Source organism: Polaromonas sp. P4_F9 (assembly GCF_056401235.1).
Map to the genome: position 1 here is coordinate 1 of NZ_JBFUJT010000017.1, position 207,245 is coordinate 207,245.

Genomic DNA, 207,245 nt, shown 5'->3' on the forward strand with positions numbered 1-207,245 from the left:
AGCATGCGCTCCAAGCATGCGCTCCAGGCCAATGGGCGGGCGTCCGTTGCCGGCTTTGGGATAGTGCGGCGCGATGACTTCGCACAGGGCTGACCATGGCACGATCGCGTCCATGGTCTTGAGGAACTCTTCCCGCCGCGTGGGCTTGCGGAACTGTTCGAATCCCAATCCTTGATCGGCTGCCATCGCCAGGCTTTGTTGTTTCATCGTCAAGTAACGCCTCTCCCTCAATTGCCGTGGACCTTAATCAGCATTGCCCTAGAACACGTGTTCTTTCGGCGCTCGGGGTTGTGTCTGTGGCGGTCTCCCGCAACTTCTGATCGCGCACAAACGATGCTAGACTCAAAAAATTCCTATCCGTCGGCTGTGCAAAACCTCCCATGGCACCTGCGTGATGCCCCGTTTCTGACGCGAAGTGCACTCCGATTCACGCACGCGCAAGTCCAGGCAATGCCCGAAAATGAGCATCAACTTTCGCCAAATTGAGGTCTTTCTTGTAGTCGCGAGAACGCTTAGCTTCAGCCAGGCAGCATCCATTTGTCATTTGTCGCAACCCGCCCTCAGTGCGACCGTCAAACGTCTCGAAGAAACTCTCGGGGTGCGTCTTTTTGAGCGGACTACACGCCAGGTCGGCCTGACCGAAGTGGGTCTTGAGTTTCATCGCATGGCGGAGCAGATTGCAGAGCAGGTCGAGTTGGCACAGACTCGCATCAAGCAATACGCAAACGGGAAACGAGGTCGATTGACGATTGCCGCGGGGCCATCGGTCGCGGCGAGCTTCATTCCGAAAGTGATTCAGCAGTTTGTCCCGCGACTGCCAGATGTTGATATTCGGATTCATGACGAACTGTCTGACATCTGCCTGGAGATGGTTCGTGCGAGGAAGGCCGATATCGCGTTCACGCCGGTTGAGAGTAAGGGTGCAGACCTTGTATCGCAGGAGCTTTTTCGGGACTACCTTGTCGTCATCTTTCCCGAAGGCCATGCGCTGGCCGCCAAGAAATCCCTGCGCTGGTCGGATATTCAGCGCCATCCTCAAGTTGCGGTGAACAAGAGAAGTCACATGCGACAGACCATTGAGGATCATTACCTTCAATCAGGGGAGCAGTTTTCACCTGCCTACGAGGTTGCTCAAGTAGCCACCATGTTGGGACTTATCGGAGCTGGTTTGGGCGTAGGCGTTTTGTCCGAATCTTTGCTGGAACGCATCAACATGACAGGGTTGGCTTACCGCCGTATAAGCAGCCGAACCGCCTATCGGGGAATTTATGCTACGGTGCTGGCGTCCAGCATTCCCAGCCCTCTGCTCGTCGAATTTCTGGAAGCATGCGTACGCGTAGCTGCAGAGAAAAAATGACCCTTCGCCGCGGCAAATGGCATTCTCATACGCACTAAGGAAACTCTGATCAAGTCCACTGGCGTTGACTCTTGAATTCCGGCGCATGGCGTCGGTAAGGACCTTTTGATGACGTGACCTTCTCCTGGCTGAAGGCCCGATCAGCGTATCAGTTCTGCTTTATCCCCGTGATCCAACTGCAGGGGTGCACTCCATTTACGACTTTAATTGCGCTCAACAGCTGATGCGACTTTTGGGGGTTTTCGATGGGGAAAGCCATCAGTAGAAAGCCACCAGTATTCATGCGCCCCAGCGCCCTTTTCGGGCTCTGGGGCGTTTTTCTACGATGGTGGCAGGTTCCCTGTCCTCGTCAGGGATGACCAAATCGTGGATTCCGCCGCGGGAGGAGTTCTTCAAAAGAATTGGCAAGCCGCCGGCATCACGGCAATGGCTGAGGGGCCTACTTGACCAGCAGCACCGGGACGTCGCATTCGGTGACCACGCGCTGGGCCACGCTGCCCATGATGGCGCGGCCGACCAGGCCGTGGCCGTGGGTGCCCATGACGATCATGTGCGCCTTTTCGCGCTGCGCGGCGCGCACCACTTCGGCCGCCGGCGAGCCGATGGCCCAGGTCACGCGGTAGTGCAGTTTGTGGCGCTTGAGGAAGCGCTCGATCGGCTCGAGCACCTTCAGGGCTTCGTCCTTGTGGTAGGCACTGACCGTGGCGGCGCCCACCATGGTCTTGACGCGCCCGGGCATGGGCGCCTGTACATTGAGCACGACCACCTCGTCCTCCGGGCCGGTCAGGCTTTCGTGGGTGACGAGGAAGGCCAGGGCCTTCTTGGTGTACTTGCTGCCATCGGCGGCGAACAGGACTTTCATTTTTTCTCCTCCAGGTGGACCAATTCAACGCAACACTAGCACAGGAGTGCTGCTGTGCGCCAGCACATGCTGGGTTTCGCTGCCCAGCAGCACGCGCTTGAGACCCTTGCGGCCATGTGAGGCCATGACGATCAGGTCGCACTTGTGTTTTTTGGCTGCGGCCATGATGGCCTCGGCCACCAGGTTGGAGCGCGCGACCACGGCCTTGGCCCGGATCCCTTCGGCCTGCGCGGCCTGCTGCACCGCATCGACCATGGCCTGGCCCTCGGTGGCCCATTGTTTTTCGATGCGGCCGACCTCCTGGAGTGTGATCGACACGTTGCCCTCGAAATAGCTCATGGGGTAGCGTGGAACCACATGGAGCGCCACGAGTTCGGCGCCGAGTGCGCTTGCCAGCCCGAGCGCGCTGCGAACGGCCTTTTTCGAGAGGGTGGAGCCATCGGTAGCAACAAGAATGCGTTGGTACATGTTCTTCTCCTTTCTTGATTGACGTCCACAGCTTAGGCGCGCGCGTCCTGTACCGGATTGATCCAGATCAACCGGGCGTGTCGGTGTACTGGGTAACCTTGCGCCATGCAAACTGCCACCCTTGCCCTGGGCGCGGAGCCTGTTGCCGCGTCCCATGCGGACTGGGCTGCGCTGGACGAGCCCGCCGAATGGGAGGGCTTCAGCCGGCCCGTGGCCGGGCGCGATGGCTGGTGGGAGACCTACCTCGCCATCGATGGCATGCACTGCGCCGCCTGCTCGCTCACGGTGGAGCAGGCGCTGGGCCAGTTGCCGGATGTGGAGGGCGTTCAGGTCAATGGCGCGACCGCGATGGCGCGCCTCGTGTGGCAGCCCGGGCGAACCTGCCCCTCGGCCTGGATGGCCGCACTCCAGCGCGCCGGCTACACGGCCCTGCCGGCTGGCGACATGCTGCTGGCCGCGCCGCGGCTGCAGGCCCAACGCCTGATGCTCTGGCGCTGGCTGGTCGCGGGCTTTTGCATGATGCAGGTGATGATGTACGCGCTACCCGCCTATGTCGCCGGCCCCGGCGAGATCACGCCGGATGTGCAGGCGCTGCTGCGCTGGGCCTCCTGGGTGTTGACGCTTCCGGTCGTGCTGTTTTCCTGCTGGCCGTTCTTTGCCACCGCGCTGCGTGACCTGGGCAGACGGCGCATCGGCATGGACGTGCCGGTGGCGCTGGGCATCCTCATCACGTTTGGTGCCAGCACGGCCGCCACCTTCGATACCGCCGGGCCGTGGGGTGCCGAGGTCTGGTACGACTCGGTGACCATGTTCGTGTTTTTCCTGCTGTCCGGGCGCCTGCTGGAGCAGCGCCTGCGCGACCGCACGGCCGGCTCGCTGGAGGCGCTGATTCGCAGGCTGCCCGACAGTGTGGAGCGGCAGGGCGCTGAGGGCCAGTTCGAGCGCGTGGCCCTGCGGCGCCTCATCGTGGGCGACCTGATCCGTGTGCTGCCGGGCGAGGTCATTCCTGCGGATGGCACCGTGACGGCGGGCGACAGCCGGGTGGATGAAGCCCTGCTGACCGGTGAGTCCGCGCCGCTGCAGCGGGGCGTCGGCGGCGCGGTGATCGCCGGCAGCCACAACCTCTCCGGCCTGCTGCTGGTGCGGGTGGACCGCGTGGGTGCCGGGACCCGGTATGCCAGCATCGTGGCGCTGATGGAGCAGGCCTCGGTCCAGAAGCCGCGGCTGGCCCGGGTTGCCGACCGCATCGCCAGCCCCTTCCTGCTGGGGGTGCTGCTGGCCAGCGCCGCGGCGGCGCTGTGGTGGTGGCCGGTGGACCCGGCGCATGCGATCAGCGTGGCGGCCGCCGTCCTCATCGTCACCTGCCCCTGCGCCTTGTCGCTGGCCACGCCGGCCGCCACGCTGGCCGCGGCGGGCGCCCTGGCGCGCCGGGGCGTGCTGGTGCGTCGCCTGCAGGCGCTGGAGTCCGGCGCCACGGTGGACACGGTGGTGTTCGACAAGACCGGCACGCTTACCGAGGACCGCATGGCGGTGGTCATGCGTCGGGCCCGCCCGGGCGCCGACACTGCGCAGGCACTCCAGCTCGCGGCGGCGCTGGCGCAGCATTCACACCACCCGGTGTCGCGCGCGATTGTGCAGGCCGTTGCGGGCGCGGCCTGGCCCGCCGCGGAGATCACCGAGATACCTGGCCACGGGTTGCAGGGGACGGTCGTGGGCCGTGGTGAGATGGGAGGCCATCCGCGCGTGATGCGGCTGGGTTCGGCCGCATTTTGCGGTGCCCCGCCGCAGGACTCGCCGGCCCGTGGCCCGCAGGTGCATCTGGCCGATGGGCAGGGCTGGCTGGCCAGCTTTGAATTTGAAGAGGCGCTGCGGCCCGATGCCAGGCCTGCGGTCGGCGGGCTGCAGGCGATGGGCTTGCGGGTGCAGCTGCTCTCCGGCGACCAGACCGGAGCCGTCCTGCGGCTGGCCAGCCGCGCCGGCATCGATGAGGCCTGCGGCCAGCGCACGCCCGAAGACAAGCTGGCGCACGTGCGCGCCCTGCAGCGGCGCGGCCGGCGCGTCGCCATGGTGGGCGACGGCATGAACGATGGGCCGGTGCTGGCCTGCGCCGACCTGTCGGTGGCCATGGGGCACGCCGTGCCGCTGGCACAGGCGAAGTCCGACTTCGTGGTGCTGGGCAACCAGCTGGCCGATGTGCCTGCGCTGCTGCTGCAGGCGCGCCGCACGCGGACCGTCGTTCGGCAAAACCTGCTGTGGGCGGCACTCTACAACGCCGTCTGCGTACCGCTGGCCATCCTCGGCTTCATGCCGCCCTGGCTGGCGGGGCTGGGCATGGCAGCCAGCTCGCTGCTGGTGGTGCTGAATTCGGCGCGGCTGGCGCGCATTCCCGGGGCCGCTTGAATGGCCATACTGTTTCTGCTGATTCCGCTGTCGGTCGTGTTGGCGCTGCTCATCATCGGCGCGCTGGGCTGGGCGGTCTGGCGCGGCCAGTTCGAGGCGCTCGACCAGGAGGCCGAGCGCATTCTGCGGTCGGATTGATTTTCATCAACTCGCACCCCACCCTTGATGGAGACACTTGGGCGTCAAGAAAAAGGTGCTCCATGAACGATCAAGTAATTCCCGCCGCACTGTACAACGACACGGTCGTGCGGCAGTTTTCGCTGATGGCTGTGGTCTGGGGTGTGGTGGGCATGCTGGTCGGTGTGTTCATTGCCGCCCAGCTGGCCTGGCCTGAACTCAACTTCAACATTCCATGGCTCAGCTACGGCCGGCTCAGGCCGCTGCACACCAATGCCGTGATTTTTGCCTTTGGCGGTTGCGCGCTGATCGGCAGCAGTTACTACGTGGTGCAGCGCACCTGCCATGTCCCGCTGTTCGCGGGCAGGCTGGCCTCGTTCACCTTCTGGGGCTGGCAGGCCGTCATCGTCGCGGCCGCCATCAGCCTGCCCCTGGGCTACACCTCGGGCAAGGAATACGCCGAGCTGGAATGGCCCATCGACATCCTGATCACGCTGGTCTGGGTGTCCTATGCCATCGTCTTCTTCGGCACCATCGGCATGCGCAAGGTTCGCCACATCTATGTGGCCAACTGGTTTTACGGCTCCTTCATCCTGGCGGTGGCCGTTCTGCACCTCGTCAACAGCGCCGCCGTGCCCGCCGGCTGGATGAAGTCCTACTCGGCCTATGCCGGTGTGCAGGACGCCATGATCCAGTGGTGGTATGGCCACAACGCGGTGGGCTTCTTCCTCACCGCCGGCTTCCTGGGCATGATGTACTACTTCATCCCCAAGCAGGCCGAGCGGCCGGTGTACAGCTACCGCCTGTCCATCGTCCACTTCTGGGCGCTGATCTTCACCTACATGTGGGCCGGCCCGCATCATCTGCACTACACGGCGTTGCCGGACTGGACACAGTCGGTCGGCATGGTGTTCTCGCTGATCCTGCTGGCGCCCAGCTGGGGCGGCATGATCAACGGCATCATGACCCTGTCCGGCGCATGGCACAAGCTGCGCGACGACCCGGTGCTGCGTTTCCTGATCGTCGCCCTGTCGTTCTATGGCATGGCCACTTTCGAGGGGCCGCTGATGTCCATCAAGACCGTCAACGCCCTGTCGCACTACACCGACTGGACGGTGGGCCATGTGCATGCCGGCGCGCTGGGCTGGGTGGGCCTGATCACGATGGGCACGCTCTACTACATGATTCCGCGCCTGTTCGGCCAGAAGAAGATGTACTCCGTCCCGGCGATCGAGGTGCATTTCTGGGTCTCCACCATCGGCATCGTGCTGTACATCGCCGCCATGTGGATCGCCGGCGTGATGCAGGGCCTGATGTGGCGCGCGCTCAATGCCGACGGCAGCCTGACCTACACCTTTGTCGAGTCGGTGAAGGCCACGTATCCCTTCTACGTCATCCGCTTCATGGGCGGACTGCTTTACCTGGGCGGCATGCTGGTGATGGCATGGAATACCTGGATGACCGTGGCGCAGGGACGACCGCACCGCACCGCCGTCCCCCTGCCTCAAGCCGCCTGATGGAGCCCACAACATGAGCGACAACCACTCTTCTTCCGCTTCCGCCTCTGCCGGCTTCTCGCACGAAAAGGTCGAGACCAACAATTTCCTGATGATCGTCCTGATCCTGCTGGTCATCGCCGTCGGCGGGCTGGTGGAGATCGTCCCGCTGTTCTTCCAGACATCCACCACCGCGCCGGTGACGGGTGTCAAACCCTACACGGCGCTGCAGCTGGCAGGGCGCGACGTCTACCTGCGCGAGGGCTGCTACAACTGCCACTCCCAGATGATCCGGCCGTTCCGCGCCGAGACCCTGCGCTATGGCCACTATTCGGTGGCCGGCGAGTTCGTCTATGACCATCCCTTCCAGTGGGGCAGCAAGCGCACCGGGCCGGACCTGCACCGCGTGGGCGGCAAGTACAGCGACGAATGGCATCGCATTCACCTGAACAACCCGCGCGACCTGGTGCCGGAGTCCAACATGCCTGCCTACCCCTGGCTGGATCGGAACCTGGTGGACGCCGCGGACATGGCGCCGCGGATGCGGGCCCTGCGCAGCGTCGGTGTTCCCTATGCCGACACGCAGATCGCCCAGGCGGCGCAGGACGTCAAGGACAAGACCGAAATGGATGCCCTGGTCGCCTATCTGCAGGTGCTGGGCCTGGCCCTGAAATAAGGAGAAATACAGATGGATGTCAACAGCCTGCGCATCGTGGCCACCCTGGCCTCGCTCGTCACCTTCCTGGGCATTGTCTGGTGGGCATATTCCCGAGGCAACCGTGCGCGTTTCGACGAAGCGGCGCGCCTGCCGTTTGAGCAAGACTGATTCCGGGAGTTTTTGATGAGTGATTTCACCGGCAATTTCTGGTCGCTGTATGTGGCCGCGCTGACCCTGCTGGGCATCGTGGCCTGCCTGGTCCTGCTGTGGGTGACCGCGCGCAAGCGGATTGTCTCCAGCGCCGACAACACCACCGGCCATGTGTGGGACGGGGACTTACGGGAAATGAACAACCCCATGCCGCGCTGGTGGATGTGGCTGTTCGTGCTGACCATTGTGTTTTCCCTGGGGTACCTGGTGGCCTATCCCGGCCTGGGCGCCTACCAGGGTCGACTCGGCTGGAGCACCCAGGCCGAGTACACGGTCGAGGTAGCGCGCGCCAACCAGGAGCTCGCGCCGCTGTATTCGCAGTTCACCGCGAAGCCCGCTGAGGAGCTGGCCGGCGACGCCAATGCCATGGCGATTGGCGAGCGCCTGTTCATGAACAACTGTGCCCAGTGCCACGGCTCCGACGCGCGTGGCAGCAAGGGCTTTCCCAACCTGACCGACGGCGACTGGCTGCATGGCGGCACGCCCGACAAAATCACGGAAACGCTGACGCGCGGCCGGCAGGGGAAGATGCCGCCGATGGCGGCGGCGGTGGGCACGCCCGACGACGTGAAGAATCTCGCCAACTATGTGTTGAGCCTGTCCGGCAGTCCACACGACTCCGTGCGCGGGGCCCTGGGCAAAAGCAAATTCGGCGCCTGCGCGGCCTGCCATGGCATGGATGGCAAGGGCAACCCGGCGCTGGGCGCGCCCAACCTCACCGATGACATCTGGCTGCACGGCTGGGGTGAGCAGGCCATCATCAACATGATCAACAGGGGCAAGACCAGCGAGATGCCGGCGCAGATCGGCAAGCTGACCGAAGCACAGCTTCATGTGCTGACGGCCTACATCTGGGGCATGTCCAACAAGCCCCTTCCGGCCAAACCCTGAGAGAACCTGAAGAGTCCCTGAAGAGCCCCTGAAGAGAAAGTTTCGCTTGCAATCTTCCACACGTCGCAAAGTGATACCCATCGTGCCGGAAGTGGCGCATGGGCTGACGGAGTCGCTGTACGAGGCGCAGAAGAAGGTCTATCCGCGCTCGGTCACAGGCTTGTTCGCGCGCTGGCGCCTGGCTTGCGTCATCCTGACCCAGCTGGTGTTCTACGGCCTGCCCTGGCTGGAGTGGGGTCAGCGGCAGGCGGTGCTGTTTGACCTGGGCGCGCGGCGCTTCTACATCTTTGGCTATGTGCTGTACCCGCAGGACTTCATTTATCTCACCGGGCTGCTGGTGGTCAGCGCGCTCACGCTGTTTCTCTTCACGGCCGTCGCCGGGCGCCTGTGGTGCGGTTTTGCCTGCCCGCAGACCGTGTACACCGAGATCTTTCTGTGGATAGAGCGCAAGGTCGAGGGCGACCGCACCCTGCGGATGCGGCTGGACGGCTCGCCCATGTCGCTGGAAAAACTGGTCAAGAAGTGGTTCAAGCACATCCTGTGGCTGGGGCTGGCGATGTGGACCGGCTTCACCTTCGTCGGGTATTTCGCGCCGATCCGCGAGCTCGGGATGCAGTTCCTGCAAACGCGCATGAGCGCCTGGGAAGTGTTCTGGGTGTGCTTCTACGGCCTGGCCACCTATGGCAATGCCGGCTTCCTGCGCGAGCAGGTGTGCAAATACATGTGCCCGTATGCGCGCTTCCAGGGGGCCATGTTTGACCGCGACACCCTGATCGTGAGCTATGACGGCAGCCGTGGTGAACCGCGCGGGGCGCGTTCGCGCACGGCCGACCCGGCCGCGCTATCGCTGGGCGCCTGCGTGGACTGCACCCTGTGCGTGCAGGTCTGCCCGACCGGCATTGACATCCGCAAGGGCCTGCAGTACGAGTGCATCGGCTGTGCCGCCTGCATCGACGCCTGCGATGGCGTGATGGACAAGATGAACTATGCGCGCGGCCTGATTCGCTTCACGACCCAGAACGCGCTGGCCCAACACTGGAGCCGGCTGCAGATATGGCGGCAGGTCCTGCGTCCGCGGGTGCTGGTCTACGGCGCCATCCTGCTGGCCTTGTGCCTGGGCCTGCTGTGGAGCCTTGTCGTCCGCATGCCGCTCAAGGTCGACGTGGTGCGCGACCGTGCCGCGCTGTCGCGCATCGTGGCCGGCGGCAAGCTGGAGAACGTTTACCGGCTGCAGATCATGAACGCCACCGAGCAGCCGCAGCACTACCGCATCGCCGCCGGCGGGCTGGATGGGCTGACTTTGGCCTCCGACGCCGAGGTGGTGGTCGGCCCGGCAGAATCCCGTTGGGTTGCCGTCAGGCTGCAGATTCCCTACGGCTCCGCCAGCCCCGGCTCGCATCCCATCCAGTTCAGCATCGGCGACATCGCGGGTGATGCCCATGTGAGCGAGAAGTCCGTGTTCCTCGTGCCCCGTTAGGAGATAGTCCATGAACGACCTGCCGCAAGCCACTCCTCCTCCTCCTTCTCCCCCCTGGTGGAAGCACGGCCATGTCTGGCTGGTGATCACCGGCCCCGTCGCGGTGGTGGTTGCCGGCCTGACCACGGTGTGGATCGCGGTGCGCAGCCCTGATCCGGTCGTGGCGGAGGACTACTACCGGCGCGGCATGGAGATCAACCAGACGCTCGCCAGGGACAAGGCCTTGATGCCCGCCCTGCAGGGCCGCAATCATGCCGCCACGCCGCCGGCCGCGGCACCGCGATAGTTCGAAACTACAAGGAGACATGCCATGTGGAGTCAGAAACTCATGCGGGTCGCCTGGCCCGCTTTCCTGTCGGCCTGCATTCTGGAACTGGTGGTATTCGCGGTGGTGGATCCGTTCGAGTTGCGGTGGGCCGGGCAGGCGCTCGGTTGGCCACGGACCGGCGTCTACACAGCGGGCTTCTTCGTCTTCTGGGCCGTCGGAACGGCGTCGTGTGCCCTGACGACACTGCTGGGCATGCCGCCTGCCGAGGTCAACTGCTGCCCGCTGGCATCCGGCGAGCGCCCGGACGGCTGCCCTCAGCAATAGCCATGCGGCAGACGCCGCCGGATTGCCCTGCGGCGGCCGAGGGCCAGCTGACACGGGCCTGGCTCAGGCCTGTGCGTGGCTGTCGCTGTCGCTGTCAGGCAGCCGGACCACCAGCACGGGGACGGGTGCCAGGCGGACAATCTGTTCAGCGCCGCTGCCCATGAGCACGCGGCCGAGACCGCGTCTGCCGTGGGTGCCTGCAACGATCAGGTCCGCGTTCCAGCGCTTCGCCGCATCGGCCACGGTTTCCGCCAGCCTCTCGCCGGATTTGTCGAACAGCATGGAGTCGGCTTCCACGCCGGCAGACTGGGCCATGGCCATGCCCTGATCCAGAATCTTTTCACCGGTCTCCCGCATGACGGTGACGAGGTCGCCGGAGTAGCCGTAGGGGTCGTAGGCCGTGAGGTAGGTCAGCTCTTCCATCACGTGGACCAGCCGCACCCGGCCGCCGAAGTCCCTGGCGAACTGCAAGGCGGTGACCAGGGCCTTGTTGGAGGTTTCGCTGCCGTCGACGGGCACGAGAATGCGTTTGTACATGGTGGGGCTCCTTTGCGGGTGATGGCCTGATGCCTGCAGTGTGGAGCGCTTGCCGTCGGGCCGGGTTGATGTCGATCAAACAGGGAAATACTTTGTTGACCGGATCGCCGCCGGGAGGCTGCGGGGGAACTGTACATGCGTTCAGCATCCACTTCTCCTCCTGACGACAGCCCGGCGGCGGGAGGCTTGGCGGACATGAGTTGTAAGATCACCGTGTGTTCAACCAAACAACGCCGGGAAAAACAAGCTCAACCAGCCGTGAGCGGGTCGGTGACGCCACCGTGTCCCCGCCGTCGGTGGCCGCCGCGCCCGAGTTGGCCCGTGCCGGCGGCGAAGCTGTCCAGCGCCCCGCAGGTGCCAGTGCAATGGACGCCACCGCTGCCCGGCTGGCGGGTCTGCTCGACTCGGCCATGGACGCCATCATCACCGTGGACGAAGAACAGCGCATCGTGCTGTACAACCGCGCGGCGGAGAAAATCTTCGGCTGGCCGAGCGCACAGGCGATGGGAGCACGCCTGGAAAAACTGATGCCGGAGCGCTTCCGCGGCAGCCATGCCGGGCATGTCCGCCAATTCAATACCACGGGCATCACCTCGAGGCGCATGGGCGACGGCACCGTGCTTTACGGGCAGCGCGCCAGCGGTGAAGAGTTTCCGATGGAAGCCTCCATCTCCCAGCTGGATACCGTGGACGGCAAGCTGTTCACCGTGATCCTGCGCGATGTCAGCGAGCGCATGCGCACCCAGGAAGAACTGAGCGCCTTCGCCGCCGCGGCCCACACCATTCGCGAAGGCGAGAAGACCCGTATCGCACGGGAACTGCATGACGAACTGGCCCAGTCGCTGACGGCCCTCAAGATGGACGCGATCTGGGTGCGCGACCAGTTGCCGGAGGGAGCGCAGGCGGCCGCCGCCAAGCTCGGCGAGATGCTGGCCATGCTCGACACCACGGTCGCAGCCACCCGCCGCATCGCCTCGGACCTGCGCCCGCTGCTGCTGGATGACCTGGGCCTGGCGCCGGCCATCGAGTGGCTGGTTCAAAATTTCAGCCAGCGCTCCGGCGTGGCCTGCACGCTCTCGGTGGATGACGAGGTGGAACTGCACGAGCCCTACGCCACCGCTGTTTTCCGTATCGTGCAGGAGTCGCTGGCCAATGTGGCCAAGCATGCGGAAGCCTCGCGCGTCGAGGTGAAAATCGAGCGGACGCCGGAGGCGGTCACCCTGCATGTTGCCGACAACGGCCGGGGCTTCTCGCCGGCCGCGCCACGCAGCCCCAATTCCCTGGGCCTCCTGGGCCTGCGCGAGCGTGCGCAGTTGCTCAAAGGGGCTGTCACCATCGATAGCCAGCCGGGGCAGGGGACCCGTATCGATGTGCGGATTCCGGTTCAGGTTCAGGAAGCGGGGGCAGCGGATTGATCAGGATCGTCATTGTGGATGACCACGCCATCGTGCGGGAAGGTCTCAAGCGCATCATTTCCTCGGCCGACGACATGGAGGTGGCCGGCGAGGCCGCCAATGGCGCCGAGGCCATGCAGCGGGTGCGTGAACTGTCGTTCGATGTACTGATGCTGGACCTGTCCATGCCGGGACGCAGCGGCATGGAGCTGATCAAGCTGGTTCGCGCCGAGAAGCCCAAGCTGCGCATCCTGGTGCTGAGCATGCACCAGGAGCTGCAGTACGCCGTGCGCGCCATCAAGTCCGGTGCCAGTGGCTACCTGACCAAGGAGAGCGCGCCGGCGCAACTGGAGCAGGCCATCCGCAAGATCGCCGCTGGCGGTGCTTTCATCAGTGCCGAGGTGGCCGAGCAGCTGGCGCTGGGCGCGATGCCGGGCAGCGAGGTCGCCGCGCACGGGACCCTGTCGGACCGCGAATTCGAAGTGTTCCGCCTGCTGGTCGCCGGTGTATCGGTCACCGACATCGCGGGCCGGCTCAACCTGTCGGTCAAGACGGTCAGCACGCACAAGTCCAACCTGATGCAGAAGATGGGTCTGCACAATCAAAGCGAGCTGATCCGCTACGCCATGCGGCACGGCCTGACCGACCAGTTCGAACCCTAAGAACCTGTTTACGATCTAAACGCGGCCTCGTTTAGATCGTAAACAGGTTCTTAGCCCGCTCGGAAAATTCCTAGGCCCCCTGCGGCGCCGGCCGAGGTAAATTTAGGGGCACGCCGAGGCCCACTTTCGACCTGCGCCGATGGCCCTGCGACCGCACCGCGGTCACAGTAGAGGCATGCTTCAGCGCCATACTTCCGCCATCAAGGTCTTCCTCGCCGAGGACTCCGCCATGATCCGCCAGCGCGTTGCCGTCTTGCTGGGCGCACGCGCCATCACTGTGGTGGGCGAGGCTGGCACGCCTCAGGCGTCGATCGACGGGATTCTTTCCGCGTGGCCCGATGTGGTGGTGCTGGATGTGCAGCTCGATGGCGGTTCAGGCATGCAGGTTCTGCGGGCCGTTCGCCTGGCTGCCCCCGGCATTGCCTTCGTCGTGTTCAGCAACAACTCGGCCCCGGCCTACCGCAAGCGTTATCTCGACGAGGGCGCCTACCGCTTCCTCGACAAGAGCACCGAATTCGACCAGCTCGCGCAGACGGTGGCGTCTGCGTGTGAGGTCGTGTAATGAAACCAACGACCCAGCAGGAGAAATGCATGCCTGGCCTCAACCTTGACACCCCCGCATCCCCGATCCGCTTTGTGCCCCGGCCGCCCCCGACGCGGGCCGGGACCGTCGCGCCCCTGAAAATCCTGTGCGCCAGCTGCCATCTGCGGGACTTGTGCCTGCCCTGCGGAATGACGGGCACCGATATGGCCCGCCTGGACAGTTTGAGGTTCGGGCGACGCAAGGTCAGGCTCGGAGAAGCCCTTTACCGCGCGGGTGATCGTTTCCAGTTCATTTATGCGGTGCGCAGCGGCACGTTCAAGTCCAGCCTCACGCTGGCGGATGGCCGCGAGCAGGTCAGCGCCTTTCACATGGCGGGCGAACTGATGGGCCTGGACGGTGTGGCCCACGGCACGCACGCGAGCAGCGCCACGGCGCTGGAGGACACCGAGGTCTGCGCCATTCCCTATGCCCACCTCACGGAACTGGCGGCGGGCAATGCGGGCACGCAGAACCTGGTCAGCCGCCTGATGAGCCGCGAGATCGTGCGCGAGCACAGCCTGATGATGCTGCTGGGCAGCATGAATGCCGAGGAGCGTCTGGCGGCTTTCCTGCTGAACCTGTCGCAACGGCTGAGAGCCCGCGGCTACTCGGCCAACGAGTTCCACCTCCGGATGTCCCGGGCCGAAATCGGCAGCTACCTGGGCATGAAGCTGGAGACCGTGAGCCGGACCTTTTCGGCTTTCCAGCACAAACGCCTGCTGGAAGTGGACAAGCGCCATATCCGCATCACCGATCCGGACGGCCTGACGCGGTCATTCGAGATGCATGTGCATTGAGTGCTTCGCAGGCCATCGAAGCACGGGCGGTTGATGTGAATCAAAGCGCCGCCGGGGCAGGCCCGCTAAGCTGACACGCTTTGACCCACGACCCTGCTGCGGCCTGATGGGCGGGTGCCTGCCTGACCGTCCACTCATCCCTTTTGCGTCAATGCAGCCGTCGCCGGGCGGACCGGGCGTCTGAACATGGCCGGGATCTCCTGTACGTCCTGCCGTCCTGCTGTCCTGCACTTGTTCCGCATCAACCACAACCTGCCGAAATTTCATGCCTGCTGATCTCACCGAAGCTATCCCGCCCCGAAAAATCATCCGCTCCTGGCTCGCACCCATCGCCACCAAAAACACCGCGTACGCGTTGCTCCTGGTGGTGTCGGACCTTGCCCTGTTCGCGCTGGCCATCTCTGCGACCGTACTGTTGGCCCAGCCTGCGCTGCAGGTGCTGGCGGCCATCCTGACCGGCCTGGTCATCGGGCGTCTTTTCATCCTGGGCCACGATGCCTGCCACCAGAGCCTGACCCCGCACCGCCGGCTCAACCGGTGGCTGGGGCGGCTGGTATTCATGCCGTCCCTCACGCCATACAGCCTCTGGGACGTTGGCCATAACGTGGTCCATCACGGTTACACCAACCTCAAGGACTTCGACTTTGTCTGGCAGCCGTATTCGATCGAAGCCTATCGGCGCATGCCCGCCTGGCGCAAGGTGTGTGAGCGCCTGTATCGAAGCGGCTGGGCGCCATGGCTTTACTACGGCGTTGAAATCTGGTGGAAGCGAATGTACTTCCCGTCGCGGGCGTTGATGCCCACACGCCGCGGCATTTTCACGGCCGACTGTCTGCTGGTCACCGCGGTAGCAGCCGCCTGGATTGCCGCGCTCGCCTATGCGGCATCCGCGACCGGCCAATCGGTCGCGTGGCTGCTCGGCGTCGCGTTGGTGCTGCCGCTTTTTGTCTGGAACGCCTTGATGGGTTTTGTCGTCTATGTCCATCACACGCATGCCAGCGTTGCCTGGTACGAGCAAAAAAACGACTGGTCGGCGGCCAGCCCTTTTGTTTCGACCACGGTGCACCTGACATTCGGTGCAGGCATCGGCTGCGCGCTGCACCACATCATGGAGCACACGGCGCATCACGTCGACATGAGCCTGCCGCTGTATCGCCTCAAGAAAGCGCAGGCGCTGCTCGAGAAAAAACTGCCGGGCCGAATTGTGATTCAGCCGTTTTCATGGGCATGGTATTTCCAGACGGCCCGGCGCTGCAAGCTCTACGATTTTGAGCGGCAATGCTGGACGGACTTTGCCGGAAGGCGAACGAGTTAGGGCCTGGCGCCCACCGCGAAATGCGGCACCTGAACGAGTGCACCCCGCCGCGCAAAAAGCGCGGCGGGGTGCGTGGCTGTCGCACCGCCAATGGGCCTGGGCCCGGGTGCTCAGGGTGCTTGTTTATTGAACAGCAGGATAGGCATGCTCCAGGGCGCTGACCGATACAACGGTACCCGACGACGCTTCGGCCTTGACTTCAGCACGGGTCCTGGTGCTGGCCGTTGTGCCGCTGAAGGCCGGGTCCTGGTAAGTGTTGCCGATGTTCACGCTGTAGCCTTCGCGCTGTGCCTGCAGCAATTCGGCCTGCACGTCAGCACGTGTTTTGGTGCTGACGGCGCTCACCTGGTCCAGCCGGTCCAGCGGATAGGGGTCGCGACCTTCGGCGAAGCTGTTGGCCGAGGCAAGTGCAGCGATGGCAAGAATGGAGGCAGAGACAAGAGTCGATTTCATGATGAATTTCCTTGAGAATGTTTTTGAAATATCCGGTCGGACGGGCTTTCTGCCCGAGGGGCCTTCATCGCTGAGTCGCTGTTTGTGGCTCATCGATGCACTGAACCTTGTTCCGCATCGTCGATAGACAAGTGTGCTTTGGCAGAACATTCCGTTGTCAAAACTGGAACAATGGAAGCGCCATATGCTGGAACTTTTTGACGCGTTAAAAGTTCTGGGTCGCTGCCCCATCAAGCGCAGCTACATTGCAGCCACGTTGATTGCACATGGCGAAATCGGACGATGCCGGACTCTCATTGCAGAAAGGACGTGCCACGCTCTGGCATGTCATATGGGGACTGATGGCCGGTTTTCCATGCCGGCCGCGGCTGCAGGGCGATGGCCTTGCGCTTGCGCGGTCAAGGCTCACTCGTGCCGCGCGTCGATTTTCTTGATCACAGTCCGCGTGGACTTGATCATGAATTCCAGAAACACGCTGGTTCTTGCCGGAATGAATTTGCGGCTGGGCAGTGCCGCATACAGGGTGTTGGTGCCCGTGATCCAGGGCGACAGGATTCGTTTGAGCTCGCCACTGTGGAGGTGGTTGGCCACCATGTGACTCGACTGGCTGATGATGCCGGCGCCATCGACGCAGGCGCGTATCAGCGTGTCGGAGTGGTTGACCAGCATGGCGGGCTCGATCGGCACTTCCAGCTCGCGCCTGTTCTCGTCGGGATTGATGAGGCGCCAGGTGCGGTGCCGGTTGGCCGGGGCCTTGATCCGCAGGCAGCGGTGCCGGGCGAGGTCTTCGGGCTGCTGCGGAATGCCATTGCGGCGCAGGTAGTCGGGTGAGGCGCACAGAATGCCGTCCGACGAGGCAATGGGCCGCGCAATGATGTTGGCGTCGAAGGTATCGGTCGCGCCCAGCAGCGTCAGGTCGTAGTCTTCCACCGGCGGCACGAGCGGCGAGTCGACGTAAATATCGAGCACGACCTTGGGATAGCGCCGCCCGAACTCGGCCACCAGCGGCCCCAGCACATGCACACCGAAGATGGGCGGCGTCAGGATGCGGATCACGCCGGACATCTCCTGGGCATGCGCCTGCGCCGCCGCGTGGGCCTCGTCGATGTCGCTCAGGATGTGGCGCACGCGAGCCAGGTAGGCAACACCTGCATCCGTCAGTGCCATGCGGCGGGTGGTGCGATGCAGCAGCCGCACGCCCAGATGGTCTTCCAGGTCGCTGACCAGCCGGGTCACCACGGCCGACGACATGTCGAATTTGCGCGCTGCGGCGGCAAAGCTGCCGTCGTCCACCACCTGTTGAAACACCCGCATTGATTGAAGACGGTCCATGGAATACCCTTGCTTTTCATTTGATTATTGCTGTTTTAGCAGCAATAAATTGTTAATTTTGCTGTTTTTTGATTTGCATGAACGGAATAAAGTTCGTCCATCGATGAGCCGGAACCCCCTTGCAAGGCGACTCACCGAGGCTGGACAGACGGGATAGATGAGCCCGCCATGCCCGGAAATGTCACTTTAACTTTGAGAGGACTTTCATCATGAAATCGAAATTGATTGCCAGCGCCGTTGTGGCGATTGCTGCCCTGACTTCCGTAGCCGCTTCGGCCCAGACCTTCAATTCCTATCTGTGGGATCAGATGAAAGTGCCTTCGACCCGCACGCGTGCTGAAGTCCAGGCCGAAGTGCTGCAGGGGCAGCATGAAGGGGCCACGGCCAGTTCCAGCGCCAGCGGCGCAACGACCCAGCAAAATCCGGGCGCGTCCAACGGCGACACGTCTGGTACTGCGTCCCAGGGCGCTGCCGTCGTGAAGTCCGTTCAGCAATAAGCGATACCCGCTGATGCAGCGGCAGGCGCCCGCTCCAGGCTGGCGTCCCCGTTGCAACATGCAAAGGCTCCGGCGCCGTAACAGATTCCGGGGCCTTTGTACGTGGTGGGTGCGCAGAGACCGTCCAGGCCCTTGCAGAATTGCCCAGTCACTGCCGTGGACGGCGGGCAGCTACTACAAAACAATAGCGGTTTGCGCCTCTCTTGCTTTAGCCGTCGGGGAGTCGGGGATTGGTTATGAATAACTTGATACACGCTGCAGCGGCCCCCTGTGCGGAGCGCTGCGGCTGTCACTCGGGTGGTGCGCCGGACATCGGTCGGTCGGCGTCCGGGCCCCGGCGCGATGTCTTGCGCGCCTCATAGCGCTTCATCAGCGGCGTGACCGAAATGCCGTGCGCAATCACCGAAGCAATCACCACCGCCAGCGTGATGGAAAGCAGGCGCTGGGCCAGTGCCGTTTCAATGTCGTGGCTGATGGCGTAGAGCAGGTAATACAGCGAGCCGATGCCGCGAATGCCGAACCAGCCCATCAGGCGGCGCTGCGCGCCCTTCACGGGCGTGCCCAGCAGGCCAAGGTACACGGCCAACGGGCGAATCACCAGGAACAGCACCGGGATGAACCACAGCACTTCGCCGTGAAAGCGTACCGTGGCAACCAGCACCCCCACGGTCAGCACCATGGCCACCTCGACAAAGCTTTCCAGCTGGCTGTTGAAGCGCTGCACCTCGTTCATCATGTGGGCGGGAGCTTCGGCACCCGACGCATGCTGTTCTGCCGCGCTCAGCTCGGGCGCAGGTGGGGCGACCGGGGCTTGCGGCAGCTCGTCAATGCGCCGGAGCGCCAGCCCGGCGGCGAACACGGCAAGGAAGCCGTAGGTCTGGCTGACCAGGGCCAGGCCGTAGGTCAGGGCGATCAGCCCCAGGGCAATGAATTCGTCGGAGCCCAGCGCCTCGCGATGGCGCATGCGCAGGTAGAGGATGACGCGGCCGATCAGCGAGCCCATCAGGTAGCCCAGCCCGAGGCCGCCGGCCACCGCCCACAGCACATCAACCGCCCACCAGCGCCAGCCGCCGTCGCCCAGTTCGTGCAGGCCCAGCAGGCCCAGCCCCAGCATGACGAAGGGGAAGGCCGAGCCGTCGTTGAGGCCGCCTTCGCCGGTGAGGCCAAAGCGCAGGCGATCCCGGTCCCCCGCATTGGCCACCTGTACGTCAGACGCCAGCACCGGGTCGGTGGGGGCCAGAATCGCGCCAAGCAGCACGGCCGCGCCCAGCGGCAAGCCGAGGCCCCACACGCCGAGTGCCGTGATCGCGCCCACCGTGGCCACCATCGACACCGTGGCCAGTTGCACTGGGATGCGCCAGCGCTGGTCCGTCAGCGGCAGTTTCAGCTTCATGCCTGCGGTGAACAGCGATATCAGCACGGCCACTTCGGTGAGCCGTTCCAGCAGCGCCACGTTCTTCAGCGCGTCAAGCTTGAGCAGGCCCAGTCCCATCGGCCCGATGGCCACGCCCACCCCGAGGTAGAGCATCGCCGCGCTCAGCGGCAGGCGCGCAATGAAGGAGCCGCTCAGGGTCATCACAATCAGCAAGGCGCCGACGATGATGCAGCCCAGGGTGAAAGCGTCCGGCTCCATCATGGTGGAGCGGACAGGTGGTGCGGCGGTGGTTGCCCTTCAGCGCAAAAGACGGTGCAAGTCATTTGCACAGCTTAAAGCAAACCCGTTCGGTGGGCGCTGGCCGCCGGGACCGTGATTTCATGATGCTTATGGCGGGGAACCTGGTCCGGCCTGATCACTACCTGCCCATTCCCTTTCCGCGAATGATGGCGTCGGACACATCGGCGGGCGCCTCCGTGTAGTGCTTGAACTCCATCGTGTAGGTGGCCCGGCCCTGCGTCAGTGAGCGCAGCGTCGTCGAGTAGCCGAACATTTCGCTCAGCGGTACTTCGGCGCGCACCAGCTTGCCGCCGCCCCCCGCAATGTCTTCCATGCCCTGGATCATGCCGCGGCGCGTTGACAGGTCGCCCATCACATGGCCCATGAAGTCTTCTGGCATTTCGACTTCAACCGCCATCATGGGCTCGAGCAAAATCGGCTTGGCGCGGCGCATCGCCTCCCTGAACGCGATGGCGCCGGCCATGCGGAAGGCGTTTTCATTCGAATCAACATCATGCGACGAGCCGAACACCAGCGTGGCCTTCACGTCAACCACCGGATAGCTGGCCAGCACGCCGGCCGTCAGGGCATCCTGGATGCCCTTGTCCACCGCCGGAATGTATTCGCGCGGCACCACGCCGCCCTTGACGGCATCAACGAACTCATAGCCCTTGCCCGGTGGCTGCGGCTCGACGTTCAGCACGGCATGGCCGTACTGCCCGCGCCCGCCCGACTGCTTGATGAACTTGCCTTCAACGTCCTTGACGGCCTGCTTGATCGTCTCGCGGTAGGCGACCTGGGGTTTGCCGACGGTCGCATCCACGCCGAACTCGCGCTTCATCCGGTCGACCAGAATCTCCAGGTGCAGCTCGCCCATGCCCGAGATGATGGTCTGGCCGGATTCCTCGTCGGTCTGCACCCGGAACGAGGGATCTTCCTGGGCCAGCCGGTGCAGCGCCACCCCCATCTTCTCCTGGTCGGCCTGGGTCTTGGGCTCGACGGCCTGGGAGATCACCGGCTCCGGAAAGACCATGCGCTCCAGCATGATCACCTTGTCCGGGTCGCACAGGGTGTCGCCGGTGGTCACGTCCTTCAGGCCCACCGCCGCCGCGATGTCGCCCGCATGCACTTCCTTGATTTCCTGGCGGACGTTGGCGTGCATCTGCAGCAGCCGCCCGAGCCGCTCCTTGCGCGTCTTGCCCGGGATGTACACCGTGTCGCCCGTCTTGACCACGCCCGAATAGACGCGAAAGAAGATCAGCTGCCCGACAAACGGGTCCGTCATGACCTTGAACGCGAGCGCCGCAAACGGCTCGTTATCGCCGGGGTGGCGCTCGGCGGTCTTGTCGTCTTCGGTGTGGCCGAGGATGGCCGGCACGTCGACCGGTGAGGGCAGGTAGTCGATGATGGCATCGAGCAGCGCCTGCACCCCCTTGTTCTTGAAGGCGCTGCCGCACAGCATCGGGACGATCTCGTTGGCGACGGTGCGCTGGCGGATCCCCTGCCGGATTTCGTCTTCGCTCAGCGCTTCGCCGGCGAGGTACTTTTCCAGCAAGGGCTCGCTGGCTTCGGCGGCGGCCTCGATCATCTTGTCACGCCAGGTCCTGGCGGTGGCGAGCAACTCGTCCGGAATGTCGCGGTATTCGAAATGCAGGCCCTGGCTGATGTCGTCCCAGACGATGGCTTTCATCTTCACCAGATCGACCACGCCCTGGAAGTGATCCTCGGCGCCGATCGGAATCTGCACCGGCACCGCCACGCCTTTCATGCGCTCGCCGATCTGGCGCTGCACGCGGAAAAAGTCGGCACCCACGCGGTCCATCTTGTTGACGAAGGCAATGCGCGGCACCTTGTACTTGTTTGCTTGGCGCCACACGGTTTCCGACTGCGGCTGCACGCCGCCGACGGAGTCGTAGACCATCACCGCGCCGTCGAGCACGCGCATGGAGCGCTCGACCTCGATCGTGAAGTCGACGTGGCCCGGCGTGTCGATGATGTTGATGCGGTGTTCCGGGTAGTTGCCGGCCATGCCTTTCCAGAAGGCAGTCGTTGCGGCGGACGTGATGGTGATGCCTCGCTCCTGCTCCTGCTCCATCCAGTCCATGGTGGCCGTTCCCTCGTGGACCTCGCCGAGCTTGTAGTTCACCCCGGTGTAAAACAGGATGCGCTCGGTCGTGGTGGTTTTCCCGGCGTCAATGTGAGCGCTGATGCCGATGTTGCGGTAGCGTTCAATAGGTGTTTTGCGGGTCATGACGTCTCCTTGCGCACCAGGTTGGGCGGGCACGACCGGCGCTTTGTGCAACAACAGCGTCCGGCGAAGCCCGCCTGATCAGGGTATGCGAAGGAGATGCTAAAAACAATAGCGAATTACCGCAGCGAACGCTGCACGTGCAGTACGTGTGCAATACGTGTGCAGTGTGAGGGGGCTGCTTATGCCGTTTCGGCCAGCGCATCGCCCAGCGCGTTGATCAGCCGGTCGATCTCGGCCTTTTCGCTGATGAAGGGCGGGGCCAGCTGGATGGTGTCGCCGCCGTAGCGCACGTAGAAGCCCTTCTTCCAGCAGTTCATCGCAATCTCGTAGGGACGGCGTGCCGGCTCGCCCGGCAGTGCGGCAATCGTGAAGCCGGCGGCCAGGCCGTAGTTGCGGATGTCGGCCACATGCTTGCTGCCTTTGAGGCTGTGCACGGCGTTCTCGAAATGCGGCGCCAGCGCCTTGACGCGGCCTATCATGTCTTCCTTCTGCAGCACATCGAGCGCGGCCACGCCAGCGGCGCAGGCCACCGGGTGGGCCGAGTAGGTGTAGCCGTGCGGGAACTCGATCATGTACTCCGGGCCGCCCGCGTCCATGAAGGTGTCGTAGATGTCTTTTGTCGCGACCACGGCGCCCAGCGGCTGCGCGCCATTGGTCACCTGCTTGGCGATGTTCATGATGTCGGGCACCACGCCAAAGGCCTCGGCGCCGGTCCAGGCGCCGCAGCGGCCAAAGCCGGTGATGACCTCGTCAAAAATCAGCAGGATGTTGTGCGCCGTGCAGATCTCACGCAGGCGCTGCAAATAGCCCTGCGGCGGAATCACCACGCCGGCCGAACCGGAGAAGGGCTCAACGATCACGGCGGCGATGTTGGACGCGTCGTGCAGCGCGATCACGTCGAGCAGGCGGTCGGCCAGTTCAGCGCCGGTGGGCGGCATGCCGCGGTGAAAGGAGCCGGGCAGCGGCTGGGTGTGCGGCAGATGGTCGGCCTCGACCCCCTGGCCAAACAGCTTGCGGTTGGCCGCGATGCCGCCGACCGAAATGCCGCCGAAGTTGACGCCGTGGTAGCCCTTCTCGCGGCCGATCAGGCGCGTTTTGCCGGCCTGGCCCTTGGCGCGCCAGTAGGCCCGCGCCATCTTGAGCGAGGTGTCGGCCGCCTCGGAGCCCGAGCCGGTGAAGAACACGTAGTCCAGCCCTTCGGGCGTCAGTTCCTTGATCTTGTTGGCCAGCTCGAAGGCCAGCGGGTGGCCGAACTGGAAGGCCGGTGCATAGTCGAGCTTGCCGACCTGGCGGCTCACGGCCTCGGTGATTTCGCGCCGACAGTGGCCCAGGCCCGAGCACCAGAGGCCCGACAGGCCGTCAAAAATCTTGCGTCCCCCGGCATCCGTCAGGTAGGCGCCGCTGGCCTCCACCACCATGTGCGGGTTGGCCTTGAAGCTGCGGTTGGCGGTGTAGGGCATCCAGTGGGCGTCGAGCCAGGCGGCATCCATGCGGGGGTCGGCGGCCGTTGTGGGTTGCTCAAGGTCAGTGAAGCGCATGTGCTTTCTCCGGAGTTTGGGGGGGCAGGAAATGGTGGGGAGCGGCCTCGCGAGAACCCGAGAGCCCGAGAACCCATTTGCGAGGCAATGAGGACATTCTGGAGTGTTCTGTTAACCTCTAAAAGCATGCAATATCAATGTTTACTTGAGGTTTTATGCAAGTGAAGCGCGCCGTGCTGGGGCAGTTGAGCGACATGGACCTGCGGCTGCTGCAGGTGTTCAAGAGCGTGGTCGATTGCGGCGGCATGGCTGCGGCCGAGCTGGAACTCAACATCGGCACGTCCACGGTCAGCCGCCATGTGAAGGACCTGGAGACCCGGCTGGGCCTGGTGCTGTGCCGCCGTGGCCGAGCCGGTTTTGCCCTCACGCCCGAAGGGCAGCGGGTTTATGAAGAGACTTTGCGCTTGCTGGCTTCGGTGGAGGGTTTTCGCAACAGCATTGACGACATCCACTCACGCATGGGGGGCGCGCTGGCGGTTGCGGTGTTCGACAAGACCGCCAGCAATCCGCGGGCCCACATCGGTGAAGCGATTGCCGAATTCACCGAACAGGCGCCAGACGTGCACCTGCAACTGCATGTGGCTTCCATCAACGCCATCGAGCGTGGCGTGATGGATGGCAGCTACCAGGTGGGCATCATTCCGGCCCACCGCACTTCTCACAGTCTGCTGTATGCCGAGCTGTTCAGCGAGACCATGCTGCTGTACTGCGGCGCGCAGCATCCGCTGTTTGGCGCCGACCCGGGGTCTTCGCTGACCTGGGACGGGCTGCAGGCCTACCATTTCGCGGGTCTGGGCTATCACTCGCCCAACATGGCCTTAAGCCACAGCGCAGGCCTGTCGCGCAAGGCCACGGGGTTTGACCAGGAGGCCATTGCCACTCTGATCCTCTCGGGGAAGTTTCTCGGCTTCCTGCCAGACCACTACGCCGAGGGGTTTGAGCGACGCGGCCAGATGCGGGCGGTGCAGCCCGCCGTGTTCCGCTACCCCTGCACTTTTGTCAGCCTGCTCAGGCGCTCTCCCCAGCCGTCGCGCGTGGTACAGGCCTTTCACGATTGCCTGGTGCGGGCGCACGGCAAGACCGGGGCGCCCTGAAGCTGCAGCGAAGGAGGACTACCAGTCCACCACGCTCAGGCCCAGGCTCAATACAGTGCGCTTTCTGTTGAAGTCCAGCAGGCTGTCGCCGTAGCCGCTGAACAACTGCACGTGGTAGCGCAGGCCGGTGTAGCTGGATGAGGAGGCGGGCCCCACCATCCAGTCCAGTCGGGCCGAGCCGTGGGCCTCCTTGCGCAGCGAATGCCGCATCGTGAGGCCCAGGCTGTGGGCCTTGTTGATCTGCCAGGCGCCGGTCAGTTCTGCGCGGCCCACGTAGTTTTCGATGCCGGGGTTGTCGTCATTGCCGGACGACTCGCGCAGCCGGTCCCAGACCCGGCCCTGCAGTGTCAGGCTGGAGTCGCCGGCCAGTGTTTTCTCGGCCGCACCCATCAGGTAGACGCGGTTCCAGCTGCGTGACAGCGGCAGCGACTGCCCGTTGGACTGGTGCACCAGCCCCAGCCCGGAGAGCCGGTAGTTCCAGCCACCGGCCAGCGGAATCTGGTGCGGGTAGATATAGATCAGCTCGGGTTCATGGTCGGTATTGCGAAACGGGCGTGACAGTCCGCCGTTGAACAGCTGCCAGTAACTTTGCTGGGTGTAGCCAAACCACAGCGAGTCGTGGTCGTCCTGGTCCGCAGGGCCGCTTTTGAGCAGGCCCTTGGCGATCTTGGTGCGGACCGACAGCTGGATTTTGTTCTCGGTGCGGCCATAGGCCTGCGCCGTCAGGGCCGTGTGGCCGGCGGCCGTCGATGACGGCTGGGTGTTCACGCTGTCGGAGGCCGAGACGGCCAGCGAGGTGGGCCGGTAGCCGCGCAGGGAAAAGGTATCGCAGTCGGTGCCGCGCTGCAGTTCCCAGAACCTGGAGAGCACGCCGTACTGGTCGTTTTTGCAGCCGAGCGGTTTGCCGTCCGGTGCATCGCTGTTCATGGCGGGCAGCACCAGCACCGGCGTGGCCGGCTGGCCCGTCTCCGGATTGGCCGGCGCCGTGATCWGGGTGGGGGCCGGTTTGCCGGCCCCCGCCGCCCCGTTTGCGGCTGGCGCCGCAGCGGGCGACTGCGAATCCGCCCATTGCTGAAAACATGTCAGCTGCGCCGCGGGATCGTTTTTCAGGGCCTGGCAAGCCTGCCAGCCCTCGCTGGACGGACGCTGGAGCGGCACACCGGCCGCCGGCACAGCCTGGGCCTGCGCCGCGCCGGTCAGCAGGCCGGCGAGCATAAGGGCGCAGGGCAGGCGGCGGGCCGGAGTGAATCGTTGGAGAAGCAGGGGGAGGGACATGGCGTCAGTCATCACGGCGGGTGAAATCCTCAAGGTAATCGGGTCAGGGTGAAGGGCACGTCGGGCGCGTTGGCCGGTGCGCTGCTGCTGGTGTCTTTCCAGGTGCCCCGGAACATCCGGCCGCAGGAGCCTTCTACCGCTTCACCATTCCAGGTGCCGGTGATGCTGATGTTGTCGGACGACTCATCCAGCAGCAGCAGGCCGTCCTCCAGGTCGCCTGCCAGCGCGGCTTTCGCGGCATGGCCGCCAGCCTTCGGGGCGTCCTTGGTTCCGCGCAGTTCACGGCTGACGGTGCCGGCCAGGCTTTCCGTGAACTCCGCATGCCGCTCCAGCCGCATGGTGGCGCGGGCCGGCAAGCCCGCGGGTGGGGTGGTAAAGCGCACGGCCCACAGGCCATGCAGCTGCTCGGCCTTCAGGGCTTGGGCGGGCGGGCATGCAGCTTTCGTTGTGTTTTGGGCGCTGACCCCGGAAAAATGGGTGCAGGCAGCGATGAACAAGAGCGTGAGTCGAAGCATCTTTGACGTCATGACTGGGTAAATGTCCTGGTTAGATCGCTCTGGCGCTGGTACGGCAACCAGGGCGTAGCGGAACACAATGAAAGTGATGGATTCATGCCCACGGCTGGCGCCAGGCCGCAGCGAAGGCTGCATGCCGGCGGCACCGGCCGCGCAAATGGACGAAGGGTCGCGGTTGGAATAAGGATTTAAGTTGTCAGGGCGCGAAGTCGGTTTAGGTTTAAAAACAACGCGCAGTGGGTTGAACTTGTGCACTATTTCACGAGCAAGAGCGTCAAGAGCAAGCGCGGGCGTGGCGGCAACGCGGTATGCAGGTTAACCCGAGGGAGTGCAAGAATTTGTAACCTGATAATCGCCGGATGTTCCTATTATCCGAAAGAATTTCATGACCATTCGTAAGTGTCTGTGTGCGCTGGCTCTCGGGCTGGGTACGGTGGCCGGGTCGGCTTGGGCCCAGGGTGGTCCGCTGCTGTTCGCGGTGAACGAAGGCGTGACCTACCGCGTCAACCCCGTCGCCACCGTCGAGCGTTTTCGGGAAATTTCGGAAGACCTGAGCAAGCTGCTCAAGCGGCCGGTCAAGGTTCAGCCCGTCACCGACTACAAAGAGCTGGCGGCAGGGCTGGCCGAGCAGCGCTACGACCTGGCCTATGTGCATCCGGCGCACCACTCCATCCGCGCCATGACCAGCGGCGGCTACCATCTCGTGGCGCTGACCAAGGGCTTCACCGAGTACAAGGCGTCGTTCATGGTGCGCGGCGACTCGACGCTGAAAACCCTGGCCGACCTGAAGGCGGGCAAAATCGGCGCGCCCGACGAAGACTCCATCACCTCGGTGATCATGCGCGCCACCCTGCGTGACGCACTGGGGGCGCAGCCGCTGCCCGCCACCTATGTCAAGCTGCAGGAAGCCGTCCCCTTCATGATTGAAAACAACTTTGTGGCGGCTGGCGTCAGCGCATCGCGCGCCGTGGTGAAAAACTGGCAGGACAAGGGCGGCAAGGTGCTGGCCAGCAGCAAGCCGGTCCCCATCAAGCACATGATTGCCAGTAGCAAGCTGTCTGAAGCGCAGCGCGCCCAGCTCACCAGCTACTTCGTGGAACTGGACCAAAATTCCGACGGCAAAAAGCGTCTGGACGCACTCAATGTCCCGGGCTTTCTGGTATCCGACGAGGCCGCACTGATCGGCCTGGGCAAGTGGCTGAGCATTTGACGGCACGGGCCTGAGTCGCGCATCCGAAGGGGGCGCAGTCGCGGCCCTCTAGCGCAGTTCCGAGGCCGCCGCGGCGGCCAGTCCATCGGCTGATTTTTTGGCAAACTCGGCCCGCAGGGCCTTGAGTTTTTCGCGCGGGTCTTCTTTCACCGTGGTCTTGTCCAGCGCCATCTCGGCAATAAACCGGCTCGGGATGCCGGCGATGGTGTCACGGTTCTTCTTGCGCCGGCGCAGCCAGTTGACCGCCAGCGTACGCTGGGCGCGGGTGATGCCCACATACATCAGGCGACGTTCTTCCTGCAGGCGCAACGCAATGTTGTCGGTGTTGCTGCCGTCGTCTTCTTCGAGCTTGAAGGGCAACAGGCCTTCGTTGCAGCCGGCCAGCATCACATGCGGCCACTCCAGGCCCTTGGAGGCGTGCAGGGTGGACAGTGTCACCACATTCTGGTCACCTTCGCGCTCGCTGATGGTGGACAGCAGCGCAATCGTCTGCACCACTTCAAGCATGGTTTTGGTTTCTTTGGCCGTGGTCACGCCCGCCGCATCGTCAATCTGCCCGCCACAGCGCTGCGCCATCCAGTCGCAAAAATCCATCACATTGCTCCAGCGCGCGGCCGCGACCTTTTCGCTGTCTTCGCCGTCGTAGAGGTGTTTTTCGTAGTCGATTTCCTTGAGCCAGTCGTTCAGAAACGTGCGCGCATCTTCCGCGCCCACGGTGCGCCTGGCCCGGTATTCCAGTTCGTTCAGGTAGCGGCCGAATTCCTGCAGCGAACCGACCGCCTTGGCCGGCAGCACCGAGCTCAATGAGTTGCTGAACAGCGCCTCAAACAGGCTGAGCTTGTACTGGTCGGCAAAGGTGCCCAGGGCGCCCAGTGTGGTGTGGCCGATGCCGCGCTTGGGCGTGGTCACCGAGCGCATGAAGGCCGGGTTGTTGTCGTTGTTGACCAGCAGGACCATCCAGCTGCACAGGTCCTTGATCTCGGCGCGGTCAAAAAAGCTTTGCCCGCCCGACACCTTGTACGGAATCTGCGCTTTGCGAAAGGCTTTTTCCAACGGCTTGGCCTGGTGGTTGGCGCGGTAGAGCACGCAGAAGTCTTTCCACTCCTTGTACTGCGCGCCCGAGGCCTGCAGGGTGCCTTCGGCGCGCAGGCTCTGGATGCGGGCCACCACGCGGTCGGCCTCGTGCTCCTCGCTGTCGCAGTCCACCACGCGCACCGGCTCGCCCTCGCCGAGTTCCGAGAACAGGGTCTTCGGAAACAGCTTGGGATTGGGGCCGATCACGTTGTTGGCGGCGCGCAGGATGGCGCTGGTCGAGCGGTAGTTCTGCTCCAGCTTCACCACCTTGAGGCTGGGGTAGTCCTGCGGCAGTTTCTTCAGGTTGTCCAGCGTGGCGCCGCGCCAGCCGTAGATCGACTGGTCGTCATCGCCCACCGCCGTGAAGCGGCCGCGCGTGCCCACCAGCAGTTTGAGCACTTCATATTGCGTGGCATTGGTGTCCTGGTATTCGTCGACCAGCACATGGCCCAGCGACTGCTGCCATTTGCTCCGCACCGCTTCGTGCTCCCGCAGCAGCTTGAGCGGCAGGCCGATCAGGTCGTCAAAGTCCACGCTCTGGTAAGCCGTCAGGCGCTCTTCGTAGTGCGCCATGACGCGCGCCACCAGGCGCTCTTCGTCGTTGCTGGCCTGGGCTGCGGCCTGGGCGGCATTGAGCCCCTGGCCTTTCCAGGCGCTGATGGTCCACTGCCACTGGCGCGCCGTTGCCACGTCGGTGCTGCCGCCGGCGTCTTTCAAAATGCTGGTCACGTCATCGCTGTCCAGGATAGAGAACTGCTGCTTCAAGCCCAGCGCCTGGCCGTCCTGCCGCAGCATGCGCACGCCCAGCGCGTGAAAGGTGCAGATCAGCACGCCCTTGGCCTGTCTGCCGATCAGGCTTTTGGCGCGTTCGCGCATCTCGGCGGCCGCCTTGTTGGTGAAGGTGATGGCGGCAATCTGTTCGGCCTTCAGCCCGGACTGGATCAGCCGGCCGATCTTGTGCGTGATCACCCGCGTCTTGCCCGAGCCGGCACCGGCCAGCACCAGGCAGGGGCCGTGCAGGTAGTTGACGGCTTCCTGCTGGGCGAGGTTGAGCCCGGTACTGGCGGGAAAAGCGCCGGACGGCGCGACGGGGGAAGCAGGGGAGGGAGACGACATGCAGGCAGGATGCGTGGAGAAAGTGGAAAGTGGAGGGCAGCGTGGGTGAGTGTGAAGAAATCGGAAATCAGACCAGGGCAGACCAGGGCCGAAAAAATGGCACCAGGCAGCGGGAATCATAGCCAGTCACCGGCGTGCCCGGCTGGCCGGTGACAATACGCCCTGTGTTAAGCATTCTTCTGATCACCTTTCCTTTCTTTGCCCTGGTGCTGTGCGGCTATGTCGCCGCCCGCCGCGCACTGCTGCCGCAGCTCGCGATTCCGGGACTCAACACCTTTGTGCTGTATTTCGCGCTGCCGTGCATGCTGTACCGCTTTGGCGCGAGCACGCCGGTTGCCCAGCTGCTCGATGCCAGCCTGGTCGCCGTGTACCTGCTGTGCGCGCTGCTGCTGGTGGCGTTCACGATTGCGGTCACACGGGACCGGCCCAAGGGCCGTATCGGCTGGAACGATGCCTCTTTCGGCGCACTGGTGGCCACTTTTCCCAACACCGGATTCATGGGCGTGCCGCTGCTGGTGGCGCTGCTCGGCGTGAAGGCGGCCGGCCCGGCGATTGTGACCATCGTGGTGGATCTGCTGGTCACCAGCTCGCTGTGCATTGCGCTGTCGCGGCTGGACTCGGCCGATAGCCACGGCGCCGAGGTGGCCGCCCAAAAAGCGCTGCGCGGCGTGGCGCTCAATCCGATGCCATGGGCCATTGTGCTGGGCGCCCTGTCGTCGGGCTTCGGGCTCAGCCTGCCTGCGCCGGTGATGCAGACATTGGGGCTGCTGGCCGATGCCGCCTCGCCGGTGGCACTGTTCACCATCGGTGCGGTGCTGGCGCGCTCCCAGATGAACACCGCGGAAACCGTGCCTTTGCGGGACTATGTGCCGGTGGCGCTGATCAAACTGGTGGTCCATCCGGTGCTGGTCGGGCTGGTCGGCTTCGGGGCGATTGCCGCCGGCCTGCCGCTGGACCGCTTCGCCCTGACCGTGGTGATCCTGGTGGCCGCCCTGCCCAGTGCCAGCAATGTGGCCCTGCTGGCCGAGCGTTTCGGCGCCGACAACGGGCGCATTGCGCGGATCATTCTGCTGTCGACGGTGCTGGCGTTTTTCAGCTTCTCGGCGGCGGTGAGTTTGTTGACCTGAGAACCCGGCGGCCGCAGCCTGACGCTGGCCTGGCCGGCGCACGGTCCGCTTTCCTGTTCTGCTGTGGCGAGGCGGTGTGCATGACGTGTCAAGGACGGGTCGCCGCCGCAACCCCATACAGAACCAGCGCCGCCATGACCACGGCGGTGAACCCGACATGGATCGCGAGCAGCGTGGCCAGCACCGCTCCGATGACCGACGCGCAGCCGTTGATACCCCAAGCCCAGGGAATGAGCCGGGCATTGATGGCCTCCACCCTTGCCAAACCCAGGGGGAACGGCATGCCCATGAAAAACGCCAGCGGGGCGATGAGGGCGGCCGAGATCAGGATTCTTGCCGCGTCCGGCAGCCCCATCGCGTGCCGGAACAGCCAGGGAAGCAGGGCCAGGCAAAGCGCCGCCGACAGGAAAATGGCGCCCGCCACTGCCGCCGGGTGCCGCATGGCCCTGGTGCCTGCTGCCAGGCGCCCGGAAACGCGGCTGCCCATGCCGGCGAACAGCAAAAACGCGAACAGCACGACCGCGACCGCATGGAGCGGGTGGCTCAGGAACAGAACGAACTTCTGGATGAACGCAATCTCGATGAACATGAAGCCGAAACCGATCGCCAGAAAGTAGACGAGGACGCGGCCGCGCGAGTCGGTGAGGGGCATGCTGTGGTCCTGCCGGGCATCAACCCATGTGACCCATGCCAACGGCAGGCCGATCAACAGCAGGCTCGCAAGCACCGCCTGGACCAGCGTTGCCACGAGCACCGGATAGCCCCATTCGAGGAGCGGCAAGCCGCCTCGCCCCTTCAGCGACAAGAGCTCGGGCAGCGAGCGCCACTTGAAGAAGTGGAAGAAGTGCGGCTTGTCGTCGGTGGCCGGGGCAATGTGAAACTTGTAGCCCTGCAGGAATGCTTCCCGGCCCGGACCGAGCAGCGCCACCGCGCCGTCGAACAGGTCGGGACCTTCGACCACGTTGTAGCGGTTCGCCTCCTCCGGCCGCATGCCGGGGTAGTAAGCCACATCGAACGAGCGGGCGGCGCAGAAGGCCTTGATCGCCGCGATGTCCGCGCCGTCGAAGGCGCCGTTCTTGACGAGCAGCGTGGTGGTCTTCCAGCTGCGCACCAGGGCGAGCCGGGACCCGGGATCGGCGACGCCCGATCGCTCCAGCGCCACCACGGCGGCGGCAAAGAGCTTGAGCGCATCGCGCGGCGGCAGCGTGACCCAGCGTGTGATCGCCAGCAGGCCGCCGGGCTGCAGATGCCGCAGGTCGTCCTGCATGGCTTCGACCGTGTAGAGATAGTTTTCGGCGAGCGCATAGAGGCCGGCCGAGGAAGCGCTGAAGGAGTCGAGCAGCGCCACGTGGATGAGGTCGTAGCGCTCCTTGCTGGCCGCGACGAAGCCGCGCGCTTCGGCCACATGCACGCGCGCGATGCCCGAATAGATGCCGCCCGCATAGTCCGCGAACCGGCGCCGCACCAGATCGACGACCTGGGGGTTCAGCTCCACCGCATCGATCTGGCTGGCGCCGTGATGGTGAGCCTGCAGCACGTCGGCGCCGGCGCCGGCACCCAGCACCAGCACGCGCGGATGGCGCAGCAGGTGGTAGGGCAGTGCCGAGCTGATCTGGTCGAGATGGACCAGGCTGCCCTGCCGCCCGTCGAATCGGGTCAGCGCGTTGAGGCCTTCGCCGTCGATGAAGACCCCCAGCTGCGGCGGCGGCTCGGCCGTTGCATTGAGGCTCAGTCCCGGCGCGTGGCGCAGCGCAATGCGCGGACTCTCGACCACGCTGACGAGGCCCAGCGGGCTCGATCGTTGCGCCACCACGCGGGCTTCGGGAATGCGCAAGGTCTGCGACAGCTCCTTGTACGGCGACATGACGGGTGCCACCCAGGCGGGCGGCAACAGCAAGGGCAGGTTTGCCATGACCATCAGCAGGGCCGCCGGCCGCCAGTGCCCGGCGCCCCGGCATTCGAGCCACGCCACCGCCGCGGCGGCCCATCCCAAGGCCCCGATCAGCTTCAAGGTGTCCGCCGGCGACAGCACGAACAGCAGGGCCACGACGCCCAGGCTGCCCACCCCGGCGCCCAGGATGTCGAAGCTGTAGATGCGCGGCACCTTGCCGCGAAAGCATGACAAGGCCATGCAGACACAGGCGCCGGCGCACAGGAAGGGCAGCAGAAGCAGCAGGTAGACCGCCAGCAGGTATACCGGCTGGCGCGGGTCCCAGAGGATTTCCAGCGGATTGAACGGCACGCGCTGCGCCAGCACAAAGCAGCCGATGGCGCTGACCCCGAACGCTGCGGCGGCCGCGCTGAACAGCGGTGCAAAGTGCCGCTGCACGGCGCGCTGCGCCAAGGTCAGCACGGCGCCGCTGGCGCCATAGCCGAGCAGCGCCAGGCTGATGATCATGTAGGCGAAGTGGTGCCACAGGATGATGGAGAACAGCCGCATCAGCAGGATTTCGTAAGCCAGCGCGGCGGCCGAGATCAAGGCCACGCCGATCACCGGCGGGGCGGGCCCGCCACGTGCCAGCTCGCGTGCCCCGGTCATGGACATCTCAGTTGCTCCACCGCGCTTCGCACGAGCCGCGACGCATGAAACGCGAGGCCTGTGCGGGGAACACCGCGGAACCGGCTCTGCCGGGCCGCTGGTGTTGCCCCCTCGAGGGGGGAGGCGGCTACACGCAGTGAGCCAGCAACGGGGGTGGGTTTCTTCATCCTAGCGCTGGCCGGTCAGCGGAACGAAGGCCACCGGCAGGATCTGCCGGGTCGACACCGTCCCATCGCGGTTCTTCTCGACCAGCATCAGTTGCTGGACCATGAACGCGGCGCCCACCGGAATCACCATCCTGCCGCCGGCCTTGAGCTGGCGGATGAGCGGCGGCGGAATGTGGCTGGCCGCCGCGGTGACGAGGATGGCGTCGTACGGCGCGTGTTCCTCCCAGCCGTGGTAGCCGTCGCCCAGCCGCACCTGGACATTGTCATAGCCCAGCTTCTGCAGGCGTTGCCGGGCTTGCAGCCCCAGCGGCTCGATGATCTCGATGGTGTAGACGGCACGCGCCAGGTGCGCCATCACCGCCGCCTGATAGCCCGAGCCGGTGCCGACCTCGAGCACCTTGTGGCCGGGTTCCACCCTGGCCAGATCGGTCATCAGTGCGACGATGTAAGGCTGCGAGATGGTCTGCCCGTGGCCGATCGGCAGGGGGCGGTTCTGGTAGGCACGGGGAAGCTGGTCAGCGGGAACGAACTCGTGCCGCGGCACCTTCCCCATGACAGCCATCACCTGCTCATCAAGGGCTGGCTTGCCGGTTTCGGTGCGGGTCTCGCGAACGAGCGCCGTGATTTCCTCCATCATCCGCCGGTGCCCGGACGCGAAGTCTTCGGCTGCGGCGGTCTGTGCCCCCGTCATGCTCAAGAGGAGCGCTGCGGCAACAACACGGACGGTGGGTGTGGCCATCGCTTCGGTTCGACGACGGGCCGGAGTCCGTCATGGGGGAGCGGAGATGTCCTGATCATGGCAGAGCGGGAGATCGCGGTCCAGCCTGTGGTGTAAGCCCACAGCATGGAAGTGGTCCGGGGGGCGCGGCGCCCGGCGAGCCAAGGTCGGGCTGGCGGGCCTGGGTGCGATGCAGCATTCATGCGCTGCTCAAAACGATCTCCCCAGCCGGCGCGCGCGGGCTGGGCCGGGCATTCTCTCGGCAAAGCAGGCGGCCTGCAACATTTCAACCACAATCATGAACGCCGTCGAAGTGGCCGGACGTGGCACGTGATAATCCACAATACGTCAAAGCCGCGAGTGCAGCGGGACTGCGAAAAGATTTCAATCGTGTTCGCTGATCCAGGATTCAGTCAGAACGACACACACACGGGGAGAGTGCGTGAACAGGACAGGCAGCAGCTCGATAACTTTGTCAGGCACCGTGCAGGGCATCACTGACCGCAAGCTCCCCGCTGAGGCCTTGTGCGCGGGCGGCATGGGTGACACACCATTGCGCCTGCTGGCAGACGCAATACCCCAGATCGTCTGGATGATGCGGGCCGATGGCAGGTACACCTACTTCAATCAACGGTGGTTTGACTATTGCGGCTTGTCCCTGGAGGAGAGCCTGGACCGCGGCTGGTCCGGCCTCGTGCATCCCGATGACGGCCCGCGGGCCGCCGAACTTTGGGCGCAGGCGTTCAAGAGTGGCGAGACCTGCGAGGTCGAATACCGTCTGCGCCGGGCTGATGGCGTCTATCGCTGGATGCTGGGCCGGGCCGTTGTGCACTATGACGCGGCGGGACTGACGGCCCACTGGCTGGGTACCTTGACCGATATTGACGACCTGAAACAGGCCGCTGCGCTCCTGGAGAAAAACCTCGCCATCAACCGCATCGCTGGCAGGGTGGCACGCCTGGGGGGATGGACGATTGAGCTGCCGGGCCGCACGCTGACCTGGTCGGATGAAAACTGCCTGATTCACGACGTGGCGCCCGGTTATCAACCGACGCTGGAAGAGGGGATCAGCTACTTTCTCCCGGAGCATCGACCGATAGTCATCCGTCATGTGCAGGATTGCGTGGAACACGGTACGCCTTACGAATTTGTGCTGCCCAAGCTCACCGCCAAGGGCCGGCGCATCTGGGTGCGTTCTACCGGCGAGGCCGTGCGTGATGCCACGGGAAAGATCATCCGCATCCAGGGTGCCTTTCAGGACATCTCGGAGCAAAAGGAGGCGGAGGCGCGCACGCTCGCGCTGGAGGCGCAGCTCCTCACCACGCTGGAAAGCATCACCGACGGTTTTTTCCTGATTGACAGGGAGTGGAAGTTCACCTTCGTCAACGGTCAGGCAGAGCGAATGCTCAAGCGCCGCCGGGAAGACCTGATGGGCCATACGCTGTGGCAGGAGCTTCCCGAGGCCGTGGGCGCGCGCATCGAACGTGAATACCGCCTGGCGGCTCAAGCGCAACACACGACCCGCTTTGAGGCTTTTCATCAGCCGCTGCAGACCTGGTTTGCCTTCCACGTCTATCCCACAGAGGCGGGGCTCGCGGTTTACTTTCAGGACATCACCCAGCGGCGCGCGGAGCAGGCACAGCTGCGCCTGCTGGAGACGGCGGTGTCCCGCCTGAATGACATGGTGGTCATTACCGAAGCCCAGACCTTCAACGATACGGGGCCGCGAATCGTTTTTGTGAATGATGCCTTTGAGCGTCACACCGGATACGGCCGGAAGGAGGTCATCGGACATGCCTCGACGCTGCTGTGGGGAGCCAAAACCGGGCAGGCGGAGCTGGACCGCATTCGCATCGCCATGAAAAACTGGCAAGCGGTACGCGCGGAAATTGTCACTTACACCAAGGCCGGCCAGGAGCTCTGGCTGGAAACAGACATCGCCCCCATCGCCGACGAGTCCGGCAGATTCACCCATTGGGTGGCGGTCGAGCGCGACATCACGGAGCGCCGGCAGCAGCAGGAAGAAATTCTCAGCCTCAACAGTGAACTCGAGGAACGGGTATTGCTGCGCACGGCCCAGCTCGCCGCGGCGAACAAGGAGATGGAGTCTTTCGCCTACTCCGTGTCCCATGACCTGCGCTCGCCCCTCAATACCATCCACGGATTCAGCCAGCTGCTCGCGAAGGCCGAAGCAGAAAATATCAGCGACAAGGGCAAGCACTACCTGAACCGGATTGGTGCCGGGGTCAAGGAGATGGGCGAGTTGATTGAGGGCCTGCTGACCCTGGCCAAGCTGTCCCGCGAACAGATCAAGTCAGAGCCGGTCGATCTTTCGGCCGTCGCCCGGCGGATCGAGCAGGACCACCGGGAGCGGGAGCCGCAGCGCCAGGCGCAGGTGCTCATCCAGGATGGCTTGTGCGCGCAAGGCGACCCCCGCCTGCTGTCGGCCGTGTTGCAAAACCTGCTGGCCAACGCGTGGAAGTTCACTTCCAGGCAGTTGCTGACGCGGATTGAGGTGGGCTGCGAGCTGGACGCCGATGGCGACACCGTTTTTTTTGTCAAGGACAACGGTGTCGGGTTTGACATGGCCTTCTCGCACAAGCTTTTTGGCACCTTCGAGCGCCTTCATTCACCGGGAGATTTCGCCGGAACCGGCATCGGGCTGGCCACCGTGAAACGTGTCATCGACCGTCACGGCGGCCGCGTCTGGGCCGAAGGCAAATTGAACGAAGGCGCGATGTTCTGCTTTACCCTGGGTCAACGCAGCGAATCGGCAGCCTGAAGGGGTGGCTGCCGCTTTGGAGTCAAGGTGTCAGTCGAAGCGGTCGTCCCGCACCTGCACCATGCCGTTCTCGACCTGCACCGGGAAGGTTGGCACGGCCTCGTAGGCCGGCGGCGACAGCGCCTCGCCGGTGACCAGCGAGAACTGCGCGCCGTGGCGGGGACAGACGATGATGTCGTCCAGCACTTCGCCGTCGGACAGGGTCTCGGCCTCGTGGGTGCACAGGTCCTCGATGGCGTAATAGCGGCCGTTGACGTTGAACACGGCGATGGGCACGCCGTCCACGTCCACGGTGCGGCAGCTGCCGGGCGGGAAGCCGTCCGCCGGGGCGACGTCGGTCCAGTCGGCCATCACAGCAGCCCCAGTTGCAGGCGCGCCGCCTCGCTCATCAAGTCCCTGGACCAGGGCGGCTCCCACACCAGCTCGACCTCGACCTCGTTCACGCCGGGCACTTCGTCGACGGCGCTGCCGACCACTTCGGGAAAGGTCTGTGCCACCGGGCAACCGGGGGCGGTCAGTGTCATGCGGATATGCACCTTGCCGCGGGCTTCGTCCACGTCCAGGCCGTAGATGAGGCCCAGGTCGTAGATGTTGACCGGGATTTCCGGGTCAAACACGCCTCGCAGGGCCTCGACCACCCGCGCCTGCAAGCCCGTGGCGGGGGTGGTGGCAGCCGGCGCAGCAGGGCGCGGGGCAACGGCCTCCTTGGCCTGGTGTATCAAATCGAAAATGTTCATCGCATTCACTCCGTCGAAACCGGCTGGTTGACCTCGCGCAGCGCCGCGCGCAGCGTATGCCAGGCCAGGGTGGCGCATTTCACCCGTACCGGGAATTCGCGCACGCCGGCCAGCACCTCCAGCTTGCCCAGCGCGACCGTCGGCGGCGAGTCACTGCTGCCCGCCACCAGCGCGTGAAAGCCGGCGAACAACGCTTCTACCTGCGCCTCGGTCTTGCCCTTGAGGGCGTCGGTCATCAGCGACGCCGAGGCGGTGGAAATGGCGCAGCCCGAGCCTTCGAAGCGGGCGTCCTGGATCACGCCGTCCACGACCTGGAGGTAAAGCGTCAGCCGGTCGCCGCACAGCGGATTGAAACCCTCGGCGCGGCGGTTGGCCCCCGCCAGTGGCCCGAAATTGTGCGGGTGGCGGTAGTGGTCAACGATGAGTTCCTGATACAGATCGCGCAAGTCAGACATCAGCCAAATACCTCCTGCGCCCTGCGGATCGCGCGCAGCAGCACATCCACTTCCTCCACCGTGTTGTAGAGGGCGAACGAGGCGCGCACCGTGGCGGGCACGCCGAAATGCGCCATCACCGGCATGGCGCAATGGTGGCCGGCGCGCACCGCGACGCCTTCGTCGTCGAGAATGGTGCCGACATCGTGCGGGTGCACGCCCGCCACGGTGAACGACAGGATGCTCGCTTTGTCCCGGGCGGTGCCGATGAGGCGCAGGCCGGCCATCCCGGCCGCCTGTTCGGTGGCGTAGGCCAGCAGCGCGTGTTCATGGGCGGCGATGGCGGGCAAACCCGCCATGTTCACATAATCGATCGCCGCCCCCAGGGCGATGCCGCCCGCGATATGCGGGGTGCCGGCCTCGAACTTGTACGGCAGGTCGTTGTACGTCGTCCGGGCGAAGGTAACCTCGCGGATCATGTCGCCGCCACCCTGCCAGGGCGGCATGGCGTCCAGCAGCGCAGCCTTGCCGTAGAGCACGCCGATGCCGGTCGGGCCGTAGAGCTTGTGGCCGGAGAAGGCGTAGAAATCGCAGTCGAGCGCCTGTACGTCAACCGGCAGGTGGGCCACCGCCTGGGCGCCATCGACCAGCACCACCGCCCCCGCCGAATGGGCGAGCGCAACGAGGTGTTGCACCGGGTTGAGGGTGCCGAGCGCATTCGACAGCTGCGTGAGCGCGACGATGCGCGTCGCCGGGCCCAGCAGGCGCTCGAACTCATCGAGGCGCAACTCGCCGGCGTCGTCGATGGGCGCGACGCGCAGCACCGCGCCCGTGCGCTCGCACAGCAGCTGCCACGGCACGATGTTGGAGTGGTGCTCCATCTCGGTGATCAGGATTTCGTCGCCGGGCCGCAGGCGCTGGCCGTAGCTCGCCGCCACCAGGTTGATCGCCTCGGTGGTGCCGCGCACGAACACGATTTCTTCGCGGCGCTCCGCATGGATGAAGCGCCGCACGGTGTCGCGTGCCGTTTCATAGGCCTCGGTCGCCTGCTGGCTCAGGCTGTGCACGCCGCGGTGGATGTTGGCGTTCAGCTCGGTGTAGTAGCGCGCCTCGCAGTCGATCACGCACTGTGGCTTCTGGCTGGTGGCGGCGTTATCCAGGTAGACCAGGGGCTTGCCGTGCACAGTCCGGTGCAGGATGGGGAAATCCTGCCGCAGCCGCGCCACCTTCAGCGCGCTTGGCGTGACCCACGGCGTATGAAGCACATCGCCCTCATCGCGGGCCAGCGCGGAACCGGCTTCGCCGGGCCGCTGCTGGCGCCCCCTTGAGGGGGAGGCGCCGAAGGCGCTTCGGGGGTGGTTCATATCAGCTCCTTCACCCGCTCGGGCAGGCGGCCCAGCAGCAGCTTCTCCAGCCGCGCCCGCAGTGGCGCAATGCCCACCCGGTCGACCACTTCCTCAGCGAAGGCAAAGGTGAGCAGCGCGCGCGCCGACGCATCGTCCACGCCGCGCGAGCGCAGGTAGAAGATCTGCTCGGGGTCGAGCTGGCCGACGGTGGCGCCGTGACTGCATTTCACGTCGTCGGCGTAGATCTCCAGTTGCGGTTTGGTATCGACTTCGGCGTTGTCCGACAGCAGCAGGTTGCGGTTGGTCTGATCGGCATCGCTGTGCTGCGCATCGGCATGCACGATCACCTTGCCGTTGAACACCGCGCGGGATGCACCGGCCAGCACGCCCTTGTAAAACTCGCGGCTGGTGCCGTACGGCTGGGCATGGTCGATGCGGGTGTGGTGGTCGATATGCTGGCGGCCGTCGGTCATGTACAGGCCGTCGAGCGCGCACGTGGTGTGCTCGGCATTGAGCCCGACGCCGATGTCGATCCGCGCCAGCACAGCGCCCAGCGCGAACGAGCGTGAGGTGAAGCGGCTGCCATGCTGCTGGTCCGCATTCACTGCGGCGACGTGGAAGGCCTTGAGGCTTTCCTGCTGCACTTTGTGGTGCTCGATCCCGGCGTCGCGCCCGGCCACGAGGTCGGTGACCACGTTGGTGAAGTAGGCGCCATCGCCCACGGCCACATGGTGCTCGATCAGGCTGGCCCGGCTGCCGGCGTCGGCCACCACGAGGTTGCGCGTCTGCACCGCGAGGCCCGCTTCGGTGGCGACGAACAGCAGGTGGATCGGCGTGTCGAGTGCCACGCCGGCAGCCAGATGGACATAGGCGCCGTCGGTCATGAAGGCCGCGTTCAGTGCGGCGAAGCCGGACGGGTAGGTGTCCGGCGTCGGCCCCAGCAGGCTTTGCAGGCGCTCGGGGTCGCGTTCCAGCAGCTCGGCGAGGCTGGCCAGCGTGGCGCCCGCGGGCAGCGGCGCTATGCGCGACCAGCGCGGCTGATAGTGGCCGTTCACGAACACCAGGCGCTGGGTGTCGGGCAGGCTCCAGTCTTCGATCTGCTGCGCCGTGACACCGTTTGCCGCCGGCGGCGCCCGCGCGGCCAGCACAAACCGGCTTTTCTCGATGGCGGCGACGCTGGTGTACTTCCAGTCCTCCTGGCGCAGCGTCGGGAAGCCGGTGGCGGCGAAAGACGCCAGGCCCGCTTCGCGCGCACGCTGCAGCCACGGCAGGCGCCCGCCGGGCAGTGACGCCTTGAGGCGGGCGAATTCGTCACGGTAGAAGTCGGCTGCGGTGGCGCTCATGGGACCCCCATGCCCGGCAATGCCGGGCTGCCCCTCGAGGGGCGCGCGAGCTTGCCTGAAGTGACTGAAGTGGTTTTGCGCCGCGCTCATGAGATCGCTCCCTTCTGGCAGCTGGCTTCGGCCTCGATCCAGCCGTAACCCTGGTTCTCCAGCTCCAGCGCCAGCTCCCGCCCGCCGGACAGCGCGATGCGGCCCTGTACCAGCACGTGCACGTGGTCCGGCACGATGTAGTTGAGCAGGCGCTGGTAATGGGTCACCAGCACGATGGCCCGTTCCGGGCTGCGCATGGCGCTGACGCCGCCCGCGACGACCTGGAGCGCATCGATGTCCAGGCCAGAATCGGTTTCATCGAGGATGGCGAGTTTCGGCTCCAGCACGGCCATCTGCAGGATCTCGTTGCGCTTCTTCTCGCCGCCGGAAAAACCCTCGTTCACCGCGCGGTACAGCAGGCTGGTGTCCATGCCCATCAGTGCCAGCTTGCCCTTCACCAGCGCGAGAAAGTCCACCGCGTCCAGCTCCGGCTCGCCGCGGTGCAGGCGCTGCGCATTGACCGCCGCCTTCAGCAGATAGATGTTGGCGACGCCGGGGATTTCCACCGGGTACTGGAAGGCCAGAAAGATCCCCTCGCGCGCCCGCTCTTCAGGCGGCAGCTCAAGCAGGTTGCGGCCCTCGTAGCGCACCTCGCCGGCGGTCACCACATGGTTGTCGCGCCCGGCCAGCACATGGGCCAGCGTGCTTTTGCCTGAGCCGTTCGGCCCCATGATGGCGTGCACTTCGCCCGCCCGGATCGTGAGATTGATACCGCGCAGGATGGGCTTGTCATCGACGGAGACGTGCAGGTCCCTGATCTCGAGCATGGTCTGTCCTTGTCAATCGCTTTCAGCCGATGCTGCCTTCCAGGCTCACGCCCAGCAGCTTTTGCGCCTCTACCGCGAATTCCATCGGCAGCTCCTTGAACACCTCCTTGCAGAAGCCGTTGACGATCATCGACACCGCGTCTTCCGGTGCGAGGCCGCGGCTCTGGCAATAGAACAACTGGTCTTCGCCGATGCGCGAGGTCGAGGCCTCGTGCTCGACCCGGGCGGTCGGGTTCTTCACTTCGATGTAGGGGAAGGTGTGGGCCGCGCAGCGGTCGCCCAGCAGCAGCGAGTCGCACTGCGTGTAGTTGCGTGCGCCGGCAGCGCCTTTGGCCACCAGCACCCGCCCGCGGTAGGCGTTGCGGCCGTGGCCGGCCGAGATCCCCTTGGACAGGATGGTGCTGCGGGTGTTCTTCCCGAGGTGGATCATCTTGGTGCCGGTGTCGGCCTGCTGGTAGTGGTTGGTCAGCGCCACCGAGTAGAACTCGCCCACGGCGTTGTCCCCCTGCAGGATGACGCTGGGGTACTTCCAGGTGATGGCGGAACCGGTCTCCACCTGGGTCCAGGAAATCTTCGAGTTGGCGCCGCGGCAGTCGCCGCGCTTGGTGACGAAGTTGTAGATGCCGCCCTTGCCCTCTTTATCACCGGGGTACCAGTTCTGCACCGTTGCGTACCTGATCTGCGCGCCTTCCAGCGCGATCAGCTCGACCACCGCGGCGTGCAGCTGGTTCTCGTCGCGCATCGGCGCGGTGCAGCCTTCCAGATAACTCACGTAGGCGCCCTCATCGGCAATGATCAGCGTGCGCTCGAACTGGCCGGTGTTGCTGGCGTTGATGCGGAAGTAGGTGGACAGCTCCATCGGGCAGCGCACCCCCGGCGGGATGTAGCAGAACGAGCCGTCGCTGAACACCGCCGAGTTGAGCGTGGCAAAGAAGTTGTCGGTGTAGGGCACGACCGAGCCGAGGTATTTCCGCACCAGGTCGGGGTGCTGCTGCACCGCCTCGGAAAACGAGCAGAACACAATGCCCAGCTCGCCCAGCTTCTCTTTGAAGGTGGTCGCCACCGACACGCTGTCGAACACCGCGTCCACCGCCACGCCGGCCAGCAGTGCGCGCTCCTCGAGCGGCACGCCCAGCTTCTCATAGGTCCGCAGCAGCTCCGGGTCCACATCGTTCAGGCTTTGCGGCCCGTCCTTGCGCGATTTCGGCGCGGAGTAGTAGGCGATGTCCTGGTAGGCGATGGGCGGGTGGCGCACCGTGGCCCAGCGCGGCTCGGTCATCGTCAGCCAGTGGCGATAGGCCTGCAGCCGCCAGTCGAGCATGAAGCCGGGTTCACCCTTCTTGGCCGAGATCAGGCGGACCACGTCTTCGGAGAGCCCGCGCGGCACGGTGTCCGTCTCCACGGTGGTGTAGAAGCCGTGCTGGTAGCCCTGACTGATCAGTTCGTCGAGTTTGACTGTGGAGTTTGCCATGTGTCATCTCCCGTTGCCCGTTGCGACCGCGTCTGCTACTGCCTCACGCCCTCGCGTGGCTGCCGGGCCCGCAGTGCGCCGACGTTCACCGGCCGAAACACCGGTTGCGCCATGTCCGCCAGCGTGAGGTCGCTCAGCACGCGGCGAATGATCTGGTTGACGCGCTGCCAGTTCGCCTGCAACGAACACGAACCTTCCTGCGCGCACAGGCCAAGGGCGGCGCTGCACTCGGTCACGCCGACCGGCCCTTCCATCGCGTCGATGACCTGGGCAATGGAAATCTCATCCGGTGGCCGCGACAACAGGTAACCGCCGTGGGCGCCGCGCAGCGACTGCAGCAGGTTTTCCCGTGCCAGCGTCTTCAGGATCTTGCTCGCCGTGGGGACTGTCACGCCTGTCGCGGTGGCCACTTCAGCGGCGCTGTAGACGCGGGCCGGCTGCCGGGCCATGTGGGTCATGATCACCGTGCCGTAGTCGGTCAGCTTGCTCAGTCTCAACATTGCCGTGGCCTTCCTCTTTATATGGAACCAATTTAGTCCTAAATGTCAGGAAATGCAAGCCTCCTCGGGCATGGACAAGGTTGAACCTCGGCTTCGGGTCGCGTCTGGAGCTTGAACCGAGGCAGGCACAGTCCGGTCAGGAGCCGCCGTTCGTTGGCGCAGGGATATTCGCCTCTGCGTGCGGCTTTTCGTGCTGCTTTTTCCCCTGTCACAAACCCGGCCTCAGAGCCGAGGGCTGACGCAAGGAAGGAAGCCACACGATGCACGGTGATTACTCAGGCCGTGATTACGCCGTCACCAAATAGGACTAGGATGACAGCATGGCGCTCAAGTTTTCCAACCCCAGCCGCAGCTACGACGGATCCAGGCACGGTGTGTGCCTCTGGGGCTGCGACAACGCGCGCGAGATCGACTTCCCGGCAGACGACGCGGTGCCATCGCGTCCGCCCGTGATGGGTTCCAACGAATCCGCCGTGCTGGCGGCCTTCACGTCCTTCACGTATCCGTGCCGACGGCGACCTCCGCTACGCCGGAGTGCGAGACCAACCCCGGAGGAACACCATGCCCGACATTGACCCTAAAAGCACTTTCCGTGGGCTTCCATTGACCGCGGAGCAAGACGCAGAAATCAGGCACTACATCAAAAAGAAAAAGCAGCATGGCGAGCCGTGGGACACACCGGAGTTGGCGGCCATGCTGAAAGATATGCTGGAGCCTCCAGGCGATGATGATGATGAAGGGTTCGGCGCCGCTGCTGACGAAACGAAAGCGGCCGCAGAACGCGCGGGGGCGTCCATCGACGAGGACATGGAGCCCATTGAGGCCAGTGAAGAGCGCAATGCCGCCATGGAGTCTGAGCGTATGAAGGGGCCCTAAATGGCTTGTCGAAAAACAGGGCGGCCCGCTCGAGTTCTGTGTTCTGTCTTTCTGTGATTTGGTTCACCGGGCTTTGAACGTTGAGGGTCGGCTTTCCGGAAGGGTGAACGCAAACTTCAGGAAAGCCGCAAGCACATTGACTTTTCCCTCTTCGATCGCATTCACCTTCTGGGTGACAGCGCATCCAACTGCCGTTTCCAGGTTAAATTGCAATCGGGTCCACATCCACCGCCCAGCGGATCAGGCTTTTGAAGTCGCTGTGCTGGCGGGTGTCAAACAGCACCGGCTGCCAGGCGGCCAGGAAGCGCTGCAGGGCCGCGCGTGACGGGCTTTCCACCAGCATCTGTGCGCGCTCGATGTTGGCCACGCGCTGGATCGTCATCGGCACCGCCGGGTAGGCTGTGACCTGGTCGTGGCCGGTGATCTGCTGCGCCGTGGCCGATGCTGCCGCGGCGTTGAGAAAGCCCTGCGCCACCTCTTGCGTGCGGGCCTCGGCGCGCACCAGCGCCGAGAAACCGAAGGGCGCCATGCCGGCCGCCTGGCGCTCTGCCAGCTGCTGTGCGGCAAAGGCCGGGTAGTCGTGTTTTTTCAGCGCCTCGAACAGCGGATGGTCCGGGTGGAAGGTCTGCACCCACATCTCGCTGGCCTCGCTGTGCCGGGCATCGCGGCCGGCCCGGCCTCCGGCCTGCATCAGCAGGCTGAACAGACGCTCGGGCGCGCGGAAGTCGCTGGAGAACAGCGCCCCGTCGGGGTTGACGGCCGCCACCAGCGTGATGTGCCGGAAGTCATGGCCCTTGGCAATCATTTGCGTGCCGACCAGCACGTCGACCTCGCCCGCATGCACGCTGGCCAGCTGCGATTCCAGCGCGCCCTTGAGCCGCGTGGTGTCGGCGTCGATGCGGGCGATGCGCACCGGCTCGCCGTCCGGCCGCTTCACGCCAGCCAGCAGTTCGGCCAGATGCTCTTCCAGCCGCTCGGTGCCGCGCCCCACCGGCGCGATGTCGATGTTGCCGCAGCTGGGGCAGGCGCGCGGCACGCGCTCGGTGAAACCGCAGTGGTGGCAGCGCAGCGTGCGGTCTATCTTGTGGAAGACGCGAAACGCGCTGCAATGCGGGCACTCGCTTTTCCAGCCGCAGTCATGGCAGGCCAGCACCGGCGCATAGCCGCGCCGGTTCAAAAAGATCAGGGACTGCTCGCCGCGCGCTACGCGCTGCGCAATCGCGTCCAGCAGCGGCGGCGCGATGATGCAGTGCTTGGGCTGGTGGTTCATGTCCACGCGCCGCACGGTGGGCAGGCTGCCCGGGTCACCTGGGGCGCTTGGGGCGCCTGGCTCCCTAGCCTTCGGGGGAGAGGAGGGGCCAGGCCGCGGCCCGGCGGAATAGGGCGCGGCCTCCTCGCCGGTTGATGGGGCCGTGCCAATGCGCTCGTCCATGATGAGGCGCTGGTAGCGGCCGGTGAGGGTGGCCTGCCAGCTTTCCAGCGAGGGCGTGGCCGAGCCCAGCAGCACGCGGCAGGGGCCGTGCGCGTGTTCGGCCTCGGCGGTTTCCAGCTTGGCGCGGTAGACCGCCAGGTCGCGCGCCGAGTAGCGCGCGCCTTCCTGCTGCTTGTAACTCGGGTCGTGTTCCTCGTCGACCACCAGCAGGCGCAAATTGGGCAGGGAGGCCAGCACCCCCATGCGCGTGCCGAGCACCAGCCGGGCCTGCCCGGTATGGGCCGCCAGCCAGCTTTTCAGCCGCTGGGCCGGCGTGAGCCCGCTGTGCAGGGGCACGACCCGCTCCTTGCCCAGGTGGGCAAAGCGCGCCTCAAAACGGGCCTGCAGCTGCGGCGTGAGGTTGATTTCGGGCACCATGACCAGCACCTGGGCGTCCGGGTCCTGCTCAAGTACCCGAGCCGCGGCCCGCAGGTAGACCTCGGTTTTGCCGCTGCCGGTGGCGCCAAACAGCAGGGCGGGCCGGGTGTCGGCATCAAATTCGGCCAGTGCCCGCATCTGTTGGGGGGTGAGTGCTATTAAATCAGCGGTAGCCGGGGCGTGGCTGGTGTCCACCGTGGGCCGTTTGAGCCGGCGCCCCAGCTGCACGGCGCTGAGCTCGCGCAATTGCGGCGGCAGAGCGGCCAGCGCCACTTCGCCCAGCGAGCGCTGGTAGTAGCCGGCCGTGAAGGCAACCAGTTTTCGCCAGGTGGTGGACAGGGGCGGCAGCCCGTCGAGTACGCCGGCAATGGGACGGACCTGCTTTTCCAGCAGGCCACCACTGTCCGGCAGGATGCTCCACACCACGCCCAGCACTTCCCGTTTGCCCAGCGGCACACGCACCAGCGCACCCGGAAATAGTGGGAACTCACTTCGGTAAGTCAGGGGCCCGGCGACGGCGCTGTGGGCGGGCGTGGCCATGACCACCTCGATCCAGCAGGTCATGCGGCACAACCAGATGCGAGGACTTCTTCAAAAGTACTTCCAGTTAGTGCGCTAAGTACTTGATTTCCCAATGCTTTACGGATTTCCAGTTTTTCTGTGGATAACTTTGTTGATAGCTTCCCGGGGATCTGCGCGAAGCCTTGTAAATCAAGGCTTTTCTTAAAATGCCCGGAAAAAAAGCAATTCAAAGTTTCTATATAAATCAACAACTTAGCTGCGCTATGGCTTTGATAGCGGGGTGGAGGCGGGGGTATGTATGTTGCGGCGCAGCAGCACGGATTTTGTGCATAAGTCCAACACCCCGGGCCTGGTTTTGTGCTAGTCATAGCTGAAATGACGGCTCCATCGCTTGTCAGAGGGGGGCTTGGCAGCCCTTCAAGCCCCGGCTGTGCGCATGCGGCGAGAGTGAGTGTGTACTGCACGGACCAGGACGTCCACGCTTTCCGGCGGCGTGTGCTGGCTGATGCCATGGCCGAGATTGAAAATGTGGGTCGGGCCGGGCTGGCTGGCGTCGGTGTGGGGGCGACCAAAACTGTCCAGTACGGCAGCCACTTCGGCTTCGATCTGGGTCGGGCCGGCAAACAGCACGTTGGGATCCAGGTTGCCTTGCAGGGCCTTGGCATGGGGGCCGTTCTCGCCGACCCGCGCGCGGGCCTGGGCGAGGTTGACGGTCCAGTCCAGGCCCAGCACCTCGCAGTCGAGGGCCGCCATGGCTTCCAGCCACTGCCCGCCGCCTTTGGTGAAGACCAGGCGTGGGATCTTCACGCCATCGTGCTCGCGCTTGAGCTGGCCCAGCACGCGCGCGGTGTAGGCCAGGCTGAAGGTCTGGAAGGCCGCGTCGGCCAGCACGCCACCCCAGCTGTCAAAAATCATCACGGCCTGGGCGCCGGCCTCAATTTGCGCGTTCAGGTAGGCGGCCACCGCATCGGCGTTGACGGCCAGCATTGTGTGCATCAGGTCGGGGCGCTGGTACAGCATGGTCTTGACGAGCCGGTAGTCGTCCGAGCCCGCTCCCTCGACCATGTAGCAGGCCAGCGTCCAGGGGCTGCCGGAAAAGCCGATCAGCGGCACCCGGCCATGGAGTGCCTTGCGGATCGAGGTGACGGCGTCGAACACATAGCGCAGCTTGCCCATATCGGGCACCGCCAGCCGGGCCACCGCCGCTTCGTCGCGCACAGGGGTGGCAAAACGCGGGCCTTCGCCGAGCTCGAACGACAGGCCCAGCCCCATGGCATCGGGCACGGTCAGGATGTCGGAAAACAGGATGGCCGCATCCAGCGGGTAACGCTCCAGCGGCTGCAGGGTGACCTCGGTGGCGTAATCGGTGTTGGTGGCCAGCCCCATGAAGCTGCCGGCCCGGGCGCGGGTGGCGCGATATTCGGGCAAATAGCGGCCGGCCTGGCGCATCAGCCAGACGGGCGTGTGGTCGGTGGCCTGGCGCAGGCAGGCACGCAGAAAGGTGTCGTTTTGAAGTGGTGCAAACATGAGCAGATTGTCTCAGGTGTCGGCAGGGGCTGGTGTGGCGGGCCGGCCGCATGGGCGGGGTCAGGCGTCTATCCAGCGCCGCGATTCAGATTTACCATGGTGCCGTGAGCTTTCATCTGACTCGAAGAAGGACTTCGCCATGCGCATGAACGACCAGGAGTACTTTCGCAGCTGCATTGCCAAGGAACGGCACCTGGCACAGCTGCTGGGCCACCAGCATATTGAAGAGTGCTATGAAAGCGCGGGCACGCTCTGGGACAACGCCCAGGCGCTGCCGCAGTGGACGCGCGACTGGGGCGCCTGCGGGCCGCTGATGACCCGCTACGGCATCACGGTGGTGTATGGCAAGGAGTCGGGGCAGACGGAGACCAGCTTTGCAACCATGGGCTCCACCGTGGTTCACTTTGCCGACCATCCCGGTCGGGACCGCGCGGTGATGTTCGGCATTGTCCGGGAGGTGGTGTTTTTGCTGGAGCACGGCAAGGTTGCCAAAGCCGCTCCAGAAACAAGCTCCTGATTCTCTTGACTTTCTCGACTTTTCACGCCTGGCCTCTTTCTCTTTTAGAGGTCGCGTGAACGGGCGGGCTCGTCCGCCGGTTCAGCCGCCGGGCGCCGGGTTTTTCATGAATTCTTCCAGCGCATCGATGGGTAGCGGCTTGCAGAACAGGTAACCCTGGTAGCTCTCGCAGCCCTGGCGGTACAGAAACTCGCGCTGCGCTTCGGTCTCGACCCCCTCGGCCATCACGCCCAGCCCCAGGCTTTGCGCCAGGCCGATGATGGTGCGTGCGATCGCTGCGTCATTCGGGTCGCGCAGTATGTCCGCCACAAAGGATTTGTCGATCTTCAGCTGGTCCAGCGGCAGGCGCTTGAGGCAGGAGAGCGAGGAATACCCCATGCCGAAATCGTCGATCGACAGGGTCACGCCCATGGCCTTGAGTTTGGCCATTTTGCCGATGGTGATGTCCATGTCATCGGCCAGCAGGCTTTCGGTCAGCTCCAGCTTGAGTTTGTGCGGGCTGACTTTCGTGTCGTTCAGGGCGGCCATGACGAGGTCGACGAATTCCGGGTGGCGGAACTGCCGCACACTCACGTTGACTGAAATGCTCAGTGCCGCCGTTTCAGGCCGCTGGGCCCAGGTGGCCAGCTGGTGGCAGGCGGTTTCCAGTACCCATTGGCCCAGCGGCAGGATCAACCCCGAATCTTCCGCTACCGGAATGAATTCCGCAGGCGACACCATGCCGCGTACCGGGTGGTTCCAGCGTAGCAGGGCTTCCGCACCCATCATGCGGCCGTCGCGCCCAACCTGTGGCTGGTAATGCAGGAGGAACTGTTTTTCGCGCAGGCCCTGGCGCAGGTCCGACTGCAGTGCTGCGCTGGCCGACACCGCCGCCTGCGTCACCGGGTCAAAAAAGCAGAGGGTGTTGCGTCCGGCGGTCTTGGCCTGGTACATGGCCAGGTCCGCCTGCTTCAGCAGGTCCCCAATGCTGTTGTGGTTCTGGTTGAACGAGGTCACGCCGATGCTGCACGTGCTGTAGTGCTGGTGGCCTGCCAGGAGGTAGGGCTCGCTGAGTGCCGCAAGAATATGCTTGCCCACCACCTGGGCCTTCGCGGCGGCCTCGCGGCGGTCGTGGCCGAGGTTCTCCAGCATGACCACAAACTCGTCCCCGCCCAGGCGCGCCACCGTGTCGGCGGTGCGCACGCACGCCGTCAGGCGCTCGGCCACCTGCTGCAGCAGCAGATCGCCTTTGTGGTGGCCCAGGGTGTCGTTGAGGGTCTTGAAGTTGTCCATGTCGATGAACATCAGCGCACCTTCGCGCGGGAGTTGCGGGGGGTGCGCCAGTGCCAGCTGCAGGCGGTCCATGAGCAACTGGCGGTTCGGCAGCTGGGTCAGCGGATCGTAAAAGGCCAGGTGCATGATTTCGCTTTCGGCCACCTTGCGCCGCGTGATGTCCCGTCCCACGGCAACCCAGTGGGTGAAAAAGACGCCCGCATCATCGGCCACCGGCACGATGTCGACTTCCATCCAGAAGTGCTTGCCATCCTTGCGGTAGGTGATCAGCTCGGCCTGCACCGGCTCACCCCGCAGGAACGCCTTGTTGATGCGGTCCAGTTCGCTGCGTTGGGTCAACGGTCCGCACAGCAGCCGGGGTGACTGGGTCAGGGCCTCGTCGCGGCCATACCCGGTATGGCGCTCGAAGGCGTTGTTGACGAAGATGATGCGCAGGCCGGGTTTGCCGGTGTGCACGGCCTCGGTGATGAGCACGATGTCGTTCAGGTGCGAGATGCTGGTTTCCAGCAGCATGAGCTGCTCGCGGGCCTTGCGCCGTTCGCTGACATCCCGAAAGTAGATCGCCACGCCGTCCGGATACGGATAGGCGCGTACTTCAAACCACCTGTCCATCGGCGCAAAGTGGGCCTCAAACTCCACCTGCTGGTTGCGTGCGACCGCGGCCCCTATCTGTTCCCCGAAGCTCGTATTGATGATGCCGGGAAACTCTTTCCAGATCCTTTTTCCCAGCAACTCCGTACCGGGCCTGCCCAGCAGCCGTTCGCCTTCGCGGCTGAGGTAGGTAAATCGCCATTCGGGATCGAGCGTGTAAAAGCCTTCCGAGATGTTTTCCAGCGTGATGCTCAGCCGCGTTGCCAGCCGGTGTGCGTCTTCCTGGGTCTGCCGCACGGTGGTGCCGATGTGCTGGCGCTCGGCATCCAGCGCGTGCCGCTGGTGGCGCAACTCCAGTTGCCCCGCCAGCAGCCCGGCCAACGTCTGCAGGCCTTCTTCCTGCTCGCGGCTCAGGCTTCGGGGCAGTGTGTCCATCACCGCCAGCAGGCCCAGCAGCGCGCCGTCTTCCCCGATCATCTGGAAGCTCCGGTAAAAACGGATGCCCGGTGCGTAGGGGGCTGGCAGCGTTGGTGCGCAGAGCGGCGTTTCCAGCGTGGCGGCACACAGCGTGACCAGGCCCTCGCGCGCTGGCGCCGCAAAGCCGGTGCCGGCGCTGAAAACAGTCTGGCCATCTTCCTGCAACACCACCATGGCAATGGGCACGCCGCACGACCGGGCGGCCAGCCGGGTGAGCCGGTCGGTTTCCCGAAAGAATGGATGCGGGGGAGGGACTGAAGCCTCATGGCGCAGCGCGGAGGCGGGCCGCCGGGATGCTGACTCAATGACGGAAAGGGACACAGACACGGGCAAACCCTGTTTTTTGACAACAAGGTGGCATCGTGGCGTATTGCGCCGCTTCTTTTGGGCCAGATTTGCAAGCGTTCACGGCAAAGCGTTGCAAAACGTTCTGTTTTTTACCGGACGGCGACCTTGTCCTACAGTGCAGTTCGCATTTGCCTCATCAAACGCCTGTCTGCCACCCGCGATGCTGAATGCACATACAGGAGGGGGTAAATGGCTGATGACGACTGAGGAACTCGACGAACTGGGACGATGCCCCGACATGACAGCGCTGCGATCGGCCCTGGACCGGCGGTGCGCCAGATTTGGTTCGGTCACCCAACTCAACATCCTGCTGGCCACGCAAGCCGGCAGGCAGCAGGCCTTGTGCTTTGTGCGAATGGCATCCCCCGAAGAAGAGCGGCGCCTGATGAGCGGCCTCGGCATTGGCCGTTTCGGTGGAGAACTGGTGGTGGTGGTCGATTTGCAGGTGCCCGACTCGCCCCCGCCAGCGATGACTCCGGATCTCTTTACCCAGAGGGCCTGAGCCTTGCAGCGCCCACGCCTTGGCCCACCCCGTGCCGCAGGAAGGTCAGGGCGTCACAGCCGTGCCGGCTTGCGGATGCCTCAGCAGCAGGCGGTCCAGCGCGTTCAGGGCTTCAAATGATTCTGAAAAATCGGCGAACAGCGCCGCGTTGTCCGGTGCGGCCGCCTGGCCGCGCCAGTCTGCGCGAAACTGATCAAAAATCTCGCCGAACGTTCTCTGGCCATCAATCAGGCGAAGGATTTGCGGCCCATATCGGCCGGGGTTGACCATCACCGACACGCCGGAGTGCTGGTGCCGGAGCAGGAAAGGCTGGCCGCGGTTGCTGCTGAAGACCTGTGCCGCGACGTCGCCGGTCAGCGGCTCATGGAAGAAAAAAGGCACGTATTCGGCATTGCCGTAAGGCGCGGTACAGCCGGCATCGCGCGTGACGTACAGCGAATGGGTGATGATGTTGCCGATCATGAGTTCGGCCATCTCATACTGCCGCCGGCGCGCCATCTTGCGCAGTTCGCCGGCCATGGCCGGTGGCTGGCTGCCCAGCACCATGTGCGGCAGGTAGGGCGAACGGCCACGCTGCACGTCGGTGAATTCGAGGTGCAGGCCGTGCCCTCCCGTGCCTGCGGCGTTGTGCCCCAGCCAGTCAAACAGTTCGCCCACCGAGTACGAACGGTCCTGCGAATGCAGCAGCAGGTCGTAAATGCCCGCGTCCCCGGCCTTGTGGTCGTGGTGCAGGTCTTCGCTGCGCTTGAACCAGTTGCTGGGCGGCAGGCTGGCCAGCAGGTCGCGGGTGTTGGCAATCTTGCGCTGGTCGTCAGCCTGCGTGCCGTTGACGAGCCGCATCAGGGCCTGCATCTGGTAGATGCCGGTGCGCCCCGCCGTGGCGTAGACCATCAGGCCGATGGCCCCCTCGGGCTTGAGCACCGCGCGCAGGGCCCCGAAGCCCAGGTCAGGGTCGGCCAGGTGATGCAGCACGCCGCTGCAGTTGATGTAGTCGAAGGGCGCCAGGCCCAGGCGGGGCAGGTTGAGCAGCGAGTCGTGCACCCACGTGATGTTGCTCAGGCCACGAATGCGCGCCCTTTCCTTTGCCAGCGCGATGCTCGCCTCGCTCATGTCCAGGTGCACGATCTGTGCGTCGGTCGCGCGCAGCTGCTCGGCCAGGAAGATCGTGGCGTCACCGGTGCCGCCGCCCGCCACCAGGGCCCTGAAACCGTTGCGGAACGACTGCTTTCCGGCAAAGCAGTAGTGGTTGATCATCGGCAGGTCTTCCAGCCAGGTCAGCACCAGGCGCTGGCGCTCGTCCTCCGGGTTGCACGGCGGGTAGGGCAGGGCTTCGTACTGGCTTCTGACCTGCGGAAGGTAGTTGTCGGGCATGGGCATTTTCCGGAAAAGGGAATGGCAAACAGAGGTATTGTCTCCGCCCGAAGAGCCGTCTTGCACGGGAACATTCTGGTCCCGCCAAGTGGCAGCGCGGAACCGGCTCCGCCGGGCCGCAGCTGCCGCCCCCTGCAAGGGGGGATCCGGCTACACGAAGTGAGCCGAGAAGGGGGTGAGCATATCCACCAGCGCGGAACCGGCTCCGCCGGGCCGCAGCTGCCGCCCCCTGCAGGGGGGGGATCCGGCCACACGGAAGTGGGCCGAGAAGGAGGTGAACTTATCCACCAGCGGAACCGGCGCCCCCGGGCCCAAGCAAGTGACGGCGTGGAACCGGCTATGCCGGGCCACAGCAGTCGCCCCCTGCAAGGGGGGATCCGGCTACACGAAGTGAGCCGAGAAGGGGGTGAACCTACCTCACCGGCAAAAACTGCAGAAAGGTGCCCCCCAGCAGGTTCTGCACATAGGTGATCACGGCGCGGCGGTATTTCTCGGTCAGCACGACCGCCAGCAGGTCCAGCCGACCGATCACCTTGCCGAACTCGCGCTCGAAGCTCAGGTTGCGCTCGCGCTCGGAGATCTCGTCGGCCAGCAGCAGCGGCTGGCCTGCGTTGTTGCGCCGGCTGGAGAGCAGCCACACCGCGATCTCGATGTTGCGGGCCGCGTTGTAGATGTACTGGGCGTCCAGCGCATCGGTCAGGTAGAAACTGGTTTTACCGCCGTGGGCGGTGATCAGCATGTCGGCACTGGCGTAAATGAAAGCCGCCACACGGTCGCCCTTGAAGTCGCCGGCCAGTGCCAGCGACAGGGCTGCGATGTCGCGTTTGCCCTGCAGCTCGGGCCAGGGGCTGCGGTTCTCCACGGCGCTGCGCAGCTGGGCCAGCGCAGCCTCGCGGCTGGCCAGGCCGGTTTTTCGCCATTCCGCGGGGTTGCGCCGGTAGAGCTTGTCGCCCAGGCGCAGCAGGCTCTCCAGGTTGTCGCGCATGCCCAGTGTGGCCATGCGGTTCACGTCGGATTGCCCCAATTCCGAGGAGGTCACGGGTGCGGACTGTGCCTCGCCGCGCGGCGCGGGCGCGGTGGAGGCGCAGCCCGCCAGCAGCAGCGCCAGCAGACCCGGCAGCAGGAAGGGAAACGGCACATGAGGGCGCAGCGTGGGCATGCGGCATTCTCGGGGACAAGCCGGAATGCCGCAAGCACCAAACGTGGCTTGCTATGGATTAAATAGCTGGCCGCGCGCGCCCGGTCAGATTGAGGAAAGGAGGCCTTGGTGGCTGCAGCAGCGTGCCCGTCTTATCGGACTTGATCGGCCTATATCAGGCCGCGCGACAGCAGCACGGTGTGGTCGACCTTGATGCACTGATCCTGCACGACCAGCAGCCCGGCCGCCTGGGCCTTGGCGGCCGCCGCCCGGTTCTCGATGCCCAACTGCATCCACACGGCTTTGGCGCCTATCGCGATGGCCTCATCGACGATGGGCGGGATGTCTTCGCTGTTGCGAAAGCAGTTCACGAGATCGATCTTTTCATGCTTGGCGGCTTCGGTCAGCGAGGGATAGGACTTCTCGCCGAGCGCTTCGGTGGCGTTGGGATTGACCGGGATGATGCGGTAGCCTTGGGCCTGCATGTAGCGCGACACGCCAAAGCTGGCGCGATGCGGCTTGGGCGACAGCCCGACCACCGCAATGGTTTGCATGTGCTTGAGAATGTGCGGAATACGCTCCGCGTGGGAAACCTGTGTCATGGCAAATACCTCGTGTGGGGGTAAGGACGCTGTGCTTGCTGGCTAACTTACCATTTTCTGACAGGCATTTCCCGCGGCGTTACCAATTCGTACAAACAGCAGGGTCACAGCTTGGCCAGTTCAGCCCGCAGCTCATCGACCGACAGCACTTCCGACAGGATGACCGGAGCGTGGCCCGGTTTGTAGATGGCATACACCGGCACGCCACTGCGGCCCAGCTGGGTCAGCGCCGCCGTCACCGCCGGGTCGCGGCGCGTCCAGTCGGCGCGCAGCAGCGCGACGTTTTTCGCATCAATGTCGGCCAGCACGGCGGTGTTGGCCAGCGTGGTTTTCTTGTTGTACTGGCAGGTGACGCACCACGCGGCGGTGAAATCCACCAGCACGCTCTGGCCTTTGGCCGTCAGCTGGTCGACGCGGCCCGGCTCCCAGGCCTGCCATCTTCCGGAGGTGGCAATGGCGGGACCTGCCGACGCCTGCAGCGGCTTCGTGATGTTTTGACCGATTGTCAGCACGCCGGCCGCAGTAAGTGCTATGGAAAACGTCGCAAACAGCGTCCGTGTCCGGCCCTGGAGGGTCAGCGACCAGAGCACCAGTGCCATCAGCACCAGCAGGGCGAGCAGCGCGCCCGCGCCGTCAATGCCGCTTTGCTGGCCCAGCACCCAGACCAGCCAGGCCACGGTGGCAAACATCGGGAAGGCCATCAGCTCGCGGAAGGTCACCATCCAGTGGCCGGGACGTGGCAACACGCGCGCCACTGCCGGCACCGCGCTGGCGGCCAGGTAGGGCAAGGCCATGCCCAGGCCGATGGCGGAAAACATGGCCAGCGCCTGCAGCGCCGGCAAGCCCACCGCGTACCCCAGCGAGGCGCCCATGAACGGCGCGGTACAGGGGGAGGCAATCGCGCTGGCGAGCACACCCGACAGGAAAGCGTTGATGGTAGGTCGCGTGGACTGCAGGCGGGTGACCCGGTCGGGCAGGAAGTGGCCAAACTCGAAGAGGCCCGCCAGGTTCAGGCCCAGCAGCGTGAACAGGGCGGCCAGTGCGGCAACCACCGCCGGGTTTTGCAGCTGAAAGCCCCAGCCCAGTTGCTCGCCCGCGGCCCGCAGGCCCAGCAGCAGGGCGCCCAGCGCCAAAAACGACAGCACCACGCCGGCGGTGTAGGCCAGGCCGGTGCTCAGGCGGGTGCCGGGGTCCTTCACATGCACAAAGCTCACCACCTTGATGGCCAGCACGGGAAACACGCAGGGCATCAGGTTAAGAATCAATCCGCCCACCAGGGCGCCGAGCAGCGCAGCCAGCAGGCTCAGGGGTGGCCCGCTGGCCTGCACCGGCGCGGCACCGGCCGAGGCATTGGCCCGGAGGGCGGCCTCGAGCGCGGGCGGCATCGCGGCGGCGACGGCGACGGCCGGCCAGGTCCCCTTGACGGGGGCTTCGATGCGGTAGGCGTTCTGGTTGAAGGCGACCACCAGCGGCAGCTGCGTGGGGCTCTCGGTACGCTGGCCGGACAGTGGCACTTGCGCCGTCCACACCGCGCCCTGCCAGGCTTGCTGCCACGGCGCCGCCGGCTCAATCACGCTGCCGGTTTCGGGGAAAAAATCGAGGGTCTTGCCCTGCAGGCCAGCCGGCAACCCGCTCAGGGCGACCTTGATGGCCTTGCCGCTGACTTCGACCTGGCTGGCGCCTGCCGGCAAGGCGGTGGGCGTGGCATCAAACGTGGCCTGGAAGGCCTTGCCGCTCAGCGCCGTGGAGCTTTTGACCGGCAGGCTCAGCGTGAACTCGCCTTCCTGCGGGATGCACTCCTTGCGGCAGACCAGCCAGGCGGCATTGAGCTTGACGTTGAGCTGCGCACCGTTGAACCCGGGCGCCACCGTGAGCGGCACGGGCAGCAGCACCGTGTTTTCGTAGCCATAGTTGGCCAGCGTGCCGACCGGGATTTTTTTCGGCGTCGGCCAGGCGATCTCGCCCGCCGTGATGCCGGCCGGCAACTGCCACGCCAGCTGCGTCGGCAGGCCGGAATCGCCGGAATTTTTCCAGTAGGTGTGCCATTCGGGCTGGTGCGTCAATTGCAGGCCCAGCCAGAACGGCTTGCCCGCCTCCACGCCCTCGGGGGCCCAGGCCAGCAGTTCGGCGCGCACCTGCTCGGTGGTCACCAGGGCGCCCGATGCAGGGCGGCCACCCTGGTTCAGGAAATTGGCCTGAAGATTCTGGGCCTGAGCCTGCGTGGCTATTACGCCAATCGCTATCAAAAAAGAAGCAAAAAATGAGACAAACAGGGAGCGCTTGAAATTCATGGTGGATGTGTGAGCAGAGGACGGCGGCATTAGTTCCGGGGGAGTTCCTGGCCTTCCCAGGTGGCCTGCTTGTCAAAACGGGTCGCCCCGCGATCAAAGAAGGGCCAAATCAAGGCAAATTCAGGGACGGCGCGGTTTTGCGTGCCTGTTGGTCTGTCCCCGGAGGGTGTTATTACAGCCATTTTGGGTGCAACTCCGATAATAGGCCCATGCCGCGCATCGTTATTGCCACCCTGAACGCCAAATACATCCACGCCTCCCTGGGTTTGCGCTACCTGCTGGCCAATATGGATGCGCATGGCGGGGCCGGCCTGCGCGCCCAGACGCAGCTGCGGGAGTTCGTCATCCAGCAGCGGCCCATGCAGATTGTCGAGGAGTTGCTGGCGCTCAACCCCGAGGTGATCGGCCTCGGCATCTATATATGGAACGTGGTCGAAACCACCCAGGTCGTGCGGCTTCTGAAAACCCTCAGGCCGGACATCAAGGTGGTGCTGGGCGGGCCCGAGGTCAGCTACGAAACGGGCGAACAGGAGATTTGCCGCCTAGCCGACCATGTGGTCACCGGCTGGGGCGATGTGAGCTTTCCCAAACTCTGCCGCGCCCTGCTGGACGGCCCGAAGCCGCTCATGAAGGTGATTGCCGGCGAGCAGCCCGCCCTCGCGGAACTGGCCTTGCCGTACGGCGAGTACACCGCTGAAGACCTGGCCAAGCGCCTGTTGTATGTGGAGGCCTCGCGCGGCTGCCCGTTCAAGTGCGAGTTCTGCCTGAGCTCGCTCGACAAGACCGCCTGGGCCTTTGACCTGGACCTGTTCATGGCCGAGATGGAGGCGCTCTACCGGCGCGGCGCGCGCAACTTCAAGTTTGTCGACCGCACCTTCAACCTGAAGGTGGAGCACTCGGTGCGCATCCTGCAGTTTTTCCTGGACCGCATGAAGGATGCGGACGGCCGGATTCAGGCCGCGCCCGATCTGTTCGTGCATTTTGAGGTGGTGCCCGACAGTCTGCCCGACCGGCTGAAAGCCCTGATCGTGCAGTTCCCCGCCGGTTCGCTGCAGTTTGAGGTCGGCATCCAGAGCTTTAACCCCGACGTGCAGCAGCGCATTTCACGCAAGCAGGACAACGCCAAAACCGCCGACAACCTGCGCTGGCTGGTGGGGCAGAGCCAGGCGCATGTGCATGCCGACCTGATTTTTGGCCTGCCCGGTGAAACGCTGGAAAGCTTTGCCCAGGGGTTTGACCGCCTGTATGAACTGGCCCCGCACGAAATCCAGTTTGGCATCTTGAAGCGCCTGCGCGGCACGCCCATTACCCGGCACACGGCCGACTTTGCCATGGCCTACGACCCGCAGACGCCCTACACGATTCTGCAGAACTCGACGATTGACTTCGCCACCATGCAGCGCATCAACCGCTTTGCACGCTACTGGGAGATGGTGGCCAACTCGGGGCGGTTTGCGCTGGGGCTCAAACTGCTGTTGGAGCCCGGTTCGGCGTTTAACCATTTCCTGGCTTTCAGCGACTGGCTCTGGCAAACCACCGGCAAGACGCACGAATTTGCGCTGGAGAAGCTGGTGGATCTGCTGTTTGAGCACCTCACCCTGACGCGCGGATTGGCGGCGGGCGAAGTGCGTGCCGCATTGATGGCGGATTACCGGGCCAGTGGGGCGCGGGGGCGGCCCCAGTGCCTGGCCGAACTGCTGAGTGCCGAGCGGCTTGCCTTGCCGGCCGTGTCCGGGAAGCTCAGGGCTGAGCGGCAAAGCCGGCATGTCAATCAGCAGGCGCATCGCGAGGAGATACAGAAGGCTGCGGCGGCGGCTTGACGGACACCGGGCACTGCGTAAGCGCGCAGTTTCAGTGTCCACCGTTCGGACTGAACCGGTCGAAGCCTTCGCTTCACCTCATGTCATCCATGTTGCAAACAAGAACGGATGGGGCTTCCGTTCGACTGATTTGCGGAGTACGCTTTCCAAGCCCCAGGTCGGCCAATGGGATAGGGATGCCGCGAGGCCGATGTGCCAAAGCCGCGACAACCCTTGTCAACGATTTCTGGAGATTGTCATGAAGTACATCCTCAGTTGGACCTTGCCGCCGGATACGTACAGCGCCGCGGTGGCGCGTTTTCTCGAGACCGGAGGCGCGCCGCCCAAGGGTGTGGAGATGTTGGGACGCTGGCACGGCATGAACGGCCAGGGCTTCGCGGTCATCGAGTCTGGTGACGCCAAGGCCCTGTACCTCTTTCAGGCGCAATGGGCCGACCTGCTCCCGATCGTGGTCACGCCCTGCGTGGAGGACGCCGACGCCGCCGCGGTGCTGGCGTCGCTGGGCAAGCGCTGAGCGCCGGTCTTTACATCGCCACCGCCGCCAAAAGCCGGTAGCGGTGGCCGTTTGGCCATCAATCCCGGCAAGGCGTCGCGTGGGACGCCGGGTGCACAAGTGTGGGTGCACCAAACGCATCCACGCCATGCGCGACAAAGATGCTCTTGGCGAGAGCAATCCCCATGGTGATAATGGCCATGATTTCCCCTTTCGGGTGAGTTGATGAAAACGAAGTTTCAGTGCAGACTAACTTGTACTCAAGTTACGTCGGAGCTAAAAGTTCGCACTTCCCCTCGTGGGACTTCGTTGCCGCCATACCCGCTCCCAACTCGCGGAAACCGTGTCGCGGCTCGGTGGAGAAGTCGTCCCGTCTTTGTCGGCTAAGGTTAAATACCTTGTCATCGGTGCCGATGGCAACCCATGTTGGGCTTACGCGTGCTATGGCCGCAAGGTAGAAAAGGCCGTTGCGCTGCGTAAGTCCGGAGTCCGAGTGCTCATCGTGCGCGAAAACGATTTCCGCGACGCCGTGGCAGACAATGCATGAGGGTTAACTCCTCGTGGCGGAGCGCGCCACCCGTCGAAATAGCCCCAAAATATGCCCATGACTTCTGCAACGCCCATCCCAGCTGCCTTGCCCCGCTTCTGGGCCGACCTCAAAAGCCCCGACTTTGCGCGGCTGGATAAAACCCGCTGCATCGCGGTGCTGCCGGTCGCGGCGATTGAGCAGCACGGCCCGCACCTGCCGCTCAATGTGGATGCGACGCTGGTGGAGGGTGTGATTGCCGCCGCGCTGCCGCAGTTGCCTGCAGACCTGCCGGTGCTGTTTTTGCCGACGCAGTCGGTCGGCTTCAGCCCCGAGCACACGCGCTTTGCGGGCACGCTCACCTTGAAAGCCGAAACCATCATCCAGCTCTGGACCGGGATCGCCGAGTCGGTGGCGGCGGCAGGCGTTAAAAAACTTGTGCTGCTCAACTCGCACGGCGGTCAGGTGGGGCTGCTGGATGTGGTGGCGCGTGACTTGCGTGCACGCCTTGGCATGCTGGTGTACAGCGTGAACTGGTTCAACCTGCCTCTGGTCAACGAACAAGGGGATTCCGTGGCAGACCTGTTCAGTGCGCAGGAGCACCGCTTCGGCATCCATGCCGGCGAGATGGAGACCTCGATGATGCTGGCCCTCAAGTCCGAGCAGGTGGATATGACGAAGGCGCAGGACTTTCATTCCACCTCGCAGGACCGGGCCGGGAAATTCAGCATCCTGGGCGATGGCCGCAGCGCCAAGCTGGCCTGGCAGATGCAGGATTACAACCCGCAGGGTGCCGTGGGCAATGCCGCTGCGGCCACTGCCGACAAAGGCCGTGCGCTGCTGGGGGCTGCAGGTCGCAGTCTGGCGCAACTGTTGGGGGAGATAGACCAGTTGCCGGCCGATACCTTGAGCACCAAGACCGCGTTCTGACGCCCGACTCGAACCGGGGCGGGCTTGTCCGCGTCTGCGTTCCTTATACGTTCCTGATATGCCCGGTGTTACGCTGATCGCATGATGAATGCTCCAACGGTCCGGGAAGGCGGTGTCGCATCAGCCCGAGGCTGGGTCACGGTTGCGCTGCTGCTGCTGGCGGCCACGCTTGTCAGCATGTTGCTCGACCAGCATGTGGCGCTCATGAGCCAGGCCATGGTCTACGTGCTGGCTGTCGTCATCGCCTCGTACAGGCTGCGCTGGATCGAATCGGTTGCTTGCGCGGTCGGTGCCGTCACCGCATTGAACTTCTTTTTTGTGCCCCCGCGCTGGACGCTGGTCGTCGAAAATCGCGAGCTCTTTATCGGGCTGGCGACCATGCTGGTGCTGGCGCTGGTCATCAGCCATCTGGCGACGCGTCTTCGGCGCGAGTCGGAGATGGCCCGCCTGAGTGAACGGCGGGCGCGCCAGTTGCAGGACTTGTCCACCGACCTGGCCAGTGCGGCGTCACCGGCGGAAGTCCTGTCGCTGGGGCGGCAGGCGCTGGCCGCTGCCTTTGCCGGGCCATGCACCCTGATATTGGCCAATGAGCAGCAGGAGACGCCCGAGGCACCCGATGGGGCCGCGCCGCCGGCCCCCGTGCTGGATGGCCTGCGCTGCTGCATGACTGAGGCTGCCGTGCTCGGGCCGGGAACCGGGCGCTGGCCGGGGCTCAATGCCTGGTACCTCCCGCTGGGTGACAAGGAGCGCACTGTTGTCGGCGCCGCCTGCGTTCGTCCCGCGCTGTCTGGCGATACGGACGGCCGGGAGCATGCGCAGGCGCTGTGTGCCTTGCTGGCGCAGTCCCTGTGGCGGCTGCGCCTCAGTGCTTCGGTCGTCGCGGCGCAGGGCGAGATGCAACGCCATCAACTGCAAAGCACCTTTCTCGCCGCGGTGTCGCACGATCTGCGCACCCCGCTGGCCGCGATCGTGGGCGCCGCATCGTCGCTGCAAACCCAGCGCGACCGGCTGCCCTTGCCGGATCAGGACCGGCTGCTCGACAGCATTGTCAATGAGGCGTCCTACCTGACCGAGGTGACGGAGAACACCCTGCAATTCGTGCGGCTGTCGAGCTCGGAGCAGGCACTTCGCCGCGATTGGGAGTCCATCGAGGAGATCGTCGGGGCCGTGCTGGCGCGCGTGCGCCAGCGTGACCCGCAGCGCCGCATCAAATCCAGAGTGGCGAGTGGCTTGCCGCTGGTCAGGGCGGACCCGGTGCTGCTCGCCCAGATGCTGGGCAACCTGCTCGATAACGCGCTGAAGTACAGCGACGGCACCATCGACCTGACGGTGGGTGTCGTGAGCGAGGCGGGTGGGGCGGGTGCGGGCGCCAACGCCAACAGCCAGGAACTGGAGATCGCGGTGAAAGACCGCGGACCCGGCGTTGCCGAGGCAGATCAGGAAGCGATTTTCGAGCCCTATGCGCGCGGTGAGCAATCCGGCCACCGGGGTGCCGGGCTGGGCCTGGCGGTGTGCCGCGCGATTGCCGCGGCCCATGGCGGGCGGCTGACGCTCAGGCGCCGCAGTGGGGGTGGCAGCTGTTTCACCGCCAGCCTGCCGATCGAGGCCCAACCTGCCGGGAAGGAGCTGCCATGACCCTGCGGGTGCTGGTCGTGGAAGACGACCGGGAAATACGGGCGCTGATGCAGTCCTCCCTTGCCGTCGAGGGTTTTGACGTCCAGACCGCGGCCTCGCTGAGCGAGGCTGGTGCGCTGCTGCGCCATGACCCGCCCGATGTCATTGTTCTCGATTTGGGGCTTCCCGATGGGGATGGCGTGGAACTGGTGCGCGAGGTGCGCCGGCATAAGTCGGTGCCCATTATCGTGGTGTCGGCCCGCCATCAGGAGGCGCAGAAGATCGCGCTGCTCGATGCAGGGGCGGATGACTACCTCACCAAGCCCTTCAGCGTCGGCGAGTTGCTGGCACGCATCCGGGTTGCCTTGCGGCACCGCGGCACGGCGCTGGCCGCGGCCGTGACGGTGCATGAGCTGGACGATCTGCGCATCGACCTGGCGGCGCATGTGGTGCAGCGCGCCGGTGAAACCCTGCATCTCACGCCCACCGAATTCAAGCTGCTGGCGCGCCTGGTGCGCAGCGCCGGCCGGGTGGTGACGCACCGGCAACTGCTGGTCGATGTCTGGGGTCCTGAATTCACCGAGCACACGCACTACCTGCGGCTGTACATGGCCCAGCTGCGCGCAAAAATCGAGCAGGACCCGGCCGAGCCGCGGCATCTGCTGACCGAGACCGGGGTGGGCTACCGGCTGGCCGACGCCTGAGGAGGGCGCTGGCCCGGCGTCATCCTTATGCGTTCCTGATGCAGGCCCGACGATAGTGCAGCCGTGTTCTTCATCGATCGCTTTCAATGAATAAAGTTTCGGAAAAACAAGGTGTGGCGGCGCTCACCCTGGGCGCCATCGGCGTGGTGTATGGCGACATCGGCACCAGCCCGCTGTACACCATGAAGGAAATCTTCAGCCCGGCCACCGGCATTCCCCTGGATGCCGTCCACCTGATCGGCGCTGTGTCCGTGATATTTTGGGGCTTGATGATGATCGTCACGCTGAAGTACGTGCTGCTGATCCTGCGTGCCAGCAACCGTGGCGAAGGCGGCATCATGGCATTGACGGCCCTGGCGGCTCATGCCGCCGGCAAGACGCCGGGGCGGCGCACCGCACTGCTGTTGACCGGGGTGCTGGGCGCGGCCCTGTTTTACGGCGACAGCGTGATCACCCCCGCCATTTCGGTGTTGAGCGCGGTCGAAGGACTGGAGGTGGTGGCGCCGGGGCTGAAATCTTATGTGCTCCCCATTTCCCTGGCGGTGCTGGTGGGGCTGTTCATGGTGCAACGCCACGGTACCGGCGTGGTGGGCAAGCTGTTCGGCCCGGTCATCGTGCTCTGGTTTGCCGTGCTGGCGTTCACGGGTGTTGTGCAGATCATGCAGCAGCCGGCCATCCTGGCGGCGCTCAACCCCTTGCGCGCCGTGGCGTTTTTGTACGCGCAGGGGTGGCACCTGTTTGTCGCGGTCGGCGCCATCGTGCTGGCCTTCACGGGCGTTGAGGCGCTGTATGCCGACATGGGGCACTTTGGCAAACGGCCCATCCAGCTCGCATGGATGGGCCTGGTGCTGCCGTCTCTGGCGCTCAATTACATGGGCCAGGGTGCGCTGCTGATGCGCGACCCTTCGGCGCTGGAGAATCCGTTTTTCCGTCTGTACCCCCAGGCCTGGCTGATTCCTGCCGTGCTGCTGGCCACCTGTGCCACGGTGATTGCTTCCCAGGCGGTGATTTCCGGCGCCTACTCCATGACCCGGCAGGCGATCCAGCTCGGCCTGCTGCCGCGCATGCAGGTGAACTACACGTCGGCCAAGGAAGCCGGGCAGATCTACATGCCCGAGGTCAACTGGATCCTGCTGGTGGCGGTGTTGCTGGCTGTGGTGGGCTTCGGCAGTTCGTCTGCACTGGCGGCCGCCTACGGCATCGCGGTGACCATGACGATGCTGATCACGACGGTGCTGACTTTTTTCGTCGTCCGCCATGGTTGGGGCTATCCGCTGCCTGTCGCGATTGCCGCCACCGGGTTTTTCCTGGCGCTGGATACCGTGCTGGTCATCGCCTGCTCGCTCAAGTTTTGGCAGGGCGGCTGGTTCCCGCTGGTGCTGGGCGTGGCCATTTTTACGGTCATGGCGACCTGGAAACGCGGACGTGAACTGCTGATCGAGAACATCCGTCAGGACGACCCGGAGCTGCTGCCCTTCATCACCAGCCTGGCGAACGACGACATGCACCGCACCCCGCGCACGGCGGTGTATGCCGTCGCCAACCCGGATACCGTGCCGCAGGCGCTGCTGCACAACCTCAAGCACAACCAGGTGATACATGAGCGCAACCTGATTCTCACCGTGGTGTTCCATGAGGTGCCCTGGATCTCTTTCGAGGAGCGCGTGCAGGTCACGCCACTGGTTCCCGGTTTCTGGAAAGTTCAGGTGAATTACGGGTTCAAGAACACGCCCGACATACCGAAGGCCCTGGAACTCTGCCGCACCCAGGGGCTGCCCCTCAATCTGTTTGAAACGTCCTACTTTCTGAGCCGTGAAACGGTCGTGCCGACCAGGGGGGCCGGCATGGCCCATTGGCGCGAAGCCCTGTTTGCCGCCATGTCACGCAATGCGGGCAGCGTGGTGGGTTTTATGCGCCTGCCCAATAACTGCGTCATTGAACTGGGAACGCGGGTGCAGATTTAGGGCCTCAAAAAACAAGGCCCCAGGCCGGGGGTAACCTGCCTGGAGCCTTGTGCTGCGGGCCTGACCGGTAAGCCCTGCCGCAGTGTGACTCAATTATCGGGTAGCCACTGCCGAATAATTTGCTGGATTTGCTGGGTTATTTCCAAAATACGGAATTTAAATTCCAAAAAGCCGGCTAAATCAGATGAATTGTCTGCCCTGGAAGATTGAGGCAAAAAGTCCTTCATGTTTTGCGGACGAAATCCCCCGCCAGCCAGCCGTCGGCTACGCGCAGGGCCTGGGTGACAGACGGAGAAGGCAGGTCACGCGGGAAGCAAAACCCTGACATTGCGCCGCGCGGGCGGCTGACAGGCAAGGCCACCCAAAAGACGGATAGTCAAAACGCCCGCTTCAGGGCCTTGCGCGGGGCGCTTTTACATCGGCGCAAGCAGGCGTCCATCTGGGGCGTCCACCTGCCGGGCAAACACCGGTTTTAAAGGAGGGCTGATTGATGCAGTCGCTGATGGTTCCTTTCCAGCGGCACGTCCGCCTGAAAGCGGTGCTGCGCGGTGCATGGGCCTGCCTGCTGCTGGGCGGTCTGGCCGCCTGTGGTGACGTGACCCGGCTGCCGCCTTCCGCAGACATGGGCGCCAACCCGACGCTGCCCAAGCCTGCGACCCGCCTGATTCCCACCGTGAACATAGCGCCGGCCAAAGGCTGGCCGGCCGGCGTGATGCCCACGCCCATGGCCGGCTTGGCCGTCACCGCCCTGGCTTCCGGCCTGGACCATCCGCGCTGGGTCTATGTGCTGCCCAATGGGGACGTGCTGGTGGCAGAAAGCAACGCACCACCCAAGCCCGAAGATGGCAAGAGCCTCAAGGGCATGATCATGAAATGGGCGATGAAGCGGGCCGGTGCCGCGGACCCTTCGGCTAACCGCATCACCTTGCTGCGCGATGCCGACGGCGACGGCCAGGCCGAGACCCGCACGGTGTTTTTGCAAAACCTGAACTCGCCGTTTGGCATGGCGCTGGTGGGCAACATGTTTTACGTGGCCAACACCGACGCGATCATCCGTTTCCCCTACGAGCCGGGCCAGACCCGCATCACGGCGCCAGGCGTCAAGGTGGTGGACCTGCCGGCCGGTCCCATCAACCACCACTGGACCAAAAACCTGATTGCCAGCCCCGATGGCAGCAAACTCTTTGTGACGGTAGGCTCCAACAGCAATGTGGGCGAACGCGGCGGCGAAGCCGAAACCGGTCGCGCTGCCATCTGGGAGGTTGACCCGCGGACTGGCAGCTACCGCGTGTTTGCCTCGGGCCTGCGCAATCCCAACGGCATGGGATGGGCCCCTGAAAGCGGCGCACTCTGGACGGTGGTGAACGAGCGCGACGAGATCGGCAGCGACCTGGTGCCCGACTATCTGACCTCGGTGCGCGACGGCGGGTTTTACGGTTGGCCCTACAGCTACTACGGCCAGCACGTGGATGAGCGGGTGCAGCCGCCCCGGCCCGACCTGGTGGCCAAAGCCATCGCACCCGATTACGCGCTGGGTTCCCACGTTGCGCCCTTGGGCCTGGTTTTCTCCAGCGGCCAGGCCATGCCGCCGCTGTTGGCCAGCGGCGCATTTGTCGGCGAGCATGGTTCCTGGAACCGCCAGCCGCACAGTGGCTACAAGGTCGTGTTCGTGCCCTTTGTGAAGGGCATGCCGGCGGGCCTTCCTGTCGATGTGTTGACCGGTTTTCTGAGCGCCGATGGCGATGCCTACGGCCGGCCCGTGGGCGTGGCCATGGACCCGCGCGGCGCGCTGCTGGTGGCCGACGATGTCGGCAATGTGATCTGGCGCGTCAGCGGCGTGCCTGTGAAGTAAGTGCCAGCAAGGAGACCTTGCTGGCAAAACAAGGCAACCAAGGCAACCAAGGCAACCAAGGCAACGTATGGCCCACGTCGCCTTCGATCGCGGTGACGGGCTGGACCGAAGCGATGCGGTTCAGGCGGGCGGCAGCACCAGGTCGGCCGTCTCCGGGCGGATCCAGCGCGGGTACTCGCGCGAGGTGTCTATGCAGCCACCCGACTGGTACACCCCCTTGGGCTCCCGCAGGCGCAGCATCAATTCCAGGATTTGCGCCGCCTGGGCCGCGTCGGCCAGCGAGTCTTGCACACGGGCTTCGACAATGCTTTCGTCGATCTTCAACTCGCCGGCTGCATCCGTGTAGGTGGCATGGCGCCAATGAAACAGCTCCAGGCATTTGGATGTCAAGGTGTAGGGCTGCTCCCGTTTCCAGAAATTGGTGAAGAGCCCGCCGCCCAGATAGAACACCCAGGAGCCCTCATAGCCCGTCACATCGGATGAGTGTGGGTCCGGGTTGCGAAACCAGAGGCGGTCGCCTGGCACGTAATACCGGGGCGGCAGCGGCGCCTCCATGGAGCCGTATTCGCGCAGGAACACGTCATGGAACTGGCCCGACATGATGGCCCGGCGCTCCCACTGCTGCTGCAGTTGGTGCAGCAGTGCCGGATTGCTGCGCTCGAGCTCCTGCGCAATCGCCAGCAGGATCACGTATTCGGTGGCCCGGTAGCACGAAAAGGAGTACAGCTTGCCCGAGTCCTCCGGTTGGGTGGCTTTCTGCAGCGCCGCAATCAGGGCGTGGCCGGGCCGCACGGTAAAGCCCCGTCCCTCGGCGTAGGTCCAGCAGTCGTGCGGCCGCTCCGCCTCGCTGGTGTGAAAGGCCAGCGCCGTCTTGCGCGCGGCCAACACGATGTTGCGGCGAATGCGCACCGCCGATGCCAGCTCGGCATGGCTGGGAAACGAAAATCCCACCGGGCTTAGCAGCATGGCCAGCAGGATTTCCCGGTCCAGGTCGTCGTTGCGCTGCCCGGTATCGAGTTGCAGGTGCTGGTTCAGGCCGGTGGTGTCCAGGCCGGGCGCCCAGCGGTCAGCCAGGTCGGCCCGCAGATGAACGCTCTGTTCAACGCCCTTGTTGTCCGGCGACGGGCGCACGGGCGCCATGTCGACGTAGCGCTGCAGGCCGAGGTGCTCCAGCTGTTCCTGCAGGCTGCGGTTGGCCGCTGCGAGCGCCTCGTTGGTTTCGGTGTGGAGGCGGATGCCGCCGGGGCGGGGTCCGGGGTCGGGTATGAGGTGGGGTGCGGGAAGGGGGTCGGCGCTCATGCTGCCGCAGAGTATCCGGGCTGGCGGCAGATTCGGCAATACCGGGAAAACACCGCATGCCAGCCGGCCTCCGCGGGCTCAGGCGTAGGTTATCCAGCTGGCGTATTCGGGCCCCTCCAGGTGCGGCAGCGTGTTGTAGGTCACCAGCATGTGGCGCTTGGGCGTGAAAGCGAATTCGGTGACGGAGCAATTGCGGATACGCAGGTTCAGCTCAATCGTCGTTTCCGGGCTGGTGCCCAGCACATGGCCCACCGCGGTTGCGATCGGTCCGCCGCTGGAGACCAGCAGCACATTGCCGTCGCAGTTTTTTCGAACGTGGTCCAGCGCGCTGGTCACGCCAGCCACAAAGTCGTTGTAGCTGGGCATGCCGCGGGGGCTGACAACGCCGGCCATCCATTGGGCCAGGCCGTCGCGCAGCAGGCGAAAGTGGCTGCGGTACATCTCGGGCGAGGTCGGTTTTTCGAGCTTGGCCGGGTGAATGGTTTCAATGACCGCATGGCTGTCGTATTCATTCAGGCCTGGCCAGAGGAGATGGGCCCCCACGCTTTTCACTGCGTGTAATGCGCTGCCCCCCGAGGGGGCCGCTGCGCCTGCGGTCTGGCAAAGCCAATCCCGCGGCCCCTGCTGGGGTGAAGAGCCCCCACGTTCGCTCACTGAATTCCGTTCGGCTCCGTCTGGTACTGCAAACTCCACGCCCATGCCCTGGCAGATGCCGGCAAGGGTCTGGATCTGGCGATTCAGGGTGCCGGTCAGTGCGGCGTCAAACGTCACGCCCCGCTGGTGGAAGTATTCCCCCAGGCGCACGCTTTGCTGGTGCCCCATCGCACTGAGCACATCGTAGTCGTCGGCGCCAAACGAGGCCTGGCCATGGCGCACAAGGTAAAGGGTTCCCATGGCAGGAATTTAGGCCAGACGGGCGCCGGAGCGTGTCCCAAGGGCGACGAGCGAGGCGGCAACTGACGGCGCTTTGGCCCGGGGGTGATACCAGGGGTGACAGGGTCCCGCCGGCGGGTCCTTGCGGATGGCGCTAGCGGCTCCCGAGCACGCTGGCCAGCGTGGCGCTGTCCACATTGCCGCCGCACAGGGTGGTGCCGACCACCTGTCCTTTGAGCTGGCCGCGCTCCTGCATGGCGGCGGCAAAGCTGGCCGCGCCGGCCCCCTCGGCGACGTTGTGCGTGTCCGCATACAGATCGCGCATGGCCTGCGCGACCTCGTCATCGGTGACCTGCACCACGTGGTCGATGTGCGGCGCCATGAGTTCAAGCGCTTCCGGGTCCGCGATACGGCAGGCCATGCCGTCGGCCAGCCGAGTTGTCACCGGCGCCTCCACCACGCGGCCTGCCGCCAGGGAATCGGCGTAGGTGGTGGCATGCGCGCTCACCACGCCGACGATGCGCAGCCGGCGCCCGAGCGCCAGCTTGGCGGCAATGGCCGAGCAGGCCCCGGAGCCCTGGCCAATCGGCACGTACACCACATCCAGCTGCGGCACGGCCCGCATGAACTCCCACCAGCTGGTAGCCACGCCGCACAGCAGGTCAGCGTGAAAGCTCGGCACCCTGTGGGCGCCGCGTTCGGCGGCCAGCCGGATGGCGAACTCGCGGCTCTCCTGGAAGTCCTGGCCCTGCTCGATCAGCGTCACGCCCAGTGAACGCATGGCTGCATTCTTTTCGAGCGAATTGCCGTGGGGAACAACGATGGTGCAGGCCACGCCATGGGCGCGGGCGGCCCAGCCTATGCTCTGGCCGTGGTTGCCCCGTGTGGCGCTGATGATCTCACGAGGGAGCATGCCGCTTTTTTTCAGCGCGTCAAAGTAGGTCAGCCCGCCGCGAAGCTTGAAGGCGCCGACGGGCGTGTGGTTCTCGTGCTTGATCCAGCAGCCGGTGCCCAGCCGCTCGCTGGACAGGCCCCAGCGGTATTGCGGCGTGGCCTGGAACTGCCGGTAGACCACGCCGGCCGCCTCTTCGATGGCGCGCAGCGAAGGAAGGTCATCGGCCCGCGGGGTGGCTGCGGGCGCGTCGTGCAGCGCGGTGCTCATGTCTTAAGCTCCGCACTACGCGCTGCGGTGCCATTCGCCTTGGGAGCGGCCCGGCGGCTCATGCCGCGGCCCGCTTCTCGGACAACAGGCGTAGCGCCAGCAAGCCCAGCACGCTACCCATCACATAACGCTGCACGCGCATCCAGCGGCGGTTGCGATTCAGGAAGCCGGCCATCCCGGCCGCGAAGCAGATGAGCACCGTGTTGACGCCGGTGCTGATGCCGATTTGCACGGCGCCCAGGCTCAGGCTTTGCAGCAGCAGTTCGCCGCGTTCCGGATGCAGGAACTGCGGGAAGAAAGACAAGTAAAACATGGCCACCTTCGGGTTGAGCAGATTGGTCATGAAGCCCATGAGGAACAGCGTGCGCGGCGGGTCATGCGGCAGTTCACGCGTTTCGAAAGGCATCGCGGCGCCGGGCCGCCCCAAGCCGCGAACGGCCCCCTCGGGGGGCAGCGCCGCGGCCTTGGCCGCAAGCGTGGGGGCGAATACAACCAATCCACCCGGCTTGACAGCCTGCCAGGCCAGCCACAGCAAATACATCGCGCCGGCCAGCTTGATGGTGTCGAAGGCCAGCGGAACGGCCAGCAACAGGGCCGTCAGACCGAATGAGGCGGCCAGCAGGTGAACCACAAAGCCCAGCACGACGCCGCCCAGCGAAATGAGCCCGGCACTGCGGCCCTGACACAGGGTGCGCGAAATGCAATAAATCATGTTCGGCCCGGGCGTGAGCACCAGCACGAGCGCAGCAAGTGCAAACCAGGCGAGTTCCTGAACAGTCAACATGGTGTTCCTTTTTCTCTTTCTCTTTACTCTTGCTACGCTTTAAATACCCCTGGACTCCAGCGTGACGACACCCCGCGGCGTTTGCAGCGTGGCGATGAGATTGGGGGAGCCCTGCACGATCTCCACACCGGTGAGTCCGATGGCCTGGTAGCCTGCGCGCAGCGCGTCGGGCCGCGGGTGGCTGGCCTGCAGCGACTGCAGCGTGACGCCCGAGGCGGCCATGTGATGCGTCGGGTGGACCGCGCCCCACTGGATCAGCGTCGGCAGCGCGCCATAGAACAGCCGCTGGCCGTCTTGGCGCACGGTGATTCTCCAGTCCAGCAAGCCCTGCGGGGTCATGCGCGAGGCTTGCAGCACCTCCCCCCGGTCCAGGCCCAGGCGGGCCAGCGCCCGCACGCCGGCCTGTGCCTGCGTCGTGCTCGCGACAAAGTGCGCCAGTTGCGGCCCGTGCTTGGCCAGCTGCAACTGCAGCTCCCGGTCATCCAGGTCAAACCAGCGCTTGGCTCCGGACGTGCGGGCACAGGGGGCGCCTGCGTGGATGGCTATGATTTCGAGGTAGGTCTGCGGATAAGCCGGCGAGGCCAGGTTGAAGAGACGGTTGTGCGTTCCCATCAGCGCATGCTCGCCGCCCGGCCCGGGCGAGATGCCCAACAAGGCTTCGCACCATTGCACGCCTTCGGCCAGGCTGGCCGCCATCACCACTAGGTGGTCGACCTGCGACACCAGGGGCTGGGGGGCATGGGCCGCGGTTTTCATGGTCTTTTCCTGGTCTACAGCATGACCTGGCCGGTGATGCAGGTCACCGATTCACCGCCGACCCACACCTGCCCTGAGGCATCGCGCTCGATATGAACCTGTCCCGCGCGGCCCAGGCACACCCCTTGCGCGGCCAGATAGCGCTCGGGCACATGACCTTCCGCGATCAGCCACTGCGCCAGGCCGGCATTGAGGCTGCCGGTCACCGGGTCTTCGTTGATGCCGATGGAGGCGACAAAGGCGCGCACTTCCAGGTGCGGCTCGGCGCTGGCCGTCATGGAGGCCATCGAACGCAGCGAAGGGCCGCCCCGAGCAAGTTCAGCCCCCTCGGGGGGCAGCGCAGCACACGCAGTGGCAAGCGTGGGGGCAACAAAAGCCTGCGCTTCGCGGTTGGCACGGGCGATCAGCGACGGCGTTTCCTCGGGTTGGTAGACGGCCGCCACGCCGACCTTGGCGTCCAGCTTTTCAAGCTCCAGATGGTTGGGCGTGAGCTGCAACACGGTTTCCGGGCTGTCCAGCAGCAGACCGAGCCAGACCGGCCCGTTGTCGAGCAGCTGCGCGGCAAGAATCTGCGGCGCTTTCACGCCGAGGGCGGCGGCGACCTGGGCCAGCAGCGCCGGGCTGGGCGCGGAGCGTTTGAGAGGGGGCGCCGCGAAGGCCAGGCGCGCGCCTTCGCGCCGGATTTTCACCAGGCCAATCTTGCATTCCTGCACGATGAAGTCCGGGTTGCGCGGCTGTCCGCCCGCCTGCAGCCAGCTGTGGCAGCTGCCCAGCGTGGGATGGCCGKCAAAGGGCAGCTCGCCGCCGGGCGTGAAGATGCGCACCCGGTAGTCGGCCGACGGGTTGGCTGGCGGTTGCACGAAGGTGGTCTCCGACAAGTTCGTCCAGCGGGCAAAGCGCTGCATCGCCTCGTCATCGAGGCCGCTTGCGTTGAGCACCACGGCCAGCGGGTTGCCGAAATAAGGCACCGCGGTGAACACATCGACTTGTTGAAAGGGTCTGGTTTTCATGGTGTGGGTCCGTTTGAAGGTGTCAGGACAGCGCCAGGTCCAGCACGCCCTTGCTGGCTTGCCGGGCGCGGATGCCCGCATACCAGCGCTCGAGGTTCGGCCGGCTCTGGCGCGGCTGCGGCAGCCCGAACCAGCGGTGCACTTCGCAGGCCAGGGGAATGTCGGCCATGGAAAAATGCTCGCCGGCCATGTAGGTGCGCTGTGCGAGGTGCCGGTCCAGCGTCGCCATCAGGGATTCGACCGCGGCGTTCGACTCGGCAATCACCGCCGCATTGCGCTGCTCCGCCGGCGTGCGTATCAGCTGCCAGAAGCCGGGGCGGCTGGCCGGGTTCAGCGTGGTTTGCTGCCAGTCCATCCAGCGCTCGGCGTCAAAACGCGCACGCAGGTCGGTGGGGTACATCTGGCCCGCCGAGTGTTTGGCGCACAGGTAACGCACAATCACATTGGACTCCCACAGCACGAAGTCGTCGTCCTCGATCACGGGCACCGTGGAGTTGGGATTCAGCCGCACATACTCGGGCGTCTTGACGATACCGAACAGGCCGCCGGCATCGGTGCGCTGAAAGTTCAGCCCGAGCTCTTGCGCGGTCCAGATCACTTTCTTGACATTGATGGAGCTGATGCGTCCCCAGATATGCAGCATGCCGAATGTCTTTCCTGAAATATTGACGAATTTTGGACGGTTTAAAGGCTGGTTGCCAGTGCCTGATCCGTCGCGGCCTGCGAAGCCGCCAGCGCGGCAGGCGCCTGTAGCTCGCGAATCGCGGCGGCCAGCGCGGCGATGCCGATATTGATCTGCTCGACACTCGCGGTGACAAACGACAGGCGCAGGGTGCCCGCGTCCGCCCCATCGGCATAGAACGCGGCGCCGGGCACGAACGCCACCCCGCGTTCAACCGCATGGGGCAACAGGTCCACGGCATTCATGCCCCCGGGCAGGCGCGCCCACAGAAACATGCCGCCTGCCGGTGTGTTCCATGACACGCCTTCGGGCATTTCGCGCTGCATCGCGGCCAGCATGGCATCGCGCTGCGACTTGTAGAGCGCCCGTATGGTCGGCACGTGGCGGTCCAGAAATCCGCCCTTCATGACTTCAGCCACCATGCGCTGGTTAAAACCCGGGCTGTGCAGGTCGGCTGCCTGCTTGGCCTGCAGCAGCTTGGGGTAGAGCGCCTTGGGCGCCACCATGAAGCCCAGCCGCAGCCCCGGCGCCAGCACCTTGGAAAACGAACCGAGGTAGACACAGCCCTCGGGGTTGCGTGCCGTCAGCGGCAGCGGCGGCGGGTTGTCAAACCAAAGATCGCCATAAGGGTTGTCTTCCACGATGGGCAGACCCAGGCGCGCGGCTTCAGCGCTCAGCGCTGCGCGGCGTTCTTCGGTCATGGTGCGGCCTGTCGGGTTCTGGAAATTGGGCAACACATAAAAGAACCGCGCGCCGGCGGCCTTGTTCGCCGCCGGGCCGCCCCAAGGCGAACCCGCCCCCTCGGGGGGCAGCGCAGCACACGAAGTGGCAAGCGTGGGGGCTGCCTTACTTGCCAGATCGGCAAGGTCCACGCCTTCGCCGTCACTGGCCACGCTGACGATGTCGGGTTCCATGGGCGTGAAGGCCTGCAGCGCGCCCAGGTAGGTGGGCGTTTCCACCAGCACGCGGCTGCCGGCATCGATCAGGATTTTGGCGATCAAGTCCAGGCCCTGCTGCGAACCGGTGGTGATCAGCACTTGCGCCGGATCGACCTTCCACGGCAGCATGGCCGCCACCATCTCGCGCAGCGGCGCGTAGCCTTCGCTGGCCGCGTACTGCAGCGCAGCGTGGCCGTCTTCGCGCAGCACCTTTTCGCAGGCCGCACTGAAGGCGCTGACCGGAAATGTCTTGGGCGAGGGCAGTCCGCCGGCAAAGCTGATGATGCCGGGCTTTTCGGTGACCTTCAGGATCTCGCGGATCACGGAGGGGTTCATTTTTTCGGCACGTGCGGCCATTTCCCATTTCATGTGTTTTCCTTTTCTCTTTTCTGCATTCAGTCCACGATAAATAGTTTGGCGCCGTTCGGCGCCCTTGAGCGATGCGCCTCGGCCCCGTCGGCCACCTGGTAGCTCATACCCGGCAGCAGCACATGCTGCCTGCCGTCTTCCAGCTCGGTGTGCAACTCGCCCTCCAGGCACAACAGGATATGCCCTTTGCTGCACCAGTGGTCGGAAACATAGCCGGCGGTGTACTCGACCATGCGCACGCGTACGTCGCCAAACTGCTGTGTGCGCCAGAAGGCCCTGCCGGTGATGCCGGGGTGCTCGGTGCGGGCCAGCGTGGACCAGTCGGTCGTGCCAAAGGGAATGTTGCTGATGTTCATGCTATCGGTTCTTCCTGCCGCGTTCGCTGGTTGGGTGTGATGTGCGCAATCGCGCCGTCGCCGTAGGATCGCAGCACCTGCGAGATGACAATGTGAAAGCCCTTGTACCACTGGGTGTACTGGCGTTTGGCTTCCAGGTGCTGGGGGTGCAAGGAGAAAGCGCGCAGCGACTCCTCGGTCTCCCAGAAGTAGGTGGCGTTGCTCTTCGTGCCGTCCGGCGACTTCCACAATTCCACGCCCAGATAACCCGGGGTGGCGTGGGCGGCCTGCTCGATCAGCGCGTCCAGGGCGTGGAATCGCTCGTCGTAGACACCGGCCTCGAAAATAAAGGCGGCTGAGTACATCATTGTTCCTTCGGCTTCAAAAGGGTGCTGGTGCTGGCCGCTGGCCCGCGTGAGGCTTGATGCACCGGCATCTTCTTGCCGACAAACACCGTGGCGATCACGGCCACGCCAAAGCCCACCGTTACCGCGTCCAGGCTTTCGCCCAGTAGCGGCACCGCAAACAGCATGGACAAAAACGGCTGCACCAGCTGCACCTGGCTGACGCGCACCGTGCCGCCCAGCGCCAGGCCGCGGTACCAGGCAAAAAAGCCCAGCCACATCGAGAACACCGCCACATAGGCAAAGCCCCACCAGGCGCTGGCCTTGAGCGGCGCTGCCGGCCAGCTGATGAGGGACAGCGGCAGGGTCAGCGGCAGCGCCATCACCAGTGCCCAGCAAATCACATGCTCGGCCTGCATGTGCTGCGACAGCCGCGCACCGTAGCCGTAACCTATGGCCGCGCACAGGCAGGCGGCCAGCAGCAACAGGTCCGCAAAATTGATCGACAGGCCACCCACAGCGCCGCCCGAGCGCAGCATGGCAAACGCCACCACCAGCGCGCTGCCGAGCGCGGCGCACAGCCAGAAGCCCGCAGAGGGGCGCTGGCGGTGCAGCAGTGCGCCTACGGCAGCGGTGGCCAGCGGCAGCACGCCCACTATCACGCTCGCGTGCACCGCTTCCACATGGCGCATGGCGACCGAGGTGAACAGCGGAAAGCCAAACACCACACCGCCCGCCGTGACGGCCAGCGGCCACCAGTCCTGGCGCCGGGGAAAAGGCGCACGTGTGGCAAGCAGGAACACGGCTGACAGGCCAGCCGCCACCACGGCCCGGCCCAGTGCGATGAAGACGCCCGACATTTGCGGCGCGTCGGGCGTGCCCGTGGCCAGTCGCGTCATCGGCAGCGTGACGGAGAAAATCACGATACCCAGCAGGCCGAGCCAGAGCCCCTTGTTGAGTTGGGAGTCCCGGTTCATATATAGAGCATCCAGATGGCGGTGATCACGAGCACCAGCGCCATGCCGTGGTTAAACCGGAGCAGCCGGCGGGCCGTACCTTCAGGCCCGGACAGCCAGTCACGCAGCAGGGAACCCGCCAGCGCGTAGGCCAGGTTGCTGACAAAGGCAAAGGCCAGCATCACCGGCAGCACCACGGCCATGCGCAATGCGGGGTCGCTGCGCCCGGCGATCCAGCCGCTGACAATCGCCAGCGCCAGCATCCAGGCCTTGATGTTGACAAACTGCAGCGCCGCGCCCTGCCAGAAGGTGACATTCATGCGGGCCGCGTCGGCTTCGCTGAGCTGGCGAGAGCGGGCGATTTTTGAGGCTAGCCACAGCAAATAGGCCACGCCGACCACCTTGATGGCCCAGCCCAGCAGCGGCACCGCCAGCAGCAGTGCGCCCAGGCCCAGCGCACACAGGCTGAGCAGCGCGCTCCAGCCGACCGGCACGGCGCAGACAAAAGGCAGCGCGCGCTTCAGGCCGTGGTTGGCCGCCAGCGCCGTGGACAGCGTGGTGTTGGGCCCCGGCGTGAAGCTCATCGCCGTGGCCAGTACCAGTAAAGCCATAAATTCTTGCCAATTCATGACTCAGACTTTATAGTTGAAACCAACACACTACCAATACAGTTAAGGGTACAAATTTCAAAACTGTATTGATCACCGTGTCGGCACACTTACCCATCAAGGCCACGCCATGTTGATGAAAACCGCTTCGCAGTCCCTGACAGAACAGCTCAGCGCACGCTTTGCCGAGCGCATTCGCAGCCGCCTGCTGGCACCCGGCGCGCGCCTGCCATCGGTGCGGCTGTGTGCCGAACAGCAGGGCGTGAGCGCGTCCACGGTGGTGGCGGCCTATGACCAGCTGCTGGCACAGGGGCTGGTGGAGGCGCGCAAGAATCGCGGCTTTTTTGTCCGCGATGCATCGCTCAATGCGGCCTTGGCCCCTGTCAACAGAGCGTCATCAGCTGCAAAAAACATAGCGACCGCGCCGGGCGCCGCACCCGCATCTTCCCCCCCGGCCCCGCTGAACAGCTGGAGCACCGCCACCTGGATGGCCACGCGCCAGGCGCCGGTGGACGCCACCGCACTGATTCGCGGCATGTTCCACAACATCAGCAACAAGCCGCAGCCCGGCATGGGCGTGTTTCCGCCGGACTGGCTGGAGACCACTTTCATGCCGACGGCGGTGCGCAAGGTCACCAGCGTCAGTGCGCTGCGGGATTTTTCGCTGCAGTACGGCGAACCCATGGGTGACAGCGGCCTGCGCCGCGCACTTTCGCAAAAGTTGAGCGCACTCAATGTGCATGCCGTGCCCGAGCAGATCATCACCACCGTCGGTGCCACCCATGCGCTGGATATTGTGAGCCGCACCCTGCTGCGCGCCGGCGACTGCGTGATGGTGGAAGAACCCGGGTGGGCGGTCGAGTTTGCCCGGCTCGACGCGCTGGGCATGCGCATCCTGCCGGTGCCGCGCCGCGCCGACGGGCCTGACCTGGAGGTGATGGCGCAGTACTGCGAAATCCACCAGCCCAAACTGTTTGTCAGCGTCAGCGTGTTCCACAATCCCACCGGCTACTGCCTCACGCCCGGCAGCGCCCACCGCGTGCTGCAGCTGGCCAATCAGCACAACTTTCATATCGCCGAAGACGACACCTACAGCCACCTGGCGCCCGAGCATGCCACCCGGCTCTGCGCCTTGGACGGCCTGCAGCGCACGATTTACGTCAGCGGCTTTGCCAAAATCCTCGCGCCCGGCTGGCGCGTCGGCTTCATGGCCGCGCCGCCCGATCTGGTCGAGCGCCTGCTCGACACCAAGCTGCTGGCGACGCTGACCACCCCCGCCCTGCTCGAAAAAGCCTTGGCCTGGTGCATAGACCAGGGCCAGCTGCGCCGCCATGCCGAACGCATACGCACCCGGCTCGACCAGGCGCGCGCCCGCAGCGTCAAGCTGGCGCTGGCGCACGGCTGCACCTTTGCGGCCGAGCCGGCCGGCCTGTTTGGCTGGGTAGACACCGGGGTAGACACCGACGCGCTGGCGCAGCGCATGCTTGACGAGGGCTACCTGATTGCCCCCGGCGCGCTGTTCCATGCGGTGCGCAAGCCCAGTACCCTGATGCGCATCAACTTTGCGACCACGCAGGAGGCGGCATTCTGGAAGGTGTTTGCGCGCTTGCGCGATGGGGTGCGGTGAGATCAGGGTTCGTTCAGCAATAAGTTGTGCATTTGCCCGTCGGATTCGGGATGCAATGCCAGGCGTGGAGCGCGCCGCGTGGCTCTGCCACACAAGCGATTCACAACAACGCAGTGCGCCCGAAGCTGGCGAGAAAAATGTGCAAGTTATTGCTGAATGAGCCCTTAGTCTCGAGTTTATAAGCGGTTTTGGCTTCCAGCCCAGTGACTGCCGGTGCAGGTAGCTATCTAATTAGTAGCAATCAATCGCCGGCACCCGTCACCCTTCATTCGCTGACTTTGCCTGGCAAGGTTACGCAAAACATCCCTCCCCACGAAAAAAAGCCGAGGCCAAGGTTGGGTGCCATCGTCTGCTTGCCCGCATCAGATACAGGGCGAAAACCTGGCTTGCCTTTTTCACAAGCAACCCGGACTCGGGTGCCTGTCATGGTTACGTAAACTTACACAATCACCCCGAAAAAAGTAAATCTAAATACTTAAATTTGCCGTGATGACGATTGAGGGGGCCGGCGTTTTTATTGGGAGAAGTTTCATGAAAAAGCACACCATACAAGAAATATTCAGGGAATATGTGCGGTTTTAGGCAATGAATCGACTTATTTGATTCATTCTCATCACGAAATTCGCCAGTTGTAATTGGCTTTTGTTACGATACAAAGGGTTACAGGTGCCGACCAATTGGTGAGAATTATTTACACGTTCTTGGGGGTAGAGGCAAAGGTGCTCTGTCTTGGCCCGAGGTTGGCAACTGGAATCGACTGATGAAACCGTTTTGAGTTTTTATGTTTTTGCCGCCAGCCTGGTCTTGGGGCGGGCCGCACTGGCCCAGAGCCCCACGGTGACATCCCGGCATGTATTTGAGTAGTTGCATTTTGAGTAATGGATGAGATTGCGTCGAGGATTCGGTCATTGGAGAAAAAGCCTGGCGGGCCTGATGGTTGCCATGGCTGGCTTCGCCGCGCCTGCTGCCTTCGCCGCAGGCGCCCCTGCGGGCACGCCGATCCCGAACGCGGCCACGCTCACCTACTCCATCGCCGGTCGGCCGGCGACACCCGTCACGGCGGTCGCGCCAGTCGTGGTTGTGGCCGAGGTGATCAACGTGGTACTGACCTGGCAGGACGGCACTCCGGTGGCCGTGAACTCCCCGGACGCGGGCAAGGCACTGACTTTTGTGCTGACCAATACGGGCAACGGAGCCGAGACGTTTGGGCTGGCGCGTAACAACGCGATCGCGGGCGACCAGTTCGACCCGACAAACGCGGCTGCCGGCGCGATCTACCTCGAAAGCGGCGTGCAGCCCGGCTTCCAGCCGAGCGGCCCCAATGCCGACATCTTGTACCTGCCCGGCATCAACGACCCGGTGCTGGCAGCCGATGCCAGCCGAGCCGTCTACGTTTTCAGCAGCATCCCCGCAGCGCTTGCCACTGGCGCAACCGGCAACGTCAGCCTGAGTGCCAGCTCGACGACGCCTGGCGCGGCCGGTGCCCGGCCCGGAGCTACGCTGGCCGGACTCGGCCAGGGCGGGGTGGACGCGGTCGTCGGCGGCAGCCGCGGGCAGTCAACCGTCACCGGCGGCTACATCGTCTCGGGCATATCGCTGACGGTGGCCAAGACCGTCGCTGCCGTGCGCGACCCGCAGGGCGGCAGCCTGGTCATGCCGGGCGCAGTGCTGACCTACCGGGTGGTGCTGACCCTGACGGGTACGGGCATTGCCGAAAACTTTTCCTTTGCCGACCCGCTGCCTGCCAGCACCACCTATGTGCCCGCCAGCATCACCGTCGATGGTGCCGCGCGCAGCGATGGCGCCGACTCCGACAACGCCAGCTTTGCCGGCGGTGCGGTCGGCGTCTTGTTCGGCAACACCCCCGTGCCAGCCGCCCGCGTCATCGAATTCAAAGTCACCGTCAATTAACCCTGAAATCCTGCATCCCTGAAACCCTGAATCCTGGAAAACCACCATGCGCAAAACTTTAACCAGCATCCTCTTGTTCGGCCTGGCCGCTGCCGCCGGGCCATTGGCCTACGCGCAAGCCCGCCCGGCTACCGGCAATATCGAGTTCAAAAACATCGCCGAGGTCGAAGTCGAGGTCAAGGCCGCAGACGGCAAGATCGAGAAAAAACGCGGCCCGGTGCAAAAGGCGATTCCCGGCACGGTGGTGATCTACACCTCCACCTTCAAAAACATCAGCGCCAAGCCGGCCGGCAACATCAACATCAACAATCCCGTCCCCGTCAACACCACATTGGTGGCCGCCAGCGCCTATGGCGAGGGCATGGACATCACTTACTCGGCCGACGGCGGCAAAACCTGGGCTGCAGCCGACAAGGTCAAGGTCAAGGGCGCCGACGGCAAAGAGCGCCCGGCCGGTATTTCCGAGTTCACCCACATCCGGTGGAGCCTGCGTGGCGAACTTGCGCCGGGCAAGCAGGGCGAGACAGGCTTTCGCGTCGTCGTCAACTAAGAACCTATCCGTAAATTATGTTTACCTTGAGCGTCACTTTGCGGAACGCGATGATGGCAGCGGCTATGTGGTTCAGCGCGACGAAGCTGCGTTCGAGCTTCTCGTATCGCACGAGCAGCTTGCGAAAGCGGTTGAACCAGCTGTGGCAGACCTCGACCACCCAGCGCCGCGCCTTCCTGGTCGGGTCGCGCCGCTTGGCATCAGCCTCCTTGGCGCGATCAACGACATGAGCAATGTAGCCGTGCCCCTTTTTTTCCCCCGATCGGTCGGATTGCGTCCGACCGCCTCTTGCGCCAAGGGCGCCTTGAACATGGCCCCGTCAATGCTTTGCCAGCGCCAGGCAATGCCTTCGAGCTGGTCGTACTCGGCAAGTCCGGCTTTCCAGATGGCCTCGAACACCCCCGCGGCCTCCCACTCCAGGAAGCGCTGATGGACCGCGCTGGCACTGCCAAAGCGCTCCTTGGGCAGCGCCTTCCATTGGCAGCCCGTGCGCAAAACGTAGACGACCGCCTCGAACACTTGTCGTGCCGGCTTGGGCGGCCGCCCCGCCCCCGCCTTGCGCACGTACGCCTTGTCCGCGCTGCGCTCGCGCACCGGAATCAACGGCTCGACGCGCCGCCAAAATTCATCGGTCACCACCCACGATTCGACTCGCTTGCGTGTCGCCATTCCTTCGCCCTGGCGCCGTGTTAGCTACGGCTCGGAGCAGCAGTATACTATTTACGGATAACTTCTACCGCGCTGGCCAGCGTGGTGGTGGTCGCCGGCCTGGGCTGGGCCGCCTACGAGTACCTCGTGGCCAGCCATTACGAGTCGACCGACAACGCCTACGTGCAAGGCAACGTGATCCAGATCACGCCGCAGATCGGCGGCACCGTCATGGCCATCATGGCCGACGACACCGACTTCGTGAAGGCCGGTCAGACACTGGTGCAGCTCGATCCGGCCGACGCCAAAGTGTCACTCGACCAGGCCGAAGCCGCGCTGGCCCAGGCGGTGCGCCAGGTGCGCACGCTCTACGCCAACAACGGCACGCTCGCCGCCCAGATCGCGCTGCGTGACGCCGACGTGGCCCGGGCCCGCAGCGATATTGCCCGCGCCACCGACGACCTCAACCGCCGCCAGTCGCTCACCGGCAACGGCGCCGTGTCGAAAGAAGAACTCAACCATGCGCAGACGCAGCTGGCCAACGCCAAAAGCGCGCTGGCCGCAGCGCAGGCCGGCGTGGTGGCCGCGCGCGAGCAGCTCACCAGCAACCAGGCCTTGACTGAAGGCACCAGCATCGAGCAGCACCCCAGCGTACAGGTGGCCGCCGCCAAAGTGCGCGAGGCCTACCTCGCCACACAGCGCGCCGGCCTGCTCGCCCCGGTGGACGGCTATGTGGCCAAGCGCACGGTGCAGCTGGGCCAGCGCGTGGCGGCCGGCACGCCCATGATGTCCATCATTCCGCTCAACCAGGTCTGGGTTGATGCCAACTTCAAGGAAGTGCAACTGCGCAACATCCGCATCGGCCAGCCGGTGACGCTGGTAGCTGACCTGTATGGCAAAAAAATTCAATACAAGGGCACGGTAGCGGGGCTGGGTGTCGGCACGGGCGCGGCCTTTTCGCTGCTGCCGGCGCAAAACGCCACCGGCAACTGGATCAAGGTGGTGCAGCGCGTGCCGGTGCGCATTGCGCTCGACGCCAGGCAACTGGCCGACAACCCGCTGCGGGTGGGCTTGTCCATGGACGCGGAAGTCGACGTCAGCCACAAGGACGGCAAAACGCTGGCCGACGCGCCGCGCGATGCGGCCCAGGCGCACACGCAGACATATGGCCGGCAGGACGATGCCGCCAATGCGGATGTGCGGCGCGTGATTGCGGCCAACAGCGGCATGGCGCTCAAACCGGCCAAGGCCGCCGCTGTCGGCACGCCGGCCCAACCGCCGGGCGATGCCCCCATGGCTGATCAGATCGGCAGCGAAGCGCAGGGCCTGCCGTTCACGCAGGCGCTGTCGGTTGCCAGCAGCCGCGCGGCGCAGCGGCAGGCGCACTAAGCCCCGTTCCCCTGTCCGTTCGCCTGTCATTTCCCGCAGCTCCGCACGGCGCGCAACCTCCACGGCCTGCCTGCTCCCGCTGCTTACTCATTGGGTTTTCATGACTTCAGCACCTGCCCCTGCCTACATCCAGCCGCCGCCGCTGACGGGCTCTGCCCGCCTGTGGGGCACACTGGCGCTGTCGGCCGCCACCTTCATGAACGTGCTCGACACGTCGATTGCCAACGTCTCCCTGCCGGCCATTGCCGGCGACCTGGGCGTGAGCCCCAACCAGGGCACCTGGGTCATCACCAGCTTTGGCGTGGCCAACGCGATCGCCGTGCCGCTGACCGGCTGGCTGTCGCAGCGTTTCGGCCAGGTGCGCCTGTTCACGGCCAGCGTCATGCTGTTTGTGCTCACGTCATGGCTGTGCGGTCTGGCCCCCAACATGACCACGCTGATCTTCTTTCGTGTCCTGCAGGGGCTGGTGGCGGGCCCGATGATTCCGTTGTCGCAGTCACTGCTGCTGTCGAGCTACCCCAAGGCGCTGGCGGGGCTGGCCATGGCGCTCTGGTCCATGACCACGCTGGTCGCGCCTGTGATGGGGCCGCTGCTGGGCGGCTGGATCACCGACAATATTTCCTGGCCCTGGATTTTTTACATCAACATTCCCGTGGGCTTTGGCGCGGCCTTCATCACCTGGAGCATCTTCAGGAAGCGCGAAAGCGTGACGCGCAAGCTGCCGATCGACTCGGTCGGCCTGGCGCTGCTGGTGATCTGGGTGGGTGCGCTGCAGATCATGCTCGACAAGGGCAAGGAGCTCGACTGGTTTCACTCCGGTGAAGTGGTGGCCCTGGGCATTGTTTCGCTGGTGGGCCTGATTGCCTTCGTCATCTGGGAGCTCACCGAAGAGCATCCGGTGGTTGACCTGACGCTGTTCAAGCGACGCAACTTCTGGGCAGGTGCGGTGGCGCTGTCGGTGGGGTACGGCCTCTTTTTTGGCAACGTGGTGCTGTTGCCGCTGTGGCTGCAGCAGTACATGGGCTACACCGCCACACAGGCTGGCATGGTGATGGCGCCGGTGGGGGCCATGGCTCTGCTGCTGTCACCGCTGGTCGGCAAAAACATCGCCAAGGTGGACCCGCGCCGCTTCGCGGCTTTTGCCTTCGTGGTCTTCGCGCTGGTGCTGTGGATGCGTTCCAACTTCAACACCCAGGCTGATTTCAACACCATCCTGATACCCACCATCATCCAGGGTGTGGCCATGGCTTTCTTCTTCATCCCGCTGGTCACCATCACGCTGTCGGGCATCTCGCCCGAGAAGATTCCGGCGGCTTCGGGCCTGTCGAACTTCGTGCGCATCACGGCGGGCTCCTTCGGCACGTCAATTGCCACCACCATCTGGCAAGACCGCGCCGCCATGCACCATGCCCAGATCAGCGAATACGTCAACCAGGGCAGCACCGCTACCAACAGTGCACTGACGGGCCTGGCCGGGGCCGGGCTGACGCCCGACCAGGCGCTGGGCACCATCAATCGCCTGGTGGACCAGCAGGCCTACATGCTGGCGGCGAATGATGTGTTCTATGTGTCCGCGCTGATTTTCCTGTTGCTGATTCCGCTGGTGTATTTGACGCGGCACGCCAAGGCCGGGGCAGGGAGTTCGGATGCGGCGGCGGGGGCGCATTGAGGAGTGACATGGGCCAGCGGTCACTTTTTTCAGGCTTCCCCGACCTTCCCGACATTTCCCGTTTTTGAAGGCCGGGCCGCCTGCTGGTTGCCCACGGCGCCTTTGGCGGCCTGCCGCAGGCCGGCCAGGGCGGGTTCCAGCACCGCCATGTCCGCGTCTGCCGCATAAACGGCGTAAGCCGGGTACAGGAATTCGGGGGCCCCGGTCACCCGGTGCAGTCGTCCTTCCTTCAGGTGGCTACGCACGACGTTTTGCCGGAAATAGCCCGCCCCGCCGACGGTAAGCAGGTAGCCCAGTCCCAGCGGCCCCAGGCTGGACGACACGCCGACGCTCGAAAGCCCGGGAAAGGCCAGGCTGTGCTGCGCGGCAAACTCGCTGCCCCAGTCCACGTACACATAGTCGGCCGCCTGCGGCGCCTGGGCGCCGGGGGTCGTCGTGACCAGCACCAGCTTTTCCTCGATCAGCAGTTCGATCCGCAGCCCCGGCCGCTGCCGCGGCGCATAGGCAATGACGATGTCCAGCGTACCGTTGGCCACCCGCTCCAGCAAATCCTCCGCGACGCCGACCTCTGCGCGCAGCGCGAGATCCGGCGCGGTGTCGCGCATCCCGAGCAGCCAGTCGAGCATCAGCGGATCCCACAGGCTGATTTCACAGCCCACCGTGACCAGCGCGCGGCGCCCCGGCGGCACCGCCATCTGCTGGCGGGCCCGCTCCCAGACCTGCACCATCGTCATGGCATGGCGAACGAACTGCTCACCGGCCGATGTCAGCGATGCCCCGGCCCGGTTCCTCACGAAGAGCGTGCGCCCCAGCAGCTCCTCCAGCGTTTTCACCCGCGCGCTGATTGCGGTCTGGGTGACATGCAGGCGTTCGGCGGCTTGGGCAAAGCTGTGGCAGGAGACGATCTCGAGGAAAGTGCGGGCGAGGTTGATATCCACAGAGGGGCTCCAGCGCCGGGAAATGGCTATATAAAGCAAATTTTATGCATTGAAAAGCAATATAAGTCATCTTATTTTTTAATGGTAAACCCTATAATTGCGATGTGGCCCCTGTCCGGCAACGCCCCGTTGCCCTCATGCCCACCAGAAAGGAACTTCCATGACCCGTACCGTACTTTTCGCCAGCAATGCCTCGGTCGACCATGCGCCTCTGGGCCAGCCGTCGGCTTCCTTGCTCGTCCACAAGGTCGTGCAACTGATCAATAAGGGCCTGCTTGTTGCGTTGGCGCCACGCCAGCGCGATGCCAGCCAGGCCCATCCCTGGCTGTCTGACCGTATCCACCGCAACATGAGTACCCGCGCCCGCCGCCTGATGCGCGCAGATTACTGAACGTTTTCCGCCGTTTCTGACCGCGCATGGTGCCGCTGGCCGGCCTTTGCGCACCTTCCTGCCTTCCTTCCCGTTGTAGCTCAAGTGCCGGTGACGGTGTTTGGGCCGGGCTCGGGCAGCCTGCGAAAGCATCTTGGCGATGCGCGCCGGAATGGGAATAATGTTCGTGATGACCCTTCCCGAGGCGTCATGAATGCGGCTCTTTGAGCCGTTTGTCTTCCCCGGACCAGTTTGTGCGGAGGTAGCCATGAGCAAGACAATTGTGCGGACCGACGAGGCGCCAGCCCCTGTAGGCCCTTATTCGCAGGGGGTCGTTCTTGATGGCTGGATCTGGACATCCGGCCAGGTCGCACTGGATCCTTCAACCGGGAAAATCGTTGGGCGGGATGCGGCAACGCAGGCAGACCGCGCTTTAAGCAACATCGAGGCCATTCTGAAGGCCGGCGGGTCCAGTCTCGGGCAAGTTGTCCGTGCCACAGTGTATTTGACGAACATGGATGACTTTGCCGCAGTGAACGCGGTCTATGCCCGGTACTTTCCGAGCGCATTTCCTGCCCGGTCATGCGTTGAAGTGTCCCGTTTGCCGCTGGGCGCGCTGGTCGAGATCGACGTCATAGCCAGAGTCGCCGCCTGACCCGTTTTCTGTTTTCTGGCATGCTCCACGCAGTCGGGCGTGGCATTCGATTCTTTTTTCCTGGCGACGGTGCTTCCTGCGCTGGTGCAACATGAAGCTGCTGCGACATGAAGTAAGCGCAAAACGTGGCACAGGTGTGGCGCAGGTTTCACCTTACGGTCAAATTCCGCAGGTTTTGCGGCAGGCATTGCGGCAGGGCGCAGAAAATCACTCCGTGTTGAAGTATCGAATCCTGCAACTACTCACTCTCACCCTTGGCCTGGGCCTCGCTGCTGTCCTGCAAGGCTGCGTGTATGTACCTCGAACGACGCAGGTCTTCGACCCGGAGTGCCAGAGGGTGTCCAACCACATGGTCCTGCAGGAAGTCCAGGTGGCGGCCATCCATAACTGCGCCAACGAAGCTTGCATCGCTCTCATTGTTGGCGCCGGCATCGTCACCGCGGCCTCGGTGGTGATTTCCGGGCCCATCGTTGTCGCGGGCAATGTTGCCTACTGGTTCGAAAAAAAGGCCCAATGCCAACGGGTTCAACCCTGACCGACGCAACAACTCGAATCGTTCCCGGCTGAGCGGGCCTGTCTGGCCATGACCGGTTGCGGCGCCGAAATGATCCATCAAGCCACGGCGCCGCGCGCGCAGGGCATGCCGCAAGAAAGACGTACCGCTTGTCGATAAGCACGGAGCCAGTGTCGGGTACAGCATTCAACGCAATAGTGCATCAACCCGTGGGCAGCCACGCTGGACAGGCAATCCGGTTTGCCGCACGATGTATGGCCTTCTTTCAGGAGAAAACTCATGCCTGCCTACCTCATTGCCGACACCCACATCACCAACCCTCAGATCTACGACGAATACAAGCGACAAGTGGCGCCTTTGGTTGCAAAGTTTGGCGGGAGGTTTCTGGTGCGCGGCGGTCACCACGAACTTCTCGAGGGGAATCTTCCGGTGCAGCGCCTCGTGGTGATCGAGTTCCCGAGCATGCAGGTACTGAAGAATTGGTATCACTCGCCGGAGTACGCGCCCTTGCTCGCCATGCGTCAACCGGCAGCAACCGATCATCTCATTGCCGTTGAAGGCTGTTAGCCCGAACACTACTCCGTACCGGCCTTGAACGACGTTTACCTGTTTAGCGACGTTCAACGAAGCGCGCACGCTGTGGCCCAGGTGAGCTTCCCAATACCAACGACCAACGCAAGGTGGAAGTGTCCTATGACGGCGTACCGCCTCGATGCGTGTTTTTCCCGCTGCAGTGAAAGGAGCCCGGAATGCGTGACATCAACGACTTTGACATTCTGATACTGCCTGGCGGGCACAACTCGGGGCCCGATCACTGGCAGACGCACTGGGAAGCGGCGTTCCCCAACATGCACTGCGTCGAGCAGGACGACTGGGAGGCGCCCGTCTACGCGGATTGGTCCCGCCGGCTCACCGAGGCCGTCAACCGATGCGAGCGGCCCGTTCTGCTGGTTGCCCACAGTCTTGGGACGGCGCTGGCCACGCGCTGGTCGCAGGAGGCGGACACCGGGCCGGTGGCCGGGGCCTTTCTGGTCGCGACGTCAGACATCGACCGACTCGCCGGAACGCCCGGGCAGTTCATGCGCGGCTTTGACCCCATCATCATGAATCGGCTTCCGTTTCCATCTGTCGTTCTCGCCAGCCGCAACGATGACCGCGTCACTTTCGAGCGGGCCCAGGCCTTCGCGACCGCCTGGGGTTCGCGCCTCATCGACGTCGGAGCCTTGGGCCATATCGGATCGGCGGCAAAACTCGGTCTCTGGCCGCAGGGGCTGGTTTGGTTCGGCCAGTTCGTGGCCTCCGTCGGATGACCTCATGCCGCCCCGCTACAGCCGAAGCCGCTGCGCGTAACCCGTCATCTCCAGGTAGCCGCGGCCCACACGTTTGCCGTTGCTGTCGATCAGCTCGCTCAGGCCTTCCCAATACACCGCGCCGGTTGACAGCCGGCTGTCGAGTTCCTGGTTGTCTATCACGGCCCTGACGGTGTAGAAGTCGGCGGGTGTGCGGACTATCCATTCGACCGGGTAGGTCGTCTGCGTGAGCGGGCTCTTCCAGCTGCGCACCGGTTTGAAAATCACTTCACCCCGGCTGAAGGTGTGCAGCCCGACTTTCGGCGACCTGAAAGAGCCGCCGTCCCATAGCGCACTGCCGTCCTTGTGCCGCAGCTGGAAGGCGGTGAGGGCGCTGCCATCGTCCAGGTTCATGCCTATCCAGTCCCAGCCGATAGCGCTGGGATGCAGCAATTCCTCGCTCCACTCATGGTCCAGCCAGGCCTTGCCCGTGACGTCAAACACCTGGCCCTTGAGCTGCAGGGTTCCGCGGGTGGCCAGCTGCGGCTGGCTGTAGTAGTAACTCGCCTGCTGTTCCTGCGGCCCCTTGCGTGACAGGCCCTGCCTGCCTTGCAGCAGGACGGCCTGGGTTTCTTCAAATTGCAGCTTCAGGGCGAAGTCTGCAGCCGGCAACTCCGCGCTGTAGCGGCTGGCCTGGCCCTCTAGCGACCAGTCGCGCAGCTTGATGTGCATGTCCGCTTCGCTGGCATAAGCCACGCCAAAGCCGTCACGCGCAATGCGCTGGTCATGCCAGAGCTTTTTGCCCTGCACGTCGGTGATGGCCGCATGCGCGAAGAGCAGTTGCCTGGCCGCAAACCTTGACGCCATGCCCTGGGTGCCCTCAACCCGTGAGCGGAAAAATGTGAGCTGAAAACCGAACTCCCGCCCGCCGCCTGCGGTCGCGTGCCCGGTGATGTACCACCACTCGGTGCGAAAGTCCGGGTGCGAGCCGAAGTCGCGCGGAAACTGCATTGCTCTGAGCGGTAAGGCGCACGCCGGCCCGGTCCAGGCCAGGCCCGCCAGGCCGGTCGCCAGCAGGAAGCGGCGCCGCGGCAGGCCGTGCGTGATGCAGGCGGGCGTCGTGGGAGGGCTCATGTCTTGATTCTCGCAGCAGTGCGCCTGGCGTGGCAGCGGCCGGGCGGCGTAGTTGCATGGAGCCACTGGAAGGTCTATGCTTGAAACTGCACGAGTCACTCTAGTCAGGAGGTGCACCATGTACAAGCGGATTTTGCTGGCGTACGACGGCTCCAAGTCAGGGCAAAAGGCCTTGCTGGACTGTCGGGAAATTGCGCAGTGGAGCCATGCATCAGTGAACCTGATTGCCGTCACACCGCTCTACATGCAGGTGATGGGCGTGGAAGGCGGCATTTATGACAGCGGCCTTGCCGAGCAGGAGAAAGAAAAGTACCAGGCCATTCTGGACGAAGGCTTGAACCAGCTGGTCAGCGCCGGCTACCAGGCTCGTGGGGAAGTGCTACTCGGTGAAACCGTGGATGAAATCACCAAATATGCCAAAAAGATAGAGGCCGACCTGATCGTGGTGGGCCACAAGCATCTGGACGGGTGGGCTGCCCGCTGGTGGCGCGGCTCGGTTTCAAAATCGCTGATCGAGCACGCACCCTGCAGTGTGCTCGTGGTCATCATTCATTGAGCCGCTGGGTCTGCGGCTCCGCGCCGCCTTATCCCGTTTCCAAATCAAGCGTGAACGCGAAGGCTCGCCGCAGACAGTGCTATAGCACGGCAAGGCGGGCCGACAAAGTGCACGTTTGATTTGGAAATGGAATTAGCGGCCCCGCGCCTGGTGGGGCACCACAGTGTGGCGCTGGCCGGTTTGCGGCCTTGCCGGCTGGTCGTCATGGAGGTGTTTGCGCGATCGCGGTGGCGGCGCCGGCTGGATTCTGGCCACGGCGGCCCGGGTCTGGGGAGGGCCCGAAAAATAGGCATTCAGTTGCGCACTCAGCGCGTCCCAGTTCGGTACCAGCCAGATGACCAGCAGGCACATCAGGGCCAGAACAATTGCCGCAAACAGGATGTTCATTGCACACCTCCTAAAAGCCAACAGCTTGATCTGCATGCGCTAGCAGATCCCCGCATGCTACCCCTGTTGGCGGTGTTGTGCCCCCGAATTTTGCGGTCCGGCGCCTTTTGGGCTCTACGAGCTCTGACCCGGCGGCGCAGTCTGGAAAACAATTTCGCCGCTGGGCACATGGACGACCCGGACTTGCTGGCGCGTCGGATCGGCCACGCTTTTGACTGCCACGGCGACCGCCAGCGAGCAGTTCCCGTACAGCGGCTTGAACGAAGAGCACGGCAGCAGGCTGCCGCTGAGCGGGTCTCTGCTTTCAATGCGGAATTGGGCGGACGACATGACGAAGACCTCCTCAAAAAACCATCTCAAAACAGACAAGACTCAAAGGTATGAAAACTGCGCGTCACCGCCATTGTGAAACCATCCGGCGATGCCATGATGACAATTCAGCGTCAAAACTGTGACGGGCGTAAACAAAAGAAAAACGAGCATACGCCTGAAAAGGCGGATAGTCACCACCAGACGGCGAGGGCACGGGCGGCATGGCGGCCGCGCGGGCTGCCAGGGACGGACTACCGGCGGGCTACCAGTCTTCCTTGACGGCCAGCACGGCATCCTTGCCAGCCGCCGCCCGCCCCGCCAGCCAGGCGGTCAGCGTGCCCGCCACCACGACCRCCGCGCACAGGGCCAGCAGCCGCAGCCATGGCAGCATCAGGTCCATGGTCCAGTGAAAGCTTTGCGGATTGACCACGTGAACCAGTATGGTGGACACCGCCAGGCCCAGCGCCATGCCAGCCAGCGCGCCGATCGCCGTCCAGGCCGCTCCCTCGCCCGCCACCACCGTCAGGATTTGCCGCCGGGTCAAGCCCAGATGCGCCAGCAGGCCAAATTCCTTTCGGCGTGCCAGAACCTGTGCACTGAAGCTCGCGGCCACGCCAAAAAGCCCGATGGCAATCGCCACGGCCTGCAACCAGTAGGTCACTGCAAAACTGCGGTCAAAAATCCTGAGCGAGATGGCGCGAAGCTGGCTGACGGATGCCAGCTCCAGCAAGGCGCCCGCCCCCGGCTGCTGCTCGGCCAGCCGGCGTACTGCCTGCTGCACCTGGGCCTCGCCCACATCACCGTTCAGCCACAGCGCCACGTCGTTGACGCGCCGGTCGCCGGTCAGGCGCTCAAAGTCCTGCTGCGCCATCACGATCGTGCCAAACTGGCGCGCATAATCACGCCAGACGCCGGCCACAAAAAAAGGCGCAGTAAACGGCGCAGTAGACGCTGCGGCATCCGGAGCTGTTGGGCGGGTCGGGTTTGCAGGCAAATCGGGAGCTGGTGGTGCCCGGTTTTCATGGGTGTAAGCGCCAAAAGCCTGTGAAAGTGGAAGAAACACGCTGCCCGGCCGGGCGCCATACAGATCCACCATCGCTTCGCTGACATAGATGCCCGCATGCCCGGGTGGCACCGGCAGCGGGCTGCCCACCAGCGGCAGCGTGGTGGCCGCATCGCCGATAGAGCGCGCAATCAGGGTAACGGCTGGTTTTCCCGGGTCCAGCAGCAACTGCCTGGTGCGCAGGGCGCTCACGCGCGCCACGCCAGGCAGGCGGGCCAGCGCCTCGACAAAGCCGGGCGGGAAATAGGCGGTGTCGCTGGCCGGGCTGCCGAGACCCGTGCGCACATACAGGTCGGCGGGCAGCACCACGTCCAGCCAATGGGTGACCGAGTCGCGGAAACTTGCCACCATCACGGTCAGCGCCACGGCCAGGCTTAGCGACGCCACCACGCCGCTCACGGCCACTGCCGCGCTTTCGCGCACTCGACGCGCGCGCTCGACGGCCAGCAGCGGCAGCAGGCGGTGGGCCACCCAGGGGCTGAGCCTGCCGTACAGCAGCGCAATCAGCCAGGGCAGGGCGGTGATGCCGCCCACCAGCAACATGCCGACAGACAGATAAGCCGCCAGCGGAATGCCAAATACCGGCGGAGCCATTGCCAGAAGGGCGCTGGAAGCTATCAACATGACACTCAACCAGCGCGCGGAGCCGGCGCCGGTGGCCAGCCCCAGCCCCTTGAGGGTTTGCGCCGGCGGCAACCGCTGGGCGGTGCGCGCCGGCCACCAGCCGCCCACGCCGGCCGCCGCCACGCCGAGCGCGCCATAGACCAGGGCCGCCCAGCCGTTCCATTGCAGGGTGGGGGCGACACCGGCGAAATAACCGCCACCCAGGTCCCCGCCCAGAAGACGCAGCGCCAGATCGGCCAGCGCGCTGCCCAGCGCAATGCCCGCGGCGCTGCCCACCAGGCCCAGCAGCAGCGATTCAGCCAGCACCAGCCGCAAGCGTTCGCGGCCCGTCAGGCCCAGCACGCCGAGCAGCGCGAAGTGCTGGGCGCGCTTGGCCACGCTGAGCGACAGCACCGAGAACACCAGAAACGCACCGGTGAACAGGGCCACCAGCGCCAGCACGGTCAGGTTGACCCGGTAGGCGCGCGACAGGTTGCTCACGCGTTGCGCGGCGTCGCCGGGGGCGGTCGCGGTGATGTGGGGCGGCAACTGCAGCGAGGCGGTGAAACTTGACGCATCGCTGCCGGCTTTCAGGCGCACGTCAATTCGCGACAGCTGGCCGCCCTTGCCAAACAGGTCCTGTGCCGCGGCGATGTCCATCACGCCCAGTGGGCCGCCGCCCGTGCTCACGCTGCCGGTGACCGTGACGCTTTTCCATTGCAGGCCGCTTTGCAGCTGCAACCGGGCGCTTTTGAACACCTGGCGGGCGGCGGGATTGAGAAAAATTGTGTCCGGGGCAAACAGCGCAAAACGGCCCGTCCCCGCGACCGCGGCATCCGAAGCCGGAACGGGCATTAGCGCCGGGGCAATGCCGGCCACCACCAGCGCATCGACGCCGACAATGCGCAGGGCCTGCCGCTCTCCCTTGCCGCCCAGTGCGTAGGTGGCCAGTTCCAGCACCGGGCTGGCGAGGGCTACCTGGGGATGGTTGGCCACCTGTCGGTAAAGCGCTTCATCAAAGCCGCCCTGCACCGCCCGCAGTTCCAGGTCAGGCTGGCCATTGACGGCGCGCACGGCCTGGGAAAACTCGCTGAGCGCCGAGGCATTGATCAGGTGCACCGAAAACGCCAGGGCCACGCCCAGCATGACGGCGACCACGGCGGCGCCGTTGCGCCATGGGTGGTAGCGCAGTTCCTTCCAGGAGAATGTTTGCAAAAGGGCGAACACGGTTCCTGCATTGTGAGGGATGCCTTCCAGTCAAGGCGCCGGGTTTTTAGTTGGCGTCAAACCGCGTGGCGTTCAGCAGGGTGTCCAGGCGTGCTGCGCGTTTGGTCAGCTGGTCCATCACACTGCTGAAGTTGCCCGAGCCGCCGGAGCCGCCCACCATGGCCTTGGTCAGGGCATCAAACAGTTCCAGTTCCACAATCGGGCGCAATTGGTGATTGGAGGAGGCGATAAAGCCCGACAAGCCATTGATGCTCTTGAGCGTGGCCTTTTCCGCCCCGGTTTTCCCGTAGGCGATAAAAAACTTCCTGACGCGCTGCTGTGTGGCGGCGGGCAGGTCCTTGCGGTACACGAGCGGGTCGTTGGGGATCAGGGGCGATTCCCAGATGACCTTGACCTGCTCGAACTTCTCCGGCAGCTCGGCCTGGAACCGGGGCAAATCCTCGGTGTTGTTGGTGCCCAGGTCAGCCCGGCCTTCGGCCACCGCGAGAAAGTTTTCGCGGTGCGTGCCGTAGGTGACGGTTTTGAAATGCTTCACCGGGTCAATCTTGGCCTTCTGGAACACGTAGTAGTAGGGCACCAGGTAGCCGGACGTGGAATTCTTTGCGCCCAGGGCCAGCGTATACATGCCGGGTTGGGCGAGCGCATCGCTCACGGTGCGCACGGGGCTGTTTTTCGGCACGATCAGCACGGACTTGTAGCCCCGGGTCTTGTCGAGCCTGACCATCTGGGCAAAGATATGCGCCTGCTCGGTCTCCACCAGTTCGACCGCCAGCTTGTTGTTGATCCACGCCACCTGGATCCGGCCCTCCTTGATGCCGGTGGAAATGTCCGCATAGTTCTTCGAGGCGACTGCGCGCACGGGCGTCTGGAGTTCTTTGGAGAGCGCGTCTGTCAGGGGCTTCCATATCTCCAGTGTCTGCTCCTCGGTGGCGCCTGCTGCGATGATGCCGAGGGTGAGGGGCGTTGGCGTTTCCGTGGCGCGCGCGAACGGGAGCGAACCCAGCAGCATGAGGCTCAGCATGACGAGGGCAGGGAGACGGTTTTTCATCCGGGGAAACTCCTGTGGTGAGTGGTGAGTGGTGAGCGGTGAGCGGTGAGCGGTGAGCGGGGCAAGTGCCGGGATGGGCAAAAGCGAGCGGCCGGCGTTGGAAAACGACCGGGTGTGCGGCTGCAACTGAACGGCTTCGACTGGCACTGAAACTCCAGCGCTGCCGGAATCAACGGCAGCGCCGGGACGGTGGCTCAGGCTTTGTCCGCCTTGCCGGCTGCCGCGGCGAAGCGCGACAGCATCACGTCGGGCAGGAAGGGGCGCCGTCCGCTGTCTTCGGCGGCTTCCTTGCGCCGGATGGCGTTGCGCACCATCAGCGAGCCGACATAGCGGATCGGCTCCGGCGGAAAACGTCCGAGCGGTCCGTGAAGGAGCGGGCTGCGCGTCCATTCGTTGTCCAGTCCCAGCGCCAGCGAGGACAGCAGTTCGCCGCCCATGCGGCTGGGGCCGACACCGTTGCCCGAGTAGCCGAAGCCGTAGAACACGTCGGGGCGGCCGCGCAGGCGGCCGAAGAAGGGCAAGCCGGTGACCGAGCGGTCGGAGGCGCCGTTCCAGCTGGCGGCAATTGGCGTGCCGGCCAGTTCCGGGATGAAGCCCCGCAGGCGTCCGGTCAGCTCCTCGCGGTAGGGCGAAGGCTGGTTGAACACGGGCAGCATGCGCCCGCCGTAGGCAAAGGTGTTGCCGCCCTTGCCAAACATCAGCCGGCCGTCCGGTGTGCTGCGGTAGTAGTGCACAAAGATGCGCGAGTCGAGCACCGAGATGCCGCCGTCCAGGCCCGAGGCAGCCAGCGCGGCCGCGGCCGGCTCGGTGATCACCATGTCGCTCGACACGATGGCGATGCTGCGCTCGAACTCGCGGAAGCTGCTGGCCATCCAGGCATTGATGGCAATCACCACGCGGTCGGCCGTTACCTTGCCGTGCGGCGTGCGAACCACCGGGGGCGAGCCCTCTTCCAGGCCCCGCATCGGCGTTCCTTCATGCAGCCGCACGCCCAGGCCGAGCGCCACCCTGCGCAGCCCGCGCACCAGCTTGCCGGGCTGCACGCTGGCGGCCACGGGCGAGTACCAGCCCTCCAGGTGGGCACGGGATCCGGCGCGGCGCTGCAACTCGTGCGGGGGCATCTTCTGCCAGGAATTGACGCCGTGCGCTTCAAGCGCGGCCACCACCGCATCGGACGCCCCGAGCTGCGCAGCCGATGTGGCGGTGAACAGCGTGCCGTGGCGCCGCCATTCGCAATCGATATGGTGTTCGATACAAAATGCTTCGATATCCAGCAGCGCCTGCTCGGAAGCGCGCACCAGGCGCACGGCTTCGGCGTCACCGAACAGCCGCTGCAGGGTGAAGAACTTCGTCGACCAGGTCAGTGCGCAGCCGCCATTGCGTCCGCTGGCGCCGCCACCGCAGACATCGGCTTCGAGCACGAGCACATCGAGTTCGGGCCTGGCCTGCTTGGCGAGGATGGCAGTCCACAGGCCGGTGAAGCCGCCACCGATGATGCACAGCTGGGCGCGCGTGTCGCTCACCAGCGCCGGGGCCGGGCCGCCATCGTCGATAGCGAGCGCCTGCGATAGCCAGTAGGGGCGTTGCTCCATCGTTCAGGCCGCCAGCAGGGTCTGCGGGGCATGGTAGACGTAGCGCAGGTCATTCGCCACCTCCAGGCAGGTGACCTTGCCGTCAGCGACGTTGAGGCCGTTGCGCAGGTGCGCGTCGTCCTTCAGCGCCTGCCGCCACCCTTTGTTCGCCAGAGCCAGCACAAAGGGCAGGGTGGCGTTGTTCAATGCGTAGGTGGAGGTGCGCGGCACGCCGCCCGGCATGTTGGCCACGCAGTAATGCACGACGCCGTCCACCACGTAGGTGGGTTCGGCGTGGGTGGTGGCGTGCGAGGTTTCGAAGCAGCCGCCCTGGTCGATGGCCACATCAACCACCACCGAGCCCGGCTTCATGCGCGACAGCAGCTCGCGCGACACGAGCTTGGGTGCGGCCGCGCCGGGAATCAGCACGCCGCCGATCACCGCGTCTGCCGACAGCACCTGCTCCTCGATGTTGTCCCGATTCGAGAACAGCGTGATCACGCGCGCGCCCAGCAGGCGGTCCATGCGGCGCAGCGCATCGAGGCTGCGGTCTATCACCACCACCTGGGCACCGGTGCCCACGGCGATCTGTGCCGCGTTGGAACCGACAACGCCCGCGCCGAGGATCACGATTTTGGCGGGCGCCACACCGGGCACGCCTCCGAGCAATATGCCGCGGCCGCCATGGGCCCGCTCCAGGCTGTGCGCAGCCGCCTGCACCGACATGCGGCCGGCCACTTCGGACATCGGTGCCAGCAAGGGCAGGCCGCCACCGGCCTGGGTCACGGTTTCGTAGGCGATGCAGACCGCGCCGCTGTCGACCAGTTCCTTGCATTGCTGCGGGTCGGGCGCCAGATGCAGGTAAGTGAACAGCAGCTGGCCGGGCCGAAGCTGTGCGCGCTCCGCGGCTTGCGGCTCCTTGACCTTCACCACCATGTCGGCGCGCGCAAACACTTCATCAGGCCCCTGGACAATGCCGGCACCCGCTTTTTCGTACTCGGCGTCGCTGGCACCGATGCCGGAGCCAGCGTTGTGTTCCACGATCACGCGGTGGCCGGCCGCCGCCAGCTCACGCACGGACGACGGTGTCAGGCCGACGCGGTATTCATGGTTTTTGATTTCCTTGGGAATTCCGATGAGCATGGTGTTTGTCTCCTGGATCAATAAAGTCAATGAATTAATAAGCCAATAAAAGCAATAAAGCAAGAAGGGGCTAAAAGAAGGGCTGAAGGCACGGGTGAGGGCAGGTAAGGGCAGGAATAAGCGGCGGCTGCGGCTCACCAGGGCAGCGAATAGGTCTTGGTGTTGCAAAAACTCTTCATCGCTTCAAGCACACCTTCCTTGTAGCCCAGCCCCGAGTCCTTGATGCCGCCGAAGGGCGTCATTTCCAGGCGGTAACCGGGCACCTCGCGCACATTGACGCTGCCCACATGCAGTTCCTGCACCACGCGGGTGATGGTGTCGAGCCGGTTGGTGCAGAGCGACGAAGACAGGCCATAGGCCGTGCCGTTGACGATGGCGATCGCCTCGTCCAGGGTCTTGAAGCGGATCACCGGCGACACCGGGCCAAAGGTCTCTTCCCTGACCACGGTCATGCCGGGCCGCACATGGTCCAGTACGGTGGGCGAATACAGCGCGCCGCGCCGCACATTGCCCACCAGCAGCTTGGCGCCCTGGGCAATGGCCTCGTTGACCACCTTTTCAAAATGGATCGCGGCCGGCTCGTCGATCACGGTGCCCATGTCCATGGCCGGGTCAAACGGGTCACCGTATTTCAGCACCCGGGTTTTTTCCACCAGCAGCTCGACAAAACGGTCGGCCACACTCTCCTGCACCAGGATGCGCTTGATGGCGGTGCAGCGCTGGCCCGAATTCTTGTACGAGCCGCTGGCTGCCAGGGTTGCCGCTTCCTCGATGTCGGCATCGTCCATCACGATGATGGGGTCGTTGCCGCCGAGCTCGAGGATCTGGCGCTTGTAGACGGCCTTGCCGGCGATGTACTTGCCAATGGCCACGCCGCCGGTGAATGTCACCAGGTCCACATCGGGGCTGGTCAGCAGCTCGTCGGCGATCTCGGCCGGATCGCCGGTCACCACCGACAGCATCTGTGGCGGCAGGCCCGCCTCGTACAGGATGTCGGCAATCAGGTAGGCCGCCAGCGGCGTTTTCTCGCTGGGCTTGAGCACCACGCGGTTGTTGGTTGCTACCGCCGGCGCGATCTTGTGGATCACCTGGTTGAGCGGATGGTTGAACGGTGTTATGGCGGTGATGGCGCCAAGCAGCGGCTCTTTCAGCGTGTAGACCTTGCGGCTCTTGCCGTGCGCCGTCAGGTCGCACGAGAATACCTGGCCATCGTCCACCAGGGCCTGGTTGGCCGCGAACAGCATCACATCGGAAGCGCGGCCGACTTCATACTGCGTGTCCTTCAGGCACAGGCCCGACTCCAGCGTGATCAGGCGCGCAATCTCGTCGCGGCGACTAGCGACCAGCTCGCCGGCTTTCATCAGGATGCGGTAGCGGTCGTGGCGGGTCAGCGTGGAACGGTAGTCGCGCGCAATGCGCAAGGCGCGCCGGACATCGTCCAGCGTGGCCTTGGGCACGGTTGCGACAATCTTGCCGCTGTAAGGGTGTTTCACCTCGATGACGCGGTCGCGCGAGACTTTTTCACCGGCAATGCGCAGCGATTCATGAAGCACCCGGGAAGGCAGTGCCTGGGAAGGGGCATCGGCAAGTACGGCAGACATGTTGGTTCCTTGTTTCTGTTTCTGTGGCGGTTTTGTAATGTTTTTTGACGGGTTAGCGGGCCAGGTTGAGGCCGAGCTCGAAGGCGTCAAAATTGCGCCAGCGCCGGTCGGGGAAGGCCTGGAGCACCTGGCGGTTGACGACCAGCGGCACTTTCTGTTCTGACAGGCCGCCGTGGGAACGCAGCGGCACGTCCAGCCCCGAGAGGTCATGGCGCTCGGCATTGGTGCCGATCACCGTGTCCTGGCTTGCCACCACCACGATGTCTCCGACCCGGTCGAACGGCAGCTCGAAATGGTCGCAGGCCTCCAGGCGCGACAACGCCGTCTCAATGCCTGGCAGCGTGGCAATGCGATCACGCAGCGCGCCGGCGTCCACATCTTCCGACACATAGACCAGCGCGAACGAGCCGAGCGCGCCATGGTGCACCACATACGGGTCGGTGATCGGCAGGATGACGCGCGCATGGTCCTGGCCAATCCATCCGTCCAGCGTGTCCTGCAGGTAAATCACATTGGGCTGCCCGTCCGAGTCGTGCTTGTCGTTCATGCCGTGGTCGGCGGTGAGCACAATGGTGGCGCCCAGCATGTCCAGACGGGCGAGGTTGCGGTCCATCATGGCGTAGAAGTCATTCGCCATCGTGGTGCCGGGGGCTGCCTTGTGCTGGATGTAGTCGGTGGTGGACAAATACATCAAGTCAGGCCGCTCACGCTCCATCAGCTTGACGCCCGCGACAAACACAAACTCGGACAACTCGGCGCTGTAGACCGAAGGCACCGGCATGCCGACCATGCCGAGCACGTCGTCAATCCCGTTTTCTTCGAGGCTCACCTGGTCGGCCTTTTCCGAGGAAAAGCAGATGCCGTCCATTTTGTGGCCCAGCAGCTTGCGCAGTTTGTCCTTGGCCGTGATCACGGCCACCTTGGCTCCCGCGTCGGCGAAGGCTGCCAGGATGGTGCCCGCGCGCAGGTAGCGGGGGTCGTTCATCATCACCTCTTCACCCCGTTCGCGGTCGAAGAAATAGTTGCCGCAGATGCCGTGCACCGAGGGCGGCGCACCCGTCACGATGGACAAATTGTTCGGATTGGTAAAACTCGGAATGACGCAGTCCGCCATGTAGCAGGTGCCGCGCCCGGCCAGCAGCCTGCCCAGGAAGGGTGCCACGCCGGCCGCCACGGCGGCGGTGATGTATTCGTACTGGCAGCCATCCACGCAGACCACCACCACCGGGTGGTCCATCCATTGGTAGCGCCTGTCGTTCACGGTAATGTCTTTGTTCATGATGTCCTCAGGGGTTGACGGCCATGATGGGCCGTGGTTTTTTCAGGGAAATTGCAGGGGAGGGCGGCTCGCTGGCAACTCGGTCAAAAGCCTTGTGCATGCGTGCCCGGCTGTCGGCCGCGTGGGCGCGCAGCGTCCGGCCGGCGCGCTCAGGGTCGCGTGAGGCGATGGCCAGCACGGCGGCCTTGTGTTCGGCGTTGGAGACCGCAAAGCCGCCCCCGTCCTGCAGGCCGCGCAGGCGAAACAGCAGCAGCTCCTTGGTGAGGCGCCGGTAGGTGTCGCTCAGCCGGGAGTTGCCGGCAAAACCAACCAGCGCATCGTGAAACTCGAGGTTGAGCGCGTGGTAGCGCTTGATGTCCTGGCGGCTCATGGCGTCGTCCATCTCGGCGAGAAGGTTCTTCAGCACCTTCAGCTGCTGCGCCGTGATCTGCAAGGCGAGGCGGCGTCCGATCATGTCGTCCAGCACCTCGCGCAGGTCGTAGATCTCGTCGGCTTCGGCCAGCGTTATTTCACGTACGAAGACCCCGCGGTTCTTTTCCGAGCGCACCAGGCCGCATTCTTCCAGCGCGCGCAGTGCTTCGCGCACCGGGCCGCGGCTGGTTCCGAATCGGGCGGCGAGGTCGCTTTCATTGATGCGCGTGCCCCCGGGCAGTTCGCTGCGCAGGATCATCTGCTCGATTTCGGCCTGCACCAGTGAGGGTAGGGTGTTGGCCTGCAGCATCTGCAGCGGAGACAGGGCTGGCGGTGGCGGGAGCGAAGTTGAGGCAGAGGTTGACGGGCTCATGAAGTTATCCGTGGTTCTTTTGTTGATACGGCAATTAAATCCTGCAAATTGAAGATTGTCAACAATTGACATATTACGATCTGCAATTTACTATTCGCCGAAGGTGCTGCGGAAATTCCCGGAAGACCGCCGAAACGAACGCAGCCACCGGCATGGCCGGCCCATGCTCCACGCCACCGATAACGACACAAGGAGATAGCAGATGGATATGAGACTGCCAGCGGAAATGGCGAGCTTCGCCTCGCCGCATCACACGACCAGCATTGCGCTGGGTATCGAGGGCGTGCACAAGCGCTTTGACAAGGTCACGGTGCTCCAGCACATCGACCTGGAAGTCCGGCAGGGCGAGATGCTGTGCCTGCTCGGGCCCTCGGGGTGTGGGAAAACCACGTTGCTGCGCATCATTGCCGGACTGGAAACGCAGACCAGCGGCCGCATTGTGCAGAACGGCCGCGATATCTCCTGGCTGCCGCCGGTCAAGCGCGACTACGGCATCGTGTTCCAGTCTTACGCCCTGTTCCCCAACCTCACCATCGCCGAAAACGTGGCCTATGGCCTGGTGAGCCGGAAAAAGCCGAAGGCGGAGATCAGCGCCCGCGTCGCGGAACTGCTCAAGCTGGTGGGCCTGCCGACGTCGGGCGAGAAATACCCGGCCCAGCTGTCGGGCGGGCAGCAGCAGCGCGTGGCACTGGCGCGAGCGCTGGCGACCGCGCCGCGCCTGCTGCTGCTGGACGAACCCCTGTCGGCGCTCGATGCGCTGGAGCGCATCCGCCTGCGCGGCGAGATCCGCCGGCTGCAGCAGCAGCTGGGCGTGACCGCCATCATGGTCACGCACGACCAGGAGGAGGCGCTGTCCATGGCCGACCGCATTGTGGTGATGAACCACGGGGTGATCGAGCAGATCGGCACGCCGAACGACATCTATGAGCGTCCCGCCACGCCCTTCGTGGCGGACTTTGTCGGCAAGGTCAATGTGCTGCCGGCCATCGCGCTCGGGCAGGGGCGCTTTCGCGCCGGCCGCCTGGAGCTGCATTGCAGCGGCGAGCATGGCGATTACACGCCCGGCCAGGCGGTCAGGCTCTACCTGCGTCCGGAAGACCGGGCCGTCGGCCATGAGCGCGAAGGGCAGCCGAACCGCGTCCGCGGCGAAGTCCTGAAGGTTGAATTTCTGGGCAGCTCGTGCCTCGCGGAAATGCAGATCGACGAGCTCGAAGGGCAGTCGCTGCACCTGTGTTTTTCGCTGAACCAGCTGCACGACCTGGGCGTGCAGGCCGGTGCGCGGATCGACCTGGCGTTGCGCAGCGAACGCATCCGGGTGTTTCCGGCGATGGCCGGCGGGGCTCAGTTATGAGCGCCCGCGCCGCTACGCTGGCCGGGCCGGCCGTTGGCGCGCGTCGCCTCGGCCTGTCGCGCGAGGACATCATTGCGCGCGGCGTGCTGCTCACGGTGATGCTGTTCCTGGTGCTGTTCCTGCTGGCACCGATGGCGTCAATCTTCGCGCGGGCCGTGCAGGACAACGACGGCAACTTCATCGGCTTCACCCATTTTGTCGAGTACCTGCAGACCCCGGCGCTGCTGGGCGCCGCCTGGAACTCGATCTGGGTGGCCGCCACCGTGGTCCTGATTTCAGTGCCCCTTGCCTTCACCTTTGCCTACGCGCTGGCCCGCAGCTGCGCGCCCTTCAAGGGCACGTTCCGGCTGATCGCGCTGATCCCGCTGCTGGCACCTTCGCTGCTGTCGGCCATCGCCTTCATCCAGTGGTTTGGCAACCAGGGCGTGCTCAAGCCGGTGCTCGAGCTGATCGGGCTGGGCTCGATCTACGGCGCGCCCGGCATCATCCTGTCGGAGGTCTACAACACCTTTCCGCATGCGCTCATGATCCTGCTGACCGCGCTGTCGCTGGCCGACGGACGCTTGTACGAGGCCGCCGATTCGTTCGGCACCTCGACCGTGCGCAAGTTCTTCACCATCACGCTGCCATCCTGCAAATACGGGCTGATCAGCGCGTCCACGGTAGTCTTCACCTATGTGATCAGCGACTTCGGCGCACCCAAGGTGATAGGCGGCAACTTCAGCGTGCTGTCGCTGGACGTGTTCAAGCAGGTCGTCGGCCAGCAGAACTTCGGCCGCGGCGCGGTGGTGGGCCTGCTGTTGCTGCTGCCGTCGATCGCGTCCTTTCTGATCGACRGCCGCGTGCGGCGCAAGCTGCGGGCCCAGCTGTCGGCGCGCTCCGTGCCCTACGCGGCCAAGCCGCGCCGAGGCTTCGATGCCTTGATGACGGCCTACTGCGCGCTGGTGTGCGCGCTGTTGCTGGCGGTGGTGGGCATGGCGATCTGGACATCCTTCATCAAGCTCTGGCCCTATGACCTCTCCTTGACCCTGCGCCATTACGAGTTCGCGCTGGTTGACGGTGACCTGGCTTCGGCCTACACCAACAGCCTGAAGATGGCGGTGTGCGTGGCCTTCTTCGGTTCGCTCACGGTGTTCATCGGCGCCTACCTGACCGAGAAGACACGCGGGCTGGAGCTGATACGCCCGCTGATGCACCTGCTGGCCATGCTCTCCATGGCCGTGCCGGGACTGGTGCTGGGCCTGGGTTACATCATGTTCTTCAACCATCCCAACAATCCGCTGGGCTTTCTGTATTCGACCATGACCATCCTGGTGCTGTCAGTGATCGTGCATTACTACACCTCCAGCCATTTAACGGCGGTGACGGCGCTCAAGCAGATCGACAACGAGTTCGAGGCCGTGTCGGCTTCGCTGAAGGTGCCGTTCTACAAGACCTTCTTTCGCGTGACCTTGCCGGTGTGCCTGCCGGCGGTGCTGGACATCGCGCGCTACTACTTCGTGGTGTCCATGGCCACGCTGTCGGGTGTCGTCTTCCTGTACTCGCCCGACACCATCCTGGCGGCCGTGGCCATCATGAACCTTGACGAAGCCGGCGACATCGGCCCGGCGGCGGCGCTGGCCAGCCTGACCGTGCTGACGTCTGTCGCGGTGTGCCTGGCGTATGCGGTGGCGACGCGCGTGCTGCTGCGCAAAACCCAGGCGTGGCGAAACGTCGCTCGCCACTGAGGACAGAGCCCTGCCGATTTTTACTTCCCACTTCTCACTTCCCACTTTCCAAAACACCCAAGGAGCTTTCATGACCACCGACGCCATTCTTCTGACCCCCGGACCGCTGACCACGTCGAGCCGCACCAAGCAAAGCATGCTGCGCGACTGGGGCTCCTGGGATACGGATTTCAATGCCATCACCGCGCGCTTGCGCCAGGGCCTGCTGCGCATCGTGCACGGCGAAGGCACGCATGAGTGCGTTCCCATGCAGGGCAGCGGTACTTTTTCCGTCGAGGCGGCCATTGGCACGCTGGTGCCGCCGGCCGAAAAAGGGGGCCATGTGCTGGTGCCCGTCAACGGCGCCTATTGCCAGCGCATCGCCGAAATCTGCAAGGTGCTGGGCCGCAAGCTCACCACCTTCGAGTATGCGGAAGATGCGCAAATCCGCCCCGAAGACATCGACCGGCTGCTCAGCAAGGACCCTTCCATCACCCACGTGGCGCTGGTGCATTGCGAAACCAGTACCGGAATTTTGAACCCGCTGCACGAGATTGCACTGGTCGTGCAACGCCACGGCAAAGGCCTGATCGTCGATGCAATGAGCTCGTTCGGCGCGCTGGAGATCGACGCACGCAAGACGCCGTTCGACGCCGTGGTTGCTGCGTCGGGCAAATGCCTGGAAGGCGTTCCCGGCATGGGCTTTGTGCTGGCGCGCCGCGCCGCGCTGGAGCGCTGCGAGGGCAACTGCCATTCGCTGGCGATGGACTTGTACGACCAGTGGGTCTACATGAACAAGACCACGCAGTGGCGCTTTACCCCACCGACCCATGTGGTGGCCGCGCTGGACGCCGCCCTCACGCAGTATTTCGAACAGGGCGGGCTGGCCGCGCGCGGCGGCGCCTATGCCAAAAATTGCCGCGAGCTCATCAGCGGCCTGGCCGGGCTGGGCCTGCGCAGCTTCCTGCCCGCGGCGATCCAGGCGCCCATCATCGTGACCTTCCATGCGCCCGCCAGTCCGGCCTACGAGTTCAAGGCTTTTTACAACGCGGTCAAGCAGCGTGGCTACATTCTTTACCCCGGCAAGCTGACCGCTATGGAGACCTTTCGTGTCGGCTGCATGGGCCAGCTCGGCGCACGCGGCATGGCGGGTGCTGTGGAAGCGGTGCGCGATGCGCTGCAGGAAATGGGGCTGGAGGTCGCGAACGCCGAGTGACGAGGCGCGGCATCCTGGAGGCGCGTTCAGGTATACGACGGAACTGGTACGCTGTTGTTTTTTCCTTGTGGCCCTTGTGGCTCTTCCTCTTCCCGCCCTATTCGAACGAAAGCGCTTCTGTCATGCTGCAACTTCCTGTTTACGACGATGTCCTCGCCGCCGCTGCGCGGCTGGAGGGCCATGCGCACCGCACGCCGGTGCTGACATCTGCCACGGCCGATGCCCGCTGGGGCGCGCAGTTCTTCTTCAAGTGCGAAAACTTCCAGCGCATGGGGGCGTTCAAGTTTCGCGGTGCGTTTAATGCGCTGTCAAAGTTCGACGCGGGACAGCGCCGGGCCGGGGCTATCGCATTTTCCTCGGGCAACCATGCACAGGCGGTGGCGCTGTCGGCGCGGCTGCTCGGCATGCCCGCGCTGATCGTGATGCCGCAGGACGCGCCGGCCGCCAAGCTGGCCGCGACGCGCGGTTACGGCGCCGAGGTGGTGTTGTACGACCGCTTCAGCGAAGACCGCGAGGTGCTCACGCAGCGGCTTGCGGCCGAGCGGGGCATGACCCTGATTCCGCCCTATGACCATCCCGACGTGATTGCCGGCCAGGGTACGGCCGCCAAGGAACTGCTTGAAGAGACCGGCCCGCTCGACGACCTGTACGTGTGCCTGGGCGGTGGCGGACTGACCAGCGGCTCGGCGCTTTCGGCGCGGGCCCTGGCGCCGCAATGCAAGGTGTATGGCGTGGAGCCCGAAGCCGGCAACGATGGCCAGCAGTCGCTGCGTGCGGGCCGGATTGTGCATATCGAGACGCCCAAAACCATTGCCGATGGCGCGCAGACCCAGCACCTGGGCCAGTACACCTTCGGCATCATCCGGCGGGATGTCGATGACATCCTTACCGTGAGTGACGCGCAGCTGGTCGAGGCCATGCGCTTTTTTGCCGAGCGCATGAAGATGGTGGTAGAGCCTACGGGTTGCCTGGCGTTTGCCGGGGCCTGTGCGGCGCTTGAAGCGGACGCGGCCCTCAAGGGCAGGCGTGTTGGTGTCATTGTGAGCGGCGGCAACGTCGACCTGGCGCGCTACGCGGAGCTGCTGACTGCACGCTGATGAATCCCTGGGCCGCCGCGCGCTGAAAATGCGGTTTTGATCAGCGCAACGTCAACATCAACGTAAACCCGTTCAACTTCCTCCCCGGCGGCAATCAAGCCTTGATGCCGCCGGCGCTCAAGTGCAGTCTGCGGTCCGCCCGTGCAGCGGCCGCCTCCGAATGGGTGACCAGGACCAGCGAGGCGCCATGTTGGCGGGTTTGCGCAATCAGCGCATCCATTACTTTCGCGGCGGTTGTGGGGTCGAGGTTGCCGGTGGGCTCATCGGCCAGCAGCAGGGTGGGGCGGTGCACCAGCGCCCGGGCAATTGCCACGCGCTGAAGTTGCCCGCCGCTCAATTGCTGCGGCAGTCGCTTGCCCAGGCCAGCAAGGCCGACCGCATCGAGCATGGCCTGCACCCGGGCGTCATCGGGCTGGCCCAGCAGCAGCAGCGGCAGTGCGACGTTTTGCGCCACGTCCAGGTGTGGCAGCACATGAAAGGCCTGGAACACAAAACCGACGTGCCTGCGGCGCAGCAGCGCGCGCTGGTCATCGGTCAGCGTGCCCAGATCTGTGCCATTGAGCCACACCGAGCCCTCATCCCAGGTGTCCAGCCCGGCCATGCAGTTCAGCAGCGTGGACTTGCCCACGCCCGACTCGCCGATGATGGCGACAAACTCGCCGGGTGCGACATCGAACGAAACGCCGGTGAACACCGGGGTTTCAACATACCGTTTGGCGAGATTGCGGACCTGCAGCATCGCCCTATGCTACCCGCAGTGAACGGGGTGAGAGCGCTTCCACCAGCCGGGGCCGCGGAACCGGCCTTGGCCTGTCCTGAGCCTGTCGAAGGGCCAGGCCGCAGGCGCAGCGCCCCCTCGGGAGGCAGGGAGCTACACGCAGCGAGCGACCGTGGGGGCTCTCCAACCCAGCAGGGGCCGCGGAACCGGCTTCGCCGGGCCGCAGGCGCAGCGCCCCCTCGGGGGGCAGAGAGCTACACGAAGTGAGCGAACGTGGGGGCTAATCCCTGTACCAGCGCTCCAGCCAACGCGTTGCCAGCTTGCCTGCGGCCTCGCGGCCGCCCAACCCGAACGACAGCGCCACGGCAACGGCCACCGCGCCCAGCGTCAGGCCGAAGGCCAGTTGCACGATTTCGTTGGCAAGGCCCATGGCGCGCAGCCCCATGGCGATCACCAGGCCCAGGATGCCAATGCGGGCAATCTCTGCGAGGCCGGCCGCGTGTTTGCCGCCGGCCTTGTGGATGGCGTCATAGGCCAGGTTGGAAATCCAGAAACCGACGGCCAGGATGGCGCCGCCCAGCAGCACATCCGCAGCGAACCCGATGAAGGAGGACACCATGTTCCGCATCTGGCCGAAACCGAGCTGGCTGGCGGCCTCGGTGGCGGCGAACAGCATGGCAAAGAACATCAGGAGCGCCGACGCCAGGCGCGAGGGCCGGGCGGCACCCGACAGCACATGCTGTATGCCCATTTTTTGCGGCAGGTTGTCGACTCCGGCGCTTTCCATCAGGCTGGCCAGCAGGCGCGAAGCGAAGCGCGCGATGTACCAGGTCAGCAGCAGGATCACGGCCGCCGCCACGATGTGCGGCACAGCGGCAAACATCAGGTCGAGCATTTGCGAGGCCGGACGCGACACGGCATCGATCTTGAGCGCGTCGAGCGCAGCGATCAGCGAGGGCACGAACACGAAGATAAAGACCAGTGTGCCCGCCAGGGCCGACAGGCGAATGGAGCTATCGAGCCCGACCCGCTGGTTCAGGCTGTCGGCGCCGGCCGCTGCCAGCAGGTTGGTCACCAGGCCGCGCAGCACGCGGGCCACGATGTAGCCCACGCCGCCGATCAGCAGGGCTGCGAACGCGTTGGGCACCATGGCCAGCAGCTTGTTGAGCATGCCGATCACAGGTTCGAGCAGGGCATTGAGCTGGAAGGCGTTCAGGATGGCCGGCAGTAGCATGAGAATCACCAGCCAGAACAGCACATTGCCCACGTTCCGGCTCATGGGCGCCATGCCGGCCTCGGTGGAGAGCTTTTCATCGAGTGTCGTGGCGGCAAGCGCCCGGGCAGCCAGCGCGCGCAGCACGGTGGCGAGCAGCCAGGTTACCAATGACAGCACGGCCCCGGCGAGCAGCTTGGGCAGGTAACCGATGATGTCGCCCATCATGGCGGCGAAGGGGTTGGTCAGGAGCGACAGGTCCAGCACATTGAGCACGGCGACCAGCGTGGCCAGCAGGATCAGCCAGAACACGCCCACTGCCACCGGCGATTCAGCATCGAGTTGCACGCCCGTACTTTCCTCGACGCGGGTATTGACCTTGAGCAGCCGCAGCAGCCTGCGCATGCCCGCGCGCGCTGCAACAGCCAGCAGCCAGCCCAGGGCCAGGATGGCGACAGCGCCGAGGACTTTGGGGAGATTCGCGCCCAGGCTGGCTTGCAGCGAGGTGACGAAGGTTGACAGGTCCATGATGCGCTCTCCTTGGTTGTTATTACTTGAGGCAGGCAAGACTCGCGCGCCGGACGCGCGCCTCATTCTGGCACCGGCGGTCACCACAAGCAAGCCGGTGCTATCGGCTGTACTTTTCGATGTGTTGAGCCACTGCCTGCAGAACCAGCGGCAGCGCCTGGTCGGTATCGCAGGCGATGATCTGGCGTTGCGGCATGGAGCGCAGCCAGGTGATCTGGCGCTTGGCCAGCTGGCGCGTGGCAATGATGCCCTTGTCGCGCAGCTCGTTCATCGGGAAGCTGCCGCCAGGGCTGCACACCTCCTGTGCATCCAGTAATTCCCAGGCCTGGCGGTAACCGACGCAGCGCATGGACGGCAAGTCCGGTGTCAGGTCGCCGCGCGCGCGCAGGGCTTTGACTTCATCGACAAAGCCGGCCGCCAGCATCGCGTCAAAGCGCTCGGCAATGCGGTGGTGCAGCCAGCTGCGCTCTTGAGGTTCAAGGGAAATAAGGATTTCAGTCCTTTCTTCCCGACCGTCATCAACTATGGTTTTTGCGGCGTTTTGCTGGTGAAAGAACGACAGCGGCTGCCCGGACACCCGGAACACTTCCAGCGCGCGCGAGATGCGCTGTGAGTCATGGGGGGCCAGCCGGGCGGCGGTGACCGGGTCAACGGTTGCCAGCTCGGCATGCAGCGCAGGCCAGCCTTTGGCGGCGGCTTCGCTGGCCAGTTCGGCGCGCACCGTCGGGTCGGCCTTGGGCATGTCGTCCAGGCCGTCGAACAGCGCCTTGAAATACAGCATGGTGCCGCCCACCAGCAGCGGCAGCTTGCCGCGCGCGGCAATGTCGTTGATCAGGTGCCGGGCATCGGCCACGAACTCGGCGGCGCTATAGGCCTGCAGGGGGTCGCGGATATTGATCAGGTGATGCGGCACGGCAGCGAGTTCATCGACCGTGGGTTTGGCGGTGCCGATGTCCATGCCGCGGTAGACCAGTGCCGAATCGACGCTGATGATCTCGACGTCATGCTGCCGCGCAATGGCCATGGCGGCGGCCGTTTTGCCGGAGGCTGTTGGCCCGGCGAGTGCAATGTATGTGGCCCCCACGCTTGTCTCCGGTTTCACGTCAGGGTTTGGCGGCGGCCTCATGGGCAGGCTCTCCGTATTTCTGCACCACGGTCCAGGCGCTGGCGGCAATCAGGATGCTCCAGAACCATATGCCGTTGGTCAGCGGCAGGACGGTGCCATCCATGTGTGTGCCCAGCCAGCCGCCCATGCCAAAGGCCACCACCATCATCAGGAAGCCGTTCATGGCCGAGGCCGCGCCTGCCGCGTGCGGGAAGGGCCCCACCGCGCCGCTCTGGCCGCAGGGCTGGTGCACGCCGTGGGCCAGCATGAAGAGGTAGTAGGGCAGCATGATGGCCCAGACGTTGTGCAGGCCGGCCCAGGCACAGACGCCCATCAGCGTGCCGCCCGCCAGGCTCAGGCCTGCCGCAATCGCCACCGACTTGCGCACGCCAAAACGCGGCAGCAGGCGGCGGCAGATAAAGGTGCCCGCCAGGTAGCAAAAGCACATGGAAAACATCACCAGGCCGTACTGCATTTTGCTCAGCCCCAGCACCTTGATGAAAACAAATGAGGACGTGGCGAGAAAGGTGAACAGCCCGCCATACGAGGCGGCGGACAGCGCCGAGAACACCAGAAAGGTGGGGTTGCCGAGGATATGCATCCACGTGTGGCGCAGCGTGGCGGGATGCAGCGCCCGCGGGTTTTTCTGCCGCAGGGTTTCTTCAAAGCGCAGGGCGACCAGCGTCAGGGTGCAGGCGCCAAATACGGCCACGGCCATCAGCGCGACGCGCCAGCCCCAAAACTCCGACAGCAGGCCGCCCAGCGGCGCGCTGACGCAGGCCAGCACACCCAGGCCGCTCAGGCCCTTGGACATGATGCGGGCGCCTTCCTGCGGCTGGTACAGGTCCCGGATGATGGCGCGCGCGCACATCACGACAGCGCCCATGGCCGCGCCCTGCACAACACGCCAGACGATCAGCAGCGCCATGGAAGGCGCCAGCGTGCTGCCGATCGAGGCCAGCGTGTAAGTGGCCAGGCCCCACAACAGGATGGGGCGCCGCCCAAAGCGGTCGGAGAGCGGGCCCCAGATCAGCTGGGAGACGCCGAAAGCCAGCAGCAGCGCACTGAGCGTGAGCTGCGCCTGCGACATCGGGGCGCCAAAGCCTTCGGTCAGCGCCGGCAGCGCCGGCAGGTACAGGTCAGTGGTGACCGGCTGGATGCCCAGCAGCATCGACAAAATAAGCACGATCAGGCCGGCCGACATGGACGGCGACGCTACCGCGCTGGCGGCAGCGGCCGGCGCAGCATTGGAAGACATTTTTCGGGAGGAGACAGGCATCCGTCTGAGGGTATCAGATTGACCGCCGCCGTACGCGCCACCGTGTACGCGGCCCTACGCGCGGCCTTACGTGCCGCAGCCATGCCGGCAGGCGTTTCGCGGCCGGCTTATTGCAGATGGAAAAGCTGTGCCAGCGCCTGCCGGTATTGCGGCTGGCCGACCTGGTTGGTGTTGTGGTGCGAGCCGCCCTCGACCAGCATGAACAGCTTGGGCTCGGCCGCTGCGTCAAACAGCTTGCGCCCGAGATCAGGCAGGATCAGGCGGTCTTCACCACCATGGACCACCAGCAGGGGAGAACCGATCTGTCCCACCTTGCGCACGGCTTCAAAGCGCTGGGTGATCAGCAGGGACAGCGGCATCCAGCCCCATTTGGAACTACTCACCACGTCGGCAATCGAGGTGAAGGTGCCTTCGACGATCGTGCCGCTTTCATCGGTGACTTCGTTGGCCAGGTTGATGGCAATGGGCCCGCCCAGCGAGTGGCCGAAGATATAGCGGGGCCGGTTCGGGTACTTTTGCGCCAGCCAGTCCCAGGCGGCGCGGGCGTCTTCGTAGGCCGATGCCTCGGAAGGCAGCTCGTGGGTGCTTTTGCCAAAGCCGCGGTAGTCGATGGCCAGCACCGAAAAGCCCAGTTCCTGCATGCGCCGCACGCGCGGGGCGGAGCCGGTGACGTTGTAACGCGCGCCGTGCAGGTAAAGCATGACCGGTGCTTCGCCGGCTGCCGGCCTGTCCCTGTCCGTGTCGGCGGGCAGCCACAGCCCATGAAGGCGGATGTTCTGGTCGTTGATCCTGGAGTTGAATTTGATCCAGACGTCCTCCATGCCCTCGGCGGCTGCGGCGCCTCCGCTCCAGGTACGGTCGCTGGGCTGGAAAATCCAGTCGCGCTGCTTTTCGTCGAGCGTGGCGCAGCCGGCCACCAGCGCCAGCGCCGTGCAGAAGGTAGCGAAGAGGTGCCAGCGTTTCATGAAGGTAACTGATACGTTGGCGGTCGGAAAGTTCAGCGCCCGCGCAGAAACAGGGCGTCCAGCTCCCGGATGCTCACCTGCCGCCAGGTGGGCCGACCGTGGTTGCACTGGTCGGAACGCTCGGTGGCCTCCATCTGGCGCAACAGGGCGTTCATTTCGTCCGTCGTGAGCTTGCGGTTGGCGCGCACGGCGCCGTGGCAGGCCATGGTGGAGAGCAGCTCATTCTGGGCCCGCTGGATCACGGTGCTGGCGTCGTGCTGGGCCAGCTCGGCCAGCACGCTGCGGGCCAGCTCCACAGCGTCCCCCTGCGCCAGGCTGGTCGGCACCGCACGCACAGCCAGGGTCCTGGGGGAAAACGGCGTGATTTCCAGGCCCAGGGTGGCCAGCGTTTCGATGCAGGCTTCGGCGGTGGCCACTTCCTGCGGGCTGGCGGCAAAGGTGGCCGGAATCAGCAGGGGCTGGCTGGCGATGCGGGCGCCTTCGCTGCTGTCCATCTGGTTTTTCAGCCGCTCGTAGACGATGCGCTCGTGAGCCGCGTGCATGTCCACAATGACCAGGCCCTGCGCGTTCTCGGCCAGCACGTAAATGCCCTGCAGCTGGGCGATGGCGCGGCCCAGCGGCCAGTCGCCGGGCGGCAGGCCGTCTACCGGGCCAGCAGAATAGGCTGCGGAGGGGCTGACGGGCGAGGGTGAAAAGCTGTTGCTTGCCGTTGGGCCGCCCGGCTGCATTGGCGCGGGCCACATGGCTTCGAAGTCCGACGCACGGCTGCCGCCGTTTGCTGCGAAATTGATAGCTGGCCGTGCCCACGATTTCTGGGCAAAACCGGGACTGCCGAAGCCTGATGCTGAAGATTCGCCGGAAACCGGCGGGAAGGCCGCTTCGGCTGCAGCGCCGTCGGGGCCGGCCGCAGCAGCCGAGCGCGGCGCGGCCAGCGCGTTTTCGGTTGCGTGGCGCACCGCCTGGTGCACCTCGCGGCTGTCGCGAAAGCGCACTTCGATTTTGGTCGGGTGCACGTTCACGTCGACGCGGGCCGGATCCATCTCGACATACAGCGCATACACCGGCTGGCGATGGCCGTGCAGCACGTCTTCATAGGCGCTGCGCGCCGCATGGGTCAGCACCTTGTCGCGTACATAGCGGCCATTGACATAGGCAAACTGCTGGTCGGCCCGCGAGCGCGCGGCATCCGGAATGCCGGCGCGGCCCCACACGCGCACCGCGGGCAGCCCGTCGGCCCGCCGCGCCGCGCTTTCGTAATGGACCGCGACGGATTGCTCGACAAAGTCGCTGCCCAGCACATCGGCCAGACGCTGCGCGTGGGCCGCGGCCGGCTCGCCGTGGCAGGCGCGCCATTGTTCGACCAGCTTGCCCTCGTGCCAGATGGCAAAGCCGACGTCGGGCCGCACCAGCGCATGGCGGCGCACGGCTTCAATGCAGTGGGCCAGTTCGGTGGCGTCGGTTTTCAAAAACTTGCGGCGTGCCGGGGTGGCGTAAAAGAGCTCGCGCACCTCCACGCTGGTCCCGCGCGCGCGCGGCGCCGGTTGTAGTTCGCCGGTGCGGCCGTCGAGCTGCCAGGCATGCTCAGCCTCATCCGTTCTCGACAGCAGGCTCATGTCGGCAATCGAATTGATGGCGGCCAGCGCCTCGCCGCGAAAGCCCATGGTGCCCACGGCCTCAAGGTCCTGCAGCGAGGCGATCTTGCTGGTGGCGTGGCGCCGCAGGGCGACCGGCAATTCCTCGCGCGGAATGCCCTGGCCGTCGTCTTCCACCAGAATCAGCCGCACGCCGCCCGCCAGCAGCCGCACCGTCACTTGCGTGGCTCCCGCGTCCAGCGCGTTGTCCACCAGCTCGCGCACCACAGAGGCAGGGCGCTCGACCACTTCGCCCGCCGCAATCTGGCTGATCAGCTCATCGGGAAGTTCACGGATGGGGCGGCGGGTGGTCGGAGTGCTCATTGCCTGGGATTTTAGATGGTGACTATTTTTCGATGGGAGAGGGCTGCAGAGCCTGGCTAACACCAAGGGACCAAGGGCTGGGCATTAAGGGCTTGCTTGCGTAAGTTGTAATATTCTGTTGCCTGCAAACTGACGCAGTTTGCAGCCCTGCAAGCCTGCCTGCTAACTCCAAGAATCCAAGGAAGCCATGTCGTCAAAACTACTTGTTCCCACAGCCTTGATCCCCCTGCTCCTGCTTGCCGGCACGGCGGCCCTGGCGCAAAGCGCCCAGGCGCCTGTGTGCGTGCACGACGAAAGTGTCAAGGAGCGTTTTTTGCCCGTGGAGCTGCTCACCGGCAACCCGATGACCGAAACCCGCGAACTGGTTTTTGCGCCGGTCGACCGGGCGTACCCTTTTGTGGACGAGCTGCCGGACGGCTCGCTGGGCAAGGGTGAAGCCGCGCTCAAAGGGCCCATGTCATGGGAGGGGCAGGGCGGCACGGTGTATGAAATCTACGAGCGCAAGGTGCCGCGTGCGCACGAGCGTTTTGCGCTGACGCCCGACCGCACGGCGATTGGCCGCGTGTACGACCAGCGTTTTGGCAACGCCGTCAATGAAGGCAAGTTTCCGGTCGGGGTGTGGGCGCAAGGCCAGACGCGCCGCTACAACACCACCTATTTTTCGCCGCGAGGCGTGCGCAACGAGACCTCGACGGTCGAAATTGAAAAACTCTCGTGCACGTATGAGGGCGTGCCTGGCGCCGTGCAGTACGGCTGGAAAACCAGCAGCGGCCTGAGCTATGGCTATATCTATGTGCCCGGCAAGGGGCTTGTGCATGTCATGACGCGGGCCGGCGGCCGCTGAAGCCCGGGTTCCGGCACCAGCCGGCTGCGCCGATCCGCCCGTGGGGACGGTTTCATACCTGTCAAAATCGCCGGCATGGAACTAGTTACCTTTCTCATCGATTTCATCCTTCACGTCGACAAGCATCTGGAAGTCTTTGTCACCAGCTATGGTGCATGGGTCTACGCCCTGTTATTCCTGATTATTTTTGTGGAAACCGGCGTGGTGGTCATGCCGTTTTTGCCCGGCGATTCACTGCTGTTTGTGGTGGGCGCGATGTGCGGCGTGGGCCTGATGAGCTATCCGCTGACGCTGGGGCTGCTGTTTGCGGCAGCGGTGCTGGGCAACCAGTCCAATTACACGCTCGGTCATTATTTCGGCCCCAAGGTCTTCCAGTGGGAAGATTCAAAATTTTTCAACAAAAAGGCGTTTAACCAGGCTCACGCCTTTTACGAGCGCTATGGCGGCATCACCATCATTGCGGCGCGTTTCATGCCTTTTCTGCGGACTTTTGCCCCTTTCGTGGCCGGTGTGTCGCAGATGACGCGCAGCAAGTTCACGCTGTACGACATCACGGGAGGAGCGCTCTGGGTGGGTGGCATTGTTACAGCGGGTTATTTTTTCGGTAATGTGCCGTTTGTGAAGACGCACCTGGACAAGATTATCTGGGCCATGATCCTGATTCCGGGCTTGTTTGTCCTGTTTGGCGCCTGGAAGGCCCGCCGCCAAGCATCGCAGGCCTGATGCACCCCGGCTTGGCCCGGCTCAGCCGCCGACCTTGAGAAACAGGTCCGGATCGGGTGCAAAGTTGGCGTGCAACGGCAGCAGGGCGCCGCCCAGCGCGCGGGCGTCCGGGCCCATGTCGCCGGCGATCACCGTGGCTGGCCACAGGCCTTCCCAGTTGTAGCGGCCCAAGGCTTCACGGGTGCGCTCGATCAGCTGCAGCAACAGGGGCCGGCAGAACGAGCCGTCCATCACCACGGCATCAATGTCCAGAAAGGCCGTGGCGCTGACCACGCAGTGGGCCATCGCATTCGCGGCGCTGGCCACCCAGGCGCTGGTCTCCTGGTCAAACGGGGGCTGCAGGGCCCGCTCGTCGTAGGCCGCGGCCGGGTCCAGCCCGTGTGCCACCAGGCGCTGCTCCAGCTCCCACAGCGAGGCATGGCTGATCAGTTGGGGCGGCGCGTCGGGCCCCTGCGCCACCTGCAGGGGTAACGAGGCCACGGCACCGGCGTTGCCATGGATACCGGCATGGGGGTGGGAGTTGATGACCAGGCCCCCGCCAACAAAGGTGTCCACAAACAGGTACAGAAAACTCTTCAGGTCGCGTCCGCGGCCGGCCACCAGTTCGGCCACGCAGGCGGCCGACGTGTCCTTGGCAAAGTTCACCGGCAGGTCGGCCATGGCCTGGACTTCAGTGCCCAGGTCGATGCGGTTCCAGGCGTCCGACTGGTCGTCCGACAGCCCCAGCATCCGGTGCCAGCCGCCGAACTGGAACGGTGCGGCGACGCCGACCCCGACCAGGCGCGGGGTCAGCGGGCCGAGCTGCTCGCGCAGGGTGCGCAGGTGCTGGCCTATGGTGGGAATCAGCGTACCGGCCTCGGGAAAAGGGTAGGTCACCGACAGCCGCTGCCGGACTTTGCCGGTGAAGTCCACCAGCAGGGAGTCGGTGCTGCGCCGGCCTATCTTGATACCGACAGAAAAGGCGCCGTCCGGATTCAGCGCCAGGGGCACCGAGGGCTGGCCGATGCGTCCACGCACGCGGTCCTGACGGATCAACAGGCCGTCTTCCTCGAGCCGGGCCGTGATCAGCCCTATGGTCTGGGCGGTCAGACCGGTCAGGCGGGCCAGGTCGGCCTTGGGCAGGCTGCCATGCAAGCGCAGGGCCTGCAGCACCACGCGCTCGTTGAACTGGCGCATGCCCACCTGGTTGGAGCCGCGCGGACGCAGCAAGCGCGGCGGCGCAGGGGAAATGGCCCCAGGGGCGGGTGAAGCACTGGCTCGTGTCATGGCCGCAGATTCTCGCCGATCACGCCCTTGCGCAGGATGAAGTTGCCAAAGGGCTGCAGCTCACCTGTCACCACGATGGCATAGGCCCGGCGCACCCGGTCATAGAAGGCATGGCGTTCGATGGCTTCGGCCTGCTGGTGCGCCAGCAGGTTCGGCGCCAGCTGCGCCAGCACCTCGCGCTGCAATCCCGAGCAATAAGGTGCCTCGGTACCACTGACCTGCATGTAGGCCACCGGGTGGTCCACATCTTCGGCCAGAGGCAGCAGGGAGATCACGGCCTGCGCCGTCCGCGCCATGCCGTGGCCGGGCAGGCGCAGCACGGGCTTGCCTTCTCCCAGGCTCATTGCCGTGAAGTTGGCATCGGCCAGCACGAGCGCATCGTCGTGGCCCATTTCGGCCAGCAGCTTGAGCAGCTCGGGTGTGAGCAGGGGGTCGATGCCCTTAAGCATGGGGGAACCTCATGGGTGCGTTGAGCTCAGGCAAGCGCGGCCTCCGGCAGTTCTCCGGCCGTCTTGGCGCCCGTCATCACGGCCACGGTATCGCTCATGCTGATGGTCCTGGGGTTGACGACTGCCGCACGGCGACCCAGGCGCTGGATGTGGATGCGGTCGGCCACTTCGAATACATGCGGCATGTTGTGGCTGATCAAAATCACGGGCAGGCCCTTGTCGCGAACCCGGCGGATCAGCTCCAGCACCATGTTGCCTTCCTTCACGCCCAGCGCTGCCGTGGGCTCGTCCATGATCACCACATGCTGCGCGAAGGCAGCGGCGCGCGCCACGGCCACGCACTGGCGCTGGCCGCCGGAGAGTGTCTCCACCGCTTGCGTCATCGATCGAATCCCGACCTTGAGCTCCTGCATGCGGGCAATGGCCTGCTCCAGCATCTGCTTTTTGTCGAGCAGGCGCAGCAGTCTGCCCAGGGCTCCGGGCTTGATGAGCTCGCGGCCCAGGAACAGGTTTTCGGCAATGCTCATGGCAGGGGCGACGGCCAGGTCCTGGTACACGGTCTCTATCCCGGCCCGGCGTGCATCGATGGGCGACTTGAAGCGCACCACCTTGCCGTCCAGCAGCAACTCGCCTTCGTCGGGTATGGTGGCGCCCGAGAGTGCCTTGATCAGCGACGATTTTCCGGCGCCGTTGTCGCCGATCACGGCCAGGATTTCACCGGCGCGCAGCTCGAAGTCGGTGCCGTCCAGCGCAGTCACCTGGCCATAGCGTTTGACCAGCCCCTTGGCCTGCATGATGAGAGGCGCTGAAGTGTTGAGCAAGGTGTTGGTGTCCATCAGCGTGGCCCTTTGCGCGACATTTGGTCCGCTGCTACTGCCAGAATCACCAAAATGCCGGTGATCAGTGTTTGATAAACGGAGGCGACGCCCATCAGTGTCAGGCCATTGCGGAACACGCCCACAATCACCGCACCCACCAGCGAGCCCAGGATGATGCCGCGTCCGCCAAACAGGCTGGTGCCGCCCAATACAACGGCGGTGATGGCATCCAGGTTTTCGGTTTGCCCCGCGTTCGGATCGCCTACGCCGGTGCGCGCCACCGACAACAGGGCAGCGATGCCGTAAAAAAGGCCCGCCAGCGCATACACGGTCACCAGCACACGGTCGACCCGGATGCCGGTCAGGCGCGCGGCTTCGGCGTTGTTGCCCACGGCGTATAGGTGGCGGCCCGGTGCGGTGTCCCGCAGCACGAACCATGCGAGGGCGTACAGGGCAATCATCGTGACCGTCCCGAGGCTGACTTCGGTGCTGCCCAGGCTGAAGGTGTTGCCCAGGGCGGTCATTTCATCCGGGAGGTTGGAAATGATTTGCGCGTTGGAGTAAATCTGGGTGATGGCAAACGCGATGTTCAGGGTGCCCAGCGTCACGATGAAGGGGGGCAGCTTGACGCGGGTAACCAGCAGGCCGTTGATGAGTCCAAACCCGGTGGTCACCGCTAGTCCGCAGATGATGGCCAGGTAAGGGTTGATGCCGTAGTTCACCGCGAACTTGGTCATGATCATGCTGCCCAGTGCCATGACCATGCCGCAGGACAAGTCGATGCCGGCAGTCAGGATGATCAGGGTCTGCCCGATGGCCAGGATGCCCACAACCATCACCTGCTGCAGCACCAGGGACAGGTTTTCACCGGTCAGGAAGCGGTCTGACTGGGTGGTAAAAAAGATGCAGGTAGCCAGCAGGGCCAGCCAGGGGCCGAGAGCCCCCCACGGGATGTGGCGTGAAGTTGAATTCATCGGTGAGCCCCTCGAAGTGATGGAAGAAACGGGGACGCGCTCAGGCGGTCCCGCCAACTCAAGGCCTGCATCGGGCAATCGCCGGGTCATTTGGTGCCCCAGCAAAGTTCCATGCCCGTGTTGATGTCCTTGCTGTCCACGCCGCTGACCGGCTTGGCCGAGATGAGGGTGACGCCGGTGTCGGTGTAGCCCGAGGACTTCTGGCCGTCCCTTGCGTATTTCACGCCTGCCGCCACGCCCAATGCTGCCATCTTCAACGGGTATTGCTGCGAGGTCGCGGTGATCATGCCGGCCGCCGCGTCCTTGATGCCCTGGCAGCCACCATCGACGGACAGGATGAGGACGCCTTTTTCCTTGCCGGCCTTCTTTAGCGCGTTGAAGGCGCCGGCGGCGGCGGGCTCGTTGATGGTGTAGACCACATTGATGTCGGGATTTTTCTGCAGGCAGTTTTCCATCGCGGTCTGGCTCTTGGCCCGGTCGCCAAAGCTGTCGGCCATGCACACCACGACAGGGTCCCGCGAGAGTTCGTTGGATTTGGCGTCCGCCGCGGGCAGGCCAAAGCCCTTCATGAAGCCGTTGTGCCGCTGTGCGCCCACCGGATGGCCGGGCAGCAGGTCGAGCGTGACAATCCGGGCGGGTTTTCCGGCCAGTGCCGCCCTGGCGTACTGACCCACCAGGACGCCGGCCTGGTAGTTGTCGGTGGCAAACAGCGCGTCGGCGCCGGCAAAGGGGCTGTCCAGCGCGATCACCTGCACGCCCTTGGCCTGCAGTTTCTTGACGGTGGGGGCGATGGCATCGCCACTGGCGGTGATCAAAATGGTCTTGGCACCGGCAGCTGCCATGTTTTCAAGGGCGGTGATCTGGCCTGCGGTGTCGCCGTCGGATTTTCCGGCCGCGGTCAGCAGCTTGGCACCGAGTTTTTTGGCCTCGGCCTCGGCCCCTTCTTTCATTTTGACAAAGAAGGGATTGGTTTCGGTTTTGGTGATCAGTCCGATCACCGGCTCGCCCGCAGCGAATGCGGAGGCTGCGACCAGCGCGAGGCTGGACAGCGCGAGACGGGTGGCGGTACGGGCGATGGCTGGTTTCATGCGAGTTGTCTCCGGCTTGATTTGATGTCTATGGTCGGGGTCAGGGCTTGCGACCGGGGGAAAGTACCCATTACCAATGGGCTTGAGGGAACTATAGTGGCGCTGTAGTTACTAAATCAAGTTGTTTTAGTTATGGAAAACCCTCTAATTATGGAAAACCCTGATAAAACTCCGCAGGTGGCCACGGCCGGCGAAGCGCTCATCGATTTGATCCTGCAGCCCGACGGGCGCTACGAGCCCTGCATTGGCGGCGCGGTCTTCAACCTGACGCGGGCGCTGGCCAGACAGGACATTGGCACGCTTTACCTCAACCCCCTGTCGGGAGACCGCTTCGGCCGCCAACTGGCGGCGGCCCTCGTCAGCGACGGCGTGCAGCTGGCCCATCCGCAGCCGGTGATGCAAAGCACCTCGCTGGCGCTGGTGGGGGTGGACGACAAGGGTCACCCCGACTATGCCTTTTACCGTGAGGGTGTGGCGGACCGTGCGATCTCGGCGGAACGGCTGATCCAGTCGTGCCGGCAAGCGCCGGCGCTGCAGATGGTCTGCACCGGGGCGCTGGCGCTGGCGCCGGAGGATGCCCAGCACTACCTGCCTTGGCTGCGCACGCAGCGTGAAGCGGGCACGCTGGTGGTGGTGGATGCCAACCTGCGCCCCTCGGTGATGCCGGACCTGGAGCCGTACCGGCGCCATGTCCAGGCCGTGATGCAGCAGGCCGACGTGCTCAAGGTCAGCGACGAAGACCTTGAGCACCTCGCAACGCCAGGAGGAGATGCGCTGGCGCGCGCCCAGCACCTGCTGGACGCGACGTCGGCCCGCCTGCTGGTGCTGACGCTCGGTGCGCAGGGCGCCTGCCTGCTCACGCGCGACGGCCAGCAGTGGCGGGCGCGCGAATCCCGACCGCTGGAGGTGGTCGATACCGTGGGTGCCGGCGACTGCTTTCTAGCCGGCATGCTGGCCGCATTGCTAACGCCAGATGAGATGGGGCGAGGCTTGGCTGCGGCTGCCGCTGTGCGGGCGCCGCTGGACGACGCGGCGGGCCGCAGGCTGCTCGCGCATGCCCTTGCCAGCGCCAGCCTTTGCGTCATGCGCCGCGGCTGTGTACCGCCGACACGGGTACAAGTGCAGGCCAGGGTCAAGCAGGCGCCCTGCGCGTTTGGCTTACCCGGCGCCTGGTCCTGATGTGCCGCGCCGCGAATTCACGCTGTACGACATCGCGGGAGGGGCGCTCTGCGTGGGCGCCATTGTCACGGCGGGTTATTTTTTCGGTAATGTGCCGTTTGTGAAGACGCACCTGGCAAGATCATCTGGGCCATGATTTTGATTCCGGGCTTGTTTGTGTTGTATGGCGCGTGGAAAGCCAGACGCAACGCCAGTGCGGCAAGCTGAAGTTTCCGGCAATCCTGTGTGAATCCGGCCTTGCCTGCGGGTGAGAAATAACCCGGGCGCGTCAACCCGGGCAATGTCCCTATGACGGGATTTTCATCAATGGGGTGGTTCGCGGGCAGCGCTACGGTCAGATGCCGCGATCCCGTCGTCCGTCGGTGGTCCGTTTAGCGATTGTGACTGTCAATTGCGCCAGGGTGCTTCCGTTGATCTTGCGTTGATCTTTCATTGACAAGAGGTGCCAGCGAGGTGCCAATGCTGTCACAGCAACTTCATCTGCCTGTGTTTTTATCGAATCGGGAATTGTCCCAAAAACACCCCGGAGAGAAACGTATGGAAGACACCATCAATGCGTCGCGTCGCAGTCTTTTGAAGGGCGGCACGGCCGCTGTCGCTATCCCGTTCGTCGCAACGCTGCAGGCCTTTGCAGCACAACGCGCCGACGCCGCGCAGCCAGCGCCATCATCGATCGTCGGCCCTTATGGTCCGATTCGTCCAAGCAGGGACCTGAGTACCGGGTTGGAACTGCTCCAGCTTCCCGCCGGATTCAGCTATCGCAGCCTGTCATGGACGGGTGATCTGATGGCCAACGGGCAGCCGACGCCACGCGGCCATGACGGTATGGCTGTCGTCGCAGAACGTAACGGGCCAAAGGGCCCCGAAATCGTGCTGATCCGTAATCACGAGCTGGGTGAGGGCGCAGAAGTCATCGGTGCGGGCGCGCAGTATGACCGCAGCCAGGTTCAAGGCGGAACCACCAACATCACTTTCCGGCACGGCACCTCGGAACCGGCCCTCACCGTGCCGAGCCTTGGCGGTACGCTGGTCAACTGTGCCGGTGGCGTCACGCCATGGGGCACCTGGCTGACCTGCGAGGAAACCATCGCGGACCGTACTTCAGTGGGCGGAAGAAAGCACGGCTATGTTTTCGAAGTCACAGCCGACCCGTCACAGACAACAGGCCAGCCGATTGTTGAAATGGGCCATTTCAGCCATGAAGCGGTCGCAGTCGATCCCGCCACCAGCATTGTTTACCTGACGCAGGATGACCGCAACAAGTCGGGCCTGTATCGTTTTATCCCGCGCAATACCAGCATGCAGCCGGGGGCTCTGGCGCAGGGCGGCACTTTGCAGGCGGCGCGCGTCAAAGGCCAACCAAAAACGAGCCTGATTGTTGCAACGCTGGGTGACACGTACGAGCTGGAATGGGTCAACATCCAGTATCCGGACGCCGACCCGCAGGTGTACCTTGTGCCGGATGCGTCCGGCCTCGCTGCCGGCCCCTTTGTGCAGGCCTGGGACCAGGGCGCGCTGCGTATGAGCCGCGGCGAAGGTGCGTGGTACTTCAACCGCAAGATGTATTTCGTCGATACCTCGACGGGCAGGGATGCCGGCGGCCGGCCAGGACGCGGTGAGGGTGCAGTGTGGGAGCTCGATCTGGCGACGATGCGTTTGAAGGCGGTTTTCGTGTCCGGCAGTGCTATTGTGGGCAACAACCCCGACAACATCACCGTCAGCCCTCGCGGCGGCGTGCTGTTGTGCGAAGACGGTGGTGGCGTGGCGGACGAGTTCGGATTCGGCGATCGTCTGATGGGCCTGATGTCAAACGGCGCAAGCTACATTTTTGCGAAAAACAATGTCATCCTGACGCCGCAGGACATCACCAGCTCCGGCAAGAAAGTTGTGCCGGAAGACTACCGCGATCGCGAATTCGCAGGCGCCTGTTTCGATGCCAAGGGACAGACGCTGTTCGTCAACATCCAGACACCGGGTATTACCTTTGCGATCTGGGGACCATGGGCGCGCGGCACGCTGTAAAGCTGGTCGATTGGCAAACAAGAAGAAGGCGACTCGCTGAAATTCAGGAGCCGCCTTTGTGTCTTTGTGTCTTTGGGTCTTGTCTTTGTGTCTTTTGTGTATATGGCAGCGAGAGGATCCTCAACCCGCTGATCCATCCGCTCTGAACTGGCCCGCCCATCTGCCCCGTTCATCAGGTGCTTGCAGGCGGGCCGGCTTACCCCGCAACAGCGCGTCAACAGGGCAACGGCTTGTTATTTAGCGGTTTTTGCCGATCTCGTTACCGATCAACGCACCTGCGGCAGCGCCGCCCACTGTTCCGATCGTGCTTCCGCCGGTCACGGCACTGCCGGCTACGCCGCCAATGACTGCACCCGTGGCGGTACCGATTTGGGCATTGGTGGGATTGGTTCCGCAACCGGTCAGGGCAATCAGGCAAGCCGCTACCGCCGACATCAAGAGTTTCGCATTCATAGAGATACCTTTGTTAAGAGTTTCAGGCTCTTTCACGACCGACATCCATGTCTCTTCACGTTGCTTTGCTTTGCCTTGGCGTTTGCCTGTACCTTCAATGTAGGGCGGCGAAGGGTCTGGAGCTGTAGGAGAGGGGCGTCGCTGGCTGTCGGTTGGGACTGCACAAACCCCCGGCCAGGTCGTCGGTGGGGACGGATTACAGCGCGCGACTCCGCGCCAGTGGCGGGTTCCTGGCAAAGTAGCGGCTGATGCCGCGCATCAGCGCATCCGCGAGCTGGATCTGGTAGTCATCGCTGCGCAGCCGGGCTTCTTCCTCCGGATTGCTGATGAAGGCGGTTTCTACCAGCACGCTGGGAATGTCGGGCGCCTTGAGCACCGCGAAACCGGCTTGCTCGACCCGCGGCTTGTGCAGCCTGCCGACATGGCCGATCTCGCCCAGCATGGCGCTGCCCAGCTTGAGGCTGTCATTGATCTGCGCGGTGGTGCTCATGTCCAGCAGGGCCTTCTGGACCTGCACGTCCCGGGCCTTCACATTGACGCCGCCCACGAGGTCGGCGGAATTTTCCTTCTCGGCCAGCCAGCGCGCGGCGCTGCTGGAGGCGCCCTTGTCACTCAAGGCAAACACGCTGGCGCCTTGCGGGCGGGCGGTAAAGAAGGCGTCCGCATGGATGCTGATGAAAAGATCGGCCTGCACGCGGCGCGCTTTTTGCACGCGGATGTGCAGCGGCACAAAAAAATCGGCATCGCGCGTGAGGTAGGCGCGCATGTTCGGTTGCTGGTTGATGCGGTCGCGCAGGCGATGCGCGATTTGCAGCACGACATCTTTCTCGCGCGTGCCGCCGGGCCCGACCGCGCCGGGGTCCTCGCCGCCATGTCCCGGGTCCAGCGCCACGATGACGAGCCGGTCTGTCTTGCCTTCGGTCCGCCCCTTGCCAGCGGCCGCCATGTCGCCAGGCGGCCGGGCGGCGGGCAAGGGCAAGCGGTCGTCTGCAGAGCCAGCCAGCGGTGGGCTGCCCGATGGCTTGTCGCCACCGGCCACTGCGCCCGATGGGGCTCGTCCGGTCTGACGGGCGATCAACTCGCCCAGCGGGTCGGGGGCTGCGCTCGTGGATGAGCCGGCGCCGGCCTGTTTGTCGGCCAGTCGCTCGGCGATCAGGGCCTCCAGTGGGTCGATGGCCTGCGCCGGGTACAGGTCCAGCACCAGCCGGTGCTGGTAAGCCGCCACGGGCGGCAGCGTGAAGACCTGCGGCAGCATGGCCTGCTTCAGGTCAATCACCAGCCGCACCACGCCCGGTGCGTTTTGCCCGACGCGAATCCCTGAGATATTCGGATCGTCCGATTTCACCTTGGCCACCAGCTCGCGCAGGGCCGGAATCAGGTCTATGCCTTCAATGTCAACCGCCAGGCGCGGTGGCTCGGCCACAAAGAACTGCCGAGCCTTGATTTCACCGTCGGACTCGATGGTGACGCGGGTGTAGTCTTTGGCCGGCCAGACGCGCACGGCGACAATGGTGGCGCCGCGGGCAATGTGCTGCACCCCCAGCAGCAGGACCACGCCGCCCAGCTGCAAGGCGCTGCGCCGGTTGAGGTGGCGACCGCTTTTATTCGTCATGCCAGCAGTTCTGCGCCGGTAGCGCTGTGAGCCGTCGCTGTGACTGAACGGGACGTGTCACCCAGCACCTCCATCTTGAGCAGCAGGTCAGGCGGCGGCAAATGGACGCCCGCTTTCTCGGGCCACTCGACCAGCTTGAGCCCGGGGCTGGCGAAGATGTCACGGAAACCGGCCTCCTCCCATTCCCGCGGATCATTGAAGCGGTAAAAGTCAAAGTGCCATATCGACAGGCCCGAGGGATTCATGCCGGAAGAGGGCAAGGTGTAGGGTTCCACCACGGCATAGGTGGGGCTTTTGATGCGGCCCTTCACGCCGAGGGCACCCAGCAGGTGGCGCACAAACGTCGTTTTGCCGGCCCCCAGGTCGCCCTGCAGTTCAATCAGCGCCTGCCCGATCGCCGGTTGCCGCGCCAATGCCTGCGCAAAGGCAAGGGTCGCGGCCTCGTCTTGCCAGACAATGTTTTTTACAATCAGCGGGTGGACCTGAACAGTCATCAATTCAATCATCAATTTGTAAATCAAATTCAGACTTGGGCGCGCGAGCTTGGATTTTCGCAAATTGGCGTGGCCGGTGTCGATTTGTCATCTGCTGAACCCGGATTATCAGCCTGGCTGGCCGCAGGCTTTCATGGTGACATGCATTACATGCAAGCGCACGGGCTGAAACGGGCGCGGCCGGCTGAACTGATTCCCGGTACCGTGAGCGTCATCACGGCACGCATGGATTATTTACCCGCCGCCACATCGGCGGTGCCGGGTGAATGGCAGGCCATCGAGTTCAGCCGGCTCGGGCGGCCCACGGAAGGCATCGTCTCGGTGTATGCCCGGGGCCGCGACTACCACAAGATCATGCGTGCCCGCCTGCAAAAACTCGGCGAGCGTATCGCCGCGCACGTCGAAAAACTCGGCCACCGCGCCTTCACCGACTCGGCGCCGGTGCTGGAGGCTGAACTGGCTGCCCGCAGCGGCCAGGGCTGGCGCGGCAAGCACACGCTGCTGCTCAATCGCGAGGCGGGCTCGATGTTTTTCCTCGGCGAAATCTATGTGGACCTGGCCCTGCCGCCCAGCGCACCGGTCGCACCGCATTGCGGCACCTGCAGCGCCTGCATCGACATCTGCCCCACGCGGGCCATCATTGCTCCGTACAAGCTCGATGCCCGGCGCTGTATTTCCTACCTGACCATAGAACACGCCGGACCCATTCCGCTGGAGCTCAGGCCCCTGATGGGCAACCGCATCTATGGCTGCGACGACTGCCAGCTGATTTGCCCCTGGAACAAATTCGCGCAGCGCAGTGCCCTGCCTGACTTTGACGAGCGCGAAGGACTGACGGGGCAGCAGCTCGTGACCCTGTTTTCCTGGACCGAGGAAGAATTTTTGCGCTTCACCGAAGGCAGCGCCATCCGCCGCATTGGCCATGAACGCTGGCTGCGCAATGTGGCGGTGGCCATGGGCAATGCGCTGCATGCGAATGCGGGCGCCACAGCGATTCGGAGCGGTCTCCAAAGCCGCGTAGACCATCCCAGTGCGTTGGTGCGTGAGCATGTGGCCTGGGCGCTCGCCCCGCTATGACGCCAGCGTGATGTGCAACTGGATGGGCTCTGCAAGAGGTGTTAGCCCGTAGCGGGGACGTATGAACAAGGTGGCTTGATACGAGCCGGGATGACCCGGCATGTCGGTCAGCACAATGCGCGCCTCCTGCAAAGGTATGCTGGCCCGGACCTGCTGTGGCGCGTCGTTGTCCAGCAGCACGTATTACGAAAGCCAGGTTTGCAAAAACGCTTCGACATTGCTGCGGGTCAGGAAGCTGCCGATCTTGTGCCGCAGGATGGCCTGAACATGCCGGGCAAAACATGTTGCAGCCAGCAAGTGCGGCAGCGAGGCCCCCGCGGGCAGTTGCGTGGGTTGTGTCTCCAGAAGGTTGAGCTGGCAGGTTTCCTGGAGCGCCACAGGCCAGCCGTGCACCGAAAAGGCATTGGCAACAAGCGCGGTCAGCCAGCAGGCGGCATGGCCGTCCGCCGGTCTTGGCCCCACCAGGGCAATGAAGCGCGTTTCTTCGCAGTCCAGCCGAACGGGTTCTTTGGCCAGCGCGGACGGTGCCTGCGCAATCAGCGGTGCGTTGGTTTGTGCCGCCAGCCGGGCCAGGCGCGACAGCAGCACAAGGTCGTCCGCACCGTTGCCGAATTCATGCAGGCTGACCAACAGGCTGGCGGGTTGGCCCCCATACGTGCCCGACTGGGCTTGGTGAATCCGCTTGAATAAAAGGCTGTCACCGATGAGTCCCGTGCGGCCCAGATCCTGCAAAAGTTCCGGTTTGCTGGTGTCCAGCAGGAGAAGCGACAACGCGGGGCTGGTCTTCACGTTGAGCACCAGATTGGTCAGCGCCTTCCATGTGATGCCCGAACGCGCAAGCCGCGGCGCCTTGTCGCGCATGAACTCGCAAAAGCTGTCCCGGTCGATGCCTGCCATGGACCGCGATGCGTAGTCGACGGTTGCCGTCGTGGCCGAGTGACCCCCTGACAGGTCGGCAAGGAGCACCACCACGAAAGGCAGCTCCAGTGGCCGTAGCGTACCGGCCGTTTCCATGTCCGACGTAATTTTGACGCGCGGTGGTGGCAGGTGGGCATTCATGGACAGCATTGTCTGAAGGGGTGTTGCGCCTAGCGCAGCACGCCCAGCGCAAACGGCAAACTCACGATGCCCAACATGGTGGACAAGGTGACCAAGCCGGCCACATAACCGCCGTTGTAGCCCATGCGCGCCGCCAGCACATAGGCGCTGGAGGCCGTCGGCAGCGCGGAAAATGCCAGCAGGACGGTGCTCTGCGCGGCCGACAGCCCCCAGGCTTTCGTCAGGCCCAGGGCCACCAGCGGCAGCAGCAAATGACGTATCGACAGCACCGCGACCGCCAGTGTCTTGGCTTGCGACAGGTGGGCAAACTGCATGCCCGCGCCGGCCGCCAGCAGGCCCAGGGCCAGTGATGCGGCGCCAATGCGCGTGACCGTGGGCTCCAGCCAGATGGGCAGGGTGAAGCCCAGCAGGTTGGCCACGAGGGCGGTAGCAGTGGCCACGATCAGGGGATTGCGCACTAGTTCGCGCAGGAAGCCGCGCCGGGCGTGCCGCACCATGGGCCAGACCGCGGCCACGTTGAATAGCGGCACGCAAACGCCAATCAGCACGGCGATCAGCTGCTGGCCCTCACTACCGGCCAGCCGGTCTGCCAGGGCCAGGCCAATAAAGGAATTGAAGCGAAAGGCAACCTGGGCGCTGCCCGCGTGCTCGCGCTGGTCTATACGCCGGCCCAGCCAGGGGAGGTAAGGCAGGCTGTAGGCCATCGCAATGCCCGACAGCCCCAGCAACAGGCCGGCGCCGATCAGGCTGGAGGCGGCCCCCAGATCCAGCGGACTTTTGATGATCGACTGGAACAGCAACACCGGAAACAGAAAGTAATAAACCAGGCTCTCCACCTGCTCCCACACCTTGCGGTTGAGCGCGGTGTAGCGGCAGACCAGGTAACCACAAACAATCAGGGAAAAGTCGGGAAAAAGAAGTTGCGCGTAGTTCACCCGCCGAGAATAACCGCAAAGCCTGCGGTGTTCGGGTTTGCCCTTATGCGTAATCCACAGCAGGCAGGCACGTGGCTTGCGTATACCATTCCAGCTGTTTTGATTTTGAAGGACTTCACCATGCAACGTCGTTATCTGTTTGCCTTGTCTGCTGTTTATGCGCTTACCCTGGCCGTCACGGCAGGCCCCGCATGGTCGCAGGCATATCCCAACAAGGTCATCAAGCTGCAGGTGCCGTTTGCACCGGGCGGCACGACCGACATCGTGGGGCGGGTGATTGCCGAGCCACTGGGCAAGGCGCTGGGCCAGACTGTCATCGTCGAGAACAAGGCGGGCGGAGGCGGCGTGATCGGCGCCACTGAAACAGCCCGTGCCGTGCCCGATGGCTATTCGCTCGGCGTGGCCACGGTGTCCACCACCGCGGCGAACCCGGCCATCAACCCCAAAGTCCCCTACAACCCGCTGACGGACTTCACGCCCATCATCAACATCGCGGCCACCCCCAACATCATTGCGGTGCACCCCAGCTTTCCCGCGAGGACCTACAAGGAGTTTGTGGCCGAACTCAAAAAGAACCCCGGCAAATACTCGTATGCATCATCCGGCACGGGCGGCATTGGCCACCTGCAGATGGAGCTGTACAAAAACCTGAGCGGCACGTTTGTGACGCACATTCCGTACCGCGGCGCGGGGCCGGCCTTGAACGACACAGTGGCGGGCCAGGTGCCCATCATTTTTGACAACATTCCTTCGGCTTTGCCGTTCATCCAGCAAAAGCGCCTGATTCCGATCGTGGTCGCCGCGCCGCAGCGCCTGGCGGCGCTGCCCGATGTACCAACCTTCAAGGAGGTGGGCCTGGAGCCGGTGAACCGCATGGCTTACTACGGCATCCTGGGACCCAAGGGCCTGCCGAAAGAAGTGGTTGACAAGGTCAGCGCCGGGGTGAAGAAGGCGCTGGAAGACCCGGCCGTTCGCAAGCGCATCGAAGACACTGGCTCGCTGGTCATTGCCAACACGCCCGAGCAGTTTTCAGCGCAAATCAAGGCCGAGTACGAGGTCTATAAAAAGGTGGTCGACACGGCCAAGCTCAAGCTGGAGTGAGCCGGGCTTCTACCTACAGACCACAAGCCGCCTCCGGGCGGCTTTTTCGTTTTGGCATGTTGGCGCCCGGCAGCCCGCAGGAAATCCATTTCCAACCTGTGCGCCCGGCCGCAGCGACGGGTTCATCAAACGGGAAATCCGGGCCTGGTTGATGGGGCTGATCAAGCTGGCGGAATCGACGCTCGCGGCAATCGCAAAGAGAGGCGTACCATGGCGATCCGTGGTACTTACACCATTTACACCTCATGAGCCCCGATCACCGCATTCTCCAGGGAGTCGGTCGATTGAACTCGTTGAGCGCGATGCAGTATTGCACGCGCTTGAAGACCGTCTGCATTCCGTCGCGCGCGGCACCGGCCACACCGCCCTGATCGCTGGCGAGGCTGGCATAGGCAAGACCAGCCTGCTCAATGCGCTGGCCGAAAGACGTGGAGAAGCCAATTTGTGGTGGGGCGCCTGCGACGCGCTGCAGACCCCGCATCCGCTCGCCCCACTGCAGGATATCGCGCGCTCCTCGGAGGTCCGGTTTCGCCCGTTGCTGGGTGGCGACGGCAGCCGCGCAGCGCTGTTTGAAGCCGTGCTCACGGAGCTCCAGCAGAGCCGTCGTCCGACACTGGTCGTGATCGAGGACGCGCATTGGGCCGACGATGCGACGCTGGATCTCCTCAAGTTCCTCGGCCGGCGGGTCGATCGTGCCGCCTGCCTGCTGGTCATCTCCTATCGAGACGACGAGTTGACCCCAGCGCACCCGCTGCGGCGCTTGCTGGGCGAGTTGCCGGGCAGCCTCGTGACCCGGGTGGATTTGCCCAGGCTTTCGCCAGCGGCGGTCGAACGCCTCGCCCGCTGCGCCTTGCGGTCGCCGGACGGCATCTACTCAGCGACGCACGGCAACCCGTTTTTCGTGACCGAGCTGCTCAGGCATGGCATCGACGGCGTGCCGCGCAGCGTGCAGGATCTGGTTCTGGCAAGGTTCGCGCGACTCAGTCCGGGCGCACAGGCTGTCGTCAAGCTCGCGTCCGTCGTTCCTGCGAAGATCGAGCAATGGCTGGTCGAGGCACTGCTCGGAACGAACGTCGCCCTGATCGAAGAGTGCTTGAACTCCGGATTGCTGACGACCGCTGCCTCGGCACTGTGCTTTCGTCATGAACTGGCGCGGGTTGCGATCGAAACATCGCTGTCCGAACCCGTTGTACGCGCACTGCATGCGGACGTCCTGGATGCGCTGGTGCGAGAGGACAAGCCGCTTGTCTCGCTGGCGCGCCTGGTACACCACGCCACGCAGGCCAGCGACAGCGCCGCCGTGCTGCGCTATGCGCCTGAAGCGGCACGCCAGGCGCAGCAGCGCGGGGCGCACCGGGAGGCGGCCGCCCACTACCGCACGGCGCTTCAGTACGCGAAAGGCGCAGGGGAAGCCGACGAGGGCCAACGCGCCGCCTGGCTCGATGCCTACGCGCACGAATGCCAGCTGACCGACCAGTTGAACGAAGCCATAGCCGCGCGTTTGCGCCTGGGCGAGTTGCACCGACGGGCAGCCAACACCCTGGGCGAGGCGGAAAATCTGAGCCAGCTCGCCCTGGTCTATGTGCTGGCCTTGAGGAACACCGACGCCGATGCCGCAAGCCGCAGGGCGATCGAGCTGCTCGAGCCGCTGCCGTCCGGCGTACAGCTGGCCGGCGCCTACCGTGTGGAAGCCCAATTGCGCATGCTCAATCGAGACTGCGAGGTTTCGGTTGCCTGGGGCAGTAAAGCTCTCCAGCTTGCCGAGCTGTTCGGGCATCGCGAAATTCTTGGCGCTACCGTCAGCACGCTCGGGACTGCCACGATGTTCATCGATTACGACGCCGGTTGCGCGCACCTGCAACGCGCGCTGGACCTGGCGCTTGCCGACGGACTGCACTACATCGCGGCCAACACCTACAGCAATCTCGGCTCGGGATCCGGTGAACTCTTCCGGCTGCGTGAGGCGCAGCGCTACCTCACCCAGGCCATCTCTTTTGCACAGCAGCACGAGATCGACTTTTACCGCAACTACGCGACGGCCTGGCTGGCGTTGTGCGAGATGTATCTGGGCCGCTGGGACGACGCGGCTGAACATGCGCTTGACATCGTCCAGCAGACCACTCATCGCACCACCAGCCGCATCATGGCCCTCGTCGCGCTGGGGCGTTTGCGAGCGCGACGAGGCGATCCCGGTGTGGCTGAGACCCTTGATGAGGCATTGGAGCTGGCCCTTGCCAGCGACACGCTCCAGCGCATCGCCCCGGTACGCGCGGCCCGTGCCGAAGCTGCCTGTTTGCGTGGCGATCTGCGCGCAGCCGCTGAGGAGGCGCGGCCGGCGTTGATTCTCGCCACCCAGCATCGACATCCATGGTTCACCGGCGAGCTGGCCTATTGGATGCAGCGTGCGGGGGCGCTCGACGTCGCGCCGCTGCCTTGTGCCCAGCCGTTCGCCTTGCAGATCGCCGGCCGCTGGCGTGAGGCGGCGACTGCCTGGGCGGACTTGGGCTGTCCCTATGAGCAAGCGCGCGCCCTGAGCGAAGGCGATGTGAGTGCTCAACTCCAGGCATTGACACTGTTCGAGCAACTGGGTGCACGACCGGCAGCGGACGGGTTGCGCCGGCAGTTGCGCGCTGCGGGGTTGCGGGGCCTGCCCAGAGGAATGCGACCCTCAACACAGACGAATCCGCACCAGCTCACCGCACGCGAAATCGAGGTCCTGCGGCTGTTGTGCGAAGGGTTGAAGAACTCGGAAATCGCTGAGCGGCTGTGCCGCTCGGTACGCACCGTCGATCACCATCTGGCGGCTGTCTTCACAAAGCTCGGCGTTGCGTCACGGACCGAAGCCGTGGCTGCGGCGCTGCGTGCGGGGATCGCATCCCAATATGGGCAAGGCAAGACGGCAATCTAGGCAAGTCCGCCGTGGGCGCTGACGATGCGGACACCTAAGCTGAATTCGACGGTGAATTTCCGCCGTTTCAATTCAAGGAGCAGCTATGCCACGCTACATGGTCGAACGAACTTTTCCCGACGGCTTGCGGATCCCGGTCAATGACCAGGGCGCACAAGCCTGCGGTACCGTGGTCGAGAACAACGCCAAGAGTGGCGTGACCTGGATCCATTCCTACGTGAGCCAGGACTTGCGCAAGTCGTTCTGCGTCTACGATGGGCCGACGCCCGAAGCAATCCGCGAAACGGCGGGTAAAAACAACCTGCCAGTCGGCAGCATCACCGCGGTCAGTGTGCTCGATCCGTATTTCTACCGGGGCTGAAGACCGCGCCTGCTGACAATCCGGCCGCTCATACCTGCCCGTACCGCATCATCGGATCGCCGACGCCGGCTGGAATTGTCACGACAAGCCGCCTTCGGGCGGTTTTTCTTTTTGTTATCGTCGGAGCATGCAATCTCAGAGCCAGTCCAGCATTGATGGGTTTATCGACGCCTTGTGGCTGGAAGACGGCTTGTCGAAAAATACGCTGGCGGCCTACCGGCGCGACCTGTCGCTGTATGCGACCTGGCTGGCTGCCCCAGCGCAAAAGGGGCGCAAGCTCGACGAGACGGTTGAGATTGACCTGAACCGCTACTTTTCCACCCGGCACGCCACCACCAAGGCCACATCGGCCAACCGGCGCCTGACGGTGTTCAAGCGCTACTTTCGCTGGGCGCTGCGTGAGCGCCTGATCACGGTGGACCCGACGCTGAAACTGCAATCCGCCAAACAGGCCTTGCGGGTGCCCAAAGTCATGAGCGAAGCCCAGGTGGAGGCCCTGCTGGCTGCGCCCAGTGACAGCACGCCGCTCGGGCAGCGCGACCGGGCCATGCTGGAGCTGATGTACGCCAGCGGACTGCGCGTCAGCGAACTGGTCGGGCTCAAGACTTTTCACGTGGGCTTGAATGAAGGCGTGCTGCGCGTCATGGGCAAGGGCAGCAAGGAGCGGCTGGTACCTTTCGGGCAGGTGGCGCGCGAATGGATCGTGCTGTACCTGGCCGAGGCGCGACCGGCCATTCTGGGCGGTCAGCAGACCGATGACCTGTTTGTCACCAACCGCGGCCGCGGCATGAGCCGGGTGATGTTCTGGATGCTGGTCAAGAAGTACGCGCAGCTGGCGGGCATCCATTCGCCCTTGTCGCCGCACACCTTGCGCCATGCGTTTGCAACGCATTTGCTGAACCATGGGGCTGACCTGAGGGCTGTGCAGATGCTGCTGGGCCACGCCGATATTTCCACCACCACGATTTATACCCATGTGGCCCGGGAACGCCTGAAGGCGCTGCATGCGCAGCACCATCCACGGGGTTGAAAAGAGGGTGAACGGCGGGTTGGGGATCAGCGGTACATCAGCGGTACATGTAGTCGCGGCTGAAGGGGTAAACCGACTGGGCGCCCTTGACCCCCGCTTCACGCATGTCGCCCGTGGGGCGCGTGGCCAGCATCTGGTGCAGCGATATCCAGCCCTGCTCGAAACTCATGGCGCTGCCGGCCAGGTACAGGCGGTAGGCGCGCAGGGTTTTTTCAGCACGTTCGGCGCCGCCGTCTTCGGCGAGCACCTGGCGCGCTTCGTCCAGCCGGGCCTCCAGGGCGTCTGACCAGTCCCACAATGTTCGGCCATAGTGCGGGCGCAGGTTTTCCGTGTCCACCATTTCCAGTCCGGCGCGGGACATGTGCTCCAGCACGGCGCTGACGTGCAGCAGCTCGCCGCCGGGAAAGATGTATTTTTCAATGAAATCGCCCATGCCGGCGCCGAGCTGCCGGTTTTCCAGCCCGCCAGCCGTGATGCCGTGGTTCATGACCAGCCCGCCGGGTACCAGCAAACCCATGATCTTCCTGAAGTAGGCGTGCATGTTGGCCTGCCCCACATGCTCAAACATGCCCACCGAGGAAATTTTGTCGAAGGGCTGGTCTTCAGCCATCTCGCGGTAGTCGCGCAGCTCCATGCGAACGCGCCCCTCCAGGCCTTTTTGCTCGATTAGCCGCTGCACGTACGCATGCTGGTTTTTCGACAGCGTGATGCCGGTGGCATCCACGCCATAGTGCTCGGCCGCCCACAACAGCAGCGCCCCCCAGCCCGCCCCGATATCCAGAAAACGCTCACCGGGCCGGAGCATCAGCTTGCGGCAGATATGGTCGAGCTTGGCCTCCTGGGCTTGCGCCAGCGTCATGGCGGCATCGCGGTAATAGGCGCACGAATACACCCGCCGCGGGTCTAGCCAGAGCGTGTAGAAGGCATCTGAAACGTCGTAATGAAACTGGATCTGCGCCGCGTCCCTGGCCGGCGTGTGGGCCGCCATGGACTTGGCCCGGCGCAGCAGGCCGGACCACCAGCCCATGTCGCTTTCCACCGGGTTGCCCGGCAGGAGTTTGGTTACCGCGCGCATGACATCGCGCATGGCGCCTTCAAGCTGCAATTTGCCCTCGACATACTCTTCGGCCAGGGCGCCGATCTGGCCGGCTTTGAGGCGGGCGATGCTGGACCAGTTGGAAAACGACAGCTTGACCGACGCGTTGGCCGAACCCAGGCGCTGGCCCTGGGGTAATTCGAGGGCGACGTCCGCGGGCAGGCTCGTCATTTGCGATTGGATGTCTGGAACCAGGTGCCGGATCATGCGCAAACTCCTTTCGGTGCGTTTACAGTCTAGCGTGCTTTAGCTCTTTTTGCACATATAAACCTGTTAACTTCATGCATTTGCGCTCAGTAGGGCCAATTCAGCAGCGTCAAATCCGGCGTCGCGACGAGCTTCCAGGTTGAGTGGGCCCTTCAGCCGGGGGGCGCCGTATTGTTTTGCCAGGACCGCATAGGTGGCGACCGGGTCCAGGCCGCGCTCGGCGCACAGGAACCGGTACCAGCGGTTGCCGATGGCCACATGCCCGATTTCGTCACGCAGGATGATGTCCAGGATGTCGACGGCGCGCAAGGCGTCGGGCGTGCCGACCCGGCGCAGCTTGGCCTGCATGGGCGGCGTGGCGTCCAGCCCGCGTGCCTCTAGCGTGCGCGGCACCAGCGCCATGCGCGCCAGTACGTCGCCTTCGGTTTTTTCGGTCATGTCCCACAAGCCGGTGTGGGCGGGGAAGTCGCCGTAGCGGTAGCCCATGGCTTGCAGGTGGTCGCTCAGCAGGCTGAAGTGCTGCGCTTCCTCCCCGGCCACTTTTAGCCAGTCCAGGTAATAGGCAGGCGGCAGCCCGCCGAAGCGCCAGACCGCGTCCAGGGCCAGATTGATGGCGTTGAATTCGATGTGGGTCACCGCATGGAGTAGCGCAGCCAAGCCTTCATGGGTGAAGGGGGAGCGCTTCGGCACATCCAGGTGGGAGCGCAATTCCGGCCGTGCCGGGCGCCCGGGCAGGCCGGCGGGGGCCTGTAAATCTGCCTCATTTGCTACCAAAAGTGAAGCTGAAAACGCTTGTATGGCAAGGGTAAGCTTCACTTTTTCCTGTGGATCGGGCTCCAGCAGCGCCTGCAGGGCTTGCTGGTGCAGGTCTGCGGAGGGTGGCGGCTTGGCAATCATGGCTGGATTGTCGGCGATAGCGCCGTTTGCGGCCGCAGACGGCGCAGACAGTAGGGCGAGTGGTTACTTACAATCGGGGCAATCCCTTTCCGACGATCACCTGTTCAAGGACTTTCATGGCCATTTACCAGCTGGGCGATTCAGCCCCTACCATTCACGAGTCAGCCTGGGTGGCCGAGAACGCGCAGGTCATCGGCCGGGTGACGCTGGGTGAGGGTAGCAGCGCCTGGTTTGGCGTGGTGATCCGTGGCGACTCGGAAAACATCGCCATTGGCCGGGGCACCAACATCCAGGACAACAGCGTCCTGCACGCTGACGAGGGGGTGCCCTTGACGATTGGCGACCACGTCTCGGTCGGTCATCAGGTCATGCTGCATGGCTGCACCGTCGGCGACGGCACGCTGATCGGCATCCAGGCGGTGGTGCTCAATGGCGCGAAAATCGGCAAGAACTGCCTGGTCGGCGCGGGTTCGCTGGTGACCGAGGGCAAGGAGTTCCCCGATGGCTCCCTGATCCTGGGCAGCCCGGCCAAAGCGGTGAGGCAACTCTCGCCGGAGCAGATCGAGGGTTTAAAAATGATCGCGCAGCACTATGTAGACAATGCCCGGCGTTATAAGGCCGGACTCAAGAAACTGGCCTGAACGGTACCTAAAGCATGACTACCCCAAATACCCGACCCTCCCAAACCACGCGTGGGGGCTCTTCAGCCCAGCAGGGGCCGCGGGACTGGCTTTGCCAGACCGCAGGCGCAGCGGCCCCCTCGGGGGGCAGCGCATTACACGAAGTGAAAAGCGTGGGGGCCTAATGTCCGAACTTCATAAATTCCTCTTTGACGGCCTGCCGGTGCGCGGCATGCTGGTACGCCTGACCGACTCCTGGCAGGAAATCCTCACGCGCCGGAAGGCCGCCGGGGGTTATCCGGTCGAGGTGATGCACCTGCTGGGTGAAATGACGGCGGCAGGCGCCCTGATGCAGAGCAATATCAAGTTCAATGGTGCGCTGATTTTGCAGATTTTTGGCGATGGCCCCGTCAAGCTGGCGGTGGCGGAAGTGCAGCCCGACCTGAGCCTGCGCGCTACCGCAACAGTGACGGGCAGCGTGGATGCCGGGAGCTCCTTGAGCCAACTGGTCAATGTGAACAACCAGGGGCGTTGCGCCATTACGCTGGACCCCAAGGACAAGCTGCCGGGGCAGCAGCCTTACCAGGGCGTGGTGCCGCTGCATGGCGACCGGCGTGAAAAGATTGAAAGCCTGGGCGAGGTGCTGGAGCATTACATGCTGCAGAGTGAACAGCTGGACACCAAGCTCATCCTGGCTGCTGACGGCAAGGTTGCTGCCGGCCTGCTGATCCAGCGTTTGCCGGTGAAAGGGCAGGGCAACCTGGAGGGCCGGGGCCGGACTGACAGGGACACCAATGAAGACCAGATCGGTCTTAACGAAGATTACAACCGGATCGCCATGCTGGCCGGAACGTTGAAACGCGAAGAACTGCTTGGCCTGGATGCCGACACTATCTTGCGCCGCCTGTTCTGGGAGGAGCAGGTGACCCGCTTTGAGCCGGCAACGCCCAGCTTTTCCTGCAGTTGCTCGCGCGATCGTGTGGGGAACATGCTGCGCAGCCTGGGTACGGAAGAGATCGAGAGCATTATTGAAGAGCGCGGCAAGGTAGCCGTCGGCTGCGAGTTTTGTGGCGCCCAGTACGACTTTGACCCCGTGGATGCGGCGCAAATCTTCCTGAGCCAAAGCAAGCAGCAACCACCCACCCAGACAGTGCAGTAACGTAACCCCGGGATGCGCTCCTGGCGTTGAGCAGCCCCTAAACCGGGCGTGCGCGCCCGGCCAGCAGATCGCTCAGCAGCCGGTGCTCGCACTGCGGGTCGCTGCATTTGTCGCACACCCATACCCAGGGCCTGGTTTTGCCGGCGTTGTCCGGTCCGCCCGCTGCACCGTGGCTTTGTCGCAGGCGCTGGCCGGCCGTTTTCAGCAGGGGCTCCAGAGCGGCGAGTGCATGGGCGAGGCGTTCCTCCGCCGAACCGTAAATCACCTGGTAAGGCATGCCGGCCTGTAGCAGTGCGGTGCGAATCGACTGGTCTGCAGCTTCCCTCACTTCATTCATCTGGGCGGTGAGGGCTGGCAAATCCCCCCTGTCGGGCCAGCGTACCGGGGGCTCCAGCCCCATCAGCAGAACCAGGTCGTAGCCGGCCAGGCTGGCGGCAGGCAGGGGCGCGGGGACGATCACAACACAGGCAGAGGCGGCGCAGGCCGAGGTCTTCAGCGCCTCGTCCAGGGCGGCCGCGAGGGCGGATTTACCGGTGTGTGGGGCGCCGACCAGCGCAAGTTTCAGCACGGTGTAGCCTGGTGATGCGGAAAATGGGATAAGCGGGGCAGCAAGTGGGACAAAGGGACAACCTCAACCCGGCCCGGGCTACCGAAGGGCGTTGCGCCCGCGGTCGCAGAAGGCGTTGACGGGTGATTATTTTGTGATCTGCACAAAGATCTCATTGGGCTTGACCATGCCCAGTTCCACGCGTGCTTTTTCCTCGACCATTTCCAGGCCTTCCCGCAGGTCCCTGACTTCCGCTGCCAGCTGATCGTTGCTGACCTGCGCTTGCGCATTTTTGGCGAGTTGCTCGTCCAGCCGCTGCTGCATCTCGCGCACACTTGGAACGCTACCCCGGCCAATCCAGAGTTGCGCATGGAGCAACACCAGCAGCGCAATCAGGATGGCAGGGATGAAGCGATTAGCCAAGGTTTAGCCACAAGCCGTAGAAGTGGACGTGGTCAGGTCAACGCAGGTTGTAGAACGCAGCGCGGCCTGGATAAGACGCGATGTCACCCAGGTCTTCCTCGATGCGCAGCAATTGGTTGTATTTGGCCATGCGGTCAGAGCGGGAGAGCGAGCCGGTCTTGATCTGGCCGGCATTGGTGCCGACCGCGATATCGGCAATGGTGGAGTCTTCAGTTTCGCCCGAGCGGTGGCTGATGACGGCGGTGTAGCCGGCGCGCTTGGCCATCTCGATGGCGGCAAAGGTTTCCGTCAGCGTACCGATCTGATTGATCTTGATCAGGATCGAGTTGGCGATGTGCTTGTCGATGCCTTCCTTGAGGATCTTGGTATTGGTCACAAACAGGTCGTCGCCGACGAGTTGCACCTGTTTTCCCAGGCGTTCGGTCAGAATTTTCCAGCCATCCCAGTCGCCTTCGGCCATGCCATCTTCAATGCTGATGATGGGGTACTTGTCGACCCAGGTGGCCAGGATGTTGGTCCATTCGGTGGCGTCCAGGCTCAGGCCTTCGCCGGCCAGCACGTACTTGCCATCCTTGTAAAACTCGGAGGCCGCGCAATCCAGGCCCAGCGCAATCTGTTCACCCGCGACATAGCCGGCCTTGTCGATAGCCTCCAGAATCATCTGGATGGCCGCTTCGTGGCTGGGCACGTTGGGCGCAAAGCCGCCTTCGTCGCCGACGGCCACGCTCATGCCCTTGTCGTGCAGGATTTTCTTGAGCGCATGAAACACCTCGGCACCGTAACGCACGGCTTCGCGAAAGCTCGGCGCGCCGATGGGGATGATCATGAGCTCCTGCAGGTCAAGGTTGTTGTTGGCGTGCGCGCCGCCGTTGACCACGTTCATCATCGGAACGGGCATCTGCATCGCGCCGCTGCCGCCGAAGTAGCGGTACAGCGGCAGGCCGGCTTCTTCAGCCGCTGCACGCGCAACTGCCATGCTGACGGCCAGCGTCGCATTGGCGCCCAGGCGGGACTTGTTGTCCGTTCCGTCCAGGTCAATCAGCGTACGGTCGAGAAAGGCCTGTTCGCTGGCATCGAGGCCCAGCACGGCTTCGGAGATTTCCGTGTTGATGTGCTCGACGGCCTTGAGCACGCCCTTGCCAAGGTAGCGCGATTTGTCGCCGTCGCGCAGCTCGATGGCTTCGCGCGAACCGGTGGATGCGCCCGAGGGAACTGCGGCGCGGCCCATGACGCCGGACTCCAGCAGCACGTCGCATTCAACGGTGGGATTGCCACGGCTGTCGAGAATTTCACGGCCAACGATATCAACAATTGCGCTCATTTATGTTCTTTCAAAATCAGAAAACAAAAATCAGAAGACTAAAACTACACACCTTCAACCAGCACCATGCGCATGACGGCGATGCCCTGGCGCGACTGACGGGCGGCCTCGTACTCGGCCGACGTATTGAAGGCCCGGGCTTGCTCCATGTCGGGAAATTTCAGCACAACAAGGCGGCTTGGCGACCAATCGCCTTCAATCACCTCGACCTTGCCGCCACGCACGCAAACTTCGGCGCCGTGCACTTGCATGGCAATGCTAGAGAGTTTTTTATAGGTTTCGTATTGTTCGGGGTTCGTAACTGTAACGTTGGCAATGATGTAGGCACTTGGCACGTTCAGGCTCCGAAGCTGTTTTCAAGGTAACCGTTTTTCTTGGTCACGCGGTCCAGTTCCAGCAGGGTCTCGAGCAGGGCTTTCATGTGCTTGAGCGGCACGGCATTGGGGCCGTCGCTCAGGGCCTTGGCCGGGTCGGGATGTGTTTCCATGAAGAGGCCGGCCACACCGACGGCGACTGCGGCGCGCGCCAGCACCGGAACCATTTCCCGCTGGCCGCCGCTGCTGGTGCCCTGGCCGCCTGGCAGTTGCACCGAGTGGGTGGCATCAAACACCACGGGCGCGCCGGTCTCGCGCATGATGGCCAGGCTGCGCATGTCGGACACCAGGTTGTTGTAGCCAAAACTGGCGCCGCGCTCGCAGGTCATGAAGTTGTCTTCGTTGAGGCCTTTTTCACGTGCCGCAGCCCGCGCCTTGTCGATGACGTTTTTCATGTCACCCGGCGCGAGGAACTGGCCTTTTTTGATGTTGACCGGCTTGCCCGATTGCGCCACCGCATGAATGAAGTCGGTCTGGCGACACAAAAACGCCGGGGTTTGCARCACATCGACCACAGCGGCGACGGCAGCGATGTCGGCTTCGGAGTGCACGTCGGTCAGGATGGGCAGGTTCAGCTCACGCTTGACCTTGGCGAGAATTTCCAGGCCTTTCACCATGCCGGGGCCGCGAAAACTGGTGCCGCTGGAGCGGTTGGCCTTGTCGTAGCTGGACTTGAAGATGAAGGGGATGCCCAGTGATGAAGTGATTTCTTTCAGCGTGCCGGCCGTGTCCATCTGGAGCTGTTCGGACTCCACCACGCAGGGTCCGGCAATCAGGAAAAACGGTTGGTTCAGACCAATGTCAAATCCGCATAGTTTCATGGTCAGGCCACCGCCTTCAGGGGCTTGGCCGCGGCTTTGCCATCCTGGCCGGCCTTGACGCGGTGCTCAAGCACCGCCGCAATGTAGGCATTGAACAGCGGATGTCCAGCCCAGGGGGTGGATTTGAATTCGGGGTGAAACTGCACGCCCACGAACCATGGATGTACATCCTGCGGCAACTCCACGATTTCAGTCAGCTGTTCGCGCTGCGTCAGCGCCGAAATGACCAGGCCTGATTTGCGCAAGGCGTCGAGGTAGTTGACGTTGGCTTCATAGCGATGGCGGTGCCGCTCGGTCACCACATCGCCGTAGATGTTGTAGGCCAGCGAGCCTTTGGCAACATCCGAGCTTTGGGCGCCAAGCCGCATGGTGCCACCGAGGTCGGACTTGGCGTCGCGCGTCTTGATGGTGCCGTCGGCGTCTTTCCACTCGGTGATGAGCGCGATGACGGGATTGGGGGTGGCCGGGTCGAACTCGGTGCTGTTCGCGTCTTTCAGGCCTGCGACGTGGCGCGCAAACTCGATGGTGGCCACCTGCATGCCCAGGCAGATACCGAGGTAGGGCATTTTGTTTTCACGGGCAAAGCGGGCGGCGCAGATTTTGCCTTCGACACCGCGCACGCCGAAGCCGCCGGGCACCAGAATGCCGTCGAAGCGCGCCAGGCGCGACACGTTATCGGGTGCAATGGTTTCGGAGTCGACATACTCGATGACCACCTTGGCATGGTTTTTCATGCCGGCATGGCGCAAGGCCTCGTTGAGCGACTTGTAGCTGTCGGAGAGGTCCACATACTTGCCGACCATGGCAATGTTGACCTCGGTCTTGGGATGCTCGGTTTCATACACCAGATCGTCCCAGCGCTTGAGATTGGCCGGGGGCGTGTTCAGGCGCAGCTTGTCGCAGATCAGGCCATCCAGCCCCTGCTCGTGGAGCATGCGCGGGACCTTGTAAATCGTGTCCACGTCCCACATGGAAATGACACCCCACTCGGGCACGTTGGAGAAGAGGGAGATTTTTTCACGCTCTTCCGCCGGAATGCGACGGTCTGCGCGGCACAGCAGCACATCGGCCTGAATGCCGATTTCACGCAGCTGCTTGGCTGTGTGCTGCGTCGGCTTGGTTTTGAGTTCGCCGGCGGCTGCAATCCACGGCACATAGCTCAGATGAACAAAGGCGGTGTTGTTGGGACCCAGCCGCAGACTCATCTGCCGCACGGCCTCCAGAAAGGGCAGGGATTCAATATCGCCGACGGTGCCGCCTACTTCGACAATCGCCACATCGACAGCATCAGCGGTTTCATAGCCGGCGCCCCGTTTGATGAACTCCTGAATCTCGTTGGTGACATGTGGAATGACCTGTACGGTTTTTCCCAGGTAGTCGCCGCGGCGTTCTTTCTCAAGCACGCTTTTGTAAATTTGGCCCGTGGTGAAATTGTTGGCCTTGCGCATGCGCGTTTCAATGAAGCGCTCATAGTGGCCAAGGTCCAGGTCGGTTTCCGCACCGTCGTCGGTGACAAAGACTTCACCGTGCTGAAAGGGCGACATGGTGCCGGGATCCACGTTGAGGTAGGGATCCAGCTTGATAAGAGTGACTTTGAGGCCTCGCGATTCAAGGATCGCAGCTAAGGAGGCTGAGGCGATTCCCTTGCCCAGGGAAGACACCACACCGCCGGTGACGAAGACAAATTTGGTCATGTCAGGTACGAACCGCAAGTTCGCAGAGGTGGTAAACGGAGATTATACGGGTTGGCCGCACAACGGCCGCCAGCCGAGGCGCTAAAACCCGGGCTTTCCTGTGATGGGCGCATCGCAAGGCAGTGAAAAGCGTGGGGGCTCTTCATCCCAGCAGGGGCCGCGGGACTGGCTTTGCCAGACCGCAGGCGTAGCGGCCCCCTCGGGGGGCAGGGAGTGGAGCTACACGCAGTGAGCGAGCGTGGGGGCCCTAGAAGTGGTAGCTCTCCAGCCCAGCAGGGGCCGCGGAACCGGCTTAGCCGGGCCGCAGGCGCAGCTGCCCCCTCGGGGGGCAGCGCATTACACGAAGTGAAAAGCGTGGGGGCCCTCCAGCTGCTACATTGCGAAACATGACAAATCAAGCCAATCCCGTGGAAAGCGGCGTGCCCGGCGGTGAAGCACTGGACCTGGCCGGCAGGCATCTGGTGCTGGGCCTGTCGGGCGGTATCGCCTGCTACAAGTCGGCCGAGTTGTGCCGTGCGCTGATCAAGGCGGGCGCCACCGTGCAGGTGGTCATGACGGAAGCCGCCGAGCAGTTCATCACACCTGTCACCATGCAGGCGTTGAGCGGCCGGCCGGTTTACACCAGCCAGTGGGACAGTCGCGAAGCCAACAACATGGCGCATATCAACCTGTCGCGCGAGGCCGATGCGATTTTGATTGCACCCATGAGCGCTGACTTCATGGCCAAGCTGCTCCATGGCCGTGCCGATGATTTGCTGAGCCTGATGTGCCTGGCCCGGCCCATCGACAAGGTCCCGCTGCTGGTGGCGCCGGCGATGAACCGCGAGATGTATGCGCACCCGGCAACGCAACGCAACTTTGTTCAGCTTGAGGCCGACGGCGCCAGGGTGCTGGGCGTGGGCAACGGCTTTCAGGCGTGCGGGGAAACGGGTGATGGCCGCATGCTGGAACCCGAGCAACTGCTGGAAGACATCATTGCCTTCTTTGCGCCCAAGGTGCTGGCCGGCCAGCGCGTGCTGGTTACGGCGGGACCCACTTATGAGGCCATTGACCCGGTGCGCGGCATCACCAATCTGTCCAGCGGGAAGATGGGGTTTGCCATTGCGCGCGCCGCGCGTGAGGCGGGTGCCGAGGTTACGCTGGTCGCCGGCCCGGTGGGCCTGCCCACACCACGGGGTGTCACGCGCATTGACGTGAGATCTGCACAGAATATGCTCGATACCGTGATCGACCGGGTGCAGGGTGCTACTGTTTTCATAGCTACCGCGGCTGTGGCCGACTGGCGGCCTGCGGCACCATCAGCCCAAAAGATCAAGAAAGACGGATCGGGCCACGCGCCGCAACTGGGATTCACGGAAAACGCGGACATCCTCGCCACCGTTGCCAAGTCTGCCGCCGCCCGGGCGGGCAAGCTGTTTTGCGTGGGCTTTGCCGCAGAAAGCCATGACCTGGCCGAGAACGCCCAAGCCAAGCGCCTGCGCAAAAACGTACCCCTGCTGGTCGGCAACATCGGGCCCGATACTTTCGGACAGGACCATAACGCGCTGCTGCTGGTTGACGAGCAAGGCAGCACCGAGGTGGCCCGGGCGTCCAAGCTGTCGCTGGCACGCCGGCTGGTTCAGGAAATCGCTGCCAGGCTGGCGGCGCCGGCCGCTTCGACCCGGAAAGGGTGAGCTGCTTGATACACCCCTCCGATACCCCTCCTGATGGCGATTTCGCGCGGTATGTCGAACGGCTGACCAGCGGAAATATTTCAGCCGGCGCGCGCCCGGACATGTTCAAGCCGGAGCAGGGCGGACAGGCCAATGCGCCATTTTCCGCGAGCTCTGGCATGCCCTCCGTCAAGGCTGCCCTTGAACCTTTTGCAGGAATTTCTTTCCTCACTCATCTGAAGTGGGTGTTTGTGGCGTGGATAGGAACCCAGGTGCTGGCCAGGCTGCTGCCCGGAGCAGGCTTTCTGTTTATTCCCTTCCTGCTGGCCTATGCTGCGTGGGTCGTGTTCAGGGTTGGTGCTCCCTCCCTGCGTGCCTCGGTCAAACGTTTTGCAGACATGGCAGATACCGCAAGAACCGCTGCCGAAATATCCTCTCATCCCCAACAAGCCGAACGCAAACACAAGTCATGAAAATAGACGTCAAGATTCTGGATTCCCGCCTTCAGGGCAATCTTCCTCACTACGCCACGCCCGGCAGCGCAGGCCTGGACTTGCGCGCCTGCCTGGATGCGCCGCTGACGCTGGGCGCCAATGCCTGGCAATTGGTGCCGACGGGCGTCGCGATCCATCTGTGTGATCCGGGCTATGCGGCGCTCATTTTGCCGCGCTCCGGACTGGGGCATAAACACGGCATCGTGCTGGGTAATCTGGTGGGCCTGATCGACAGTGACTACCAGGGTCAGTTGATGGTCAGCGCATGGAATCGCAGCGATGTGCCTTTCACCATCGAGCCCATGGAGCGTATCGCGCAATTGGTGATCGTGCCGGTTGCGCAAGCGAAGTTCAATGTAGTCACCGAATTCCCCGCGAGCGAACGCGGTGAAGGTGGTTACGGGTCCACCGGTAAAAACTGAGGACCGAACTGAAGGCCATATCGCCCTGGGTTCGTCCGGCGTCAGGTTTTTCTTACGCCGCCGGGCAGCCCTCTCCCACGCCGAGTCAGCCTGGGGCCCCACCTTCGGCTTTGGCGATTGCGCATGTAATCAGTTAGAGACTCAAGCAATCCGCACGCTAACTGCACGCCATTGGCGCAAGGTGGCGCCGGCTGGTTGCATAAGGTCCTCAACTTTCTTAACAGGAGACTTCCATGCGTCAACCTTCCCGATATATTTCAACCACTGCTTCGGTGCTTGTGCTGGCGGCTCTGGCTGCCTGCGCGGCTCCGCCCATGAGTTCATCGGAACCGGTGTCGACCTATCCCAGTTCGTCCTACCCGACCTCGTCCTATCCTGCCCAGTATCCGCAGGGTAACTACACCGAGTTTGGGCGTGTCACCAACGTGGAAGTCCTGCGGACCTCGGAGCCAGGCAGGGGCTCCGGCGTCGGTGCGGTCATCGGCGGTGTGGCCGGTGCGGTGGTCGGCTCTCAGATCGGCGGCGGTAGTGGTCGCACTGCCGCCACGGTGGTCGGCGCTGTAGGTGGCGCTGTGGCCGGCAATGCCATTGAGAAAAGCCAAAGCACGACTGTTCGTGAAACCTATCGTATCTCGATCCGGCTGGACAACGGCAGCACCCGCGCCTACGACGTGCCTGCATCCGGAGACCTGCGCGTTGGTGATCGCGTCAGGATAGAGAATGGACAGATTTACCGTCTTTAAACCGGCTCCAAGCCGTCTTCAGGGCGGGTCAAGGTAAGAATAAGAGCGGTGGCAGCATTTGCTGCGCCGCTCTGCAACCCGCGCTCACTCTGAGTGGATCAATGCAATGTGTCGTTGCCGCTCGTCAGCGATTCCAGTTTGAAAAAACCGGTGCCGAGAGAACCCCGTCCAATTTCCTGTGCGGTGGCCTCGCGCACAGACTCTACTTTCATCGCCAGCCGGATCGCAATGCCGGCCAGGGGATGATTGCCATCCAGTACCACATGCTCCGGGTAGATTTCCGTCACGGTGTAAATGTGGTTGTGCGGAATTTGTCCGTTGGCGCCGGCCGGTAGCGCTGCGCCATCAAAGGTCATGCCTTCTTCCAGTTCTGCGGGGAAGATGTTGCGGGCTTCCAGAAAAACCAGGTTTTCGTCATAGTCGCCGAAGGTGTTTTCGGGCTCCAGATGCAGCTCTAGCTTGTCGCCGGCCTCGTGGCCTTGCAGGGCCTCTTCAATTTTGATCAGCAGGTCATTGCCGCCCAGTAAAAACTCGACCGGCTCGTCCAGTTCATCGAGCATATCGCCCAGGGTGTCTTTCAGCGTCCATGTCAGGGCTACGACGCATTGCGGGGTGATTTTCATCCGACAATTGTCCCATGGATGTAAATCAAGCTCTAGACCTTCTCGCCGGTTTGAGTCCGGCCCGATTCATGCGCCAGTACTGGCAAAAAAAGCCTCTTCTTGTGCGTCAGGCCATTCCCGGATTTCAGCCTTTGCTCAGTCGCGCAGACTTGTTCACGCTGGCTGGGCAGGAGCATGTCGAGTCCCGACTGATTGCCCGTCAGGCCCAGGGGTGGCGCATGAAGCAGGGGCCGTTCGCGAGGCGAAGCCTGCCGCCATTGAGCCGGGATGCCTGGACGCTTCTGGTGCAGGGGGTGGACCTGCACGATGCGCGCGCGCATGCGCTGTTGCAGAAGTTTCGTTTTGTGCCGGACGCGCGGCTGGATGACCTGATGATTTCGTTTGCAACGCCGGGTGGGGGCGTGGGGCCGCACTTTGACAGTTACGATGTTTTTTTGCTCCAGGCCAGCGGGCGCCGGCGCTGGAAAATTGGACAGCAAAAAGATCTGACCTTGCAGCAAGGGGTGCCGTTGAAAATACTGCAGAACTTTGAACCTGATGAGGAGTTTGTCCTTGAGGCGGGCGACATGCTTTACCTGCCGCCACGCTATGCACATGATGGTATTGCCGAAGCTGCGGCAGGCGGAGACGGCGAGGCTGCAGACTGCATGACCTATTCCATCGGTTTTCGGGCACCGGCGCGGAACGAGCTGGCTGCCGAACTGCTGCATCGCCTGGCGGAGTTCAGCGAAGACGAGCCCGAGCCGTCCTCCGGCGAGGGGCGTCGGCGTGCCAGTCCTTCACCGAAAATTTATTGCGACCCGCGCCAGACGGCAACCGCGACGCCTGCGGCGCTGCCTGAGGGGCTGGCGAAATTCGCCGGGCAAGCGGTCCTCGATGCGCTCAAGGATCCGCTCGCCCTGGCTTGCGCACTGGGGGAGTACATGACCGAACCCAAACCTTCAGTCTGGTTTGAGGCTCCCCTTCAGGCTTGGGCGCAGGACGCTGTCAAAGCGGGCAAAGCCGGCATTTGCCTTGATGCGCGCAGCCGGATGATGTATGACAGCGACCATGTGTTCATCAATGGAGAAAGCTACCGTGCCAAAGGCACCGATGCCGCCCTCATGCGCCGGCTGGCCGACCAACGCGGTCTGTCGGCCAGCGAGTTGCGCAGGGCAAGCACGCCTGCTCTTGCGTTGCTGGCGGATTGGCATGAGGCCGGCTGGCTCCGGCAGAAACTGCCGATGGGGGGCGGCACCTGAAGTGCGCCCCATCAGTTTGAAGGAGGAAGTCTCATGGATTCTCAAACAACGCCCACCGAGCCACCCGTGTTGCTGGAGGGGCGCTTCAGTGGCCGCACCGAGTTCACCAGCCTGGTTCGGCAGGCCTTTGCAGCGGCCGCTGCGGAGGGCTGGCGTGAAATCATCGTGTGCGACCCCGGCTTTGAAGACTGGCCTCTGGGTGAGCGCGTGGTGGTTCAGGCGCTGAATGACTGGTCCAGAGCGGGCCGCAGGTTCACGATGCTTGCTAAAAATTACGATGAGGTGCTCCGGCGTCATGCGCGTTTTGCGGCGTGGCGACGGACCTGGGCGCACATTGTGGACTGCCGTGGAAGTGCTTCCACGCCGGCTGATGACATGCCCAGTGCGCTATGGGCACCCGGTTGGGTGTTTGAAAGGGTGGAATTGGCGCGCTGCACAGGGACAGCAGGCTCTGAAGTGGTCAGACGGGTTGCGCTGAGGGAACGCCTGAATGAGCGGTTGCTAAAAAGCTCGCCAGCCTTTCCGGCGACCACGCTGGGACTGTAGGTGTGTGCGGGTGTGTGTGGTTTTTACGGTTTTCGGCTTGATTCCGTAGGGCGTTTTGCCGCCTAAGGGTTTTCAGGCTTGCAATAACCGGCATATAATTTATAGCTGGGTAGAAAGAGCTCGAGTCCTTTCCCCAGTCAAACATGACCTGAATTTTTGATTCAGGTTGCCTTTGACAGTTTCCGGAAATTGTTTTCTAAATTCATCAAGGATCGTAAAAATGAACAAGTCACTCGTTTTGGCAGCTATTGTTGCCGCTGTTGCTCTGGCTGCTTGCGGCAAAAAAGAAGAAGCTGCAGCACCTGCGCCTGCACCAGTTGCCGCACCTGCGCCTGCACCTGCTGCTGCTCCCGCTGCTGATGCCGCTGCTGGTGCCGCTTCGGCTGCCGCTGGCGCCGCTACGGCTGCTGCTGGTGCCGCTTCGGCTGCCGCTGGCGCCGCAGACGCAGCGAAGAAGTAATTCTCTTCAGCGAGTCGAAAAAAGCCGCCGCAAGGCGGCTTTTTTTATGGTTCATACAGTTCATGATTTCCCGGCAGCTTGCCCAGACCCCGGGAATGATTGCTTCGTCACGTCGCGTTGTCAGATCTGTAGCCAGCAGCTCCCGTCATCGGGTTTCGCAACGATGATGTCGTCTGGCGCGCAGGACAAAGCCTGCGCCATGACGTCTTGAACCAGGGCGGGCCGGTTGTTTTGCGCGCTCAGATGGGCTGCCACCAGATGCTTGAGGCCCTGGTGGCGCACCGCGCGGGCGATGTCTGCCGCTGCGGTGTTGGCAAGGTGGCCGTACAGGCCGCCGACCCGCCGCTTCAGAAATGCGGGATAGGCCGATTGAGCCAGCATCTCGGTGTCGTGGTTGCACTCCAGCAGTAGCGCATCGCAGGCCTTCAGGTGCCCCAAGACGTGTGCCGTCGCATGTCCCAGGTCCGTCAAAATCCCCAGCTTCGCCGAGCCATCCGTGCAGGTGAGCTGCAAGGGCTCCCTGGCGTCGTGCGGCACCGTAAAAGGCGTGAGCTGCAGTCCCCCGAGGTCAATGGCTTCACCATCTCGTGCCGTGCGGAGCAGGCCGTCAAAATCCGGCGAGCCGGTAGCGGCATGGGTGCCATGGCTCATCCAGACCGGGATGCGGTAGCGCAGGGACAGTGAGCGCGCGCAACCAATGTGGTCGCCATGTTCATGGGTAATGAAGACCGCGTGGATGTCTTCCGGTCGAAGCCCGGCCTGGCCAAGCCGGTACACGAGGTGCTTGAGCCCCAGCCCGCAATCAATGAGCACCCGAAACGGCAGCAGGCCCAGGGCTTCCACCAGTGTGGCGTTCCCCGAACTGCCGCTGCCCAGGCTTTTGAATCTCAGCACCGGTGCCGCAGGCAGTGATGGGACTGCAAACCGCGGCCTTATTTCAGGTCGTCGGCAATCACCTGAACAATGCGTTGCGCATTGGCTGACGATTCAGGCGCGCCCTGGGCATTGAGTACCGATACCGTGGTGCTTTCGCCCTGGCTCTTGACCGCAATGCGGTACTTCAATGGCGCTGGCGCAGCTGGAGAGCCACTGAACAGTTTGCTGAAGAATCCGGGCTCGCTCTTGTTGGCGCCGGGTTCGATATAGCGTACAAAATAGACGCCCTGGCTGCGGTCGCGGTCTTCCACGGTGAAGCCGGTGCGGTCCAGTGCCAGGCCCACGCGACGCCAGGCGCGCTCGAAACCTTCGTCGATCTGCACGACGGGAAGATTGTTCACGACGGTGGAGCGGGATGTCTGTTTCGTGGCGCCTGCTGCAACGAGGGCCCTGGACTGTTCCTGCGCCACGCCCAGCTTCACCATCAGGCGGCGCAGAAACTCGGCTTCCAGTTCGGGATCGGCAGGGCGCGGTTGCCAGACTGTGCTGTCGCCTGTCACGGCATTGCCGCTCTTGGCGCCGGTGATCACCTCCACCATGCCGCGATGGCTGATGAAAATCTCGGTGCCGCCGTCTGACCGGCGTTCCAGCCGGGTGCGGAACTTGTCGCGTTCGCCGGTGGAATAGGCGCCATCGAGAATTTTTCCCAGTGCGCTGCGAATGAAGTCCTGAGGCAGCTTCGCGCGATTTTCGGCAAAGTCCGTTTCCATGATGCCCAGGTTTTCCTGGTCTTGAGCCAGCAAAAAACCGCTTTCCAGCCAGAAGTCACGCACGGGTCCCCAGAGCTTGTCGGCAGGCCGGTTGATGACCAGCCAGCGCTGGGTGCCCGCGCGCTCTACCCGGACGTCACCTACCGCAACGGCTGCCGTCGGCGCGGTCTGGGGCGCGGCCTGGCCTACCTGATAGCTGCTGGCGGTCACGGCCGTGCCGGGCACCACATAACGGCTTTCACGGTTGAGCTGGGTCAGGTCGGGAGGAATATCCAGCGAGGGCGCTTTGGTAGCGCTCGATTTGTAATCGATACGTTCGCCTTCCATGACATCCCTGATGGTGGAGCAGCCCGCGAGCAGGCTCACGGCAACCAGTGCGGACACGGTTAGCGCATTTTGGGTGGTTGCAAAGGCAGGGCGTTTTGGCAAGTTCTTCACTGGGGTTCCCTTAAAAATCAGATCAGGCCGCTGGCGCGCAGGGCGCCTTCCACGGCAGCTTCGTTGGATGGGTCAAGCGGCGTCATGGGTAGTCGCAGCGCGCCACCGCACAGTCCCATCCGGGCCATGGCCCATTTGACAGGAATCGGGTTGGCTTCGACAAAAAGGTTTCTGTGCAGGGGCAGCAGTTTGAACTGCAACTCCATGGCCCGTCTGGCGTCTCCCGCCACGGCAGCCACGCACAGCTCGTGCATCAGGCGTGGCGCGATGTTGGCTGTCACGCTGACGTTGCCCTGTCCGCCGCAAAGCATCAGCGCCACGGCGGTCGGATCATCACCGGAGTACACGGCAAACCCCTGGGGGACTTCCTTGATCAGCCACTGTGCGCGCTCGATGTTGCCGGTGGCTTCCTTGATGCCGACAATGCCGGGCACTTGGGCCAGGCGCAGCACGGTGGCATGCGCCATATCGGCTACGGTGCGGCCGGGCACGTTGTACAGAACGGTGGGCAGGTCGCCGACAGCCTCGGCGATCGCCTTGAAATGCCGGTACTGGCCTTCCTGGGTGGGCTTGTTGTAATAGGGGACGACTTGCAGCTGGCAATCGGCGCCCACCTGCTTGGCGAACCTGGCGAGCTCGATCGCCTCGGCCGTGGAATTGGCGCCGCAGCCGGCCATGATGGGCACGCGTTTTTTCGCCTGCTCCACCGAGACGCGGATGATTTCGCAGTGCTCTTCGACGTTGACGGTCGGGGATTCGCCGGTGGTGCCGACCACGCCTATGCAGTCGGTCCCTTCGGCGATGTGCCAGTCCACCAGTTTGCGCAGGGTGGGGTAATCTACGCTGCCGTCATCATGCAAGGGCGTTGCCAGTGCAACGATGCTGCCAGTAATGGGTTTCATGTCTTGGTCTGTAGGTTCGCGGCCCTGGGGGGTGGTCTGGAAACAATCATAAAAAGGAGATTGCCGACCCGAAGAGCCAATCCTGCATTCTACCCAGAGGCTAGACCAGTCTATAGCGTGGGGGGACTGGGGATTGGGGTTGCAGGCCCCCGGGCAAACCCGGATGGCTTTCGGGTTCGCTGATCGCGGCAATGCGCTGGACGAAGCGTGGCTGCAGTCCCTGTGGGCCTTCCTCAAAGCCGTCCTCGAAAGCCACCACCCGCAAGCCGCGGCAGATCTCCAGCAATTCACCGGGACGCAACAGAAAATCGGGACGGGAGGGTTTTCCCACCGTTTCATTGCCTTGCGTAAAAGTTTCGTAAATCAGGACACCGCCCGGCGCCAAGCTGCGAAGCAAGGTGGGCATCAGCGGGCGCCAGAGGTAGTTGGTGACCACCACCGCGTCAAATTGCCGGCCAGCAAAGGGCCAGGGGCCATTTTCAATATCCGCCACCACCGCTTCGCGGGCCTGCGCCGGAATTGCGATGGATTCAATAGCCTCCTGTGACCTGTCTACAAGGACGACGGGGTGATTTTGTTGATGAAACCAGCAGGCGTGGCGGCCGCGGCCGCAAGCCACATCCAGCACCACACCGCCGTCTGCCACCAGGTGCGACCAGCGCTGTACCCAGGCCGAAGCCGGCTCTGTGCCGTGCAAGGTGCTTTGCTTTTGCAATGAGGTCATGGGGTTATTAAGGTTAATGGGATTAATTGGGTTAATGGGGTTAATGCGGTTAATAGGATTAATGGAGGTGTTAATAAGGTTAGTGAGGCTTGACCTCATCCTTGAGGGCGGCCAGCGCCATCGACTCGACCCGGGCTGGCGCCATCAGTTTGAGCCAGCGGCCCAGCCTGCCTTTGGCTGTCATCACCACCTCGTGGTCCCGTCGCGCCATGCCCTGCAGAATCAGTCCTGCGCATTCTTCAACGCTCATGGCCTGATCTTCCTTCAGGCCACTGGCGCCGGCTGGGGCCCCTGCCGCATTGAAGCCGCGATACCGGGTCTGCGTAGCGACCACGCCGGGATAGACGGTCGTCACGCTGACGCCGGCACCCTTCAATTCCGCGCGCAGGGCCTCGAAGAAACCCGTCATGGCAAATTTGGTGGCGCTGTAGGCGGTCCGGCCCGGCACGCCAATCAGCCCCGCGAGGCTGGAGACGGCCACGATGGCGCCGCGGCTTTGCTTTAAATGAGGCAGGGCCGCATGGGTGCACCAGACGCTGCCCCAGAGGTTGATGCGCATCAGTTGCTCGTACCAGGCCAGGTCTTCGGCTTTGACGTCTTCAAAGAGCGCCTGCGCCGACCGACCGGCGTTATTGATCAACGCGTCGATGCGGCCAAAGCGGGTGACGGCGGCGGCGATCAACTGCCGGCATTGGGCTTCGACCGAGACATCGGTTTTCACCACCAGCGTTTGGGCGCCGTGCGCCGCACATTGCGCGGCGACTTCCGCGAGCAAGGCTTCGTTGCGGGCAGCCAGCACCAATGCCACGCCGGTGCGGTGCGTTTGCGCCAGTTGCCGCGCCATCTCCGCGCCTATGCCATCGGACGCCCCGGTAATTACGATAGTTTTCATGGCTGCTTGTCCCCGTCGTGATTGGGCTTCAGGTCTCAATGGCCTGTACAAAACTGCGGGCAAGCCTGAAGCCGGCCTGAGGCAATCCTAGAAGCAGGCCCAGACCTGATTGGCCAGCGTGAAGAGAAAATCAGGCCGCGTGTAAAGGGAAAACACGCCCAGCGATGCGAGGATCGCGAGCGCCCACCAGCTGATCTTTTTGGCCACCTTACGCTCCCTGCGGCAGGCCGGCACGCGAAATCGGGGTTTCGCGCACCGGCAGGTTTACCAGTGCTGCAAACACACCCAGCGCAATGGCGATGTACCAGACAATGTTGTAGCTGCCGGTGCGGTCATACAGGTAGCCGCCCAGCCAGACCCCCAGGAAGGAACCGATCTGGTGGCTGAAGAAAATAAAGCCGCCCAGCATGGACATATGCTGGATGCCGAAAATTTGCGCCACCACGGCGTTGGTCGGTGGAATGGTCGACAGCCACAGCAGGCCCATCACGCTGGCAAAGATGTAAACGCTCGTGGGACTCAGCGGGGCGGCCAGGAACACGGCGATGACGATGGCGCGCGACAGGTAAATCGTCGCCAGGATTTTTCGTTTGGCGATTCTCTGGCCCAGCGAGCCGGCAACATAAGTGCCGAACACATTGAAGAGGCCGATCAGCGCCAGTGCATAACTGGCCACCTGGGGCGACAGGCCCTTGTCTTTCAGATAGCTGGGCATATGCACACCAATGAATACCACCTGGAAGCCGCAGACGAAGTAGCCGGCCATCAGCAATTGAAAGCTCGGGTACTTGAAGGCTTCCCGCAGTGCCTGCCCGATGGTTTGCTCGCGTTTGGCCGGCTTGCCGCTCGCAAACCCGCTCTCATGCAGCCCCAGCGCCAGGGGCACGATCATCAAAACTGCAAGGCTCAAGGCGAGCAGGGCTTCTTTCCAGCCCAGGCTGCTGATCAGGAAACCCTCGACGGGCACCATCAAAAACTGTCCGAACGAGCCTGCGGCCGCCGCCACACCCATGGCCCAGGAGCGCTTGTCCGAGGAAATATTGCGCCCGATGACGCCGTAAATCACCGCGTAGGTGGTGCCTGCCTGCGCCGCGCCAATCAAAACCCCTGCCGTCAGCGTGAACAGCATCCCCGTGGGCGACAACGCCATGCCCACGAGGCCCAGGGCGTACAGCAACGCACCGCCCACAATCACCCGGAAGGCGCCAAAGCGGTCAGCCGCCATGCCGGCAAAGATGCCAAAAACACCCCAGGCCAGGTTCTGCACGGCAATGGCAAAAGCAAAGGTCTCGCGCGTCCAGCCCTGCGCTTGGGTGATGGGTTGAAGCCAGAGGCCGAAACCATGGCGTATACCCATGGACAGCGTGACAATCGCCGCGCCGCAGGCCAGCACCTGAAGCATCGACAGGGTTTTGGAAGAAGAAGAAGAGGAAGAGGATGACGCGTCGGGAGGGGGAGCGGTGTTGGAAGCCATGGGCAGACTGTAACGAAAATGTCCACGAGGTGCTGGCGGCCGGGCGGTGCGCCGCGTGGCGGAACCGTCCGGCCCGGCGGGTTCGGTTAGTATGGCTGTATATTTGTACAGTTACTTTTGCGGCCCGGTCTACAATTGCCGCAATTTCCTCATCAGCCATGGCCGACAAACTATCTACCGCAAGCAACGAATATTCCGAAGGCTCGATCCGCGTGCTCAAGGGCCTGGAGCCCGTCAAGCAGCGGCCGGGCATGTATACGCGCACCGACAACCCGCTGCACATCATTCAGGAGGTTCTGGACAACTCGGCCGACGAGGCGCTGGCCGGGTATGGCAAAAAGATCAAGGTCACGCTGCACACCGACGGCTCGGTGAGCGTGGAAGACGACGGCCGCGGCATCCCGTTTGGCCTGCACCCGGAAGAAAAAGCACCGGTGGTCGAGCTGGTATTCACCCGCCTGCATGCCGGCGGCAAGTTCGACAAGGGCAAGGGCGGCGCCTACAGCTTCTCGGGTGGCCTGCACGGCGTGGGGGTGAGCGTCACCAACGCCTTGTCAAAACGGCTTGAAGTGATGTCTTACCGCGAAGGCATGGCCGCCCGGCTGGTGTTTTCAGGTGGCGATGTCATTGAAAAACTGCAGTTGCGCAAGGCTGCTGAAGGCGACCGCAAGTGCGGCACTTCCGTGCGTGCCTGGCCAGACGCCAAATACTTCGAGTCTGCCGCGCTGCCTATGGCCGAGTTGACGCATTTGCTGCGCAGCAAGGCGGTGCTGATGCCCGGCGTGACCGTCACGCTGACCAACGAGAAGACCAAAGAAACGCAGACCTGGGCCTACAAGGGCGGCCTGCGCGACTACCTGATGCAGACCCTCACTGCCGATCCGGTGATTCCGATGTTTGAGGGCGAGGGCTTTGCCGATGCCTCGCACGACAGTTTTGCCGAGGGTGAGGGCGCCCAGTGGTGTGTGGCCTTTACCGAAGACGGTCAGCCCATGCGCGAAAGCTACGTCAACCTGATCCCGACCAGTGCCGGTGGTACGCACGAAAGCGGGCTGCGTGATGGCTTGTTCACTGCCGTCAAGAGCTTTATCGATTTGCATTCGCTGCTGCCCAAGGGCGTCAAGCTGTTGCCCGAGGACGTGTTTGCCCGGGCCAGCTATGTGCTTTCCGCCAAGGTGCTGGACCCGCAGTTTCAGGGTCAGATCAAGGAACGCCTGAACTCGCGCGATGCGGTGCGGCTGGTGTCGAGCTTTGTGCGCCCCACGCTGGAGCTGTGGCTGAACCAGCACGTCGACTATGGGAGAAAACTGGCCGAACTCGCCATCAAGGCCGCGCAAACCCGCCAGAAGGCCGGCCAGAAGGTTGAAAAACGCAAGGGCTCCGGCGTGGCCGTGCTGCCGGGCAAGTTGACCGATTGTGAAAGCAAGGACCTTGCACACAACGAGGTCTTTCTGGTCGAGGGTGACTCGGCAGGCGGCAGTGCCAAGATGGGGCGCGACAAGGAAAGTCAGGCCATCCTGCCGCTGCGCGGCAAGGTGCTCAACACCTGGGAGGTCGAGCGTGACAGGCTGTTCGCCAACACGGAAATCCACGATATTGCCGTGGCCATCGGCGTCGATCCGCATGGCCCCCATGACACGCCGGACTTGAGCGGCCTGCGCTACGGCAAGGTCTGCATCCTCAGCGACGCCGACGTAGACGGCTCGCACATCCAGGTGCTGTTGCTGACCCTCTTTTTCCGGCACTTCCCCAAACTGATTGAAGCTGGTAATGTGTATGTGGCGCGTCCGCCGCTGTTTCGGGTGGATGCTCCTGCGCGAGGAAAAAAACCGGCGTCCAAGGTGTATGCCCTGGACGAAGGCGAATTGACCGCCATATTGGACAAGTTGCGCAAGGACGGCGTGCGTGAGAACGCCTGGAGCATCAGCCGCTTCAAGGGGCTGGGCGAAATGAGTGCGGAACAGTTGTGGGAAACCACGCTCAACCCGGACACCCGGCGCCTGTTGCCCGTGCAGTTGGGCAACTTTGATTTTCTGCAAACCGAGAGCCTGATCACCAAGCTGATGGGTAAAGGCGAGGCTGCTGCGCGGCGCGAACTGATGGAGTTGCACGGTGATGCCGTGGAGATTGATATTTGATGAATTTCCCCCTGAAGTTGTTTTCGCTTTTGCACCTGGCATTGGCATCCCGCGCGTTGGCGGGGATGCTGGCGCCGCGTAGCCCTGACCGCTGGCGCGCGCTGCTGTTGCCCATGCTGGTCATGATGCTTGCGGGTTTGCACGTCACTCCGGCCCGTGCCGATATCTGGGGCTATGTAGATGCCGGGGGCGTTGCCCACTTTTCGGCGATACGGCTGGATGAGCGCTATGAGCTTTTCTTTCGCGGGGCTGAAAGCTTCAGCGCAGGCAACAATGTTGCCAAAAGCGGCAAGGCAGTCGGCAACGGTGCCAACCGGGCCACCGGCGTGGCCGCTGCGCCGCCCAAGCTGCTTGCCTACTTTGATGTGTCTCCCAACTACAAGGCCGTCAAGCACCTGCTGCGCGAAGCTTCCGTCAGGCATGGCATTGACTACGAACTGCTGCAGGCCCTGATCGCCACCGAATCGGGCTTTGACACCCAAGCCGTCTCGCCCAAAGGTGCGGTGGGGTTGATGCAGCTGATCCCGCCGACGGCGGAACGCTATGGCGTCAGGGCCGACAAAAATTCCCCGATCCAGAAAAAGCTGACCGACCCCAAGACGAACATTCGGGCGGGTTCCAGCTACCTGAGCGACCTGATTGCCATGTTCCCCGGCCAACTGGAGCTGGCTGTTGCCGCCTATAACGCCGGCGAGGGTGCGGTGCAGCGAGCCGGTAACAAGATTCCCAATTACCCTGAAACCAAAAACTACGTCAAGACCGTGATGCAGCTCTATAACCACCTTAAGCCGCCCAGCATGATGGCGTCGCCCGGCCGGGTTCGCATGGAAATGATGGGCGGAGCAACCGGCCGCAGCAACATGGTGCCGCCCACAGTGGTGTCCACCGCCACGCCAGAGGTCCAGCCCGAGCAGAACTGACGTCACAATGCGCCGGGTGTTCAGCCCGGGAATGTTTGCGCGGGATGTGCCACCCACCAGCCCGGCGGCCTGAAAAACGGCTCCCCCCTGCATTTCTTTGTAGCCTTGTGCCGGCCGCACCAGTGTGTACCGGCATGCGTAACTCCACCTTACCAGCCAAGTCAAATTCAAGATGGATCTCTTTACACCGGACGCAGTAGCCCCGATCCCCGAACCTGCTGACCAGGACTCGCTCGCCGCCTATGCGCAGCGCGCCTACCTGGAATACGCGCTGAGCGTCGTCAAGGGCAGGGCGCTGCCCGACGTGTGCGATGGCCAAAAGCCCGTGCAGCGGCGCATTTTGTACAGCATGGCGCGTATGGGCCTGGGCTTTGGCGGCGCCAATGGTGCAAGCGGCGCCAAGCCGGTCAAGAGCGCGCGCGTCGTCGGCGACGTGCTCGGCAAATACCATCCGCACGGCGACCAGGCGGCTTACGACGCGATGGTGCGCATGGCCCAGGACTTCAGCCAGCGTTACCCGCTGGTCGACGGCCAGGGTAATTTCGGTTCGCGCGACGGCGATGGCGCGGCGGCCATGCGCTATACCGAGGCCCGGCTGGCACGCATCACGACGCTGTTGCTTGACGAACTCGATGAAGGCACGGTCGACTTTGTGCCGAATTACGATGGCTCGTTTGAAGAGCCGCGCCAGTTGCCGGCACGCTTGCCGTTCACGCTGCTTAACGGCGCCAGCGGCATTGCCGTGGGTCTGGCTACCGAGATTCCCAGCCACAACCTGCGCGAGGTGGCTGACGCTTGCGTGGCGCTCATCAAGACCCCCAAGCTCAGCGACGACGAGTTGTACACGCTGATCGCCGGCCCTGACTATCCGGGTGGTGGGCAAATTATTTCGAGTACCGCAGAAATTGCGTCGGCCTATAGCACCGGACGTGGTTCGCTCAAGGTGCGCGCCCGCTGGAAGATTGAGGACCTGGCCCGTGGCCAGTGGCAGCTCGTGGTGCAAGAGTTGCCGCCTGGCGTCAGCACGCAGCGCGTGCTCGAAGAGATCGAAGAGCTCACCAACCCCAAGATCAAGGCCGGCAAGAAAGCGCTGAGCCAGGAGCAGGTGCAGCTCAAGCAGACCGTGCTGTCGGTGCTCGACGTGGTGCGCGACGAGTCCAGCAAGGACGCCGCGGTGCGCCTGGTGTTCGAGCCCAAGACCAGCAGAATCGGGCAGTCCGAACTCATCAACACGCTGCTGGCGCACACCAGCCTGGAGAGTTCTGCCTCGATCAACCTGACCATGGTCGGGCTGGACGGCAAGCCGACGCAAAAAACGTTGCGGCAAATGTTGAGCGAGTGGATCGAGTTCCGCCAGGCCACGGTACAGCGGCGTTCGCAGCACCGGCTCGATAAGGTCCTCGACCGCATTCACATCCTCGAGGGGCGGCAACTGGTGCTGCTCAACATCGATGAAGTGATTGCCATCATCCGCCAGTCGGACGAGCCCAAGGCCGCGCTGATAGAGCGCTTCAAGCTGAGCGACCGGCAGGCTGAAGACATTCTTGAAATCCGCCTGCGCCAGCTGGCGCGGCTTGAGGCCATCAAGATCGAGCAGGAGCTCAAAACCCTGCGCGAAGAGCAGGGCAAGCTCGAGGAAATCCTGGGCAGCCCGGCGGCGCTTCGCCGGCTGCTGGTCAAGGAAATTGAAGCGGACGCCAAACAGTTTGCCGACCCGCGCCGCACGCTGATCCAGGCCGAGAAAAAAGCCGTACTCGAAGTCAAGGTGCTGGACGAGCCGGTCACGGTGGTGGTGAGCGCCAAGGGCTGGGTGCGCGTCCGCTCGGGCCACGGCCACGATGCGGCAAGCTTTGCCTTCAAGGCGGGCGACGGCCTGTACGCGACGTTTGAATGCCGTACCGTCGATACCCTGCTGGCCTTTGGCTCACGTGGCCGTATTTACTCTGTCCCGGTGGCGTCGCTGCCGGGCGCGCGCGGTGACGGGCAGCCGCTGACGACCCTGATCGACCTCGAGTCGGGAACGCAATTGGTGCATTACTTTGCGGGTCCGGCCAGCGCCACCTTGCTGCTCAGCGGCAGCGGTGGCTATGGTTTCCTCGCGACTGTGGAAAACATGAGTTCGCGTCTCAAAGCCGGCAAGACGTTCATCAGCTGCGGCGAGGGCGAATCGGTATGCAGGCCTTCGCATGTATCGGGCAGCACCGGCGCCGTGCCGCTGAGTCCGGCCACGCATGTCGCCTGCGCCTCCACCGGTGGCCGCATCCTCACGTTCGAAATCACCGACCTTAAACTCCAGGCCGCCGGTGGACGTGGGCTGATGCTGCTGGACCTGGACGCCAAGGACACGCTGGCCGGCGCTGCGGCTTACACCCGCAGCGTGAAGATTGAAGGTATTGGGCGCGGTGGCAAGGTGCGTGAGGAAACGCTCGAAATCCGCAGCCTGAACAACGCCCGTGCGGCACGTGCCCGCAAAGGCAAGGCCGCCGACCTGGGCTTCAAACCCACCGGAATCGCTCGCCTTGAATAGAAAATACGCCCATTGCCAATAATCGATGGGCGTAAGTAATACGCGATGGGCGCAAGTTGCTATCTATTTAATAGCAACTCGGGCGGCGGATCCGGGGGCCGGTGTCAGGCCGCGAGCAGTGACTCAAGCCTTTTCAGCCCGGCCACTGTCTCCAGGCAGGCCTGCGCCACTTCCTTGCCTTTGGTCAGAAAATGTGCGGTGAAGAATTTGCGGTGTTCTTCATGCTCATGAAAATTCTGCGGCGTCAGCACCGCCGAAAACACCGGCACGCCGGTTTCCAGCTGGATGCCCATTAGCGCGCTGATCACCGCGTCGGCGACGAACTCATGGCGGTAGATGCCGCCGTCCACCACCAGCCCGCAGGCGATGATGGCGGCATAGCGTCCCGATTTCGCCAGCTTTTTGGCGTGCAGTGGAATCTCGAATGCGCCCGGCACTGCGAAGGAGTCGATGTCGTCCGCGGCTATGCCGTGCCTCGCCATCTCTGCCGTGAAACCGAGGCGGCCCTGGTCCACGATGTCCTGGTGCCAGGACGACTGGATAAACGCAAAACGTGCCGTCTCCGGCGGGGGAAGATTTTTTTGACTCATGAAGGCCTCTGACAATCCAAAACAGCCAGGGCGCACGAGCCTGCATACGCCCGCGCACAAGGCTGCAGGCATGCATGGCATCGCGCTCTCTTTTTATCCGGACTATGACCGTCGACCCCGGAATTGCACCGGATCTGCTGACCCCGAACCTGCACAGATGCAGGCCGGGCGCTCGCGGGTTGATGCATCGCTGCAATCACCGCCGGTGGGGACTTTCACCCCGCCCTGAGAACGCTGCCCCGGAGGATGCCGGGGCGAGCGTGATTCTAAATCTTGTGAAGTGGGGGGCGGTGTCGCGCGATTGCCTCCCCGTCAGCGTCAGGGGCAAATGCCGGCGGTAAACCTGGTCGCTAAAAAAAAGCTAGCGGGCAGCCACGCTGGGAAGGCGTCTGTGCGCGCCCGCGCAAGACCTGACTGCGTCAGGCCCAGCTGCGTGGCGGCACGCGAGAGGTTGCCGCAATCCGCGACGGCAAGCACAACTTCCAGATGCCGGATTTTCAGCTTGCCCTGAAACGATGCCATGCGGGCTGCCGGCGGTTTGTCGGAGCGGCGGTGCTGTCAGCCCACTTCGGCAATCAGGTCGATCTCGACACAGGCACCCATGGGGTTCTGCGCCACGCCAAACGCGCTGCGCGCGTGCTTGCCGGCTTCGCCGAAGATTTCACCGAAGAGTTCGCTGGCGCCGTTGGTTACCAGATGCTGCTCGGTGAAGTCGCCGGTTGAGTTGACCAGGCTCATGAGCTTGACGATGCGTTTGACCTTGCCCAGGCCGACGGCGGCTTCCAGCGTGCCCATCAGATCGATGGCGACTGAACGCGCCGCGGCCTTGCCTTCCTCGGTCGTCATGTTCTTGCCCAACTGGCCGGCGAGGACTTTGCCGTCCTTCTTGGCGATGTGGCCGCTCAGGAACACCAGGTTGCCGGTCTGCACGAAAGGCAGGTAGGCGGCCACCGGGGCTGCCACTGCGGGCAGGGTGATGTTCAGGGCTTTGAGCTTGTCGTAGACGTTTTGCGGGCTGGTACTCATGGTGCGCTCCTGGGAGGGTGAAATCTGTCGGGATGAAATGTGCCGGGGGTGCCAAAAATGGCGGGCGTACCCAGCTACTAAAAAGATAGCAATACAGTCTGTCGCTGTTTTTTTATCTTAGCGCAGGATGCCGATGAAGCCGGCTAATCCACTGTCAATCCGCCTGATGGAGGGCGCCGCCATAAGCGGTCAATTCGGCGGGCTCAAGGGGTTTCACCGTCACCGCAACATCCAGGATGTGCTGCTCGCCACCGCGGATCACGCCGCGCATGGGGGATACGTCCAGAAAATCGCGGCCCGTGGCCAGCGTCACGTAGTCCTCACCCGGCGCCCGGTTGTTGGTGGGATCAAAGTCCAGCCACTGGCTCACGCCGGGGCAGTAGACCGAGGCCCAGGCATGCGAGGCGTCACTGCCGATCAGGCGCGGCTGGCCGGGGGGCGGGGTGGTGAGCAGGTAGCCGCTGACATAACGCGCCGGCAAACCCATGGCGCGGCAGCAGGCCACCATGATGTGCGCAAAATCCTGGCAAACCCCTTTGCGCTGCTCGAGTGCGTCCAGAGCGGGTGTGTTGACCTCGGTGCTTTCGCTCTCATAGGTCATGGTGGTGTGAATGCGTGTCATGAGGTCGTGCGCAGCCTCTGGCAGGGGCCTGCCCGGTATGAAACTCGGCCGGGCAAATTCGGCAAACGCCTCGTCCAGCGGGACATAAGGCGAGGCAAACAGGAATTCGGAGGCGCTGTCGTAGGCGGCGCCGGCCCGGTAGCGGAACTGGTCGCGAACCTGCTCCCAGGGCATTGCCGGCCGCGCGACAGGCGATGAGGGCAGGTCAGCCTGCAGCGGATTGGCGGAGGAGGTGGAGACGACGCTGTCGGCCACGACCGTCAGCCGGTCGTGTGCCGCCTGCAACGAAAAATAGCTGCGGGTATTGCCATAGACATCGACTGTCTCGCGCAGTTGCGCGGGGGCCGGATCGATGCGCAATGCATAGTGCAGCAGCGTCTGCCCGCCGCGGCTGGCCGGCTTGAGGTGCACGACGTGGTGTGCGTTTTCAACCGCCGGCGTATAGCGGTAGCTGGTTTCATGGATGACGTGGAGCAGCACGGGGCAGGGCTTGTTCTGGGTATGGGTTGGGTTGGCCTATGCGCCCAGGCTCTGGCTGCCCGATGCCGCATGGCTGAAGTAGCGCCGGCTGATGGTGTCCGAGAGTTCGAGCGCTTGTGTGCAGCACTGTTCCAGCAAGCCGATCAGTTGCTCGCAACCCGGGACTTCACCGCCGGTTTGAAGGGGCGCACCGTTTGCACCGTCAGCGCTGACGCTGCCACACAGCTCGGCCAGCACCCAGCTGCCCGGGTCGGGCAAGTCCACCGCCAGATCGGGCAACTCCACCGGTGTGCTGCTGGCCAATTTGTCCAGGCGCCCGCACAGGGCTTGCACTACCCATCCCAGCGAGCGCGGAGTGTCGCGGTCCAGCACTAGCAGGTCGAGCAGGGCGGGAATGTCGCGTCGCTGCTGGTACTGCGCATGAAAGCTGATGGTGCTGTCAAACAGGGACACGATGGCGCCAAAGCCGCCTTCCTCGAAAACGGCCCGGGTTTCAAAGCCGTGCACCAGCGCGGCGGCCAGCGTGTAGAGCCGCTCCAGCATCCGGCCTATGCTGAGCAGCCGCCAGCCGTCGTCGCGCGTCATGCGGTCGGTCTGCGCGCCCGTCATGGCCGCCAGGAACCCGCTGAGGGATTCAAGGGCCCTGAGCGCTTCGACCGATGAATACTCCAGTGCGTGGTGGCCCGCATGCCCATGGCCTTGCTGCTGGCCCTGCGAACTGGCGCCGCTGAATGCCTTGCAGTGATGGAAGAAGTCCGCTTCCGTGCGCACGATGACGTGCCACTGTTCCTGCGACAGGCGCTCGCGCACGGCCGATGCTGCACTCTTGAGGGCTCGCAGGTTGTAGCCCACGCTGGCGACTTGCCCGGTGTCGGCCAGGCCGGCAATCAGGGCGCGTTCAAAGACGCGCCGCGCCTGCGTCGCGGGCGGCACGGTATCGAGCACCAGGGCATTGGTCACCGCCATGCGGGTCAGCCAGTCCAGCAGTGGTTGCGAGGTCTGGTCTTCGCCGCCCAGGCACTGCAGGGTTAGCTGGGCCAGCCGCGTGGAGTTCTCGGCGCGCTCGGTATAACGGCCCAGCCAGAACAGGTTCTCGGCCGCACGGCTGGTCACGGGCGGGCGGTGGCGCAGCGGGGCTGTGGCCCAGGCGGGTGCGGGGTGCTCTGCGCGCTGCCCCGCCGTGCTGTCGGCAGGAGGGGATGAGGTGGTGGTGGCTGCACCGGAGGGCTCGCCCAGCACCCACACATCGGCGCTGCTGCCACCGTGCTGCATCGAAGCCATGTTTTCGTTTTTGCCGGCGAGCCGCGCCAGTCCACCGGGCAGTACCTGCCAGGAGCCCGCGCCGTCGGCGACCGCAAACACGCGCAGCATCGCCGAACGTGGCGCTACGCGTTCACCCTGCCAGGTGGGTGTTTGCGACAGCGGCAGGTAGGCCTGCACGGTGTAATCCTCGCCGCGCCGGACAATGCGGCCGGCCCATTCGTCGAGTTCGCGGCGGGACAGGGTGTGCCCGATGACGGATGCCATGCCCGAGCCGGCATGGGTGGGCTTGATCACGCAGTCCTTGAGCTGGCTCAGCACGTCCCGCATGACGGCCTGCTCGCCACACCACCAGGTGGCCAGCGAAGGCAGGGCCAGTGTTTCACCGAGCAGGTGCTGCGAGAGTGCGGGCAGGAAACCGAGCAGGGCGCTGGACTCCAGAAAGGCCGAGCCCGGAGTGTTTACCACCAGCACGTTGCCTGCACGAATGACCTGCAGCAAGCCGGGCACGCCCAGGGTGGAGTCGGAACGCAGCTCCAGCGGATCCAGGAATTCGTCATCGAGCCGCTTGAGCAGTCCATGCACAGGCTCCAGGCCGCGCAGGGTTTTGAGGTACAGCTTGTCGTCGCGTACCAGCAGGTCGTTGCCCTCGACCAGCGTCAGCCCCAGAAAGCGGGCCAGGTAGGCGTGCTCGAAATAGGTTTCGTTGTAGGGGCCTGGCGTCAGCAGAACCACCCGGCTTTCCTCGTTGCCCTCATTGGCGGGGCTCATCGCCTTGAGCCCGTCCACCAGTGCCTTGTATGAGGCGGCCAGCCGCTGCACCTTCATCTCCCGAAAGGCTTCCGGAAACAGCAGGGAGATGGTCAGCCGGTTTTCCAGCAGGTAGCCCAGGCCCGAGGGCGCCTGCGTGCGTTGGGACACCACCGACCAACGCCCATCCGGGCCGTGGCCGATGTCGAAGGCCGCGATGTGCAGGTGGGTACCACCAGCGGGCTTGACGCCCTGCATGCCGCGCAGGTAGCCGGGGTTGCCGTGCACCAGCGCGCTGGGCAGCAAGCCCTTTGAAAGCAGTTCCTGCGGGCCGTAGATGTCGGCCATCACGCGGTCCAGCAACCGGGCGCGTTGCTGGATGCCGGCTTCAATCACGGCCCAGTCCGCAGCCGAGACCATCATGGGGAAAAGGTCCAGCGACCAGGGTCGCTGCGGTCCGTTGGCATCGGCGTAAACGTTGTAGGTCACGCCGTTGTCGCGGATCTGGCGCCGCAGGTTGGCGGTGCGGTGGTTCAGGTCGTAAAAACCGTCAGTGCCCAGGAAGTCGAAGAAGCTTGCCCAGTTGGCTGATAGGGGTCCATTATTCGAACTCGAACTCGAACCTGATCGGGCCGCTGCCGGGCTGGTCTCGTTGGTGGCTTGGGTCTCTGGCGCAGTATCTCGGCCGCCCTGGGCGCCGGTCGCAAGCTGCAAAGGCGGGACGCCCGCCAAAGGCGGCTCTGCAGCCACCGGGCCGCGCGAGACGCTTCCGCGCAACTCGTCAAAGTGCCCGGGCGCAGCCGCGGGCGCCAGCGCAGCAGCCAGCGTGCAGGGCTCTTCCAGCGCCTGGGCAGCAAAAAGTGACTGGGTGTTATTTTCCACGTTACCCAAGTATGCCTTCGGCCCAACCCCCCAAGGGCTCAAAGCGGCGGCAAGCCGCCGTTAAACCGCTGATTTTTGAGCCGAATCGTGCAATTGTTGCACCCATAAGACAGCGATCTCCCGGCGTTCAAACCCGGAAAACTGCCTAACGTAGATCCATCGTAAAGGGAAATTCCCGGCTCGGCTGAACCGGCCTGACCTGCATCTTGCCAGGGGTGTGGCCCATGCGGAAAAACCGGGTCAGGCGGCGGCTTTCGGCTTCATAGGAGTTGACCGGCAGCGTGTCATAGCTGAGCCCGCCCGGATGGGCGACATGGTACTGGCAACCCCCCAGCGAGCGCTCCATCCAGGTGTCGACGATGTCGAAAGTCAGCGGCGCATGCACGCCGATCGACGGGTGCAGGGCCGACGGTGGATTCCAGGCCTTGTAGCGCACACCAGCCACGTATTCGCCGACCCGCCCAGTGCTCTGGAGCGGCAGGGCACGGCCGTTGACGGTGATGACGTGGCGGTTGTCGTTCAGGCCCGTCACATGGACTTCCACGCGTTCGAGCGAGGAGTCGACATAGCGCACGGTGCCGCCCGCCGAACCTTCCTCGCCCATCACATGCCAGGGCTCCAGCGCACTGCGCAGGGTCAGCTCGATGCTGTTTGCCGCCACCTGGCCAATCAGCGGGAAGCGGAATTCGAAATGCGGTTCGAACCAGGTCATGTCAAAGGGGTAGCCGGCCTCCACCAGTTCGGTCAGCACGTCGGCAAAATCCATGCGGATAAAGCTGGGCAGCAGGAAGCGATCGTGCAGTTCAGTGCCCCAGCGCGTGACGCGGCCGTGGTAGGGGGTTTTCCAGAAGCGCGCCACCAGGGCGCGCAGCAGCAACTGCTGGGCGATGCTCATGCGGGCATGGGGCGGCATTTCAAAGGCGCGCAGTTCCAGCAGGCCCAGGCGCCCGGTAGCAGAGTCCGGCGAGTACATCTTGTCGATGCAGAACTCGCTGCGGTGCGTGTTGCCCGTCACATCCACCAGGATGTTGCGCAGAGTCCGGTCGACCAGCCAGGGCGGCATGTTGGCGCCGTATTTCTGCCGGTTGTTGCGGATTTCACGCAGGGCGATTTCAAGCTCGTACAACTGGTCGTTGCGTGCCTCATCCACGCGCGGTGCCTGGCTGGTGGGGCCGATGAACATGCCCGAAAACAGGTAGCTCAGCGAGGGGTGGTTGTGCCAGTAGGCGATCAGGCTGCCCAGCACCTCCGGTTTGCGCAGGAAGGGGCTGTCGGCGGGGGTGGCGCCACCCAGCACAAAGTGGTTGCCGCCGCCGGTGCCGGTGTGCCGGCCATCGGTCATGAATTTTTCGGCCGACAGCCGCGTTTCATGGGCAATCTTGTAGAGGAATTCGGTGTGCTCCACCAGCTCGCCCCAGTGATAGGCGGGGTGGATGTTGACTTCGATCACACCCGGGTCGGGTGTGACCTGCAGCATTTTCAGGCGTGGGTCGCGCGGCGGCGGGTAGCCCTCCAGCACGATGCTGACACCCAGCGTTTGCGCGGTCGCTTCCACGGCCGCGAGCAGGTCCAGGTAGTCCTCCAGCCGCTCCATCGGGGGCATGAACACGTAGAGGGCACCGGTTTCGCCGCTTTTGCTTTTGTTGGCCTTGCTGTCAGGGTCGGCCCTGGGTTTGTCTTTTGCCTTATCCGGATCTTTCGGGTCTTTCGGGCCATTGGCCCGAGCGGGGTCGCGGACCTCGACGCACAGCGCGGTGCGCGTCAGCCAGCCGGCAGACTCGAAGGCTTTGGGCGCACGCTGCTCGTTGGCAGGAGGTGGCACGTGGCTTGACGGAGCGGCCGCGCCGGTGCCTCCGGTGCCGCCACCCATGCTGCTGTCGCCGGTGGGGCGAAACTGCAGGATGCGACTGGCCTGCGTCAGTGCCGCGTTGCCCGTCATGTAGCGCGCCATGTACTGCGCCAGCGAGCTCGCACTGCTGCCAGCAGGAGGGGGCGAGGCCTGCGAGACAGCCGCAGGCGCCGGCTGCGGAGCGCCCCGCGCCACCGCCGCCGCGGCGTTGTAGCGTGCGGCCAGCACCGATGTCGATGGCAAGTCCTGGCGCGGCGCAAACGGGTCGGCCTCGATCATGTAGGGGTAGTCTGTTTTGGAAACCCAGGGCACCGAATCGAGCGGCAGCCGGTAACCCATGGGTGAGTCGCCCGGCATCAGGTACATGCGCTCATCGCGGAAGAACCACGGACCGGTGGACCATTTGGGCCCGGCCAGGGCCGGCGAGGCAGCCTCCTTCGCCTTCAGCGGCAGCACATAACCCACCACGGAGTCCAGCCCCTGCATGAAGACGCGACGCAAACGCTCCCGTTCCATCGCGTCATCCAGGCGGGAGTCAAAAGGGTCGACGTTGACCGGCAGGCGCCGCTCGCGCCACAGGTAGTACCAGGTGTCTTCATAGCCCGGCGTGATGTAGTTCGTGGCCAGGCCCAGCTTGCCCGCCAGGGTCTTGATGAAACGCTGCGCATCTGCGCTCGTGTATTGGCAGGGTTTGCGTTCATCGGCAAACAGGGCCGGGTTTTGCCAGATCGGCTGACCGTCCCTGCGCCAGAAAATACTCAGCGCCCAGCGTGGCAATTGCTCGCCGGGATACCACTTGCCCTGCCCGAAATGCAGAAAACCGCCCTCGCCATACTCGGCGCGCAGCTTTTGCACCAGCTCGGTGGCATAGCCGCGCTTGGTGGGGCCCAGGGCGTCGATGTTCCATTCCGCGGCATCGCGGTCCGTGGTGGCCACGAAGGTGGGCTCGCCGCCCATCGTCAGCCGCACGTCGCCGGCCACCAGGTCTTTGTCCACCGCCTCGCCCAGCGCCAGCACGTCGGCCCATTGCGCTTCGGTATAGGGCTGGGTGACGCGCGGTGATTCGTAAATCCGCTGCACCGCCATGTGGTGCTCGAACTCCACCTCGCATTTGTCCACGCCGCCTTCCACAGGGGCGGCACTGGACGGTTCGGGCGTGCAGGCCAGCGGGATGTGGCCTTCGCCCGCCATCAGGCCCGATGTTGGGTCCAGCCCCACCCAGCCGGCACCGGGCAGGAATACTTCGCACCAGGCGTGCAGATCGGTAAAGTCGGTCTCCGCGCCGCTGGGGCCGTCAATCGCCTTGACGTCGGCCTTGAGCTGGATCAGGTAGCCCGACACAAATCGCGCGGCCAGGCCCATGTGCCGCAGCAGCTGCACCAGCAACCAGCCGGTGTCGCGGCAGGAGCCGCAGGCCAGTTGCAGGGTTTCCTCAGGCGTTTGCACGCCGGGCTCCATGCGGATGGAGTACTGGATGTCGGACTGCAGGCGCTGGTTGAGGCCGACCAGGAAGTCGATGGTCCGCTTGGGACTCAGGTCGGTCTGCTCAAGATAGCGCTTGAACAGCGGCGTGGCGGCCTGGGTCGCCAGGTAGGGCGCCAGTTCCTGCTTCTGGCTGGCGCTGTAGGTAAAAGGAAATTCCTCGGCGCTGGGCTCCAGAAAGAAATCAAAGGGGTTGAACACCGCCATCTCGACGACCAGGTCCACCGTGACCTTGAATTCACGGGTGGGATCCGGAAACACCAGCCGGGCCTGGTAATTGGCAAACGGGTCCTGTTGCCAGTTGATGAAATGTTTGGCCGGCTCGAAGTTGAGGGAGTAGGACAGCACGCGGGTCCGGCTGTGCGGCGCAGGCCGCAGGCGCACGACCTGGGGGCCCAGTTTCACCGGGCGGTCGTATTTGTAATGGGTGATGTGGCTCAGTGCAACGTGGATCGACAAGGCAGCCTCGCTTTTTCAAATTAGGGCATCGGTGCGCAACAGCGCCAATCAAAACACAAAAAGAGTGGATCGCCACTCGGGCGACCCCTCGGGACAGCTTACTCCGCTTCGGCTACATTTCTGCAAGCAAGAGCTGCGCCAAACAGGCTTTGTCGGCTTTTTGCCTCGCCCGGCCGTTGAGCACGCAGCCATTGCATCGAATAAATCAAGCAATAACAAGTAACAAGTGGGGAGGGAGGCCGTGGGCGACCGCATTTTGGCCAGACCATGGGCTGCCTCCATGGGGCCTGGCCTTGTTTTTGGCGGTTTCATCACCGGGGTTGCCCTGCAATTGCAGCAGCCCGGTTTGTGGATGGGCAGCCTGTATGCCGCGTCGGCGGCGCTGGCGGCGTTCGCGGGGCTGGTGATGGGCGGCTTGCGGCGCAGGGCCGGTGGCGCCTCGACTCTGAACAGGAGGGGTTGGCGCGGTGCCGGCCTGGCTGCGGTGGTGCTCGCTGCCTTGCTGGGCTTTGCCTTGACGGGATGGCGGGCCACCGTGTTTCAGTCGATGGCACTCGACCCCGCGCTGGAGGGACGTGATATTGCCGTGACGGGTGTGGTCCTGGCCATGCCACAACCCGCAGAAGACGGCCTGCGCTTTCGTCTGGCTATTGAATCGGCCCGCCTGAACGGGCAAACAGTCACCCTCCCGCCGCAAATTTTGCTCGGCTGGTATACCGGCTTCGGGGTACAGGAGGCCAGGGCACTCCCGGCAGAAAGTGCTGATCCGTCTGAAATTGCGCTGGAGTTGCAGCGCCAGCCACCCACTGGCTTGCATGGCCTGCGCGCCGGCGAGCGCTGGCAAATGACGGTGCGGCTCAAGGCCCCGCACGGCAACAGCAACCCGCACGGGTTCGACTACGAGCTCTGGCTCTGGGAGCAGGGCATTCAGGCCACCGGCTATGTGCGTGCCGGACCGCACGATGCGCCGCCTCGGCGGCTTTCCGGCAGCTGGGAGCATCCGGTGGAGCGCGCCCGGCAGTCGGTGCGTGAAGCGATTTTCCAGCGCATCGACAACCGGCAACTGGCCGGTGTCGTGGCCGCCCTGGTGGTGGGTGACCAGAATGCCATCGAGCGCGCTGACTGGGATGTCTTTCGCGCCACGGGTGTCGCCCATTTGATGAGTATTTCGGGCCTGCACATCACCATGTTCGCCTGGCTCGCCTCGCTGCTCCTGAGCGGCCTGTGGCGGCGTTCTGTCGGGCTGACGCCCCGGCTTTGCCTGGCGCTGCCGGCCATCAGCGCCGGGGCCTGGGGCGGCCTTTTTCTGGCGGCCCTGTACGCGCTGTTTTCAGGCTGGGGCGTGCCGGCGCAACGAACCATCTGGATGCTGGCGACGGTGGTGTTGCTGCGGCAAAGCGGCCGGCAGTGGCCCTGGCTGCAAACCTGGCTGCTGGCCATGGCCGTGGTGGTGGCGCTGGACCCCTGGGCGCTGATGCAAGCCGGTTTCTGGCTGTCGTTTGTGGCGGTGGGCGTGCTGTTTGCTACAACTCCAGGCACATCTGGCACCCGTGATCCAACGGGCGACAGCCAGTTTCTTTCCGGAAAGGTGGCGCAGGGCGGGTGGGTGCCGCGGCTGCTTGCTAAACCGGCGGCCGGGCTGCTGCGTGCCGCCCGGGAGCAATGGGTGGTCACGCTGGCGCTCACGCCCTTGTCGCTGCTGCTGTTCAACCAGGTGTCACTGGTGGGCCTGCTGGCCAACGCGGTGGCCATTCCCTGGGTGACGCTGGTCGTGACGCCGCTGGCAATGCTGGGCGTGCTGTGGGCACCCCTGTGGGATGCGGCGGCGTGGGCGGTGGGCCTGCTGACAGTGTTTTTGCAATGGCTGGCCAGTTGGTCGCTGGCATCCGTCAGCGTGGCTGCCGCGCCGCTGTGGTGCGCCGCCTTCGGCGTACTGGGGGGCGTTTTGCTGGCGCTGCGTCTGCCGTGGCACTGGCGCGTGCTGGGCATTCCCCTGATGCTGCCAGTCCTGTTATGGCAACCGGCGCGGGTTGCACCGGGACAGTTTGAATTGCTGGCGGCGGACATCGGACAGGGCAATGCGGTGCTGGTGCGCACGGCCACCCATTCCCTGCTGTATGACACCGGCCCGCGTTTTTCGCGTGAGAGCGATGCCGGGCACCGCGTGCTGGTTCCGCTGCTGCGGGCCCTCGGCGAGCGGCTGGACATGCTGATGCTCAGCCACCGCGACATCGACCACATTGGCGGTGCACCGGCCGTGCTGGCCATGCAGCCGCAGGCGAACCTGCTCAGCTCCATTGAAGACAGCCATGAGTTGCAGGCGCTGCGCAAATCGGCCCGCTGTACGGCGGGCCAGCGCTGGGTCTGGGACGCGGTGACTTTCGAGGTGCTGCACCCGGTGGCCGCCGACTACGAGGCGGCAAACAAATCCAATGCCATGAGCTGCGTGTTGCGCGTGTCCAATGGCGCTCAGACCGCCTTGCTGGCGGGCGATATCGAGTCCGCCCAGGAGTTCAGGCTGGCCGGCAGCGCCAGCCCGGCCAGCCTGAAGGCCGACTTTTTGCTGGTACCGCACCATGGCAGCAAGACATCGTCGAGCGCCCCCTTCCTCGACGCTGTCCAGCCCCGGCTGGCGGTGGCGCAGGCGGGTTACCGCAACCGCTTTGGCCATCCGGTGGAGTCGGTGGTGGCGCGCTACAGCGAGCGCGGCATCAGGCTGCTCAGGTCGCCGCAGTGTGGCGCCGCCACCTGGCAGAGCGTGAAACCGGCGGACATCGTGTGCCAGCGGCAACAAGGCCGGCACTACTGGCATCATGTGCCTGAGTCATAAAGAAAAAGAGGAAGGAAAAAAAGGAGGAGAAAAGGAGAAAAAAAGGCGAAAAGAGAAGAGGACAAAATAGAAAAAGAAAAGTGCGATACGGCACCCGATTCACCAATCTGGCGCATAACTTGCTAAGCTAGTCATCACTACGCCATGCGCAAACCTTGCTGGAGACCAAGCCAATGAGCCGACCCATGTTTGACGAGATGAATGCAACGGAGTCCAGCGTCCGTGACCATTACCAAGGCTACCAGCGTTGGCTGGCCAAACAGCCCGCCGAAGTGATGGAGGCGCGCCGCGCCGAAGCCGAGATGATTTTTCGCCGCGTCGGCATCACCTTTGCCGTGTATGGCGCCAAGGACGAGGACGGCGCGGGTACCGAGCGGCTGATTCCGTTTGACCTGATTCCCCGGATCATTCCGGCCCATGAATGGGCCAGCATGGAAAAGGGGCTGGTGCAGCGTGTCACGGCGCTGAACCGCTTCATCCATGACGTCTACCACGGCCAGGAGATCATCAAGGCCGGCGTGATTCCGTCCGAGCAGATCTTCCAGAATGCCCAGTTTCGCCCCGAGATGATGGGCGTCGACGTGCCCGGCAACATTTACTCTCACATCAGCGGCATCGACATCGTGCGCGCGCCCAATGCGCAGGGCGAGGGCGAATATTACGTGCTCGAGGACAACCTGCGGGTCCCCAGCGGCGTGAGCTACATGCTGGAAGACCGCAAGATGATGATGCGGCTGTTCCCCGAACTCTTCAGCGAGAACCGCGTGGCCCCGGTGGCCCACTACCCCGACCTGTTGCTGGAGACACTCCGGGCGATGGCTCCGCCCGCCACGGCCGAGCCGACGGTCGTGGTGCTCACGCCCGGCATGTACAACTCGGCCTATTTTGAACACGCCTTCCTGGCGCAGCAAATGGGCGTGGAACTGGTCGAAGGCCAGGACCTGTTTGTCAGGGACAACTTTGTCTACATGCGCACCACGCGCGGACCCCGGCGGGTGGACGTGATCTACCGCCGTGTCGATGACGATTTTCTGGACCCGCTGGCTTTCCGTCCCGACTCCACGCTGGGCTGCGCGGGGCTGCTCAATGTCTACCGCAGCGGCAATGTGTCGCTGTGCAACGCCATCGGCACCGGTGTGGCAGACGACAAGTCGATCTATCCGTACGTGCCGAAAATGATCGAGTTCTACCTGGGCGAAAAACCCATCCTCAAGAACGTGCCGACTTACATGTGCCGCAATGCCGAAGACCTGCAGTACACCCTGGCCAACCTCAAGGACCTGGTCGTCAAGGAAGTTCATGGCGCGGGGGGCTACGGCATGCTGGTGGGGCCGGCCGCCACCCAGGCCGAAATCGAGGACTTCCGCCAGGCGCTGCTGGCCAATCCCGCGGGCTATATTGCCCAGCCCACGCTGAGCCTGTCGACCTGCCCCACTTATGTCGAAAGCGGCGTGGCGCCGCGACACATTGACCTGCGGCCCTTTGTGCTGAGCGGCAAGGACGTGCAGATGGTGCCGGGCGGCCTCACCCGCGTGGCGCTGAAGGATGGCTCGCTGGTGGTGAACTCCTCACAGGGGGGCGGCACCAAGGACACCTGGATTCTGGAAGGAAGTTCGGCGGCGCCCATGCAATGGCAGTCACAGTCGCAGTCACCGATTGGAGGGAACTGATCATGCTATCGAGAACTGCAGATCACCTTTTCTGGATGTCGCGCTACACCGAGCGCGCTGAGAACACCGCGCGCATGCTCGACGTGAACTACCAGACCTCGCTGTTGCCCCAGTCCGCGGCCGTGGCGCAAGGCGGCTGGCAGAGCCTGCTGAGCATCAGCGAGCTCAAACCGGCCTATGCCGCCAGGTACGGCGACAGCATCAATCCGCGTGAAGTGATGGACTTCATGGTGCGTGACGAGAAAAACTCGTCAAGCATCATCTCGTGCCTGAAAAACGCCCGCGAAAATGCCCGCGCCGTGCGGGGCACGCTGACCACCGAGGTGTGGGAGACGCAAAACCAGACTTACCTGGAAATCATCCGCATGCTGCGCAACAGCGATTTTGAGCGTGACCCCGGCCAGTTTTTTGAATGGGTCAAATTCCGTTCGCACCTCTCGCGCGGTGTGACCGCGGGCACCATGCTGCAGGACGAGGCGTTTCATTTTTTGCGCCTGGGGACGTTTCTGGAACGAGCCGACAACACGGCCCGGCTGGTGGATGTGAAGTTCCATGCCGTGGAAAATGATTTTCTCGGCGCAACCGGCGAGAAAGACCAAGAGTACGATTTTTACCACTGGAGCGCGATTTTGCGCAGCGTGTCCGGCTTTGAGGTGTACCGCAAGGTGTACCGTGACGTCATCAAGCCCGAGCGCGTGGCCGAGCTGCTGATCCTGCGGGCCGACATGCCGCGCTCCCTGCTGGCCTGCCTGAACGAGCTCATGAGCAATCTCGCCATGGTGACCAGCGATGCGTCCAGCGAAACGCAGCGCCGCGCCGGCAAACTGCGGGCCGATTTGCAGTACGCCCGCATTGACGAAATCCTCGCGACCGGCTTGCATGCTTTCCTAACCCAGTTCCTGGACCGGGTCAACGAAATCGGCGCGCACATCAGCCGCGAATTCCTCGTTCCGGCGACCAATTGAAACAGCATGAGGTTACGGGGGCCGCAGCGCCGGGCCGCTCCAAGCAAGGCCAGCCCCCGAGGGGCTGGAGCCTGCGGCTCCAAACCTGCTTGAGCAGGTTTGGACAGGCGACAGAGGCGCAGCGTCTCGCAAGCCGCGGCCTGCAAGGCCTCGAGAGTTACGCGAAGCGAGCGAACGTGGGGGYGATGGCCGCAGCGCCGGGCCGCCCCAAGCAAGGCCAGCCCCCGAGGGGGGCAGAGAGTTACGCGAAGCGAACGAACGTGGGGGCTCTTATTCCATGAAGCTGCACGTGAGGCATACGACCGACTACCGCTATACAGAGCCCCTGCGCTACGCGTTGCAGACGCTTTGGCTGACCCCGCAGTCCGGCCCGGCGCAAACAGTGTATTTCTGGAGCCTGGGTGCGCCCGAAAAACTTTTTTCCCAGCTCGACGCCTTTGGCAATCCCATCCATTCCTACACGTTCGTCGGCCAGGAGTCTGACAACGTACGCTGGAGCCTGGTCAATGCGGCTGGGGACGTTGAAACCCTGGGAGTGGCCGAGTTCACCGATGCCGCGAGCCTGCCGCATCCGGACTTTTTTTTGCGGGCCACGCATCTGGCCCAGCCGGATCCGGTGCTGGCTGAGTTCGGTCGCCGTTTTGTCACGCCTTCCGCCACCCGCGGCAAGGCCGAGTTGGGCATGCTGTTGGCCTTGAGCCAGGGTGTTGCTGAGGCGGTAAGTTATCAAAAAAATAGCACCAGCGTGACGACCACGGCACTGGAAGCGTTCAGGGCCGGTGCGGGCGTGTGCCAGGACCAGGCGCACGTGATGGTGGCGATCTGCCGCAGCCTGGGCATTCCTGCGCGTTATGTGAGCGGTTATTTCTACGCCGCCAACGAGCCTGACCTGGCCAGCCATGCCTGGGTGGATGTGTGCCTGGACGTTGCCAGCCGGCGCTGGGTCAGCATCGATGTAACCCACAGCTGTCTGATTGACGAGCGTCATGTTCGGCTGGCCATGGGAACCGACTACAACGCGTGCCCGCCGGCCAAGGGTGTGCGGCAGGGCGGTGGCAAGGAAACCATGACGGTGGACATCACGATTCAGCCCGTTTGAAGGGCGCTGCGCTGGCCCGTCGCCAGCAGGGCGCAGAACAGCGCAGGGGGCATGGGGGTCCTCAATGCTTGAGCGCCTCCATCGACACATGGAGCGTGATTTCGTCCCTGATCAGCGGCACGAACCGGCCCAGATTGAACTCACTGCGTTTGACTTTGCCGGTAGCGTTGAGCCCGCAGGCTGGTTTGCGCAACATCGGGTGCATCATGCATTTGAAGTGCGTGACCGTCAGGGTCACGGGCCGGGTGATGCCCTTGACCGTCAGATTGCCTTCGACGGCGGTGACGTCATCGAGCTTGCCGAAGCTCAGACGGCTCGACTTGAAGGTGATGACGGGAAACCGCTCGGCATCAAAGAACATGTCGCTGCGCAGGACCTGGTCGAACAGTAGCGAGCCGGTGCTGATCGACTGGACGTCGATGCTCACCTCCACGCTGCCCACTTGGTTGTCAAGATCCAGGGTGATGGTCGCGTCGACCTTGTCGAAACGGTCGCGCTGCGTGCTGTAGCCCAGGTGGTTGAACTCGAACCAGGCGAAGGTGTGGTCCGGGTCGCGCTCATACACATCGACGACGGCGAACGCCGAAGCCAGGAACAGACTGCCCAGCAGCGCTACAACAAGTTTTTTCATTTTTTTCATGAGTAACTCCTGACGGTGGGCCGCTACGGTTCAAGGACCAGGTGAAACTGCACCGTCACCTCGTTGGCCACCACGCGAACATCGCCCCAGGTGCCTCCGCCGATGCCGAAATCCAGGCGTTTCATCACAAAAGAGCCTTCCATGACGGCTTGCTTGCCGCGGGTCTTGAGCTCCGCGTTGACCAGCACGGGCTGGCTGGTGCCCTTGATGCTGAGGACCCCGCTGACCTGGAACCGGCCAGCGCCCTGCGACTGGATCTGGCGCATCTCGAAGCGCGCCTCGGGATGGCGGCTGGCATCGAACCACTGCGCGCCCACCACCTCTTCATTGACCTCCCGCAGGCCGGTGTCGACGCTGGACAGGTCGATGCGCAGCTGTCCGCGGGCCGTGGTGGGCACCTCGGGGTCGAAGGCCAGGCTGGCGTCGAATTTGCGGAAAGCCCCATCCACCGGCACGCCCATTTGCCGCGAGGTAAAGCGGATATGGCTGGCCGCCAGGTCCAGCCGCCGGTATTCAGCGGCCTGGGCGCAGGCGCATGACAGGAGCAGGGCCGCAGCCACAGCGACGATTTTCATTCACCCCTCCCTTTGAACCGGAACATCCGGCCCAGCAAGCCGTCCCGGTCGATGAAATGGTGCTTGAGCGCCGCTGCGACATGCAGGCTGACCAGACCCAGCAGCGCGTAATTGAGGATGYTATGCAGCGCTTGCAGAAACAGCCCCAGCGCCTCGTTGCGGGCCACCACATCCGGCAGCGGCCACAGGCTCAGGTAGACCGTCGTCACGCCTTTGGCCGAACTCATCAGCCAGCCCGACAGCGGCACGCAGGCCATCAGCAGATACAGCAGCAGATGGTTGGCATGCGCCGCGCTCAGCTCCCATGCCGGCATCGCAGCGGGCAGCGGCGGCGGCGCGTGCTGGATGCGCCAGACGATGCGGGGCAACAGCAGCGCTGCCACCGTGACGCCGATCCACTTGTGATACGAATAGAGCTGCAGCTTGAGCGGACTGAGCGGCAGGCCGACCATGTACAGCCCGACGGAAAACCCCGCCACCATGAGCAGGGCCATGGCTGCGTGCAGGGCGACTGCGGTGCGGGTGTAGGAGGCGGGCTGCAAACGGCTCTCCAGTGGCAGGTGTGGACTTTCACAGCCATTGTGATGCCATCGCCGTGGCCAGCGCAAGCGAGCCGCCGCCCGCTGGTCGCTGGTCGCTCTATGGCGCCGCCAGGTTCCGCCTGGCCCGCGTGGCTTTCGTGGAGCGCACGCAGCTTGGACAAGGTCCGGCGTGTGCAGGACCAGCGGTTCAAATAGCCACCCGTATCCGGGAAACCACCAGTGCCTTGCCAGCTGATTGACAGCTGCGCCCCTTATCGTTGGGCGCACCACTGATCACAAGGACTCGACATGAACCGCCGCAACCTCCTGCAAGCCACTTCGCTCGCCATCGCTTTGCCCTCGCTGGCCTGGGCCCAGGACAAATACCCCAGCAAACCCATCACCCTGATCTGCCCCTATGCTGCCGGCGGCAACGCCGACCAGCGCTCGCGCCAGATCGGCAGGTTCATCTCCACCGCGCTGGGCCAGCCGGTGATCGTGGACAACAAGCCCGGTGCGGGCGGCAACATCGGCACCGAGGCCGTCGCCCGGGCCAAACCGGACGGCTACACCATCGGCATGGGCAATTTCGCGCCGCTGGCGGTCAATCCGACCATGTTCAAGAAAATGAATTTCGACCCTGCCAAGGACTTGGTGCCGGTCTGCCTGATCGAAAAGGGCCCGCTGATGCTGATGGTTCCCGCGAACTCGCCGTTCAAGAGTGTCAAGGACATCATCACCGCCGCCAAGGCCAGTCCCGGCAAGCTGTCGTTTGCCTCGGGCGGGCTGGGCGGGTCGCACCACCTGTCGGGCGAGATGTTCAAGTCGCTGGCCGGCCTGTCCATCACGCACATTCCCTACAAGGGCGGAGCGCCCGCCACGACCGATCTGATGGGTGGTCAGGTGGACATGATGTTCGAGCAGATGTATTCGGCCGCGCCCTCGATCCGCGCCGGCAAGCTGCGTGCGCTGGCCATCACCAGCAAGACGCGTTCGCCGCTGTTTCCCGATTTGCCCGCCATGGCCGAGTCCGGTGTGCCGGACTTTGAGGTGCAGAACTGGCAGGGGCTGGTGGCGCCGGTCGGCACGCCCATGGCCCTCATCAAGCTGCTCAATGAAACCGTCAACAAGGCGCTGGCCGACCCGACCATCAAGGAACAGATGCTGGGTCAGGGCAATGAACTCGGTGGCGGCACGCCCGAGCAGTTCGCCACCCTGATCAAGTCGGAGGCCGATCGCTGGGGCAAGCTGGTCAAGAGCGCGAACATCAAACCCGAATAGCGCTGCCTGCGTTAGCGTGCGCTATGCGCTCGGCCAGCAGGTCGATGAAGCTGGCCTCGCCCATGTGGATGTGTGATCCCGATGCCAGCCGATGCCTGACCCCGGGTAATCGCGGCACGGGTGCGAGAGATATCAGGGCCAAATCCGACTTGTACTTGCGCGTAGATTTGCAAAATGGGAGACTTGACCTTCGACTTCATAGTCGCAACACAAAGATAAAGACCTTTTCTCCAAGGCTTGCCGCCATGATGTGAACCGCCCCAACCGGACGCCGAACATGGAAATTCTCGACCCCGCAACGCTCCATGAGCACCTGGCCGCCGACGCCTTCGAGGAAATGTCGGCATTCGGCGCGCTGTCGCAGAGTTTTGTCGCGAAGCTGCTGGCCGACGGTGAAGTGCTGAAGTTGACAGCCAATGAGATCCTCTACCGCAAGGGCGATACCGCCGATAGCTTCTTCGTGTTGCTAAAAGGTCAAATCACCGTTTATGAGGATACCGACGGCGGCAAGGACATCATCCGAACCATGAACGCGGGAGAAAGTGTGGGCTTTCCGGCAATGATCGCGCTGCGCCCGCGGCGCTTCAGCGGCTATGCCGCCGATGACTGCATCGTGGTGAAGGTATCGAGTCAGGTGTTTGCCGACCTTTACGTATGGGACCCGCAGCAATTCGCCATTTTTTTCATGAGCCTGTCGCGCGATATGAGCCGCTTTCTGAGCGACACCGCGGGCAGACCGGGAAAGCCCCAGGATTAGTGGTGCACCGACCGCGCTTCGCCGCGCCGCTCCACTTTTGCTAGCTCTTCATGCCCTTCTTGCAAGGGCCAACGGTCGTCCGTTACGGCGTGGCTCACTTGACCCGCGCTGCCACTTCGCGCCCCAGCTCAATCACCGCCATGGCGTAGTAGCTGCTCCAGTTGTAGCGCGTGATGGCGTAGAAATTCTCGGTGCCCGCCACGTAGTTCGGTGCGTCCGACCCGTTGAGCAGTTCGATCAGCGCCAGCGGGCCGGCGTGTTGCAGCGCAGCGCCTTCCAGTACCGCGCCCTTGGCGGTAAAGCTGGCCACGCTAAAGGTTGGCAGGATGTCGGGCGCCATCAGGGCGTCCATGTCCAGGCGGCTCGTGTCAAAGCTCACCGGGTAGTGGGTGGGCATGCCCGGCTGCCAGCTGAAGGCCTTGAAGTAGTTCGCGACTGAGCCGATCACGTCGGCCGGGCTGTTCCACAGGTCAACGGTGCCGTCGCCGTCGAAGTCCACCGCGTACTTGATCCAGCTGGAGGGCATGAACTGCGGCATGCCCATGGCGCCGGCATAGCTGCCTTTTGCCTCGAAAGGATCGACGCCGCGGCGGCTTTGCAGGGTCAGAAACTGCTCGATCTCGTCCTTGAAAAACGCGCTGCGCTCCGCGGCCCGCGGGTGACTCGCCGGAAAGTCGAAGGCCAGTGTGGCCAGGGCGTCCATCACGCGGAAGCTGCCGGTGTTGCGGCCGTAAATGGTTTCCACGCCAATGATGCCGACGATGATGTCGGCCGGCACGCCGTACTCTTTTTCGGCGCGCTCGAGTGCTGCCTGGTTGGCCAGCCAGAAGCGCGCGCCGGCCTCAATGCGAATGGGATCGATGAAACGGCTGCGGTACACCCGCCAGTTCTTGACGAATGGTTTCTCTGACGGCTGCATCAACCGGGCGACGGTGGGCACATAACGTGAACGCCCAATGGCGTCGCGTACCCAGTCCGCATTCAGGTCGCGCCGGCTGGCCAGGTCGTCGGCAAACTGCATGGCATCGGGGCGCGTGGCATAGAGCGGACCCTGCGCCGGCTCCGCTGTGCTGGCCACCGTTTTCTTCAGAGGTTTTGCGCCGGCGAGCCCTGCCGAGCCGGCGAGGGCAGCTATCAAAACCAGAGCAAAACTGAACTTGTAAAGAGGCATCTGAAGTGTCATGAGGAGAAGGAAGGGCGAAGCTTCAATTCTAAGCAGGCCATGCGAGCGCGCGCCATTGCTGCCGCAGCCGCCTGATGTCCCGGAGCTGGCTGTGCTGGCCGGAAGAGGTCGCCGCATAGCGCTGCAGTTCCAGCTGCATCAGCCAGTCATGCAGCGCCTGTCCGCGGCTGCCGCTTCCACCGCCGTACCGTGCCAGCACCTGCAGCGCCAACTGGCGCGGCGAGGTGGCTGGCGTGCTCTCTATGCCGGCTTTGGCGAGCTGCCTGCGCGCGCGGGCCAGCAGGCGAAGCCACGGGTCGTGCTGGGTGCGGTCCCACAGCGTCCAGGCGGCGCCCAGCAGTGCCGCCAGCACGATGATGCCCAGCAATACGTAGCTCAGGTCCTCCCAGCTCGGGGATTCAAAGCCGATGTCCCTGAGCAGGTTGAGCTGCTTGCCCTGGGTGTAGTTGAGTACCCATTGATTCCAGCCGTTGTTCACCGCTTCCCAGGTGGCGCGCAGCTGCGCCGCCAGGGTGGGGCTGATGTTTCCCAATGTCTGCGCCACCACGCCCTGGGGCGCAGCGAGCCGCTGGAAAGCGCCGGTGCGCCCCGGCGCGACTGCCGAGGTCGGGTCGACCCGCACCCAGCCCCGATCCTTCTGCCAGACTTCTGCCCAGGCATGGGCGTCGCTTTGCCGCACCACCCAGAAGCCGTCCACCCCGTTCAGCTCACCGCCCTGGTAGCCGGTGACGATGCGCGCGGGAACGTCCATCGCCCGCATCAGGATCACAAAGGCCGACGCGATGTGTTCACAAAAGCCTTCCTTGCGGTCAAACCAGAATTCATCGGCCGTGTGCTGGCCATACACACCGGGCTCCAGCGTATAGGTGTAACCGGTGCGCAGACGGTCCAGCACGAGCTGAACCAGTTGGGCATTGCTGGCGTTCCTGTAGCGCGGGTCGCCGCGTATCTCGCCGGCCAGCGCCAGGGTGCGCGGATTGAAGCCGGGGGGCAACGCCACAAACTCCCGCAGCCCGAAGACCGGCCGCGTGGGCCCATGCCTGAAGGTGGGGTAGCTCTGCGCCTTGTAGCGCACAAGATCGGTGATCGGGCGATTCACTGTCCATTGCAGGTCGGCCTGCATCACGCTTTGGTAGCCCGGCAGCACCGGGCTTTGTGCTGCGGCTTCCATCACAAAAAGCCATGGACGGCTGGTGGGCTCCAGCGTGACTTCGTAGCTGACAGGTGCACCTGCCACGGCCAGATTCGCGCCGGCCCTGCCCTGGCTGTTGCGCGGGGAGAAGTTGAACAGCGGCGGCCGCCACTCGCGGCCATCAAAGCTGGACATCACGGGGCCGCGAAAATACAAATCCTGCTGGGGCGGCGGGCGGCCTTCAAACCGGATGCGCATGGCCACGCTGTCGTCAAGCGCCAGGGTGGCGATGTTGCCCACCTGCATGCTCTCGCTCAGGCCGCTGCGGCCAGCCATGGCATCGCTGGGCACGCCCCACAGGGGGGCCAGCCGCGGAAACAGCAGAAACAGCACCACCATGATGGGAGCGCCGAGCAGCGCCATCCCGCCGGCGGTCCGCGCGGCCAGCGCCAGCGGCGGTTTTCCGACCGGCAAATGGGCGTTGACGAGCACCGTCAGCAGGCCCAGCAGCCCCAGCAACATGCTAAATGCGGTGAGCAGCGATTGCGAGTAAAAGAAGTTGCTCAGCATGCAGAAAAAGCCGAGGAAGAACACCACAAACGCATCGCGCCGGGCCCGCAATTCCAGGGTTTTAAGCGTCAGCAACACGACCAGCATGGTGACGCCTGCGTCCCGTCCCAGCAGGGTACGGTGCGTCATCAGTGTCGCGGTAATGGTCAGGGCCAGCAGACCGATCAGCCACCACTTGCCCGGTAGCGGCCGCGACTGCAGCGCCAGCCAGCCGCGCCAGAGCAGCACGGCGCCTGCCAGCGCGCTGCACCACAGCGGCAGCTTGCCCGCTTGCGGCAACAGCACCCAGGCGATGACGAGTAGCAGGAACAGTGTGTCGCGGGCTTCGCGGGGCAGGCTGTTGAGGCGGGTCAGCATCGCTGCTCCTGCTGGCTGCCCAAGCCGCTGATCGGGTATCGTCTTTGTCGCTGGGCTTTTGGGTTCTCTGCTGAGAGCTGCTGGCCGGGGGTAGCCCGGCGGCTACTCACTTTTCTTTTGCTTCGCCAAAATAAAAGTAAGCAAAAGAAAAGGCGACCCTGCTGTCTGCGACCCCTGCGCTGCGCTACGGGGCAACCTGCGGTGCTCGGTCCAGGCGGGGTCTCGCTCAACTCGCTGCGCTCAGACAATCGCGATCCCTGATCCGCCTGGCCCTGCGCTCCTCGGCACAGACAGAAGGGGTTTAAGGGGAACAGCCCAAATACCGAAGTCCGAAAACCACAAGGACACGCCACGGCGTGTCCTTGTTTGTCTTGGTATTTTCTTTGTGTATTTGCTAGCTGCTCCCCACCCGTGTGGCTGGGCCGAGCAGCGCAGATGGAGGCGGGATCAGGGCCGCAGTTGTTTGAGCGCAGTGCAACGTAGCGAGTTCTGCGGACCCCCGCCGGAGTCGAGCAGCGCAGGTTGCCCGTAGCGCAGCGAAGGGACCCAGACTGAGGGTCGCCTTTTGGTATTCGCGTCACTTCGCCTTGCGAAATGAGCGAATCCCCACTACGTGAACTTTGGGTACTTTCTTTTGGCGAGGCAAAAGTAAAGTGCCTCGCCCGCCGGGGCGAGTCCCGGCCAGCAGCCCCAGAAAAAATCCCCGTCAACATACCGCCAGCGCCTCCAAACACTGCCGCTTATGCGCCTCCCCGCTGCCAGGCCTGATCTCGAGCGACGGCAAGCGCACTCCGTAGTCCAGCCCCAGTTTGTCGGCCAACAGAATCCACGCGCACAGCCGCGAAAGCTTTTGCTCGACACCCGCAGAACCCGCCTGCATGAAATCCAGCCAGAGCTCATGGCGTTGGGCCTGCTGGGTGTCGCGCACCACCAGGCCGTTGCCCTGCTCGTCGGCCTTCGCCGCCTTTTTCCAGACCACCAGTTTCATCGGGTCGCCGCGCCGGTAGCTGCGGATGCCGTCGAACTCGCCCGTGCTTTGCGCCCGCGCTGCGGCTGCGGCACCGCCGGAGCGCGGCTCGCCCGGGGGCAGTGGTGGCGGGTGCAGTTCAGGCGCGGGGTAGACCAGGAGCTGGGCCGCCGGCCGCCAGACCGTCCAGACTCGAAAGGTGCCCAGCGGGAAGCGTGTTTCCGCCGTCAGTGTGGGAAGGCGGTGCAGGCCGCGCCGCGGTGGCGTGAAGGCTACCTGTACCACGCTGCTGCCTTGCGCCGGCACATCGGTCCAGGCCCAGTGCTGCTCGCGGCCTTTATGCGCATCCACATCGTGCGGACTGAGCACGCTCAGGCCGATGCCATGGCGCGCGGCCCGCCTGGTGTTTGTGAGTTTGATGTCAAAGGAGGCTGTCGCTCCGGCGTAATGAGCGGGTGGTGCCATCAAATTCATGGCGAGCCCGCGCAGGGTGCCGTGGCACACATGCATGCCCACCAGCGCGCTGCCGGCCAGCAAAAACGTCAGCAGGTAGCCCAGGTTGAGCTGGTAGTTGATCGAGGCGACCAGCAGCACCAGCAGGGTCACGCCCAGCATCAACCCCGCGCGTGTGGGGAGGATGTAGACGTTGCGCTGCGTCAGTGTGACGCTGTCGGTGAAGGGCAGCTTGCTCTGCCACCATGTCTGGAAACGGCCCCTGATGAAAGACAGGGGGTTGGGGATGAGCGCCAGAGTGGCCATGAAGAACGGGTTTTCCTGATTCGGGGGTCAGGGCAAGGGCACGGCTTCCAGCATCGCACGTACCTGCTCCACGGAGCCGCGACCGGCGTCGCTCACGGGAAGGAGGCGGTGCGCGGTGGTCTGTGGCAGCACGGCGGCGATGTCGTCGGGAGCGACATAATCGCGGCCGTCCAGGAAGGCCTGCGCCCTGGCGGCGCGCATGACGGCGATGCCCGCCCGCGGGCTCAGGCCCTGCAGAAACCAGCGGCCCGAGCGCGTGGCCGCCACCAGATCCTGCAGGTAGTTCAGCAAGGGGTCCGCGGCATGCACCTGCGCGACCAGCTGTTGCAGCTCCAGCAGGTCGTGCGGGGCCAGCAGCGCCGGCAGCTTGTCGACCATCTCGCGCCGGTCGCTGCCCCGGAGCAGTTCCCGTTCGGCGGCGCGGTCGGGGTAGCCCAGCGAGATACGCATGTGAAAACGGTCCAGCTGCGACTCGGGCAGGGCATAGGTGCCCAGCTGGTCGTGCGGGTTTTGCGTGGCAATCACAAAAAAAGGCACAGGCAGGGGACGCGTTTCGCCCTCCACCGTGACCTGCTTTTCCTCCATGGCCTCCAGCAGCGCACTCTGCGTTTTCGGGCTGGCCCGGTTGATTTCGTCGGCCAGCAGCACCTGGGCAAATAGGGGGCCGCGATGAAAGACAAAACTTTCTTTCTGGCGCTCGTAAATCGAGACACCCGACAAATCGCTGGGCATCAAATCGGCCGTGAACTGCACGCGGGAAAATTGCAGGCCGAAAGAGCGCGACAGCGCATGGGCGAGGGTGGTTTTGCCCACCCCGGGAACGTCTTCAATCAGCAGATGGCCTCCCGCGAGCAGGCAGGCGACGCAGTCCTGCACCTGCGCGTGCTTGCCGACAATGACCGTGTTAAGCTGATTCAGGAGCGCTTGAAGTTTTTCTTTGACGTTCATGTCGTCAACCTTACCGCAAAATTTTCATGCTATGAACGCGACTGGTTATTTCACTCACAAAGACTGCCGGATGCACGAAATGGGCCCGGGGCATCCCGAATGTCCCGAGCGGCTCGACGCCATTGAAGACCGGCTGCTGGCCTCGGGCGTTGCGGATGCGCTGGACCGGCGCGAGGCGCCGCTGGCTGCACTGGGCGACATCGAGCTGGCGCACGACCGCATGATGGTGGCGGCGATCCGCGGCCTGAGCGATCACCTGGCCGATGACATTGACGCAGGTGGTCCCGCCTACGCGCAGATTGATCCGGACACCGCTCTCAACGTGCATACCTGGAACGCCGCCTTGCGGGCTGCGGGCGCCGCGCTCGCGGCCACCGACAGCGTGATGGCCGGCGAAATCGAAAACGCCTTTTGCGCCGTGCGCCCACCGGGGCACCATGCCTGCCATAACAAGGCCATGGGGTTTTGCATTTTCAACAGCGTCGCCATTGCGGCCAAATACGCCATGGAGCGCCACGGCCTTAAGCGCGTGGCGATCGTCGATTTCGACGTGCACCATGGCAATGGCACCGAAGACATCCTCAGCGGCGACGAGCGCGTGCTGATGGTGAGCTTTTTCCAGCATCCCTTCTATCCCTACAGCGGCACCGGAGCGCATGCCGACAACATGGTCAACGTGCCGGTGCCCGCCTACACCAAGGGGATGGAGGTGCGCGAAATGATCGAGACCATCTGGATACCGCGCCTCGAGGCCTTCAAGCCCGAGATGATTTTCATCAGTGCCGGCTTCGATGCACACCGCGATGACGAGCTGGGCCAGCTGGGACTGGTGGAGCAGGACTATGCTTGGATCACCCAGCGCATCAAGGATGTGGCCAGGCGCCATGCGCAAGGCCGCATCGTGTCGTCGCTCGAAGGCGGCTACAACCTGCGGGCGCTGGCGCGCAGCGTCGAAGCGCATATCCGTGTGCTGGCCGATTTGTAGGCAGCCTTGTGCGCGCCGCCCATCGCCGTGCGCTGAGCCGTGTGAACGGATTCCCGGCCTCGGGGAGGGAACTCCCGGCTTCATTGAAAAAGTTGAACAACGTTGAATCCAGTTGAACAAAGGAAACCGCAATGGCCAGCGCCGGCGCCCTGAATCCTGCCAATGCCTCCCTCGTCCGTCCAGCGGACCGCATCGATAACCTGGATGCCTGGTTTGCAGCCCTGACCCAGTCCTCCGCGCTGACTGAGCTGGCTTCGCTGATCGCCTGTGCCCTGCTGGCCTGGCTGGTGGTGCGGCTGGCCAGCCGTGCGCGGCACAGTGCTGATGAGTCGTCCATCCTTTTTGGCCGGCGCATTGTTGACGGCGTGCTTTTCCCACTGCTGCTTTTGTTTTTTGCCTATACGGTACAGGCGTTGCTGGCGCGGATGTTCCCGCTGGCCGTCTTCAGGGTGGCCATTCCGGTGCTGCTGGCGCTGGCGCTGATTCGCCTGGGCGTCAAGGTGCTGCAGGTGGCATTTAAAAATGCGCCTCTGGTGCGGGCGATGGAACGCACGTTTTCATGGCTGGCCTGGATCGCCATGGTGCTCTGGGTCAGCGGCCTGCTGCCGGTGATTCTCGAGGAGCTGGACGGCATCAAGTGGAAGGTCGGCAACTCGACCCTGTCGGTGCGCACCATGCTCGAGGGCGCGCTGACGGCAGGGGTGGTGCTTTTGATCGCGCTGTGGATTTCCTCGGCGCTGGAGGCGCGCCTGCTGCGCTCTGCCACCGGCGGCGAGTTGTCCCTGCGCAAGGCGGTGAGCAACGCCGTGCGGGTGGTGCTGATGTTTGTGGGCCTGTTGCTCGCGCTGTCGTCGGTGGGCATTGACCTGACGGCGCTGTCGGTGCTGGGCGGAGCGATTGGCGTAGGGGTCGGCTTTGGCCTGCAAAAGCTGGCTGCCAGTTATGTGAGCGGTTTTGTGATGCTGGCCGAGCGCAGCGTGCGGATCGGGGACAACGTGCGTGTCGATACCTTCGAAGGCCGCATCACCGACATCAACGCCCGCTACACCGTCGTGCGGGCACCGTCCGGTCGCGAATCCATCGTGCCCAACGAGATGTTCATCAGCAACCGTATCGAAAATCTTTCGCTGAGTGATTTGCGGGTGTTGCAGTCCACCGTGGTGTCGGTGGGCTATGACAGCGATGTGGCGCTGGTGATGCGTTTGCTGGCCGAAGCAGCGCTCAAGCAGGAGCGCGTGCTGCGCGATCCCGAGCCTTCCGTGAACCTGACCAATTTCGGGGCCGATGGGCTGGAGTTCACGCTCAACTACTGGATGACCGACCCCGAAAATGGCCAGCAAAACCTGCGCTCCAGCATCAACCTCGCGGTGCTGAAGGCCCTGCGTGAGAACGGCGTCGAGATTCCATATCCGCAGCGGGTGATTCACACGCGTGCCAGCGCCGCGGAGGGCGTCAGGCCTTCCTGAGGCGCCGGAGCGCGGGAAGGCCGGTGCCTCCGGGGCGCTTTCAATTGACGCCTGCACGACAGTTGTTTGGTGGAGATGCTCTAATTCCACAGGGGGAGCCATTTATAATGAAATAGAACGACCGTTCTTTTTTGCTTGCTGCCGCGGCGGATAACCCTCCGGGCAACAAGTTGGCCGCCCGCACCACGAAGGCCGCAGCATAGAATGCAAGGCTTACGTTTACGTCAACGTCAATTAACAAACTCTGGAGCCCTGAAATGAAGGTCTTGGTACCCGTCAAGCGTGTGGTCGACTACAACGTGAAAGTCCGCGTCAAATCGGACGGCACTGGCGTCGACATCGCCAACGTCAAGATGAGCATGAACCCGTTTGACGAGATTGCCGTCGAAGAGGCGACCCGCCTGAAGGAAAAGGGCGTCGTGACCGAAGTCATCGCCGTGAGCTGCGGCGTGCTGCAGTGCCAGGAAACCCTGCGCACCGCCATGGCCATCGGCGCCGACCGCGCCATCCTGGTCGAGACCGCCGAAGAACTGCAGCCGCTGGCCGTGGCCAAGCTGCTCAAGGCCCTGGTCGACAAGGAGCAACCCCAACTGGTGATTCTGGGCAAGCAGGCCATCGACGACGACTGCAACCAGACCGGCCAGATGCTGGCCGCCCTGCTGGGCTGGCCGCAAGCCACCTTCGCTTCCAAGGTCGAAGTCGAAGGCGGCCAGGCCAAAGTCACCCGCGAAGTCGACGGCGGCCTGGAAACCCTGGCCCTCACGCTGCCCGCCATCATCACCACCGACCTGCGTTTGAACGAGCCGCGCTATGTGACGCTGCCCAACATCATGAAGGCCAAGAAAAAGCAGCTCGACAACTTCAAGCCGGAAGACCTCGGCGTGGACGTCAAGCCCCGCATCAAGACCCTGAAGGTCAGCGAGCCGCCCAAGCGCAGTGCCGGTGTCAAGGTCGCCGATGTCGCCGCCCTGGTGGACAAGCTCAGGAACGAAGCCAAAGTAATCTAAGGAATTGACATGACCGCACTTGCTGTACTCGTAGTAGCCGAACACGACAACAATTCCATCAAACCCGCGACCCTCAACACCGTGACCGCCGCCGCCCAGTGCGGTGGCGAGGTGCATGTGCTGGTCGCCGGCAAGGATGCCGCCGCCGCCGCCCAGGCCGCCTCCACAATAGCCGGCGTGGCCAAAGTCATCCACGTCGATGGCGTGCACTTTGAGCACGGCCTGGCTGAAAACATGGCTGCGCAGGTGGTCGCCATCGCCGGCAGCTACTCCCACATCCTGTTTCCGGCCACCGCGTCGGGCAAGAACATCGCCCCCCGCGTGGCCGCCACGCTGGATGTCGGCCAGATTTCCGACATCACCAAGGTCGATGCGGTGGATACCTTTGAGCGCCCGATTTACGCCGGCAATGCGATTGCCATTGTGCAAAGCCTGGACGCCACCAAAGTCATCACCGTGCGCACCACCGGCTTCGATGCGGCAGCGGCCACGGGCGGCTCGGCCGCCGTGGAAACGCTGGCCGGCGTGGCCGACAGCGGCAAATCGTCGTTTGTCGGCTCCGAGATCGCCAAGAGCGACCGCCCCGAGCTGACCGCCGCCAAGATCATCGTGTCGGGCGGCCGTGCGCTGGGTTCTGCCGAGAAGTTCAACGAAGTCATGATGCCGCTGGCGGACAAGCTGGGCGCCGCAYTGGGTGCCAGCCGCGCCGCCGTCGACGCCGGTTATGCSCCCAACGACTGGCAAGTGGGCCAGACCGGCAAGATCGTGGCGCCGCAGCTCTACATYGCCGCGGGCATCTCGGGCGCCATCCAGCACCTGGCCGGCATGAAGGACAGCAAGGTCATCGTSGCCATCAACAAGGACCCCGAGGCACCGATTTTCAGCGTGGCTGATTACGGGCTGGAGGCTGACCTGTTCACCGCTGTGCCCGAGCTGGTCGTCCAGCTATGAATTCACCATGCCTGTGAACAGTGTTCAGTCTGGAACGAACAGTGGTATGAACCGAGCAATCGGCAGCCAGGTAAGCTGGCCAAAATCGGATATTGTCAAAACCGCTGCCTGTGATTTTTCTTCCCTCAAGCAGTTAGTTCAAGTGCACAAACGGTACCTCAAGCAGATTTGACTTTTACGCTCTTGCCTTACCCATGCGACAGGATCTTCGAGAGGAACTCCCGGGCGCGCGGGGAACGCTCGTCGGCATTGCCAAAAAAAGCCTCCTTCTTGCAATCTTCAACGATTCTGCCCTCGTTCATGAAAATCACGCGGTCGCCGACCTTGCGGGCGAATCCCATTTCGTGCGTGACGCACATCATGGTCATGCCCTCTTCGGCCAGCCGTACCATGACGTCTAGGACTTCGCCGACCATCTCGGGGTCCAGCGCTGACGTGGGTTCATCGAACAGCATCACCGTGGGGTCCAGGCTGAGCGCGCGCGCAATCGCCACCCGCTGCTGCTGGCCACCTGAAAGTTGACCCGGAAATTTGTCCTTGTGCGCCAGCAGGCCGACACGGCCCAGCATCTTCAGGCCGCGTGCCTGGGCCTCGGCGGGACTGCGCTTGAGCACCTTGACCTGGGCAAGCGCAAGGTTTTCAGTGACGGACAAATGCGGAAACAGTTCAAAGTGCTGAAACACCATCCCGACCCGCGAGCGCAGACGGGAAAGGTCGGCGTTGCGCGCCGTGATGGACATGCCGTCGACCACGATATCGCCTTTCTGTATGGGCTCCAGCGCGTTCACGGTTTTGATCAGCGTACTCTTGCCCGATCCAGACGGGCCGCACACCACCACCACTTCACCTTTTCCGATGGTGGTACTGCAGTCCGTCAGGACCTGGAAGTTGCCATACCACTTGGAGACGTTCCTGATTTCAATCATGACGGGTCCTGGCAGTTAATTGAAACGCGGCAAGAGTTTGCCGTAAAAAGAAGCCGTCATCATTTGCCGGGCCTGTCGAAATAACCGGCTTTGATGGTGGAGCCGATCAGGTTGACGATCAGGCGTCCGGCGGTGACGCAGGTCAGCTTGCTGGCGTTGTCTTTGGAGGGCTGAATCTCGACAATGTCCATCCCGACCACTCGCCCCTTCTTCACCAGCCCGTGAATCAGTTTTCGCGCCTGCACAAAGCTCATGCCGCCCGGCGCGGGGCCATCGACCGCCGGCATGATCGTCGGGTCCATGCCATCGGCATCGATCGACAGATAGTAGTTTCCACCGTCGGGAATGCGAGCGAGCACGGCGTCCATACCCACGTCGTGCAGTTCGTAGGCGGTGATGATGTCCGCGCCATAGTTCCGCGCGAACTCGAAGTCCTCGGGCCGTGCGCTGCCCTGCGCCCGCAAGCCGATCTGCACGATGTGCACGACATGCTTCATTTCCGATGCGCGCCGGATGGGGCTGGAGAGGCCGTCCCTGACACCGTTGACCTCATCCCGCCAGTCCAGATGGGCGTCAACATGCACCAAAGTGATGGGACCGGTGTCGCTGTACGCGCGCAGCACCGGCGTGGTGATGCCATGGTCACCGCCCAGCACGATGGGCAAACCGCCGCCCTTGAGGATTTTCCGGACAGCCAGCTCGACCCGCCGGTAGTGGTCGCCGGGGTTTTTCAGGTCGGGAATAACATCGCCACAGTCCACGAAACGGATGTCGGAACGCCCCTGCAACAGCGGCCCGTCGATGTCGAAGTCATAGTGATCCGGTGCGCGCACGATGCGGTCCGTCACGTCGCGTATGGCTTGCGGGGCGTTGGTCTGGTCGTTAGTGAACGACCTGGCGCCATAGGCCGAACCGAAAGGCATACCCAGGATGGCGATATCGGCTTGCAAATTGTCCAGATCCGTCACCAGTTCAGAATACAGCAGCGTGGCGTGCCCGGTTCGTGGTGCAGAGGTGAGTTTTTCCATCGGATTTCCTGTTCGTTGAGTGTTTGAAGTACTGGGTTATTGAGTTGCCGGCTCGCTGAAAAAGGAACGCGGCGATGAGCTCGGGCTAGCGATGGCTCCATCGGCGTACGCGCTTTTCCATGACCTGGCCGAAGGCGTCCATGACAACGCTTGCGCCCCAATAGATCAAGGCCGTGACGCCCAGCACCTCGAGATAGGCGAAGGTATCCGCCGTCATCAGGTTGCTCTGGTAGGTGAGTTCGGGCAGGCTCATGACCGAAAAGACAGCCGTGTCCTTGAACATCATGATCGTCAGGCTGGTCAGGGGTGGAATGAGAAAACCGAAGATCTGCGGCACCACAACGTAGCGCTGAACCTGCCAGCTGGACATGCCCAGAGACTGCGCCGCACGCACCTGCCCCTTGGCCACGCTACGAAAGGCGGCGCGCAGAATCTCGCAGAAGTAGCCACCGGTGTAGAAGGCCGTCGCCCCGACAGCGATGCTAAAAGCCGATGCCAGCAGCCCCAGCTTGGGCAGCCCGAAGAAGGACAGGTACACCAGGATCAGAAAGGGAATGTTGCGCACCAACTCCACATAACCGAGCGCCACGGCACGGGGCAGCCAGTGTTTTCCGTCTGCCATGTAAGCGGCAACGGTCCCTGTCGCAATGCCCAGCGGAATGCCGATAGCGCTGACCGTCGCGGTGACTTTCAAGCCTTGCAGCAAGGCGGGCATGGCATGCCCGACGATGTCGAGATCAATGAACATTGGGAAGCAACCTGGCAAAGCGGCGCTCTATGCGGCGCGAAAGGGACGAAGCAATCCACAACAAGATGAAATACACCGCAGCGGTCGCCGTGAACACCTGCAACGGGAGGTCGGTCTGCAGCGTGGCGTTGCGGGCGACTGTTGCCAGTTCCGCCACCGCAATGATCGACAACAAGGAAGAGGCCTTGAGAAGCACGGTGTACTCATTGGTCAGCGGAGGGATCGCGCGATGGAATATTTGCGGCAGCAGCACGTACCGCCAGATCTGCCCCGGCTGCATGCCCAAGGCACGCGCAGCGGCGCTCTGGCCAGCGGGAATGGTCGATAGCGCACCCCGCAGAATTTCACTGACATACGCCGCCGTGTTGAGTGCCAGGGCCGCAATGCCGGCGGTCACCGGCGAAATGGCGATGCCCAGAAGCGGCGGGACCACGTAATAGACGATCAGAAGCTGAACCAGCAAAGGCATTCCGCGCATGGCGCTGACATACACAATAATCAGGTAGCGAGCGACAGGGCCGCCCGCAGCCCGCAGGATCAGCAGCACAACCCCCAGCACCAACCCCAGCAAAAATGCCAGGCTGCTGGTGTAGAGAGTGAGGGCTGCACCGTGAATTACCCCGTCAAAAAATGGTTTCAGGGCACCGTGAGCGGTTAACCAGTCCATCATCACAGCCGCCTCGTTCAGAGCGCGCCTTTAGGAAGGTAGCCGGCGATCGGAAGCGTCAGTGCCTCGCCAAACCACTTTTTCTGGAGCGCGGCCAGTTTGCCGCTGGCGCGCATTTCATCCAGCGTCTGGTTGATGAAGCTGCGGATTTCCGCGTCCTGCGGATTGGCAACCCAGGCCAGCAGCCTCGGCTCACCGACCGCGCCAATGGCCTTGAAGGCACCCGGCTGACGGCGCATCTGCACGGCCAGCACGTTCGACGGAATGACACCTATATCCAGTGTCCCGTTGCTCAGGGCGACGCTGACGTCCGGGTAGGCCTGGAACAGCTTGATCTCGGCGAATCCCTTGCCCGACTTCGCCTTCATCTGGCGGTCAAACTCCTGCACCATGGGCTGCGCCTGCGATCCCATTTGTGTGCCCACCGTTTTCCCGGCGACATCTTCCATCGTGGCGATGGATTTGTTGGACGCATTGACGATGAGCATGGCGTGCACGATGCCGACGGGCTGACTGAACGCAAAGCGCTTGGCCCGCTCTTCCGTGATGCCGACGCTGGTAGCGACAAAATCGAACTTGCGCGAAAGCAGCCCCGGCAGCAGGCCCTGGAACGGCAGGTTGAGCTGCACCAGTTTCACGCCCAATTTGGCGGCCATGTGTTCGAGAATCTCCCGGCCATAGCCGACCACCACACCGTTTTCGACGAACTCGTAGGGCTCATAGGCGGCCTCGGTTCCCACCGTCAGCTGGCCTCGGGCCTTGATGTCTGCCAGGGAACCGCCTTCGGCGAGGGCCAGGCCGGGCATGCAGGCGATAAGGGCGGCCGCGGCGGCGGCCTGGAGGGCGTTGCGGCGATTCTGTGTAGTGATCATGTTGTCTCCAGTAGTTTTGGTCGAATAGAAATAAGGTTGGTTGACGCAAACTTTATGGGAGGCTGAAGGATATGAAAAATGATTCTTTTGGTGGTATGGTTCCATAAATCAATACCTTTTCTTCTCTCCCCCTCTTTTTTCATCTTTTGCAGACCCCGAACTCACCATAAGCCCATCATGAGCCGTCTGGACTTCAACGAACGCGACCTGCGCTCCCTGCGCATCTTCTGCACCGTGGCGGAGGCTGGCGGATTTGCCGCTGCCGAGCATCGGCTCCACATGTCAAAAGCCTCCATCAGCCGGCATATCAGGGAGGTGGAAGAACGGCTCGGCGTGCGCCTTTGCGAACGGGGGCCTGCGGGGTTCAAGTTAAGCGCGGCCGGCACCGTCGCGCTGGAACTGGCGTCGAATGCGCTCAAATCCCTGGGGCGCATCCGGCCCGAGATCGATGCGGTGCGGGGTGTGTTGTCAGGCACGCTTTCTGTCGGCATGACCGAGCAACTGATCAATCACCAGGATTGCCGGATTCCGGAGGCGCTGGCGGAACTCAAACGGCGCGCGCCGGATGTGAAGCCCGAAGTGGTCGCGATGACATTTTCAAACCTCAACCAGGCCCTGCGTGAGCGCCGGGTTGAAGTGGCGATCAGGGGCATGTACAAGAAAGACCGTGTCTTTGACTACCGCACCCTGTTTGTGGAAGTTCACCGCGTCTATACCCTGGCAAAGCCTACGCGCGGAAAACCGGCCCGGCTTCCGCTGGTGTACCGCCCTCACCCCTTCGTCGAGCAAACGATTGCGGAGCACGGCTTCGAGCGGGGCCCCGATGCCGGCGGCCTTGAGGCCATTGCCCTGCTTATCGTGACGGGCGAATATGCAGGGCTTCTGCCCGAGCACTATGCGAAGCTGGTCGGGGAACGCTATTCTCTCGAGGCCAACGCGAAAGACCCGGTGTTTGAGAACATCATCTGCGCGATCACCGAAGCATCACGCCCAATGACAAGCCGGGTGGAATTGTTTCTCGACATCCTTGACGAGCTGCACGGCGGTTAGCTGTTCAACTTGAATCCGGTCTGGTCAACTCCAGAAATCGGTCACGATAAACCAGAATCGCCGGTTACGATCCGCCGGAATGACCGGTCACGATGGTCCGGAATACCCATCATCAACTGGCCGAACATGAAATCGGTGGTGACGTTGAGCACAAGGGAATCACCGCCAAAGCGGGCATAGAATTTTCAGAAACTACTTCGACAGTGCAGCGGAAGCAGACTTTGATGCCGACGCCTTGAACCGGAATTCGAGATGTAAGTGCTTAATGCGGTCGCTTGGAGGATCAATCGAAAGATACTTAAAGAAGCATGCGCGCTCACTGGTAAGCGCTTTCACGGGCACGGGCTGCACGCACCTGGACGTCAAAGAGCCGGTTAGGGCTCTGCAGCTTACAGATCCAGCGTCAGGCTCGCGCTGCGAGCGCGGGAGCAGCAAGGCGTGAACTGGTCATTGAGCGCCTGCTCGGCGGCCGTCAGAAACATGTCGCGGTGGTCAGGCACACCCGCCAGCACCCGGGTCAGGCAGGTTCCGCAAACGCCCTGACCGCATGAGACCGGTATCTCCACACCCGCGCGCGCCAGCGCCTCCACGACGCTTTCACCCGCACCAACGACATGACGTTCGCCGGTGCTTGCGATAGAGACCTCGAATGCGCCTGCAGGCAGGCTCAACGCAGGCGCGACAAAATATTCGTAGTGCATGCGCTCTTCGGGCCAGCCCTGTTCGCGCGCGGTATCCAGCACATGGCCGAGAAAACCGGCCGGGCCGCAGGTGTAGAGCTCGGTCCCCGGCCGCGCGGCCCGCAGCGTGGTCACCAGATCTAATTGCTGCGAGGAATCGTCCTCGTCAAAATGAAAGCTGACCGCCGCCGCAAAGGCCGATTCCGCAATGCGTTGCCGGAAGGCCGTACGGGCACGCGAACGCGTGCTGTAGTGCATAGTGAAGTCCGCGCCGGAACCGGCCAGACGTTCGGCCATACAGAGAATCGGGGTGATGCCGACCCCGGCCGCGAGCAGCAGCGAATGCGGCGCGTCAGGTACCAGCGAAAACAGGTTGCGCGGCGCGCCGATGCGCAATGTCTGGCCAACCTTCAACTGGTCGTGGATCGCGACAGATCCGCCGCGCGACTTCGGCTCGCGCAGCACGGCGATCAGGTAGCGATGGCGCTCCGCAGGGTTGTTGCACAGCGAGTACTGGCGCACCAGGCCGCCGACATGGACATCGATGTGCGCTCCTGCGCTGAAAGGCGGCAAGGTCTCGCCCGACACACTCGCGAGTTCCAGCGAGCAGATGTCGACGGCCTCGTCCCTTTTACTCACCACCCGCACCTCGATCACGGCCTGCTGCATGACTCGTCCTTCAGCCGGCACGGCCCGACGCGGCTTCGGCTGCCACGCTGTTGACGAGCGTCGCAACCCCACCGATCTCGATCTCCACCCGGTCGCCGGCGCGCATGAACACCGGTGGCGTGCGTTTGAAGCCGACCCCGCCCGGTGTGCCGGTCACGATCACGTCGCCAGCTTCCAAGGCGATGAAGGTCGACAGATAGCTGACCAGGCGGGGCATCGAAAAGATCAGTTGCGCCGTTGTCCCGTGTTGCATGACCTCGCCATTGAGCCGCGTCGTCAGGCTCAGTTCCTGACCGTCGGCGATCTCACCGCGCGTCACCATATAAGGGCCGAAGCCGCCGGTGGCCGCGAAGTTCTTGCCGGGCGTCCATTGCGTGGTGTGGCTTTGCCAGTCGCGAATCGAACCGTCGTTGTAGGGCGCGTAACCTGCGATGTGCTCCCAAGCCTGGCTTTCATCGATGCGACGGCCGCCCTTGCCCATCACGATCGCAATCTCGCCTTCGTAATCAAATTTGTGAGATTCGGGCGGCAGCAGCAAGTCCTCGCCGTGGCCGATCTGCGAAGCCGCTAGCCGCAGGAAAACCGTCGGCTGGACCGTCTTGTCGCGGTTCGCTTCGATTCGGTGCTCGTCGTAATTGAGGCCGATGCAGAAGATTTTGGCAGCGTCGGGAATCACCGGAAGATACGCGATGTCACTGGCTTCAATGGAGGCCGGCGTGGCGACGGCCATGGCCTCGATCTCCAGGACTGAATACTGCGCAAGCGCGCTGCGCAAGGTCGGCGCACGGCCGTCGCAGGCGGCCTGCAGGTCGACGATGCGGCCATCGATGAAGGCGCCCCAGCTGGAAGCGCCGCGATAGGTATAGCTTAGAAGTTTCATGGTGTCGCTTGAAAACAATCGGACAGCAGCAAACCGCTGCAAAACAGGAATTTAAAGACCAGGAAGAAAACGCGCGGCGTGCGCCACGCGGCAGGAGAGAGAGACGTAATCAGTCAGCCGTCACGCCCGAGGCCTTGACGATCTTTCCCCACTTGTCGTACTCGGACAGGAAAAAGTTGTTGAACTGGGCCGGTGTACCGCCGCGCACGATTGCGCCCTGGGCCGCCAGGATTTCGCGCAGGCCTTTTTCTTCGAGCACAGCGTTGAGAGCCTTCGACAGCTGGTCGATCAAGGGCTTCGGCGTTCCCGCCGGCGCCAATACCCCGAACCAGGTGCCGGCTTCGAAGCCCGCCACCCCCGCCTGCTGCATGGTCGGTACGTCCGGAAACTGCGGCGAGCGTTCGGTGGAGGTGATCGCGATCGGCCGCAACTTGCCGCTTTTGGCGAGCGGAGCGGCCGTGCTGAACACGTCGAACATCAGGTCGATCTGCCCGCCCACCAGATCCACCAGAGCCGGCCCGCTGCCCTTGTAAGGCACATGAACCATGTCGACCTTGGCCAGAGTCTTGAAGTATTCACCGGCCAGATGCGCGGCGCTGCCGTTGCCGAAAGAGCCGTAACTCAGCTTGCCGGAGCGGGCTTGCACTTCACGAATCAGGTCAGCGACACTATTGACCTTCAGCGAAGGTCTCACGACCAACAGCAGCGGCTGCGTGGCAACCAGGATGATCGGCTCGAAGCCCTTGATCGGGTCATAGCCGAGTTTGGGATAAGTGTGCGGCGTCACGGTCAGGGGGCCGGCCGCGCTGAACAGCAGGGTGTAGCCATCGGCGGGCGACTTGGCCACCAGGTCGTGACCCAGCGAACCTCCGGCGCCGGCGCGGTTTTCCACGACGACAGGTTGACCGAGCTTTTGCGCCAGGCTTTGCGCGACGAGCCGGCCAGTCTGGTCGGTCGAGCCGCCGACCGCGTAGGGAATGATGAACTTGATGGCCTTGTTCGGATAGGCCTGCGCCTTCGCGGCGCCGGCAAATACGCCGAGCGCCACGCCGCAAGCCAGCAAGGTGAACAGTGCGCCGCGGCGTTTGGGAGTGAAAGAAGTAGGGGTCATGTGTTGTCTCCGTTTATGAAATCCAGATCGGGTCGCATCAATCGGCAATCACGCCTTCAGCCTGGGCTGGCGCCTGCTTTGCCGCGATCAGGCCAACCGGATCGCCGAAACGCTCCAGCATGACCTGCTCGAACGACACGCCGTCGGCCGCGAACCAACTGCCCGAACGCAGCATGTAGGCTTCGTGCCGTAACGGCGCCTGCGGCTCGATACCGGCGGCAAGCGCCTTGGCCCCGGCCAGCATCGCGCGGCGAAAACGCACAACCGCGGCATCCGAGGGCGACAAATGTTCTTGCGTGCGGTCGGCGATGCGGCCCTGGCTGTCTTGGATCATTGCGTCCTGCTCCGCTACCCCGCGCACGCCGGTAAAGCTGATGTGCTTTTGGTGCTGGCGATCGATAAGGTACTCGTTGCTGCGGTTGCGGACCGGGATGAAATGCTCGTCAACCTCGGCGATGACGCCATGGCCGCCCTTGAACTTGCCGATTTCCCCTTCGGTCAGCGGCCGGTCCGGATTCCAGGCATAGGTGTAGATCCAGCAGTTCTCATCGTCGATCGGCACCCAGGTGTAGCCGAAATGCGTCTCGCCAGGCAGGGTCGATGGCGTGGTGCTGTGCGCAGGCAAGGCGAACTGCGCGCTGCGCCAATAGCGTGTATCGCCATCTGCCTTGCGCGCGCCGCCGACCACAAAGCCGACTTCGTGCTCCAGAATCGAAAATCGCGGCAGAGGATCGTCGCGTATCCACTGCAGACGTTTCTCGTCGGCCGGTGCATCGGGATTGGCATTCGACGGCACACCGGTGGCCGGCATGTGCAGGAACGAAAAATGCGAGGTGTCGAGCGCGCCCTCGATCGATTGCGCCCAGTTGCATTCCTGCAATTTTTTGGTCACATAGCGGTGCGATGCCGGCAAGGCGCCAAACTCGAGTTGCGGCACCTCGGGCAAAGGCCGGTTCCAGGGATCGGGCCCCATATAGGCCCAGACGACGTCGCCATACTCGCGCGTCGGATAGGCCTTCAGCCGTATTGTCTGATGGTAGGCCGAGCCCGGCGGCACATTGGGCAATTCCAGTGGCTTGCCCTCAAGGTCGAACTTCCAGCCGTGAAACACGCAGCGGATCGCGCAGTTTTCATTACGACCGAAATAGAGGTTGGCGCCGCGGTGCGGGCAGCGTGAATCGACGAGTCCGACCACGCCTTCGCTGTTGCGAAACGCGACGAGGTTTTCACCCATGATGTTGACACGTAACGGCGCGCCATCCATCTCGAGTTCGCGCGACAGTGCCACCGGTTGCCAGTAGCGGCGGAAATACTGTCCCATGGGGGTTGCCGCACCGGTGCGCGTCAACAGCTCGTTGTCGAGGGCGCTTAGCATGCGACCTCCTTCTGCGCGGGCGTGGCCGCTTTGCGCGGGTCGCGCAAACCATAAGCCGCTCCCCAGCCGAGCGTGTCGAGCGTGGGGCCGGACGGTGTGTACTCGCAACCGATCCAGCGGTCCCAGCCGAGCTCCTCGATAAGGCCAAGCAGGTAGGGGAAGTGGATTTCACCGGTGTCAGGTTCGTGCCGGCCCGGCACATTGCCGACCTGGATATGGCCGATATGGGGCCAGGTGGCGCGCAGTCGGTCGGCGATCGCGCCCTCTTCCATCTGAATATGGAAGGTGTCGAAACACAACTTGACGTTTTCGCGGCCCAGGGTCTTGACCACTTCCACACCTTCGTCGATGCGGTGATAAAGGAAATTCGGGAAGCGCGCGCGGCAGCAGGGCTCAAGGATCAGGGTCAGGCCAGCGGACCGCGCATGATCGGCGGCCCAAGCGATGTTGGCCAAGAATATGTCCATGCATTCGGCGCGATCAAGTTCTGGTGTCATATTGCCGGGCATTACATGGATCATTGGCTTGCCGACCTGCACTGCGTAGTCGACGGCCGTGCGGATGCTGTCCTTGAAAGCCTCTTCGCGGCCCGGCAACGAGGCCATTCCGCGCTCTCCACGGTCCCAGTCGAAGGGCGAGAGGATCTGCACCATCTGCAGGCCGTTGCCCTCGAGGCGTGCGGCAATTTCCGCAGCGGGGTATTCGTAGGGAAACGCCACTTCCACGCCCTTGAAGCCGACGTCGGCCGCGGCTTTGTAACGCTCCAGCATCGGGACTTCGGTAAACAGCCAGCGCAGGTTGGGATCGAATTGCAGCATCGCGGTAACTCCTTTTGCAGTCATGTTATGGTGGCTTGACTGTTTAGACAAACCAGCAATATTTAATGTGCGTTGAGTTTTATTTATGAATACTGCCAACATCACCCTGCGCCAGTTGCGCGCCTTCCTTGCGATCGCCGACGCTGGCGGCTTTGCGGCGGCCGCGCGGCGCTTGCATCTGACACCTTCGGCGCTGAGCCTGTTGATCAAGGAGCTCGAATCCGGCATGAAGGTCAGGCTGTTCGATCGCACAACACGCAGCACCGCGCTGTCGCTGGCCGGCAGCGAGTTCTACCCGCTGGCGCGTAAGGTGCTCGACGACCTCGCACTCGCGGTCGAGACTACGCAAGACCTCGAACAGAAAAAGCGCGGCACCGTCCGAATCGCCTGCACGCCGCTTTATGCATCGACCACCTTGCCTGAACTGATCCTGCGCTACCGGCAGAAATATCCCGCGGTCGCGGTCTACGTGCTCGACTCGCTCAACCAGCAGGCACTCGCGCGCGTCGTCAGCGGCGAAGCGGATCTCGGTATCGTGCCGCAGCGCCCGGCACCGCCCGAGCTGGTGCAGGAGAGTCTTTTTCGCGACCGCGTCTGGCTGATCTGCCGGCCGGACCACGCGCTGGCGGCCCAGCAGCGCGTGACCTGGGCCCAGGTGCTGCAGCACCCTTTTGTGAGCCTGACGCGCGACTTCACGACCCGTCTGCAAGCCGACCTGTTCGCTCATTCGAAAAAACTGGTCCTGAACCCCGCACATGAGGTGTCACTGATCACCACCGCGTTGGGCATGGTGCAATGGAGCCACGGCATCACGGCCCAGCCGGCGCGCGCTCTGCCCCTGATCGAGCCTTTCGGCCTCGTTGCGCGGCAGGTGGTCGCTCCCGTCGTGCACCGCAATCTGTCGCTGTTCTACAAGCGAGGCCACGAACTGTCGCCCGCCGCGGCAAGCTTTCGCGAGTTTTTGTGCGAGTCACTCGGCGAGTAGCTGCCGACAATGAACTTCGCGAGGTGAGTTTTTCAGTCGGACGCACTACTAACTGCGGCGACGTGATGGCCGGCGCCCCCGCGCAAACCGGCGTCAAACCTAGGCCTATCGGCCGCTTTGCCAGCGTTCGATACGTATATTTCTCGATGATCAGTCAATGGCGACCATCCAAGTGTGAAAACGCGATCTGACTGCCCCAGTTGCTTGGGATCAGTACAGCCCATCACCATCACGAAGAAAATATTCGGCGCCGCGAGGCGCGGCAGACCTCACTTGCGTGTCACTCAACAGACCCATGTTGTACCCCCAGAGATGATCAAGACAAGGATCACTCTAGGGTACAACCGGGGGTACAAGCAAGCGTGGGATTTGGTGGAGTCAGATGAGTCCGCCTGAGCCTGATTTCTCTTGCAAGCCCTTGATTCACAAGGACTTTAGGCTGTTTTTGGACTATCTGGGAAGAAAAGATGGTTGCTGGGGCGGAATCGAATCCCAGCCAATTCAGCTGGCATGGGCAGGCGTAGCCAGCGGCTGCACCGCCAGCCGCAATCCCATCGCCTTGAGAATGGCCGACAAGCTGCTAAGCGCCGGGTTGCCCTTCGGCGAAAGCGTGCGATAGATCTGGGTCGGGTTCAAATGGGCCTGCTCCGCCACCGCTTGAACCCCACCGAAGGCTTGCGCCATCTGGCGCAGCACAATCAGCAACTCGGCCTGGTCGCCGTCTTCCAGAATGCCGTTGATGACCTCCAGCGCGAACGCTGCATCGCCACGATACAGCTCGGCCATCGCGTCGTCATGGGGTTTACTTTTCATCATCCGTTCTCCGTTGCCAGTCCTGCCAATAACCCACCGCCCGAGCAATGTCCCCATCCTGCGTCCGCTTGTCGCCGCCGCACAGCAGCAGCACCACGCGATGCCCCGACAAACCGTAATACACCCGGTAACCCGGTCCCACATCGATGCGCAGCTCCCATACGCCATCACGACAGAACTTGTGGTCGCCAAAGTTGCCCAGTTCGACGCGTGTCACCCGCCGAACCACAGCCACCTTGGCCTGGCCGTCACGAAGCCGTTGCAGCCACTCGATGTACAGGTCCTTGTGCTCACCGGCACTCAGGTAATGCTCAATTCGATACATGATTATTTTCGTCTATAAACGAATTTCAGTCAAGACTGTAGGCCCGACTCGACAACTTCCCCCTCCTGGCGCTTGTCCGCCAATGAACGGGCCGTCCCCGGTGGCACCGCGCGCTCGCCGGTACGGCGGTGACGGAACGGGCGGTAGGCGCCCACTGCCGTTCGCGACCCGGTGTCGGTTGCCGGCGCCGGGATTTCGATGAATTTCTCGGAACGTGCCGTCGGCCTGGCCGCCGCAGTTTGCTCGTCCTCCACCAGGCCTTTGCGTCTGGCCGCAACCAAGTCGGCGGCGTTGCGCACCGGGTCGTCCTCCGTGTGCACGTACCGCATGAACATCGTTACGGTCTTATGGGCAGTCAGTGCCATGCCGACCTTCACCGGAACACCGGAATTGGCGATATCCGTCGCCGCCCGGTGCCTGACGCCGTGTGTACCAACATGCGGAACCCCTGCCCTGCTCAGGATGCGCTTCCAGCCTTGGGTATAGGTGTGCCGGGGCAGCGCACGCGAAGGCTTGAAGATCGCCGGGCAGACGAACGGGGATTCACCGAAGCGCGGTGCGTTCGTCAGCAAGCGGACTGCCTCCTGGCTCATGGGCTTGGAAATACCTCCGGTCTTGCTGTCGGGCCAGACAACCCGTCGATTCGCGAAGTCGATCCACTCCCAGCGAAGCATGAGGATTTCGGACATACGTGCGGCGAACTCAAACTGCAACCGGATCGCAAGGGTCAGGGTCGGATGCTCCAGGCCTTCCGCGTCGGCTTGATCCAGGTACGCATACAGCTGAGACAGCTGCGCATCGGTGATGAGCCGGGTTTTACCCTTTTCCGGGTACTTCTGGACGTGCTTGCAGGGGTTTGAGCCGTCCGGCCGGTAGCCCCAGACCTCGGCCATATTGAACATCTTGCGCAGGCAAGCAAGCACGCGATTGGCACCGGTCGGTGCCTTCTCCCGCTTCTTCATCATCGCAATGATGTCCTGCCGCGTGACATCGGGCACTTTCATATTGCCCAACGCGGGCAGTATGTGAAGCGACATGTACTTTAGATTGCCCTCAACCGTGCTCAGCTTGTTATGCGACTTTGAATAGTCCTCGATGAAGCGAGTGCACAGCTCTTTCATGGTCGGGGCCTTTCGGGCGGCCGATTTCAACGCACTGGGGTCTTGCCCGCGCCGCACCTCCGCCAGCCAGTCCTGAGCGATCGAGCGGGCCTGCTCGACGGTCAACTCGCCGAACAGCCCGATAGCGGGTTTCCGGCGCTCGCCGGCATTCGTCCGATACTGGACCATAAACACTTTGCGACCGGTGGGCGTGATTTTGCAAAGGAAGCCGGGCACCAGCGTGTCACGTAGTTCAATGTCTTGCGCGCCAGCCTTGGCAGCGTCTACGATAGTTTTGGTAAGCTTGATTTTGGCCATCTGATCTCCTTGGGTTGCGACCTGAACTTAGGAGCCAGCTAGACATCATGGTCGCCCAATCTTGACTTGAGGCGGTCGATCTCCATCATCGTAGGTTGCGTACCGAGGTACGCCGAGCTACATGCTGTGGACGAACCGTTCAGCAATCAAAGGAGATCGACCATGAATGAGGATACAGCGATTTACGTTGGACTTGATGTTCACAAGGAGTCGATTGCGATGTCGGTGGCAGAGGCTGGTAGAGCGCCGGCGCGCTTTATCGGCACACTGGCAC

At 63.8% G+C, this 207,245-nt stretch carries 187 protein-coding genes, 2 pseudogenes and 1 riboswitch; of the genes and pseudogenes, 78 read left to right on the forward strand and 111 right to left on the reverse strand.

All coding sequences use genetic code 11. The features are described from left to right. The coding region (locus AC1DUB_RS15745) for a transposase (protein ID WP_477730453.1) at positions 1 to 186 on the reverse strand (186 nt) is incomplete at its 3' end. 274 nt (positions 187 to 460) lie between these two features. Between AC1DUB_RS15745 and AC1DUB_RS15750 the strand changes: the two genes are divergently transcribed. Continuing rightward, positions 461 to 1,357 (forward strand): LysR family transcriptional regulator, encoded by an 897-nt coding sequence (locus AC1DUB_RS15750; RefSeq protein ID WP_477730295.1) that lies wholly within the window; start codon positions 461 to 463, stop codon positions 1,355 to 1,357. 439 nt (positions 1,358 to 1,796) lie between these two features. On the opposite strand, the gene AC1DUB_RS15755 is transcribed toward AC1DUB_RS15750, so the two are convergent. Together AC1DUB_RS15755 and AC1DUB_RS15760 are read right to left on the reverse strand one after the other, a co-directional pair. After that, a complete protein-coding gene (locus AC1DUB_RS15755) occupies positions 1,797 to 2,219 on the reverse strand; it encodes a universal stress protein (RefSeq protein WP_477719193.1) in 423 nt (140 codons plus the stop codon). Between the two features lie 24 nt (positions 2,220 to 2,243). Beyond that, positions 2,244 to 2,687, reverse strand: a complete 444-nt coding sequence (locus AC1DUB_RS15760) for a universal stress protein (RefSeq protein WP_477719192.1) — start codon at positions 2,685 to 2,687, stop codon at positions 2,244 to 2,246. 105 nt (positions 2,688 to 2,792) lie between these two features. Between AC1DUB_RS15760 and AC1DUB_RS15765 the strand changes: the two genes are divergently transcribed. The 9 genes from AC1DUB_RS15765 (at position 2,793) to AC1DUB_RS15805 (ending at position 10,528) form a co-directional block, all read left to right on the forward strand. After that, positions 2,793 to 5,087: a heavy metal translocating P-type ATPase gene (locus tag AC1DUB_RS15765; protein ID WP_477730296.1), complete on the forward strand. Its 2,295-nt coding sequence runs from the start codon at positions 2,793 to 2,795 to the stop codon at positions 5,085 to 5,087. Beyond that, a complete protein-coding gene (gene ccoS, locus AC1DUB_RS15770; RefSeq protein WP_477730297.1) occupies positions 5,088 to 5,225 on the forward strand; it encodes a cbb3-type cytochrome oxidase assembly protein CcoS in 138 nt (45 codons plus the stop codon). It abuts the gene before it with no gap. A gap of 62 nt (positions 5,226 to 5,287) precedes the next feature. Then, positions 5,288 to 6,721 carry a cytochrome-c oxidase, cbb3-type subunit I gene (ccoN, locus tag AC1DUB_RS15775; protein ID WP_477730298.1) on the forward strand — a complete coding sequence of 478 codons (1,434 nt, stop codon included), beginning with the start codon at positions 5,288 to 5,290 and terminating at the stop codon, positions 6,719 to 6,721. A gap of 13 nt (positions 6,722 to 6,734) precedes the next feature. Beyond that, positions 6,735 to 7,376, forward strand: a complete 642-nt coding sequence (gene ccoO / locus AC1DUB_RS15780) for a cytochrome-c oxidase, cbb3-type subunit II (protein ID WP_477730299.1) — start codon at positions 6,735 to 6,737, stop codon at positions 7,374 to 7,376. A gap of 12 nt (positions 7,377 to 7,388) precedes the next feature. Then, a complete protein-coding gene (locus AC1DUB_RS15785; protein WP_477730300.1) occupies positions 7,389 to 7,526 on the forward strand; it encodes a cbb3-type cytochrome oxidase subunit 3 in 138 nt (45 codons plus the stop codon). Between the two features lie 15 nt (positions 7,527 to 7,541). Continuing rightward, positions 7,542 to 8,459, forward strand: a complete 918-nt coding sequence (ccoP, locus tag AC1DUB_RS15790; RefSeq protein WP_477730301.1) for a cytochrome-c oxidase, cbb3-type subunit III — start codon at positions 7,542 to 7,544, stop codon at positions 8,457 to 8,459. A gap of 46 nt (positions 8,460 to 8,505) precedes the next feature. Beyond that, the gene (gene ccoG / locus AC1DUB_RS15795) at positions 8,506 to 9,936 is read left to right on the forward strand and encodes a cytochrome c oxidase accessory protein CcoG (protein WP_477730302.1); all 1,431 of its coding nucleotides are present in this window, start codon (positions 8,506 to 8,508) and stop codon (positions 9,934 to 9,936) included. A 10-nt stretch (positions 9,937 to 9,946) separates the two neighbouring features. Beyond that, positions 9,947 to 10,222, forward strand: coding sequence for a FixH family protein (locus AC1DUB_RS15800; protein WP_477730303.1), 276 nt, complete (start codon positions 9,947 to 9,949; stop codon positions 10,220 to 10,222). 24 nt (positions 10,223 to 10,246) lie between these two features. Further along, the gene (locus AC1DUB_RS15805; RefSeq protein ID WP_477719183.1) at positions 10,247 to 10,528 is read left to right on the forward strand and encodes a hypothetical protein; all 282 of its coding nucleotides are present in this window, start codon (positions 10,247 to 10,249) and stop codon (positions 10,526 to 10,528) included. A gap of 63 nt (positions 10,529 to 10,591) precedes the next feature. On the opposite strand, the gene AC1DUB_RS15810 is transcribed toward AC1DUB_RS15805, so the two are convergent. After that, positions 10,592 to 11,065: a universal stress protein gene (locus AC1DUB_RS15810; RefSeq protein WP_477730304.1), complete on the reverse strand. Its 474-nt coding sequence runs from the start codon at positions 11,063 to 11,065 to the stop codon at positions 10,592 to 10,594. Positions 11,066 to 11,280: 215 nt separating this feature from the next. Between AC1DUB_RS15810 and AC1DUB_RS15815 the strand changes: the two genes are divergently transcribed. From AC1DUB_RS15815 to AC1DUB_RS15835, 5 genes are all read left to right on the forward strand, one after another. Next, positions 11,281 to 12,480, forward strand: coding sequence for a PAS domain-containing sensor histidine kinase (locus AC1DUB_RS15815; RefSeq protein WP_477730305.1), 1,200 nt, complete (start codon positions 11,281 to 11,283; stop codon positions 12,478 to 12,480). Further along, positions 12,477 to 13,121: a response regulator gene (locus tag AC1DUB_RS15820; RefSeq protein ID WP_477730306.1), complete on the forward strand. Its 645-nt coding sequence runs from the start codon at positions 12,477 to 12,479 to the stop codon at positions 13,119 to 13,121. The genes AC1DUB_RS15815 and AC1DUB_RS15820 overlap by 4 nt, the downstream gene beginning before the upstream one ends. 175 nt (positions 13,122 to 13,296) lie before the next feature. Continuing rightward, positions 13,297 to 13,683 carry a response regulator gene (locus AC1DUB_RS15825; protein WP_477730307.1) on the forward strand — a complete coding sequence of 129 codons (387 nt, stop codon included), beginning with the start codon at positions 13,297 to 13,299 and terminating at the stop codon, positions 13,681 to 13,683. A gap of 29 nt (positions 13,684 to 13,712) precedes the next feature. Further along, positions 13,713 to 14,501 (forward strand): helix-turn-helix domain-containing protein, encoded by a 789-nt coding sequence (locus tag AC1DUB_RS15830; protein WP_477730308.1) that lies wholly within the window; start codon positions 13,713 to 13,715, stop codon positions 14,499 to 14,501. A 265-nt stretch (positions 14,502 to 14,766) separates the two neighbouring features. Then, positions 14,767 to 15,816, forward strand: a complete 1,050-nt coding sequence (locus AC1DUB_RS15835) for a fatty acid desaturase (RefSeq protein ID WP_477730309.1) — start codon at positions 14,767 to 14,769, stop codon at positions 15,814 to 15,816. Between the two features lie 123 nt (positions 15,817 to 15,939). Here AC1DUB_RS15835 and AC1DUB_RS15840 read toward each other — a convergent pair whose 3' ends face one another. Together AC1DUB_RS15840 and AC1DUB_RS15845 are read right to left on the reverse strand one after the other, a co-directional pair. Beyond that, positions 15,940 to 16,269, reverse strand: coding sequence for a DUF4148 domain-containing protein (locus tag AC1DUB_RS15840; protein WP_477730310.1), 330 nt, complete (start codon positions 16,267 to 16,269; stop codon positions 15,940 to 15,942). A 405-nt stretch (positions 16,270 to 16,674) separates the two neighbouring features. Then, the gene (locus AC1DUB_RS15845; RefSeq protein WP_477730311.1) at positions 16,675 to 17,601 is read right to left on the reverse strand and encodes a LysR family transcriptional regulator; all 927 of its coding nucleotides are present in this window, start codon (positions 17,599 to 17,601) and stop codon (positions 16,675 to 16,677) included. Between the two features lie 209 nt (positions 17,602 to 17,810). Here AC1DUB_RS15845 and AC1DUB_RS15850 point away from each other — a divergent pair, with 209 nt between their 5' ends. Continuing rightward, positions 17,811 to 18,098, forward strand: a complete 288-nt coding sequence (locus AC1DUB_RS15850) for a DUF4148 domain-containing protein (protein WP_477730312.1) — start codon at positions 17,811 to 17,813, stop codon at positions 18,096 to 18,098. 289 nt (positions 18,099 to 18,387) lie between these two features. Here the strand turns inward: AC1DUB_RS15850 and AC1DUB_RS15855 are convergent, their stop codons facing one another. The 3 genes from AC1DUB_RS15855 to aptA all read right to left on the reverse strand — a co-directional run bounded on the left by AC1DUB_RS15855 (position 18,388) and on the right by aptA (position 23,541). Further along, positions 18,388 to 19,734, reverse strand: a complete 1,347-nt coding sequence (locus AC1DUB_RS15855; RefSeq protein WP_477730313.1) for a cation:proton antiporter — start codon at positions 19,732 to 19,734, stop codon at positions 18,388 to 18,390. Between the two features lie 157 nt (positions 19,735 to 19,891). Beyond that, a complete protein-coding gene (gene fusA, locus AC1DUB_RS15860; protein WP_477730314.1) occupies positions 19,892 to 22,003 on the reverse strand; it encodes an elongation factor G in 2,112 nt (703 codons plus the stop codon). Positions 22,004 to 22,182: 179 nt separating this feature from the next. Then, positions 22,183 to 23,541 (reverse strand): omega-aminotransferase AptA, encoded by a 1,359-nt coding sequence (aptA, locus tag AC1DUB_RS15865; protein WP_477730315.1) that lies wholly within the window; start codon positions 23,539 to 23,541, stop codon positions 22,183 to 22,185. Between the two features lie 155 nt (positions 23,542 to 23,696). Between aptA and AC1DUB_RS15870 the strand changes: the two genes are divergently transcribed. Then, positions 23,697 to 24,635, forward strand: a complete 939-nt coding sequence (locus AC1DUB_RS15870) for a LysR family transcriptional regulator (RefSeq protein WP_477730316.1) — start codon at positions 23,697 to 23,699, stop codon at positions 24,633 to 24,635. A gap of 18 nt (positions 24,636 to 24,653) precedes the next feature. Here AC1DUB_RS15870 and AC1DUB_RS15875 read toward each other — a convergent pair whose 3' ends face one another. Together AC1DUB_RS15875 and AC1DUB_RS15880 are read right to left on the reverse strand one after the other, a co-directional pair. Further along, on the reverse strand, positions 24,654 to 25,910 hold the full coding sequence (locus tag AC1DUB_RS15875; RefSeq protein WP_477730317.1) for a phospholipase A: 1,257 nt from the start codon (positions 25,908 to 25,910) through the stop codon (positions 24,654 to 24,656). Between the two features lie 29 nt (positions 25,911 to 25,939). Further along, positions 25,940 to 26,437: a hypothetical protein gene (locus AC1DUB_RS15880; RefSeq protein ID WP_477730318.1), complete on the reverse strand. Its 498-nt coding sequence runs from the start codon at positions 26,435 to 26,437 to the stop codon at positions 25,940 to 25,942. Between the two features lie 373 nt (positions 26,438 to 26,810). Here AC1DUB_RS15880 and AC1DUB_RS15885 point away from each other — a divergent pair, with 373 nt between their 5' ends. Beyond that, entirely contained in the window at positions 26,811 to 27,635 is an 825-nt protein-coding gene (locus AC1DUB_RS15885; RefSeq protein WP_477730319.1) for a phosphate/phosphite/phosphonate ABC transporter substrate-binding protein, read from the forward strand. A gap of 48 nt (positions 27,636 to 27,683) precedes the next feature. Here the strand turns inward: AC1DUB_RS15885 and AC1DUB_RS15890 are convergent, their stop codons facing one another. Beyond that, complete coding sequence (locus AC1DUB_RS15890) at positions 27,684 to 29,825, reverse strand: UvrD-helicase domain-containing protein (protein ID WP_477730320.1); 2,142 nt, start codon at positions 29,823 to 29,825, stop codon at positions 27,684 to 27,686. Between the two features lie 164 nt (positions 29,826 to 29,989). On the opposite strand from AC1DUB_RS15890, the gene AC1DUB_RS15895 reads away from it, so the two are divergent. Further along, entirely contained in the window at positions 29,990 to 30,952 is a 963-nt protein-coding gene (locus AC1DUB_RS15895) for an AEC family transporter (protein ID WP_477730321.1), read from the forward strand. Between the two features lie 88 nt (positions 30,953 to 31,040). On the opposite strand, the gene AC1DUB_RS15900 is transcribed toward AC1DUB_RS15895, so the two are convergent. Both AC1DUB_RS15900 and AC1DUB_RS15905 read right to left on the reverse strand, forming a co-directional pair. Beyond that, positions 31,041 to 33,497: a spermine/spermidine synthase domain-containing protein gene (locus tag AC1DUB_RS15900; RefSeq protein WP_477730322.1), complete on the reverse strand. Its 2,457-nt coding sequence runs from the start codon at positions 33,495 to 33,497 to the stop codon at positions 31,041 to 31,043. Positions 33,498 to 33,659: 162 nt separating this feature from the next. Next, positions 33,660 to 34,349: a protein-L-isoaspartate(D-aspartate) O-methyltransferase gene (locus AC1DUB_RS15905; protein ID WP_477730454.1), complete on the reverse strand. Its 690-nt coding sequence runs from the start codon at positions 34,347 to 34,349 to the stop codon at positions 33,660 to 33,662. A 469-nt stretch (positions 34,350 to 34,818) separates the two neighbouring features. On the opposite strand from AC1DUB_RS15905, the gene AC1DUB_RS15910 reads away from it, so the two are divergent. Further along, a complete protein-coding gene (locus tag AC1DUB_RS15910) occupies positions 34,819 to 37,158 on the forward strand; it encodes a PAS domain-containing sensor histidine kinase (protein ID WP_477730323.1) in 2,340 nt (779 codons plus the stop codon). A 30-nt stretch (positions 37,159 to 37,188) separates the two neighbouring features. On the opposite strand, the gene AC1DUB_RS15915 is transcribed toward AC1DUB_RS15910, so the two are convergent. The 8 genes from AC1DUB_RS15915 to AC1DUB_RS15950 all read right to left on the reverse strand — a co-directional run bounded on the left by AC1DUB_RS15915 (position 37,189) and on the right by AC1DUB_RS15950 (position 43,846). Next, entirely contained in the window at positions 37,189 to 37,509 is a 321-nt protein-coding gene (locus AC1DUB_RS15915; protein WP_477730324.1) for a non-heme iron oxygenase ferredoxin subunit, read from the reverse strand. Further along, a complete protein-coding gene (locus AC1DUB_RS15920) occupies positions 37,509 to 37,895 on the reverse strand; it encodes an SUF system Fe-S cluster assembly protein (RefSeq protein ID WP_477730325.1) in 387 nt (128 codons plus the stop codon). Before AC1DUB_RS15920 ends, AC1DUB_RS15915 begins: the two co-directional genes overlap by 1 nt. Positions 37,896 to 37,900: 5 nt before the next feature. Then, positions 37,901 to 38,350 (reverse strand): Fe-S cluster assembly sulfur transfer protein SufU, encoded by a 450-nt coding sequence (sufU, locus tag AC1DUB_RS15925; protein ID WP_477721440.1) that lies wholly within the window; start codon positions 38,348 to 38,350, stop codon positions 37,901 to 37,903. Then, positions 38,350 to 39,693: a SufS family cysteine desulfurase gene (locus AC1DUB_RS15930; RefSeq protein WP_477730326.1), complete on the reverse strand. Its 1,344-nt coding sequence runs from the start codon at positions 39,691 to 39,693 to the stop codon at positions 38,350 to 38,352. Before AC1DUB_RS15930 ends, sufU begins: the two co-directional genes overlap by 1 nt. Then, positions 39,690 to 41,018 (reverse strand): Fe-S cluster assembly protein SufD, encoded by a 1,329-nt coding sequence (gene sufD, locus AC1DUB_RS15935; protein WP_477730327.1) that lies wholly within the window; start codon positions 41,016 to 41,018, stop codon positions 39,690 to 39,692. Before sufD ends, AC1DUB_RS15930 begins: the two co-directional genes overlap by 4 nt. A gap of 86 nt (positions 41,019 to 41,104) precedes the next feature. After that, entirely contained in the window at positions 41,105 to 41,875 is a 771-nt protein-coding gene (sufC, locus tag AC1DUB_RS15940) for a Fe-S cluster assembly ATPase SufC (RefSeq protein ID WP_477730328.1), read from the reverse strand. 22 nt (positions 41,876 to 41,897) lie between these two features. Then, positions 41,898 to 43,346: a Fe-S cluster assembly protein SufB gene (gene sufB, locus AC1DUB_RS15945; protein WP_477730329.1), complete on the reverse strand. Its 1,449-nt coding sequence runs from the start codon at positions 43,344 to 43,346 to the stop codon at positions 41,898 to 41,900. A 35-nt stretch (positions 43,347 to 43,381) separates the two neighbouring features. Continuing rightward, the gene (locus AC1DUB_RS15950) at positions 43,382 to 43,846 is read right to left on the reverse strand and encodes an SUF system Fe-S cluster assembly regulator (protein WP_477721435.1); all 465 of its coding nucleotides are present in this window, start codon (positions 43,844 to 43,846) and stop codon (positions 43,382 to 43,384) included. Between the two features lie 561 nt (positions 43,847 to 44,407). Here AC1DUB_RS15950 and AC1DUB_RS15955 point away from each other — a divergent pair. After that, a complete protein-coding gene (locus AC1DUB_RS15955) occupies positions 44,408 to 44,722 on the forward strand; it encodes a hypothetical protein (protein ID WP_477721433.1) in 315 nt (104 codons plus the stop codon). A gap of 202 nt (positions 44,723 to 44,924) precedes the next feature. Here AC1DUB_RS15955 and priA read toward each other — a convergent pair whose 3' ends face one another. Continuing rightward, a complete protein-coding gene (gene priA / locus AC1DUB_RS15960; RefSeq protein ID WP_477730330.1) occupies positions 44,925 to 47,135 on the reverse strand; it encodes a replication restart helicase PriA in 2,211 nt (736 codons plus the stop codon). 375 nt (positions 47,136 to 47,510) lie between these two features. Beyond that, positions 47,511 to 48,620, reverse strand: coding sequence for a uroporphyrinogen decarboxylase (hemE, locus tag AC1DUB_RS15965; RefSeq protein WP_477730331.1), 1,110 nt, complete (start codon positions 48,618 to 48,620; stop codon positions 47,511 to 47,513). A 139-nt stretch (positions 48,621 to 48,759) separates the two neighbouring features. Between hemE and AC1DUB_RS15970 the strand changes: the two genes are divergently transcribed. Next, positions 48,760 to 49,137, forward strand: coding sequence for an aminoacyl-tRNA synthetase (locus AC1DUB_RS15970; protein ID WP_477719149.1), 378 nt, complete (start codon positions 48,760 to 48,762; stop codon positions 49,135 to 49,137). An 81-nt stretch (positions 49,138 to 49,218) separates the two neighbouring features. Here AC1DUB_RS15970 and AC1DUB_RS15975 read toward each other — a convergent pair whose 3' ends face one another. Further along, the gene (locus AC1DUB_RS15975) at positions 49,219 to 51,804 is read right to left on the reverse strand and encodes an EAL domain-containing protein (RefSeq protein ID WP_477730332.1); all 2,586 of its coding nucleotides are present in this window, start codon (positions 51,802 to 51,804) and stop codon (positions 49,219 to 49,221) included. 217 nt (positions 51,805 to 52,021) lie between these two features. Here AC1DUB_RS15975 and AC1DUB_RS15980 point away from each other — a divergent pair, with 217 nt between their 5' ends. After that, entirely contained in the window at positions 52,022 to 52,327 is a 306-nt protein-coding gene (locus AC1DUB_RS15980; protein ID WP_477730333.1) for a hypothetical protein, read from the forward strand. A 45-nt stretch (positions 52,328 to 52,372) separates the two neighbouring features. Here the strand turns inward: AC1DUB_RS15980 and AC1DUB_RS15985 are convergent, their stop codons facing one another. The 4 genes from AC1DUB_RS15985 to AC1DUB_RS16000 all read right to left on the reverse strand — a co-directional run bounded on the left by AC1DUB_RS15985 (position 52,373) and on the right by AC1DUB_RS16000 (position 57,729). After that, the gene (locus AC1DUB_RS15985) at positions 52,373 to 53,698 is read right to left on the reverse strand and encodes a class I SAM-dependent methyltransferase (protein WP_477730334.1); all 1,326 of its coding nucleotides are present in this window, start codon (positions 53,696 to 53,698) and stop codon (positions 52,373 to 52,375) included. Between the two features lie 412 nt (positions 53,699 to 54,110). After that, entirely contained in the window at positions 54,111 to 54,857 is a 747-nt protein-coding gene (locus AC1DUB_RS15990) for a hypothetical protein (RefSeq protein WP_477730335.1), read from the reverse strand. 149 nt (positions 54,858 to 55,006) lie between these two features. Beyond that, positions 55,007 to 55,438, reverse strand: a complete 432-nt coding sequence (locus tag AC1DUB_RS15995; protein WP_477719144.1) for a CoA-binding protein — start codon at positions 55,436 to 55,438, stop codon at positions 55,007 to 55,009. A gap of 104 nt (positions 55,439 to 55,542) precedes the next feature. Beyond that, entirely contained in the window at positions 55,543 to 57,729 is a 2,187-nt protein-coding gene (locus AC1DUB_RS16000; protein WP_477730336.1) for a protein-disulfide reductase DsbD family protein, read from the reverse strand. A gap of 209 nt (positions 57,730 to 57,938) precedes the next feature. Here AC1DUB_RS16000 and AC1DUB_RS16005 point away from each other — a divergent pair, with 209 nt between their 5' ends. Then, positions 57,939 to 59,549 carry a B12-binding domain-containing radical SAM protein gene (locus tag AC1DUB_RS16005; protein ID WP_477730337.1) on the forward strand — a complete coding sequence of 537 codons (1,611 nt, stop codon included), beginning with the start codon at positions 57,939 to 57,941 and terminating at the stop codon, positions 59,547 to 59,549. Between the two features lie 238 nt (positions 59,550 to 59,787). Beyond that, positions 59,788 to 60,063 (forward strand): DUF3303 domain-containing protein, encoded by a 276-nt coding sequence (locus tag AC1DUB_RS16010; protein ID WP_477730338.1) that lies wholly within the window; start codon positions 59,788 to 59,790, stop codon positions 60,061 to 60,063. A 58-nt stretch (positions 60,064 to 60,121) separates the two neighbouring features. Here the strand turns inward: AC1DUB_RS16010 and AC1DUB_RS16015 are convergent, their stop codons facing one another. Beyond that, the gene (locus AC1DUB_RS16015) at positions 60,122 to 60,244 is read right to left on the reverse strand and encodes a hypothetical protein (RefSeq protein WP_477730339.1); all 123 of its coding nucleotides are present in this window, start codon (positions 60,242 to 60,244) and stop codon (positions 60,122 to 60,124) included. A gap of 402 nt (positions 60,245 to 60,646) precedes the next feature. On the opposite strand from AC1DUB_RS16015, the gene AC1DUB_RS16020 reads away from it, so the two are divergent. The 5 genes from AC1DUB_RS16020 (at position 60,647) to AC1DUB_RS16040 (ending at position 67,632) form a co-directional block, all read left to right on the forward strand. Beyond that, entirely contained in the window at positions 60,647 to 61,498 is an 852-nt protein-coding gene (locus tag AC1DUB_RS16020; protein ID WP_477730340.1) for a creatininase family protein, read from the forward strand. 81 nt (positions 61,499 to 61,579) lie between these two features. After that, entirely contained in the window at positions 61,580 to 63,133 is a 1,554-nt protein-coding gene (locus AC1DUB_RS16025; RefSeq protein ID WP_477730341.1) for a sensor histidine kinase, read from the forward strand. Continuing rightward, entirely contained in the window at positions 63,130 to 63,816 is a 687-nt protein-coding gene (locus AC1DUB_RS16030; RefSeq protein WP_477719133.1) for a response regulator, read from the forward strand. Before AC1DUB_RS16025 ends, AC1DUB_RS16030 begins: the two co-directional genes overlap by 4 nt. A gap of 86 nt (positions 63,817 to 63,902) precedes the next feature. Then, a complete protein-coding gene (locus AC1DUB_RS16035; RefSeq protein ID WP_477730342.1) occupies positions 63,903 to 65,780 on the forward strand; it encodes a potassium transporter Kup in 1,878 nt (625 codons plus the stop codon). A gap of 490 nt (positions 65,781 to 66,270) precedes the next feature. Continuing rightward, positions 66,271 to 67,632 carry a PQQ-dependent sugar dehydrogenase gene (locus tag AC1DUB_RS16040; RefSeq protein WP_477730343.1) on the forward strand — a complete coding sequence of 454 codons (1,362 nt, stop codon included), beginning with the start codon at positions 66,271 to 66,273 and terminating at the stop codon, positions 67,630 to 67,632. Between the two features lie 120 nt (positions 67,633 to 67,752). On the opposite strand, the gene AC1DUB_RS16045 is transcribed toward AC1DUB_RS16040, so the two are convergent. From AC1DUB_RS16045 to AC1DUB_RS16100, 12 genes are all read right to left on the reverse strand, one after another. Then, positions 67,753 to 68,931: a hypothetical protein gene (locus AC1DUB_RS16045; RefSeq protein ID WP_477730344.1), complete on the reverse strand. Its 1,179-nt coding sequence runs from the start codon at positions 68,929 to 68,931 to the stop codon at positions 67,753 to 67,755. A gap of 78 nt (positions 68,932 to 69,009) precedes the next feature. Then, positions 69,010 to 69,825: a histidine phosphatase family protein gene (locus AC1DUB_RS16050; RefSeq protein WP_477730345.1), complete on the reverse strand. Its 816-nt coding sequence runs from the start codon at positions 69,823 to 69,825 to the stop codon at positions 69,010 to 69,012. Between the two features lie 133 nt (positions 69,826 to 69,958). After that, positions 69,959 to 70,966 carry a threonine dehydratase gene (locus AC1DUB_RS16055; protein ID WP_477730346.1) on the reverse strand — a complete coding sequence of 336 codons (1,008 nt, stop codon included), beginning with the start codon at positions 70,964 to 70,966 and terminating at the stop codon, positions 69,959 to 69,961. Between the two features lie 58 nt (positions 70,967 to 71,024). Further along, positions 71,025 to 71,750, reverse strand: a complete 726-nt coding sequence (locus AC1DUB_RS16060; RefSeq protein WP_477730347.1) for a LysE family translocator — start codon at positions 71,748 to 71,750, stop codon at positions 71,025 to 71,027. A gap of 39 nt (positions 71,751 to 71,789) precedes the next feature. Continuing rightward, positions 71,790 to 72,506: a VOC family protein gene (locus AC1DUB_RS16065; RefSeq protein WP_477730348.1), complete on the reverse strand. Its 717-nt coding sequence runs from the start codon at positions 72,504 to 72,506 to the stop codon at positions 71,790 to 71,792. Between the two features lie 14 nt (positions 72,507 to 72,520). Continuing rightward, the gene (locus AC1DUB_RS16070; protein ID WP_477730349.1) at positions 72,521 to 73,516 is read right to left on the reverse strand and encodes a PhzF family phenazine biosynthesis protein; all 996 of its coding nucleotides are present in this window, start codon (positions 73,514 to 73,516) and stop codon (positions 72,521 to 72,523) included. A 22-nt stretch (positions 73,517 to 73,538) separates the two neighbouring features. Then, the gene (locus tag AC1DUB_RS16075; RefSeq protein ID WP_477730350.1) at positions 73,539 to 74,159 is read right to left on the reverse strand and encodes a glutathione S-transferase family protein; all 621 of its coding nucleotides are present in this window, start codon (positions 74,157 to 74,159) and stop codon (positions 73,539 to 73,541) included. A gap of 41 nt (positions 74,160 to 74,200) precedes the next feature. After that, positions 74,201 to 75,505 (reverse strand): aminotransferase-like domain-containing protein, encoded by a 1,305-nt coding sequence (locus AC1DUB_RS16080; RefSeq protein WP_477730351.1) that lies wholly within the window; start codon positions 75,503 to 75,505, stop codon positions 74,201 to 74,203. Between the two features lie 26 nt (positions 75,506 to 75,531). Beyond that, positions 75,532 to 75,861, reverse strand: a complete 330-nt coding sequence (locus tag AC1DUB_RS16085) for a DHCW motif cupin fold protein (protein WP_477730352.1) — start codon at positions 75,859 to 75,861, stop codon at positions 75,532 to 75,534. Next, on the reverse strand, positions 75,858 to 76,205 hold the full coding sequence (locus AC1DUB_RS16090) for an antibiotic biosynthesis monooxygenase family protein (protein WP_477730353.1): 348 nt from the start codon (positions 76,203 to 76,205) through the stop codon (positions 75,858 to 75,860). Before AC1DUB_RS16090 ends, AC1DUB_RS16085 begins: the two co-directional genes overlap by 4 nt. Further along, the gene (locus AC1DUB_RS16095) at positions 76,205 to 77,161 is read right to left on the reverse strand and encodes a DMT family transporter (RefSeq protein ID WP_477730354.1); all 957 of its coding nucleotides are present in this window, start codon (positions 77,159 to 77,161) and stop codon (positions 76,205 to 76,207) included. Before AC1DUB_RS16095 ends, AC1DUB_RS16090 begins: the two co-directional genes overlap by 1 nt. Continuing rightward, positions 77,158 to 77,769, reverse strand: a complete 612-nt coding sequence (locus AC1DUB_RS16100; protein ID WP_477730355.1) for a LysE family translocator — start codon at positions 77,767 to 77,769, stop codon at positions 77,158 to 77,160. The genes AC1DUB_RS16095 and AC1DUB_RS16100 overlap by 4 nt, the downstream gene beginning before the upstream one ends. A gap of 109 nt (positions 77,770 to 77,878) precedes the next feature. On the opposite strand from AC1DUB_RS16100, the gene AC1DUB_RS16105 reads away from it, so the two are divergent. The 3 genes from AC1DUB_RS16105 (at position 77,879) to AC1DUB_RS16115 (ending at position 81,836) form a co-directional block, all read left to right on the forward strand. Further along, positions 77,879 to 79,375, forward strand: a complete 1,497-nt coding sequence (locus tag AC1DUB_RS16105; RefSeq protein WP_477730356.1) for an aminotransferase-like domain-containing protein — start codon at positions 77,879 to 77,881, stop codon at positions 79,373 to 79,375. 882 nt (positions 79,376 to 80,257) lie between these two features. Then, the gene (locus AC1DUB_RS16110; protein ID WP_477730357.1) at positions 80,258 to 81,286 is read left to right on the forward strand and encodes a DUF11 domain-containing protein; all 1,029 of its coding nucleotides are present in this window, start codon (positions 80,258 to 80,260) and stop codon (positions 81,284 to 81,286) included. A 46-nt stretch (positions 81,287 to 81,332) separates the two neighbouring features. Further along, a complete protein-coding gene (locus tag AC1DUB_RS16115) occupies positions 81,333 to 81,836 on the forward strand; it encodes a hypothetical protein (RefSeq protein ID WP_477730358.1) in 504 nt (167 codons plus the stop codon). A gap of 4 nt (positions 81,837 to 81,840) precedes the next feature. Here AC1DUB_RS16115 and AC1DUB_RS16120 read toward each other — a convergent pair. Then, positions 81,841 to 82,505, reverse strand: a pseudogene (locus tag AC1DUB_RS16120) (IS5 family transposase). Positions 82,506 to 82,562: 57 nt separating this feature from the next. Here AC1DUB_RS16120 and AC1DUB_RS16125 point away from each other — a divergent pair. Together AC1DUB_RS16125 and AC1DUB_RS16130 are read left to right on the forward strand one after the other, a co-directional pair. Beyond that, positions 82,563 to 83,873, forward strand: coding sequence for an EmrA/EmrK family multidrug efflux transporter periplasmic adaptor subunit (locus tag AC1DUB_RS16125; protein ID WP_477730455.1), 1,311 nt, complete (start codon positions 82,563 to 82,565; stop codon positions 83,871 to 83,873). Positions 83,874 to 83,973: 100 nt separating this feature from the next. Further along, positions 83,974 to 85,542: a DHA2 family efflux MFS transporter permease subunit gene (locus AC1DUB_RS16130; RefSeq protein WP_477730359.1), complete on the forward strand. Its 1,569-nt coding sequence runs from the start codon at positions 83,974 to 83,976 to the stop codon at positions 85,540 to 85,542. Between the two features lie 29 nt (positions 85,543 to 85,571). Here the strand turns inward: AC1DUB_RS16130 and AC1DUB_RS16135 are convergent, their stop codons facing one another. Continuing rightward, the gene (locus AC1DUB_RS16135) at positions 85,572 to 86,480 is read right to left on the reverse strand and encodes a LysR family transcriptional regulator (protein WP_477730360.1); all 909 of its coding nucleotides are present in this window, start codon (positions 86,478 to 86,480) and stop codon (positions 85,572 to 85,574) included. Between the two features lie 160 nt (positions 86,481 to 86,640). On the opposite strand from AC1DUB_RS16135, the gene AC1DUB_RS16140 reads away from it, so the two are divergent. The 5 genes from AC1DUB_RS16140 (at position 86,641) to AC1DUB_RS16160 (ending at position 89,329) form a co-directional block, all read left to right on the forward strand. Further along, positions 86,641 to 86,871, forward strand: coding sequence for a hypothetical protein (locus tag AC1DUB_RS16140; RefSeq protein ID WP_477730361.1), 231 nt, complete (start codon positions 86,641 to 86,643; stop codon positions 86,869 to 86,871). Positions 86,872 to 87,118: 247 nt separating this feature from the next. Further along, a complete protein-coding gene (locus AC1DUB_RS16145) occupies positions 87,119 to 87,505 on the forward strand; it encodes a RidA family protein (protein WP_477730362.1) in 387 nt (128 codons plus the stop codon). Positions 87,506 to 87,596: 91 nt separating this feature from the next. Beyond that, positions 87,597 to 88,040, forward strand: coding sequence for a hypothetical protein (locus AC1DUB_RS16150; protein WP_477730363.1), 444 nt, complete (start codon positions 87,597 to 87,599; stop codon positions 88,038 to 88,040). Positions 88,041 to 88,298: 258 nt separating this feature from the next. Continuing rightward, positions 88,299 to 88,586: a DUF1330 domain-containing protein gene (locus tag AC1DUB_RS16155; protein WP_477730364.1), complete on the forward strand. Its 288-nt coding sequence runs from the start codon at positions 88,299 to 88,301 to the stop codon at positions 88,584 to 88,586. A gap of 182 nt (positions 88,587 to 88,768) precedes the next feature. After that, entirely contained in the window at positions 88,769 to 89,329 is a 561-nt protein-coding gene (locus tag AC1DUB_RS16160; protein ID WP_477730365.1) for an RBBP9/YdeN family alpha/beta hydrolase, read from the forward strand. Positions 89,330 to 89,344: 15 nt separating this feature from the next. Here AC1DUB_RS16160 and AC1DUB_RS16165 read toward each other — a convergent pair whose 3' ends face one another. Further along, positions 89,345 to 90,442 (reverse strand): lipocalin-like domain-containing protein, encoded by a 1,098-nt coding sequence (locus tag AC1DUB_RS16165; RefSeq protein ID WP_477730366.1) that lies wholly within the window; start codon positions 90,440 to 90,442, stop codon positions 89,345 to 89,347. Between the two features lie 118 nt (positions 90,443 to 90,560). Here AC1DUB_RS16165 and AC1DUB_RS16170 point away from each other — a divergent pair, with 118 nt between their 5' ends. Beyond that, positions 90,561 to 90,998 carry a universal stress protein gene (locus tag AC1DUB_RS16170; protein WP_477730367.1) on the forward strand — a complete coding sequence of 146 codons (438 nt, stop codon included), beginning with the start codon at positions 90,561 to 90,563 and terminating at the stop codon, positions 90,996 to 90,998. A 132-nt stretch (positions 90,999 to 91,130) separates the two neighbouring features. Here the strand turns inward: AC1DUB_RS16170 and AC1DUB_RS16175 are convergent, their stop codons facing one another. The 9 genes from AC1DUB_RS16175 to AC1DUB_RS16215 form a co-directional block, all read right to left on the reverse strand. Next, positions 91,131 to 91,385: a hypothetical protein gene (locus tag AC1DUB_RS16175; RefSeq protein WP_477730368.1), complete on the reverse strand. Its 255-nt coding sequence runs from the start codon at positions 91,383 to 91,385 to the stop codon at positions 91,131 to 91,133. A 114-nt stretch (positions 91,386 to 91,499) separates the two neighbouring features. Continuing rightward, positions 91,500 to 91,715 (reverse strand): hypothetical protein, encoded by a 216-nt coding sequence (locus AC1DUB_RS16180; RefSeq protein WP_477730369.1) that lies wholly within the window; start codon positions 91,713 to 91,715, stop codon positions 91,500 to 91,502. Positions 91,716 to 91,959: 244 nt separating this feature from the next. Further along, positions 91,960 to 94,590, reverse strand: a complete 2,631-nt coding sequence (locus tag AC1DUB_RS16185; RefSeq protein WP_477730370.1) for an FtsX-like permease family protein — start codon at positions 94,588 to 94,590, stop codon at positions 91,960 to 91,962. Positions 94,591 to 94,636: 46 nt separating this feature from the next. Next, entirely contained in the window at positions 94,637 to 95,638 is a 1,002-nt protein-coding gene (gene phnD / locus AC1DUB_RS16190) for a phosphate/phosphite/phosphonate ABC transporter substrate-binding protein (RefSeq protein ID WP_477730371.1), read from the reverse strand. Positions 95,639 to 95,832: 194 nt separating this feature from the next. Beyond that, a complete protein-coding gene (locus AC1DUB_RS16195) occupies positions 95,833 to 97,230 on the reverse strand; it encodes an FAD-dependent oxidoreductase (RefSeq protein WP_477730372.1) in 1,398 nt (465 codons plus the stop codon). A gap of 3 nt (positions 97,231 to 97,233) precedes the next feature. Then, a complete protein-coding gene (ald, locus tag AC1DUB_RS16200) occupies positions 97,234 to 98,352 on the reverse strand; it encodes an alanine dehydrogenase (protein WP_477730373.1) in 1,119 nt (372 codons plus the stop codon). Between the two features lie 134 nt (positions 98,353 to 98,486). Continuing rightward, positions 98,487 to 99,953 carry a phosphonoacetaldehyde dehydrogenase gene (gene phnY, locus AC1DUB_RS16205; RefSeq protein WP_477730374.1) on the reverse strand — a complete coding sequence of 489 codons (1,467 nt, stop codon included), beginning with the start codon at positions 99,951 to 99,953 and terminating at the stop codon, positions 98,487 to 98,489. Positions 99,954 to 100,005: 52 nt separating this feature from the next. Then, a complete protein-coding gene (gene phnA / locus AC1DUB_RS16210; RefSeq protein ID WP_477730375.1) occupies positions 100,006 to 101,232 on the reverse strand; it encodes a phosphonoacetate hydrolase in 1,227 nt (408 codons plus the stop codon). Positions 101,233 to 101,239: 7 nt separating this feature from the next. Further along, positions 101,240 to 102,016: a phosphonate utilization associated transcriptional regulator gene (locus tag AC1DUB_RS16215; RefSeq protein WP_477730376.1), complete on the reverse strand. Its 777-nt coding sequence runs from the start codon at positions 102,014 to 102,016 to the stop codon at positions 101,240 to 101,242. 208 nt (positions 102,017 to 102,224) lie between these two features. Here AC1DUB_RS16215 and AC1DUB_RS16220 point away from each other — a divergent pair, with 208 nt between their 5' ends. From AC1DUB_RS16220 to AC1DUB_RS16235, 4 genes are all read left to right on the forward strand, one after another. Continuing rightward, on the forward strand, positions 102,225 to 103,367 hold the full coding sequence (locus AC1DUB_RS16220) for a putative 2-aminoethylphosphonate ABC transporter ATP-binding protein (protein ID WP_477730456.1): 1,143 nt from the start codon (positions 102,225 to 102,227) through the stop codon (positions 103,365 to 103,367). Next, on the forward strand, positions 103,364 to 105,094 hold the full coding sequence (locus tag AC1DUB_RS16225) for a putative 2-aminoethylphosphonate ABC transporter permease subunit (protein ID WP_477730377.1): 1,731 nt from the start codon (positions 103,364 to 103,366) through the stop codon (positions 105,092 to 105,094). Before AC1DUB_RS16220 ends, AC1DUB_RS16225 begins: the two co-directional genes overlap by 4 nt. Positions 105,095 to 105,164: 70 nt before the next feature. Further along, positions 105,165 to 106,289, forward strand: a complete 1,125-nt coding sequence (locus AC1DUB_RS16230; RefSeq protein ID WP_477730378.1) for a 2-aminoethylphosphonate--pyruvate transaminase — start codon at positions 105,165 to 105,167, stop codon at positions 106,287 to 106,289. A gap of 125 nt (positions 106,290 to 106,414) precedes the next feature. Continuing rightward, positions 106,415 to 107,386: a threo-3-hydroxy-L-aspartate ammonia-lyase gene (locus AC1DUB_RS16235; protein ID WP_477730457.1), complete on the forward strand. Its 972-nt coding sequence runs from the start codon at positions 106,415 to 106,417 to the stop codon at positions 107,384 to 107,386. 94 nt (positions 107,387 to 107,480) lie between these two features. On the opposite strand, the gene AC1DUB_RS16240 is transcribed toward AC1DUB_RS16235, so the two are convergent. The 6 genes from AC1DUB_RS16240 to mutL all read right to left on the reverse strand — a co-directional run bounded on the left by AC1DUB_RS16240 (position 107,481) and on the right by mutL (position 115,149). Then, the gene (locus AC1DUB_RS16240) at positions 107,481 to 108,125 is read right to left on the reverse strand and encodes an ABC transporter ATP-binding protein (RefSeq protein WP_477730379.1); all 645 of its coding nucleotides are present in this window, start codon (positions 108,123 to 108,125) and stop codon (positions 107,481 to 107,483) included. 259 nt (positions 108,126 to 108,384) lie between these two features. Beyond that, the gene (locus AC1DUB_RS16245) at positions 108,385 to 109,845 is read right to left on the reverse strand and encodes a mechanosensitive ion channel (protein ID WP_477730380.1); all 1,461 of its coding nucleotides are present in this window, start codon (positions 109,843 to 109,845) and stop codon (positions 108,385 to 108,387) included. A 100-nt stretch (positions 109,846 to 109,945) separates the two neighbouring features. Continuing rightward, positions 109,946 to 110,971 carry a tRNA (adenosine(37)-N6)-dimethylallyltransferase MiaA gene (gene miaA / locus AC1DUB_RS16250; RefSeq protein ID WP_477730381.1) on the reverse strand — a complete coding sequence of 342 codons (1,026 nt, stop codon included), beginning with the start codon at positions 110,969 to 110,971 and terminating at the stop codon, positions 109,946 to 109,948. After that, entirely contained in the window at positions 110,949 to 112,208 is a 1,260-nt protein-coding gene (locus AC1DUB_RS16255; RefSeq protein ID WP_477730382.1) for a multidrug effflux MFS transporter, read from the reverse strand. Before AC1DUB_RS16255 ends, miaA begins: the two co-directional genes overlap by 23 nt. 128 nt (positions 112,209 to 112,336) lie before the next feature. Continuing rightward, positions 112,337 to 113,194: an alpha/beta hydrolase gene (locus AC1DUB_RS16260; protein WP_477730383.1), complete on the reverse strand. Its 858-nt coding sequence runs from the start codon at positions 113,192 to 113,194 to the stop codon at positions 112,337 to 112,339. Between the two features lie 32 nt (positions 113,195 to 113,226). Then, positions 113,227 to 115,149 (reverse strand): DNA mismatch repair endonuclease MutL, encoded by a 1,923-nt coding sequence (mutL, locus tag AC1DUB_RS16265; protein ID WP_477730384.1) that lies wholly within the window; start codon positions 115,147 to 115,149, stop codon positions 113,227 to 113,229. Between the two features lie 187 nt (positions 115,150 to 115,336). On the opposite strand from mutL, the gene AC1DUB_RS16270 reads away from it, so the two are divergent. Continuing rightward, positions 115,337 to 115,993, forward strand: coding sequence for a hypothetical protein (locus AC1DUB_RS16270; RefSeq protein ID WP_477730385.1), 657 nt, complete (start codon positions 115,337 to 115,339; stop codon positions 115,991 to 115,993). A gap of 75 nt (positions 115,994 to 116,068) precedes the next feature. Then, complete coding sequence (locus AC1DUB_RS16275; RefSeq protein ID WP_477730386.1) at positions 116,069 to 116,716, forward strand: VTT domain-containing protein; 648 nt, start codon at positions 116,069 to 116,071, stop codon at positions 116,714 to 116,716. Positions 116,717 to 116,737: 21 nt separating this feature from the next. On the opposite strand, the gene AC1DUB_RS16280 is transcribed toward AC1DUB_RS16275, so the two are convergent. The 5 genes from AC1DUB_RS16280 to AC1DUB_RS16300 all read right to left on the reverse strand — a co-directional run bounded on the left by AC1DUB_RS16280 (position 116,738) and on the right by AC1DUB_RS16300 (position 121,311). Continuing rightward, positions 116,738 to 117,982 (reverse strand): ROK family transcriptional regulator, encoded by a 1,245-nt coding sequence (locus tag AC1DUB_RS16280; RefSeq protein ID WP_477730387.1) that lies wholly within the window; start codon positions 117,980 to 117,982, stop codon positions 116,738 to 116,740. Then, positions 117,979 to 118,431 (reverse strand): RbsD/FucU family protein, encoded by a 453-nt coding sequence (locus tag AC1DUB_RS16285; protein WP_477718491.1) that lies wholly within the window; start codon positions 118,429 to 118,431, stop codon positions 117,979 to 117,981. The genes AC1DUB_RS16280 and AC1DUB_RS16285 overlap by 4 nt, the downstream gene beginning before the upstream one ends. Positions 118,432 to 118,457: 26 nt before the next feature. After that, entirely contained in the window at positions 118,458 to 119,267 is an 810-nt protein-coding gene (locus tag AC1DUB_RS16290) for an ATP-binding cassette domain-containing protein (RefSeq protein WP_477730388.1), read from the reverse strand. Further along, the gene (locus AC1DUB_RS16295) at positions 119,267 to 120,223 is read right to left on the reverse strand and encodes an ABC transporter permease (protein ID WP_477730389.1); all 957 of its coding nucleotides are present in this window, start codon (positions 120,221 to 120,223) and stop codon (positions 119,267 to 119,269) included. The genes AC1DUB_RS16290 and AC1DUB_RS16295 overlap by 1 nt, the downstream gene beginning before the upstream one ends. A gap of 86 nt (positions 120,224 to 120,309) precedes the next feature. Beyond that, positions 120,310 to 121,311 (reverse strand): substrate-binding domain-containing protein, encoded by a 1,002-nt coding sequence (locus tag AC1DUB_RS16300; RefSeq protein WP_477730390.1) that lies wholly within the window; start codon positions 121,309 to 121,311, stop codon positions 120,310 to 120,312. A gap of 150 nt (positions 121,312 to 121,461) precedes the next feature. Here AC1DUB_RS16300 and AC1DUB_RS16305 point away from each other — a divergent pair, with 150 nt between their 5' ends. Continuing rightward, positions 121,462 to 122,490: a PfkB family carbohydrate kinase gene (locus AC1DUB_RS16305; protein ID WP_477730391.1), complete on the forward strand. Its 1,029-nt coding sequence runs from the start codon at positions 121,462 to 121,464 to the stop codon at positions 122,488 to 122,490. A gap of 537 nt (positions 122,491 to 123,027) precedes the next feature. Continuing rightward, positions 123,028 to 124,512, forward strand: a complete 1,485-nt coding sequence (locus AC1DUB_RS16310) for a PhoX family protein (protein ID WP_477730392.1) — start codon at positions 123,028 to 123,030, stop codon at positions 124,510 to 124,512. 237 nt (positions 124,513 to 124,749) lie between these two features. Here the strand turns inward: AC1DUB_RS16310 and AC1DUB_RS16315 are convergent, their stop codons facing one another. From AC1DUB_RS16315 to tsaE, 3 genes are all read right to left on the reverse strand, one after another. Beyond that, positions 124,750 to 124,965, reverse strand: coding sequence for a glycine zipper 2TM domain-containing protein (locus AC1DUB_RS16315; RefSeq protein ID WP_477718485.1), 216 nt, complete (start codon positions 124,963 to 124,965; stop codon positions 124,750 to 124,752). Between the two features lie 196 nt (positions 124,966 to 125,161). Then, entirely contained in the window at positions 125,162 to 126,577 is a 1,416-nt protein-coding gene (locus AC1DUB_RS16320; RefSeq protein WP_477730393.1) for an N-acetylmuramoyl-L-alanine amidase, read from the reverse strand. Then, entirely contained in the window at positions 126,574 to 127,071 is a 498-nt protein-coding gene (gene tsaE / locus AC1DUB_RS16325; protein WP_477730394.1) for a tRNA (adenosine(37)-N6)-threonylcarbamoyltransferase complex ATPase subunit type 1 TsaE, read from the reverse strand. Before tsaE ends, AC1DUB_RS16320 begins: the two co-directional genes overlap by 4 nt. Positions 127,072 to 127,098: 27 nt before the next feature. On the opposite strand from tsaE, the gene queG reads away from it, so the two are divergent. After that, positions 127,099 to 128,148 carry a tRNA epoxyqueuosine(34) reductase QueG gene (queG, locus tag AC1DUB_RS16330; RefSeq protein ID WP_477730458.1) on the forward strand — a complete coding sequence of 350 codons (1,050 nt, stop codon included), beginning with the start codon at positions 127,099 to 127,101 and terminating at the stop codon, positions 128,146 to 128,148. Here queG and AC1DUB_RS16335 read toward each other — a convergent pair. After that, a pseudogene (locus AC1DUB_RS16335) lies at positions 128,143 to 129,216 on the reverse strand (type VI secretion system contractile sheath domain-containing protein). The gene queG and the pseudogene AC1DUB_RS16335 sit on opposite strands and share 6 nt — an antisense overlap. A 20-nt stretch (positions 129,217 to 129,236) precedes the next feature. Then, positions 129,237 to 130,142 carry an AEC family transporter gene (locus AC1DUB_RS16340; RefSeq protein ID WP_477730395.1) on the reverse strand — a complete coding sequence of 302 codons (906 nt, stop codon included), beginning with the start codon at positions 130,140 to 130,142 and terminating at the stop codon, positions 129,237 to 129,239. A 120-nt stretch (positions 130,143 to 130,262) separates the two neighbouring features. On the opposite strand from AC1DUB_RS16340, the gene AC1DUB_RS16345 reads away from it, so the two are divergent. The 4 genes from AC1DUB_RS16345 (at position 130,263) to xerD (ending at position 135,542) form a co-directional block, all read left to right on the forward strand. Beyond that, entirely contained in the window at positions 130,263 to 131,243 is a 981-nt protein-coding gene (locus AC1DUB_RS16345; RefSeq protein ID WP_477730396.1) for a tripartite tricarboxylate transporter substrate binding protein BugE, read from the forward strand. 151 nt (positions 131,244 to 131,394) lie between these two features. Then, the gene (locus tag AC1DUB_RS16350) at positions 131,395 to 134,151 is read left to right on the forward strand and encodes an ATP-binding protein (protein WP_477730397.1); all 2,757 of its coding nucleotides are present in this window, start codon (positions 131,395 to 131,397) and stop codon (positions 134,149 to 134,151) included. Positions 134,152 to 134,236: 85 nt separating this feature from the next. Then, complete coding sequence (locus tag AC1DUB_RS16355) at positions 134,237 to 134,512, forward strand: DUF4242 domain-containing protein (protein WP_477730398.1); 276 nt, start codon at positions 134,237 to 134,239, stop codon at positions 134,510 to 134,512. Positions 134,513 to 134,639: 127 nt separating this feature from the next. Further along, positions 134,640 to 135,542: a site-specific tyrosine recombinase XerD gene (xerD, locus tag AC1DUB_RS16360; protein ID WP_477730399.1), complete on the forward strand. Its 903-nt coding sequence runs from the start codon at positions 134,640 to 134,642 to the stop codon at positions 135,540 to 135,542. Between the two features lie 37 nt (positions 135,543 to 135,579). Here xerD and AC1DUB_RS16365 read toward each other — a convergent pair whose 3' ends face one another. After that, the gene (locus tag AC1DUB_RS16365; RefSeq protein WP_477730400.1) at positions 135,580 to 136,845 is read right to left on the reverse strand and encodes a class I SAM-dependent methyltransferase; all 1,266 of its coding nucleotides are present in this window, start codon (positions 136,843 to 136,845) and stop codon (positions 135,580 to 135,582) included. A gap of 72 nt (positions 136,846 to 136,917) precedes the next feature. Beyond that, positions 136,918 to 137,742 (reverse strand): ferritin-like domain-containing protein, encoded by an 825-nt coding sequence (locus AC1DUB_RS16370; protein ID WP_477730401.1) that lies wholly within the window; start codon positions 137,740 to 137,742, stop codon positions 136,918 to 136,920. A gap of 116 nt (positions 137,743 to 137,858) precedes the next feature. Here AC1DUB_RS16370 and AC1DUB_RS16375 point away from each other — a divergent pair, with 116 nt between their 5' ends. Both AC1DUB_RS16375 and hslO read left to right on the forward strand, forming a co-directional pair. Next, positions 137,859 to 138,383, forward strand: a complete 525-nt coding sequence (locus AC1DUB_RS16375; protein ID WP_477730402.1) for a gamma carbonic anhydrase family protein — start codon at positions 137,859 to 137,861, stop codon at positions 138,381 to 138,383. A 163-nt stretch (positions 138,384 to 138,546) separates the two neighbouring features. After that, positions 138,547 to 139,521 carry an Hsp33 family molecular chaperone HslO gene (gene hslO, locus AC1DUB_RS16380; RefSeq protein ID WP_477730403.1) on the forward strand — a complete coding sequence of 325 codons (975 nt, stop codon included), beginning with the start codon at positions 138,547 to 138,549 and terminating at the stop codon, positions 139,519 to 139,521. Positions 139,522 to 139,558: 37 nt separating this feature from the next. On the opposite strand, the gene AC1DUB_RS16385 is transcribed toward hslO, so the two are convergent. The 6 genes from AC1DUB_RS16385 to AC1DUB_RS16410 form a co-directional block, all read right to left on the reverse strand. Then, positions 139,559 to 140,089 (reverse strand): hypothetical protein, encoded by a 531-nt coding sequence (locus AC1DUB_RS16385; RefSeq protein WP_477730404.1) that lies wholly within the window; start codon positions 140,087 to 140,089, stop codon positions 139,559 to 139,561. 126 nt (positions 140,090 to 140,215) lie between these two features. Further along, positions 140,216 to 140,491 (reverse strand): septum formation initiator family protein, encoded by a 276-nt coding sequence (locus AC1DUB_RS16390; RefSeq protein ID WP_477718471.1) that lies wholly within the window; start codon positions 140,489 to 140,491, stop codon positions 140,216 to 140,218. A gap of 37 nt (positions 140,492 to 140,528) precedes the next feature. Continuing rightward, positions 140,529 to 141,812: a phosphopyruvate hydratase gene (gene eno, locus AC1DUB_RS16395; RefSeq protein ID WP_477718470.1), complete on the reverse strand. Its 1,284-nt coding sequence runs from the start codon at positions 141,810 to 141,812 to the stop codon at positions 140,529 to 140,531. Between the two features lie 44 nt (positions 141,813 to 141,856). Beyond that, positions 141,857 to 142,147, reverse strand: coding sequence for a DUF1330 domain-containing protein (locus AC1DUB_RS16400; RefSeq protein WP_477730405.1), 291 nt, complete (start codon positions 142,145 to 142,147; stop codon positions 141,857 to 141,859). A gap of 2 nt (positions 142,148 to 142,149) precedes the next feature. Then, positions 142,150 to 143,007: a 3-deoxy-8-phosphooctulonate synthase gene (gene kdsA, locus AC1DUB_RS16405; RefSeq protein WP_477730406.1), complete on the reverse strand. Its 858-nt coding sequence runs from the start codon at positions 143,005 to 143,007 to the stop codon at positions 142,150 to 142,152. A gap of 2 nt (positions 143,008 to 143,009) precedes the next feature. Next, entirely contained in the window at positions 143,010 to 144,701 is a 1,692-nt protein-coding gene (locus tag AC1DUB_RS16410) for a CTP synthase (RefSeq protein ID WP_477730407.1), read from the reverse strand. A 386-nt stretch (positions 144,702 to 145,087) separates the two neighbouring features. On the opposite strand from AC1DUB_RS16410, the gene coaBC reads away from it, so the two are divergent. The 4 genes from coaBC (at position 145,088) to AC1DUB_RS16430 (ending at position 148,012) form a co-directional block, all read left to right on the forward strand. Next, a complete protein-coding gene (gene coaBC, locus AC1DUB_RS16415; RefSeq protein ID WP_477730408.1) occupies positions 145,088 to 146,374 on the forward strand; it encodes a bifunctional phosphopantothenoylcysteine decarboxylase/phosphopantothenate--cysteine ligase CoaBC in 1,287 nt (428 codons plus the stop codon). 5 nt (positions 146,375 to 146,379) lie between these two features. Further along, positions 146,380 to 146,826: a hypothetical protein gene (locus tag AC1DUB_RS16420; protein ID WP_477730409.1), complete on the forward strand. Its 447-nt coding sequence runs from the start codon at positions 146,380 to 146,382 to the stop codon at positions 146,824 to 146,826. Then, positions 146,823 to 147,269, forward strand: coding sequence for a dUTP diphosphatase (gene dut, locus AC1DUB_RS16425; protein ID WP_477730410.1), 447 nt, complete (start codon positions 146,823 to 146,825; stop codon positions 147,267 to 147,269). The genes AC1DUB_RS16420 and dut overlap by 4 nt, the downstream gene beginning before the upstream one ends. A 233-nt stretch (positions 147,270 to 147,502) precedes the next feature. Then, entirely contained in the window at positions 147,503 to 148,012 is a 510-nt protein-coding gene (locus AC1DUB_RS16430; protein ID WP_477718463.1) for an outer membrane lipoprotein, read from the forward strand. Between the two features lie 98 nt (positions 148,013 to 148,110). Here the strand turns inward: AC1DUB_RS16430 and AC1DUB_RS16435 are convergent, their stop codons facing one another. Then, the gene (locus AC1DUB_RS16435; RefSeq protein ID WP_477718462.1) at positions 148,111 to 148,635 is read right to left on the reverse strand and encodes an FKBP-type peptidyl-prolyl cis-trans isomerase; all 525 of its coding nucleotides are present in this window, start codon (positions 148,633 to 148,635) and stop codon (positions 148,111 to 148,113) included. A gap of 14 nt (positions 148,636 to 148,649) precedes the next feature. Here AC1DUB_RS16435 and AC1DUB_RS16440 point away from each other — a divergent pair, with 14 nt between their 5' ends. From AC1DUB_RS16440 to AC1DUB_RS16450, 3 genes are all read left to right on the forward strand, one after another. Continuing rightward, positions 148,650 to 149,876 (forward strand): JmjC domain-containing protein, encoded by a 1,227-nt coding sequence (locus tag AC1DUB_RS16440; RefSeq protein ID WP_477730411.1) that lies wholly within the window; start codon positions 148,650 to 148,652, stop codon positions 149,874 to 149,876. A 33-nt stretch (positions 149,877 to 149,909) separates the two neighbouring features. Then, on the forward strand, positions 149,910 to 150,422 hold the full coding sequence (locus AC1DUB_RS16445) for a hypothetical protein (protein ID WP_477730412.1): 513 nt from the start codon (positions 149,910 to 149,912) through the stop codon (positions 150,420 to 150,422). A 251-nt stretch (positions 150,423 to 150,673) separates the two neighbouring features. Beyond that, a complete protein-coding gene (locus AC1DUB_RS16450; protein WP_477730413.1) occupies positions 150,674 to 151,093 on the forward strand; it encodes a hypothetical protein in 420 nt (139 codons plus the stop codon). Here the strand turns inward: AC1DUB_RS16450 and AC1DUB_RS16455 are convergent. The 6 genes from AC1DUB_RS16455 to AC1DUB_RS16480 all read right to left on the reverse strand — a co-directional run bounded on the left by AC1DUB_RS16455 (position 151,003) and on the right by AC1DUB_RS16480 (position 156,886). After that, positions 151,003 to 151,776, reverse strand: a complete 774-nt coding sequence (locus AC1DUB_RS16455) for an MBL fold metallo-hydrolase (RefSeq protein WP_477730414.1) — start codon at positions 151,774 to 151,776, stop codon at positions 151,003 to 151,005. The two genes, AC1DUB_RS16450 and AC1DUB_RS16455, sit on opposite strands and share 91 nt — an antisense overlap. Positions 151,777 to 151,814: 38 nt before the next feature. Further along, positions 151,815 to 152,912, reverse strand: a complete 1,098-nt coding sequence (gene bamC / locus AC1DUB_RS16460; RefSeq protein WP_477730415.1) for an outer membrane protein assembly factor BamC — start codon at positions 152,910 to 152,912, stop codon at positions 151,815 to 151,817. A gap of 71 nt (positions 152,913 to 152,983) precedes the next feature. Next, positions 152,984 to 153,868 carry a 4-hydroxy-tetrahydrodipicolinate synthase gene (dapA, locus tag AC1DUB_RS16465; protein WP_477718456.1) on the reverse strand — a complete coding sequence of 295 codons (885 nt, stop codon included), beginning with the start codon at positions 153,866 to 153,868 and terminating at the stop codon, positions 152,984 to 152,986. Between the two features lie 100 nt (positions 153,869 to 153,968). Then, positions 153,969 to 154,592 carry a class I SAM-dependent methyltransferase gene (locus AC1DUB_RS16470; protein WP_477730416.1) on the reverse strand — a complete coding sequence of 208 codons (624 nt, stop codon included), beginning with the start codon at positions 154,590 to 154,592 and terminating at the stop codon, positions 153,969 to 153,971. Positions 154,593 to 154,671: 79 nt separating this feature from the next. After that, positions 154,672 to 155,484 carry an SDR family oxidoreductase gene (locus AC1DUB_RS16475; protein WP_477730417.1) on the reverse strand — a complete coding sequence of 271 codons (813 nt, stop codon included), beginning with the start codon at positions 155,482 to 155,484 and terminating at the stop codon, positions 154,672 to 154,674. A gap of 208 nt (positions 155,485 to 155,692) precedes the next feature. After that, on the reverse strand, positions 155,693 to 156,886 hold the full coding sequence (locus AC1DUB_RS16480) for an MFS transporter (protein WP_477730459.1): 1,194 nt from the start codon (positions 156,884 to 156,886) through the stop codon (positions 155,693 to 155,695). A 230-nt stretch (positions 156,887 to 157,116) separates the two neighbouring features. Here AC1DUB_RS16480 and AC1DUB_RS16485 point away from each other — a divergent pair, with 230 nt between their 5' ends. The 3 genes from AC1DUB_RS16485 (at position 157,117) to parC (ending at position 162,543) form a co-directional block, all read left to right on the forward strand. Then, entirely contained in the window at positions 157,117 to 159,096 is a 1,980-nt protein-coding gene (locus tag AC1DUB_RS16485; protein ID WP_477730418.1) for a DNA topoisomerase IV subunit B, read from the forward strand. 65 nt (positions 159,097 to 159,161) lie between these two features. After that, positions 159,162 to 160,016: a lytic transglycosylase domain-containing protein gene (locus AC1DUB_RS16490; protein WP_477730460.1), complete on the forward strand. Its 855-nt coding sequence runs from the start codon at positions 159,162 to 159,164 to the stop codon at positions 160,014 to 160,016. A gap of 172 nt (positions 160,017 to 160,188) precedes the next feature. Beyond that, positions 160,189 to 162,543: a DNA topoisomerase IV subunit A gene (parC, locus tag AC1DUB_RS16495; protein ID WP_477730419.1), complete on the forward strand. Its 2,355-nt coding sequence runs from the start codon at positions 160,189 to 160,191 to the stop codon at positions 162,541 to 162,543. Between the two features lie 104 nt (positions 162,544 to 162,647). Here parC and AC1DUB_RS16500 read toward each other — a convergent pair whose 3' ends face one another. From AC1DUB_RS16500 to AC1DUB_RS16525, 6 genes are all read right to left on the reverse strand, one after another. Further along, positions 162,648 to 163,133, reverse strand: a complete 486-nt coding sequence (locus tag AC1DUB_RS16500; RefSeq protein WP_477730420.1) for a 6,7-dimethyl-8-ribityllumazine synthase — start codon at positions 163,131 to 163,133, stop codon at positions 162,648 to 162,650. 80 nt (positions 163,134 to 163,213) lie between these two features. Continuing rightward, a riboswitch (FMN riboswitch) is annotated at positions 163,214 to 163,370 on the reverse strand. An 81-nt stretch (positions 163,371 to 163,451) separates the two neighbouring features. Beyond that, on the reverse strand, positions 163,452 to 163,655 hold the full coding sequence (locus tag AC1DUB_RS16505) for a LysR family transcriptional regulator (protein WP_477730421.1): 204 nt from the start codon (positions 163,653 to 163,655) through the stop codon (positions 163,452 to 163,454). A gap of 36 nt (positions 163,656 to 163,691) precedes the next feature. Continuing rightward, on the reverse strand, positions 163,692 to 164,159 hold the full coding sequence (locus AC1DUB_RS16510; protein WP_305639814.1) for a RidA family protein: 468 nt from the start codon (positions 164,157 to 164,159) through the stop codon (positions 163,692 to 163,694). 154 nt (positions 164,160 to 164,313) lie between these two features. Beyond that, positions 164,314 to 165,261, reverse strand: a complete 948-nt coding sequence (locus tag AC1DUB_RS16515) for a transglutaminase family protein (protein ID WP_477730422.1) — start codon at positions 165,259 to 165,261, stop codon at positions 164,314 to 164,316. Positions 165,262 to 165,297: 36 nt separating this feature from the next. Then, a complete protein-coding gene (locus tag AC1DUB_RS16520) occupies positions 165,298 to 168,153 on the reverse strand; it encodes a circularly permuted type 2 ATP-grasp protein (protein WP_477730423.1) in 2,856 nt (951 codons plus the stop codon). A 145-nt stretch (positions 168,154 to 168,298) separates the two neighbouring features. Continuing rightward, a complete protein-coding gene (locus tag AC1DUB_RS16525) occupies positions 168,299 to 171,943 on the reverse strand; it encodes a transglutaminase family protein (protein ID WP_477730424.1) in 3,645 nt (1,214 codons plus the stop codon). A gap of 280 nt (positions 171,944 to 172,223) precedes the next feature. Between AC1DUB_RS16525 and AC1DUB_RS16530 the strand changes: the two genes are divergently transcribed. The 4 genes from AC1DUB_RS16530 (at position 172,224) to AC1DUB_RS16545 (ending at position 178,507) form a co-directional block, all read left to right on the forward strand. Then, positions 172,224 to 174,773, forward strand: coding sequence for a DNA internalization-related competence protein ComEC/Rec2 (locus tag AC1DUB_RS16530; RefSeq protein WP_477730461.1), 2,550 nt, complete (start codon positions 172,224 to 172,226; stop codon positions 174,771 to 174,773). 173 nt (positions 174,774 to 174,946) lie between these two features. Further along, a complete protein-coding gene (locus tag AC1DUB_RS16535; protein WP_477730425.1) occupies positions 174,947 to 176,443 on the forward strand; it encodes a circularly permuted type 2 ATP-grasp protein in 1,497 nt (498 codons plus the stop codon). A 2-nt stretch (positions 176,444 to 176,445) separates the two neighbouring features. Continuing rightward, positions 176,446 to 177,408, forward strand: coding sequence for an alpha-E domain-containing protein (locus AC1DUB_RS16540; RefSeq protein WP_477730426.1), 963 nt, complete (start codon positions 176,446 to 176,448; stop codon positions 177,406 to 177,408). Between the two features lie 277 nt (positions 177,409 to 177,685). Next, complete coding sequence (locus tag AC1DUB_RS16545; protein ID WP_477730427.1) at positions 177,686 to 178,507, forward strand: transglutaminase family protein; 822 nt, start codon at positions 177,686 to 177,688, stop codon at positions 178,505 to 178,507. A gap of 61 nt (positions 178,508 to 178,568) precedes the next feature. On the opposite strand, the gene AC1DUB_RS16550 is transcribed toward AC1DUB_RS16545, so the two are convergent. The 3 genes from AC1DUB_RS16550 to AC1DUB_RS16560 are packed head-to-tail and all read right to left on the reverse strand — an operon-like array spanning position 178,569 to position 180,216. Next, complete coding sequence (locus tag AC1DUB_RS16550) at positions 178,569 to 179,147, reverse strand: YceI family protein (RefSeq protein ID WP_477730428.1); 579 nt, start codon at positions 179,145 to 179,147, stop codon at positions 178,569 to 178,571. A 23-nt stretch (positions 179,148 to 179,170) separates the two neighbouring features. Beyond that, on the reverse strand, positions 179,171 to 179,722 hold the full coding sequence (locus AC1DUB_RS16555; RefSeq protein ID WP_477730429.1) for a YceI family protein: 552 nt from the start codon (positions 179,720 to 179,722) through the stop codon (positions 179,171 to 179,173). Next, positions 179,719 to 180,216 carry a cytochrome b gene (locus AC1DUB_RS16560; RefSeq protein WP_477730462.1) on the reverse strand — a complete coding sequence of 166 codons (498 nt, stop codon included), beginning with the start codon at positions 180,214 to 180,216 and terminating at the stop codon, positions 179,719 to 179,721. Before AC1DUB_RS16560 ends, AC1DUB_RS16555 begins: the two co-directional genes overlap by 4 nt. Before the next feature lie 336 nt (positions 180,217 to 180,552). Between AC1DUB_RS16560 and AC1DUB_RS16565 the strand changes: the two genes are divergently transcribed. Next, positions 180,553 to 181,524, forward strand: a complete 972-nt coding sequence (locus tag AC1DUB_RS16565) for a Bug family tripartite tricarboxylate transporter substrate binding protein (protein WP_477730430.1) — start codon at positions 180,553 to 180,555, stop codon at positions 181,522 to 181,524. Between the two features lie 277 nt (positions 181,525 to 181,801). Beyond that, positions 181,802 to 182,281, forward strand: coding sequence for a cyclic nucleotide-binding domain-containing protein (locus AC1DUB_RS16570; RefSeq protein ID WP_477730431.1), 480 nt, complete (start codon positions 181,802 to 181,804; stop codon positions 182,279 to 182,281). Between the two features lie 94 nt (positions 182,282 to 182,375). Here AC1DUB_RS16570 and mltB read toward each other — a convergent pair whose 3' ends face one another. The 4 genes from mltB to AC1DUB_RS16590 all read right to left on the reverse strand — a co-directional run bounded on the left by mltB (position 182,376) and on the right by AC1DUB_RS16590 (position 188,197). After that, entirely contained in the window at positions 182,376 to 183,464 is a 1,089-nt protein-coding gene (gene mltB / locus AC1DUB_RS16575; protein WP_477730432.1) for a lytic murein transglycosylase B, read from the reverse strand. A gap of 28 nt (positions 183,465 to 183,492) precedes the next feature. Further along, positions 183,493 to 185,523, reverse strand: coding sequence for a transglutaminase TgpA family protein (locus tag AC1DUB_RS16580; RefSeq protein WP_477730433.1), 2,031 nt, complete (start codon positions 185,521 to 185,523; stop codon positions 183,493 to 183,495). Between the two features lie 706 nt (positions 185,524 to 186,229). Then, positions 186,230 to 187,249, reverse strand: coding sequence for a DUF58 domain-containing protein (locus AC1DUB_RS16585; RefSeq protein WP_477730434.1), 1,020 nt, complete (start codon positions 187,247 to 187,249; stop codon positions 186,230 to 186,232). Between the two features lie 27 nt (positions 187,250 to 187,276). Continuing rightward, entirely contained in the window at positions 187,277 to 188,197 is a 921-nt protein-coding gene (locus AC1DUB_RS16590) for an AAA family ATPase (RefSeq protein WP_477730435.1), read from the reverse strand. A 31-nt stretch (positions 188,198 to 188,228) separates the two neighbouring features. On the opposite strand from AC1DUB_RS16590, the gene AC1DUB_RS16595 reads away from it, so the two are divergent. The 4 genes from AC1DUB_RS16595 to AC1DUB_RS16610 all read left to right on the forward strand — a co-directional run bounded on the left by AC1DUB_RS16595 (position 188,229) and on the right by AC1DUB_RS16610 (position 192,606). Further along, positions 188,229 to 189,182: a histone deacetylase family protein gene (locus AC1DUB_RS16595; protein ID WP_477730436.1), complete on the forward strand. Its 954-nt coding sequence runs from the start codon at positions 188,229 to 188,231 to the stop codon at positions 189,180 to 189,182. A 131-nt stretch (positions 189,183 to 189,313) separates the two neighbouring features. After that, on the forward strand, positions 189,314 to 190,648 hold the full coding sequence (locus AC1DUB_RS16600; protein WP_477730437.1) for a mechanosensitive ion channel family protein: 1,335 nt from the start codon (positions 189,314 to 189,316) through the stop codon (positions 190,646 to 190,648). 257 nt (positions 190,649 to 190,905) lie between these two features. Further along, a complete protein-coding gene (locus tag AC1DUB_RS16605) occupies positions 190,906 to 191,655 on the forward strand; it encodes an electron transfer flavoprotein subunit beta/FixA family protein (protein WP_477730438.1) in 750 nt (249 codons plus the stop codon). Positions 191,656 to 191,664: 9 nt separating this feature from the next. Then, the gene (locus AC1DUB_RS16610) at positions 191,665 to 192,606 is read left to right on the forward strand and encodes an electron transfer flavoprotein subunit alpha/FixB family protein (RefSeq protein ID WP_477730439.1); all 942 of its coding nucleotides are present in this window, start codon (positions 191,665 to 191,667) and stop codon (positions 192,604 to 192,606) included. 188 nt (positions 192,607 to 192,794) lie between these two features. Here the strand turns inward: AC1DUB_RS16610 and AC1DUB_RS16615 are convergent, their stop codons facing one another. The 5 genes from AC1DUB_RS16615 to AC1DUB_RS16635 all read right to left on the reverse strand — a co-directional run bounded on the left by AC1DUB_RS16615 (position 192,795) and on the right by AC1DUB_RS16635 (position 196,844). Continuing rightward, on the reverse strand, positions 192,795 to 193,532 hold the full coding sequence (locus AC1DUB_RS16615) for an amino acid ABC transporter ATP-binding protein (RefSeq protein ID WP_477730440.1): 738 nt from the start codon (positions 193,530 to 193,532) through the stop codon (positions 192,795 to 192,797). 59 nt (positions 193,533 to 193,591) lie between these two features. After that, a complete protein-coding gene (locus AC1DUB_RS16620; RefSeq protein ID WP_477730441.1) occupies positions 193,592 to 194,560 on the reverse strand; it encodes an agmatinase in 969 nt (322 codons plus the stop codon). A gap of 85 nt (positions 194,561 to 194,645) precedes the next feature. Continuing rightward, positions 194,646 to 195,308, reverse strand: a complete 663-nt coding sequence (locus AC1DUB_RS16625) for an amino acid ABC transporter permease (RefSeq protein ID WP_477730442.1) — start codon at positions 195,306 to 195,308, stop codon at positions 194,646 to 194,648. Then, positions 195,298 to 195,978, reverse strand: coding sequence for an amino acid ABC transporter permease (locus AC1DUB_RS16630; RefSeq protein ID WP_477730443.1), 681 nt, complete (start codon positions 195,976 to 195,978; stop codon positions 195,298 to 195,300). The genes AC1DUB_RS16625 and AC1DUB_RS16630 overlap by 11 nt, the downstream gene beginning before the upstream one ends. 14 nt (positions 195,979 to 195,992) lie before the next feature. Next, the gene (locus tag AC1DUB_RS16635) at positions 195,993 to 196,844 is read right to left on the reverse strand and encodes a transporter substrate-binding domain-containing protein (RefSeq protein ID WP_477730463.1); all 852 of its coding nucleotides are present in this window, start codon (positions 196,842 to 196,844) and stop codon (positions 195,993 to 195,995) included. A 180-nt stretch (positions 196,845 to 197,024) separates the two neighbouring features. On the opposite strand from AC1DUB_RS16635, the gene AC1DUB_RS16640 reads away from it, so the two are divergent. Continuing rightward, positions 197,025 to 197,897 (forward strand): LysR family transcriptional regulator, encoded by an 873-nt coding sequence (locus AC1DUB_RS16640; RefSeq protein ID WP_477730444.1) that lies wholly within the window; start codon positions 197,025 to 197,027, stop codon positions 197,895 to 197,897. A gap of 389 nt (positions 197,898 to 198,286) precedes the next feature. On the opposite strand, the gene AC1DUB_RS16645 is transcribed toward AC1DUB_RS16640, so the two are convergent. The 5 genes from AC1DUB_RS16645 to AC1DUB_RS16665 all read right to left on the reverse strand — a co-directional run bounded on the left by AC1DUB_RS16645 (position 198,287) and on the right by AC1DUB_RS16665 (position 203,430). After that, positions 198,287 to 199,246 carry a PDR/VanB family oxidoreductase gene (locus AC1DUB_RS16645; RefSeq protein ID WP_477730445.1) on the reverse strand — a complete coding sequence of 320 codons (960 nt, stop codon included), beginning with the start codon at positions 199,244 to 199,246 and terminating at the stop codon, positions 198,287 to 198,289. 10 nt (positions 199,247 to 199,256) lie between these two features. After that, positions 199,257 to 200,126, reverse strand: a complete 870-nt coding sequence (locus tag AC1DUB_RS16650; protein ID WP_477730446.1) for a fumarylacetoacetate hydrolase family protein — start codon at positions 200,124 to 200,126, stop codon at positions 199,257 to 199,259. A 109-nt stretch (positions 200,127 to 200,235) separates the two neighbouring features. Further along, a complete protein-coding gene (locus AC1DUB_RS16655) occupies positions 200,236 to 201,237 on the reverse strand; it encodes a Bug family tripartite tricarboxylate transporter substrate binding protein (protein WP_477730447.1) in 1,002 nt (333 codons plus the stop codon). Between the two features lie 37 nt (positions 201,238 to 201,274). Then, a complete protein-coding gene (locus tag AC1DUB_RS16660; RefSeq protein ID WP_477730448.1) occupies positions 201,275 to 202,612 on the reverse strand; it encodes a Rieske 2Fe-2S domain-containing protein in 1,338 nt (445 codons plus the stop codon). Next, positions 202,606 to 203,430, reverse strand: coding sequence for a hydroxypyruvate isomerase family protein (locus tag AC1DUB_RS16665; protein WP_477730449.1), 825 nt, complete (start codon positions 203,428 to 203,430; stop codon positions 202,606 to 202,608). The genes AC1DUB_RS16660 and AC1DUB_RS16665 overlap by 7 nt, the downstream gene beginning before the upstream one ends. A gap of 85 nt (positions 203,431 to 203,515) precedes the next feature. Between AC1DUB_RS16665 and AC1DUB_RS16670 the strand changes: the two genes are divergently transcribed. Continuing rightward, positions 203,516 to 204,415, forward strand: a complete 900-nt coding sequence (locus AC1DUB_RS16670) for a LysR substrate-binding domain-containing protein (RefSeq protein WP_477730450.1) — start codon at positions 203,516 to 203,518, stop codon at positions 204,413 to 204,415. Positions 204,416 to 204,916: 501 nt separating this feature from the next. On the opposite strand, the gene AC1DUB_RS16675 is transcribed toward AC1DUB_RS16670, so the two are convergent. The 3 genes from AC1DUB_RS16675 to AC1DUB_RS16685 are packed head-to-tail and all read right to left on the reverse strand — an operon-like array spanning position 204,917 to position 206,971. Next, entirely contained in the window at positions 204,917 to 205,228 is a 312-nt protein-coding gene (locus tag AC1DUB_RS16675; RefSeq protein WP_477730464.1) for a helix-turn-helix domain-containing transcriptional regulator, read from the reverse strand. Continuing rightward, the gene (locus AC1DUB_RS16680; protein ID WP_477730451.1) at positions 205,218 to 205,553 is read right to left on the reverse strand and encodes a type II toxin-antitoxin system RelE/ParE family toxin; all 336 of its coding nucleotides are present in this window, start codon (positions 205,551 to 205,553) and stop codon (positions 205,218 to 205,220) included. Before AC1DUB_RS16680 ends, AC1DUB_RS16675 begins: the two co-directional genes overlap by 11 nt. 29 nt (positions 205,554 to 205,582) lie before the next feature. After that, on the reverse strand, positions 205,583 to 206,971 hold the full coding sequence (locus AC1DUB_RS16685; protein ID WP_477730452.1) for a tyrosine-type recombinase/integrase: 1,389 nt from the start codon (positions 206,969 to 206,971) through the stop codon (positions 205,583 to 205,585). Positions 206,972 to 207,245 lie beyond the last annotated feature (274 nt).

Excerpts from the sequence above, each read along its gene's own strand:
- AC1DUB_RS16075 (WP_477730350.1), bottom strand. The coding sequence starts at position 74,159 with ATGCTGCATATCTGGGGACGCATCAGCTCCATCAATGTCAAGAAAGTG.
- AC1DUB_RS16650 (WP_477730446.1), bottom strand. The coding sequence starts at position 200,126 with ATGAAACTTCTAAGCTATACCTATCGCGGCGCTTCCAGCTGGGGCGCC.
- AC1DUB_RS16355 (WP_477730398.1), top strand. The coding sequence starts at position 134,237 with ATGCCACGCTACATGGTCGAACGAACTTTTCCCGACGGCTTGCGGATC.
- sufU (WP_477721440.1), bottom strand. The coding sequence starts at position 38,350 with ATGTCTGACTTGCGCGATCTGTATCAGGAACTCATCGTTGACCACTAC.
- AC1DUB_RS16310 (WP_477730392.1), top strand. The coding sequence starts at position 123,028 with ATGGAAGACACCATCAATGCGTCGCGTCGCAGTCTTTTGAAGGGCGGC.
- AC1DUB_RS15920 (WP_477730325.1), bottom strand. The coding sequence starts at position 37,895 with ATGAACATTTTCGATTTGATACACCAGGCCAAGGAGGCCGTTGCCCCG.
- AC1DUB_RS16550 (WP_477730428.1), bottom strand. The coding sequence starts at position 179,147 with ATGAAAAAAATGAAAAAACTTGTTGTAGCGCTGCTGGGCAGTCTGTTC.
- AC1DUB_RS15880 (WP_477730318.1), bottom strand. The coding sequence starts at position 26,437 with ATGACGTCAAAGATGCTTCGACTCACGCTCTTGTTCATCGCTGCCTGC.
- AC1DUB_RS16055 (WP_477730346.1), bottom strand. The coding sequence starts at position 70,966 with ATGAGCACCGCGCTGCACGACGCGCCCGCAGCCACCCCGCGGGCCGAT.
- AC1DUB_RS15930 (WP_477730326.1), bottom strand. The coding sequence starts at position 39,693 with ATGAACCACCCCCGAAGCGCCTTCGGCGCCTCCCCCTCAAGGGGGCGC.
- AC1DUB_RS15765 (WP_477730296.1), top strand. The coding sequence starts at position 2,793 with ATGCAAACTGCCACCCTTGCCCTGGGCGCGGAGCCTGTTGCCGCGTCC.
- AC1DUB_RS16050 (WP_477730345.1), bottom strand. The coding sequence starts at position 69,825 with ATGGGAACCCTTTACCTTGTGCGCCATGGCCAGGCCTCGTTTGGCGCC.
- AC1DUB_RS15980 (WP_477730333.1), top strand. The coding sequence starts at position 52,022 with ATGACGACTGAGGAACTCGACGAACTGGGACGATGCCCCGACATGACA.
- AC1DUB_RS16000 (WP_477730336.1), bottom strand. The coding sequence starts at position 57,729 with ATGAATTTCAAGCGCTCCCTGTTTGTCTCATTTTTTGCTTCTTTTTTG.
- AC1DUB_RS16220 (WP_477730456.1), top strand. The coding sequence starts at position 102,225 with ATGAGACTGCCAGCGGAAATGGCGAGCTTCGCCTCGCCGCATCACACG.
- AC1DUB_RS16085 (WP_477730352.1), bottom strand. The coding sequence starts at position 75,861 with ATGAACATCAGCAACATTCCCTTTGGCACGACCGACTGGTCCACGCTG.
- AC1DUB_RS15985 (WP_477730334.1), bottom strand. The coding sequence starts at position 53,698 with ATGCCCGACAACTACCTTCCGCAGGTCAGAAGCCAGTACGAAGCCCTG.
- AC1DUB_RS16080 (WP_477730351.1), bottom strand. The coding sequence starts at position 75,505 with ATGAAATGGGAAATGGCCGCACGTGCCGAAAAAATGAACCCCTCCGTG.
- AC1DUB_RS16375 (WP_477730402.1), top strand. The coding sequence starts at position 137,859 with ATGGCCATTTACCAGCTGGGCGATTCAGCCCCTACCATTCACGAGTCA.
- ald (WP_477730373.1), bottom strand. The coding sequence starts at position 98,352 with ATGCTCATCGGAATTCCCAAGGAAATCAAAAACCATGAATACCGCGTC.
- AC1DUB_RS16100 (WP_477730355.1), bottom strand. The coding sequence starts at position 77,769 with ATGAATTGGCAAGAATTTATGGCTTTACTGGTACTGGCCACGGCGATG.
- AC1DUB_RS15850 (WP_477730312.1), top strand. The coding sequence starts at position 17,811 with ATGAAATCGAAATTGATTGCCAGCGCCGTTGTGGCGATTGCTGCCCTG.
- AC1DUB_RS16090 (WP_477730353.1), bottom strand. The coding sequence starts at position 76,205 with ATGTACTCAGCCGCCTTTATTTTCGAGGCCGGTGTCTACGACGAGCGA.
- AC1DUB_RS15805 (WP_477719183.1), top strand. The coding sequence starts at position 10,247 with ATGTGGAGTCAGAAACTCATGCGGGTCGCCTGGCCCGCTTTCCTGTCG.
- AC1DUB_RS15890 (WP_477730320.1), bottom strand. The coding sequence starts at position 29,825 with ATGTCGTCTCCCTCCCCTGCTTCCCCCGTCGCGCCGTCCGGCGCTTTT.
- AC1DUB_RS15750 (WP_477730295.1), top strand. The coding sequence starts at position 461 with ATGAGCATCAACTTTCGCCAAATTGAGGTCTTTCTTGTAGTCGCGAGA.
- AC1DUB_RS16350 (WP_477730397.1), top strand. The coding sequence starts at position 131,395 with ATGGGGCTGATCAAGCTGGCGGAATCGACGCTCGCGGCAATCGCAAAG.
- AC1DUB_RS16640 (WP_477730444.1), top strand. The coding sequence starts at position 197,025 with ATGAGCCGTCTGGACTTCAACGAACGCGACCTGCGCTCCCTGCGCATC.
- AC1DUB_RS16115 (WP_477730358.1), top strand. The coding sequence starts at position 81,333 with ATGCGCAAAACTTTAACCAGCATCCTCTTGTTCGGCCTGGCCGCTGCC.
- AC1DUB_RS16565 (WP_477730430.1), top strand. The coding sequence starts at position 180,553 with ATGAACCGCCGCAACCTCCTGCAAGCCACTTCGCTCGCCATCGCTTTG.
- AC1DUB_RS16285 (WP_477718491.1), bottom strand. The coding sequence starts at position 118,431 with ATGCTTAAGGGCATCGACCCCCTGCTCACACCCGAGCTGCTCAAGCTG.
- aptA (WP_477730315.1), bottom strand. The coding sequence starts at position 23,541 with ATGCGCTTCACTGACCTTGAGCAACCCACAACGGCCGCCGACCCCCGC.
- phnD (WP_477730371.1), bottom strand. The coding sequence starts at position 95,638 with ATGAAAAACCGTCTCCCTGCCCTCGTCATGCTGAGCCTCATGCTGCTG.
- AC1DUB_RS15990 (WP_477730335.1), bottom strand. The coding sequence starts at position 54,857 with ATGCCCACGCTGCGCCCTCATGTGCCGTTTCCCTTCCTGCTGCCGGGT.
- AC1DUB_RS16570 (WP_477730431.1), top strand. The coding sequence starts at position 181,802 with ATGGAAATTCTCGACCCCGCAACGCTCCATGAGCACCTGGCCGCCGAC.
- AC1DUB_RS15785 (WP_477730300.1), top strand. The coding sequence starts at position 7,389 with ATGGATGTCAACAGCCTGCGCATCGTGGCCACCCTGGCCTCGCTCGTC.
- AC1DUB_RS16040 (WP_477730343.1), top strand. The coding sequence starts at position 66,271 with ATGCAGTCGCTGATGGTTCCTTTCCAGCGGCACGTCCGCCTGAAAGCG.
- AC1DUB_RS16240 (WP_477730379.1), bottom strand. The coding sequence starts at position 108,125 with ATGCTGCAGGTCCGCAATCTCGCCAAACGGTATGTTGAAACCCCGGTG.
- AC1DUB_RS16445 (WP_477730412.1), top strand. The coding sequence starts at position 149,910 with ATGGATTCTCAAACAACGCCCACCGAGCCACCCGTGTTGCTGGAGGGG.
- dapA (WP_477718456.1), bottom strand. The coding sequence starts at position 153,868 with ATGAAACCCATTACTGGCAGCATCGTTGCACTGGCAACGCCCTTGCAT.
- AC1DUB_RS16180 (WP_477730369.1), bottom strand. The coding sequence starts at position 91,715 with ATGTCGTCCGCCCAATTCCGCATTGAAAGCAGAGACCCGCTCAGCGGC.
- sufD (WP_477730327.1), bottom strand. The coding sequence starts at position 41,018 with ATGAGCGCCACCGCAGCCGACTTCTACCGTGACGAATTCGCCCGCCTC.
- AC1DUB_RS16440 (WP_477730411.1), top strand. The coding sequence starts at position 148,650 with ATGGATGTAAATCAAGCTCTAGACCTTCTCGCCGGTTTGAGTCCGGCC.
- AC1DUB_RS16010 (WP_477730338.1), top strand. The coding sequence starts at position 59,788 with ATGAAGTACATCCTCAGTTGGACCTTGCCGCCGGATACGTACAGCGCC.
- AC1DUB_RS16275 (WP_477730386.1), top strand. The coding sequence starts at position 116,069 with ATGGAACTAGTTACCTTTCTCATCGATTTCATCCTTCACGTCGACAAG.
- AC1DUB_RS15955 (WP_477721433.1), top strand. The coding sequence starts at position 44,408 with ATGCCCGACATTGACCCTAAAAGCACTTTCCGTGGGCTTCCATTGACC.
- AC1DUB_RS15905 (WP_477730454.1), bottom strand. The coding sequence starts at position 34,349 with ATGACGGGGGCACAGACCGCCGCAGCCGAAGACTTCGCGTCCGGGCAC.
- AC1DUB_RS15970 (WP_477719149.1), top strand. The coding sequence starts at position 48,760 with ATGCGCATGAACGACCAGGAGTACTTTCGCAGCTGCATTGCCAAGGAA.
- AC1DUB_RS16500 (WP_477730420.1), bottom strand. The coding sequence starts at position 163,133 with ATGAGTCAAAAAAATCTTCCCCCGCCGGAGACGGCACGTTTTGCGTTT.
- AC1DUB_RS15760 (WP_477719192.1), bottom strand. The coding sequence starts at position 2,687 with ATGTACCAACGCATTCTTGTTGCTACCGATGGCTCCACCCTCTCGAAA.
- AC1DUB_RS16160 (WP_477730365.1), top strand. The coding sequence starts at position 88,769 with ATGCGTGACATCAACGACTTTGACATTCTGATACTGCCTGGCGGGCAC.
- AC1DUB_RS16045 (WP_477730344.1), bottom strand. The coding sequence starts at position 68,931 with ATGAGCGCCGACCCCCTTCCCGCACCCCACCTCATACCCGACCCCGGA.
- AC1DUB_RS16585 (WP_477730434.1), bottom strand. The coding sequence starts at position 187,249 with ATGGCCACTCTGGCGCTCATCCCCAACCCCCTGTCTTTCATCAGGGGC.
- AC1DUB_RS16145 (WP_477730362.1), top strand. The coding sequence starts at position 87,119 with ATGAGCAAGACAATTGTGCGGACCGACGAGGCGCCAGCCCCTGTAGGC.
- AC1DUB_RS16540 (WP_477730426.1), top strand. The coding sequence starts at position 176,446 with ATGCTATCGAGAACTGCAGATCACCTTTTCTGGATGTCGCGCTACACC.
- AC1DUB_RS16595 (WP_477730436.1), top strand. The coding sequence starts at position 188,229 with ATGAACGCGACTGGTTATTTCACTCACAAAGACTGCCGGATGCACGAA.
- AC1DUB_RS15885 (WP_477730319.1), top strand. The coding sequence starts at position 26,811 with ATGACCATTCGTAAGTGTCTGTGTGCGCTGGCTCTCGGGCTGGGTACG.
- AC1DUB_RS16475 (WP_477730417.1), bottom strand. The coding sequence starts at position 155,484 with ATGAAAACTATCGTAATTACCGGGGCGTCCGATGGCATAGGCGCGGAG.
- mltB (WP_477730432.1), bottom strand. The coding sequence starts at position 183,464 with ATGACACTTCAGATGCCTCTTTACAAGTTCAGTTTTGCTCTGGTTTTG.
- AC1DUB_RS16600 (WP_477730437.1), top strand. The coding sequence starts at position 189,314 with ATGGCCAGCGCCGGCGCCCTGAATCCTGCCAATGCCTCCCTCGTCCGT.
- AC1DUB_RS16245 (WP_477730380.1), bottom strand. The coding sequence starts at position 109,845 with ATGGACCTGTCAACCTTCGTCACCTCGCTGCAAGCCAGCCTGGGCGCG.
- AC1DUB_RS15835 (WP_477730309.1), top strand. The coding sequence starts at position 14,767 with ATGCCTGCTGATCTCACCGAAGCTATCCCGCCCCGAAAAATCATCCGC.
- AC1DUB_RS15830 (WP_477730308.1), top strand. The coding sequence starts at position 13,713 with ATGCCTGGCCTCAACCTTGACACCCCCGCATCCCCGATCCGCTTTGTG.
- AC1DUB_RS16065 (WP_477730348.1), bottom strand. The coding sequence starts at position 72,506 with ATGAAAACCGCGGCCCATGCCCCCCAGCCCCTGGTGTCGCAGGTCGAC.
- AC1DUB_RS16545 (WP_477730427.1), top strand. The coding sequence starts at position 177,686 with ATGAAGCTGCACGTGAGGCATACGACCGACTACCGCTATACAGAGCCC.
- AC1DUB_RS16370 (WP_477730401.1), bottom strand. The coding sequence starts at position 137,742 with ATGATTGCCAAGCCGCCACCCTCCGCAGACCTGCACCAGCAAGCCCTG.
- AC1DUB_RS16685 (WP_477730452.1), bottom strand. The coding sequence starts at position 206,971 with ATGGCCAAAATCAAGCTTACCAAAACTATCGTAGACGCTGCCAAGGCT.
- AC1DUB_RS16680 (WP_477730451.1), bottom strand. The coding sequence starts at position 205,553 with ATGTATCGAATTGAGCATTACCTGAGTGCCGGTGAGCACAAGGACCTG.
- AC1DUB_RS15755 (WP_477719193.1), bottom strand. The coding sequence starts at position 2,219 with ATGAAAGTCCTGTTCGCCGCCGATGGCAGCAAGTACACCAAGAAGGCC.
- AC1DUB_RS16590 (WP_477730435.1), bottom strand. The coding sequence starts at position 188,197 with ATGAACGTCAAAGAAAAACTTCAAGCGCTCCTGAATCAGCTTAACACG.
- AC1DUB_RS16130 (WP_477730359.1), top strand. The coding sequence starts at position 83,974 with ATGACTTCAGCACCTGCCCCTGCCTACATCCAGCCGCCGCCGCTGACG.
- AC1DUB_RS16660 (WP_477730448.1), bottom strand. The coding sequence starts at position 202,612 with ATGCTAAGCGCCCTCGACAACGAGCTGTTGACGCGCACCGGTGCGGCA.
- hemE (WP_477730331.1), bottom strand. The coding sequence starts at position 48,620 with ATGTTTGCACCACTTCAAAACGACACCTTTCTGCGTGCCTGCCTGCGC.
- AC1DUB_RS16490 (WP_477730460.1), top strand. The coding sequence starts at position 159,162 with ATGCTGGCGCCGCGTAGCCCTGACCGCTGGCGCGCGCTGCTGTTGCCC.
- priA (WP_477730330.1), bottom strand. The coding sequence starts at position 47,135 with ATGACCTGCTGGATCGAGGTGGTCATGGCCACGCCCGCCCACAGCGCC.
- hslO (WP_477730403.1), top strand. The coding sequence starts at position 138,547 with ATGTCCGAACTTCATAAATTCCTCTTTGACGGCCTGCCGGTGCGCGGC.
- AC1DUB_RS16175 (WP_477730368.1), bottom strand. The coding sequence starts at position 91,385 with ATGAACATCCTGTTTGCGGCAATTGTTCTGGCCCTGATGTGCCTGCTG.
- AC1DUB_RS16095 (WP_477730354.1), bottom strand. The coding sequence starts at position 77,161 with ATGAACCGGGACTCCCAACTCAACAAGGGGCTCTGGCTCGGCCTGCTG.
- AC1DUB_RS16005 (WP_477730337.1), top strand. The coding sequence starts at position 57,939 with ATGCCGCGCATCGTTATTGCCACCCTGAACGCCAAATACATCCACGCC.
- AC1DUB_RS16215 (WP_477730376.1), bottom strand. The coding sequence starts at position 102,016 with ATGAGCCCGTCAACCTCTGCCTCAACTTCGCTCCCGCCACCGCCAGCC.
- AC1DUB_RS16030 (WP_477719133.1), top strand. The coding sequence starts at position 63,130 with ATGACCCTGCGGGTGCTGGTCGTGGAAGACGACCGGGAAATACGGGCG.
- ccoP (WP_477730301.1), top strand. The coding sequence starts at position 7,542 with ATGAGTGATTTCACCGGCAATTTCTGGTCGCTGTATGTGGCCGCGCTG.
- phnA (WP_477730375.1), bottom strand. The coding sequence starts at position 101,232 with ATGAACAAAGACATTACCGTGAACGACAGGCGCTACCAATGGATGGAC.
- AC1DUB_RS16625 (WP_477730442.1), bottom strand. The coding sequence starts at position 195,308 with ATGTTCATTGATCTCGACATCGTCGGGCATGCCATGCCCGCCTTGCTG.
- eno (WP_477718470.1), bottom strand. The coding sequence starts at position 141,812 with ATGAGCGCAATTGTTGATATCGTTGGCCGTGAAATTCTCGACAGCCGT.
- AC1DUB_RS16480 (WP_477730459.1), bottom strand. The coding sequence starts at position 156,886 with ATGCTTCAGGTGCTGGCCTGCGGCGCGGCGATTGTCACGCTGTCCATG.
- AC1DUB_RS15855 (WP_477730313.1), bottom strand. The coding sequence starts at position 19,734 with ATGATGGAGCCGGACGCTTTCACCCTGGGCTGCATCATCGTCGGCGCC.
- miaA (WP_477730381.1), bottom strand. The coding sequence starts at position 110,971 with ATGAGGCCGCCGCCAAACCCTGACGTGAAACCGGAGACAAGCGTGGGG.
- AC1DUB_RS16165 (WP_477730366.1), bottom strand. The coding sequence starts at position 90,442 with ATGAGCCCTCCCACGACGCCCGCCTGCATCACGCACGGCCTGCCGCGG.
- AC1DUB_RS16580 (WP_477730433.1), bottom strand. The coding sequence starts at position 185,523 with ATGCTGACCCGCCTCAACAGCCTGCCCCGCGAAGCCCGCGACACACTG.
- AC1DUB_RS16150 (WP_477730363.1), top strand. The coding sequence starts at position 87,597 with ATGAAGCTGCTGCGACATGAAGTAAGCGCAAAACGTGGCACAGGTGTG.
- mutL (WP_477730384.1), bottom strand. The coding sequence starts at position 115,149 with ATGAGCACTCCGACCACCCGCCGCCCCATCCGTGAACTTCCCGATGAG.
- tsaE (WP_477730394.1), bottom strand. The coding sequence starts at position 127,071 with ATGACTGTTCAGGTCCACCCGCTGATTGTAAAAAACATTGTCTGGCAA.
- AC1DUB_RS16430 (WP_477718463.1), top strand. The coding sequence starts at position 147,503 with ATGCGTCAACCTTCCCGATATATTTCAACCACTGCTTCGGTGCTTGTG.
- AC1DUB_RS15840 (WP_477730310.1), bottom strand. The coding sequence starts at position 16,269 with ATGAAATCGACTCTTGTCTCTGCCTCCATTCTTGCCATCGCTGCACTT.
- AC1DUB_RS16605 (WP_477730438.1), top strand. The coding sequence starts at position 190,906 with ATGAAGGTCTTGGTACCCGTCAAGCGTGTGGTCGACTACAACGTGAAA.
- AC1DUB_RS16470 (WP_477730416.1), bottom strand. The coding sequence starts at position 154,592 with ATGACCTCATTGCAAAAGCAAAGCACCTTGCACGGCACAGAGCCGGCT.
- AC1DUB_RS16020 (WP_477730340.1), top strand. The coding sequence starts at position 60,647 with ATGACTTCTGCAACGCCCATCCCAGCTGCCTTGCCCCGCTTCTGGGCC.
- AC1DUB_RS16485 (WP_477730418.1), top strand. The coding sequence starts at position 157,117 with ATGGCCGACAAACTATCTACCGCAAGCAACGAATATTCCGAAGGCTCG.
- AC1DUB_RS16300 (WP_477730390.1), bottom strand. The coding sequence starts at position 121,311 with ATGAAACCAGCCATCGCCCGTACCGCCACCCGTCTCGCGCTGTCCAGC.
- AC1DUB_RS16305 (WP_477730391.1), top strand. The coding sequence starts at position 121,462 with ATGGAAAACCCTGATAAAACTCCGCAGGTGGCCACGGCCGGCGAAGCG.
- AC1DUB_RS16620 (WP_477730441.1), bottom strand. The coding sequence starts at position 194,560 with ATGGAAAAACTCACCTCTGCACCACGAACCGGGCACGCCACGCTGCTG.
- AC1DUB_RS16015 (WP_477730339.1), bottom strand. The coding sequence starts at position 60,244 with ATGGCCATTATCACCATGGGGATTGCTCTCGCCAAGAGCATCTTTGTC.
- parC (WP_477730419.1), top strand. The coding sequence starts at position 160,189 with ATGGATCTCTTTACACCGGACGCAGTAGCCCCGATCCCCGAACCTGCT.
- AC1DUB_RS16260 (WP_477730383.1), bottom strand. The coding sequence starts at position 113,194 with ATGAAACGCTGGCACCTCTTCGCTACCTTCTGCACGGCGCTGGCGCTG.
- AC1DUB_RS16615 (WP_477730440.1), bottom strand. The coding sequence starts at position 193,532 with ATGATTGAAATCAGGAACGTCTCCAAGTGGTATGGCAACTTCCAGGTC.
- AC1DUB_RS16655 (WP_477730447.1), bottom strand. The coding sequence starts at position 201,237 with ATGACCCCTACTTCTTTCACTCCCAAACGCCGCGGCGCACTGTTCACC.
- fusA (WP_477730314.1), bottom strand. The coding sequence starts at position 22,003 with ATGACCCGCAAAACACCTATTGAACGCTACCGCAACATCGGCATCAGC.
- AC1DUB_RS16365 (WP_477730400.1), bottom strand. The coding sequence starts at position 136,845 with ATGATCCGGCACCTGGTTCCAGACATCCAATCGCAAATGACGAGCCTG.
- AC1DUB_RS16315 (WP_477718485.1), bottom strand. The coding sequence starts at position 124,965 with ATGAATGCGAAACTCTTGATGTCGGCGGTAGCGGCTTGCCTGATTGCC.
- AC1DUB_RS16230 (WP_477730378.1), top strand. The coding sequence starts at position 105,165 with ATGACCACCGACGCCATTCTTCTGACCCCCGGACCGCTGACCACGTCG.
- AC1DUB_RS16505 (WP_477730421.1), bottom strand. The coding sequence starts at position 163,655 with ATGGCATCGTTTCAGGGCAAGCTGAAAATCCGGCATCTGGAAGTTGTG.
- AC1DUB_RS16510 (WP_305639814.1), bottom strand. The coding sequence starts at position 164,159 with ATGAGTACCAGCCCGCAAAACGTCTACGACAAGCTCAAAGCCCTGAAC.
- sufC (WP_477730328.1), bottom strand. The coding sequence starts at position 41,875 with ATGCTCGAGATCAGGGACCTGCACGTCTCCGTCGATGACAAGCCCATC.
- xerD (WP_477730399.1), top strand. The coding sequence starts at position 134,640 with ATGCAATCTCAGAGCCAGTCCAGCATTGATGGGTTTATCGACGCCTTG.
- dut (WP_477730410.1), top strand. The coding sequence starts at position 146,823 with ATGAAAATAGACGTCAAGATTCTGGATTCCCGCCTTCAGGGCAATCTT.
- AC1DUB_RS16345 (WP_477730396.1), top strand. The coding sequence starts at position 130,263 with ATGCAACGTCGTTATCTGTTTGCCTTGTCTGCTGTTTATGCGCTTACC.
- AC1DUB_RS16280 (WP_477730387.1), bottom strand. The coding sequence starts at position 117,982 with ATGACACGAGCCAGTGCTTCACCCGCCCCTGGGGCCATTTCCCCTGCG.
- ccoO (WP_477730299.1), top strand. The coding sequence starts at position 6,735 with ATGAGCGACAACCACTCTTCTTCCGCTTCCGCCTCTGCCGGCTTCTCG.
- ccoS (WP_477730297.1), top strand. The coding sequence starts at position 5,088 with ATGGCCATACTGTTTCTGCTGATTCCGCTGTCGGTCGTGTTGGCGCTG.
- AC1DUB_RS16410 (WP_477730407.1), bottom strand. The coding sequence starts at position 144,701 with ATGACCAAATTTGTCTTCGTCACCGGCGGTGTGGTGTCTTCCCTGGGC.
- AC1DUB_RS16060 (WP_477730347.1), bottom strand. The coding sequence starts at position 71,750 with ATGTTGACTGTTCAGGAACTCGCCTGGTTTGCACTTGCTGCGCTCGTG.
- AC1DUB_RS16295 (WP_477730389.1), bottom strand. The coding sequence starts at position 120,223 with ATGAATTCAACTTCACGCCACATCCCGTGGGGGGCTCTCGGCCCCTGG.
- AC1DUB_RS16035 (WP_477730342.1), top strand. The coding sequence starts at position 63,903 with ATGAATAAAGTTTCGGAAAAACAAGGTGTGGCGGCGCTCACCCTGGGC.
- AC1DUB_RS15915 (WP_477730324.1), bottom strand. The coding sequence starts at position 37,509 with ATGGCCGACTGGACCGACGTCGCCCCGGCGGACGGCTTCCCGCCCGGC.
- sufB (WP_477730329.1), bottom strand. The coding sequence starts at position 43,346 with ATGGCAAACTCCACAGTCAAACTCGACGAACTGATCAGTCAGGGCTAC.
- AC1DUB_RS16025 (WP_477730341.1), top strand. The coding sequence starts at position 61,580 with ATGATGAATGCTCCAACGGTCCGGGAAGGCGGTGTCGCATCAGCCCGA.
- AC1DUB_RS16665 (WP_477730449.1), bottom strand. The coding sequence starts at position 203,430 with ATGCTGCAATTCGATCCCAACCTGCGCTGGCTGTTTACCGAAGTCCCG.
- AC1DUB_RS15825 (WP_477730307.1), top strand. The coding sequence starts at position 13,297 with ATGCTTCAGCGCCATACTTCCGCCATCAAGGTCTTCCTCGCCGAGGAC.
- AC1DUB_RS15845 (WP_477730311.1), bottom strand. The coding sequence starts at position 17,601 with ATGGACCGTCTTCAATCAATGCGGGTGTTTCAACAGGTGGTGGACGAC.
- AC1DUB_RS16320 (WP_477730393.1), bottom strand. The coding sequence starts at position 126,577 with ATGACGAATAAAAGCGGTCGCCACCTCAACCGGCGCAGCGCCTTGCAG.
- AC1DUB_RS15810 (WP_477730304.1), bottom strand. The coding sequence starts at position 11,065 with ATGTACAAACGCATTCTCGTGCCCGTCGACGGCAGCGAAACCTCCAAC.
- AC1DUB_RS16555 (WP_477730429.1), bottom strand. The coding sequence starts at position 179,722 with ATGAAAATCGTCGCTGTGGCTGCGGCCCTGCTCCTGTCATGCGCCTGC.
- AC1DUB_RS15950 (WP_477721435.1), bottom strand. The coding sequence starts at position 43,846 with ATGTTGAGACTGAGCAAGCTGACCGACTACGGCACGGTGATCATGACC.
- AC1DUB_RS15900 (WP_477730322.1), bottom strand. The coding sequence starts at position 33,497 with ATGTCCATGACCGGGGCACGCGAGCTGGCACGTGGCGGGCCCGCCCCG.
- AC1DUB_RS16255 (WP_477730382.1), bottom strand. The coding sequence starts at position 112,208 with ATGTCTTCCAATGCTGCGCCGGCCGCTGCCGCCAGCGCGGTAGCGTCG.
- AC1DUB_RS15995 (WP_477719144.1), bottom strand. The coding sequence starts at position 55,438 with ATGACACAGGTTTCCCACGCGGAGCGTATTCCGCACATTCTCAAGCAC.
- AC1DUB_RS16270 (WP_477730385.1), top strand. The coding sequence starts at position 115,337 with ATGTCGTCAAAACTACTTGTTCCCACAGCCTTGATCCCCCTGCTCCTG.
- AC1DUB_RS16290 (WP_477730388.1), bottom strand. The coding sequence starts at position 119,267 with ATGGACACCAACACCTTGCTCAACACTTCAGCGCCTCTCATCATGCAG.
- AC1DUB_RS16155 (WP_477730364.1), top strand. The coding sequence starts at position 88,299 with ATGCCTGCCTACCTCATTGCCGACACCCACATCACCAACCCTCAGATC.
- AC1DUB_RS16435 (WP_477718462.1), bottom strand. The coding sequence starts at position 148,635 with ATGAAAATCACCCCGCAATGCGTCGTAGCCCTGACATGGACGCTGAAA.
- AC1DUB_RS16630 (WP_477730443.1), bottom strand. The coding sequence starts at position 195,978 with ATGATGGACTGGTTAACCGCTCACGGTGCCCTGAAACCATTTTTTGAC.
- AC1DUB_RS16670 (WP_477730450.1), top strand. The coding sequence starts at position 203,516 with ATGAATACTGCCAACATCACCCTGCGCCAGTTGCGCGCCTTCCTTGCG.
- coaBC (WP_477730408.1), top strand. The coding sequence starts at position 145,088 with ATGACAAATCAAGCCAATCCCGTGGAAAGCGGCGTGCCCGGCGGTGAA.
- AC1DUB_RS16105 (WP_477730356.1), top strand. The coding sequence starts at position 77,879 with ATGTTGATGAAAACCGCTTCGCAGTCCCTGACAGAACAGCTCAGCGCA.
- phnY (WP_477730374.1), bottom strand. The coding sequence starts at position 99,953 with ATGTCTGCCGTACTTGCCGATGCCCCTTCCCAGGCACTGCCTTCCCGG.
- AC1DUB_RS15870 (WP_477730316.1), top strand. The coding sequence starts at position 23,697 with ATGCAAGTGAAGCGCGCCGTGCTGGGGCAGTTGAGCGACATGGACCTG.
- ccoN (WP_477730298.1), top strand. The coding sequence starts at position 5,288 with ATGAACGATCAAGTAATTCCCGCCGCACTGTACAACGACACGGTCGTG.
- AC1DUB_RS16530 (WP_477730461.1), top strand. The coding sequence starts at position 172,224 with ATGGGGCCTGGCCTTGTTTTTGGCGGTTTCATCACCGGGGTTGCCCTG.
- AC1DUB_RS16645 (WP_477730445.1), bottom strand. The coding sequence starts at position 199,246 with ATGCAGCAGGCCGTGATCGAGGTGCGGGTGGTGAGTAAAAGGGACGAG.
- AC1DUB_RS16675 (WP_477730464.1), bottom strand. The coding sequence starts at position 205,228 with ATGAAAAGTAAACCCCATGACGACGCGATGGCCGAGCTGTATCGTGGC.
- AC1DUB_RS16170 (WP_477730367.1), top strand. The coding sequence starts at position 90,561 with ATGTACAAGCGGATTTTGCTGGCGTACGACGGCTCCAAGTCAGGGCAA.
- AC1DUB_RS16140 (WP_477730361.1), top strand. The coding sequence starts at position 86,641 with ATGACCCGTACCGTACTTTTCGCCAGCAATGCCTCGGTCGACCATGCG.
- AC1DUB_RS16535 (WP_477730425.1), top strand. The coding sequence starts at position 174,947 with ATGAGCCGACCCATGTTTGACGAGATGAATGCAACGGAGTCCAGCGTC.
- AC1DUB_RS16110 (WP_477730357.1), top strand. The coding sequence starts at position 80,258 with ATGAGATTGCGTCGAGGATTCGGTCATTGGAGAAAAAGCCTGGCGGGC.
- AC1DUB_RS16195 (WP_477730372.1), bottom strand. The coding sequence starts at position 97,230 with ATGGAGCAACGCCCCTACTGGCTATCGCAGGCGCTCGCTATCGACGAT.
- AC1DUB_RS15800 (WP_477730303.1), top strand. The coding sequence starts at position 9,947 with ATGAACGACCTGCCGCAAGCCACTCCTCCTCCTCCTTCTCCCCCCTGG.